The organism is Streptomyces sp. NPDC042371, assembly GCF_056437465.1.
On sequence record NZ_JBWKAP010000012.1, the window covers coordinates 57,672 to 249,349 of the forward strand.

At 71.2% G+C, this 191,678-nt stretch carries 125 protein-coding genes and 3 pseudogenes (1 of these 128 only partly in view); 48 read left to right on the forward strand and 80 right to left on the reverse strand.

Annotation, left to right across the window (positions count from 1 at the left end; translation table 11 throughout):
- The 15 genes and pseudogenes from AC068B_RS31830 to AC068B_RS31900 all read right to left on the reverse strand — a co-directional run.
- Nucleotides 1-3,166 carry the start of an amino acid adenylation domain-containing protein gene (locus AC068B_RS31830; RefSeq protein WP_478675000.1) on the reverse strand. The gene continues 8,201 nt to the left of window position 1, outside the view, so only the first 3,166 of its 11,367 coding nucleotides appear in the window; its start codon is at nucleotides 3,164-3,166; the stop codon falls past the left edge of the window.
- Nucleotides 3,167-3,237: 71 nt separating this feature from the next.
- A complete protein-coding gene (locus AC068B_RS31835; protein ID WP_478675001.1) occupies nucleotides 3,238-17,130 on the reverse strand; it encodes an amino acid adenylation domain-containing protein in 13,893 nt (4,630 codons plus the stop codon).
- Nucleotides 17,131-17,263: 133 nt separating this feature from the next.
- The gene (locus AC068B_RS31840; RefSeq protein ID WP_478675002.1) at nucleotides 17,264-21,955 is read right to left on the reverse strand and encodes an amino acid adenylation domain-containing protein; all 4,692 of its coding nucleotides are present in this window, start codon (nucleotides 21,953-21,955) and stop codon (nucleotides 17,264-17,266) included.
- A complete protein-coding gene (locus tag AC068B_RS31845) occupies nucleotides 21,952-33,201 on the reverse strand; it encodes an amino acid adenylation domain-containing protein (protein ID WP_478675003.1) in 11,250 nt (3,749 codons plus the stop codon). Before AC068B_RS31845 ends, AC068B_RS31840 begins: the two co-directional genes overlap by 4 nt.
- Nucleotides 33,202-33,479: 278 nt before the next feature.
- Entirely contained in the window at nucleotides 33,480-34,787 is a 1,308-nt protein-coding gene (locus tag AC068B_RS31850) for a sensor histidine kinase (protein ID WP_478675004.1), read from the reverse strand.
- 34 nt (nucleotides 34,788-34,821) lie between these two features.
- The gene (locus tag AC068B_RS31855; protein WP_478675005.1) at nucleotides 34,822-35,475 is read right to left on the reverse strand and encodes a response regulator transcription factor; all 654 of its coding nucleotides are present in this window, start codon (nucleotides 35,473-35,475) and stop codon (nucleotides 34,822-34,824) included.
- A 194-nt stretch (nucleotides 35,476-35,669) separates the two neighbouring features.
- Nucleotides 35,670-37,811, reverse strand: coding sequence for an ABC transporter ATP-binding protein (locus AC068B_RS31860; RefSeq protein WP_478675110.1), 2,142 nt, complete (start codon nucleotides 37,809-37,811; stop codon nucleotides 35,670-35,672).
- A 47-nt stretch (nucleotides 37,812-37,858) separates the two neighbouring features.
- Nucleotides 37,859-38,083: an MbtH family protein gene (locus AC068B_RS31865; RefSeq protein ID WP_356267385.1), complete on the reverse strand. Its 225-nt coding sequence runs from the start codon at nucleotides 38,081-38,083 to the stop codon at nucleotides 37,859-37,861.
- A 97-nt stretch (nucleotides 38,084-38,180) separates the two neighbouring features.
- The gene (locus tag AC068B_RS31870; RefSeq protein WP_478675006.1) at nucleotides 38,181-39,002 is read right to left on the reverse strand and encodes an alpha/beta fold hydrolase; all 822 of its coding nucleotides are present in this window, start codon (nucleotides 39,000-39,002) and stop codon (nucleotides 38,181-38,183) included.
- Between the two features lie 12 nt (nucleotides 39,003-39,014).
- A complete protein-coding gene (gene dpgC / locus AC068B_RS31875) occupies nucleotides 39,015-40,361 on the reverse strand; it encodes a (3,5-dihydroxyphenyl)acetyl-CoA 1,2-dioxygenase DpgC (protein ID WP_478675007.1) in 1,347 nt (448 codons plus the stop codon).
- Nucleotides 40,358-41,032: an enoyl-CoA-hydratase DpgB gene (gene dpgB, locus AC068B_RS31880; RefSeq protein WP_478675008.1), complete on the reverse strand. Its 675-nt coding sequence runs from the start codon at nucleotides 41,030-41,032 to the stop codon at nucleotides 40,358-40,360. The genes dpgC and dpgB overlap by 4 nt, the downstream gene beginning before the upstream one ends.
- Before the next feature lie 48 nt (nucleotides 41,033-41,080).
- Nucleotides 41,081-42,226: a 3,5-dihydroxyphenylacetyl-CoA synthase DpgA gene (dpgA, locus tag AC068B_RS31885; RefSeq protein ID WP_478675009.1), complete on the reverse strand. Its 1,146-nt coding sequence runs from the start codon at nucleotides 42,224-42,226 to the stop codon at nucleotides 41,081-41,083.
- A 123-nt stretch (nucleotides 42,227-42,349) separates the two neighbouring features.
- The gene (locus tag AC068B_RS31890; RefSeq protein ID WP_478675111.1) at nucleotides 42,350-43,744 is read right to left on the reverse strand and encodes an aminotransferase-like domain-containing protein; all 1,395 of its coding nucleotides are present in this window, start codon (nucleotides 43,742-43,744) and stop codon (nucleotides 42,350-42,352) included.
- A 6-nt stretch (nucleotides 43,745-43,750) separates the two neighbouring features.
- Nucleotides 43,751-44,599: pseudogene (locus AC068B_RS31895) on the reverse strand (alpha-hydroxy acid oxidase); the annotation flags it as partial.
- Between the two features lie 167 nt (nucleotides 44,600-44,766).
- Nucleotides 44,767-45,933 (reverse strand): prephenate dehydrogenase, encoded by a 1,167-nt coding sequence (locus AC068B_RS31900; RefSeq protein ID WP_478675010.1) that lies wholly within the window; start codon nucleotides 45,931-45,933, stop codon nucleotides 44,767-44,769.
- Between the two features lie 225 nt (nucleotides 45,934-46,158).
- Here AC068B_RS31900 and hppD point away from each other — a divergent pair, with 225 nt between their 5' ends.
- The 7 genes from hppD (at nucleotide 46,159) to AC068B_RS31935 (ending at nucleotide 55,730) form a co-directional block, all read left to right on the forward strand.
- Nucleotides 46,159-47,277 carry a 4-hydroxyphenylpyruvate dioxygenase gene (hppD, locus tag AC068B_RS31905; RefSeq protein ID WP_478675011.1) on the forward strand — a complete coding sequence of 373 codons (1,119 nt, stop codon included), beginning with the start codon at nucleotides 46,159-46,161 and terminating at the stop codon, nucleotides 47,275-47,277.
- Nucleotide 47,278: 1 nt separating this feature from the next.
- On the forward strand, nucleotides 47,279-48,379 hold the full coding sequence (locus AC068B_RS31910; RefSeq protein WP_478675012.1) for an alpha-hydroxy acid oxidase: 1,101 nt from the start codon (nucleotides 47,279-47,281) through the stop codon (nucleotides 48,377-48,379).
- 180 nt (nucleotides 48,380-48,559) lie between these two features.
- Entirely contained in the window at nucleotides 48,560-50,923 is a 2,364-nt protein-coding gene (locus tag AC068B_RS31915; RefSeq protein ID WP_478675013.1) for an ATP-binding cassette domain-containing protein, read from the forward strand.
- A 171-nt stretch (nucleotides 50,924-51,094) separates the two neighbouring features.
- Complete coding sequence (locus tag AC068B_RS31920; protein WP_478675014.1) at nucleotides 51,095-52,111, forward strand: LacI family DNA-binding transcriptional regulator; 1,017 nt, start codon at nucleotides 51,095-51,097, stop codon at nucleotides 52,109-52,111.
- Between the two features lie 22 nt (nucleotides 52,112-52,133).
- Complete coding sequence (locus tag AC068B_RS31925; protein WP_478675015.1) at nucleotides 52,134-53,117, forward strand: substrate-binding domain-containing protein; 984 nt, start codon at nucleotides 52,134-52,136, stop codon at nucleotides 53,115-53,117.
- Between the two features lie 13 nt (nucleotides 53,118-53,130).
- Complete coding sequence (locus AC068B_RS31930) at nucleotides 53,131-54,726, forward strand: sugar ABC transporter ATP-binding protein (RefSeq protein WP_478675016.1); 1,596 nt, start codon at nucleotides 53,131-53,133, stop codon at nucleotides 54,724-54,726.
- Nucleotides 54,723-55,730, forward strand: a complete 1,008-nt coding sequence (locus AC068B_RS31935) for an ABC transporter permease (RefSeq protein WP_478675017.1) — start codon at nucleotides 54,723-54,725, stop codon at nucleotides 55,728-55,730. The genes AC068B_RS31930 and AC068B_RS31935 overlap by 4 nt, the downstream gene beginning before the upstream one ends.
- Nucleotides 55,731-55,753: 23 nt before the next feature.
- Here the strand turns inward: AC068B_RS31935 and AC068B_RS31940 are convergent, their stop codons facing one another.
- From AC068B_RS31940 to AC068B_RS31955, 4 genes are read right to left on the reverse strand one after another with little or no spacing between them, the layout of a single operon-like run.
- Nucleotides 55,754-57,274: an acyl-CoA synthetase gene (locus AC068B_RS31940; protein ID WP_478675018.1), complete on the reverse strand. Its 1,521-nt coding sequence runs from the start codon at nucleotides 57,272-57,274 to the stop codon at nucleotides 55,754-55,756.
- A 41-nt stretch (nucleotides 57,275-57,315) separates the two neighbouring features.
- Entirely contained in the window at nucleotides 57,316-58,062 is a 747-nt protein-coding gene (locus tag AC068B_RS31945) for a succinate dehydrogenase/fumarate reductase iron-sulfur subunit (protein ID WP_356267361.1), read from the reverse strand.
- A complete protein-coding gene (locus AC068B_RS31950) occupies nucleotides 58,059-60,008 on the reverse strand; it encodes a fumarate reductase/succinate dehydrogenase flavoprotein subunit (protein WP_478675019.1) in 1,950 nt (649 codons plus the stop codon). The genes AC068B_RS31945 and AC068B_RS31950 overlap by 4 nt, the downstream gene beginning before the upstream one ends.
- Nucleotides 60,009-60,716 carry a succinate dehydrogenase gene (locus tag AC068B_RS31955; protein WP_356267357.1) on the reverse strand — a complete coding sequence of 236 codons (708 nt, stop codon included), beginning with the start codon at nucleotides 60,714-60,716 and terminating at the stop codon, nucleotides 60,009-60,011.
- A 95-nt stretch (nucleotides 60,717-60,811) separates the two neighbouring features.
- Here AC068B_RS31955 and AC068B_RS31960 point away from each other — a divergent pair, with 95 nt between their 5' ends.
- Nucleotides 60,812-61,687: a LysR family transcriptional regulator gene (locus AC068B_RS31960; protein ID WP_478675020.1), complete on the forward strand. Its 876-nt coding sequence runs from the start codon at nucleotides 60,812-60,814 to the stop codon at nucleotides 61,685-61,687.
- A gap of 14 nt (nucleotides 61,688-61,701) precedes the next feature.
- Here the strand turns inward: AC068B_RS31960 and AC068B_RS31965 are convergent, their stop codons facing one another.
- From AC068B_RS31965 to AC068B_RS31980, 4 genes are all read right to left on the reverse strand, one after another.
- Nucleotides 61,702-62,445: a VOC family protein gene (locus AC068B_RS31965; protein ID WP_478675021.1), complete on the reverse strand. Its 744-nt coding sequence runs from the start codon at nucleotides 62,443-62,445 to the stop codon at nucleotides 61,702-61,704.
- Nucleotides 62,446-62,494: 49 nt separating this feature from the next.
- Nucleotides 62,495-64,630, reverse strand: coding sequence for a putative bifunctional diguanylate cyclase/phosphodiesterase (locus AC068B_RS31970; RefSeq protein WP_356267350.1), 2,136 nt, complete (start codon nucleotides 64,628-64,630; stop codon nucleotides 62,495-62,497).
- Nucleotides 64,627-65,439, reverse strand: coding sequence for an SAM-dependent methyltransferase (locus tag AC068B_RS31975; protein ID WP_478675022.1), 813 nt, complete (start codon nucleotides 65,437-65,439; stop codon nucleotides 64,627-64,629). Before AC068B_RS31975 ends, AC068B_RS31970 begins: the two co-directional genes overlap by 4 nt.
- A 214-nt stretch (nucleotides 65,440-65,653) precedes the next feature.
- The gene (locus tag AC068B_RS31980; RefSeq protein WP_478675023.1) at nucleotides 65,654-66,634 is read right to left on the reverse strand and encodes an SCO0930 family lipoprotein; all 981 of its coding nucleotides are present in this window, start codon (nucleotides 66,632-66,634) and stop codon (nucleotides 65,654-65,656) included.
- A 314-nt stretch (nucleotides 66,635-66,948) separates the two neighbouring features.
- Between AC068B_RS31980 and AC068B_RS31985 the strand changes: the two genes are divergently transcribed.
- Both AC068B_RS31985 and AC068B_RS31990 read left to right on the forward strand, forming a co-directional pair.
- Entirely contained in the window at nucleotides 66,949-67,470 is a 522-nt protein-coding gene (locus AC068B_RS31985) for a hypothetical protein (RefSeq protein ID WP_478675024.1), read from the forward strand.
- Between the two features lie 15 nt (nucleotides 67,471-67,485).
- The gene (locus tag AC068B_RS31990; protein WP_478675025.1) at nucleotides 67,486-68,250 is read left to right on the forward strand and encodes a bestrophin-like domain; all 765 of its coding nucleotides are present in this window, start codon (nucleotides 67,486-67,488) and stop codon (nucleotides 68,248-68,250) included.
- A gap of 31 nt (nucleotides 68,251-68,281) precedes the next feature.
- Here the strand turns inward: AC068B_RS31990 and AC068B_RS31995 are convergent, their stop codons facing one another.
- Nucleotides 68,282-69,043, reverse strand: coding sequence for a polyprenol monophosphomannose synthase (locus tag AC068B_RS31995; RefSeq protein ID WP_478675026.1), 762 nt, complete (start codon nucleotides 69,041-69,043; stop codon nucleotides 68,282-68,284).
- A gap of 172 nt (nucleotides 69,044-69,215) precedes the next feature.
- Here AC068B_RS31995 and AC068B_RS32000 point away from each other — a divergent pair, with 172 nt between their 5' ends.
- The 3 genes from AC068B_RS32000 (at nucleotide 69,216) to AC068B_RS32010 (ending at nucleotide 71,538) form a co-directional block, all read left to right on the forward strand.
- On the forward strand, nucleotides 69,216-69,428 hold the full coding sequence (locus AC068B_RS32000) for a hypothetical protein (RefSeq protein ID WP_478675027.1): 213 nt from the start codon (nucleotides 69,216-69,218) through the stop codon (nucleotides 69,426-69,428).
- Between the two features lie 90 nt (nucleotides 69,429-69,518).
- The gene (locus AC068B_RS32005) at nucleotides 69,519-70,823 is read left to right on the forward strand and encodes an alpha/beta hydrolase (RefSeq protein WP_478675028.1); all 1,305 of its coding nucleotides are present in this window, start codon (nucleotides 69,519-69,521) and stop codon (nucleotides 70,821-70,823) included.
- A gap of 190 nt (nucleotides 70,824-71,013) precedes the next feature.
- Entirely contained in the window at nucleotides 71,014-71,538 is a 525-nt protein-coding gene (locus AC068B_RS32010; protein ID WP_478675029.1) for a hypothetical protein, read from the forward strand.
- A gap of 130 nt (nucleotides 71,539-71,668) precedes the next feature.
- Here AC068B_RS32010 and AC068B_RS32015 read toward each other — a convergent pair whose 3' ends face one another.
- Nucleotides 71,669-72,160 (reverse strand): hypothetical protein, encoded by a 492-nt coding sequence (locus AC068B_RS32015; protein ID WP_478675030.1) that lies wholly within the window; start codon nucleotides 72,158-72,160, stop codon nucleotides 71,669-71,671.
- Nucleotides 72,161-72,508: 348 nt separating this feature from the next.
- Between AC068B_RS32015 and AC068B_RS32020 the strand changes: the two genes are divergently transcribed.
- The gene (locus AC068B_RS32020) at nucleotides 72,509-73,198 is read left to right on the forward strand and encodes a class F sortase (RefSeq protein WP_478675031.1); all 690 of its coding nucleotides are present in this window, start codon (nucleotides 72,509-72,511) and stop codon (nucleotides 73,196-73,198) included.
- A gap of 44 nt (nucleotides 73,199-73,242) precedes the next feature.
- Here AC068B_RS32020 and AC068B_RS32025 read toward each other — a convergent pair whose 3' ends face one another.
- Both AC068B_RS32025 and lysX read right to left on the reverse strand, forming a co-directional pair.
- Nucleotides 73,243-74,088, reverse strand: a complete 846-nt coding sequence (locus tag AC068B_RS32025; protein WP_478675032.1) for a polysaccharide deacetylase family protein — start codon at nucleotides 74,086-74,088, stop codon at nucleotides 73,243-73,245.
- Between the two features lie 88 nt (nucleotides 74,089-74,176).
- Nucleotides 74,177-77,461 (reverse strand): bifunctional lysylphosphatidylglycerol synthetase/lysine--tRNA ligase LysX, encoded by a 3,285-nt coding sequence (lysX, locus tag AC068B_RS32030; RefSeq protein WP_478675033.1) that lies wholly within the window; start codon nucleotides 77,459-77,461, stop codon nucleotides 74,177-74,179.
- Nucleotides 77,462-77,572: 111 nt separating this feature from the next.
- Between lysX and AC068B_RS32035 the strand changes: the two genes are divergently transcribed.
- Both AC068B_RS32035 and AC068B_RS32040 read left to right on the forward strand, forming a co-directional pair.
- Nucleotides 77,573-78,034 (forward strand): universal stress protein, encoded by a 462-nt coding sequence (locus AC068B_RS32035; RefSeq protein ID WP_468565167.1) that lies wholly within the window; start codon nucleotides 77,573-77,575, stop codon nucleotides 78,032-78,034.
- A 178-nt stretch (nucleotides 78,035-78,212) separates the two neighbouring features.
- A complete protein-coding gene (locus AC068B_RS32040; RefSeq protein WP_478675034.1) occupies nucleotides 78,213-79,646 on the forward strand; it encodes an amino acid permease in 1,434 nt (477 codons plus the stop codon).
- Between the two features lie 12 nt (nucleotides 79,647-79,658).
- Here AC068B_RS32040 and AC068B_RS32045 read toward each other — a convergent pair whose 3' ends face one another.
- The 4 genes from AC068B_RS32045 to AC068B_RS32060 form a co-directional block, all read right to left on the reverse strand.
- Nucleotides 79,659-81,290 carry an extracellular solute-binding protein gene (locus AC068B_RS32045; protein WP_478675035.1) on the reverse strand — a complete coding sequence of 544 codons (1,632 nt, stop codon included), beginning with the start codon at nucleotides 81,288-81,290 and terminating at the stop codon, nucleotides 79,659-79,661.
- A 50-nt stretch (nucleotides 81,291-81,340) separates the two neighbouring features.
- Complete coding sequence (locus tag AC068B_RS32050) at nucleotides 81,341-82,264, reverse strand: carbohydrate ABC transporter permease (RefSeq protein WP_478675036.1); 924 nt, start codon at nucleotides 82,262-82,264, stop codon at nucleotides 81,341-81,343.
- Nucleotides 82,261-83,172: an ABC transporter permease gene (locus tag AC068B_RS32055; protein ID WP_478675037.1), complete on the reverse strand. Its 912-nt coding sequence runs from the start codon at nucleotides 83,170-83,172 to the stop codon at nucleotides 82,261-82,263. The genes AC068B_RS32050 and AC068B_RS32055 overlap by 4 nt, the downstream gene beginning before the upstream one ends.
- Before the next feature lie 261 nt (nucleotides 83,173-83,433).
- On the reverse strand, nucleotides 83,434-84,594 hold the full coding sequence (locus tag AC068B_RS32060) for an ROK family protein (RefSeq protein ID WP_478675038.1): 1,161 nt from the start codon (nucleotides 84,592-84,594) through the stop codon (nucleotides 83,434-83,436).
- A 95-nt stretch (nucleotides 84,595-84,689) separates the two neighbouring features.
- Between AC068B_RS32060 and AC068B_RS32065 the strand changes: the two genes are divergently transcribed.
- Nucleotides 84,690-87,695, forward strand: coding sequence for a glycoside hydrolase domain-containing protein (locus AC068B_RS32065; protein WP_478675039.1), 3,006 nt, complete (start codon nucleotides 84,690-84,692; stop codon nucleotides 87,693-87,695).
- Here the strand turns inward: AC068B_RS32065 and AC068B_RS32070 are convergent.
- Nucleotides 87,682-88,956: a CapA family protein gene (locus AC068B_RS32070; RefSeq protein ID WP_478675040.1), complete on the reverse strand. Its 1,275-nt coding sequence runs from the start codon at nucleotides 88,954-88,956 to the stop codon at nucleotides 87,682-87,684. The genes AC068B_RS32065 and AC068B_RS32070 overlap by 14 nt on opposite strands.
- A gap of 289 nt (nucleotides 88,957-89,245) precedes the next feature.
- Here AC068B_RS32070 and AC068B_RS32075 point away from each other — a divergent pair, with 289 nt between their 5' ends.
- Nucleotides 89,246-89,764 (forward strand): hypothetical protein, encoded by a 519-nt coding sequence (locus AC068B_RS32075; protein WP_478675112.1) that lies wholly within the window; start codon nucleotides 89,246-89,248, stop codon nucleotides 89,762-89,764.
- Nucleotides 89,765-89,852: 88 nt separating this feature from the next.
- A complete protein-coding gene (locus AC068B_RS32080; protein ID WP_478675041.1) occupies nucleotides 89,853-90,497 on the forward strand; it encodes a hypothetical protein in 645 nt (214 codons plus the stop codon).
- Between the two features lie 12 nt (nucleotides 90,498-90,509).
- Here the strand turns inward: AC068B_RS32080 and AC068B_RS32085 are convergent, their stop codons facing one another.
- The 8 genes from AC068B_RS32085 to AC068B_RS32120 all read right to left on the reverse strand — a co-directional run bounded on the left by AC068B_RS32085 (nucleotide 90,510) and on the right by AC068B_RS32120 (nucleotide 102,702).
- Nucleotides 90,510-91,370 carry an Fpg/Nei family DNA glycosylase gene (locus AC068B_RS32085; protein WP_478675042.1) on the reverse strand — a complete coding sequence of 287 codons (861 nt, stop codon included), beginning with the start codon at nucleotides 91,368-91,370 and terminating at the stop codon, nucleotides 90,510-90,512.
- 10 nt (nucleotides 91,371-91,380) lie between these two features.
- Entirely contained in the window at nucleotides 91,381-93,480 is a 2,100-nt protein-coding gene (locus AC068B_RS32090) for a SpoIIE family protein phosphatase (RefSeq protein WP_478675043.1), read from the reverse strand.
- Between the two features lie 143 nt (nucleotides 93,481-93,623).
- Complete coding sequence (locus AC068B_RS32095) at nucleotides 93,624-94,568, reverse strand: streptomycin biosynthesis protein (RefSeq protein ID WP_478675044.1); 945 nt, start codon at nucleotides 94,566-94,568, stop codon at nucleotides 93,624-93,626.
- 380 nt (nucleotides 94,569-94,948) lie between these two features.
- On the reverse strand, nucleotides 94,949-95,989 hold the full coding sequence (gene aroF, locus AC068B_RS32100; protein ID WP_478675045.1) for a 3-deoxy-7-phosphoheptulonate synthase: 1,041 nt from the start codon (nucleotides 95,987-95,989) through the stop codon (nucleotides 94,949-94,951).
- A 206-nt stretch (nucleotides 95,990-96,195) separates the two neighbouring features.
- The gene (locus AC068B_RS32105) at nucleotides 96,196-97,425 is read right to left on the reverse strand and encodes a sensor histidine kinase (RefSeq protein ID WP_478675046.1); all 1,230 of its coding nucleotides are present in this window, start codon (nucleotides 97,423-97,425) and stop codon (nucleotides 96,196-96,198) included.
- Nucleotides 97,426-97,432: 7 nt separating this feature from the next.
- Complete coding sequence (locus AC068B_RS32110; RefSeq protein WP_478675047.1) at nucleotides 97,433-98,086, reverse strand: response regulator transcription factor; 654 nt, start codon at nucleotides 98,084-98,086, stop codon at nucleotides 97,433-97,435.
- Nucleotides 98,087-98,319: 233 nt separating this feature from the next.
- Nucleotides 98,320-101,196, reverse strand: coding sequence for a helix-turn-helix transcriptional regulator (locus AC068B_RS32115; protein ID WP_478675048.1), 2,877 nt, complete (start codon nucleotides 101,194-101,196; stop codon nucleotides 98,320-98,322).
- 378 nt (nucleotides 101,197-101,574) lie between these two features.
- Entirely contained in the window at nucleotides 101,575-102,702 is a 1,128-nt protein-coding gene (locus AC068B_RS32120; protein ID WP_478675049.1) for a DUF6777 domain-containing protein, read from the reverse strand.
- Between the two features lie 131 nt (nucleotides 102,703-102,833).
- On the opposite strand from AC068B_RS32120, the gene AC068B_RS32125 reads away from it, so the two are divergent.
- Nucleotides 102,834-104,255: a lipase maturation factor family protein gene (locus AC068B_RS32125; protein WP_478675050.1), complete on the forward strand. Its 1,422-nt coding sequence runs from the start codon at nucleotides 102,834-102,836 to the stop codon at nucleotides 104,253-104,255.
- 34 nt (nucleotides 104,256-104,289) lie between these two features.
- On the opposite strand, the gene AC068B_RS32130 is transcribed toward AC068B_RS32125, so the two are convergent.
- The 8 genes from AC068B_RS32130 to AC068B_RS32165 are packed head-to-tail and all read right to left on the reverse strand — an operon-like array spanning nucleotide 104,290 to nucleotide 112,409.
- Entirely contained in the window at nucleotides 104,290-105,201 is a 912-nt protein-coding gene (locus AC068B_RS32130) for an amidohydrolase family protein (RefSeq protein ID WP_478675051.1), read from the reverse strand.
- Entirely contained in the window at nucleotides 105,198-105,512 is a 315-nt protein-coding gene (locus AC068B_RS32135; RefSeq protein WP_356267292.1) for an L-rhamnose mutarotase, read from the reverse strand. Before AC068B_RS32135 ends, AC068B_RS32130 begins: the two co-directional genes overlap by 4 nt.
- Nucleotides 105,509-106,555, reverse strand: a complete 1,047-nt coding sequence (locus tag AC068B_RS32140) for an aldo/keto reductase (protein ID WP_478675113.1) — start codon at nucleotides 106,553-106,555, stop codon at nucleotides 105,509-105,511. Before AC068B_RS32140 ends, AC068B_RS32135 begins: the two co-directional genes overlap by 4 nt.
- 5 nt (nucleotides 106,556-106,560) lie before the next feature.
- The gene (locus AC068B_RS32145; RefSeq protein ID WP_478675052.1) at nucleotides 106,561-107,316 is read right to left on the reverse strand and encodes an SDR family NAD(P)-dependent oxidoreductase; all 756 of its coding nucleotides are present in this window, start codon (nucleotides 107,314-107,316) and stop codon (nucleotides 106,561-106,563) included.
- Nucleotides 107,313-108,710: an L-fuconate dehydratase gene (locus AC068B_RS32150; protein ID WP_478675053.1), complete on the reverse strand. Its 1,398-nt coding sequence runs from the start codon at nucleotides 108,708-108,710 to the stop codon at nucleotides 107,313-107,315. The genes AC068B_RS32145 and AC068B_RS32150 overlap by 4 nt, the downstream gene beginning before the upstream one ends.
- A 48-nt stretch (nucleotides 108,711-108,758) precedes the next feature.
- Nucleotides 108,759-109,796 carry an ABC transporter permease gene (locus tag AC068B_RS32155; RefSeq protein WP_478675054.1) on the reverse strand — a complete coding sequence of 346 codons (1,038 nt, stop codon included), beginning with the start codon at nucleotides 109,794-109,796 and terminating at the stop codon, nucleotides 108,759-108,761.
- A complete protein-coding gene (locus AC068B_RS32160) occupies nucleotides 109,789-111,330 on the reverse strand; it encodes a sugar ABC transporter ATP-binding protein (protein WP_478675055.1) in 1,542 nt (513 codons plus the stop codon). Before AC068B_RS32160 ends, AC068B_RS32155 begins: the two co-directional genes overlap by 8 nt.
- Nucleotides 111,327-112,409 carry a sugar ABC transporter substrate-binding protein gene (locus AC068B_RS32165; RefSeq protein ID WP_478675056.1) on the reverse strand — a complete coding sequence of 361 codons (1,083 nt, stop codon included), beginning with the start codon at nucleotides 112,407-112,409 and terminating at the stop codon, nucleotides 111,327-111,329. The genes AC068B_RS32160 and AC068B_RS32165 overlap by 4 nt, the downstream gene beginning before the upstream one ends.
- Before the next feature lie 177 nt (nucleotides 112,410-112,586).
- Between AC068B_RS32165 and AC068B_RS32170 the strand changes: the two genes are divergently transcribed.
- On the forward strand, nucleotides 112,587-113,348 hold the full coding sequence (locus tag AC068B_RS32170; RefSeq protein ID WP_356267280.1) for a FadR/GntR family transcriptional regulator: 762 nt from the start codon (nucleotides 112,587-112,589) through the stop codon (nucleotides 113,346-113,348).
- Entirely contained in the window at nucleotides 113,345-114,112 is a 768-nt protein-coding gene (locus tag AC068B_RS32175) for a hypothetical protein (RefSeq protein WP_478675057.1), read from the forward strand. The genes AC068B_RS32170 and AC068B_RS32175 overlap by 4 nt, the downstream gene beginning before the upstream one ends.
- A gap of 38 nt (nucleotides 114,113-114,150) precedes the next feature.
- Here AC068B_RS32175 and AC068B_RS32180 read toward each other — a convergent pair whose 3' ends face one another.
- The 5 genes from AC068B_RS32180 to AC068B_RS32200 all read right to left on the reverse strand — a co-directional run bounded on the left by AC068B_RS32180 (nucleotide 114,151) and on the right by AC068B_RS32200 (nucleotide 121,788).
- Nucleotides 114,151-117,168 (reverse strand): alpha-mannosidase, encoded by a 3,018-nt coding sequence (locus AC068B_RS32180; RefSeq protein ID WP_478675058.1) that lies wholly within the window; start codon nucleotides 117,166-117,168, stop codon nucleotides 114,151-114,153.
- A 99-nt stretch (nucleotides 117,169-117,267) separates the two neighbouring features.
- Nucleotides 117,268-118,545, reverse strand: coding sequence for a glycoside hydrolase 5 family protein (locus tag AC068B_RS32185; RefSeq protein WP_478675059.1), 1,278 nt, complete (start codon nucleotides 118,543-118,545; stop codon nucleotides 117,268-117,270).
- A gap of 38 nt (nucleotides 118,546-118,583) precedes the next feature.
- Nucleotides 118,584-119,405 carry a carbohydrate ABC transporter permease gene (locus tag AC068B_RS32190; protein ID WP_468565382.1) on the reverse strand — a complete coding sequence of 274 codons (822 nt, stop codon included), beginning with the start codon at nucleotides 119,403-119,405 and terminating at the stop codon, nucleotides 118,584-118,586.
- 92 nt (nucleotides 119,406-119,497) lie between these two features.
- The gene (locus AC068B_RS32195; RefSeq protein ID WP_478675060.1) at nucleotides 119,498-120,469 is read right to left on the reverse strand and encodes a carbohydrate ABC transporter permease; all 972 of its coding nucleotides are present in this window, start codon (nucleotides 120,467-120,469) and stop codon (nucleotides 119,498-119,500) included.
- 20 nt (nucleotides 120,470-120,489) lie between these two features.
- Entirely contained in the window at nucleotides 120,490-121,788 is a 1,299-nt protein-coding gene (locus tag AC068B_RS32200) for an extracellular solute-binding protein (RefSeq protein ID WP_356267272.1), read from the reverse strand.
- Between the two features lie 304 nt (nucleotides 121,789-122,092).
- Here AC068B_RS32200 and AC068B_RS32205 point away from each other — a divergent pair, with 304 nt between their 5' ends.
- Nucleotides 122,093-123,106 carry a LacI family DNA-binding transcriptional regulator gene (locus tag AC068B_RS32205; RefSeq protein WP_478675061.1) on the forward strand — a complete coding sequence of 338 codons (1,014 nt, stop codon included), beginning with the start codon at nucleotides 122,093-122,095 and terminating at the stop codon, nucleotides 123,104-123,106.
- 7 nt (nucleotides 123,107-123,113) lie between these two features.
- Here the strand turns inward: AC068B_RS32205 and AC068B_RS32210 are convergent, their stop codons facing one another.
- From AC068B_RS32210 to AC068B_RS32235, 6 genes are all read right to left on the reverse strand, one after another.
- A complete protein-coding gene (locus tag AC068B_RS32210) occupies nucleotides 123,114-124,019 on the reverse strand; it encodes a nitroreductase/quinone reductase family protein (protein ID WP_478675062.1) in 906 nt (301 codons plus the stop codon).
- A 301-nt stretch (nucleotides 124,020-124,320) separates the two neighbouring features.
- A complete protein-coding gene (locus tag AC068B_RS32215) occupies nucleotides 124,321-125,898 on the reverse strand; it encodes an alpha-L-fucosidase (protein WP_478675063.1) in 1,578 nt (525 codons plus the stop codon).
- Nucleotides 125,899-125,949: 51 nt separating this feature from the next.
- A complete protein-coding gene (locus AC068B_RS32220) occupies nucleotides 125,950-126,483 on the reverse strand; it encodes a glycoside hydrolase family 20 zincin-like fold domain-containing protein (protein WP_478675064.1) in 534 nt (177 codons plus the stop codon).
- A gap of 226 nt (nucleotides 126,484-126,709) precedes the next feature.
- Entirely contained in the window at nucleotides 126,710-126,883 is a 174-nt protein-coding gene (locus AC068B_RS32225) for a hypothetical protein (protein ID WP_468565204.1), read from the reverse strand.
- A gap of 487 nt (nucleotides 126,884-127,370) precedes the next feature.
- Nucleotides 127,371-128,867 carry an SDR family NAD(P)-dependent oxidoreductase gene (locus tag AC068B_RS32230; protein WP_478675065.1) on the reverse strand — a complete coding sequence of 499 codons (1,497 nt, stop codon included), beginning with the start codon at nucleotides 128,865-128,867 and terminating at the stop codon, nucleotides 127,371-127,373.
- 70 nt (nucleotides 128,868-128,937) lie between these two features.
- Entirely contained in the window at nucleotides 128,938-130,308 is a 1,371-nt protein-coding gene (locus tag AC068B_RS32235; protein ID WP_478675066.1) for a wax ester/triacylglycerol synthase family O-acyltransferase, read from the reverse strand.
- A gap of 521 nt (nucleotides 130,309-130,829) precedes the next feature.
- On the opposite strand from AC068B_RS32235, the gene AC068B_RS32240 reads away from it, so the two are divergent.
- The 4 genes from AC068B_RS32240 (at nucleotide 130,830) to AC068B_RS32255 (ending at nucleotide 137,140) form a co-directional block, all read left to right on the forward strand.
- Entirely contained in the window at nucleotides 130,830-131,057 is a 228-nt protein-coding gene (locus AC068B_RS32240; protein ID WP_478675067.1) for a type A2 lantipeptide, read from the forward strand.
- A gap of 128 nt (nucleotides 131,058-131,185) precedes the next feature.
- The gene (locus AC068B_RS32245) at nucleotides 131,186-131,992 is read left to right on the forward strand and encodes a hypothetical protein (protein WP_478675068.1); all 807 of its coding nucleotides are present in this window, start codon (nucleotides 131,186-131,188) and stop codon (nucleotides 131,990-131,992) included.
- Nucleotides 131,989-134,274: an NHLP family bacteriocin export ABC transporter peptidase/permease/ATPase subunit gene (locus AC068B_RS32250; RefSeq protein WP_478675069.1), complete on the forward strand. Its 2,286-nt coding sequence runs from the start codon at nucleotides 131,989-131,991 to the stop codon at nucleotides 134,272-134,274. The genes AC068B_RS32245 and AC068B_RS32250 overlap by 4 nt, the downstream gene beginning before the upstream one ends.
- Nucleotide 134,275: 1 nt before the next feature.
- A complete protein-coding gene (locus AC068B_RS32255) occupies nucleotides 134,276-137,140 on the forward strand; it encodes an NHLP bacteriocin export ABC transporter permease/ATPase subunit (protein WP_478675070.1) in 2,865 nt (954 codons plus the stop codon).
- A 48-nt stretch (nucleotides 137,141-137,188) separates the two neighbouring features.
- Here AC068B_RS32255 and hemL read toward each other — a convergent pair whose 3' ends face one another.
- Entirely contained in the window at nucleotides 137,189-138,568 is a 1,380-nt protein-coding gene (gene hemL, locus AC068B_RS32260) for a glutamate-1-semialdehyde 2,1-aminomutase (RefSeq protein ID WP_478675071.1), read from the reverse strand.
- A 327-nt stretch (nucleotides 138,569-138,895) separates the two neighbouring features.
- On the opposite strand from hemL, the gene AC068B_RS32265 reads away from it, so the two are divergent.
- The 7 genes and pseudogenes from AC068B_RS32265 (at nucleotide 138,896) to AC068B_RS32295 (ending at nucleotide 153,203) form a co-directional block, all read left to right on the forward strand.
- Nucleotides 138,896-140,062 (forward strand): zinc-dependent alcohol dehydrogenase, encoded by a 1,167-nt coding sequence (locus tag AC068B_RS32265; RefSeq protein WP_478675072.1) that lies wholly within the window; start codon nucleotides 138,896-138,898, stop codon nucleotides 140,060-140,062.
- A 75-nt stretch (nucleotides 140,063-140,137) separates the two neighbouring features.
- On the forward strand, nucleotides 140,138-140,758 hold the full coding sequence (locus AC068B_RS32270) for an SUKH-4 family immunity protein (protein WP_478675073.1): 621 nt from the start codon (nucleotides 140,138-140,140) through the stop codon (nucleotides 140,756-140,758).
- A 271-nt stretch (nucleotides 140,759-141,029) separates the two neighbouring features.
- A pseudogene (locus AC068B_RS32275) lies at nucleotides 141,030-144,167 on the forward strand (type I polyketide synthase); the annotation flags it as partial.
- A 69-nt stretch (nucleotides 144,168-144,236) separates the two neighbouring features.
- Entirely contained in the window at nucleotides 144,237-150,761 is a 6,525-nt protein-coding gene (locus AC068B_RS32280; protein WP_478675074.1) for an SDR family NAD(P)-dependent oxidoreductase, read from the forward strand.
- A 14-nt stretch (nucleotides 150,762-150,775) separates the two neighbouring features.
- Nucleotides 150,776-151,210 (forward strand): DUF3291 domain-containing protein, encoded by a 435-nt coding sequence (locus AC068B_RS32285; protein ID WP_478675075.1) that lies wholly within the window; start codon nucleotides 150,776-150,778, stop codon nucleotides 151,208-151,210.
- Nucleotides 151,211-151,222: 12 nt separating this feature from the next.
- Nucleotides 151,223-152,419, forward strand: coding sequence for an acyl-CoA dehydrogenase family protein (locus AC068B_RS32290; protein WP_478675076.1), 1,197 nt, complete (start codon nucleotides 151,223-151,225; stop codon nucleotides 152,417-152,419).
- Between the two features lie 10 nt (nucleotides 152,420-152,429).
- On the forward strand, nucleotides 152,430-153,203 hold the full coding sequence (locus AC068B_RS32295; protein ID WP_478675077.1) for a thioesterase II family protein: 774 nt from the start codon (nucleotides 152,430-152,432) through the stop codon (nucleotides 153,201-153,203).
- Here AC068B_RS32295 and AC068B_RS32300 read toward each other — a convergent pair.
- Complete coding sequence (locus AC068B_RS32300; RefSeq protein WP_478675078.1) at nucleotides 153,134-154,183, reverse strand: GlxA family transcriptional regulator; 1,050 nt, start codon at nucleotides 154,181-154,183, stop codon at nucleotides 153,134-153,136. The genes AC068B_RS32295 and AC068B_RS32300 overlap by 70 nt on opposite strands.
- 72 nt (nucleotides 154,184-154,255) lie before the next feature.
- On the opposite strand from AC068B_RS32300, the gene AC068B_RS32305 reads away from it, so the two are divergent.
- Together AC068B_RS32305 and AC068B_RS32310 are read left to right on the forward strand one after the other, a co-directional pair.
- Nucleotides 154,256-155,668, forward strand: coding sequence for an MFS transporter (locus AC068B_RS32305; RefSeq protein WP_478675079.1), 1,413 nt, complete (start codon nucleotides 154,256-154,258; stop codon nucleotides 155,666-155,668).
- Nucleotides 155,665-156,828 carry an epoxide hydrolase family protein gene (locus tag AC068B_RS32310; RefSeq protein ID WP_478675080.1) on the forward strand — a complete coding sequence of 388 codons (1,164 nt, stop codon included), beginning with the start codon at nucleotides 155,665-155,667 and terminating at the stop codon, nucleotides 156,826-156,828. Before AC068B_RS32305 ends, AC068B_RS32310 begins: the two co-directional genes overlap by 4 nt.
- Nucleotides 156,829-156,892: 64 nt before the next feature.
- On the opposite strand, the gene AC068B_RS32315 is transcribed toward AC068B_RS32310, so the two are convergent.
- Nucleotides 156,893-159,523, reverse strand: a complete 2,631-nt coding sequence (locus tag AC068B_RS32315; protein WP_478675081.1) for a PA14 domain-containing protein — start codon at nucleotides 159,521-159,523, stop codon at nucleotides 156,893-156,895.
- A 172-nt stretch (nucleotides 159,524-159,695) separates the two neighbouring features.
- Here AC068B_RS32315 and AC068B_RS32320 point away from each other — a divergent pair, with 172 nt between their 5' ends.
- The 5 genes from AC068B_RS32320 to AC068B_RS32340 all read left to right on the forward strand — a co-directional run bounded on the left by AC068B_RS32320 (nucleotide 159,696) and on the right by AC068B_RS32340 (nucleotide 165,521).
- A complete protein-coding gene (locus tag AC068B_RS32320; RefSeq protein WP_356267231.1) occupies nucleotides 159,696-160,709 on the forward strand; it encodes a LacI family DNA-binding transcriptional regulator in 1,014 nt (337 codons plus the stop codon).
- A 167-nt stretch (nucleotides 160,710-160,876) separates the two neighbouring features.
- Nucleotides 160,877-161,977, forward strand: coding sequence for an ABC transporter substrate-binding protein (locus tag AC068B_RS32325; protein WP_478675082.1), 1,101 nt, complete (start codon nucleotides 160,877-160,879; stop codon nucleotides 161,975-161,977).
- A gap of 1 nt (nucleotide 161,978) precedes the next feature.
- A complete protein-coding gene (locus AC068B_RS32330; RefSeq protein WP_478675083.1) occupies nucleotides 161,979-163,493 on the forward strand; it encodes a sugar ABC transporter ATP-binding protein in 1,515 nt (504 codons plus the stop codon).
- Nucleotides 163,494-163,533: 40 nt separating this feature from the next.
- On the forward strand, nucleotides 163,534-164,496 hold the full coding sequence (locus AC068B_RS32335; protein WP_478675084.1) for an ABC transporter permease: 963 nt from the start codon (nucleotides 163,534-163,536) through the stop codon (nucleotides 164,494-164,496).
- 29 nt (nucleotides 164,497-164,525) lie between these two features.
- Nucleotides 164,526-165,521 (forward strand): ABC transporter permease, encoded by a 996-nt coding sequence (locus AC068B_RS32340; RefSeq protein WP_478675114.1) that lies wholly within the window; start codon nucleotides 164,526-164,528, stop codon nucleotides 165,519-165,521.
- Between the two features lie 24 nt (nucleotides 165,522-165,545).
- Here the strand turns inward: AC068B_RS32340 and glgC are convergent, their stop codons facing one another.
- The 3 genes from glgC to AC068B_RS32355 are packed head-to-tail and all read right to left on the reverse strand — an operon-like array spanning nucleotide 165,546 to nucleotide 168,739.
- On the reverse strand, nucleotides 165,546-166,766 hold the full coding sequence (gene glgC, locus AC068B_RS32345) for a glucose-1-phosphate adenylyltransferase (RefSeq protein WP_478675085.1): 1,221 nt from the start codon (nucleotides 166,764-166,766) through the stop codon (nucleotides 165,546-165,548).
- Nucleotides 166,767-166,796: 30 nt separating this feature from the next.
- Complete coding sequence (glgA, locus tag AC068B_RS32350) at nucleotides 166,797-167,963, reverse strand: glycogen synthase (protein ID WP_478675086.1); 1,167 nt, start codon at nucleotides 167,961-167,963, stop codon at nucleotides 166,797-166,799.
- Nucleotides 167,964-168,010: 47 nt separating this feature from the next.
- The gene (locus AC068B_RS32355) at nucleotides 168,011-168,739 is read right to left on the reverse strand and encodes a (2Fe-2S)-binding protein (RefSeq protein WP_478675087.1); all 729 of its coding nucleotides are present in this window, start codon (nucleotides 168,737-168,739) and stop codon (nucleotides 168,011-168,013) included.
- Between the two features lie 247 nt (nucleotides 168,740-168,986).
- Between AC068B_RS32355 and AC068B_RS32360 the strand changes: the two genes are divergently transcribed.
- Nucleotides 168,987-170,075 (forward strand): DMT family transporter, encoded by a 1,089-nt coding sequence (locus AC068B_RS32360; RefSeq protein WP_478675088.1) that lies wholly within the window; start codon nucleotides 168,987-168,989, stop codon nucleotides 170,073-170,075.
- A 10-nt stretch (nucleotides 170,076-170,085) separates the two neighbouring features.
- Here AC068B_RS32360 and AC068B_RS32365 read toward each other — a convergent pair whose 3' ends face one another.
- The 5 genes from AC068B_RS32365 to panD form a co-directional block, all read right to left on the reverse strand.
- A complete protein-coding gene (locus AC068B_RS32365) occupies nucleotides 170,086-171,396 on the reverse strand; it encodes a transglycosylase family protein (protein WP_478675089.1) in 1,311 nt (436 codons plus the stop codon).
- Between the two features lie 121 nt (nucleotides 171,397-171,517).
- A complete protein-coding gene (locus tag AC068B_RS32370) occupies nucleotides 171,518-172,498 on the reverse strand; it encodes an acetylxylan esterase (RefSeq protein ID WP_478675090.1) in 981 nt (326 codons plus the stop codon).
- A 583-nt stretch (nucleotides 172,499-173,081) separates the two neighbouring features.
- Nucleotides 173,082-173,744 carry an aspartate/glutamate racemase family protein gene (locus tag AC068B_RS32375; protein WP_478675115.1) on the reverse strand — a complete coding sequence of 221 codons (663 nt, stop codon included), beginning with the start codon at nucleotides 173,742-173,744 and terminating at the stop codon, nucleotides 173,082-173,084.
- A 47-nt stretch (nucleotides 173,745-173,791) separates the two neighbouring features.
- Nucleotides 173,792-174,163 (reverse strand): GNAT family N-acetyltransferase, encoded by a 372-nt coding sequence (locus tag AC068B_RS32380; protein WP_478675116.1) that lies wholly within the window; start codon nucleotides 174,161-174,163, stop codon nucleotides 173,792-173,794.
- A gap of 63 nt (nucleotides 174,164-174,226) precedes the next feature.
- The gene (gene panD, locus AC068B_RS32385) at nucleotides 174,227-174,655 is read right to left on the reverse strand and encodes an aspartate 1-decarboxylase (protein ID WP_478675091.1); all 429 of its coding nucleotides are present in this window, start codon (nucleotides 174,653-174,655) and stop codon (nucleotides 174,227-174,229) included.
- Nucleotides 174,656-175,377: 722 nt separating this feature from the next.
- Between panD and AC068B_RS32390 the strand changes: the two genes are divergently transcribed.
- Entirely contained in the window at nucleotides 175,378-176,415 is a 1,038-nt protein-coding gene (locus AC068B_RS32390) for a M4 family metallopeptidase (RefSeq protein ID WP_478675092.1), read from the forward strand.
- A 215-nt stretch (nucleotides 176,416-176,630) separates the two neighbouring features.
- Here AC068B_RS32390 and AC068B_RS32395 read toward each other — a convergent pair whose 3' ends face one another.
- The 4 genes from AC068B_RS32395 to AC068B_RS32410 all read right to left on the reverse strand — a co-directional run bounded on the left by AC068B_RS32395 (nucleotide 176,631) and on the right by AC068B_RS32410 (nucleotide 179,894).
- Nucleotides 176,631-177,188 (reverse strand): DUF2231 domain-containing protein, encoded by a 558-nt coding sequence (locus AC068B_RS32395; RefSeq protein ID WP_478675093.1) that lies wholly within the window; start codon nucleotides 177,186-177,188, stop codon nucleotides 176,631-176,633.
- Between the two features lie 135 nt (nucleotides 177,189-177,323).
- Nucleotides 177,324-178,091 (reverse strand): FAD:protein FMN transferase, encoded by a 768-nt coding sequence (locus AC068B_RS32400; RefSeq protein ID WP_478675094.1) that lies wholly within the window; start codon nucleotides 178,089-178,091, stop codon nucleotides 177,324-177,326.
- On the reverse strand, nucleotides 178,084-178,518 hold the full coding sequence (locus tag AC068B_RS32405; protein WP_478675095.1) for an FMN-binding protein: 435 nt from the start codon (nucleotides 178,516-178,518) through the stop codon (nucleotides 178,084-178,086). Before AC068B_RS32405 ends, AC068B_RS32400 begins: the two co-directional genes overlap by 8 nt.
- Nucleotides 178,519-178,529: 11 nt before the next feature.
- Nucleotides 178,530-179,894: a ferredoxin reductase family protein gene (locus AC068B_RS32410; protein ID WP_478675096.1), complete on the reverse strand. Its 1,365-nt coding sequence runs from the start codon at nucleotides 179,892-179,894 to the stop codon at nucleotides 178,530-178,532.
- A 173-nt stretch (nucleotides 179,895-180,067) separates the two neighbouring features.
- Between AC068B_RS32410 and AC068B_RS32415 the strand changes: the two genes are divergently transcribed.
- Together AC068B_RS32415 and AC068B_RS32420 are read left to right on the forward strand one after the other, a co-directional pair.
- Entirely contained in the window at nucleotides 180,068-180,802 is a 735-nt protein-coding gene (locus AC068B_RS32415; protein WP_478675097.1) for a response regulator transcription factor, read from the forward strand.
- Nucleotides 180,799-182,223 (forward strand): sensor histidine kinase, encoded by a 1,425-nt coding sequence (locus tag AC068B_RS32420; protein ID WP_478675098.1) that lies wholly within the window; start codon nucleotides 180,799-180,801, stop codon nucleotides 182,221-182,223. Before AC068B_RS32415 ends, AC068B_RS32420 begins: the two co-directional genes overlap by 4 nt.
- A 70-nt stretch (nucleotides 182,224-182,293) precedes the next feature.
- On the opposite strand, the gene AC068B_RS32425 is transcribed toward AC068B_RS32420, so the two are convergent.
- From AC068B_RS32425 to AC068B_RS32435, 3 genes and pseudogenes are all read right to left on the reverse strand, one after another.
- Entirely contained in the window at nucleotides 182,294-182,893 is a 600-nt protein-coding gene (locus tag AC068B_RS32425) for an Rv1733c family protein (RefSeq protein ID WP_478675099.1), read from the reverse strand.
- Nucleotides 182,894-182,922: 29 nt separating this feature from the next.
- A pseudogene (locus AC068B_RS32430) lies at nucleotides 182,923-183,656 on the reverse strand (CBS domain-containing protein).
- Nucleotides 183,657-183,668: 12 nt separating this feature from the next.
- Nucleotides 183,669-184,820, reverse strand: coding sequence for a GNAT family N-acetyltransferase (locus AC068B_RS32435; protein ID WP_478675100.1), 1,152 nt, complete (start codon nucleotides 184,818-184,820; stop codon nucleotides 183,669-183,671).
- 703 nt (nucleotides 184,821-185,523) lie between these two features.
- Between AC068B_RS32435 and AC068B_RS32440 the strand changes: the two genes are divergently transcribed.
- From AC068B_RS32440 to AC068B_RS32450, 3 genes are all read left to right on the forward strand, one after another.
- A complete protein-coding gene (locus AC068B_RS32440) occupies nucleotides 185,524-186,078 on the forward strand; it encodes a universal stress protein (protein WP_478675101.1) in 555 nt (184 codons plus the stop codon).
- Between the two features lie 391 nt (nucleotides 186,079-186,469).
- Complete coding sequence (locus AC068B_RS32445) at nucleotides 186,470-187,189, forward strand: hypothetical protein (protein WP_478675102.1); 720 nt, start codon at nucleotides 186,470-186,472, stop codon at nucleotides 187,187-187,189.
- Between the two features lie 141 nt (nucleotides 187,190-187,330).
- A complete protein-coding gene (locus AC068B_RS32450; RefSeq protein WP_478675103.1) occupies nucleotides 187,331-189,346 on the forward strand; it encodes an APC family permease in 2,016 nt (671 codons plus the stop codon).
- A gap of 333 nt (nucleotides 189,347-189,679) precedes the next feature.
- Here AC068B_RS32450 and AC068B_RS32455 read toward each other — a convergent pair whose 3' ends face one another.
- Genes AC068B_RS32455 through AC068B_RS32465 form a run of 3 tightly spaced genes read right to left on the reverse strand, consistent with a single transcriptional unit; the run spans nucleotide 189,680 to nucleotide 191,352 of the window.
- Nucleotides 189,680-190,246 carry a flavodoxin domain-containing protein gene (locus AC068B_RS32455; RefSeq protein WP_478675104.1) on the reverse strand — a complete coding sequence of 189 codons (567 nt, stop codon included), beginning with the start codon at nucleotides 190,244-190,246 and terminating at the stop codon, nucleotides 189,680-189,682.
- Nucleotides 190,189-190,431, reverse strand: a complete 243-nt coding sequence (locus AC068B_RS32460; protein WP_478675105.1) for a universal stress protein — start codon at nucleotides 190,429-190,431, stop codon at nucleotides 190,189-190,191. Before AC068B_RS32460 ends, AC068B_RS32455 begins: the two co-directional genes overlap by 58 nt.
- Nucleotides 190,432-190,446: 15 nt before the next feature.
- On the reverse strand, nucleotides 190,447-191,352 hold the full coding sequence (locus tag AC068B_RS32465) for a universal stress protein (RefSeq protein WP_478675106.1): 906 nt from the start codon (nucleotides 191,350-191,352) through the stop codon (nucleotides 190,447-190,449).
- Between the last annotated feature and the right edge of the window lie 326 nt (nucleotides 191,353-191,678).

The following is a 191,678-nucleotide window of genomic DNA, read 5'->3' on the forward strand; positions in this document are numbered from 1 at the left end:
CGAGCGCGAGGGCTGCCGGGGTCCGGTACTCGAAGACCTGGCGCGCGGTGATCGCGAGGCTCGCGCGGCGGGCGCCGGACACCAGCATCATCGACGAGATCGAGTCGCCGCCGAGCGCGAAGAACGAGTCCTCGGCACCCGCCCGTTCGATGCCGAGCACCTCCGCGAACAGGTCGCACAGGGTGGCCTCGACGGGGGTCCGCGGGTCGCGGCCGCCGCGCACGGCCAGCTCGGGGGCGGGCAGCGCGGAGCGGTCGAGCTTTCCGTTGACGGTGAGCGGCAGGGCGTCGAGGACGACGGTCGTCACCGGGACCATGTATGCGGGGAGCCGGGTGGCGGCGAAGGCGCGGAGGGCTTCGGTGTCGAGGCGGGGCGAGGCTTCGGTGTCGAGGCGGTGCGAGGCTTCGGTGTCGAGGCGCGCCTCCGCGTCGGTCTCACCCTCCGTCGCCGGGACGACGTACGCCACGAGGCGCTTGTCGCCCGGCAGGTCCTCGCGGGCGATCACCGCGGTCTGGCTCACGGACGGGTGCGCGGCCAGGACGGCCTCGATCTCGCCGGGCTCGATGCGGAAGCCGCGCAGCTTCACCTGCTCGTCCGCGCGGCCCGCGAACGACAGCTGTCCCTCCGCGGTCCAGCGGGCCAGGTCCCCGGTGCGGTACATGCGCCCGCCCGCGCCGAACGGGCAGGCCACGAACCGCTCCGCCGTCAGATCGGGCCGCCCCACGTAGCCGCGCGCCACGCCGGGCCCCGCGACGTACAGTTCGCCGCTCACGCCCGGCGGCACCGGGCGCAGGAAACCGTCCAGGACGTAGGTCCGCATGTTGCCGAGCGGGCGCCCGATGGCGGGCGGGGCGTCCACCGGCTTGATGCCCTCGTCGACGCGGCCCACCGTCGCCATCACGGTGGCCTCGGTGGGGCCGTAGGTGTTCCACACCTGGGCCCGCCCGGTCCAGCGGCTCGCGAGGTCGGCGGTCAGCCACTCGCCTCCGAGGACCCAGTTCCGTACGCCCGCGACCGTCTCGGGGTCCAGCGTCCGCAGCACCGACGGCACGACGCTTGCCGCCTCGACGCCGGTCGAGCGGATCATGCCCGCGAGCGCCTCGGGTTCCGTGCGCTCCTCGGCGGATGCGATGGCGAGGGTGCCACCGGCCGCCAGGGTGACGGCCACGTCCAGGACCGCCCCGTCGAAGCTGAAGGAGGCGAACTGCAGCATCACGACGCCGTCGCGCAGGTCCAGCGCGGGCCGCATCGCCTCGGCCAGGTTCAGCACGCCGCGGTGGGCGAGGGCGACGCCCTTGGGGCGGCCCGTCGAGCCCGATGTGTAGATGACGTACGCGAGTTGGTCGCCGCCGACCGCGAGGCCCAGCGGCTCGCCGGACTGCCCCGCTATCGTGCGGGCGGTCTCCGGCTCGTCGAGGAGCAGCACGCGCGCGTCGCCCACGGGCACTGCGGCGAGGTTGCCGCCGGTGGCCAGGACGACGTCGGCGCCGCTGTCGGCGATCATGTAGCCCAGCCGGTCGGCGGGGTGGTCGGGGTCGAGGGGGACGAAGGCGCCGCCCGCCTTCCACACCGCGAGCTCCGCCACGATCATGCCGGTGCCGCGCGGCAGGCACAGGCCCACCCGGCGTTCCCGGCCGACGCCGAGTCCGGCGAGGTGGCGGGCGAGCCGGTTCGCCCGCTGTTCGAGCTGGCCGTACGTGAGGGTGTCCTCGCCGCAGCGGACGGCGGCCGTCTCCGGTGACCTGCGGGCCCGCGCCTCGAACGCCTCGACGACCGATCCGGCCGACAGCGGCTGCCCGGTCGCGTTCCAGCGCTCGGTCACCGCGGTCCGCTCCGCCTGTTCCAGTACGTCGATGTCGCCCACGCGGGCCGACGGGCCGGCCGTGACCTGTTCCAGGACCCGCACGAACCGCTGGACGACGGACTCCGCCGCGGCGCGGTCGAACAGGTCGGGCCGGTAGTCCAGCTTGAAGCGCATGCGGTCGCCGCCCGGGACGGCGACGAGGGTGAGCGGATAGTGCGAGGCGTCGCGCGACGCCCCCGCGGGCCTGATCGTCACGGCGTCGGGGCCGGGCTCGGGGCCCGCGGGCGGGAGCGGATAGTTCTCGTACAGAACCAGCGTGTCGAAGACCGCGGCGGGCCCGGCGAGCTTCTGCACCTCGGCGAGTCCGACGTGCTGATGGGCGATCAGCCCCGACTGGGCCTCCTGCAGCCGCGCGAGGAGCTCGGCGACGGGCTGCGCCCCGTCGAGGCGTACGCGCACCGGCAGCGTGTTGATGAACAGGCCGATCATCGACTCCACGCCCGGCAGTTCCGCCGGGCGGCCCGCGACGGTGGCACCGAAGACGACGTCCGTGCGTCCGGCGAGACGGGCGAGCACCAGGGCCCACGCGCCCTGCACCACCGTGTTCACCGTCAGGCCGCGGGTGCGCGCCAACTCGGCAAGCGAGGAGGTCAGTTCGGCCGGGAGCTCGGTGAGGACGTGGTCGGGCAGCACCGGGGTGCGGCCCGGGTCCTTCGGCGCGACGAGCGTCGATCCGTCGGCCTCGGCCAGCTGTTCGCGCCAGGCATCGCGCGCCGCGTCCTTGTCCTGGCGGCCGAGCCACGCCACGTACTCGCCGTAGGGTGCCACGCGCCCCAGCACGGAGGCGTCGCCGCCCGCCGCGTACACCTGGGAGAGCTCGTTCAGGAGGACCGGCATCGACCAGCCGTCCATGAGGATGTGATGGAACGTCACGACGAGCCGGTGCCGCCGCTCGCCGAGGCGCACGAGCAGGAGCCGCAGCAGCGGTGGGGCGGCGAGGTCGAACCGCCGCGTGCGTTCCCGTGCCGCGAGCCGGTCGATCTCGGTGAGCGCCTCGGGCTCCACGAGCCCGCTGACGTCCGCCTCGCCCCAGGGCAGCGTGACCTCACGCGGGATCACCTGGACCATCCGGGCACCGGTCACGGGACGGAAGCAGGCGCGCAGGGCCGCGTGCCGGGCCAGCAGGGCCTCCCATGATGCCCGCAGCCGATCCGTGTCCACGGGGCCTGCCACGTCGAGCGTCGACTGCACGGTGTAGACGTCCGGGCCCTGGTCGTCGTAGGAGGCGTGGAAGAGCATCCCCTCCTGCAGCGGCGAGAGGGGCCACACGTCCTCGACGAGGGATCGGGATCGGGTCGTCATCGCTCTGTCTCCTCACAACGGCTTGTGCCTGTACTACGGCTTGTGCCTGTACAAGGGCTTGTGCCTGTCGGTCATGGCTGCTCGCCGGCGAATCCGGCTTCGAGTTCCTCGATCTGGTGTTGTGCGAGGTTGAGGAGGTGGAAGTCGGATGGGGTGTGTCCGCCTGCCGTGGGATCGGCGGTGTGGTCCGCCAGGCCTGCCAGCATGTCCAGCCAGGTCCTGCCGAGCCGGTCGGCGTCGGCTTCCTCCAGCAGCCGACTCGCCCAGCTCAGAGTGATCGTCAGTGCGGGTCCTTCGGCGGTGTCCCTGACCACCGCACCGGCGTCCAGTGCGTGGGTGGCGGGCATGTCCGGGTCGACCGAGCCGCCGATCGCGGTGTCTCCGGCCATCTCCCACGGGCCGGGCGGGCCCGCGGCACGGCCCCCGCCGGTGGCGAACCGGCCGAGGTAGTTGAAGCCGATCTGTGCCGCCGGTGCGGCCTCGAACCCGGTACGTGTCGCGGGGTTGAGGTGCCGCAGCAGTTCATGGCCGAGTCCGTCGCCGGGCACCGCCCGCGCCTGCTCCTTGACGGCCTTCACCAACGTACCGGCAGCCCTGCCACCGGCCATAGCGCCGTCCAGGTCGGCGCCGGTCACCTCAAGGCGGACCGGGCGCACGCTGGTGAACCAGCCCACCGTCCGCAACAGGTCGACGCCGTCGAGCGGTTGGCGGCCGTGGCTCTCGATGTCGACGAGCAGCCCGGACGCGGTGTCGGGCCGCCAGTGCGCGACGGCCCCCGCGAGGGCCGCGAGGAGCACGTCGTCGACGCCGCAGTGGTAGGCGGTCGGAGTGCGGCCCACGAGGATGGCGGCGTGCTCGGGCGGGACGGTCCAGGAGCGGTGGCGCAGGGTGCGTACGGTGTCGACGGCGGGGTCCAACACCCTTTCCGCGACGGCCTGTTGCTCTTTGCCCAGCAGGGCCAGCCAGTCGTCGGCCTCGTCGACGCGGTGGGTGTCGACCGCCTGTGCGGCCAGCAGTTCCGCCCAGCGGCGGAACGACGTTCCGACGGCCTCCAGGTCGGGTGCGCGTCCCACGGCCGCCGCTTCGCATGCCGCCCGCAGGTCGGGGACGAGGACGCGCCACGAGACGCCGTCCACTACGAGGTGGTGCACCACCAGCACGATGCGCCCGGTGCGCCCCGGTCCTGCGTCGACCCACACCGCGCGGGCCAGTGTTCCGGCCGCCGGGTCGAGCTGGCGCGCCGCTTCCTGGGCGGCCTCGCTCGCGATCTCGTCGAGTGTCGGCGACGCGGGGGCCGTCGTCGCGTCGACGCGGGACACCAGCGTCGTCGTATCCACCGAGCCCTGTTCGCCGACGACGAGCTTGGGCTCTCCGGGGACGGTGCGGGCGCGCAGCATGTCGTGCGTGTCGAGGACGGCGGCGAGGCCCGTGGCCAGGACGTCGAGGCCGAGCCCGGCCGGAGCGCCGACCACGACCCATTGTGCGAACCCGGGGCTGGTGGCCCGCTCGCCCAGCGCGTGCATCACAGGGGTCCACGGCACCTCGCCGACGCCGATGTCGTCGGGCGCGATCTCCGGTTCGGCGGTCTCCGCAACCTCCGCGAGGCGTTCGGGGGTCTTCTCCTCGAACACCTGCCGCGAGGTCAGCAGGAGCCCGGCCCTGCGTGCCCGCGAGGCGAGCTGCATCGACATGATCGAGTCGCCGCCCAGCTCGAAGAAGCTGTCTCCGACGCCGACCCGTTCCAGGCTGAGCACCTCGGCGAACAGCTCGCACAGGGTGCGCTCGACCGCCGTACGCGGCGCGCGTCCCGTGACCCGTTCGGCGAAGTCGGGGGCGGGCAGGGCGGCCCGGTCCACCTTCCCGTTGGGGTTCAGCGGCAGGCCCTCCAACGGGACGAACGCCGCCGGGACCATGTACTCCGGCAGCCGGTCGCGTACGTACGCGGCGAGTCCCGGGGACTCGGACTCGTCGGGCAGCGCACCGTTGCCCGTGACGACGTACGCGATCAGACGGCGGGCGTCGTCGGGGCCGTCGCGGCGCGCGACGACCACGGCCTGCGTGACGTCCGGGTGCGCGGCGAGCACGGCCTCGATCTCGCCCGGCTCGATCCGGTACCCGTGGATCTTGACCTGGTCGTCGGCGCGGCCCACGAAGACCAGCTCGCCGTCGTCGGTCCAGCGGGCCACGTCGCCGGTGCGGTACATCCGCTCCCCCGCGCCGAACGGGCAGGCGACGAACCGCTGCGCGGACAGCCCGGGCCGCGCCAGGTAGCCGCGGGCGAGCCCCGCTCCGGTCACGTAGAGCTCGCCGGTCACGCCGGGTGGCACGGGCAGCAGGAACCCGTCCAGGACGTAGGCCCGCAGGTTCGCCATCGGTCGTCCCAGCGGCACGATGTCGCGTCCCGGCGCCAGCGGCTCGCTCATCGCGGCGCAGACCGTCGTCTCCGTCGGCCCGTACGCGTTGACCATGCGTCGGCCGGACGACCACCGGTCGACAAGACCCGGCGGGCAGGCCTCACCGGCCACCACGAGGGTTTCGAGGCCGTCCGGCAGGCTGTCCTCGGCCGCGAGGACACTCGGCGGCACGGTCACGTGGGTGGCGCGGGATGCCCGCAGGGCGGCGTCCAGCGAGACCTGCGGCGGCAGTTCGTCCGCAGCGGCGAGGACTAGCGTGCCGCCCGAGAGGAGCGCCATGCACAGCTCGGAGACGGCCGCGTCGAAGCCGAGCGACGCGAACTGCAGGACGCGCGAGTCCTCCCTTACACCGAAGCGGTCGATCTGGGCCCGCGCGAGGTTGTGCAGCCCGGCATGGGTGACGACAACGCCCTTGGGAGTGCCGGTGGAACCCGAGGTGTAGATCACGTACGCGGCATGCGCGGCCTTCAACGCCCCGAGCCGCTCCTCATCCCTCAAAGGACCAGCCGCACACGCCCCGATCTCCCCAGCCACCACCGGGTCATCCACCACCACAACCCGACCCGCAAACCCCCCAGGCACCACACCCCTCCACGCCAGCGAACACACCACCACCGACGCACCCACATCACCCAACACAAACCCCACCCGCTCCACCGGATAACCCACATCCACCGGAACGAACACACCACCCGCCAACGACACCGCCAACAACCACACCACCCAAGACACAGACCGCTCACCCACCACAGCAACCCGCACCTCAGGCCCCACACCCACACCCACCAAATACCGAGCCAACCGCCCCACCTCACCCCCCAACTCCGCGTACGTCACTTCCACGTCACCCGCCACCAACGCCACCGCACCCGCCGACAACCCCACCCGCCGACCGAACAGCTCGGGAAGCGGCGCCCCGGTCACCGGCGACTCCGTGTCGTTCCACGCGTGCACGACCGTCTCGCGCACGGCGGCGTCGGCCACGTCCAACTGCCCCACGGGGGCCTGCGGGTCGGCGACCAGCTGTTCGAGGATCCGTATCAGCGACGCGATCATGCGCTCGGCACCGGCGCGGTCGCACACGTCCGGCCGGTGGACGAAATCGCCCTGCATGGGCGTGCCCGGCGACACGACGAAGGTCAGCGGGTAGTGACCCATGTCCTGCGGCGCGCCCGTGGGGCGGATGGTGAGCGAGTGGGGCGCCTCGGGCCCGGAGGGCGGGTGAGGGTAGTTCTCGTAGACCACGAGGGTGTCGAACTCCGCTCCGGGGCCCGCGAGTCGACGTATCTCTGAAAGCCCCATGTGCTGATGGGCCATCAGTGCGACCTGTCGTTCCTGCAGTTCCGCCAGCATCTCGGCCACGGGCTGCCGGGCGTCGAGACGCACTCGTACCGGCAGGGTGTTGATGAAGAGGCCGATCGCCGACTCGGCGCCCGGCAGGTCGGTGGGCCGCCCCGCCACGGTGGCGCCGAACACCACGTCGGCGCGTCCGGCGAGCCGGGCGAGGAGCAGCGCCCACGCGCCCTGCACCAACGTGTTCACCGTCAGCCCGCGGTCGCGGGCCAGCGCGGCGACGCCCCGGGACAACTCCTCGGGGAACGCGAACCGCACCCGCTCCGGCACGACCGGCACGCGCACCGAGTCCGCGGGCACGACGCGTGTCGGCTCGTCCAGTCCCGCCAGTTCGGCGCACCAGGCCTGCCGCGCCACTTCGCCGTCCTGCCGACCGAGCCAGGCGAGGTACTCGCGGTAGGACGTCACCGCCGGGAGGCCCCGTTCGTCGCCGCCCGTCGCCAGCGCCTCGTACACGGCGGACAGGTCGGCGATCAGGACCGGCAGGGACCAGCCGTCCATGATGAGGTGGTGGCTGGTGATGACCAGGTGGTGCCGGTCCTCGGCAAGGCGGATCAGGAGCAGCCGCATCAGCGGCGCCTTCGTGACGTCGATGCGTTGCGCTCGCTCGGCGTCGGCGAGGCGTCCGCACTCGGCGAGGGCGTCGGCTGGGGTGTGCATCGATATGTCGACCTCGCGCCAAGGCAGTTCGACGTCGCTCCCGACGACCTGCACGGCCTCGCCCGAGGTGAGGCGGTGGAAGCTCGCGCGCAGGGTCGGGTGTCGGCGCAGCAACGCCTGCCACGCGGCGCGCAGCCGGGCCGCGTCCAGTGGTCCTTCCAGCTCCAGGGCCCGCTGGCCTTCGTAGACGTCGGGGCCGCTCTCGTCGTACGTGGCGTGGAACAGCATTCCCTTCTGCAGCGGCGACAGCGGCCATACGTCGGCCGGTTCCGGCACCGCGGTCTCCAGCTCCGCCACGTCGGTCTGCGTCAGTGCGGAGCCGAGGAGGGGGAAGTCGGAGGGGGTGTGTCCGCCCGCGGTGATGTCGGCGACGGTGTACCCGGCGAGGCCGCCCAGCATCGCCGCCCAGGTGCTGCCGAGCCGCTCGGCCTCCGCCTCCGGCACGAGATCGCCCGCCCAGCTCAGGGTGAGCGTCAGCTCCGGGCCGTCCGGGGTGTCGCGCACCGCGGCTCCAGCTTCCAGGACGTGGTGCAGTGGCATGTCCGGGGGGACTGTGCCGCCGATGGCGGTGTCGCCGGTCAACTGCCAGGCGGTGGCGCGGGACTTGTGCGTGTCGGTGGTGAAGCGGCCTATGTAGTTGAAGCCGATTTCGGGGGCGGGCCGGGCGCTCAGGACGGGGCCGGTCTCCGGGTTCAGGTGGCGCAGCAGCTCGTAGCCGAGTCCGTCGCCGCCCGGGACCGCACGCACCTGCTCCTTGACCGCCTTCAGCAGGGCGCCCGCGGCGGGGCCTCCGTCGAGGACCTGGGCGAGATCGATTCCAGACGTACTTGTCCGCACGGGGTGCGCGCTGGTGAACCAGCCAACCGTGCGCGACAGATCCACATCGCCCGCGCCGCTGGCTGGCTCGCGGCCGTGACCCTCCACGTCGATCAGAAGTCCCGAGGTCAACTCCGGCTTCCAGTGAGCAATCGCCCCCGTCAAGGCGGCCAGCAGGATGTCGTCCACGCCGCAGTGGAACGCGGTCGGCGTCCGGCCCAGGAGCACCTCGGCCCGCTCCGCCGGAACTACCCAGGAACTTCGGCGCAGAGTACGGGCAGTGTCGGCAGCCGGGTCCAACGCACGCTGCGCCAGGAGCTGTTCATCCACGCCCAGCAGGTTCAGCCAGCCGTCGAGTTCCGCAACTCGCGCTTCCCCGGTGGCCTCTGCGGTCAGCAGTTCCGCCCAGCGACGGAACGACGTCCCGGCCGGTTCCAGCTCCGGCAGCCGCCCCTCCGTGACCGCCTCACACGCCGCCCGCAGATCCGGCACCAGCACACGCCAGGACACGCCATCCACAACCAAGTGATGTGCTACGAGGATGAGTTGCCCGGGCCGATCAGCACCGGAGTCCACCCACACGACCCGCACCATCGCACCAGACACCGGATCGAGCCGCCCCGCAGCGCCCCGCGCCAGCTCACTCAGATCCAAACCGCCGTCCGACACATCCACGCGGTCGATCAGACTCTCGACGTCCACCGACCCCGACTCATCAACGATCAGCTTCGACTCACCCGGAACCGTGCGGGCCCGCAGCATGTCGTGCCGGTCGAGCACAGCACCCAACCCCGCCGCCAAGACATCCGGGCGCAGCCCTGCCGGGGTGCCCAGCGCCACCCACTGGGCGAATTGCGCGCTCGTGACGCGCTCGCCCAGCGCCCGCATGACCGGCGTCCACGGCACCACCCCCGTACCGACATCAGGCACCGCAGCCTCACGGCCCGCCGTCTCCACGACGAGCGCCAGCCGCTCCACGGTCTTCTCCTCGAACACCTGGCGTGGCGTGAGGATCACCCCGGCCTGACGAGCCCGTGAGGCCAGCTGCATGGAGCTGATCGAATCCCCACCCAGCTCGAAGAACCCGTCCTCTACGCCGACCCGCTCCAGCCCCAACACCTCGGCGAACAGCGCACACAACACACGCTCGACCTCAGTACGCGGCCTGCGGTCGGTAGTCCGCGCGGCGAAGTCCGGCGCGGGCAGAGCAGCCCGATCCACCTTCCCGTTCACCGTCAACGGCAACGCGTCCAGCACCACCACAGCCGACGGCACCATGTACTCCGGCAGCGCCCCAGCCACGTACGCGCGCAGCAGCTCGGCATCCGCCGCCCGCCCCACATCCGGCACGACATATCCGACGAGCCGCTTCTCCCCGCCCGACACGTCCTGGCGAGCCACCACCACGGCCTGACCAACCGATTCGTGCCCGGCCAGTACTGTCTCCACCTCACCCAGCTCCACCCGGAACCCACGGACCTTCACCTGCTCATCCGCACGCCCCACGAACAACAGCTCGCCCTCCGCCGTCCAGCGGACCAGGTCCCCGGTGCGATACATCCGCCGCCCACTCCCGGCGAACGGGCACGCCACGAACCGCTCCGCAGACAGGCCGGGCCGCCGCAGGTATCCGCGCGCCAGGCCCGGGCCCTTGACGTACAACTCGCCCACGGTTCCCGGGCCGACCGGTTTCAGGAAGTCGTCAAGGACGTATGCCCGGGTGTTGACCAGGGGGCGGCCGACCGGCACAGGGCCGTCATCCTGCGCCGGTCGCAGTGGCTCGCTCATCGCTGCGCAGACGGTCACCTCGGTGGGGCCGTAGGCGTTGACGAGGCGGCGGTCCGACCACCGTCGCGCCAGCCGGGGCGGGCACTCCTCGCCCGCCACCACCAGCGTCTCCACGCTGTCCGGCAGCTCGTCCACGGCCCCCAGGACGGACGGGGGCACAGTCATGTGCGTGATCCCGAACTCGGCGGCCAACTCCTCCAGCGAGCCGTGCGGCGGCAGCCTGTCGCCGTCGACCACGACGAGCGCCGCTCCGGAGAGCAGGGCCATGCACATCTCGGAGACCGCGGCGTCGAAACTCCAGGAGGCGAGTTGCAGGACGCGCGAGTCGGGGCGTACGGCGAAGCGTTCGATCTGGCCGGTGGCAAGGTTGCCGATGCCGCCGTGCGTGACGACCACACCCTTGGGCGTACCTGTCGAGCCGGACGTGTAGATCACATACGCGGGGTCCGACATCCGGCAGGCGGGACCACCCGGCCGAGGCGAACGCCTGACGAGGGGGGAGACCGTCTCGGGGGCGTCGAACACCCAGCGTGCGGTGTCCGCGGGGAGCACCGGCTCGGTCGTGGTCGTGCACACCACGAGTGCGGGGTCCGCGTCGGCGAGTACGTGCGCGATCCGCTCCGCCGGGTGGGCCGGGTCGACCGGCACGAACGCCGCTCCAGCCCGTGCCACGCCGAGCAGCACCGCGACCACGTCCACGGAGCGTTCCATGACCACGCCGACGAGGTCTCCCCGGCGCACACCGCGCGTCAGCAGGTCATGTGCCACGCGGTCGGCGGCCCGGCCGAGTTCGGTGTACGTCCACTGCCTGTCCGCACCGATTACGGCCGGTGCGTCGGGAGTTCGGCGCACCTGCGCGTCGAACAGCTCCCCCAGCGTTCCGCCGTCAACCGGCCGGTCGGTGTCGTTCCAGCGCTCCACGACCGCGGTGCGCTCCGCCGTGCCCAGTACGTCGACGTCGCCGACCCGCAGCGCCGGGTCGGTTGCTAACTGTTCGATGACGCGCGTCAGTTGACGGCCCACGTGGAGGGCGCGCTGCCCGTCGAACACGTCGGGCCGGTACGTCACGCGGACCTCGATGCGGTCGTCGTCCGGGACGACGCCGATGGCCAGGGGGTAGTGCGTGCCCGCCTGGCTGCTGAGCTGGGTGAGCGTCACGGGAGCGGGGGCGGGGCGCGACGGGGCGAGGGAGGGGTCGGGGCAAGACGGGTTGGAGCCGGAGAGCCGGGACGTATTCCGCGGGTAGTTCTCGACCATCAGCATCGTGTCGAAGACCGCGCCGGGCCCGCCGAGCGCCTGGATCTCGGCAAGTCCTGTGTGCTGATGGGGCATCAGTGATGCCTGACGTTCCTGCAGTTGCGTGAGGAGGGTGAGTACCGGCTGTCGGGCGTCGAGCCGTACGCGCACCGGCAGGGTGTTGATGAACAGGCCGATCATCGATTCGATGCCGGGGATCTCCGGTGGCCGCCCGGCCACGGTCGTGCCGAAGACGACGTCCGTGCGCCGGGCGAGCCGAGCGAGGACCAGCGCCCACGCGCCCTGGACGAACGTGTTGACGGTCAGCCCCTGGGCACGGGCCAGCGCGGTGACGGCTCGCGTCGCCCTGCCGGACAGCCGGACGGAGCGTTCCTCGGACAGGACGAGGCCACCGGGGAGGTCCGCCGGTGCCACGAGCGTCGGCTCTTCGGCCCCAGCCAGCTCAGCCCGCCAGGCCTCCCGCGCGGCCTCCTTGCCCTGGCGGTCCAGCCATGCGAGGTAGTCCCCGTACGAGGCCGACCTCACGGGCGCGGGGGCGGCACCGTCGGCCGCGTAGATCGCCGACACCTCGTTGAGCATGACCGGCGTCGACCAGCCGTCGGCCACGATGTGGTGGCTGGTGACGACGAGCCGGTGCTGCTCCGCGCCGAGACGGATCAGCAGCAGGCGCAGCAGCGGTGGGGTCGTCAGGTCCAGCCGTTCCGCCGCTTCGTCCTCGGCGCGGCGGTCGGCCTCGGCGAGTGCGTCGGCCGGATCGAGACCTGACACGTCGATTTCGTTCCAGGGCAGTTGTACGGCACCGGCCCCGGCCACGGCCTGCACGGCCTCTCCGGAGGCAAGGCGATGGAAGCTCGCGCGCAGCGCTTCGTGCCTCGCGACCAGTGACTCCCATGCCGCCCGCAGCCGCCGCGCGTCCAGCGGTCCGTCGATGGCGAGCACGCGCTGGCTCTGGTAGGCGTCCGGCCCGTCCGTGTCGTATGTGGCATGGAAGAGCATCCCTTCCTGCAACGGCGACAGCGGCCATACGTCAGCGGGCTCCGGCACCGCCGCCTCCACCCTTTCGACGTCGCCCTGCGTCAGTGCGGCGGCTCCGAGGAGCGGGAAGTCGGAGGGCGTGTGTCCGCCCGCGTGGGGGTCGGCCGTCGCGTGGGCGGCCAGTCCGGCCAGCATGGCGGCCCAGGTACTGCCGAGCCGCTCCGCGTCGTCCTGCGCCAGCACACCGTCCGGCCAGCTCAGCCGGAGCTCCAGCTCGGGCCCGCCAGGGGTGTCCCGGACGGTGACGTTCGCCTCAAGGGTGTGCTGGAGCGGCATGTCCGGGGGGACCGTGCCGCCGATGGCGGTGTCGCCGGTCAACTGCCAGGCGGTGGGAAGGGACTTGTGCGTGTCGGTGGTGAAGCGGCCCATGTAGTTGAAGCCGATTTCGGGGGCGGGCCGGGCGCTCAGGACGGGGCCGGTCTCCGGGTTCAGGTGGCGCAGCAGCTCGTAGCCGAGCCCGTCGCCGCCCGGGACCGCACGCACCTGCTCCTTGACCGCCTTCAACAGGGCACCCGCGGCGGGGCCTCCGTCGAGGACCTGGGCGAGATCGACCCCTGACGTGCTTGTCCGCACCGGGTGTGAGCTGGTGAACCAGCCGACCGTGCGCGACAGATCCACATCGCCCGCGCCGCTGATTGGCTCGCGGCCGTGACCCTCCACGTCGATCAGAAGTCCCGCCGCCGTTTCCGGCTTCCAGTGGGTGATCGCCCCGGTGAGGGTGGCCAGCAGGATGTCGTCCACGCCGCAGTGGAACGCGGTCGGCGTCCGGCCCAGGAGCACCTCGGCCCGCTCCACCGGTATCACCCATGCCCGCTGGCGCAGGGTCTGGACTGTGTCGACGTCCGACACCACCCCCCGTACACCGAGCGGCTGTTGAGGCTCTCCGAGGAGGTCCAGCCAGCCGTCGAGTTCCGCGACCCGCGCCTCCCCGGCAGCCTCCGCCACCAGCAACTCCGCCCAGCGACGGAACGACGTCCCGGCCGGATCCAGCTCCGGCACCCGCCCCTCGGCCACCGCCTCACACGCCGCCCGCAGATCCGGCACCAACACCCGCCAGGACACACCATCCACAACCAAGTGATGTGCTACGAGGATGAGTTGCCCGGGCCGATCAGCACCGGAGTCCACCCACACGACCCGCACCATCGCACCAGACACCGGATCGAGCCGCCCCGCAGCGCCCCGCGCCAGCTCACTCAGATCCAAACCGCCGTCCGACACATCCACGCGGTCGATCAGACTCTCGACGTCCACCGACCCCGACTCATCAACGATCAGCTTCGACTCACCCGGAACCGCACGGGCCCACAACATGTCGTGCCGGTCAAACACAGCGCCCAAGCCCGCCGCCAGAACGTCCAGCCCCAGCCCGCCCGGAACCCCCAGCACCACCCACTGCGCAAACCCATGCCACGCCACCCGCTCGCCGAGCGCCCGCATGACCGGCGTCCACGGCACCACACCCGTACCGACATCCGACATCGCAGGCTCGCGACCCACCGACTCCGCGACCAGCGCCAACCGCTCCACGCTCTTCTCGGTGAACACCTGCCGGGGCGTGACCACGAGCCCCGCACGCCGCGCACGCGAAGCCAACTGCATCGAGCTGATCGAATCCCCACCCAGCTCGAAGAACCCGTCCTCGACCCCGACCCGCTCCAACCCCAACACCTCGGCGAACACTGCACACAACACACGCTCGACCTCAGTACGCGGCCTGCGGTCGGTAGTCCGCGCGGCGAAGTCCGGCGCGGGCAGAGCAGCCCGATCCACCTTCCCGTTCACCGTCAACGGCAACGCGTCCAGCACCACCACAGCCGACGGCACCATGTACTCCGGCAGCGCCCCAGCCACGTACGCGCGCAGCAGCTCGGCATCCGCCGCCCGCCCCGCATCCGGCACGACATATCCGACGAGCCGCTTCTCCCCGCCCGACACGTCCTGGCGAGCCACCACCACGGCCTGACCAACCGATTCGTGCCCGGCCAGTACTGTCTCCACCTCACCCAGCTCCACCCGGAACCCACGGACCTTCACCTGCTCATCCGCACGCCCCACGAACAACAGCTGGCCCTCCGCCGTCCAGCGGACCAGGTCACCGGTGCGATACATCCGCCGCCCACTCCCGGCGAACGGGCACGCCACGAACCGCTCCGCAGAAAGCCCCGGTCGACCGAGGTACCCGCGCGCCAGACCGGACCCGGCGATGTACAGCTCGCCCGTCACTCCGGGCGGGACCGGGCGCAGGAAGGCGTCCAGGACGTACGCGTGGCGGTTGGCCAGGGGTCGGCCGATCGGCAGGGCCCTGTCCATCGGCGCGCCCGCCGGGAGTACGTGCCATGTGGCGCAGAGGGTGATCTCCGTAGGCCCGTAAAGATGCCGCACAACCACCTCCGGGCACGCCTCCCGCACCCGCGCCACCGCGGAAGCAGGCACCACATCCCCGCCCGTCAACACCTCCCCCAAACCCGCAAAGCACCCCGGGGACTCCTCCGCCAGCACCCGGAACATCCCCGCCGTCACATGCACCGCCGAGACCCCACCCGCCACAGCAGCCCGGATCCGGGCAGCATCCACCACACCCGGCCCCGCAACCACCACCCGAGCACCCACCACCAACGGCACCCACACCTCAAACAACGACACATCAAACGCATGCGGCGCATGCATCAACACCGCATCCCCCACACCCACCGACCAACCAGAATCCCCAGCCAAACCCACCAGACCCGCCACCGCGCCATGCGGCACCGCCACACCCTTCGGCACCCCCGACGAACCCGACGTATACATCACATACGCCACATCACCCCCACCCACCACCGCAGGCCCATCCGCATGACAAGCGGCAACGACCGAGACCGTCTCCGCGTCATCGACCACCACGCGCCGACCGCCCGCCGCGTACTCCGCGTACTCCGGGACAAACCGGCTCGTGTTCCGGGTGCACACCACCGCCACCGGCGCCGAGTCCTTGAGCAGGAACTCGACCCGCTCCGCCGGATACTCCACATCCACCGGCACGAACGCCGCCCCCGCCCGCCACACCCCAAGCAACGCAACGATCAGGTCGACGGAGCGTTCCATTGCCACGGCGACGCGGTCCCCGCGGCGCACTCCGACAGCCGTCAGGTGCTGGGCGAGGCGTGCCGACGCTGATTGCAACTCCCGGTAGGAGATGGACCGTTCGCCATCCGCCGACGACACCGCCACCGCCACCGCGTCAGGCGTGCGCGCCGCCTGCATGGCGATCAGTTCGGGTACCGAATCGGCCGCCACCGGCTGCCGAGCCGCGTTCCACTCCTCCACGACCAGCGACCGCTCGGCCGCCCCCGCCACGTCGACCCGGCCCACCGGTACCGACGGATCTGCCACCACCTGTTCGAGGACCCGCGTCAGCCGGTCGACGACCGCCTTGGCGGCCGCCCGGTCGTACAGGTCGGGGCGGTGGTCGAGCTTGAAGCCCATGCGGTCGCCCTCGGGCGCGACGACCAGGGTGAGCGGGTAGTGCGCCGCCTCTTCGCCGCCGAGGAACCGGATGGCGAAGGTGCCGGGGGCGGGCTCACGCTCCGGGGGGCGCGGGTAATTCTCGTACACGACGATCGTGTCGAAGACCGATCCGGGACCGGCGAGCTTCTGGATCTCGGGCAGTCCGAGGTGCTGGTGCGCCATGAGTGCGGCCTGTCGGCTCTGCAGGGCGGCGAGCATCTCCGACACCGGCTGCGTGCCGTCGAGACGTACGCGGACCGGGAGCGTGTTGATGAACAGGCCGATCATCGATTCCACGCCCGGCAGTTCGGCAGGGCGGCCCGCCGCTGTCGCGCCGAACACGACGTCCGTGCGTCCGGCGAGGCGGGCCAGGACCAGGGCCCACGCGCCCTGGATCACGGTGTTCACCGTGATTCCATGGCTGCGCGCCACCTTCGCGAGGCCTTCCGTCAGCTCCTCGGAGATGTGGGTGATCAGGCTCTCTGGGGTGATGGGTGTCCGTCCGGGGTCCGCCGGTGCCACGAGCGTCGGCTCGTCGGCCCCGGCCAGCTCCGCCCGCCAGGCCTCGCGCGCGGCCGCCTTGTCCTGCCGGTTCAGCCAGGCCAGGTACTCCCGGTAGGACGTGACGTGGGGCAGGCCTCGCGCGCGGCCGCCCTCCGCGTACACGGTGGGCAGCTCGTTGAACAGCACCGCCATGGACCAGCCGTCCATGACTACGTGGTGACTGGTGACGACCAGCCGGTGGCGCTTGTCGCCGAGCCGGACCAGGAGCAGCCGCAGCAAGGGGGCGACCGCCGGGTCGAAGCGCCGCGAACGCTCGACCGCGGCGAGCCGGTCGGTCTCGGCGAGGGCTTCGCTCTCCGTGAGGCCGGAGACGTCCACCAGTCGCCACGGCAGGGCCGCCTCGCGCGCGATGACCTGCACGGCCTCACCGGACTTGCGGCCGCGGAAGCTCGCCCGAAGTGCGCCGTGCCGGGCCAGCAGCGCCTCCCACGTCCTGCGCAGCCGGTCCACGTCCAGGGGTCCGACCAGCTCCAGCATCCGCTGCCCCTGGTAGACGTCCGGTCCCTGGTCGTCGAAGGCGGCGTGGAACAGGAGCCCTTCCTGCAACGGCGACAGCGGCCAGACATCCTCGACTACGGATCGGGTCATCGTCTCTGTCTCCTCACAGCGGCAACGGCGATGTGCAGGGCCCCGCCGTCGGCCGCGCGACAGCGGCGGCCCACGGCGCAAGCGGGTCAGGTTGGTCAGGTATTCGGTCGGTCGGGATCAGATATTCGGTGGGTCAGAAGGGGGATCCGGCGGGGCCGGTGCCCTCGAATTCGTCGACTTCGTCCTGTGCAAGGTCGAGCAGCGGGAAGTCGGACGGCGTGTGACCGCCCGAGGCCGGGGCGTCGGTGTGGTCGCCCAGGCCGCCCAGGAGTTCCACCCAGGTCCGGCCGAGACCCTCGGCCTCGGCATCCGCCACGAGGTGCCCGGGCCAGCTCAAGGTCACCGTCATTTCCGGACCTGCCGCGGTGTCCCGGACCATCGCGCCCGCGTCCAGAAGATGGTGCAGAGGCATGTCGGGGTCGGACGAGCCACCGATGGCCGACTCACCCTTCAACTGCCAAACAGAGTCATCCACGTCACGCACATCACCCACGTCACGTACGTCGGCGGCGGCGAACCGGCCCATGTAGTTGAAGCCGACCTCGGGAGCGGGCCGGGCCCGCAGGACCGGGCCGGTCTCCGGGTTGAGGTGGCGCAGCAGCTCGTACCCGAGCCCGTCACCGCCCGGGACCGCGCGCAGCTGCTCCTTGACCGTCTTCAGCAGTTCGCCCGCTGCCGGTCCGCCCGCCAGGGCTTGGGTGAGATCGATCCCGGCCGTGTCCAACCGGGCCGGGTGCGTGCTGGTGAACCAGCCGACCGTGCGCGACAGATCCACGTCGTCCCCGCCACCGATCGGCTCGCGGCCGTGTCCCTCCACGTCGACCAGGAGCCCGGACGCCGTCTCCGGCCGCCAGCGTGTGATCGCCCCGGCCAGGGCGGCGAGCAGGATGTCGTCCACGCCGCAGTGGAAGGCGGTCGGCGTCCGGCTCAGCAGCACCTCGGCCCGCTCCGGCGGCACCACCCACGCCTGCTGACGCAAGGTGCCCACGGTGTCGATGTACGAGTCCAACTCCCGCCGGGCGAGCGGGTTTCGGTGCTCCCCGAGGAGGTCCAGCCAGCCGTCGAGCTCCGCGACCCGCGCCTCCCCGGCAGCCTCCGCCACCAGCAACTCCGCCCAGCGACGGAACGACGTACCGACCGGGTCCGGCTTCGGCTCCCGTCCCTCCGCGACCGCTTCACACGCCGCCCGCAGATCCGGCACCAGCACCCGCCAGGACACACCATCCACGACCAAGTGATGCGCTACGAGGACCAGTTGACCGAGCCGGTCAGGCCCCGCGTCCACCCACACCACCCGCACCATCACCCCGGACGCCGGATCCAGCCGCCCCGCCGCCTCCCGAGCGGCACCGGCCGCCAGCTCCCCCAACGCCCCCGGTCCGGCACCCACGCCATCCACACGTGACACCAGGGAGGCCGCATCCGCCGAGCCCCGCTCCCCCACCACGAGCTTCGCCTCGCCAGGCACAGAACGGGACCGCAACATGTCGTGCGCATCCAGCACAGCGCCCAAGCCCGCCACCACGACATCGAGCCCCAGGCCGCCCGGAACCCCCAGCACCACCCACTGCGCAAACCCATGCCACGCCACCCGCTCGCCCAACGCCCGCATGACCGGCGTCCACGGCACCACACCCGTACCGACGTCGACCGTCGGCTGCGCCTCGTCGGGTGTCCGCACCACGGCAGCCAGGCGTTCCGGCGTCCTCTCCTCGAACACCTGCCGGGGCGTGATCACGAGCCCCGCACGGCGCGCACGCGAAGCCAACTGCATCGAGCTGATCGAATCCCCACCCAGCTCGAAGAACCCGTCCTCGACCCCGACCCGCTCCAACCCCAACACCTCGGCGAACACTGCACACAACACACGCTCGACCTCAGTACGCGGCTCACGCCCCGCAACCCGCCCAGCAAAGTCCGGAACGGGCAGGGCAGCCCGATCGACCTTCCCGTTCACCGTCAACGGCAACGCATCCAGCACCACCACAGCCGACGGCACCATGTACTCCGGCAACCGCCCCGCCACATCTGTGCGGAGGGCGTCCGCAAAGACCTCGACGTCGACGCCCTGCCCGCCCGCTGCAGCGACCACATATCCGACGAGGCGTTTGTCGCCGGGCCGGTCCTCACGGGCGATCACCACGGCCTGCCGCACCTCGGGATGCGCCGCCAACGCCGCCTCGACCTCCCCGGGCTCCACCCGGAACCCGCGGACCTTCACCTGCTCATCCGCACGCCCGACGAACAACAACTGCCCGTCGTCCGTCCAGCGGGCCAGGTCCCCGGTCCGGTACATCCGCCCGCCACCGCCACCACCCGCGAACGGGCACGCCACAAAGCGCTCCGCCGTCAGATCCGGCCGCCCCACATACCCGCGAGCCACCCCCGGTCCAGCGACGTACAACTCCCCCGTCGCCCCCACCGGAACCGGACGCAGGAAACCGTCCAGGACATACGTCCTTACGTTGTCCAGCGGACGCCCGATCGGCGGCGGCGCGCCCGCCGGTCCAGCCGTCACGTCCACCCGGTCAGCCGTGGCCATCACGGTGGCTTCGGTGGGCCCGTAGGTGTTCCACACCCGCGCCCGCGCCGCCCACCGTCCAGCCAGCTCTCCCGTCAACAGCTCGGCGCCGAGCACCCAGTTGCGTACGCCCGGAACCGTGGCCGGGTCCAACACACCCAGCAGCGACGGCACGACACTGGCCGTGCTCACCCCCGCCGACGCGATCATCTCCGCCAACGCCGCGGGCTCCGCCCGCTCAGCCGCCGAAGCGATCGCCAACGTCCCACCACCGGACAGCGTCACCGCCACATCCAGCACCGCCGCGTCGAAGCTGAACGACGCGAACTGCAGGACCGTGACACCCGCCTCCACACCCAGCACCGGACGCATCGCCGCCGCCAGATTCGCCACGCCGCCATGCGCAACGGCCACGCCCTTGGGGCGGCCCGTCGAGCCGGACGTATAGATCACGTACGCGAGCTGGTCCGGGGAAAGCCGTACGCCAAGAGAGGCGTCGGACTCAGCAGCGACCGGGTCGTCCCCGTCATCTCCCTCATCTCCCTCATCCAGCAGCACGACCCGCGCACCGCCCACCGAAACCCCGGCCAGGCACTCGCCAACACCCACCACAACCCGCACACCACTGTCGGCCACCATGAACGACAACCGATCAGCCGGATACTCGGGGTCCAGCGGAACGAACGCACCGTCCGCCTTCCACACCGCCAACTCCCCCACGACCATGTCCACCCCACGCGGCAGACACAGCCCCACCCGGGACTCGAAACCAACCCCGGCCCGCACCAAACACCGCGCCAGCCGATTCGCCCGCGCCTCCAACTCCCCGTACGACAAAGCCTCCTCACCACACCGCACCGCCACCGCACCCGGCGTACGGGCCGCCCACTGCTCGAAGTCGTGCAGAGCGGATCCGGGCGCCATCGGGCGTTCGGTGTCGTTCCACTCGTGCACGACGCGTGCGCGCTCCGGGGCGCCCAGCACGTCGATGCGGGCCGTCGGTGTCGAGGGGGCGGCCGCGATCTGCTGGAGGACGCGCATGAGCCGTCGGCCCATTTCGGCGGCCTTCTCCTGGGGGATCAGGTCCGGGCGGGAAGTGACGCGTATGTGGAGGTGGTGGTCGGTGGCGAGGATGCCGAGTGTCACCGGGTAGTTGGTCGCCTGGTGTCCCGCGGAGGCGGTGAACGTGGGGAGGTCGGCGGTCGTCGGCCGGGCGGGAGGGGCCGGGTAGTTCTCGTAGACGACGAGGGTGTCGAAGACCGCTCCGGGGCCCGCGAGCTTCTGGATCTCCGCGAGGCCCAGGTGCTGGTGGGAGATGAGGGCGGACTGGCGCTCCTGGAGCCCGGCGAGCATCTCGGCGACGGGCTGCGCGCCGTCGAGGCGTACGCGGACCGGGAGCGTGTTGATGAGCAGGCCGATCATCGATTCCACGCCCGGCAGTTCCGCCGGGCGGCCCGCGACGGTCGCGCCGAAGACGACGTCCGTGCGTCCGGCGAGGCGGGCGAGCACCAGGGCCCACGCGCCCTGCACCAGCGTGTTCACCGTGAGGCCATGGGCGCGGCCCACCTCCGTCAGGGCGCGTGTGTCCTCTTCGGAGAGGTTCAGGGGCGTCTCCTCCGGCAGGACGAGGGCGCCGCTCGGGTCCGCCGGTGCCACGAGCGTCGGCTCGTCGGCCCCGGCCAGCTCGGCCCGCCAGGCCGTGCGCGCGGCCTCCTTGTCCTGGCGTCCCAGCCACGCCAGATATGCGCCGAAGGAGGCCGCGCGCTTCAGTACGGACGGGCCGCCGCCCGCCTCGTACACCTGTGAGAGTTCGTTCAGGAGGACCGGCATCGACCAGCCGTCCATCAGGAGGTGATGGGACGTCACTACGAGGCGGTGCCGGTCCGCGGCGAGTCGTACGAGCAGGAGGCGCAGCAGTGGGGGCGCCGTCAGGTCGAGGCGCTGGGCGCGTTCCTGCGTCGCCAGTTTCTCGGCCTGGTCGGTCATGTCCGGGTCGGTGAGGGCCGAGAGGTCGACCTCGCGCCAGGGCAGCGTCACGTTCCGGGTGATGAGCTGGACCGCCTCGCCCGACTTCCTGCGGTGGAAGCTGGCCCGCAGTGCCGCGTGCCGGTCGAGCAGCGTTTCCCAGGAGGCGCGCAGCCGGTCCGCGTCCAGAGGACCGACCACGTCCAGCAGGAACTGGACGGCGTAGACGTCGGGGCCCCGGTCGTCGAAGTCCGCGTGGAACAGCAGCCCTTCCTGCAGTGGCGACAGGGGCCACACTTCGGCCAGGGCCGAGCCGTGGGCGGCGGTTGAAGACTTCACCGGGACAGGCCTCCCTCGATCTTCGCTGCTATCGCTTGGAACTGGTCGACCTCGTCCTGTTCCAGGTCGAGGAGGTGGAAGTCGGACGGGGTGTGTCCGCCCGCGGCCGGGTCGTCGGTGTGGGCGGCGAGACCGGCCAGCATGCGGACCCAGGTCCTGCCGAGCCGTTCCACGTCGGCCTCGGCGAGGAGCCGTCCCGGCCAGCTGAGCGTGACGGTGAGTTCGGGGCCTGCCGGTGTGTCCCGGACGACCGCGATCCCCTCCAGGACGTGCGGGGCAGGTGTGTCCGAGCCGTCCGTGCCGCCCGCTCCCGCCGGTCCCGCCAGTTGCCAGGCGCCGACCTCGGCTACCTCGCCGACGTCGCCAGCCATGTCGTCACCAGCCATGTCCGGCGCTGCCGCTGCCGCCGCGAACCGGCCTAGGTAGTTGAAGCCGATCTCCGCCGCCGGTGCGGTCCGGAGAACCTGGGCCGTATCGGGGTTGAGATGACGCAACAGGCCGTAACCGAGTCCGTCGCCGGGCACCGCCCTCACTTGCTCCTTGACGGCCTTCACCAACGTACCGGCAGCCCTGCCACCGGCCATAGCGTCGTCCAGGTCGGCGCCGGTCACCTCCAGCCGCACCGGGTGCGCGCTCGTGAACCAGCCCACTGTCCGTAACAGGTCGGTCCCGTCCATCGGCTCGCGTCCGTGCCCTTCGATGTCGAGCAGCAGTCCGGTGGCGGTGTCGGGGCGCCAGTGCGCCACCGCGCCCGCGAGGGTGGCGAGGAGCACCTCGTGCACCCCGCAGTGGAACGCGCCCGGTGTACGGGCGACCAGCGTCTCGACCTGCTCCGGAGGAACGGTCCACGAGCGGCGGCGCAGCGTGCGTGCGGTGTCGACGGCCGGGTCCGGCGCGCGCCACGCAAGGGTCTTTCGGCGCTCTCCCAGCAGGGTCAGCCAGTCCGTCAGCTCGGCCAGCCGTGACGCGTCGGCCGCCTGCGCCGCCAGCAGTTCGGACCAGCGGCGGAACGACGTCCCCACCGGGTCGAGCCGCGGTGTGCGCCCCGCGGCCACCGCCTCGCACGCGGCCCGCAGATCCGGGACCAGTACGCGCCAGGACACGCCGTCCACCACCAGGTGGTGGACCACGAGGACGACGCGACCGGTACGTGCGGGTCCGGCGTCGACCCACACGGCCCGCACCATCACTCCGGCCGCGGGATCGAGCTGCCGCGCCGCTTCCTCTGCCGCCCTGCCCGCGATCTCGTCCAGGGTTCCGGGCGTGGCCGCGGTCTCGGTCTCGGTCGCGTCGACGCGGGACACCGACGCCACCGCGTCGACCGATCCCCGTTCCCCCACGATCAGCTTCGGCTCGCCGGGCACAGTGCGGGCCCGCAGCATGTCGTGGGTGTCCAGGAGGGCGGCGAGGCCTGCCGTGAGGACGTCGAGGCCGAGCCCGGCCGGTACGCCCAACGTCATCCACTGGGTGAAGTCCGGGCCCGCGACCTTCTCCCCGAAGGCCCGCATCACCGGCGTCCACGGCACCTCGCCGATGCCGTCGTCGGCCGCCGTGGTCTCGTGCCGGGCGGTCTCCGCCACTTCCGCGAGGCGTTCGGGGGTCTTCTCCTCGAAGACCTGCCGGGGTGTCACGACCAGGCCCGCGCGACGGGCGCGGGACACCAGTTGCATCGAGCTGATCGAGTCGCCGCCCAGCTCGAAGAAGCTGTCCTCGGCGCCGACCCGGTCGAGCCCCAGCATGTCGGCGAACAGATCGCAGAGGATGCTCTCGGCCGCGGTCCGCGGCTCCCGGCTCGTGGCGCGTCCTGCGAAGTCGGGGGCGGGCAGTGCGGCCCGGTCCACCTTTCCGTTGGAGGTGCGCGGCAGGGCGTCGAGGACGAGCACCGCCGTCGGAACCATGTACTCCGGGAGTACGCCGGTGACGTACTCCCGGACCGTCCGCGCGTCGACCGCCTCCGCGTCCGCGGCGACATAGCCGACGAGGCGCCGCTCGCCGGGCCGGTCCTCCCTGATCGTCACGGCGGCGTGCCGTACTCCGGGGCAGCCCGCGAGGGCGGCCTCGATCTCGCCGGGTTCGATGCGGTGCCCGTGGATCTTGATCTGGTCGTCGGCGCGGCCCGCGAAGACGAGCTCGCCCTCGCTGGTCCAGCGGACCACGTCGCCGGTGCGGTACATCCGCTGGCCGGGCCCGAACGGGTTCGCCACGAACCGCTGCGCGGAGAGGGCCGCACGCCCCAGGTAGCCGCGCGCGAGCCCGGCACCGGCGACGTACAGCTCCCCTGCCACGCCCGCGGGCACGGGCCGCAGGGACGCGTCCAGTACGTAGGTCTGGGTGTTGGAGACCGGGCGCCCGATCGGGGGCGGACCCTCGCTGTCCCGGATCAGGGCGGTCGTGGAGATGATCGTCGACTCGGTGACCCCGTACTGGTTGTACATGGCGCGCCCAGCCGACCAGCGGCGGCGCACCTCCACGGGCATGGCCTCGCCTCCCGTGATGAGCAGGCGCAGGTCGGGCAGTTCCTCCGGGGGCATCTGCGAGAGGTAGGTCGGGGGTATCGCGGCGTGGGTGACGCGCCGGGTGCGCAGGAGGCCGGACAGTTCCTCGCCGGAGATGTCCAGGCGGGTCGGGGCGAGCACGAGTCGGCCGCCCGCGCACAGGGTGGGCCAGATGTCCGCGAGGGAGACGTCGAAGCTCGGCGAGACCAGTTGGAGTACGCGGCTTTCGGGGTCGATGGCGTAGCGCCGCACGTTCTCCGCGACGAGGTTGCGCAGCCCCTGGTGCGAGACCGCGACGCCCTTGGGAGTGCCGGTGGAACCCGAGGTGTAAATGACGTACGCGGCATGCGCAGCCGACAGCGCCCCGAGCCGCTCCTCATCCCTCAACGGACCAGCCGCACACGCCCCGATCTCCCCAGCCACCACCGGGTCATCCACCACCACAACCCGACCCGCAAACCCCCCAGGCACCACACCCCTCGACCCCCGCGAACACACCACCACCGACGCACCCACATCACCCAACACAAACCCCACCCGCTCCACCGGATAACCCACATCCACCGGAACGAACACACCACCCGCCAACGACACCGCCAACAAACACACCACCAAAGACACAGACCGCTCACCCACCACAGCAACCCGCACCTCAGGCCCCACACCCACACCCACCAAATACCGAGCCAACCGCCCCACCTCACCCCCCAACTCCGCGTACGTCACTTCCACGTCACCCGCCACCAACGCCACCGCACCCGCCGACAACCCCACCCGCCGACCGAACAGCTCGGGCACCAAGGCATCCGAGACGGGCGTCGTCGTGTCGTTCCAGCGCTGCACGATCTGTGTGCGTTCGGCGGGTGCCAGGAGGTCGATCTCGCTGAGGCGGACGTGGGGATCGGCGGCGACCTGTTCGAGGACGCGGGCAAGCCGACCGGCCAGGGACAGGGCCGTGTCGTGGTCGAAGAGGTCGGTCGCGTAGAGGATCTCGCCGTCCAGGCCCGCCGGGGCCCCGCGCTCGTCGCGGCGCTCGACGACGGACACCGCGAGGTCGAACCGGGCTGCGAGCTCGGGCGGCAGGGGCGCGGGGCGGACGTCGACGCCCGGGAGTTCCCAGGTGACTTCGGGAAGGTTCTGGAGGGCGAGCATCACTTGGAACAAGGGATTGCGGGAGAGCGAGCGGGTCGGGTTGACCTCCTCGACCAGGCGCTCGAAGGGGACGTCCTGATGCGCGTACGCCGCCAGATCCGCGGCCCGCACCCGCTCAAGCAGCTCGGCGAACGTCGGATCCCCACTCACGTCCGCCCGCAACACCAGCGTGTTGACGAAGAACCCCGCCAACTCCTCCAGCGCCGCATCCTCACGCCCCGCCGTGGGCGTACCGACCGCGATGTCCTCACCCGCACCCAGCCGCGACAACAACAGAGCCAGCGCCGCATGCACGACCATGAACATCGTCGCCCGGCCCTGCCCCGCCACCCCCACCAGCCCGGCATGCGTCGCCGCATCCGCGGCCACCGGCACCAAACGCCCCCGGAAAGAGGGCACCGCAGGACGGGCCCGATCCACCGGCAGCACCAACTCCTGCGGCAGAGACTCCAAAGCATCGCGCCAATACGCGAGTTGACCACTCAACACGCTCGCCGGGTCGTCCAGCTCCCCCAGCACCTCCCGCTGCCACAACGCAAAGTCCGCGTACTGGACTCGCAGCGCACTCCAGCCGGGGCCCCGCCCCTCACAGCGCGCCGCATACGCCACCTCCAAGTCCCTGGCCAACACGCCCATCGACCAGCCATCCACCGCCACGTGATGCGCCACCACCGACAGGACCCACTCACCCGCACCGACCACGAGCAAGCAGACCCGCCACGGCAGATCCGTCCGCAGGTCGAAGCCGGTCGCCAGCTGCGCGGCGAGCATGCGGTCCACGTCGGCCTGATCGGCCTGGTCAGCTCGCACCACGACCAGCGGCGGGCGCCCCGCTTCGCCGTGCCTCATCTCCTGACGGGGAACGCCGTCGATGTCGGGGAGGACGGTCCGCAGGCTTTCGTGGCGGTCCGCCACATCCCCGAGAGCCGCCTCCAACGCGGCCACGTCCAACACACCCGACATCCGCAACACCAACGGCAAGTTGTACGCCGAAGCCGCCCCCGGAACCGCCTCCTCCAAACGATTCAAAAACCACATCCGCTGCTGCGCAAACGACAACGGCACCACATCCGGCCGCACCCCCGCCCGCAACACCGGCCGACTACCCGCAACACCCGAGCCCGCCCCCGCACGCTCACCCACCCACCGCGCCAACCCCACCACCGTCGGCGCACCGAACAACTCCCCGATCCCCACCTCCACATCCAGCACCGCACGCACCCTCGCCACCAACCGCATCCCCGACAACGAATCCCCACCCAGATCGAAGAAGCCGTCCTCGATCCCGATCCACTCCAGCCCGAGGACCTCAGCGAACAGGCCGCACAGGATCTCCTCGGTCTGCGTCCGCGGTTCGCGCCGGGTCACGCGGGCGGCGAAGTCGGGTGCCGGGAGGGATGCCCGGTCGAGCTTGCCGTTGACGGTGAGCGGCAGCGCGTCCAGGACCAGCACGGCTGCGGGCACCATGTACTCCGGCAGGACCCCGGCGGCGTACTCGCGGAGTTCCTGGGGATCGATGTCGCCCCGTTGCGACTGCCGTGCGTCCGGGACGACGTAGGCGACCAGCATCCGGTCGCTCCCGGGGCCACCGTCCTGACGGGCCACCACGACGGCCTGACCGACCCCCGCGTGCCCGGCCAGCACCGACTCCACCTCACCCGGCTCCACCCGGAACCCCCGCACCTTCACCTGCTCATCCGCGCGGCCTGCGAAGGACAGCTGCCCGTCGGCCGTCCAGCGGGCCAGGTCCCCGGTCCGGTACATCCGCTCCCCACCGCCACCCGCGAACGGGCACGCCACGAAACGTTCCGCCGTCAGCTCGGGCCGCCCCGCGTACCCCCGCGCGAGGCCCGTCCCCGCGATGTACAGCTCGCCCACGACCTTCGGCGGGACGGGGTGCAGGAACTCGTCCAGTAAGTAGAGCTGTACGTTCCCGAGCGGGCGGCCGATCGGCGGCGCCTCGTCGCCGGGCCCGATCCCGGCGTCCACGGGCCCTGCGGTGGCCATGACGGTGGCTTCGGTGGGCCCGTAGGTGTTCCACACCCGCGCCTGCGTCGTCCAACGGCTCGCGAGGTCGGCGGTGAGCAGCTCGGCGCCGAGCACCCAGTTGCGTACGCCCGGAACCGTGGCCGGGTCCAACACACCCAGCAGCGACGGCACGACACTGGCCGTGCTCACGCCCGCCGACGCGATCATCTCCGCCAACGCCGCGGGCTCCGCCCGCTCGGCCGCGGAAGCGACCGCCAACATGCCGCCGCAGGACAGCGTCACCGCCACATCCAGCACCGCCGCGTCGAAGCTGAACGACGCGAACTGCAGGACCGTGACACCCTCCTCCACACCCAGCACCGGCCGCATCGCCGCCGCCAGATTCGCCACGCCGCCATGCGCAACGGCCACGCCCTTGGGGCGGCCCGTCGAGCCGGACGTATAGATCACGTACGCCAGTTGATCCGGGGAGAGCCGTACGCCGAACGAGGCATCGGACTCCGCACCCAGCGCGCGCCCGACCTCCGCGTCGTCCAGCAGGACCGCCCGCGCCTGGCCCACGAGTACCGCCTCAAGGCTCTCCTCGACACCCAGCACGACGGCCGCTTCGCTGTCGGAGAGCACGTAGCCGAGACGGTCCGACGGATACTCCGGGTCCAGCGGGACGAACGCACCGCCCGCCTTCCACACCGCCAGTTCCGCGACCACCATGTCCACCCCACGCGGCAGACACAGCCCCACCCGGGACTCAGAACCAACCCCGGCCCGCACCAGATACCGCGCCAGCCGATTCGCTCGCGCCTCCAACTCCCCGTACGACAAAGCCTCCTCACCACACCGCACCGCCACCACATCGGGCGAGCGCTGCGCGTGCGCGGCGAACAGCTCAGGTATCAGCGTGTCTGGGACGACGGTTGCCGTGTCGTTCCAGCGCTGCACGATCTGTGTGCGTTCGGTGGGTGCCAGGAGGTCGATCTCGCTGAGGCGGAGGTGGGGATCGGCGGCGACCTGTTCGAGGACGCGGGCAAGCCGACCGGCCAGGGACAGGGCCGTGTCGTGGTCGAAGAGGTCGGTCGCGTAGAGGATCTCGCCGTCCAGGCCCGCCGGGGCCCCGCGCTCGTCGCGGCGCTCCGCCAGGGTCACCGCGAGGTCGAAGCGGGCAGCCAACGCCGTCATCGACGCGGAACTCACCTCCGCGCCCCGCAGCCGCCACTGCGGTTCGGGCACGTGGTCCAGAGCGAGCATCACCTGGAAGAGCGGGTTGCGGGACACCGACCGCGACGGATTGACCTCCTCGACCAGGCGCTCGAAGGGGACGTCCTGATGCGCGTACGCCGCCAGATCCGCGGCCCGCACCCGCTCAAGCAGCTCGGCGAACGTCGGATCCCCACTCACGTCCGCCCGCAACACCAGCGTGTTGACGAAGAACCCCGCCAACTCCTCCAGCGCCGCATCCTCACGCCCCGCCGTGGGCGTACCGACCGCGATGTCCTCACCCGCACCCAGCCGCGACAACAACAGAGCCAGCGCCGCATGCACGACCATGAACATCGTCGCCCGGCCCTGCCCCGCCACCCCCACCAACCCGGCATGCGTCGCCGCATCCGCGGCCACCGGCACCAAACGCCCCCGGAAGGACGGCACCGCAGGACGGGCCCGATCCACCGGCAGCACCAACTCCTGCGGCAGAGACTCCAAAGCGTCACGCCAATACGCGAGTTGACCACTCAACACGCTCGCCGGGTCGTCCAGCTCCCCCAGCACCTCCCGCTGCCACAACGCAAAGTCCGCGTACTGCACCCGCAACGCAGCCCAACCAGGCCCCCGCCCCTCACAGCGCGCCACATACGCCACCTCCAAGTCCCTGGCCAACACCCCCATCGACCAGCCATCCACCGCCACGTGATGCGCCACCACCGACAACACCCACTCACCCGCACCCACGCCCACCAGGCAGACCCGCCACGGCAGATCCGTCCGCAGGTCGAACCCGCGCCCCGCATGATCCGCCAGCACCTCTTCGACCTGTGGTGCGGCGCACTCCACGGTCAGCAGGGGCGGTCGTCCTGCGTCGCCCTCCAGGACCTGCTGACGGGGGACGCCGTTCGCCTCAGGGAAGACCGTTCGCAGGGTTTCGTGGCGCTCCGCCACATCCCCGAGAGCCGCCTCCAACGCGGCCACGTCCAACACACCCGACATCCGCAACACCAACGGCAAGTTGTACGCCGAAGCCGCCCCCGGAACCGTCTCCTCCAAACGGTTCAAAAACCACATCCGCTGCTGCGCAAACGACAACGGCACCACATCCGGCCGCACCCCCGCCCGCAACACCGGCCGACCACCCACAACACCCGAGCCCGCCCCCGCACGCTCACCCACCCACCGCGCCAACCCCACCACCGTCGGCGCACCGAACAACTCCCCGATCCCCACCTCCACATCCAGCACCGCACGCACCCGCGCCACCAACCGCATCCCCGACAACGAATCCCCACCCAGATCGAAGAACGACACATCGGTGCCGACCCGCCCCAGGCCGAGGACCTCGCCGAAGAGTCCGCACAGCACGTCCTCCACGGGTGTGGCCGGACCGCGCGCCGCCCCCGTGTTCTCGAAGTCGGGCGACGGCAGGGCGGCGCGGTCGAGCTTGCCGTTGGCGGTGAGCGGCAGGGCGTCCAGGACCAGCACGACCGTCGGCACCATGTACTCGGGCAGGCGGTCCGCCACGTAGCCGCGAAGCTCGTGCGGGTCGACGCGGACGGCGTCACTTCGCTGCGGCTGACGCTCGTCCGGCACGACGTACCCGACCAGCCTCCGGTCGCTGCCGGAGCCCCCGTCCTGACGGGCCACCACGACGGCCTGACCGACCCCCTCGTGCCCGGCCAGCACCGCCTCGACCTCACCCGGCTCCACCCGGAACCCCCGCACCTTCACCTGCTCATCCGCACGCCCCACGAACAACAGCTCGCCCTCCGCCGTCCAGCGGACCAGGTCCCCGGTCCGGTACATCCGCTGTCCGTCCCCGCCGAAGGGGCAGGCGACGAATCGTTCCGCCGTCAGGTCCGGGCGCCCCAGGTAGCCGCGGGCCAGGCCCGTCCCCGCCACGTACAGCTCCCCCACCACGCCTGCCGGGACCGGTTGCAGCGCCGCGTCCAGCACGTACATGCGCCGGTTGGACAGCGGGCGGCCGATGGGCAGGGTCCTGCCCGCCTCGTCCTCCGGGCGCAGTACGTGCCATGTGGCGCAGAGGGTGATCTCCGTAGGCCCGTAAAGATGCCGTACAACCACCTCCGGGCACGCCTCCCGCACCCGCGCCACCGCGGAAGCAGGCACCACATCCCCGCCCGTCAACACCTCCCGCAAACCCGCAAAGCACCCCGGGGACTCCTCCGCCAGCACCCGGAACATCCCCGCCGTCACATGCACCGCCGAGACCCCACCCGCCACAGCAGCCCGGACCCGGGCGGCATCCACCACACCCGGCCCCGCAACCGCCACCCGAGCACCCACCACCAACGGCACCCACACCTCAAACAACGACACATCAAACGCATGCGGCGCATGCATCAACACCGCATCCCCCACACCCACCGACCAACCCGAATCCCCAACCAAACCCGCCGAACCCGCCGAACCCACCAGACCCGCCACCGCGCCATGCGGCACCGCCACACCCTTCGGCACCCCCGACGAACCCGACGTATACATCACATACGCCACATCACCCCCACCCACCACCACCGCAGGCCCATCCGCATGACAAGCGGCAACGGCCGCCCGAACCCGGGGGTCGTCCAACACCACGCGCCGCGCCTCGCCGTCCACAGGGATCGCGTCCCGGTACGCCTCAGTGCAGATCACCGCCGTCGGGTCCGAGTCGGCCACCAAGAACGCCACCCGCTCCGCCGGATACTCCACATCCACCGGCACGAACGCCGCCCCCGCCCGCCACACCCCAAGCAACGCAACGATCAGATCGGCGGAGCGTTCCATCACCACGGCGACACGGTCGCCCCGCGTCACTCCCACGTCCGCGAGATGCGACGCCAGACGACCGGCCGCCCTGTCCAACTCGCCGTAGGACATGGTTCGTTCGCCGTCGACCACGGCCACCGCGTCCGCGGACCAGGCGAGGTGGCGGGCCAGCAGCTTCGGTACGGAGTCCGCGACCAGTGGTCGCGCGGTGGTGTTCCAGGTGTCCAGCACCTGGGCGCGCTCGGTCCGGTCGAGCAGGGGGACCCCTGCCACCGGCTGCGACGGGTCGGCCGTCAGGTGCTCCAGGAAGTGCAGGAAGGAACGGTGGCTCGCGCGGAGCCACGACCGGTCGTAGAGAGCGGAGTTGGCCTCGAAGGTGATCTCCATGGTCTGGTCCGCCGACGCGCCGCTCACCAGCGCGCCGAACTCCTCGACGCGACGGCTCGACAGGTCGTGCACGACGGCCGTGGGGCCGCCGAACGACAGGGTTTCGCCTGCCCTCGGCATGACGTTCACGTACGGCCCGAAGTGCCAGCGGTCGCCCGACGGCCAGTTGAGCTCGCGGCGCAGGCGCTCTCCGCGCAGGCCCTGGTGGTCGATGAGTCCGTCGATCTCCCGGCCTGCCTCCCGTGCGAGATCCAGGAGGCTCGCGGCCGGGGTCACGGGGAGGCGGAGCGGCAGGATGTTCGCCATCGTGCAGGGGGTCCGGCGTGCCTGATCGCCCGTGCGTCCCGTGACGGGCAGGCTCAGGATCGCCTCGTCCGTGCCGCCGAGCCTGCCCACGAAAGCGGCGACCGCCGCGACGACGAGGCGTGGCCAGCTCACCTCGGCGCGGGCGGCCGCCGCGCGCAGGGCCGCGACGGCGCGCGGTGGCAGGTGCCCGGTCTCGCGCAGGACGCCGCCGGGCCCGGCGGTACTGCCGGGCCCCGAGGCGCTGTGGCCCGGGATGCCGGTCAGGTCCGGTCGGTCCGCGAAACGCTCGTGCCAGTACCGGCGGTCGGCCTCGTGGCGTTCAGAGGCGCGGTGTGCGGTCTCCTCGTCCAGCAGCGCGCGCAGGGGCGCGTGTTCCGCCGGAGTGAGGGGCTGTCCGATGAGGAGTGCCGTGTAGATGTCCGCGGCCCGGCGGGCGAGCAGGGAGCAGCCGAAGGAGTCCATCAGGAGGTGGTCGTAGCGCTGGTACCAGATGTGGTGATCGGGGGCGAGGCGGAAGAGGGCGTGGGCGAAGAGGTGGTGGGCGTGGGCGGCGATCTCCTGGTCGAGTTCCGCCCGCATCCACGCCTCGGCGGCCGTCTTGGGGTCGTCCTGTGCGGTGAGGTCGTGGATATCCAAGAGGGGCGGGCTCTCCTGGCCCCGGGTTTCTTCGTCCCGGGTTTCCCCGTCCCGGGTTCCCTGGGCGGGGAAGGCCATCCGTGGTGTGCCCGCGCCGTCTTCCTCGAATCGCGCGCGCAGTATTTCCGTCTCGTCCGTCAACTGCCGCAGCGTGCGCTCGAATACGTCTGTTTGGACGGGCCCGAATATCTCGACGTACTGGCCGACGCTGTACGACCGGCGTGAGCCCGTCACGCGTTGTGCCAGCCAGATTCCCTCCTGGGCGTCCAGGAGAGGCAGAGTGCGAGCAGCGTTGCCGTTCATCATTCCCCCTGGCCGAGCAATTTCCCTCGGCTGTTCCGTCTTTTCGGGCCGGACCGCCTTTCGGGGCCGGATCGTCCGTCCGCGCCGTACGGCTGTCCAGGCCGTGGTGCCGGCCGTCCAACCGCGCAGTTTTCGCACTTGGACGGAGGGACGGGCACGCGCGCTCTGGCGTGCCGGAAGGCAGGCACTGGAAATTGCGCACGGCCGTGCACGGAGAATTAGATGCTAGGGCCGCGGGGGGAATGGGCGCGACCGTCCGCGGTGGGCATTGCCGGGTATTCCTATTCCGGTGCGGTGCTCAGGGGGCGGGGGCCGGTGGCGCGTGGTGCGGCGGCCGGTACCGCGGGTGGGTGGGGCAGTGGGGCTGTCGTCGTGCGGAGGGGGAAGCCCACTTCCACGACTAGTCCGCCCTGTGGCCGTGCGTGCGCGTTCAGGGTCGCCTCGTGGGCCGCGGCGATGGAGCGGACGATGGACAGGCCCAGGCCGTGGTGTCCGTTGTCGGCGGTCCGGCCGATGCGCTGGAACGGCTCGAAGAGACGGCTCACTCCCGCGGGCGGGATCTGCGGGCCCGTGTTGGCGACGCGCACGAAGGCGTGGCCGCCCCGGATGCCGGTCACGACCGTGACCCACCCGTCGGGCACGTTGTACCCCATGGCGTTGTCCACGAGGTTGGCGACGAGGCGTTCGACGAGGGCGTCGTCGCCCCAGATGCAGGCGGGGGCGACGTGCGCTTCGACGCGCAGCTCCCGGCGCTCGGCCTCCTGGCGGGTGCCGAGCAATACGTTGCCGGTCAGCTCGGCCAGGTCCAGGGGCTCTCTGCGGTCGAGGCCGCGTTCGCTGCCGGAGAGGGTCAGGAGCGACTCCAGGAGGCGGGCCTGCTGTTCGCTGAGGGTCAGGAGGCGCTCGAAGTTGGAGCGGAAGGAGTCCACGGTGGCGTCGCGGTCTATCAGGGACTCCTCCAGGAGCGCGTGTTCCACGGTCAGGGGGGTGCGCAGTTCGTGCGCCGCGTTGGCCACGAACCGTTTGTGGGAGTCCAGGGCCGCTTCGAGGCGTCCGAGGAGGCCGTCGACGGTGTCGGCCAGGTCCTTGAGTTCGTCGCCGGGGCCTTCGACAGCGAGCCGTTCGTGCACGTTGTGCGCGGAGATGCGCTGGACGGTGGTGGTGATGGTGCGCAGGGGGCGCAGTACCCGCCCCGCGACCAGCCAGCCGAGGCCTATGGCGAGCACCGCCATGATCGCCAGGGCGATGCCCGACTGGGTCAGCAGGTGCTGCATCTCGGCGGCGTGCTGGCGTACGGCCTGCTGTTGCTGGGCGCGCGCGAAGCTGTCGACCGACCCCGGCATCTCGTCGCCCGTGTACATGTGGACGCCCGCGTCGCCGGGTGAGCCCGAGCCTCCGCGGCGGCTGACGAGGACCGTGTTGGTGGGGCGGTTGACCAGCAGGTAGGTGATGGTGAGCAGGACGGCGCCGGAGATGACGAACAGCAGGCCGTAGAGCAGGGTGAGCCGCATGCGGACCCGTCGGGGCACGAGGCGGGTGACGATTCCGGCTCGGGACAGGGCGGCGCGGGCCGCGCTACGCAGACGCATCGGCATCTCGCTTCCCATCTCACATCTCACATCGTCAGATCCGGTATCCGCCGCGGGGCACGGTCTCGATCACCGGTGGGGAACCGAGCTTCGGCCGCAGCCTGTTGATGGTCGCCTTGACCGTCGTCGTGAACGGATCGGTCGCCTCGTCCCACACCCGCTCCAGGAGCTCCTCGGCGGAGACGACGCGGCCGCGCGCGGCCAGCAGGTATTCGAGGACCGCGAACTCCTTGGGGGTGAGGGCCAGTCGCTGCCCGGCCCGGGTCGCGAGCCGCTGGGCGGGGTCGAGCCGCAGGTCGCCGTGGACGAGGATCGGCGGGACGGCAGGCTGGGCGCGGCGGGCCACCGCCCGGATGCGCGCGACCAGTTCGGCGTACGCGAAGGGTTTGGGAAGGTAGTCGTCGGCGCCGAGGCTGAGCCCTTCCACGCGGTCCGCGATGGTCCCGGACGCGGTGAGCATGAGGACTCTCGTGCGGGCGGGCTCCGCCATCAGGGCCCCGCAGACCTCGTCGCCGTGCACGGTGGGGAGGTCGCGGTCGAGCACCACCACGTCGTAGTCGACGACCGACGCGCGCTCCAGCGCGCCCTCTCCGTCGTAGACGACGTCGACGGCCATGCCTTCCCTGCGCAGCACTCTGGCCACGGAATCCGCCAGTTCGGCCTGGTCCTCGACCACCAGCACCCTCACAGCCCCACCCCCCGATGGATCATGGCTGACAGGATCTCCGAGCGGGGGTCACACAGTGGTCACAGCCCGCCGCCCCGGTTCAAAGACAGGCTCTCAGCGTACCGGCGGGGCGTCCGGACGGGACCGGCGCGGCGGAACGGCATCCGCGACGCGGGGTGCCGCGTCGCGGATGCCGTGGGAGGGGAGGGCTCGACTCAGCCGTGGCCGGGAGGCGGTGGGCCGCCCGGTCCGGGGCCGTGGTGGCCGCCCGGTCCTGGGCCCGGGCCCCCGGGTCCACCAGGCCCACCGGGACCGGCCAGGAAGACGCCCGGTCCGCCGGGGAAGGCGCCGTGCGGGCCGCCCGGCATCGGTCCGCCGGGGCCGCCGGTCAGGACGGGTCCCGGGCCGTGCGGGCCGCCGACCGGCTCGGGAACCGGGGCGTCGCCGTTGTCGGAGGGCTGACGGGAGAACTGCGTGCGGTACAACTCCGCGTACGCGCCCTCCAGTTGCATGAGTTCCTCGTGCGTGCCGCGCTCCTGGACCCGGCCCTTGTCGATGACCAGGATCTGGTCGGCGTCCCTGATGGTGGACAGGCGGTGGGCGATGACCAGCGAGGTGCGGCCCTTCAGGGCGGTTTTCAGGGCCCGTTGGAGTGCCGCCTCGGACTCCGAGTCGAGGTGCGCGGTGGCCTCGTCGAGTACGACGATGGGCGGGGCCTTGAGCAGCAGCCGGGCCATCGCGACGCGCTGCTTCTCGCCGCCGGAGAAGCGGTAGCCGCGGTCGCCGACCACGGTGTCGAAACCGTCGGGCAGCGATTCGATCAGGTCCCAGATCTGCGCCGCCCTGCACGCGTCGATCAGTTCCTGCTCGGTGGCGTCGGGACGGGCGTAGGTGAGGTTGTCGCGGATGGTCGCGTGGAAGAGGTGCGCGTCCTGCGTGACCATGCCGACGGTGTCGTTCAGCGACTGCAGGGTGACGTCACGGATGTCGTGGCCGCCGATCCGGATGACGCCCTCGACCGGGTCGTAGAGGCGCGGCACCAGGTGGGTGATGGTGGTCTTGCCCGCGCCCGACGGGCCGACCAGGGCGGTGAGTTTGCCCGCGGGGACCGTGAAGGTCAGGTCGCGCAGGGTCCAGGTGTTCTGGATGCGCTCCTGCGTGGGCAGGGCGATGGACTCCAGGGAGGCGAGCGAGACGTCCGCGGCCTTCGGGTAGCGGAACGAGACGCCCTCGAAGGTGACCTCCGGTGCCGTGCGGCTGCCGTCGGCGGCCGCCGTGGCCGAGGCGACAGGCAGGGGCACCGCGTTCGGCTTCTCGGAGATCAGCGGCTTCAGGTCGAGGATCTCGAAGAGCCGGTCGAAGCTGACCAGGGCCGTCAGTACGCTCGTCTGGGCGCTGGAGAGCTGGTTGATCGGGCCCATCAGCCGCGTGAGCAGGGTCGCGAGCGCCACCAGGGTGCCGATCTGGAACGTGCCCTCGATGACGAGGGAGCCGCCGATGCCGTACACGAGGGCGGTGGCGATGGCGCCGACGAGCGTCATCGTCAGGAAGAGCATCTTCCCGTAGACGGAGGTCAGAACGCCCAGGTCGCGTCCCTTGCGGGCCAGCCGGGAGAACATGCCCGTCTCGTTGGCGGGGCGGCCGTACAGCTTGGCCAGCAGGGCGCCGGTGACGTTGAAGCGCTCGTTCATGAACGAGCCGACCTCGGCGTTGACCTGCATGTGCTCGCGCATGATCCGCTGCAGCCTGCGGCCCACGATGCGGCCCGGCAGGATGAAGAGCGGGATCACCACGAGGGAGACCAGGGTGACCACCCAGGAGAGGTAGAACATCGCGCCGAGGACCAGCAGCAGGGTCAGCCCGGCGGAGACCACCGTGGACAGCAGTGCCGTGACCGCCTGTTGGGCGCCGACGACGTCGGTATTGAGGCGGCTGACGAGGGACCCGGTCTGGGCGCGGGTGAAGAACGCAAGCGGCTGTCGCTGCACGTGGTCGAAGATCTTGGTGCGCAGGTCGTAGATGAGACCCTCACTGACCCGGCCCGAGTACCAGGCCTCGGCGAAGCCGAAGACGGTGCTCACCAGGGCGAGGACAGCGACCGCCACGGAGATCCACACGACCACCGAGGTGTCCTTGCCGACGATGCCGTCGTCGATGAGGTACTTGAAGAGAATGGGAGTGGCCACCACGTTGCATGCGTTGAGCACGGTGACGACCAGGAGGACGCCTATGTTGAAGCGATACGGTTTCGTATAGGGGAGGATTCGCTTGGCCGTGCCAGGCTTGATTTTCTGCTTGGTCACCGCCTCGTCGGGACCCATCCCCCGCATCAGTACCGGCCCCGGGCCGCCGATCATGGCCACGAAAACCTCCTGTTTTCGTTGTCGTTTCGGTCGGGCAGTGCCTAGCCGGCGGCTTCGAACTTCTCCATCTCATCGATGAGACTCTTGGGACGCATGTCCGTCCAGTTCTCCTCGATGTAGTCCAGGCAGGCCTTGCGGGTGTCTTCGCCGAACACGGCCTTCCACCCTTCCGGGACTTCGGCGAAGGCGGGCCACAGCGAATGCTGGTTCTCGTCGTTGACGAGAACCAGGAAGGTGCCGTTTTCGTCGTCGAACGGGTTCGGCATAACCACTCCGATCAATTTCCGTCGGCAGTCGGCAGGACGTGTTTCACGCTAGCCGTGCGGTTCAGTGGCCGACAAGTCCGTCCAGAAAGCGTGCCGTTCACCGTGGAATTTGAAGAGGTCGTCCCGCGAAGAATCCGGTGATCGCGGAATTCACCGCGGTGGGCCTCTCCAGATATCCGTAGTGGCCACAGCCCGGGATCTCCGTGTAGATGGAGCCTGGAATGCTCTCCGCGACCTCGCGGGACAGGTGCGGGCGGATGACGAGGTCGTCCTGGAATCCGATGACCAGACAACGGCTGGTGATGCCCCGGTACGCGGTCAGGCGGTCGGGGACGAGCTGGAGCCCGAGCTGGCCGCGTACGCCCGTGACGTCCACGGCCGACATCTCGAAGACGGCCAGCCAGTCCCGCAGGCGCTCCTCGTCGTTGAGGGTGCGCGGGGAGAGGTTCTGCAGGGCCTGTACGTAGGCGGCGAAGCGGGGCGGGAGTTTACCTCCGGCGTCGCTGAGTTCCAGGTCGGCGGCGGTCATCGCGGCGGTCAGGGCGTCGGTGCGGCCGCTCGTCGCCATCAGGACGGCCTGGTGGACGAGGTCGGGGCGGGCGAGCAGGAGTTCCTGGACCGCTATCGCACCGAGCGAGTAGCCCACGACCCTGCACGTCCCTTCCCCCAGGTGCTCGATGAGCCCCGCGAGGTCCGCGACCATGTCGGCGAGCGTGAACCCTTCGGGGCACGGATCGCTGGGCGGGATGCCCCGGTTGTCGAGGGTGATCACGCGGTAGCCCGCGACGGTGAGGGCGGGCACCTGGTGGGTCCGCCACATGCGGCCGGGGGCGCCGGTCCCTGTGACCATGACGACCGGCTCGCCGGTGCCGTACTCGTCGTAGCCGAGGCGGGTCCCGTTGATCCGGGCGATCGGCATCGAGGCGTCCCCTCACCCTCGCGGTGTCGCGGCGAACCGGCCGACCTTGTCGATGACGTCCTGGCCGTAGACGCGGAGGGCCTGTTGGAGCGCGAACTCCGCCATGTACGCCCGGAACGCGTCGGGCGGCTCCTCCGCGAGGTTCAGCATCCGCCGGTTGGCGAGCACCGCCTCCCCGTCGAGCCGCGCCAGGCTCGCCTCGACGGCGGCGTCCATCTCCTCGGGCTCCACGACCTCGTCGACGAGCAGCCGCGCGTCGGGCTCGGCCGCCCTGATCCTGCGGCCCTCCAGGATGACCTGGCGGGAGAGGCGCGGCCCCACGTACCGGCCGAACCGGAAGTTGGCGACGCCGGGGATGATCCCCTCCTTCGCCGCGGGGAGGCTGAGGTAGGCGTCGGATGCGGCGAGCACGTGATCGCAGACCAGCAGGATCTGGGTGCCGCCCCCGATGGCGAATCCGTCGACGGCGGCGACCCACGGCTTCTCCACGAAGGGTGAGTGCCACTGCCCGGGGTGGTCGGTCCGGATGCCGCGCACGAGCTTCTGGAGGTAGCCGAGCTCGCGGCGCAGCAGGAAGCCGACCAGCGGGATGTCTCCGGAGCTGAGGCTCTTGAGGTCGATGCCCGCGCTGAACACGCGTCGCCCGCGATGGCGCGGATGGCTCATCTCCCCGCCGCGCACCAGCCCGACCCGGACGGCCGGGTCGAGCAGCGCGAGGTCGACGGCGGTCTCCATGTCGTCGACCTGACGGACGTCCTCGGCGTTCAGGCGGTCGTCCCGACACATGGTCAGGCGTGCCACGCCGTCCTCGCCCCGCTCGACGCGCACCGACTCCATCTGCACCACGCCGGTACGGGCGAACTCGTCCAGGAGTCCCAGGGCGCGGGGAGTGGGCCGGAGCATGGCGTCGAGCAGGTGGGGTCCCGCGGCCGCCGAACGGAGCACGGCCCGCACGAAGATGCCCTGGTCGATCTCGTGTCCCTCCTTGGCCGCCTGCGGTTTGCTCCGCTCGGCCGCGAGCAGGCCCGCGTCGGGCACCAGGCCCGGGAACTCGACGGCGGCGGCGGCCAAGAGCGCGTCGATGCGCGGGGACTCGGCGCGGCCCGCGGTCAGCCGGTCGTACACGGCGTCCACGGACGCGTCGAGGAAGGCGACCCGCAGTGCGCGCGCCGCGTCCTTCGCCTCGGCGATCGCGGCGCGCTGCTCGGGAGTGCGCGAAGGCGGCTCCGGCAGCGCGGCCACCAGTTCCTCGACGCGGGCCGGGGCGCCGGACGACGTGACGAGATCGGACCAGAGGTCCCGTACGGAGACGCGCCGGGGCTCGGTCGTGTGCCGCTGCCCCGGCAGGACCGCCGTCATGAGGCCGCCACCTCCGGTCCCGCGCCCTGCCGCAGGGCGCGGTCGCAGGCCGCGAGGTGCGCGCCGAGCGCGTCCTCGAAGCCGGTGGTCGCGGCGTCGAACATCAACTGCCGCCGGATCGCGACCTCTTTGCCGGACACCCCGCCGCCGAGCTCGGACACGGCCGCCACCGCGGCCGCGGGATCGTCCGTCAGCTCGTCCACGATGCCGAGCACCAGTGCCTCGGCGGCCTCGACCGGACGCCCGAACAGGAGCGCCTTGCGGATCCGGGCGACACCGGCGAGCCGGACCAGGCGGTAGCCCGCCATGCCGGGCCAGGTCGCGGTCGCGTCGCGCGGGAGCAGCAGCCGGGTGTCCGGGGCCGCGACGCGGACGTCGGCGGCCAGGAAGGCTTCGAGGGCGGTCCCGCCGCAGTCGCCGCGGGCCACCGCGACCGTCGCCACGGGCAGCCGCTCCAGGCGGCGCAGCGCCCGCTCCCACTTGGTGACCAGCATGATGTCGAGGCCTTCGGCCCAGTCGCCGTCCGGCGCGCCGGTGACGTGGACGGCCACGACGGGGCGGCCTCCCCTGTCCTCGGTCCGGTCGCAGAGGGCGCCGACCGCCTTGACGGCCGCGGCCGACAGCGGCTCGGAGCCGTCGAGCTCCAGTGCGTACAGAGGTCCCGGTTCCATGATCCCTTCCGTCCTCACCATCGGTCCGTCCTCACCATCGGTCGGTCCTCACCATCGGATCAGCGCCGTCTCGATCGTGGAGCCCGGGCCCATGGTCATGAGCACTCCGTACTCGCCGGGCCGTGTGACGCCCTCTTCGAGGAGACGTTCGTACGAGAACAGGAACGAGCCGCTGGACACGTTCCCGTGGTCGCGCAGCACACCGACGGTGTGGCGCACGTCGTGGCGGGTCAGTCCGAGGTTGACCACGACCGCGTCGATCACCTTCTTGCCCCCGGAGTGCACCAGCCAGTGCCGGATGTCGCTCCTGCGCAGGCCGGTGCCCGTCAGCAGCCGGTCGACGACCAGTTCGGCGTGCGCGCCCACCACGTACGGGATCTGCGGGTCGAGGAAGAAGCTGAACCTGCTCTGGGTGCGGTCCCAGTCGTAGCGCATGGCGTCGACCGCTTCGGGGATGACGCAGCTGGCGAACTTCAGGACGGAAGGGGCCTCGTCCTTCGCCAGGGCAAGAGCGGGGGCGTCCCCCGCCAGCAGCGCCACGGCCGCCGCCCCGTCGCCGAACAGGCTGTTCACGACCGCCGTCCGCATCGTCGAGTCCATCGTGTAGGCCGCGGAGCACGCCTCAACGCAGAGCACGACGGCGAGTTCGCCGGGGTGGGCCGTGGACCAGCCCGCCACCACACCCAGGGCGTTGAGGCCCGCGTTGCAGCCCATGCCGACGATGTCGGTCCTCGAGCAGTGGCGGTCGATCCCCAGTTCGCGGATGAGCAGGGCGCTGATGCCGGGCACGAGCAGCCCGGTGGAGGTCACGCAGCACAGGTGGCGGAGGTCGGAGAGTTCGGCCCCGGCTTCCTTCAGGCAGGCGCGCAGGGCCTCGCCGCCCATCTCCAGGGCCAGTGCCTTGTGTTTGTCGAGCAGGTCGCCCTGGGGCTCGGGGGTGCGGACGCCGTGGCCGTCCTCCGCCGGAAGGGCGAGGTTGCGGCGCTCGATCGCGCTGTTGAGGAAGACCGAGCGCACTTTGGGGTCGGTGATGCCGAAGGCGTCGAGCACCTCCTGCTGAGAGTAGGACGCGGCGGTCACGGCCGTGCCCACTCCGACGATGCGGGGGCGGGTGACCGCGGTGGCGGTGGCCGCTGACGTCCGGACTTCGTCGACTATGCCGGGTATACCGGGCGGTGCGAGGTCAGTGGTCATCGGAAGGTCCACCCCCACATGCGTGGTTTGCTGCGCGGATGCTGCATGGCGCTGGTGCCGGTCACGGCCCTGTCCCCTTCTTCGGTCGAGGTCGAGGTGTCGTTCTCTTCGGTCGAGGTGTCGTCAGGTGGTGCGCGCGCTCTCGGACTCGATGAACCGCACGAGCCGCGCGGCGCCCTCCTTGATCTGGGCGGGCGTCAGATAGCTGGTCGACAGGCGGATGCCGTGCAGGCCGCCACCGCCAGGATGGAAGTACGTCATCGGCGTCCAGATGACGCCGAAGCCCTGTGCCGAGCGGATCAACGCGGCGTTGTCCGCGCGGAAGGGCACCCGCAGGGTGAGGAAGAAGCCTCCGGTGGGTTCGTTCCACCGCACCCCCAGGGCCTCCCGCCGCTCCGCGGGCAGGTGTGCGTCGAGCTCCCTGAGCGTGGCCCGCATGGCGTCGCCGTAGTACGCGGACGCCGCCTTGTTGAGCTCGGAGACCTTGCCGTCGGCCGCGAGGAGCGTGCCCGCCACGGCTGCCTGGCTGAGTGACGAGGTGTTGACCGTCACCATGCTCTTGATCTTGGCGAGGTCGTCCGCGAGCAGGCCGGTGCGGCCCGAATCGTCGGCGACGGGCTGGTCGGCGACCACGAAGCCGACGCGGGCCCCGGGGAACACCGTCTTGGAGAAGGAGCCGATGTGGACGACCGAGTGCGCGCGGTCCTGGGACTTCAGCGTCGGCAGCGGCGGGCCCGGGCTGACCAGACGGTAGGGGCTGTCCTCCAGGATCAGGATGCCGTGCCGGGCGGCGAGTTCGAGGAGGTCCGCGCGTGCCTGCGGCCCCATGGTGGTCCCGGACGGGTTCGAGTGGTCGGGGACGACGTAGAAGGCACGGGGCCTGCGTCCGCGGGCCCGCTCGTTCCTGATCGCCGCCTCCAGGTCCGCGCAGGACACGCCGTCCTCCCGCTCCTCCACGGGGGTCACGGCGACGTCCAGCAGACGGGCGGCGCCGGTGATGCCCACGTAGCAGGGGCTGGACACCAGGAGCACGTCGTCGGGGCCGGTGATCAGGGCGCGCAGCACGAGGAGCATGGCCTCCTGCGCGCCGACCGTCACCACGATGGACTCGGCCGGTACGTCGATGTTCTCGTCGGCGCGCAGCGCGTCGGCGATGATCTCGCGGATCAGGCCCGCGGTGGGCCCGTACTGGTACATGGCGGTGCGCACCTGCTGAGGTGAACTCCCCTGCTCCGCGAGGTGGTTCAGGTAGCGGCGCAGATGGGTGAAGATCTGCTCGCTGTCGAAGAAGCCGTCGTAGGGGCGCCCCGGCGCGAAGGAGATCGCCTCGGGGTAGCGGGTGGTGATCTCGTTGAGGAACGTCATCGTGTCCAGGACCGGGTCGGACACGCTGGCGTGCAGTTCGGCCCTGCGCAGCGGCCGCGCGACGGGCGGCGGCGCCGCGTCCGCCGGGCGGGGCCCGGTGCGGACCAGGCCGGGGCCGATGTCCGCGACCGTGGCGGTGCCGGTGAACGTCATCGCCTCCCCCAGTTCCCGGACGAGGGCGTCCAGCACCTCGGCCACTCCCGCGCGCCCCCCGGCCCGCAGCCCGTGCAGGACCGGGCGACCCGCGAACACCGCGTCGGCGCCGGAGGCGACCGCGGTCAGCACGTCGGCGCCGCGCCGGATGCCGCCGCTCAGCAGGACGGGGCAGCGGCCCGCCAGGGTCTCCGCGATCCCGGGGAGCGCGTCGAGGGAGGTGACCACGATGCCGTCGGCGCCGCTGTCCAGGGCGCGCTGCGCGTCGGTCGCGGTGCGCACTCCGGCGACGAGCAGCGGCAGGGCGGTGGCGGCGCGCAGGCGGTCCACGTCGGCCCAGTCGGCGTGAGCGTCGAGGAGGTTCCGTACGTCGCTCAGCGGCTCGTTCCGCGCCAGGTTGGCGGGGGCTGCGACCTTCAGGCGGACGTCGTCGCGGCTGCCGAGCGCGAGGAGTACGGCCCCGAACCCGGCGTCCTCGGCGCGTGCGGCGAGCTGTCGCCCGGTGTCGTGGTCCTGGAAGGCGTAGGTGCGCAGCCAGGGCGGGACGTCGGTGGCGGAGCCGAGCTCGGCGAAGGTCCGTTCGGCGAAGGCGCCGACCAGGCAGGGCAGTTGGGCCGCGCCCGCGGAGCGGACGACGGCGAGTTCGCCGCCGGGCCTGGCGGGTGCGGAGAGCGGCCCGACGACGAGTGGCGCCGACCAGACGCGGTCGAGGATCTTCACGGTGGTGTCGGGCGGCCCGGGGGTCCCCCTGCCGCCCTGCCGCAGTCCCCTGCGTTCGAACGCCTCGCGGTTCGCGGCCGATGCGCCGCCTTCGGCCACGGAGTGTTCGGGTCCTTCGGCCGTCTGTTCCGGCATGAATGTCTCCCAGGCGTCCGGAAGTTATCGGGAAAGGGTCATCCGTCGCTCAGAGTCACACGGTTCTCGACGGTCCACCAACGCGTCCAACCGGCCGATACGCACACTTGGACAGGCACGGACATGCGCGGACACGCACGGACACGCTTGAACATGCCCGTCGGTGGTCACTGTGGGCGACGGCCGGATCGGACCGTGCCCGCGAGCGTCGCGCCACCGAGGCCCTGTTCGCCGCCCCGTTCGCCGCCTTGTTCCCGTACGACATCCCAGCCCCCGGCATCGAGTGCGGCCACGAGCCGGTCGGCGGTGCGCGGCGGTACGCCGAAGCGTACGGCGAACGAAGACCCGTCCGCGCCCTCGACACAGGCGTCGTCCGCGGCGACCCCCAGATCGGCCACGGCGGCCAGCAGCCGCGCCAGTTCTCCGGGACGGTCCGCGACGGCGACCCGCACCCGCGGGTCGCCGGGTGAGGCGCCGGGCCTGGCGTCCGGGATCTCCGCGAGGCCGGAGATGCCCCGGTCGAGCAGGTCCACGAGGGTGCGCATGCCGAGGTCGCGCTCGCTGCCGCCGGGCCTGGCCAGCGCGTCCAGGGCAGGTACGAGGCGGGAGAGGTCCGTGTGCAGATCCTTCAGGACCCCGGCGATCGCCGGGGCGTTGGCCTGGAGGATGTCGCCCCACAGCCGCGAGTCGCCGCCCGCGATCCGGGTGGCGTCGCGCAGGCCCTGCCCGGCGAGGCTCGGCAGGTCCGCCGGGCCCTCGCGCAGCCTTGCGGCCATCAGACTGGCCATCAGATGCGGCACGTGGGAGGTCACGGCGACCGCGGCGTCGTGGTCCTGACTGCGCATCACGATCGGGACGGCCTCACACAGGGCGACCAGTTCCAGAGCCCGGTCGAAGGCGACGTCCGAGCTCAGCCGGGAAGGGGTGAGCACCCAGTTGCGGCCCCGGAAGAGGTCGGCACGGGCCGCGAGCGGGCCCGAGCGCTCCCGGCCCGCCAGCGGATGCCCGCCGACGTAGCGGTGCGGGTCGGGGGCGCGGCTCAGGGCGGCCCGCTCCGGCTCGGCCTTCACGGACGCCACGTCGGTGTAGCTGTCGGCGAGCCCGCGCTCCTGCGCCTCGGCGAGCACGGCGCCCACCTGGCTGGGCGGGACGGCGATCACGGCCAGGTCCACCGGTGCCGCCGGTGCGCTCACCAGTCCGGCGCCGAGGGCGGCGGCCGTGCGGGCCGCCGCGGCATCGCGGTCGGACAGGAACACCGTCACGCCCCGTCGGCTCACCGCCAGCGCGACGGAGGTGCCGATCAGGCCCGTACCGATGACGGCCATGGTGCGCATCACTAGTCATCCCCCGTTCGAAAGGCCACCGACCATAAACGGAAAGGCCCGTCGATTTTACGGGCGGGATCGCACCCTCCATTTTCCCGTCGACTTCTTGGACAGTGCCCTGCTTGGACAGTCAATCCTTGGACACCAAATCCGGCGTCCATATCGCAGATAGCCAGATGCGAGATCGGATCGTAGAGTCCAGAAGCTCATTTATCTCCGGATCTGGAGACACTCATGAGGGATTTATCGGAATCAGCAGAATCAACGGATCCGCTCGCCGATCTCTCCATCGACTACGTGGAGATGTACGTCGAGGACGTGGACGCGGCAGCCGCCCACTGGACCGACCGGTACGCCTTCACGGTGGTCGGCACCAGCGCCTCGGCGGAGCACCGCGGCATCACCGTGCGGCACGGGCAGATCACGCTCGTCCTGACGCAGGCGACGTCCGAGCTGCATCCCGCGTCCGCGTACGTGATGACGCACGGGGACGGCATCGCGGACATCGCCCTGCGCACCGCCGACCCGGAGGCCGCCTTCCATGCGGCGCTCGCGCGCGGCGCCGTGGCGCACCGCCATCCGCAGCCGCGGACGAACGACCGTCCCGCCGTGTCCGCGTCGCTCCGCGGATTCGGGGACCTGGTCCACACACTCGTCCGGCGCGGCCCCGACGAGGGCGCCGGACTTCCGGTGGGCCACGTGCCGGTGGAGAGCACGGGCTCGAACACCGAACAGCCGGACGCGGTGGGCCTGTTGGAGCTCGACCACGTCGCGGTCTGCCTGCCCGCGGGCGACCTCGACGCGATGGTCGCGTACTACCGCGACGCCCTGGGCTTCCGGTTCGTCTTCGAGGAACACATCGTCGTCGGCACACAGGCCATGGAGTCGAAGGTCGTGCAGAGCCGGTCCGGCACGGTGACCCTGACCCTCATCGAGCCCGACACCTCGGCCGCCACGGGCCAGATCGACGAGTTCCTCAAGGGCCACCAGGGCGCGGGCGTCCAGCACCTGGCGTTCTCCTCGCGGGACGCGGTGGCTTCGGTGCGGACCCTGTCCGAGCGCGGCGTCTCGTTCCTGCGCACCCCGTCGTCGTACTACGACCTGCTCGGCCGGCGCGTGGCGCTCGGCGAGGAGCGGCTGGCCGACCTTCGCTCGACGCACGTGCTCGCGGACGAGGACCACGACGGGCGGCTCTTCCAGATCTTCACCGCCTCGACCCACCCGCGGAAGACCCTGTTCTTCGAGGTCATCGAGCGCCAGGGGGCCGCGACCTTCGGCAGCGCGAACATCAAGGCGCTGTACGAGGCCGTGGAGCTGGAGCGGACCAAGCAGCGTGGATTCGACCAGCGCTAGCGTGCGGACGGACAGCATCGAGGACCTCCACTGCCTGGCCGACGCCGAACGCGCCGCCGCCTCGGTGCTGCCCGCCGCCGTCCGCGACTTCGTGGCGGGGGGCAGCGGCGCCGAGGTGACGCTCGACGCCAACCGCGCGGCCCTGGACCGGGTCTTCGTCGTCCCGCGCGTCCTCCGGGACGTGTCGCGGTGCTCGACGGGCACCACGCTGCTCGGGCGTCCGGCCCGGCTGCCCCTCGCGGTCGCGCCGGTCGCCTACCAGCGGCTGCTGCACCCCGAGGGGGAGCTGGCCGCCGCCCGGGCGGCGAAGGCGGCAGGGGCGCCGTTCACCGCGAGCACCCTCAGCAGCGTCCCCGTCGAACGGCTCACCGCGATCGGCGGATCCGTCTGGTTCCAGCTCTACTGGCTGCGGGAGCCAGGGCGCTCCCTCGACCTGGTCCGCCGGGCCGAGGACGCGGGTGCGGAAGCCATCATGCTCACGGTAGACGTGCCGTGGATGGGGCGGCGCCTGCGCGACGTGCGCAATCGGTTCGCGCTGCCGGAACAGGTGCGCGCCGCGCACCTCGCGGCGGGCCCGACCGCGGCCCACCGGCAGCCCTCCGATGCCGCGTCCGCGCTGGCCGCGCACACCGAGGCGGCGTTCTCCCCCGCTCTGACGTGGTCGTCGGTGGCGGCGCTGCGGGAGCGCACCCGGCTGCCGCTCGCGCTGAAGGGGGTCCTCGCGGCCGAGGACGCCGGGCGCGCCGTCGAGTGCGGGGTGGACGCCGTGGTGGTGTCCAACCACGGCGGCCGCCAGTTGGACGGCGCCGTCCCGAGCGTCGACGCGCTGCCGGAGGTGGTGGCGGCGACGGCAGGGAACTGCGAGGTCCTGCTGGACAGCGGGGTCCGCAGCGGTACGGACGTGCTCAGGGCGCTTGCCCTCGGCGCGTCCGGCGTCCTGGTGGGCAGGCCCGCGCTCTGGGGTCTCGCCGTGGGCGGCGAGAGCGGGGTGCGGCGGGTCCTCGACCTGCTGGCGGACGAGTTCCGGGACGCCTTGGGCCTCGCCGGTTGCGCGGATGTGGCCGCCGCGCGGGAACTGCGCACGGTGCGGCGCGACGGCTGAGACGAATTCACGCGTCCCCAGGGAATTCAGGAGCCGGGTCCGCACCGGTCTTTTGCATTCGCTGTGGACCGTTTGGTTCGCGTACGAAAACACTACCGCCGGAATGCCGATTGGCAGGGGCATGAGCAGGCGGCCTAGAATCGGGGAGTTTGCCCCCGAGCCGCGTACGGAGCCCCGCCCATGCACAGCCCTCACGATCCGTTCGTACGCGTCCGAGGTGCCAGGGAGCACAACCTCCAGGGCGTCGACGTGGACATTCCGCGCGATGTCCTCGCCGTCTTCACGGGCGTGTCCGGCTCGGGCAAGTCCTCGCTCGCGTTCGGGACGATCTACGCCGAGGCGCAGCGGCGGTACTTCGAGTCCGTCGCCCCTTACGCCCGGCGCCTCATCCACCAGGTGGGTGCGCCGAAGGTAGGCGAGATCACCGGCCTGCCGCCCGCGGTCTCGCTGCAGCAGCGCCGCTCGGCACCGACCTCCCGCTCCTCCGTGGGCACGGTCACCACCCTCTCCAACTCCCTGCGGATGCTCTTCTCCCGCGCGGGCCGCTACCCGGAGGGCGCCGAGCGGCTCGACTCGGACGCCTTCTCGTCGAACACGGCGGCCGGTGCCTGCCCCGAGTGCCACGGTCTGGGCCGCGTCCACCGCACCACCGAGGAGCTGCTCGTCCCCGACCCGTCGCTGTCCGTCCGCGAGGGCGCCATCGCGGCCTGGCCCGGCGCGTGGCAGGGCAAGAACCTCCGCGACGTGCTGGACACCCTGGGGTACGACGTGGACCGGCCGTGGCGCGAGCTGCCGCAGGAGGACCGCGACTGGATCCTGTTCACGGACGAGCAGCCGGTCGTGACCGTGCACCCGGTGCGTGAGGCGGGCCGCATCCACCGCCCCTACCAGGGCACTTACATGAGCGCCCGGCGCTATGTGCTGAAGACCTTCTCGGACTCCAAGAGCCAGACGCTGCGCGCCAAGGCCGAGCGGTTCCTGGCGAGTGCGCCCTGCCCGGCGTGCGGCGGGAGCAGGCTCCGTCCGGAGGCGATGGCGGTGACGTTCGCGGGCCGCACGATCGCCGAGCTCGCCGCGCTGCCGCTGTCGGAGCTCGCCGACACCCTGGCCGGTGCGGCGGACTCGTCGGAGACGGCGCGCGTCCTGACCGAGGACCTGCTCGCCCGCATCGCGACCGTCACCGAGCTCGGCCTCGGCTACCTCAGCCCGGACCGCGCCACGCCCACCCTGTCGGCGGGCGAACTGCAGCGCCTGCGCCTCGCGACCCAGCTCCGCTCGGGGCTCTTCGGCGTGGTGTACGTCCTCGACGAGCCATCGGCAGGGCTCCATCCGGCGGACACGGAGGCCCTGTTGACGGTCCTCGACCGGCTCAAGGCGGCGGGCAACTCGGTCTTCGTGGTGGAGCACCACCTCGACGTCGTGCGGCACGCGGACTGGCTCGTCGACGTCGGGCCGCAGGCGGGCGAGCACGGCGGGCGGGTCCTGCACAGCGGTCCGGTGGCAGAGCTTGAGGCCGTGCAGGAGTCGGCGACGGGCCACTTCCTCTTCGACCGGGCAGCCACACCGGTACGCGAAGTGCGCACTGCCCAAAGCTGGTTGAAGGTCGGCCCGGTGACCCGGCACAACTTGCGCGGGGTGACGGCGGAGATCCCGCTCGGCGCCTTCACGGCCGTCACGGGCGTGTCGGGTTCGGGCAAGTCCACGCTCGTCGGCGAGATCACCGAGGAGCTGCCGGGAGTCGAACGGCTGGTCTGTGTCGACCAGAAGCCGATCGGGCGCACCCCGCGCTCCAACCTCGCCACCTACACCGGGCTCTTCCACGTCGTGCGCAAGGTGTTCGCGGCGACGGACACGGCGCGGGAACGCGGCTACGGCGTCGGCCGCTTCTCCTTCAACGTGGCGGGCGGGCGCTGCGAGACCTGCCAGGGCGAGGGCTTCGTCAGCGTCGAGCTGCTCTTCCTGCCGAGCACCTACGCACCGTGCCCGGACTGTGCGGGCGCCCGCTACAACCCCGAGACGCTCGAAGTGACGTACCAGGGAAGGAACATCGCGGAGGTGCTCGACCTGACCGTCGAGGCCGCCGCGGACTTCTTCGCCGACAACCCGCCCGTCGTACGCAGCCTGCGCACGCTCCTCGACGTCGGCCTCGGCTATCTGCGACTCGGCCAGCCCGCCACGGAACTGTCCGGCGGCGAGGCCCAACGCATCAAACTGGCCAGCGAGTTGCAGCGGGTCAGGCGCGGCCACACGCTCTACCTCCTGGACGAGCCGACGACCGGCCTGCACCCCGCCGACGTCGAGGTTCTCACCCACCGCCTGCACGAACTGGTCGACGGCGGCAACTCGGTGGTCGTCGTCGAGCACGACATGGCAGTGGTCGCGGGTGCGGACTGGGTGATCGATCTGGGGCCCGGCGGCGGCGACCGGGGCGGGCGCGTCGTGGCGGCGGGCACTCCTGGTGAGGTGGCACGCGCGGAGGGCAGTCGCACCGCGCCGTACCTCGCACGGGCGCGGGAGGGGGGCGCGGGGGCCGAACGGGGCTGAAACACCGCCTTGTGGCGACCGGCGGGCTCGGCCGATCCTGACGCAACACGAGTTGCCAACACGTATTGCCCAGGCGAATTGCACACCCCGACTGCATGTCCGCACTGCACATCCGCATTGCGCGCCCGAATTGCCCCTGCGTATCGCCCACTCATGTGAGGCAGGTCCGGCATGGCAACACGGCAGGACGTGGCCCGGCTCGCGGGCACGTCGCCCTCGGTCGTCAGCTATGTGGTGAACAACGGGCCGCGGTCCGTCGCGCCCGCCACCAGGGAGCGCGTCCTCGCGGCCGTGCGGGCGCTCGACTACCGCCCCAACGGGGTCGCCAGGTCGCTGCGCATGCGCCAGACGATGACGCTCGGCCTGGTCGTGCCGGACGCGGCGAACCCGTTCTTCGCCGAGCTGGCCCGCGCCCTGGAGGACCATGCCTGGGCGGCGGGCTACACCCTGCTCGTGGGCAACAGCGTGGACGACGCCGGGCGCGAGGCGGGCTATCTGCGCACGTTCCTCGACCGGCGGGTCGACGGACTCGTCCTGATCCCCTCGCAGGGCGACCGGCCCTGGCGCGCCGAACTGGCCCGCTCCGGCGTGGCCCGGCTGGTCCTCGACCGCGAGCTGGACGGCGTGGCCGCCTCGCACGTCCTGGCCGACAACCGGGGTGGTGCCGTCGAGGCCACCTTGCACCTGCTGGCCCACGGGCGGCGGCGCATCGGGTGCGTCGCGGGGCCCGCGGGCATCCATCCGACCGTGGACCGGGTCGCGGGCTGGCGGGCGGCCACGGCCGAGGCCGGTCTGGGCGACCCGCCACTGCTGCACGGCTCGTTCGACCGTCTCGCGGGCTACCGCTCGGGCCTCGCCCTGCTGTCCAGGGACCGACGCCTCGACGCCCTCTTCGTCACCTGCGACACCCAGGCGGCGGGGGTGATACGTGCGGCGAGCGAACTCGGCATCAGGGTCCCCGACGACCTCGCGCTGGTCGCGTTCGACGGCATCGCGGCCGCAGCGTACACAACTCCGGCGCTGTCCACGATGCGCCAGCCGTTCGAGGAGCTCGGCCGCACCGCGGTGCGGCGGCTGCTGGCCCAGGTCCGGGACCCCGGCCTCGCGCCCACCCGTGACGTGCTGCCGGTGACGCTGCTCGCCCGCGGCTCGTGCGGCTGCCCGGACCCCGCGGGCGGCATGCCGTGAACGCCCGACCATCCCCCCACCCATGGAAGGCAGTTACGCGATGAAGCAGCGCACCACCGTCCTCACCCTGGTCTGGGTCCTCGGAGCCGCGGGCGTCCTCACCGCCTGCGGCCAGGAAGGCGACGGTTCCGCCGCCGACAAGCCCGGCGACGGCGGCCGCCCCACCGTGTGTCTGGTGATGAAGTCCATGGGCAACGAGTACTTCCAGGTCATGCAGAAGGGCGCGAAGGAGCATGCGAAGAAGCGCGGCGACCTGGACCTCAAGGCGAGCGGCATCCAGAACGAGACGGACATCGACGGGCAGGTCGCGGCGATCAACCGCTGCGTCACGGACCAGGCCGACGCCCTGGTGATCGCGCCCGCCGACTCCCGTGCCCTGGTGGCGCCCCTCAAGCGCGCGGAGAAGCAGGGCCTGAAGGTCGTCAACATCGATGTGAGGCTCGACGCGGGCGCCTTGAAGGCGTCCGGCATGAAGGTCCCCTTCGTCGGCCCCGACAACGAGCAGGGCGCCCGCCTCTCGGGTGAGGTCCTTGCCAAGGAGCTCGGCAAGGGCTCCCAGGTGGCTCTGCTCGAAGGCAGTCCGGGCGCCGACAACGCGCGCCAGCGCGCCGCAGGTTTCCGGGCGGCGGCCGAGGCGGGCGGCCTGAAGGTGGTCTCCGCCAAGACGGCGCACTGGGAGACCGACGAGGCGTACAACGTCCTCGGCAACATGCTCACCGCGCACCCGGCCCTCAAGGGGGTGCTCGCCTCCAACGACTCGATGGCGCTGGGCGCCCTGAAGGCCATCGACGCGAAGAAGGCGTCCGTGAAGATCGCGTCGTTCGACAACATCGAGGCCATCCGCCCGTACGTGAAGAAGGGCCGGGTCGTCGCGACGGTCGACCAGTACGCGGCGAAGCAGGCCGCCGACGGCATCGACCAGGCGATGAAGGCCATCGAGGGAGACGAGCCGACGGGCTGGGTGAAGACGGACGTGAAGGTCGTCACCTCCGGCGACCTGCGGTGACGGGTGGCAGAACATGAGCGGCAGCGCACGCCCGCAGGAGGCCGGGCCCGTTCTGGAGGTCTCGGGCGTCTCGAAGGCGTTCCCCGGAGTGGTCGCCCTCGACGGGGTCCGGCTGGATCTGGTCCCCGGCGAGGTGCACGCCCTGGTCGGTGAGAACGGGGCGGGCAAGTCGACCCTGGTGAAGATCCTCGCGGGGACGCAGCGGCCGGACTCCGGTGTGCTGCGGCTCGGTGGCCTGCCCTACCGGCCAGGTGACGTGGCGGCGGCCATGCGGGCGGGGGTGCAGGTCGTGCACCAGGAGTTCCACCTGGTCCCGCATCTGTCGGTCGCCGAGAACCTGTTCCTGCGCCGACTGCCGCGCCGCCACGGCTTCGTGGACCGGCGCGCCCTGCACCGCGGGGCCCAGGAGCTGCTCGACGAGGTCGGCCTCGACGTGCGGCCGCGGACCAAGGTGGAACGCCTCGGCATCGCGCAGATGCAGCTCCTGGAGATCGCGCGGACGCTGCACCAGGAGTGCCGGGTGCTGGTGATGGACGAGCCGACGGCGACACTCACCCCGCGGGAGACACGGCGGCTCTTCGCGCTCCTGCGCTCCCTCACGGAGCGCGGCACTGCGGTCTTGTACATCTCCCACCACCTGGAGGAGATCTTCGAACTCGCCGACCGGATGACGGTGTTCCGCAATGGCAGACATGTGGTGACCAAAGACGTGGCGGGGACGGACACGGCCGAGGTGATCCGGCTGATGGTCGGCCGTGACATGGAGCGCGAGTACCCGCCGTACGCGCCGCGCACGCCAGGACCCGAGTTGCTGCGGGTGCGGGATCTGACGCCGCGCGGGGGCGCGCCCGTCTCGTTCGCGCTGCGCGCCGGTGAGGTGGTGGGGGTGGCTGGCCTGGTGGGTTCCGGCCGTACGGAGGCCGTGCGGGCGGTGTTCGGTGCCGACCGCGCGGCGGGCGGACAGGTCCTGGTGAAGGGGCGGCCGGTGCGGATCCGTGGGCCGCGCGATGCCGTGCGGCACGGGATCAGCCTGCTCACGGAGGACCGCAAGGGGCAGGGTCTTGTCCTGGACCTGCCCCTGTCGGCGAACGTGACGCTCACCGCGACCGGGCGGGTGTCGCGGGCGGGGCTCCTGCGGCGCGGCGCGGAGGACCGCATCGCGCGCGGGACGGTCGAGCGGCTGCGGGTGCGGACTCCCGGGGTGCGCACGGTGGTTCGTACGCTGTCGGGCGGCAATCAGCAGAAGGTCGTCCTCGGCCGGTGGCTGCTCGCGGGTGCCGATGTCCTGATGGTCGACGAGCCGACGCGCGGCATCGACGTGGGCGCGCGCTACGAGATCCACCAGCAGCTCGTCGACCTCGCCGCCGACGGCAAGGCGCTCCTGGTCGTCTCCTCCGACCTGCCGGAGCTGATGGGCATCTGCGACCGGCTGCTCGTCTTCTCGCGCGGCCGCATAGCGGGCGAGGTGGACCGCGCCGACTTCGACAGCTCGCACATCCTGGAGCTGGCGTACTCCGGATACACGAACGGCACGGCTGACTCGACCGGCACTGCTGACTCGACCGCCACTGCTGACACGACCGGCACGACGAAGGGCGCCCGCGCATGACCTCCGCTCCCCCACGCCCGGTCGAGGACCGGTCCACCGTCGGCTCCCTCACCCGGCAGGCGATGGGTGAGGCGGGCACCGGGGTGGCGCTGCTCGCCCTCGTGGCGGTCTTCACGCTGGCCGCGCCGAAGTTCGCGACCACCGGCAACTTCACGAACATCGCCACCGAGATCACGCTCAACACGATGCTGGCGGTGGGCCTGACCTTCGTCATCCTGGTCGGCGGCATCGACCTGTCGGTCGGCTCGGTGATGGCGCTCTCTGCGGTGGTGGCGGGCGACGTCCTCACGCGCAAGGACCTCTCGGTGGGCGCCGCGGTGACGCTCGCGGTCCTGGTGTCCGTCGCCGTCGGCATGGCGTGCGGCCTGGTCAACGGCTTCGTGTCGGAGCGCTGGCGCGTCCCGTCCTTCATCGTCACGCTGGGGATGCTCAACATCGCGCGGGGCGCCGCCCTCGACTACACGGACGCGAAGACGCAGTACGACTTCCCGCAGGGCTTCAGCCGCTTCGGGACCTCGACGCTGCTCGGCGTCCCCGCGCTGTTCTGGATCGCGCTCGCCATGGTCGCCGTCGGCCATCTGGTGCTCACCTGGACGGTGTTCGGCCGTCTGGTCTTCGCGATCGGCTCCAACGAGGAGGCGGTGCGCCTGTCCGGGCACCGCACGTCGGTGGTGAAGGTGGCCGTCTTCGTCATCGCGGGTTTCTGTGTCGGCATCGCCGCGATCACGTACATGGCGCGGCTGAACATCGCGTCGCCGATCCTCGGCGGCGGATACGAGTTGAGCGCCATCGCGGCGGTCGTGATCGGCGGGGCCTCGCTGTCCGGCGGCAAGGGGTCCATGATCGGGACGCTGCTCGGCGCCTGTCTGCTCGGGGTACTCACCAACGGGCTGCTGCTGATGGGGGTCTCGGACTTCCAGCGGCAGATGATCACGGGTGGGGTGATCATGGTCGCGGTGGTGGTGGACCACTACCGCGACCGCCTGGCCGCACGGCTCGGCTGATCACCCGGGGTGTGTCCCGCAGGTCACCCGCTCCCGCTCCGGTAGGCGTCGCGCAGCCGGGCCTTCGCGAGCTTGCCGGTGGGCGTGCGCGGCAGGCTGTCGGTGAAGTCGACGGTGCGCGGCGCCTTGTAGTGCGTGATGCGCTCGCGCACGAAGTCGATGAGCTCGCGTTCCAGTGCGGGGCCGGGTTCGATGCCCCGCTCGACCTGGACGACCGCCTTCACCGCCTCCCCCATCTCGGCGTCGGGGACGCCGACGACCGCGACGTCGGCGACGGCCGGGTGCAGCACGAGGACGTCCTCGGCCTCCTGCGGGTAGACGTTCACCCCACCGGAGATGATCATGAAGGCCTTGCGGTCGGTGAGGAAGAGGTAGCCGTCCTCGTCGACGTGCCCGATGTCGCCGGTGGTCGTCCAGTTCGCGTGCTCGGGGTGCTGGGCCGCGCGGGTGCGGGTCTCGTCGCCGTGGTAGCGGAAGGACGGTTCCTCGCGCTCGAAGTAGATCGTCCCGGTCCCGCCGGGCGGCAGGACGCGCCCCTCCTCGTCGCAGATCCGCAGGGTCCCCAGAAACCCGTCGCGGCCGACCGATCCCGGCTTGCGCAGCCATTCGTCGGGCGCGATGAAGGTGATGCCGTTGCCCTCCGTCGAGGAGTAGTACTCGTACAGGATGGGCCCCCACCACTCCATCATCCGGCGCTTGACCTCGACGGGGCAGGGCGCGGCGGCGTGTATGGCGGTCTTCATCGACGACAGGTCGTAGCGCTCGCGCACCTCGGCGGGCAGCTTCAGCATCCGGACGAACATGGTCGGCACCCACTGACTGTGCGTCACCTTGTGCCGCTGGACGGCCGCGAGGGCTTCCTCGGCGTCGAAGGCCGTCATCAGGACGACGGTGCCGCCGAGCGCGGTCACCACACCGCAGAACCGCAGCGGTGCCGCGTGGTAGATCGGCGCGGGAGAGAGGTAGACCGTATCCTCGCCGAAGCCGTACATGGTCTGGAAGACGACCGTGTACGTCGTGGCCTGTTCGCGTACGTCCCCTTCGGGGAGCAGCGGTTCGACGCCCTTGGGGCGGCCGGTGGTGCCGGAGGAGTAGAGCATGTCGGTGCCGAGCGGCTGCCGGTCGGGCGGCACGGCGGATGCGGCGTCCAGGGCCTTCTCGTACGTTCCGTCGTCGAGTCCGAGCACGAGCGGCGGCCCGCCCGCCAACTCCCGTACCGTCCGGCCCAGTTCACTCAGCGAGCCGGAGACGATCAGTGCGCCCGCCCCGCAGTCGCGCACGATGTAGGCGGCCTCGTCCGCGCTCAAGTGGTGGTTGACGGCGGTGAGATAGAGCCCGGAGCGCATGGCTGCCCAGTAGACCTCCAGGGCGCGCGGGTCGTTGTCGCAGAGCAGGGCGAGGTGGTCGCCCCGACGCAGACCTGCGGCCCGCAGATGATCCGCGAGCCGCAGGGAGCGTTCTTCGAGTTGTCCGTAGCTGAGGGTCCGTGTGCCGTCGGCGGTGACGACGGCCGGCCTTGCGGGGTCGTACGCTCCCGGATACATGCTCCGAAGCTACGCGCCCCTCCAGGCCCGCGGAACCGCGCCTATCGGCTGACCTTCCGGGTGGCCCGCAGCCACTCCTTGTTCATGGCGGCGATGGACGGCAGCGGAATCCCCTTGGGGCAGGCCGTCGCGCACTCGCCGGTGAGCGTGCAGCCGCCGAAGCCCTCCTCGTCCATCTGCGCGACCATGTCGAGCACCCGGGTCTCCCGCTCGGGCGCGCCCTGCGGAAGGACGTTGAGGTGGTTGACCTTGGCGGAGGTGAAGAGCATCGCCGACCCGTTGGGGCAGGCCGCCACGCACGCGCCGCAGCCGATGCACTCGGCGTGCTCGAAGGCCGAGTCGGCGTCCGGCTTGGGCACCGGAGCGGCGTGCGCCTCGGGGGCCGCACCGGTGGGGGCGCTGATGTAGCCGCCGGACTGGATGATGCGGTCGAAGGCCGAGCGGTCCACCACCAGGTCCTTGACGACCGGGAAGGCCGAGGCGCGCCACGGCTCGATGTCGATCGTGTCGCCGTCCTTGAAGGAGCGCATGTGGAGCTGGCAGGTGGTGGTGCGCTCGGGCCCGTGCGCGTCGCCGTTGATGACGAGCGAGCAGGCTCCGCAGATGCCCTCGCGGCAGTCGTGGTCGAAGGCGACGGGGTCGTCGCCCTGGACGATGAGCTCTTCGTTGAGGGTGTCGAGCATTTCGAGGAAGGACATGTCGGAGGAGATCCCGTCCACTTCGTACGTGGACATCGCTCCGTCGGCGTCGGCGTTCTTCTGGCGCCAGACGCGCAGGGTGAGCTTCATGCGTAGCTCCGCTGAGTGGGGTGGACGTACTCGAAGACGAGGTCTTCTCTGTGGAGGACGGGGGCCTCGCCGGTGTCGGTGAACTCCCAGGCGGCGGCGTACGAGAACTCCTCGTCGACGCGGGCCGCCTCGCCGTCCGGGGTCTGGGACTCCTCGCGGAAGTGGCCGCCGCAGGACTCGGCGCGGTGCAGGGCGTCGAGGCACATGAGCTCGGCGAGCTCCAGGTAGTCGACGATGCGGTTGGCCTTCTCCAGGGACTGGTTGAACTCCTCGCCGGTGCCGGGCACCTTGATGCGGCGCCAGAACTCCTCGCGGATCTGCGGGATGCGCTCCAGGGCCTTGCGCAGGCCCGACTCCGTACGCGCCATGCCGCAGAACTCCCACATCACTTCGCCGAGTTCGCGGTGGAAGGAGTCTGGGGTGCGGTCGCCGTCCACGGACAGGAGGAGGTTCAGCCGGTCCTCTGTCTCGGCGAGCACCTCCTGGACGACGGGGTGGCCGTCGCTCACCTCGTCCTTGTGCGGGTTGCGCGCGAGGTAGTCGTTGATGGTGGAAGGCAGCACGAAGTAGCCGTCGGCGAGGCCCTGCATGAGGGCGCTCGCGCCGAGCCGGTTGGCGCCGTGGTCGGAGAAGTTCGCCTCGCCGACCGCGAAGAGGCCGGGGACGGTGGTCTGCAGGTCGTAGTCGACCCAGAGGCCGCCCATCGTGTAGTGCACGGCGGGGTAGATCCGCATCGGCACCTCGTACGGGTTCTCCGCGGTGATCCGCTCGTACATGTCGAAGAGGTTGCCGTACTTCTCCTCGACGCTCTTCTTGCCCAGGCGCGCGATGGCGTCGGCGAAGTCGAGGTAGACGCCCTGTCCGCCGGGGCCCACCCCCCTGCCCTCGTCGCAGACGTTCTTGGCGGCGCGCGAGGCGATGTCGCGGGGCACGAGGTTGCCGAAGGAGGGGTAGATGCGCTCCAGGTAGTAGTCGCGCTCCTCCTCGGGGATCTGGTTCGGCGGGCGGTCGTCGCCCTTGGCCTTCGGCACCCAGATGCGGCCGTCGTTGCGCAGCGACTCGCTCATCAGCGTCAGCTTGGACTGGTGGTCGCCGGTGCGCGGGATGCAGGTGGGGTGGATCTGGGTGAAGCAGGGGTTGGCGAAGTAGGCGCCGCGCCGGTGGGCGCGCCAGACGGCGGTGGCGTTGGAGTTCATGGCGTTCGTCGACAGGTAGAAGACGTTGCCGTAGCCACCGGAGGCGAGGACCACCGCGTCCGCGAAGTACGTGTCGATCTTGCCGGTGACCAGGTCACGGGCGACGATGCCGCGCGCCCGCCCGTCGACGACGATCACGTCGAGCATCTCGGTGCGCGGGTGCATCTCCACGTTCCCCGCGGCGATCTGCCGACTGAGCGCCTGGTAGGCGCCGAGGAGCAGTTGCTGTCCGGTCTGGCCGCGGGCGTAGAACGTCCTGGACACCTGGACGCCGCCGAAGGAGCGGGTGTCGAGGAGTCCGCCGTACTCGCGGGCGAAGGGCACGCCCTGTGCGACGCACTGGTCGATGATCTCGACGGAGATCTGCGCGAGGCGGTGGACGTTGGACTCGCGGGCGCGGAAGTCGCCGCCCTTGACGGTGTCGTAGAACAGCCGGTGGATGGAGTCGCCATCGTTGCGGTAGTTCTTCGCGGCGTTGATGCCGCCCTGTGCGGCGATCGAGTGGGCGCGGCGCGGCGAGTCCTGGTAGCAGAACTGCACGACGTGGTAGCCCTGTTCGGCGAGGGTGGCTCCGGCGGAGCCGCCCGCCAGGCCGGTGCCGACGACGATCACGGTCTGCTTGCGGCGGTTGGCCGGGTTGACCAGCTTCGCCTCGAAGCGGCGGGTGTCCCAGCGCTCGGCGATCGGACCGGTGGGGGCCTTGGCATCCACGACCGGCTCTCCGGTCGCGTACTCAGCAAAGGTGCTCATTCAGCTCACCACTCCGGTCATGACGCCTACGGGGACAGAGATGAAGCCGACCGTCAGCACCAGCGCGAGCCCGTTGGCGAGGGGCTTGAGGACGCGGTTGCGGGTCGCGGTGCCCACGCCCAGGGTCTGCGCGGCGCTCCACAGTCCGTGCCGCACGTGGAATCCGACGGCGACCACGGCGACGATGTAGATGACGTTGCTGTACCAGGTGGAGAAGGTGTCGATGACGTTCTGGTACGGCTTCAGGTGCTCGTATTCGCCCGGGTGCACGGTGCCGGTCGTCAGGTCGAGGATGTGCCAGACGATGAACAGCGCGAGGATGATGCCGCCCCAGCGCATGGTGCGGGTCGCGAAGCTCGCTTCCCGCTTCTTGTGCACGTACTGGGTGGGGCGCGCCTTGATGTCGCGGCGGCTCAGCTGGTACGCGGACGTGGCGTGGGCGACGACGGCGACCACGAGCACCACGCGGAACAGCCAGAGCGACCACTCGTAGTGCATGAAGGGCTCGCCGAGGGTGCGGAGCCAGTGTGCGTACTCGTTGATCTCCGCGGGGCCGAAGAAGATCTTCAGGTTCCCGATCATGTGCAGGAACAGGTAGAGCAGCATGATCAAGCCGCTGACCGCCATCACCGTCTTCTTGCCGATGGTGGAGTCCCAGAGCGTGCGGGTCATGGACGGCCGTTTGTCCGTCCGCGTTGCCAGAGCCATGTCAGAGACGCTACGGCCGAAAGTCCCGATCGGTCCAAGAGATGGATCAGCTCATCTCCATAGCTTGAGCCTATAAGCCCCCGTAAGGTGCGGGTATGCAATTCCAGCAGCTGCACTATTTCGTCGCGGTCGCCGAGACCCGGCACTTCACGCGGGCCGCGGAGGAGGTCCACGTCTCCCAGCCCTCGCTCTCGCAGCAGATCCGGGCCCTGGAGAAGGAGCTGGGCGCCGAGCTCTTCAGCAGGGCGCGCGGCAACATCACGCTCACCGACGCGGGCGAGGCGCTGCTGCCCCTCGCGCGCCGCATCCTCGCCGACGCGGACACCGCCCGGATCGAGGTGCAGGAGCTGGCGCAGCTGCGGCGCGGCCGCATCCGGCTCGGCGCGACACCGAGCGTGTGCACGGGCCTGCTGCCGGACGTGCTCCGCGCCTTCCACGACCGCCACCCCGGGATCCAGCTCCTGATCGAGGAGGGCGGCTCCCACGATCTCGTACGCGAACTGGCACGCGGCGCCCTCGACCTGGCACTGGTGGTCCTCCCCCTCCCCTCCCCGTCACCGGCCCTGACGACGCTCGAACTGCTCCGCGAGGACCTGGTCGTGGTCTCGGCCCCCGAAGCGCGGAGCCTCAAGGACACGGTGCGCATCGCGGACCTCCAGGGCGAACGCCTCGTGATGTTCCGCCACGGCTACGACCTGCGGGAGCTCACCGTCTCCGCCTGCCGCGCCGCGGGGTTCGAGCCCGAGTTCGCGGTGGAGGGCGGCGAGATGGACGCGGTGCTCGGCTTCGTCCGCGCGGGCCTGGGCGTGGCGGTGGTCCCCCGCATGGTCGCGGAACGCTCGGGCCCCGACCTCCGCATGACCCCCCTGGCCAAGCCGAGCCTGCACCGCACGATCGCCCTGGCCCACCGCAGCGACGTGGCGCCGCCGCGGGCGGCGCGGGAACTCCAGCGCATGCTGCTGGAACGCTGAGGGCCCCGTCGGGGTTACGACGGCAGCCCGCCCGTCTCCGGATCGCGGCCCGTCAGGCAGTACGTCAGACCGGCCGGGTCGCGCATCACGAGCCAGGCCGCGCCGCGCGACACGAAGGCGGCGCCGTGGCTCTCGTGCCGGGTGCGGACCGCGTCCGGGTCCGAGCAGGCCAGGTCGAGGTGGGCGCCGACGGGGCCCGAGGATGCCAGGCGCTGGAGGAGGAGGCGGACCGGCAGGTCCGCGGGCGGCGTCACGCGGTGGAACTCGGGGAGGGCGCCCACCGTGGAGTCCCAGCCCGTGAGCTGCGACCAGAAGGCGACCTCCCGGTCGTACGACTCCGGGGGGATGTCCAGGCACAGCTGGTCGAGGCGGCTGACCGCGCCGTCGGGGGCGGTGACCGGCGCCGGGCGGGACTTCTCGCCGGACCAGGGCACGACGCAGAACAGCACGCCGCCGGGTGAGCGCAGCACTTCGAGGCCGTCCTCCGCGTAGACCGCGGCGGCGCCGAGCGCACGGGCCTCCCCCGCGGTCACGGCGAGGTCGTCCACGGCGAGGTCGAGGTGCGCGCCGCCGGGCCCCGCCACGGCCTGCGCCTTCACACACGGGTCGGCGCGGCCGTGCGGCAGCAGCGTCACGAACTCGCCGTCCGCGCCGCGGGGTTCGGACAGGCGCGTGCCGGTGACCGTTGCCCAGAAGGCGCACGCCTGCGCGAAGTGGCCGCGCGGCCGGTCGACGAACGCGTACGCCCAGCGGATCACCGCTCGGCCCGTCGTGTTGTCACCGCTCAGCCCGTCGTGTTGTCACCGCTCAGCCCGTCGCGTCCGCGAGAGCCAGTTCGTGCAGCCGGTCCGGCGGGCCGGGGCGCGCGTAGTACCAGCCCTGCGCCGTGTCGCAGCCGAGCTCCCGCAGCTGGTCCGCCTGCGCGCCCGTCTCCACGCCCTCGACGGTGACCGTGAGGTCGAGGCTGTGCGCGAGCGCGACGATGCCCTCGACGATCTTGAGGTCGACCGGGTCGGCGGGGAAGTGCTGCATGCCCTGGGTGAACGAGCGGTCGAGCTTGAGCACGCTCACCGGCAGACGGCGCAGATTGGCGAGGTTGGAGTAGCCCGTGCCGAAGTCGTCCAGCGCGATGTCCACGCCCATCTCGGCGAGCCTGCGCAGCGGCTTGAGCAGGTCGTCGTCGGCTCCTATCAGAGCGGACTCCGTGACCTCCAGGCACAGGGCGCCCGGCTCGAGGCCCTCGCGCTCCAGGATGTCGACCGTGTCGGAGACCAGGCCCGGGTGGGTGAGCTGCATCGGCGACAGGTTCACGTTGACGCGCAGCGGGCCCGCCTCGGCGTGGCGTGCCTCCCAGCGGCGGGCCTGTCGTACGGACTCCTCCAGGACCCAGCGGCCGAGCGGCACGATCAAGCCGGTGTGCTCAGCGAGCGGGATGAAGCGGTCCGGGCCGATGGTGCCGTGCTGCGGGTGCAGCCAGCGCACCAGCGCCTCGGCGCCGCGCACGCTGCCGTCGCCGAGGTGCACGAGCGGCTGGTACTCGATGAAGAACTCCCCGCGCTCCAGGGCGGCGGGCAGCGCGGTGGTCAGACCGTGCCGGGTGATGGCGCGGGCGTCGGCCTCGGGGTCGGCGAGCTCGTAGCGGTTGCCGCCCGCGGACTTGGCCCGGTACATCGTGATGTCGGCGCTGCGCAGGACCTCCGCGGCGCCGCGCTCACCGGCCGGGCCCTCGACGATGCCGATGCTGCCGCGCACGGTCAGCTCGCGCCCGTCGACGCGGACCGGGCTGGCCAGGGCGTTCATGATGCGCCCCGCGAGCTCGTCCACCTCCGTCTCGGTGTCGGGTCCCGTGGTGAGCGCGACGAACTCGTCGCCGCCGAGCCTGGCCACCATCTCGCCGGGGGCGGTCGCGCAGGACTGCAGCCGGTCGGCGACCTCGACGAGCAGCCGGTCGCCCGCGGCGTGCCCGAGGCTGTCGTTGACGGTCTTGAAGCCGTCCAGGTCGAGGTAGCAGAGCCCGAACCGGGCGTTCTGTCCCGCGGAGAGCGCCTTGTCCAGGCGCTCGAAGAACAGGGTGCGGTTGGGCAGTCCGGTGAGCGCGTCGTGGGTGGCCTCGTACCGCAGACGGAGGTTGAGGAGGCGGCGCTCCGTGGTGTCCTCCATCAGCGCCAGCTGGTACTGCGGCACGCCGTCCGCGTCGCGCAGCAGCGACACGGTCAGGTTGGTCCACAGGACCGTTCCGTCGGGGCGGTAGAAGGCCTTCTCCACGCGGTAGTGCTCGCGCTCGCCGCGCACCAGCTCCTCGTAGAGCTTCCAGACGTGGGGCGAGTCGTCGGGGTGCGTCCACTCCCCCACGTTGCGTCCGCGGAGCTGGTTCTCCAGGCCGCCGAACATGCGGATCAGCGCGTCGTTGACTTCGAGGACCGTGCCGTCGAGGTCGGCGATGCCGATGCCGATGGCGGCGCCGTGGAAGACGGCACGGAAGCGTGCCTCACTGGCGTGCAGGGCCTCGGCGACGGCGCTGCGCGCGCTCAACGCGGCCCGGGAGATCGCCTCCTGCTCGGCGAGGGTGCGCTCGCGCAGCGCCTGGGCGAAGCCCGCGGCCATGGCGTGCTGGATCCGGGCGGAGCGGGCCCGCAGCTCTTCCCGCGGTCCGTCGCCTCCGCAGTACAGGACCAGATAGGCGTCGACGCAGTCGAGCGTGCGACTGAGCGCCTCGGGGTCCGTGCAGTGCGTGCCGATGAGCGCCGCGCCGAGGGCCTGGCTCTCCGCCGCGTCGAAGATCCGCTCCTGCAGCGCGTCGTTCAACCGCCTGGCGAGCGGCACCAGTTGCTGTTCGAATTCGGGACGGGTCAGCGAGGTGGCCGTCACGGGGAAGATCGCACGGCTCCAGATGGTGGCGAACCGGCGAAGTCTGTCCTCGGGTCCGTCCTGCTCGCCGCTCAACGCTTCCGTCCCACGCCCGCGAATCCCGAGAAGGAGTACGGATCCTCCTCCTCGGGCGCAGTGTCGGGCCGCCAGTGCGGCATCGGCACCAAGCCGGGTTCCACCATGTCGTATCCCTCGAAGAACCGCGCGATCTGGTCGCGCGAGCGCATGATCAGTGGATTGCGGATGTCCTTGTATACACCGACCGTCCGGCCGGCTTGTTCGGGGGGAACGGGGATCCCTTCGTACGAGGCGTGGCTGAGGACGACGAGGCTGCCGGGCGCGAGTGCGTCCCGCAGTTCGGCGACCGCCGCGTAAGGATCGTACGCGTCCTCGACGAAATGCAGGACGGCGACGAGGAGAAGAGCCACCGGGCGGTCCATGTCGAGGACCGATGCGACCTCCGGACTGCCCAGAATGTCCCGGGGTTTGCGCAGGTCCGCGGCGACGGCCGCGGTGCGCTCGGTGCCTTCGAGCACGGAGCGGCTGTGCGCGACGGCGACCGGGTCGTGGTCCACATAGACGACGGCGGCGTCGGGGCTGGCCTGCTGCGCCACCTCGTGGACGTTGCCGAACGTCGGGATGCCGGAGCCGATGTCGAGGAACTGGGTGACGCCCTCCCCGACGGCGTGGTGCACCGCCCGCCGCATGAAGGCACGGTTCGCCTGCATGATCTTCGGGAGCCCCGGCATGAACTCCATCGCCTTGCGGGCCGCCTCCCGGTCCACCTCGAAGTTGTGCGAGCCGCCCAGGTAGTAGTCGTAGATGCGGGACACGCTGGGCATCGAGAGGTCGATGCCGGGCGGTGCCCAGGCGGGACGCTCCATCAAGACTCCAAGGCGTAGGGGGACGGCGCAGGCGATCCGGTGTTCGAGGGTGAGGCTACTGATCGTCCGCCAAGGGAGCGAGTCAAAACGGAAATTGGCGGTCCGTTCTCGGTCACTGCCTTTGGCAAGTGCCTTATCCCACACCGTCAACCGGCCCACCCCCTCCATGTGATATGGGAGGGGACGGGCCGGTCTGTCCGTCTGTCGGGCCTGCCTACTTGGGCGCACCCACCGGCTTGCCCTGCGGGCTCGCCGCGTACCAAGTGCCGCCGACGCCTTGCCCGTTGGTGTCACCGGGCTTCTCGTCCCCGGAGAAGGTGTACATCGGCCAGCAGTCGATCGTCTGCTGCTTCTTGCCGTCCGGCCGGTCGAACACGGTGAAGCCCTTCTTGAGGATTCCTCGAGTGTCGTTCTTGGCCACGGGCGCCACGACGGGCCACTTGTCGAGGCAGGCACCGGTGCAGGCGGACTTCATCGGCCAGGCGGAGTCCTTCGTGAAGCGGTAGACGGTCATTCCGTTCTTGTCGACGACGATCTCGCCGAGCTTCGGGTCCTTGCGGGTGGACAGGCCCGCGGGGTCGACGGGGGCGGTGTCGGCCGCGGCGGGCGCGGCCTTCTTGCCGTCGGGGGCCGCGGCGTACCAAGTGCCGCCCACGCCCTGCCCCTTGGCGTCGCCCGCTGCGGCGTCCTGCGCGTACCGGTACATCGGCCAGCCGTCGATGGTCAGCTGCTTGGTGCCGTCGGCGGCGGTGACCTCGCCGAGCAGGGACTCGTCGACGCCCGGGGCGGCCTTGGCACCGTCGGCGGCGACGGCGGGCCATGCCTTCAGGCAGGCGGCGTCGCAGTTGGACTTGGGCGGCTGGGCGGTGTCCTTGTCGAAGCGGTAGAGCGTGCGGCCCGCGCTGTCGGTGACGACCTTCCCGAGCTTCTTGCTGTCCCACACGGCGAGTTGCCCGGCCGCCTTCGCCTTGCCTCCCGCGCCCTTGTCCGCGGCGTCGGAGTCGGCTCCGTAACCATCGTCCCCGCCGTAGCCGTCGCCCTTCGCCGGCGCTTCGTTGCCCACGTTCTGGCCGTTCGGGGACTGATCGCCCTTCTCCTGGCCGCACGCCGTCGTCAGCGCCAGCAGGGCCGCGGCTGTCGCCACCAGCGAGGCGCTCCGCCAGGCCCTGGGGGAAACCCCACTTGGATACGGCATCGTTGACTCCCACTGTCCGCAGAGGTGTCGTGGCGCCCGTCTGCGTCACAACATGGCCCTAGGTACGGGTCGGCACGGCCGACCCGTTCAACCGCGGCACAAGATTCTTTGCGGCACGCGTGGTGCCGTCGTCGTGCGCGGCGGCTCAGTTCGAACACAGGGCGGGCGCACGGCACGAGGTGTCAAACACGTGTCGCGTGCGGATCCTTCCTTCGGGTCATTCGGCGGCACGCCGGGCGTGGCGGGCGCGCGCGCGGCTCATGCTCCCCGTCGTGCACGGAACTCCGCGACCCTTAACGCCCCTCGTCACACGCGTGTTGGCGCTCCTCGCACTGGCCCTGCTGCTCGGCGCCTCGTCGGCCGTCGGCTCGGCGTCCGCCGACGACTGCGCCTACGCGTCGATCCAGCAGGGCGGCGCCACGAGTGGCGACACGGTGGCCATCTCGGGCGACGGCGCCGACTGCCACGCCGGTCCCACGCATCGCCCGAAGCCACCACCGCCACCTCCGAAGCCACCGCCTCCGCCCCCGAAGCCACGCGCTCCGAAGCCGCCCCCGCCGCCCCCGGCCCCCGCGCCTCCCGAGCCGACCGTCCGGCCCACGCCGCCCCCGCCGCCTCCTCCGCCGCCCACGCGGGCCGCGGCACCGGCGCCCGAGCCGAAGCCCGAACCCTCCGCCCGCCCGCCGAAGCCGAAGGCCCCCAAGCCCGTGTCGTATCCGGCGTACCACGCCCCGCCCCGCAAGCAGCCGCCCCGCCACGGCCCGTCCCTCGTCTCGCTCACCCTGCTCATCACGGCACCCGCGGTGCTCGCCGTCGCCGCGCTCCGCCCGCGCTGACCGCCGGAGGTTTTCATGTCGGAATGGCTTGTTCTCACCCTCGCGATGGTGGCCGCTTGCGGTGTCGTGCTCATCGTGACCCTCCTGCGGCACCGCAGGACCGGCGCGGACTACGACTCGTCCGAGACCCCGGACGTCATCGAGTACATGACGATGATGATCGGCGTCGTGTACGCCATCGTGTTGGGCCTGGCCATCGCGGGTGCCTGGGAGGCCCGCGGCGGCGCCCAGGATCACGTCCGCAACGAGGCCCAGGCGCTGCACGAGGTCTCGGAGCGTGTGCGCATCTATCCGGAGGACGTGAGGGAACGCGTTCGGGACGACGTCCACACTTATGTCAGCCATGTCGTCAGCACGGAGTGGGACTCCATGAAGTCCAAGGGGGAACTCACCGACCGCGGTACGGAACTCCTGTCCCGCGTGCGTCACGACGTGACCGACTACGAACCGAAGTCGGACTTCGAGGCACAGGCGTATCAGCCACTGGTCGACTCGGTGGCGGCGGCCGAAGACGCGCGCAGCGCCCGCGCCGACAGTCTCGGCGCGACGATGCCAGGCGTGGTCTGGTTCGGGCTGATCGTCGGTGGGCTCGTCACCATCGGAATGATCTTCGCGCTGCAGATCCGCCGTACGCCGCGTGAGCTCGTCCTCGCCGGACTGTTCTCCGCCCTCTTCGCCTTCCTGCTCTTCCTCATCTGGGACTTCGACGCCCCCTACAGCCGCGGCGTCGCGGTGACAGCGGACCCGTTCCTCACGCTGTTCCCCGGCATCGGAGGCTGATCCCGGTCCGCCGTCGGGGCGCGGGGAGCCGTCAGCTCCCCGCGCCCCGGCGGCCGAACCGCAGCTTCCACGGGGTGATCGCCGACTCGGCCTGCACGCGCAGGCTGAGCTTCGACTCGCCGTTGACGCGCTCCTCGAAGGTGATCGGCACCTCGACGATGCGCAGGCCACGGCGGATCGTGCGGTAGTTCATCTCGACCTGGAAGGAGTAGCCGTTACTCCGGACCGAGGGCAGGTCGATCGCTTCGAGGGCGGCGGCGCGCCACGCCTTATATCCGGCCGTGGCGTCCTTGACGCCGAGCCGCAGGACGGCGTTGACGTAGAAGTTCGCCCAAGCCGAGAGTGCCCTGCGGTGCCAGGCCCATTCGGTGGCGAGCGCGCCGCCCGCCACATAGCGCGAGCCGAGCACGACGGCCAGGTCGTCGTCGCCCGCGAGCAGGGTGCGCACCATCAGCGGCAGGGTCTTCGCCGGGTGCGAGAGGTCGGCGTCCATCTGGACGACGACGTCCGCGCCGTCGGCGAGGGCGCGGGTCATTCCGGCGACGTAGGCACGGCCGAGGCCGTCCTTCTGCGTCCGGTGCAGAACGGTGACGGTTCCCCCGGACTCCTCGGCGATCCGGTCCGCGAGGGCGCCGGTGCCGTCGGGCGAGCCGTCGTCGACCACGAGGACGTGCAGGTCCGGCATTCCGAGCGCCGTGAGCAGGCCGATGAGGAGGGGCAGGTTCTCCCGTTCGTTGTACGTGGGGACGACGACCACGACCTTCGGGGAGGGCGCGTCGGCAGCTCCGGACACCTGTTCCACGTTGATTCCCCCGTGCGATGCTCCGTGCGGTCGGCCCCACCCTACGGCAGAGATCATGGAATGCCGTCAACGTCCGCTTCCGGAGGGCCTGTTGGGGAGATCTACGCCCTCGTTGGCCGTGAACCGTGCTGCGCGGTGCCGCCGGACAGCGCACTCTGGTCCCATGGCCTGGCAAACACCGATCGTCGTCCACCCGCCCGCCGCCGACGGCGGACGGCAGGTCACCGTGCGCGGACAGGACGTCGGCGTCGCGCGCAGCGACCGGGAGCTGACGGATCTCCTGCGGCGGGCGGGGCTCGGCGAGGCCGACATCGCGCTGGACGACCCGCATCTGGTCGAGTGGCGCGGCGGCCCGCACGTGTGGACACGCGATTGAGCAATTGACCCGATTTGCAGGCCTCATCCCAATTGCTATCGTTTTGGGACGGGACCGAACCGAACGGGGACGCGCGTGGAGCGGGTGCCGATGGCCGCCGGGCCGCTGGACTGGTCGCTGGTCGACGGGGCGGTTCCGCTCGTCGTGCAGATCCTCGGCTGCCTGGCCATCGCCACGCTCCTCTTCTCCCGCGACCGCCGCTGGTGGACCCGCCTGCTCCCGCTGGCCGTGGCCGCGGCGGCGCTCCTGACCCTGCTGGTCAAGCTCACCGTCGACGACTGGTGGCAGCCCTTCCCCGACAAGCTCCCCGGCGATGTCGTCGGGTGGATCGGGGTGGCGATCCTCGGGGTGTCCCTGGCGCTGTTCCGGATGCCGACGCTGCGCTGGCGCGGCCGCGCGGGCGCACTGCTCGCGGGTTCGCTCGTCGTCGTGCTGGGCCTCTCCGAGGTCAACATCCACTACGACAACTATCCGACCCTGCGGACCGCGCTCGGCCCGCAGGACACCGTCAGCCTCAAGGACGCCACGGGCAAGAAGGAGCCGACGCTCGACGTGCCGGAGGGCAAGGCGCTGTCGGAGGTCTGGCAGGCACCGGCCGGGCTGCCCGCCAAGGGCACCGTGTCGACCGCCTCGGTCCCCGGCACGAAGTCTGGGTTCAAGGCCCGCGACGCGTACGTCTATCTGCCGCCCGCCTACCGCGCCTCGCCCCGCCCGCTGCTGCCCGTGCTCGTCCTGATGGCGGGACAGCCCGGCGCGCCGCAGGACTGGATCACCTCGGGTCAGCTGCCGGACATGATGGACGAGTTCGCCGGACGGCACGCGGGGCTCGCGCCGATCGTGCTGGTGGTGGATCCGCTGGGGTCTTCGTTCGACAATCCGATGTGCATGGACTCCAGGCTCGGCAAGGTGCAGACGTATCTCGCCGACGACGTCCCCGCCTGGGCGGCCGACCATCTGCAGACGGCCGGGAACCGGGCGCACTGGGCGGTCTCCGGGCTCTCCAACGGCGGCACGTGCGCCCTGCAGATGGCGGTGAACGCGCCGCAGCGCTACGGCACCTTCCTCGACATCTCCGGCCAGGACGAGCCGACCCTCGGGAGCCGCAAGAAGACCGTGGACGCGGCGTTCGGCGGCGACGAGGCGGCGTTCGAGAAGGTCAATCCGATGGACGTGATGGCGCGGAAGAAGTTCCCTGACACCGCAGGGACCTTCGTCGCGGGGACCGACGACTCGACGTACCGCCCGCAGGCGCTCACGGTGTACGCGGCGGCGAAGAAGGCCGCGATGAAGGCCGAGCTCGTCGAGCTGCCCGGCGGGCACAGCTGGCAGGTGTGGCGCCCCGGTCTGGAGAAGCAGCTCCCGTGGCTGGCGTCCCGCATCGGCCTGACGCCCTGACACATCCCCGGACGCCGACGGTGACGCCGCGCCGCCCGGTTCGCCCGACCGGCCCACACGATTGCCCCGTTCGCGCGACACAGATCGCGGCACCCCGGGGCCGTACCTAGCGTTCTGGGCATCGAGGTGCATTTCAGGCGCCAGCGGAAGAAGGTCCGCAGCTGCTCCTCGGAGACCCGGAGGATTCACCATGCGCGCGATACGCGTTGCTTCGGCCGCTCTGCTCACCGCTTCCGCACTGGCCCTCACCGCGCCGACCGCGTCCGCAGCCGCCGTGGACGAGGAGAACGTCACCGCGTTCGGCTTCAGCGTCTCCCCCAAGACGATCGCCGCGGGCGGCCAGGTCACCCTCAACGTCGACGGGTGCGACGACGGCGACACCAAGGTCACCTCGGGCGTCTTCGACGACACCACCATCCCCAAGGGCCAGAAGTCCGCCACCGCCCAGGTGTTCTGGGACGCGAAGCCCGGCGCGATGTACGAGGTGACGTTCACCTGCAACGGCAGCAACCCGGGCAGCGACAAGACGGACCTGACCATCGCCACCGGGCGCCCCGACAACAACGCGCACCACAAGGGCGTCAAGGCCGGTATCGGCGGCAGCCTCGGCGGCTTCGACCTGCACGAGATCGCCCTCGGCAGCGCCCTGATCCTGGGCACGCTGGGCGCCGCGTACTACAAGACCCGCCGCCGCACCGGCGAGGACAACTCCTGATCTCCGCCGGGCAGCGCCTCGCCCCCGGGACGTCTCCAGGTCCCGGGGGCGAAGCGCTGTTCACCTGCCGTGCGAGCAGGGCGGTGCCGGGGGCGGGGCGGAAGGGGGTCGCACCGGCCCGACCGCGGGGTCAGACCCTGTTCTCGGAGCGGCGGCGCATCCAGAAGACGCCGCCACCGAGCAGCGCGGCGGTGACCAGGGCGCCGCCGATCGCCATGTCGGTCCCGGTCGCACCCGCGTTCGCGGTACTGCCGACGCCACCGCGCACACCGCCGTGGATGACGGTGAAGGCGGCCGGGCGGACCAGCGTCTTGCCGCCGCAGTGGGCGGTGATGTCGTAGGCGCCGGGGTTGGCGTGCTGGTGGACGACCGCGGTGCCGCTCGCGGTCGTGCCGCCCGGGATGGCCTGCAGGGGCGTGTCCGGGAAGGCGGGCGACGTGACCTTGCCGCCCGACTGGCAGGAGGACCCGTCGACGGTGACCGTCAGATGCCCCCCTCTCGGAATCACACTGGGCATCGCCACGATGTTGGTCGGGTCGGCCCAGGCGGACGCGGCCGGGGCGGCGAGCCCGACGACCCCGACGGCCGCGGCGGCGACCGCGAGGGCACGTGTGGTCCGCATACGGGAAGTACGCATGGCAATCCTCCGCGGAAGACGCCCCGGGGATACCGTCCCCGGTCGATCGGCGAGAGCGCCTCCCAGACTGACCCTCAGATGCCGTGCACGGGCCCGCATTTCGGCGATCCGCCGTCCTGGTGAGACGACACGCCGAGGCGCGTCCGCGCAACCTGACATCGCCGCAGGTCACGGACCGTCAGAAATTTCCTGTCCGGCGCGACTCGGATGGCGCACCCCTGCCTCCCCGCCACCCGTTCGCTCCCGCCCTTTCGCACGCCGCGCGCCCCGCGCTTAGCGTTTCGGTACGCGCAACGGACACGGCTCTCTGCCGCGTTCGAGAGGGGATAGAGCATGCCTTCGTCCCATCCGGCCGACGATTTCGAATTCCAGGACCACCCGGATCTCCAGGAGGAGGAGAAGCAGAGGAAGCGCGCCCCATGGGGCGTCATGGCGCTTGTCCTGCTGACCGGACTCGCGCTGATCCGCAATGGTTCCGGGGAATTCGACGTGGGCCCGCCGCAGCCCGCGTCCGCCGCGGCCGCGGACCGTGCGCCCGACTCGGGAGCCGCCGCCCCGGTGCCGCTCACGTTCTCACCGGCCCAGCGCGTGCGCATCAAGGGCATCCGCGTGGACGCCCCCGTCATGCAGGTGGGACTGGACGCCGAGGGCTGGGTGGATGCACCGCCGCCCGAGGACCCGAATCTCGCGGGCTGGTTCACCGGCGCCGTCTCGCCCGGCGAGAAGGGCACGGCCGTGGTGGTCGGCCATGTGGACAACCAGCAGGGCCCCGCCGTCTTCTACGGCCTCGGTTCGCTGAAGAAGGGGAACCACATCGAGATCAAGCGCGCGGACAGAAAGACGGCGATTTTCAAGATCTACGGCATCGAAGTGTTCGAGAAGAGCAATTTCCCCGGCAAGCGGGTCTACGGAAACAGCGGAACTCCCGAATTGCGGGTCATCACCTGCGGCGGCGGTTTCTCCAAGCAGTCCGGATACGACGGGAACGTCGTGGTGTTCGCCCGTCTGGTCGACGTGCGCTGAGTGCGACGGGGACCGGACGGGCGGGGCGCACGGGACGGCGGCGCTCAGAACATGTAGCGGCTCGGCACGGTGAGGCGGTAGCCGGAGTCCAGCAGCTCCGGCAGATACGTGTGCAGCGCCTCGACGCTGCCCGAGCGGTTGCCGCCCGCGTCGTGCGAGAGCACCACGACGCCGGGTCCGGCGCCCGCGCGGACGCGCCGCACGATGGTGGCCGCGCCGGGCTCGGTCCAGTCGAGGGTGTCGACGGTCCAGGCGAGCGGCTCCATGCCCAGCTCGGCGCCCAGCTGGAAGGCGTTGCGGTTCCACGCGCCGTACGGGGCCCTGAACCACGCGGGGGGCTCGCCGGTGGCCTCCTCGATGACGTCGCAGGTGCGCTCGATCTGCTCGCGCATCACTCCTCTGCCCAGGCGGGGCAGCAGCGGGTGGCTCCAGGTGTGGTTGCCGATCAGATGCCCGTCGTCGGCCATCTCGCGCAGCAGGTCCGCGTTGTCGACGGCCATCTCGCCGCAGACGAAGAACATCGCGCGGACGTCGTGCTTGCGCAGCGTCCGCAGGATGCGCGGGGTGTAGCGCGGGTCGGGCCCGTCGTCGAAGGTCAGCACCATCGACCGGTCGCGGCCCGGCATGCGCAGGATCGGCGCCTTGCGCACGTGGGGCAGGGCCCGCTTGGCGCGCTGCGGGCCGTATCCCGCGATGGGTTGCAGGCGGTACGCGGAGGGCTTGAGGGCCCGTGCGGCGGGCGGGCCCCCGGCGGGTGCGCCCGCCGAGGCGGAGGGGGCGGGGGCGGACGGCGGCTCCGTTGCCGCGCACGCCCCGGTCGTGGCCAGGCCGAGGACCGCCGCGGCGCGGAGCAGGACCCGCCGCCCTGGAGTCAGCTGATCATCTTTCATGACTAATCCGTCGCATGGCGGAAGGCCAGCGCGGAACAGCAACACTGGGGCGGCCCCCGAAAGCACCCGATCAGACGCGGCGGTTCCGTCAGACTCGGCGGACGAGGGGGAAGGGCAGGGTCTCCCGGATCGTCAGGCCGGTGAGGAACATGACGAGCCGGTCGACTCCGATGCCGAGGCCTCCGGTGGGCGGCATCGCGTACTCCAGGGCGTCGAGGAAGTCCTCGTCGATCTCCATGGCTTCGGGGTCTCCCCCTGCGGCCAGCAGCGATTGCGCGGTGAGGCGGCGGCGCTGCTCCACCGGGTCCGTCAACTCCGAGTAGGCCGTGCCCAGTTCGGTACCGAAGGCGACGAGGTCCCAGCGTTCGGCGAGGCGCGGGTCGGTGCGGTGCTGGCGGGTGAGCGGGGAGACGTCGGTCGGGAAGTCCTTGTAGAAGGTGGGCAGCTTCGTCTTCTCCTCGACGAGCCGCTCGTACATCTCCAGGACGACATCGCCGCGGCCGTCCTCCGTCGTGTACGGCACGACGGCCCGGTCGCACAGCCGGTGCAGGCCCTCCACCGGGGTGTCCGCGTCGATCTCCTCGCCCAGCGCCTCGGATATCGCGCCGTACACCGTCTTGACCGGCCAGGGCCCGGAGATGTCGTGCTCGACGCCGTCCTTGTACGCCACCGCCCTGCCGAAGGCCGCGGTCGCGGCGCCCTGGATGAGTTCGCGGGTGAGGTCGAGCATCACGTCGTAGTCGGCGAAGGCCTGGTAGGCCTCCAGCATCGTGAACTCGGGGTTGTGCTTGTAGGAGACGCCTTCGTTGCGGAAGGTGCGGCCCATCTCGAAGACCTTCTCCATGCCGCCGACGCAGAGCCGCTTCAGATACAGCTCGGGGGCGATGCGCAGATACAGGTCGAGGTCGTAGGCGTTGATGTGGGTGGTGAAGGGCCGTGCGTTGGCGCCGCCGTGGATCTGCTGGAGCATCGGGGTCTCGACCTCCAGGTAGCCGCGGTCGAGCAGGCCCTGTCGCAGCGCCTGCACTGCGGTGGAGCGGGCCCGGACCACGTCGCGGGCGCCGGGGCTCGCGACCAGGTCGAGGTAGCGCCGGCGGACCTTGGCCTCGGGGTCGGTGAGGCCGCGGCGCTTGTCGGGCAGCGGGCGCAGGCACTTGCCGGTGAGCAGCCAGTCGGTGACGAAGACGGTGAGCTCGCCCCGGTCGCTGGTGCCGACCGTGCCGCTCGCGGTGATGTGGTCGCCGATGTCGGTGCCGGTGGTGAAGCGGTCCAGGACGTCGGGGCCCGAGACGTCCCGGGTGAGGGCGAGCTGCAGGTCGCCCGACCAGTCGCGGAGCACGGCGAAGACGACGCCGCCGAAGTCGCGTACGAGCATGACGCGGCCCGCGACCGTGACCTGGGTGCCCGTCATCTCCCTGTTGATCGCGGAGAGTTCGTGGGTGCGCGGGGCCAGGCCCACCGGATAGGGGTCGACGCCCGCCGCGCGCAGGCGGTCGAGCTTGCGGTGCCGGATGCGGATCTGTTCCGGGAGCTTCGACGTGGGGTCCTCGTCGGCGTCGGCGTCCCGGCCCGCGAGGCCGAGCGCGGCGATCGGCGGGAGGCCCTCGGTGGTCGCGGGCTGGGTGACGCCCCGGGGCTTGTGGCCCTTGCCCCAGAGCTTGCGCAGGGAGGGCACGGAGACGAAGCCCTCGGCGATGCCGGACGCCAGGCTGATGCGGGCAAGGGCGCCGCTGTCGCCGTAACAGATGAACCGCGGGTACCACTCGGGGTGGTACTTGGCGTTGGAGCGGTAGAGCGCCTCCAGCTGCCACCACTTGGAGAAGAAGAGCAGCAGCTTGCGCCACAGGCGCAGCACCGGGCCCGCGCCGATGCGGCCGCCCTCCTCGAAGACCGAGCGGAACACCGCGAAGTTCAGGGAGATGCGGCGCACCCCGGAACGGGGCGCGGCGGCGCACAGTTCGGCGACCATGAACTCCATGACGCCGTTCGGTGCGGTGCGGTCGCGGCGCATCAGGTCAAGGGAGATGCCGTCCTTGCCCCAGGGGACGAGGGAGAGCAGGGCGAGGAGCTTGCCGTCGGCGTCCAGGGCCTCGACGAGGAGGCAGTCGCCGTCCTCGGGGTCGCCTAGGCGGTCGAGGGCCATGGAGAACCCCCGCTCGGTCTCGGTGTCCCGCCAGGCGTCGGCCTTGTCGACGATCTCCTCCATCTCCTCGTCGGTGAGGGTGGAGTGGCGGCGGATGCGGGTGGTGGCGCCGGTGCGGCGGACGCGGTTCACGGCCTGGCGGGTGACGCGCATGTCGCGGCCGTCCAGGTCGAAGTCGGCGACGTGCAGGATCGCCTCGTCGCCGAGTTGCAGCGCGCCGAGCCCGGCGCGGGCGTACGCGGTCGCGCCGTCCTCGGACGCGCCCATCACGGCGGGGGCCCAGGCGTACTGCCTTGCCACGTCCTGCCAGGCGCCGATCGCGTGCGGCCAGGCCTCGCGGTCGCCGACGGGGTCGCCGCTGGCCAGGCAGACACCTGCCTCGACGCGGTAGGTGACGGCGGCCTTGCCGCTCGGTGAGAAGACGACGGCCTTGTCGCGCCGGGTCGCGAAGTAGCCGAGCGAGTCCTGCTCGCCGTAGGCCCCGAGGAGGGCGCGGATGCGGGGTTCCTCGTCGCCGTGCAGGGCCGCTTCCATGCGCTGGGAGCGGAAGAGCGTGGCGGCGGCGTTGAGCAGGGCGAGGGCACCGAACAGGCCGAGCCAGAAGTAGAGGCCGCGCGGCGGCGTGCCGTCGAAGTAGTCGTGGCCGTGGATCAGCCCGCCGCAGACCCGGTTCGCCGCCCAGAGCAGACGCTCGCCGCGCACCAGCGTGCCGGGGAACAGCTCCACCAGGCCCCAGCCGACCAGGATCGCGACGCCGAGTCCGGCGGCGAGGACCGCGACGGCCCGCCAGACGGCCCCGCGCCGGGAGTCCGCGGAGAACTCCTTGCGGGCCAGGATCAGCAGCACGAAGGCGATGCCGCAGATGATGAAGGAGGGCAGCGAATCCGCCCAGAAGCCGAGGGCGGCGCCGAGCACGTCGAAGGCGAGGAGCAGCCCCAGATAGCTGACGACGAGCCACCAGGCGACCTTCTTGCGGGCGGCGGTCGCGGCGGCGAGCAGGAAGAGGAAGACGGCGTACGCGAGGTTCGCGCTGACCGGGACCGTGAGGAGGTCGAGGACGCGGATGACGGGCATGAGGAGGCGGCGGAGCGGGGAGATGACCGCGAGGACCGCGCAGAAGATGCCGAGCGTGCCGAAGAAGGCGGCGAACCCCTCCGGGACGCGTCCGAGGAAGCCGCCTCGGCTCCGTATCGGTCCTCTGGCCTCGGGCTCCTCCGTGCTGACCGTCATGAGCACGACTCTAGGAAGAGCCGCGCCGTCGCGCGCGTCGAGAGGGGCGGGGCGGGGCAGGGCGGCGGCCCGGAACACAGGCGGTAGCAGTGCCTCCGCTAATCTCTCGGCGTGAGTGAAGACCAGTCCCAACAGTTCGAACGCGGCACCGACGGGCCCAAGGTGATCGTCGCCGGAGTCGACGGCTCCGATTCCTCGCTCAGAGCGGCGGCATATGCCGGGGGCCTGGCCCGGCGACAGCGGGCGCTGCTCGCCGTCGTGTACATCCAGCCGGTGATGGCGGCGGGCGCCGCGTTCGGCGTCCCGGTCGCCGAGACCACCGACGAGATCGCCGAGGGGCTGATCGCGGAGATCCGGGCCGCGACCGAGCGGGTGAAGGGCATATTCGATGTCCGCTGGGAGTTCCACACCTTCCGTGGCGACCCCTACACCGGTCTCGTCACCGCCGCCGACGACCTGAAGGCCGACGCCGTGGTCGTCGGCGCCTCCGAGCAGGCCGGTCACCGCATCGTGGGGTCGGTCGCCGTACGTCTGGTGAAGGCGGGCCGGTGGCCGGTCACGGTGGTGCCGTGAGCCGACGTGACGCGCCGTGAACCGACGTGACGTGCCCCGACGTGACCTGATGTGACCTGAATGGCTCCCGCCGCGGCAGCCCTGCGCACACCCCGCGTGTGGCGTCTTCCGTCGCGGCCCGGCCTGGGCCATCATGATCCGCCATCAGCCGACGGCCGTCTGCGAAGAGGTGGAGCTCATGTCGGGACTACGGATGGGACAGGGCGTACTGCGCCGCAAGCCCATCGAGCAGATCGAGGAGACAGAGGCGGGGGCGGGCGGCGGGCTCGCCAAGTCCCTCGGGCTCTGGCAGCTCACCGCGATCGGCGTCGGTGGCATCATCGGCGCCGGAATCTTCAGCCTCGCCGGGGCCGTCGCCAACGGCACGGCGGGGCCCGCGGTGCTGGTCTCCTTCCTGATCGCGGGTGTCGCGAGCGCGGCCGCCGCCTTCTCGTACGCCGAGTTCGCAGGCATGATCCCGAAGGCCGGGTCGGCGTACACCTACGGCTATGTGGTGCTCGGCGAGCTGACAGGCTGGTTCATCGGCTGGGACCTGCTCCTGGAGTACACCGCGATCGTCGCCGTGGTCGCGATCGGCATCTCCGGCTACTTCGGCTTCCTGGTCGAGGAGATGGGAGCCGAGCTGCCGAACTGGATGATGGGCGCGCCCGGCACCGGTGACGGCCACAAGGTCGACCTGTTCGCCGCGGTGCTGTGCCTGTTCATCGCGTACCTGCTCACGCTCGGCATCAAGAACGCCGCGCGCTTCGAGATGATCGTGGTCGTCCTGAAGGTCATCGTGGTCCTCGTCGTGATCGCGGTCGGCTTCTTCCACATCGAGACCGGGAACTACGATCCGTTCTTCCCCTACGGGGTCAGCGGCGCGTTCACGGGCGCGGCCACCGTCTTCTTCGCCGTCTTCGGGTACGACGCGATGAGCACCGCCGCCGAGGAGTCCAAGGACGCCCAGCGCCACATGCCGAAGGCGATCCTGTACTCCCTCGCCATCTCCATGGTGCTGTACGTCCTCGCGTGCCTGGTCCTCACCGGCATGCAGAGCTACAAGGACGTCGACCCGGAGAGCGGCTTCTCCACGGCGTTCAAGTCCGTGGGGCTCGGCGGCCTTGCGGACGTCATCGCGGTGGGCGCGATCATCGGCATCCTGACCGTGATGTTCACGTTCATGCTCGGCTGTACGCGCGTGTGGTTCTCGATGAGCCGGGACGGCCTCCTTCCCAAGTGGTTCGCCAAGACGCATCCGACCCGGCACGTGCCGACGCGCGTGACGTGGATCGTGGGGTTCGCCTCGGCCGCCATCGCCGGTTTCCTGCCGATCGGCGAGGCGGCCGAGCTGACCAACATCGGGATCCTGCTGGCGTTCGTCGTGGTCTGTGTCGCGGTGATCGTGCTGCGCTACAAGCGGCCGGAGCTGTCGCGCACGTTCCGCTGTCCCGGCATGCCGGTGGTGCCCGCGATCGGGGTGGTCTTCTCCATCTGGCTGATCACCTTCCTGGAGTGGCAGACCTGGGTGCGGTTCGCCGTGTGGTTCGTGATCGGCCTCGGCGTGTACTTCGGCTACTCGTACCGGAAGTCGGAGCTGGCGAGGACGGATCAGGGCAGCACCGGGACGTGAGGCGGAGGCGGGTCAGGAGCTCCGTTCGATGGACTTCTGGTACTCGCGGGCCATCTGCTCCAGGCCCTTGTTCTTCCACTCGGCCCAGAACGGCCGCCACTCGCCGATCTTCTTGCGCCCGCTGACGATGTCGTTGACCAGGTCGGTCGCCTCGGTGGACATGCGCCCGTAGTGCTGGGTGTACGCGTCCGAGTAGTGGCCGACCGTGGGGTTGCGGATCGCGGTCTCCAGGAGCTTCTGCTCGGCGGCGTAGACGTCCTTCACGTCCTGGGCGCGGTCCGCGCCCGGGAAGCTGGACGCGATGAGGGCGAAGGGCGAGGTCGTCGACGTCTGCAGCCCACTGAAGAGGCCCTCGACCTGCTGCTTGCCCTGCTTGGTCCGGTCGGGGAAGCCGTTCTTGTCGTACGTGAAGTCCTCGCCCTCGGTGCCGTACTCCAGGAACTCGCGCTCCTTGCTGCCGAACGGCGCGGCCAGGTAGTCGAGGACGCGAAGGAGCATGCGCACCCGCTTCTCGTCGCCCTTCTTGATGGCGGTGTAGCCGATGGTGCCCAGGTGGTAGTGGTGGTTGGGCTGCTTGCCGCCCGCGGCGAACGGGAGCAGGATCTCGGCCGCGATGGCGGGGTCCTGGACGCGGATCTCCTTGCGCGCGTTGTAGGGGTTGGCGTGCACGGTGGCGCCGATCGTGCCCTGCGCCATCTTGATGTACGCGTCGGCCATCTTGGGGTTGCCGGGGTAGAAGACGCCCGCCTTCTTCAGCTTCAGGACGAAGTCGAGGGCCGCCTCGTACTCGTCGGTGTCCTGGAACCAGGTCAGCGAACCGTCCTTGTTCTGCCGCCACTTGTTGGGGGCGCCGAAGCACTGGCTCAGCACGCTGACGGCGTTGACGTAGATCGGCTCCAGGGCCCAGGTCTTGCCGCCGGTGACCTCCTTGCACTTGGCGAGGAACTCCTCGGGGCTGCTCGACGCGATGCCGTCCGCCTTCTCCCAGACCTTCGGGTTGCCCGCGTAGACCTGGCCGAACGCCGGGTAGGGGACGGGCGCGCCCCAGATCTTGCCGTTGACGACCGCCGTCTTCCAGTGCGCGGGGGTCATCGCGGCGAGGTTCGGGTACTTCTTCACCGCGTCACCGGATACGTACTCCGTGATGTCGGCGCACTTGGCCTCCAGGAGTTCGGCGACGTGCTGGATGCCCTGGTTCGGCGGTATCCACAGGAGGTCGGGCAGGTCGCCGCCCGCGATGGTCGCGGAGAACTTCTCCTCGTAGCCGGGGTCGGTGCCGAGGATGGCGGTGAGGTCGACGCCGAGTTCCTTGTTGAGCTTGCCCCAGTACGCGTTCGAGCCCTTGGGGGTCGGCGGCTGGGTCCAGATCTCCGTGAGCATGGTGATGCCCGAGCCGTCGCCGGGGGTCTTCGCGACGCTGCGGACCAGGTCCTTCGGGTAGGAGAGGAAGCCTGCCGAGAGGCCCTTCGCGTTGGGGGCGAGGTCGGGCTTGATCTTGGTGAAGGGGATGTGGGAGGGCAGCTTCACCTTCGACGACGCCGCCTCGCCCGTCTTCTTCGTGCCGGAGCCGCAGCCCGCCAGGGAGGTGACGGCCGCGCCCGCGGCGACGGAGGTGGAGAGGCTGAGGAAGGTGCGTCGGGACATGCCAGGCATGGGAATCTCCGCGGATGAGGTCGTGGTGGGGCGGGGTGGGGTCAGCCCTTGACGGCGCCGGTGAGCACGCCCTTGGTGAAGTACTTCTGCAGGAAGGGGAAGAGCGCGAGGATCGGCAGCAGCGCGAGCATGACCACGGCCATGGACAGGGACTGCTGCGGCGGCATGTGGGCGATGCCGAGCTGGTCGCTCGTCATGGACTTGTTCTGGACGACGTACGTCCGCAGGACCAGCTGGATGGGCCACTTGCCCGAGTCGTTGAGGTAGAGCATCGCGTTGAAGAAGGCGTTCCAGTACGTCACCGCGTAGAAGAGGCCGACGACGGCGACGACGCCCTTGGAGAGCGGGAGCACGATGCGGGTGAGGATGCGCCAGTCCCCCGCGCCGTCGATGCGTGCCGCCTGGTAGAGCTCGTCGGGGATGTTCATGAAGAACGCCCGCAGGACGACGAGGTTGAAGGCGTTGATGAGCACCGGGAGGATCAACGACCAGTAGGAGTCGAGGAGTCCGAGCTCCTTGACCACCACGTACATCGGGACCATGCCCGGCGCGAACAGCAGCGTGAAGAGGACCATCAGCAGGATCGGCTTGCTGCCGGGGACGCCGCGCTTGCTGAGGGCGTACGCGAGGGCGATCGTCGTCAGGAGCGAGAGCGCGGTGCCGACCACCGTGATCAGGACGCTCACGACCACCGCGCGCGAGACGATGCCGCCGGACAGGATCGTGCGGTACGCCTCCAGGGTCGGGTCCGTGGGAAAGAGGACGAAGCCGCCGGACTCGGTGATCTCCTTGCGGGAGGCGAGGCTGGTGGAGAGGACCGTGAGGAAGGGCAGGATCATCACGGCGCAGATGACCGTGATGACGACGGCCTTGGCGGCCGACCCGATCTTCGTCGGCGGCTCTTCCCAGGCGGGCCGCTCCTCGCGGACCCGCGGTGTGCGCAGGGGGAATCCGAAGCTGCTCATTTGCTGTACACCCCGTGCTCTCCGAAGGCGTGGGCGACCTTGTTGGCGCCCCAGATCATCAAGGCCCCGATGACTCCCTTGACCAGGCCCGCCGCGGCTCCGACGCCCCAGTCTCCGTAGACGACACCGTGGTAGTAGATGTACGTGTCGAGGACTTCCGCCGCTCTGGCGCCGACCGCGTCGCGCTGGAGCAGGAACTGCTCGAAGCCGACGGAGAGCACGTCGCCGAGGCGGAGCACGAGCAGCATGATCGTCACGCCGCGGACGGCAGGCAGCGTGATGTGCCACATGCGGCGCCAGCGTCCCGCGCCGTCGACGGCCGCCGACTCGTAGAGGCTCTGGTCGACGTTGGCGAGCGCCGCCAGGTAAATGATCATTCCCCAGCCGATGTCCTTCCAGATCACCTGACCCGTGATCAGGAGCGGGAAGGTGCTGGGGTCGCTCATCACGTCGAGCGGCGACATGCCGTGGTCGCGCAGGTAGTTGCTGAAGAGGCCCGCGCCGCCGAGGACCTGCTGGAAGAGCGCGACGACCAGGACCCACGAGATGAAGTGCGGCAGGTACACGATGCTCTGCACGAACTTCTTGATGCGCGGGCTGACCAGGCTGTTGATCAGCAGCGCGAGGGCCAGCGGGGCCGGGAAGAAGAAGATCAGCTGGAGCGCGGCGAAGGCGAGGGTGTTGCGGACCGCCTCCCAGAACGCCGGGTCGGCGAACAGCTCCTGGAAGTTGGCGAGGCCGACCAGCGGGCTGTCCTTGAAGCCGATGAAGGGCTGGTAGTCCTGGAAGGCGATGACGTTGCCCAGCATCGGGACGTAGAAGAACCCGATGAAGAACAGCACGCCCGGGGCCATGAGGGCGAGCATCACCCAGTTGTTGCGCAGCCGGACACGCAGCGGGGCGCGCATGCGCAGCTTCCGACCAGGGTCCCCCGAGGGGGACTTCGACGTCGACTTCGACACGGACGCGGGCGGTGACGCGGCCTGTGGCCTGCGTCGCGTTGCAGGGGATGTCACTCGTTCTCCCTGGCCTGGCGGCACGACGGAATGGGGACACCGGCAAGCGGGCTTCTGGGGAGTGTCCTTGTGGGACGGAATAAAGAAGCCAACTTGCCGAAAGTGAGCCACATCATGGAAGGGCCGCCCGCGCCCGTCAACCACCTGTGAGGCCTAAGGGGTTGGACTTTTCTGCGCGGCGCGTTCGTTGTGTTCCATCTGTTCCAAGTGGTCCAGTGCGAGGCGGGCCGCCCCGGTTGCGGTGGATTCCTCACCCAGCACGGAGGTGCGCACTTCGGGTGCGTACGGGCAGCTCTCGGCGAGGCGCCGGGCGAACGGCTCGCTCAGCAGGGCGCCCGCCCGGGAGATGCCGCCGCCGAGCACGACCGCGCGCGGATCGAGCACGGCGACATGGCGGGTGAGGCTGTCGGCGAGGCATTCGGCGAAGGCGCGCAGGGTGTAACGGGCGCCGCCGTCGCCGGCGGCCGCGGCGGTGACGACCGCGCGCGCCGCGTTCTCGCGGGTGGGCCGCTCCGCGCCCTGATGACCGGCGAACCAGTCGAGAAGCCGCTGGTAGGAGCGTTCCCAGCCGTCCCCGGCGACCATCTCGCCCGCCGCCCCGTGGTGCCCGCGGTGGAGTTCGCCGCGGAGCCACAGACCGATGCCGAGACGGTTGCCGACGTAGAGGTAGACGCAGTCGCGCACGTCGACGCTGACGCCGCCGGTGCACTCGGCGAGGGTGGCCAGCTGGATGTCGTTGCCGACGACGACGGGACCGTGGACGGTGCCTTCGAGTTCACGGGCGAGGTCGCGGCCGGTCCACTCGGGCAGCGAGTCGCTCACCGCGACGCGCCCCTCGGTGTCGACCATGCCGCTGGTGCCGATGCCGGTGGCGAGCGGGTGCACCCCGGCCGCCTCCGGCTTGGCGAGGCATCCGGCGATCGCGGTGCGTACGGCGTCGAGCCGTTCGCGTGCGGGCAGTTCGGGCGTGACGGCGACGCGCTGGACCGCGACGGTGCGGCCGAGCAGGTCGGCGGCGAGCACCAGGATCTTGTGCGCGCCGATGTCCACGCCGAGGACGTGTCCCGCCTCGGCGCGGAACCGGAACCTGCGGGCCGGTCTGCCGACGGCACCGCTGCCCGGGGCCAGCTCCACGAGCCGTCCCTCGCGCAGGAGTTGCGCCGTCAGGTCCTGTGCCGTCGGCCGGGAGACGCCGATCAGCGCGGCCAGCTCGGGCACGGTGATCTCGTCGCGTTCGCGCAGCACACGCAGGGCTGCCGCCGCGTTCAGCCGTCGCAGCAGTGACGGATCGCCACTCAACGGGTCGCCGCTCATGGGTCCCTTCCCCTTGACAGCAAGATCGGTTGCTCCCAGGGTGACCCGGAGCGATTGAGAAACTTACCTAACAAACAGCGCCCTTGGGAGCACAGATGGGTCAGACAGAACCGCAGGCCGGCCATCCCGAGCTGGAGTGCGGCGTCGGCATCTGGGATCAGGACGTCTACGGAAATCATCGCCTGCTGGTGGAGGTCACCGACGCGGCCCCCGCCGTCGCGGCCGAACTCCCGTGGCGCCGCCAGGGTGTGAGCGTACGTTCCGTCATGGGCGACGTGGACGTGATCGTCCTCGCCCCGTCCGGACTGCGGGTGCACAACGCGGTGGCCGTGGAGGTGTCCGAGGAGCGCGGCCGCATCGCCTTCGAGCCGGTGGAGGGTCCCGGCGCGTACGCCGTGCACTATCTGCCGTACGCGCACACCGGCAAGCCGTACTACCCCCAGGCCGCCTACCGGCCGCCGACGCGGACCGCCGACCCGGGCTGGGCGCACCGCTGCGGCCTCGACGGGGGCGGCGTCGAGGGGGCGGGCACCGACGGGACAGGCCCCGCGGGCGAGGGCGACGTCTGGTCGCGGCTCCCCCGGGCCGAGGCGTTCCGCTACGAGGCGGCGAGCGCGGTCGACTCGTTCGCTCCGATAGGCTTCGCCGCGACCGGAGCCGAGTGCGCGGCGCTGCGCCGTGCGCACTCCGGGGAGCGGTTCGTGGTCTTCGCCGAGGATCGCGCGCATCCGCTGGGCCGGTACGGCAGCCTGCCCGCCCGCTGGGCGCGGGCGACGCCGGGCGCGGCCTTCACGGGCACGGCGGACCGTGGCGAGTTCTACGCGGTGCAGATCGGTGTGTACGCGCTCACCGGTCTCACCGACGTGCGCGCCGAGGTGCGTGGGCTGCCGTTCGCCGTACGGTGCCTCAGCACGGGCGGCATCGACGCGCGCGGGGCCACCTTCGAACGGCACGTCGAGGTCGCCGAGGGCGGGGTGACCGCGCTGTGGTGCGGCATCGACGTGCCCGAGGGCGCCGACCCCGGCGAGTACGAGGGTGAGATCGCCGTCAGCGCACAGGGGGCTCCGGAACGCACGCTGCCGCTGCGGCTCACCGTCCGCGAGGCCGTCGTCGCCGGGCACGGCACGGGCGACCCGGCGCGGCTCGCCCGGCTCCGCTGGCTGGACTCGACGCTTGCGCAGGACGACGAAGTGGTACCGCCGTTCACACCCGTGAAGGTCGACGGGCAGCGGCTTTCGATTCTCGGGCGGGCCGTGGAGCTCGGCCCCGACGGCCTGCCCCACCGGATCTCCTCGACCTTCACCCCGTCCGTGACCCGCGCCGACGGACCCGAGCGGGAACTGCTCGCCGCGCCCCTCGCGTTCGATGTCGGCCGCATCCTGGAGTACGGTCCGCTCACCCTCGACCAGCCGGGCCCGGCCCGCGCACGCTGGTACACGACGGCCACGGGCCCCGACGTACTCCTGAACACGGAAGGGGAGTTGGAGTCCGACGGCTTCCTCGTCCTGCACGCCACCGTCGAGGCCACCGCCGACACCGAACTCGACGTGACCCTGGACGTGCCGATGCGCGAGGACGTCGCGCGGTACGCCATGGGGCTCGGCCTGACGGGCCGCGCGTGCCCGGCGACGTACGACTGGACGTGGGACACCCCCACCCGGAACCAGGACGCCTGCTGGCTCGGCGACCCGGCGGCGGGCCTCCAGCTCTCGCTGCGCGACGAGCACTACGCGCGACCGCTCAACACCAACTACTACCGCGAGAAGCCCCTGGTCACGCCCCGCTCCTGGGCGGGCGAAGGGGACGGCGGGGTACGGCTGCGGACCGGCGGCGGGGTGCGCACGCTCACCGCGTTCAGCGGCCCGCTGCGGCTGCGCGCGGGCGAGAGCCGCCGCTTCACCTTCCGGCTGCTGCTCACCCCGTTCAAGCCGCTCGACCCGGAACGCCAGCTCACCGAGCGGTACTTCCACGCCTACGCCTCCCCCGGCGAGGTCGCGGCGTACGGCGCGAACGTCGTCAATCTGCACCACGCGACGCCGCCCAACCCGTACATCAACGACCCGCTGCTCGGCGCCAGGACGCTGCGCGCCTACACGGACGAGGCACACCGGCTCGGGGTGCGCGTGAAGGTGTACGACACGATCCGCGAACTCACGCGCCACACACCGGAGTTGCCGGTCCTCGCGTCGCTCGGCGACGAGATCTTCGCGCCCGGGCCCGGCGGTGGACACGCGTGGCTGCGGGAGCACATGGGCGACAGTTACGTGCCGGGCTGGGTGGCACCCGACGTCGGTGACGTCGCGGTCGTCACGTCCGGCGACTCGCGGTGGCACAACTCCTATGTGTGCGGCATCGAGCGGCTGCGCCGGGTCGTCGGCGTGGACGGGCTCTATCTGGACGACGTCGCGTACGACAGGACCACCATGAAGCGGGTCCGCAAGGCGCTCGCCCGGTCCGGCGACTCCGCGCCGCTGGTCGACCTTCACTCGTGCAATCAGTTCCGCGGTCCTGACGGCTTCGCGTCGAGCGCCAATCTCTACGCGGAGCTGCTGCCGTACGTCGACCGGCTCTGGCTCGGCGAGCTCTTCGACTACGACGGCAGGGACGGCGCGGACGGGGCCGACCCCGCCTACTGGCTGGTCGAGATGTCCGGCATCCCCTTCGGGCTGCTGGGCGAGATGCTGGAGGGCGGCGGCAATCCGTGGCGCGGCCTGGTGTTCGGCATGACGGCACGGGCTCCGATGACCGACGTACGGCCGCTCTGGCGGGCCTTCGACCTGCTCCGGCTGCCCGAGGCGGAGATGACCGGCTGGTGGGCGGGTGAGCCGCCCGTGCGGACGGGGCGGGACGACGTCCTGGCGACGACGTGGCAGGGTCCTGGCGGGACGGCGACCGCCGTGGCGTCCTGGGCGCCGGAGCCCGCCGAGGTCGTCCTTGTCACGGAGTCGGGCCCGGTGGCGGCGTACGCGCCCGCGGTCGAGGGCTTCCAGCCGGAGCGGTCGTTCGCCGCGGGCGAGCCGGTCCCGGTGGCCCCGGGACGCGGCTGGCTGCTGCGGATCGCGCCGCCCGCGGACGGGCCCGCCGCGTCTACTTCCCCATGACCAGGCCGTCCTTGCCCGCGCCGCGGCTGAGGACGACGCGGCGGATCCGGTCGCGCACGGCGCTCACGTCGGCGCCGCGGTCGAGGGCGGTGTTGAGGTTGACGACGCGGCCCGGGTCCGTGTCGAACCACATGGGGAGGAACTCGGCCTTCTTCACCTCCCAGCGGGCGCCCGGGCGTGCGGGCGGAGCGAAGGTGAAGCGGCCGATGGTGCCCTGGTTGCCGCGCGGGTCGTGCGCCCCCTCGTGGTTGATCATGTCTCCGGCGATCTGGTCGCCCATGCCGTAGATGACCCAGGTGCCGTTGACCTTCTCGTAGGCCTGCGGGACGTGGGCGTGGGTGCCGAGGATGAGGTCGATGTCGGGGCGCCCGCCGGTGCGGGACGCCGTGAGCTGCTTGCCGAGCCGCAGCTGCTGCCGGTCGGGCGCGTCCTGCCACTCGCTGCCCCAGTGCAGGCTGACGACCACCACGTCGGCGCCCGCCTTCCGGGCCGCCCTGGCGTCCGCGACGATCTTGCCGCGGTCGATGAGGTCGACCGACCAGGGCTTGCCCTTCGGCAGGGGATAGCCGTTCGTGCCGTACGTGTACGCGAGCTGCGCGACCTTGGCGTCGCCCGCCCGCAGCCACGCCGGGGTCCTGTCCTCGGCGGCCGAGCGGGCCGAGCCCGCGTGCTTGATCCCCGCCTTGTCGAGCGCGTCCAGGGTGCGGCGCACACCCGCCGAGCCGTCGTCGAGGGTGTGGTTGGAGGCGGTGGAGCACGCGTCGTACCCGGTGGTCCTGAGGGCGCGGGCCACTTGGGGCGGCGACTTGAAGCTGGGGTAGCCGGAGTAGTCGCCGTTGGCTCCGTAGACCGTCTCCATGTGGCAGATCGCCAGGTCGGCCTTGCGGATGACCGGCTTGGCGCCCGCGAGCATCGGCGCGAAGTCGTAGCCGTCGCCGCCCGCGTCCGCGTTGGCCTTGCGGATGATCGAGGAGTGCGGCAGGACGTCCCCGGAGGCGGCGAGGGTGAAGCCGCGCTTTCCGGCCGCGGATCCACCGGCCGGGGAGTGCGCGGGGGCCGAGTCGACGCGCCGGGACTTCCCCTGCGCGGGCTCCTTCCCGGTCGCGTCCTGCTGGGCCGAGCAGGCGGTGGCGCCCGCGATGCCCGCGATCAGGAGGGCCGCGGCGGCGGCCGTCACGGGGCGCGGACGCGGGACGTTCCGCGGGGTTGTGGGGGTGGAGGTGGTAGGTGTGTGCCGTGTGATCCGTGCGCGCTGCTTCATCGGTCGGGCTCCATGGATGGGGCGATATTCGGCCAGACGAAGTCACATACGGAGCTAACGGTTAATCAAGGACCATTGCCGTCACAGTCCCTGAAACGGAGTCAAACGAATTCACCTGTGACGCGAAGAACACAGGGCGGCCGACCTGCGGTGAAACCGGGGGCCGGGTCAAGGCTCCGTAAAGCGCCTTGCTCAGCACCCCTCGCGGGTAATCGGCTGTTCCTCACCGTGTGCCGGACAGGGGGGCCAGAGGCCGGTGACGCGCACGGACCGGAGGAAGGCGGAGCGGATGCGGCACGAGAGCAGAGGAAACCACGACGGCGCGGACGGCCCCCAGGGCGGCGAACTGGTCGTCCCCATGGCGTGGTTGTACGCCGAGTACATCGCCGACGAGCTGCTGCGCACCGGCGATCTGATGCCGCCCACCTCCTTCGAGTACCGGGCGGGCCGCGACGCCCTCGCCCTGACGATCTTCCTGTCGGACACCAGGGGCGAGCTGTCCGGAATCCGCGTGGTCTCCCAGCTGGAGACCTGGCTGGACCTGACCGCCTACGGCCAGCCGTGGCAGGACTGGGTCCGCGAGCGGATGGCGCTGCTCGTGGCCGACGCCGTCGCCGAGGCACCCGGGCCCGATCTGGCCCTCGCCGACCAGGCCTGGCGCTGGCTGCAGGAGACCGAGCTCCTGGCGCCCGACCTGGACTCCGTGCCCGGCCGCGCGGTGCAGGGCGAGGAGGACGGGCCGAAGGTGTGGACCCCTGCGTGGCGGCTCGGGCTGCCGCTGGGGCATCTGGCGATCCATCTGTTCTGAGGTGCTCCGGCCTTGAATGATTCCGCGTTCCGCTGCGTACCGGAGGAGGAACAGCACCCGGCACCGACACGGAACGGCAAGGAACGCCATGGGGCCCCTGGAGCGGCATCGTGACGCGGGCGCCTACGCGCTCGGCGTCCTGGACGAGGCGGACGCCTGCCGCTTCGAGGATCACCTCACGGACTGTCCCGCCTGCCTGCTGGCGATGGACGAACTCCACACGGCGACACGGCAGTTGCAGCTCTATGGACGGGCGACTCCGATCCCTGTGGAGCCGTTCGCCGCCCCCTCCCCCGGCTTCCTGGACCGCCTCCTGAGCGAGGCAGGGAGGCTGCACGGCGTGCGGCGCGGGAGACGGCTGTGCGCGGTCGCCGTCGGTGTGGTGCTGGCCGTCGGCGCGCCCGCCGTGGCCGTCATGACGGCGGGCGGCTCCGAGCCCGTGCGGATCAGCGCGCGGGACGCCCGCAGCGGGCTCTCGGCCACGCTCACCGCCCGGGACCGGGCCTGGGGGACGGAGATCGGGCTCACGGTGCGCGACACGGCGGCCGAGGAGCGGGTCTGCGAGCTGGTCGCCGTCGGCGCCGACGGCTCCGAGCAGACCGTCATGTCGTGGCGGGTCCCCGGGCCGACCGTATGGACGCGGGGCGCCGCGGCCCTGCACACCGCGCGGACCGACCGGTACGAGGTGCGCACGGCGCGGGGGAAGCGGCTGCTGACGCTGCGTCACCCGTGAACCGCGCGCCCGTCACTTCAGCAGCCGCGACATCCGCCGGTCCGCGAGCAGCTTCCCGCCCGTCTGGCAGGTCGGGCAGTACTGCAACGAGGAGTCGGCGAAGGACACCTCCCTGATCGTGTCGCCGCACACCGGGCACGGCTCGCCGGTGCGGCCGTGCACGCGCAGGCCGCTCTTCTTCTCCGCCTTGAGACGGCCCGCCGCGACTCCGCGCGAGCGCTCCACCGCCTCGGTCAGCGTAGCCAGCAGCGCCACATGCAGCCCATGGACTTCCTCCTCGGTAAGGCTCGATGTCAGCCGGAACGGGGACATGCGGGCCGCGTGCAGGATCTCGTCGCTGTACGCGTTCCCGATGCCCGCGATCAGGCTCTGATCACGCAACGCCCCCTTGATCTGCCGCCGTTCACCCTCCAGGAGACGCGCGAACCGTTCCTCGTCGAACCCGGCGGCCAGCGGGTCGGGGCCCAGGCGCGCGATGCCGGGCAGCTCCCCCGGCGCCTCGGTGACGTACACCGCGAGGCGCTTCTGCGTGCCCGCCTCCGTGAGGTCGAAGCCCTCTCCCGTCTCCAGGGCGACCCGCAGCGCCAGCGGGCCCTTGCCCGGGCGCGGCACGCCGTCAGGGAGCCTGTCGTGCCACCGCAGCCAGCCCGCGCGGGCGAGGTGGGTGACCAGGTGCGTCCCGTCGGCGTCGATGTCGAGGAACTTGCCGTGCCGCCGCACGGCGGTGACCGTGCGGCCTTCGAGGGCCGTGGGCGGCGGGTCGTACGTCTTGAGGACGCTGACGGCGGTGGGCAGTACGCGCACGATCTCCCGGCCGACCAGATGGTCCGTCAGGAACTCGCGCAGGGCTTCTACTTCCGGCAGTTCGGGCATGTCTTCTCGCTCACTCCCGCGGTTCCGCGGCGGGCACGACGAACTCGCACCACACGGACTTGCCGCCGCCGCGCGCGTCGACGCCCCACACGTCCGCGAGCCGGTCCACCAGGAGCAGGCCGCGGCCCGACACCCCGGACTCGCCCGCGTCGCGGCGGCGGGGCAGGGCGCTCGACGAGTCCTCGACGTCGACGCGCAGCCGCCGCTCGGTGCCGGTCAGGACGCGCAGTGTCACGACCGCGGATCCGTCGGTGTGCATCAGGGCGTTGGTGATCATTTCGTCGGCCACCAGCTCGATCTCGTCGGCGCGTTCGCCCGCGCCCCAGGCCCGCACCGCGGCCCTGATCATGTGCCGGGCCTCGGCGAGGGCCTCCGGGTCGCTCGGTGCGACATGCTGCCTCAGGCGGCCGCCCGCCTGGGGCGCGTCCTGGGCGCGGCGGCGCAGCAGCAGGAGCGCGACGTCGTCGTCCCCGCCGCGGCCGTCGACGATGCCGCAGAGCCGGTCGGCGAGCCGTTGCAGGTCGCGGGGGCCGACGGCGGCGAGCTCCGCCAAGGCCCGCATGCCGTCGTCCACATCGGCGCCCGGCTCCTCGACGAGGCCGTCGGTGCAGAGCAACAGGGTCTGGCCCGGGTCGAGTTCGAGGGTGGTGACGGGGTAGTCGAGCCGGCCGAACTCCGCCGAGAGGCCGAGGGGCAGGCCGCCGTCCACCGGGACCCGGTCGCAGGAGCCGTCGGCGCGCTGGAGGAGCGGGTCGAGGTGGCCCGCGCGGACGAACTGGACCACGCCGGTCGACAGGTCGGCGTCGGCGTAGAGGCAGGTGGCGAAGCGTTCGGTGTCCAGTTCGTGCAGGAAACCGGAGGCGCGGGCCATGACGGTGGCGGGCGTGTGGCCCTCCGCGGCGTAGGCGCGCAGGACGATGCGGAGCTGGCCCATGACGGCGGCGGCGTGCGTGTCGTGGCCCTGGACGTCGCCGATGACGGCGCCGACGTGGCCACCGGGCAGCGGGATCACGTCGTACCAGTCGCCGCCGATGTCCCGCCCGAGCGCCGCCGAGCGGTACCGCACGGCGATCTCCGCGCCGGGCACGCCGGGGATGGTACGGGGCAGCATCGCCTGCTGGAGCCCCTGGGCCAGGTCCTTCTCCTGCTCGTAGAACATGGCCCGCTGCAGGCTCTGCGCGATGCTGCTGCCGAGGGCGACCAGGACGTTGCGCTCATCCTCGGTGAAACCGGTCTTGTCCTGGTAGAGCAGGCCGAGCACGCCGATGGGGCGGGCCTGCGCGATCAGGGGCAGATAGGCGGCCGCGGTGATGCCCAGTTCGTCGATGTGCGGCCAGAGCAGCGGATAGGACTCCGCGAAGTCGTCGGCCGTCTCGATGTAGCGCGGCGCGAGGGTGCGCACGACCTCGCTCATCGGGTAGTCCTCGTCGACGCCCGTGAGGCGGGTGCCGGGCACGAAGCTGCCCACGGGCCCCTCGGCGACGAGCCGGATCCGTCCCGCCTCGACGAGGCCCATCACCAGGTTGGAGGCGCCCAGGTACGCGAGGCCGTGGGTGTCCCGCAGCACGTCGATGACGTCCCGCACCGTGCGGGCGTGCGCGAGCGCCGCCGTGGTGCCCTGGACGAGGCTCGTGGTGCGGCGCCGCTCGGCCTCCTCGTCGGCGCGCTCGCGCAGTGCGGCCGGGCTGTCGCCGAGCTCCCGGGTGGCGTCCCTGACGAGGCCCACGATGCGGCGCGGGCGGCCCGTGGCGTCCCGCTGGATGCAGCCCTGCGTGTGGGTCCAGCGCAGCGCGCCGGTGTCGCAGCGGATCCGGAAGTACGCGCCGTAGGTGTCGCTGCCGTCCTTCAGGGCGTGCGAGACGATCTGGTCCAGGCGGTGCCCCTCGACGGTCGGCACGCGGAAGGCGAGGGTCTCGGGCCGGTTGTCGTACTGCTCGGGGCGTACGTCGAAGACCTCGTGGGCGGTGGCGTCCATCGTCATCCGGCCCGTGTCGAGGTCCCAGTCGAACCGGCCCATGCGCAGCGCGGCCCCGTACAGCGCGAGGAAACAGCCGACCGGTTCCCCGGCCGGCTGTCCACAGCGGCATTGCCCCGCCGGGTCGTGCTCCATGGACCCACGCTAGGCGGAGGCCCCCGAGCGCGCACGCGGGAGCCGCGGCGTGCGGGGCGGGGCCCGGCCGGGGCGGGCAGGGCTCCGCCGTCCAACCGCGGGCCCCGCCCACTTGGACACCGTGCGATCCGTTCCTGCGTCCGCTAGGCCGTCTCCGCGACCTTGCTCTGGACCCGCATCGCCACCTCCGTCCACATCTCCGCGCTCTCACCGGCGAGGTAGGCCACGATGCCCCTGCAGTGCGGCGGGACCTTCTCGATGATCTGGTCCCACTCCTCCATGCTGATCGTGTGGATGTTGAGCAGCCGCAGCAGGGTGCGGCCGATCTCGCTGAAGCGCAGGGCCGGGTCGGCCTTGAGCCGCTTGACCGCGGCGGCACGGTCCTGGGCCGCGTCCCGGTCGGGCACGGCCGAGGGGCGGGCGACCCGCGGGGCGGGGACGTGGTCCTCGCCGCTCGTCCGCCGCCCGCGCTGCGGCACGGGGTCCTCACCGCGCATCATGCGGTTGCGTACGTCCCGTACCGTCTCCGGCGAGATGGACGCGACGCGGGCCACCTGGCGCAGCGACAGGCCCGGGTTCTGCGCGATGAGCTCGCTGGCGACCCTGCGCCCTTCGGCGCCGTTGATGGGCCGGACCCGGCCGTCGTGGCCGATCCGGCTCTCTTCGCCGTCGCGGCCGCCCGGGGCGCGTTTGCGGATGTCCGCGACGGTGCCGGGCGCGATGCCGCTGACCGAGGCGATCATCCGGTCCGACCACTGCGGGTGCGTGGCGATGATGCGGGCGGCCGCCCGCTTGCGGTCCACCGTGGTCAGCGGCAGGCCGTGGGTGACGTTCGACTCCACGGCGAGCACGAAGGCGTCGTCCTCCGCGCCGTCGAAGTACCGCACCGCGATCTTGCGCTGCCCCTGGAGTTCGGCGGCGCGCAAGCGGTGCAGGCCGTCGATGACCCGCATCGTCGGGCGGTGCACGGTGATGGGCGGCAGCGGGGTCTGCACGACCGCCAGTGCCTGGACGTGCTCCGGATCGACTCCGGACGTCCGCGGTGAATCAGCCGTCGAAAGCGAGCCGATCTCGACTTCGACGACCATTAATCGGTCGATCTCTTCGTGCCCGGGTGTTGCCAACTCAACTCCCCCTAAAGCTCTGATGTCCCCCGTGTGCGCGTCCCGGCACGCCGACCGGTCATGCCGCACCGCCGCGCCGCGCACGCGTTCGCCCTTGGTCGAGGGCCCCTGAAATGAATGCGTTGCGCGCTCTGCAGGCGTGCTCTCCCGGATCACGGCGAAGGGTGCGGCGCGCACGTGTGCGCCCCTCGACGTCTTCAAACACCGCAATCGGATTCCGGAAATTCACGGAATCCGTACCGTCCGGCCGCGGGAGCATTTCCCCGGCCGGGCATGTTCACCTTAACAACGCGCTTTCCGCGCTGGTACCCCTCACTGATGGCGCGCCATGGGCTCAGCCACCCCTATTCACCCCTACCGGCCTGCGCACCGGCGGCGGACCGCGCAAGGGTGCGGCCCATCAGTGGCGACAGGGCCCCGACGGCGCCCGCCACCTCGTCGATCTCGGCCCGGGTGAGGGCCTGGTCGCCGTCGCAGAGCGCCGTCCCCGGCTCGGGGTGCACGTCGATCATGACGCCGTCCGCACCGGCCGCGAGGGCGGCCCGGGTCAGTGGCAGGACGAGGTCCCTGCGGCCGCCCGAGTGCGAGGGGTCCACGATCACCGGGAGGTGGGAGAGGCGCTGGACCACCGGCACCGCGCTGATGTCCAGCGTGTTGCGGGTGGCGGTCTCGAAGGTGCGGATGCCCCGTTCGCAGAGCACGATGTCCAGGTTGCCGCGCTGGGCGATGTACTCGGCGGCCATCAGCCACTCCTCGATGGTGGCGCCGAAGCCGCGCTTGAGGAGCACCGGCCTGCCCGCCGCTCCCACCTCCTGGAGCAGGGCGAAGTTGTGCATGTTGCGGGTGCCGATCTGCAGCATGTCGGCGTAGGGGGCGACGAGTTCGACGCTGGCCGGGTCGATGACCTCGGTCACCACCGGCAGCCCCGTCTCCTGTCGCACGTCGGCGAGGATGCGCAGGCCGCGCTCGCCGAGCCCTTGGTACGCGTACGGCGACGTGCGCGGTTTGAAAGCCCCGCCCCTCAGCAGCGCGGCGCCCGCCGCCTGGGCCATCCGGGCGGCGGCGAGGGTCTGGGTGTGCGTCTCCACCGCGCAGGGCCCCGCGATCACGGTGAGCGTGTCGGGACCGATGGGGACGCCCGCCACGCTCACCACGGAGCGGTCGAGGTGGTGCTCCCTGCTGACCAGCTTGTACGGCACCGAGATGCGCACCACGTCCAGGACCCCGCACAGATGGGCGAGGTTGAGGGCACCGAAGGCGTCCACGTCCCCCACGAGCCCGACGATCGTGCGGGTCACCCCTCGGCTGACGAACGCGTCCCCGCCCGCCGTGCGGACCAGGTCGACGACCGCGTCCACGTCTTCCTGCGTGGCTTCCGGAGCCATCACGACAACCAAGGGATCCTCCCGCACATGAGGTCCCGGCAAGGCGGGACCGGTCTCGGACACGCGCTGCCCCCGGCCGGAACGGAAATCCGTCCGCCGCTTTCCAAGAGCCCCGGACTTTCCGGAGGGAAACTTTCCGGAATCCGTTCGTGACTTGTCGGGGAATTGCGTCGGGCGACCACGGTAGGAGGTGCCCGGGCTTTTCCTCAATGAAGTCCGGCGTCCTTGTCCAACTGCGCAATGTCCCTTGCCGCTTCGCTGGGCTCTCCGGCCCACCGCGGGAAGGCGACTTCCACGGCGAGACCGCCTTCCGGGCGTGCGCGTGCGCTGATCACCGCCTCGTGGGCGAGGGCGATGGCGTGCACGATCGAAAGGCCGAGACCGGGGTGGCCGTCACCGGCCGTGCGGCCCGTCCGCTGGAAGGGTTCGAAGAGCCGGTCGACCCGCTCCGGCGCCACCCGGTCGCCCGTGTTGGTCACCGCGACGACGGCATGTCCGTGCCGGAAGCCGGTGGTGACCTCCACCCGCCCGCCGGGGGCGTTGTGGCCCACCGCGTTGTCCACGAGGTCGGACACCAGGCGCTGCACGAGCGCAGGGTCGCCCAGGGCGGGCGCGGGCCCGATAGCGGTGTCCACCCGCAGCCCGCGCCGCTCGATCTCCGGGCGCGAGACGTGCAGCGCCCACTCGGCGGCGCGTGCGAGGTCCAGCTCCTCGCGGTGGAGCAGGCCGCGGTGGCTGCCCGCGAGCGCCAGCAGTGACTCCAGGAGGCGTGCCTGCTGTTCGCTGATCACCAGCAGCCGCTCGGAGTTGGCCCGGAACGTTTCCGCGGTGGCGTCGCGGTCGATGAGCGTCTCCTCAAGGAGCGCGTGCCCCAGGGTGAGCGGGGTGCGCAGCTCGTGCGCGGCGTTGGCGACGAAGCGCCGGTGGGAGTCGAGGGCGGCCTCCAGGCGGCCGAGCAGCCGGTCCACGGTGTCGGCGAACTCCTTGAGCTCGTCGGCCGGTCCCTGGACGGCCAGCCGCTCGTGGAGGGTGTACGCGGAGATGCGCCGGATGGTGCCGGTCAGCGCGCGCAGCGGGCGCAGCGCACGGCGGGCGACCAGTCGGCCGAGGACGGCCGAGACCACCAGCATGGCGGCGAGTGCGACGCCCGACTGTACGAGCACCTGCCGCAGCTGGTCCGCGTGCTGACGGAGCGCCTGTTCCTGCAGCTGTCCGATGACGTCGCCGGTCCGGGCCGTGGTCTGCGCGCCGGGCAGTCCTGCGCCGGAGCGGCCGACGCCCGCGCCCGTTCCCGCCCCGTCGACGAGGACACGGTCCGCGGGGAACCGGGCGACGAGCAGATACGTGAGGGCGAGCAGGACCGCCCCTGAGGCGACGAACAGCGCGCCGTACAGCAGCGTGAGGCGGACGCCCGCGCGCCGCGAGGGCAGGTGCATGGGCCCCTCAAATCCGGTAGCCGCCCCGAGGAATGGTCTCGATGACGGGCGGGGTGCCGAGCTTCGGCCGCAGGCGGTTGATCGTCGCCTTGACCGTGGTGGTGAACGGGTCCGTCGCCTCGTCCCACACCCGCTCCAGGAGCTCCTCGGCCGATACGACACGGCCCTGGGCCGCGAGCAGGTACTCGAGGACCGAGAACTCCTTGGGCGTGAGCACCAGCCGCTCCCCGGCGCGCGAGACGACCCGCTGCGCCGGGTCGAGTCTCAGGTCGCCGCGTACGAGCACCGGGGGCAGCGCGGCCTGCGAGCGGCGGGCGAGTGCCCGGATGCGGGCCACCAGTTCGGCGTGGGCGAAGGGTTTGGGGAGGTAGTCGTCCGCGCTGAGGCGGAAGCCCGCCACGCGGTGGGCGATGGTGGCGGACGCGGTCAGCATCAACACCCGGGCGTGTACCGGCTTTTCGACCAGTCTTCGGCAGACCTCGTCGCCGGGCACGGCGGGCAGGTCCCGGTCGAGGACGAGCACGTCGTAGTCGACCACCGAGGTGCGTTCGAGGGCGTCGGCGCCGTCGAGGACGACGTCGACCGCCATGCCCTCGCGGCGGAGCACCCGCGCCACCGACTGGGCGAGTTCGGCGTGCTCCTCGGCCACCAGGACCCTCATCGCGGCGCCCTCATGGCGGGCCGCTCGTCATTTCGCAGGAGCTGATCATGAAGTCCACGGTGCCCGAACGGCCGTCACGCACCGGTCACAGCCCGGCGGGAGTTCCTGTGTGCCGGTCACAGATCTTCGGACCGCGGTGTGACCGCCCGCCGCGTAGAAACGGAACCGCGCCACCGCAACGGCGGCCTGGGCCTCACCGAGGGGGAGACGGACACATGACAGATGTCCGGTCGCTAGCCCACGTGGAGCCGGTCACAGGCGTCGTGCGTCCCTGGTTCCTCGCCGCCCCCCGGTCCCGTGACCGGACCGATCTTGGCCGCGAGGTCCGCGCGCCGCTGGACGGCCAACTTCCGGTAGGCGCGCGTCAGATGCTGTTCCACGGTACTGATCGTGATGCAGAGCTTGTCGGCGATCTGGCGATTGGTGTGGCCACGGACGGCGAGCGTGGCCACACGCAGTTCGGCGTTGCTGAGTTCGTCGGGATGTCGGCGGTTCCCGGTCGGCCACGGCTGTTCGGCGGGGTGCGGGCTGCTCGTGTCGGCCGCGGACGGCGGCACGGGCATCCCGCACTCCCCCGCGAGCCGCTGCGCCTTGCGGGCCATGGCCCTGGCCCGGCCGAGCTTGCCGAGCTCGCGCTGCGTGCGGGCCGACTCGTCGAGGGCGCGGACCAGCTCGATGCGGTGTCCGCGGTCCCGCAGGATCTCGATGGCCTCGCCGAGCAGCGGCGGCCGGTGTGCGGCCTTCAGCGTCCCGGCGAGCACCCGCAGCGAGACGGCGCGTGCGCAGCCGTTGCCCCGCCCCGCCAGGGCCAGTTGCTCCTCGGCAAGGGCCCGGGCGCGCTCGCCGTCGCCCAGCGACAGATGGGCCTCGGCCGCGTCGGTGCGCCAGGGGACCAGCGCGGGCAGGTCGAATCGCCAGCGCCGCATGAGGTCTCCGCAGGTGAGGAAGTCGTCGAGCGCGGCGTAGGGACGCCCGGCGGCGAGGTAGTAGTGGCCTCGGGCCCGCAGGTAGAGCAGTCCGTCGGCCGTCTGGAAGGCGGAGTCCGGTACGGGGACGGCGAGTTGGGACGCCGCCTCGTCGAGCCGCCCCATGAGGGTGGCCGTGGACAGGGCGATGGCCACGGGCCCGGCGACGGCCACCCCCCACCCGTCCGCGGGCACGAGCGTGAGCGCCGAGCGTGCCAGCTTCCGCGCCGCGACGAGCGCGCCCGCCCTGAGCTCGATACGGGCCTTGGTCGCGGCCAGCAGCGCCTGCCACAGGGGCGCACGCCGTTCGCCCGCCTCGTTGAGCAGCGTCTCGCACCAGAAGGCCGACGCCTCCAGCCGGTCGGCGAGGAGCAGGGAGTTGAGCGCGACCAGGAGCGCCGTCACGGTGCCGTCGTCGAGACGGGTGCCCTGGAGGATCTGCTCGGCTCTGACGACCACGTCCTCGCCCGGCCCGTCGAGGAGGGCCCGCACCAGGGTCGCCGCCCGCTGGTGCGGGCTGCGGGCCATGGCCTCCGCGTGTTGTGGGGTCGTGTCGTGCGCCGTCGTGTGCTCCGGGGTCCCGCCGAGGGAGGCGAGGGCGGAGGCGGAGAGGCCCGGATAGGCGTATCCCAGCCACAGGCGCGGGCAGTCGTACCGGCAAGGCGTGCCGGTGCCGGACCGGCCGGGTGCCGCCGCGTCCTGCCGCTCGACCGCGCGGAGCACCTCCAGGGCCCGCTCCGGCCGCCCGAACCAGAGCAGGTGGCCGACGAGTTCGTCGGTGTGCCGGGTGCCGAGCCTGCCGTCCAGGGCGGCGGCCGTGAGCTCGGGCAGGTGCTGGGCGACTCCGGCCGGGTTGACGCGCCAGAGCGCCCGGGTGAGCGCGGCCCGTATCTCCAGGGACTGGCGTGCGTCGGTGCTGGTGTCGCGGGCGATGCGCAGACAGGTGTGGGCGAGCTCGACCTCGTCGTCGGCGAGGGCGCGCTCGGCCGCCTCGATCAGGGTGCGCCGTGCCCAGGGGGCGTCGACCGTCTCCGCCGCGATCAGATGCCGTACGACCACGGTCACGGCCGCGCCGTGCTCGTGCAGGACCCTGGCACAGCGGGCCTCGACGCGGGCGCGGTCGGCGGGCTCCAGGCTTCTGAGCACCGCGGCGCGCCCGGCCTCGTGGCGGAACCAGCCCGCGTCGAGGAGGCCCGCCTCGTTCAGCGCGCGCAGGCTGCGCAGCAGCGACTCCCGGCTGGCCCCGAGCACCTCCATGAGCTCGGCGAGCGACATGTCGGGGCCCGCGACCGCCAGGGCCCAGGCGGTGCGGCGGGTGGCGAGGTCGCTGCGGTACAGGCAGGTGGCGACGGCCCGCACGAAGGCCTCGCCCGGCACCGGACCTGCGGAGGAGACGGCCGCGGCGCCCGTGGCACGGTGGTCCTCGATCAGCGCCCGGGTCAGCAGGGGGCTCCCGCCGCCCATGTGGAGCAGTTCGGAGACGAGCTTGCGCGTCCGCCACCCCGGCTCACCGAATACGGAGATCATTTCTGCGACTCCGGACCGCTGGAGCGGGTCGAGCCTGATATTCCGGCAGCCGGGCAGCCGCAGTAAATCAACGCGCAATCGCGTATTGCCCGTCACGAAGTCGCTGTTCTCCCCCAGCACGACCAAAATGCGGCTCACGGCCAGGCGGCGCGACAGGTAGAGGAGGCATTCCAGGGAGTCTCCGTCGGCATGGTGCACATCGTCGATACTGAGCACCACTGGCCTTTCCCTGGATTTCTCGAGCAGCAGACCGCAGAGCTCGGGAATCTCGTTCATCGCCACGGCGGGCCGTTCTCCGGCCGCCCGCCGCGCGCGGGCCGTTCGCACGCTACGGTCCACGAGTTGCGCCGCGCGCCGTGCGTCCGCGCCCAGCAGACCGGCGCCGAGAAGCAGTTGCCCCATGACTCCGAGAGGCAGGTCATTCTCTGCGGCCGACGCCGTGGCCTGCAGATACAGTGCGCCCGCGACGGTGACGCACGAGCCGAAGGCACGCAGCAGCGCGGTCTTGCCACTGGCGACCGCGCCACTCACCAGAACGACGCCGCCATGCCCGCTCGCACACGAGTCGAGCATGTGTTCCATGATCGAAAGCTCTTCACCACGTTCCACCACGTTCATGAGCCGACTTCTCCCCCGCGGCTGACGGCTGATCCTCGGGCGGCCGTAAGACCCGCTGGATCAATTCATTGGACTTGACCGGCCACCCGACGGACGACTCTGCCATATTTGAAAATCAACTACCAGCGCCATTTGACTCAATGCCATGCCAATACCGTCGCGAATGCGCCACTTCCCAGCCAATCGGACGCGCCTGCTCCATATCATTCGGAAACTCTCGCGCATTTGCCTGATGACTGAACTCGGCGATATTTGAGAACCCGGTTGCGGGCCGGGCAAATGACATGAGGGGCGACAGGGGCGACAGCGACGAGAGGGCCGGGGAACGATTGGCGCGTTCCGCATGGCCCTCTCACCCACCGTCTGTCCGGTATGGCTCTACGAGGGCAGCACCGGCGAGGGGCAGCCGGGCGGGACCGGGGACGCGGGGTCCGGGGGCGTCGCCGTCCGCGGAGGGCAGTCGGTCGAGGATTCGCCGGGGTCCGCGTCCGGACTGGTGGGACTGCCCTGGATGTCGCCCTGCCCCGGACTCTGCTCCTGCTCCTGGTCGCCGGGGGTCGTCCCGTCCGGGCTGGTCTCGTCAGGGCTCGTCTCGTCGGGCTCGGTCTCGGTCTCGTCCGGGCTCGTGCCGTCCGGATCCGTGGGCGTCGGGCTGGACGGGGACGGCGACGTCGGGCTCGGCGACGTCGGAGAAGGGCTGGTGGGTGTGGGGGTGGGGGTCGGGGTGGGAGTCGGCGGCTTGGTCGCGCGGTCGTGGTGCGCCTTGCCGTCGCCGACCTTCCGCTCGATCCAGGTGTTGTTGACGATGTTCACGATGGTGATGTTGACGATCGGCTGCGGCGCCGGGGTCACCACGACGACCCGCGTCGGCTGATAGCCGTTCCACGGGCGGCCGTTGTGCCGGGGCGAGCCTTTGAAGGCGACCGGCGGCTTGAGCGGATTGCCGCACGCGCAGCGCACCCGCGGCAGGCCACGCTCGTCGACCAGGACGGCCGTACCCGTCTGCAGGACCGACTGGAAGCTCGTCGGCGATCCGCCGCGGAAGCCGTGGTTGGTGACGCGCGTGTCGGCCCGCAGCACGACGGGGGTCAGCCCTCGCAGGAAGCTCGGGACGGCGGCCGGGTCGATGTCCGACGCCTGCGCGAAGGCGCGGGCCTTCGCCGCGTCGGCGGTCAGGAAGCGCACCTGCTGGTCGACGTCACAGCTGCCGACGGAGTGCGTGCCCCCGTACAGCCCCGGTGTCCCGCCCGGGATGGAGCGGGTGCCCTGCGGCGTCGCCGACCCGGTGGGCGACGGCTGCGGCGAACGGGTGACGGGCGGCGGGGAGGAGTCGGTCTTCGCCGTGGAGTCGGTGAACGGATCGGGGCCCTGTGCGGCGACCGGTTGCATGAACAGCTCGCTGCCGCCGTCGGCCGTCTTCTTGTCGCCGTCCCCCGAACAGCCCGCCACCGCCAGGGCCGCGGATATCGCGAAGACGATCACGTGGTTCCTGGTGGGTGCGCGCACCTGTTCTCCCGCCGTTGCCGTGCCGTGTGGCCCCTGTCGCGAGGGGTGTTCCGCCATTGTCTGTAGGCCTTCCAGCAGACCCGCAACCCGGCCTGCATACGGAAAGGCCTGGTCGGCAGCACAATGGGCACGTGGAGTGGTTCACGGCGGATGCGTACTGGCTGAGTCGGCTGATCTTCCAGCGGGCCCTGGCGGCGCTCTATGTGGTGGCCTTCCTCGGGGCCGCCCTGCAGTTCCGGGCGCTCATCGGCGAGCGCGGCATGCTGCCGGTGCCGCGGTACGTCGCGCGGGTGCCGTTCCGGAACGCCCCCAGCCTGTTCCAGCTCCACTTCTCGGACCGGTTCTTCGCGCTCTGCTCCTGGACGGGGTGCGCGGTCGCGGTGGCGCTGCTCGCCGGGGCGGACGGCATGCTGCCGCTGTGGGGCGCGATGCTGCTGTGGCTGGTGCCCTGGGCGCTGTATCTCTCCATCGTGAACGTGGGGCAGACCTGGTACGGCTTCGGCTGGGAGTCGCTGCTCCTCGAAGTGGGCTTCCTCACGGTCTTCCTGGGCAATGACCGGGTCGCCCCGCCGGTCCTCGTGCTCTTCCTGCTGCGGTGGGTGCTCTTCCGCGTGGAGTTCGGCGCCGGGCTGATCAAGATGCGCGGCGACGCCTGCTGGCGCAAGCTCACCTGCCTGTACTTCCACCACGAGACGCAGCCGATGCCCGGACCACTGAGCTGGTTCTTCCACCACCTGCCGAAGCCGGTGCACCGGATGGAGGCCGCGGCCAACCACGTCACCCAACTCGTGGTGCCCTTCCTGCTGTTCACGCCCCGGCCGGTGGCGACGGGCGCGGCCTGCCTGATGATCGTGACGCAGTTGTGGCTGGTCCTGTCCGGCAACTTCTCCTGGCTGAACTGGCTCACCATCGTGCTCGCGGTGTCCGCCCTCGACCTCTCCTCCTGGCACACGGCACCCGACGTCGCGGGCACGCCCGTCTGGTACGAGGTGGTGGTCACCGCCGTCGCGGCGCCGCTCCTGGCCATGAGCTACCGGCCGGTGCGCAATCTCCTCTCCCGGCACCAGGTCATGAACCGCTCGTTCGATCCGTTGCACCTCGTCAACGCGTACGGGGCGTTCGGCAGCGTCGGCCGGGTGCGTCAGGAGATCGTCGTCGAGGGCACGGCGGACACCGTGCCGCGGGAGGAGTCCGACTGGCTGCCCTACGAGTTCAAGGGCAAGCCCGGTGACGTACACCGCTGGCCGCGCCAGTTCGCGCCCTATCACCTGCGGCTCGACTGGATGATGTGGTTCGCCGGGCTCTCCCCCGCGTACGCGCGCTCCTGGTTCGGCCCGCTGGTGGAGCGTCTCCTGGACGGCGACCGGGACACGCTGCGGCTGTTGCGGAGCTCGCCGTTCCCGCCCGGGGCGCCGCCCGCGTACATCCGCGCCCGGCTGTACCGCTACCGGTACACGACATGGCGCGAGCTGCGCGAGACGGGCGCCTGCTGGGAGCGCACGTACGTCCGTGAGTTCCTGGGACCGACACGGATCGCCCCACCGGCAGACTGAGAGGAACGCCCGCCACAAGGGGGCGGACGTTCTCTCAGAGGCCGTACACGCGCCGAGCCGTGCCGCCGAAGACCTCGCCGCGCTCGGCGGTGTCCAGGGATGTCGTCAGCAGCCGTGCCGCGTCGAGGACTTCGGTGTAGGCCGCCGCGAGGGTGCTGACGGGCCAGTCGGAGCCGTACATCAGCCGCCCGGGTCCGAAGGCCTCCAGGACCGTGTCCGCGTAGGGCCGCAGGTGGTCCACCGTCCACGTGGCGTGGTCGGCCTCGGTGACCATGCCGGAGAGCTTGCACACGGTGTTGGGACGGGCGGCGAGCGCGCGGAGCGCCGATGCCCAGGGTTCGAGGGCGCCGCGCACGATGGGCGGCTTGCCCAAGTGATCGAGTACGAAGGTGAGTTCCGGCATCTCCGCCGCCGCCTTGGCGCAGGCGGGCAGATGGTGCGGCAGGACGACGAGGTCGTAGGCGAGGGCCGCCGCGGCGAGGGCGGACAGGCCCCTGCGGACGTCCGGGCGCAGCAGCCACTCGGGGTCCGGCTCGCCCTGCACCTGGTGCCGGATGCCCACCAGGTGCTGTCCGCCGGGGAGGGCACGGAGCGCGGCCAGTGTCTCGGCCACGTCCGGGCGGGTGAGGTCCGTCCACCCGACGACCCCGGCGACGAGGTCGCTGTCCGCCGCGAGGGCCAGGAGCTCCGGGGTCTCCTCGGGGACGGTCACCGTCTGGACGGCGACCGTGGCGCCGACACCTGCCGCGCGGGCCTCGGGCGCGAGGTCGGCGAGGGAGAAGTTCCTGCGGATCGGGGCGAGCGCGTCGCCCGTGATCCAGTCCTGGTCGCGTACGGAGAGGTCCCACACGTGGTGGTGGGCGTCGACGAGGAGCGGCACGTTCCCGGGAGTGCCGGGCCCGGCGGCGCCGGTCGTGGCGGCACCGGGCTCGGCGGTCCCGGTCATGGCAGCTCCCACACGACGGGCAGACCCGCCTGCGAGCCCTCGGCGGAGTAGTCGTGGACGACGTCGAGGAGCTCGGCCATGCGGGCCTGCCAGGCGATGTTGACCGGCAGCTTCTCCAGCTCGGCGAGCATCCGGCCGTAGTCCTCGCACTCCAGGAGGTGGAAGAGGTCGGTCCCGCTGCGCCAGATGGTCCAGGACGAGGCGCCCGCGGCCCGGATCGCGGCGGTGAGCTCGGCGGGCACCTCGCGGTGCGCGGCGTCGTACGCGTCGATGCGGTCGGCGCGGACCTTGGTGTGCAGCGCGACTCTCACAGCCGGTCCCTTCCCCGTACGTCCCCCGGTATGTCTCCCCGCACGTCCTCCCGCGCCGGTCCGGGGACCGGCACCTCCGGCGGCAGCAGTCCGGCCTCCCTGGCCTCCTGCCAGAAGTCCGCGGGCACTTCGGCGGCGAACTGGGCGGCCGCGTCGGTGACCTGCTCCGGTGCGCGGATGCCGACCAGCACGCTGGCGACGGCCGGATGGCCGAAGGGGAAGGCCAGTGCGGCGGCCCGGAGCGTGGTGCCGTGCCGCTCGGCGAGCGTCCGCAGGGTGCGGGCGCGGGCCAGCAGGCCGGACGGCGCCTCGGTGTAGTCGAACCTGGCCCCCGGCTTGGGGTCCGCGAGCAGTCCGGAGTTGAAGACGCCGCCGATGACGATCGAGGCACCCCGCTCGCTCGCCGCGGGCAGCAGTTCGGTGAGGGCCTGGTGGTCGAGGAGCGTGTAGCGCCCGGCGCAGAGCACGGCGTCCACGTCCGTGTCGCGCACGAAGCGGGTGAGCATCTCCGCCTGGTTCATGCCCGCGCCTATCGCTCCGACGACGCCCTCGGAGCGCAGCTTCTCCAGGGCCGGGTAGCCCTCGCGGAAGGCCTCTTCGGCGTGGTTGTCAGGGTCGTGCAGGAAGACGACGTCGACGCGGTCGACGCCGAGGCGGGTGAGGCTGGACTCGATGGAGCGGCGCACGCCGTCCGCGCTGAAGTCCCAGACCCTGCGGTGCGTGCGCGGCACCGCGAAGCCGCCGTCGGCGAGGTCGTCGCCGGACACCTCGTCGGCCGGTTCCAGGATCCTGCCGACCTTCGTCGAGATGACGTACGAGGCGCGGTCCCGGCCCCGCAACGCCTCGCCCAGCCTGCGCTCGGACAGGCCGAGGCCGTAGTGCGGGGCCGTGTCGAAGTAGCGGATGCCCGCGTTCCAGGCGTGGTCGAGGGCGGTCGCCGCCGCCGCGTCGGTGATCGGCGAGTAGAGGTTGCCGATGCCGGCGGCGCCGAAGGACAGCTCGGTCACCTCGACGCCGCCGGGGCCGAGGGGGCGCCGTGCCAGGGCGCTCACTGGTTCACCGGCCGCAGCCGCAGGCCCTGCATGCCGCCGTCGACGGCGAGCGCGGTGCCGGTGGTGGCACCGGACAGCGGGCTCGCCAAGTAGGCGATGGCGCCCGCCACTTCGTCCGCCGTGACCAGGCGTCCGGTGGGCTGGCGGGCCTCAAGTGCGGTCCGCTCGGCGGCGGGGTCGGGGGCGGCGTCCAGGAGTCGGCCGACCCACGGGGTGTCGACGGTGCCGGGGTTGACGCAGTTGACGCGTACCCCTTCGCGCACGTGGTCGGCGGCCATCGCGAGGGTGAGGGAGAGCACCGCGCCCTTTGACGCCGAGTACAGGGCGCGCTGCGGGAGGCCCGCGGTCGCGGCTATGGAGCAGGTGTTGACGATCGCCGCGTCGGTGGAGAGGCGCAGGTGGGGCAGGGCGGCGCGGGTGGTGCGGACGATCCCGAGGACGTTGACGTCGAGGACGGTGTGCCAGTGGGCGTCGTCGTTGTCCTCGACGGTGCCCTGGGCACCGATGCCCGCGTTGTTGACCAGGACGTCGAGGCCGCCGAGGTCGGCGGCGGCCGCCGCGACGGCGTCCCGTACGGCCGTGTCGTCGGTGACGTCGGCGGCGTACGCGCGCAGGGGCTTGTCCACGCCGCTCGGGTCGAGGTCGAGGACGGCGACCTCGGCGCCGCGGGCGGCGAGGAGCTCGGCGGTGGCCCGGCCGATGCCGGAGGCCCCGCCTGTGACGAGGGCCTTGAGCCCCTGGAAGTCGGTCATGCGGCTGCTCCCTTGTCCCGTGACTTGTCCCGTGAGATGTGGTCCTGTGCGGGGTCGTCCGCGGCGCGGCCGCCCTGTGCGAGGTCCGCGGCCCAGAACGTGCCGTCCGGATAGCTGAACTCGGCGACGGATTCGGCCCGCATCGCCGCCGAGAAGCCCGGCGCGGTCGGGGCCGTGTAGTGGCCCGCGCGCATCACGACCGGGTCAGTGAAGTGTTCGTGGAGGTGGTCGACGTACTCGATGACGCGGTTCTCCGTGGTGCCCGCGAGGGCCACGTAGTCGAACATCGACAGGTGCTGCACGAGCTCGCACAGTCCGACGCCGCCCGCGTGCGGGCAGACGGGAACGCCGAACTTGGCGGCGAGCAGCAGGATCGCGAGGTTCTCGTTGACGCCGCCGACCCGTGCCGCGTCTATCTGCAGGATGTCGATGGCACCGGCCTGGAGGAGCTGTTTGAAGACGATGCGGTTCTGTACGTGTTCGCCGGTGGCGACCTTGATCGGGGAGACGGCCGTGCGGATCGCGGCGTGGCCGAGGACGTCGTCGGGGCTGGTGGGCTCCTCGACCCAGTAGGGGTCGAACTCGGCGAGCGCGCGCGTCCATTGGACGGCCTCGTCGACGTTCCAGCGCTGGTTGGCGTCGACGGCCATGCGGATGTCCGGGCCGATCGCCTCGCGGGCGGTGCGGCAGCGGCGGATGTCGTCGGCGAGGTCCGCGCCGACCTTCAGTTTGATCTGGGTGAAGCCGTCGGCGACGGCCTGCCGGGCGAGGCGGGTGAGCCGCTCGTCGCTGTAGCCGAGCCAGCCGGGCGAGGTGGTGTAGCCGGGGAAGCCGTACTCCAGGAGCCTGGCGGTGCGGTCCGCCGCGCCCGCGCGGCCGGCCCGGAGCAGGCCGAGGGCCTCCTCCGGGCCGAGGGTGTCGGCGATGTAGCGGAAGTCGACCTGCGAGACGAGCCACTCGGGTGTGGCGTCAGCGAGCAGCTGCCACAGGGGCTTGCGGGCGCGCTTGGCCGCGAGGTCCCAGACCGCGTTGACGACCGCGCCGATGGCCATGTGCATCACGCCCTTCTCCGGGCCGAGCCAGCGCAGCTGGCTGTCGCCGACGAGGGCGCGGTTGACGGTGCCGGGGTCGGCGCAGAGCTCGTCGACCGGGCGGCCGATGACGTGGTGGCGCAGCGACCGGATCGCGGCGACCTGGACGTCGTTGCCGCGGCCGATGGTGAAGGTGAACCCGTGCCCCTCCAGGCCGTCGTCGGCGTCGGTGCGCAGCACCACGTAGGCGGCGGAGTAGTCGGGGTCCGGGTTCATCGCGTCGGACCCGTCCAGCTCCCGCGAGGTGGGGAACCGTATGTCGTGGGTGTCTACCGCGGTGATGCGGGCGGGGGTCGGGGACACAGGAGGCCTTTCCGGAAAGGGGCGGGGAAAGCGGCGGACCGATGCGGGTCAGTCCTGTGCGCGGCCCGTGGTGACGCGGGCGATCATCAGGGCGACCAGGATGATTCCGCCGTAGATGGCCTGGATCCAGAAGGACGGCACCTGGGCGAGGGTGAGCAGGTTCTGTACGACGCCGAGGAGCAGGACGCCGGTGAGGGCACCGAACATGGTGCCCTTGCCGCCGTCGAGGCTGATGCCTCCGATGACCGCGGCGGCGAACACCGTGAAGATCATGTTCTGGCCCTGGTTGGCGTTGATGGCGCCGACGTACCCGGTCTGCATCAGTCCGCCGACCGCCGCGAGGGCCCCGGCGACGACGAACACGCCGAGCATGACCCGGTCGACGCGAATGCCCGCGGCGCGTGCGGCGTCCGGGTTGCCGCCGATCGCGTACAGGGCACGGCCCACGCGGTGGTACTTGAGGACGAAGCCGGTGAGGCCGAAGGCCGCCGCGGCGAGCCACACCGACATGGGGATGCTCAGGAAGGTGGTGGTGGCGAGGGTGTAGAAGGCGTCGGGCATGCCGAAGAGGGTCTTGCCCTCGGTGGCGCCGACGAGGAGGCCGCGCAACACGATCAGCATGGCGAGCGTCACGATGAACGCGTTGAGCTTGAGTTTCACGACGAGGACGCCGTTGAAGGCGCCGATGGCCGCGCCGACCAGCACGATGGCGAGGATGCCGACGGCGGCGGGCAGATCCGTGCCGAAACCGGCCTGGGCCGCGGGCAGGACCAGGAGTGCGCCGACGGCGGGCGCGATGCCGACGACCGACTCCAGGGAGAGGTCGAACTTGCCGGTGATGAGGACGAGCGACTCGGCGAGGACGACCATGGCGAGCGCGGCGGACGCGCCGAGGATGGAGATGAGGTTCCGCTCGGTCAGGAACGTGTCGTTGACCAGGGCGCCGAGCAGCATGAGCAGCAACAGGGCTGGGACGAGGGCGAGTTCGCGGGCGCGCCGCAGCAGCACGGTCTTCGCTGCCGCCTTGTCGCGGCCCGGGTGTACGGGGGTCGTGGTCGAGGCCGACGGGGCCTTCAAGTCAGCCATGGTCCATTCCTTCGATGGAGGCGATCAGCTCGTGATCGTGGAAGCCCGCCGCGTGCTCGGCGACGATCCGGCCGTGGAAGAGCACGAGCACGCGGTCGCAGCGGCGCAGGTCGTCCAGTTCGTCGGAGACGACGAGGACGGCGGTGCCGTCCTCGCGGGCGTTGTCCATGCGGGCGAGCAGGGATTCCTTGGACTTCACGTCGACGCCCGCGGTCGGGTTGATGAGGACGAGCAGGCGCGGGTCCGAGGCGAGGGCGCGGGCCATGACGACCTTCTGGGCGTTGCCGCCGGAGAGGTCGGAGACGGGCTGGTCGGGGCCCTCGGCGTGGATGTCGAGCCGCTCGATGAGGTCGTCGGCGAAGCGGCGCCTGGTGTCGGTGCCGATGAAGCCGTGGCGGCCGAGCCGGTCCAGGACGCTCATGGTGGCGTTGTCACCGATGGTCATGCCGAAGACCAGACCCTGGCCGTGCCGGTCGCGGGGCACGCAGCCGACCCCGGCGCGCAGGGCCGCGGTGACATCACCGAAGGGCAGGGGGCGGCCGTCAAGGAGGGCGGTTCCCGCGGTCGGGGTGTGCAGTCCGGCGAAGCTCTCCGCGAGGTTGATCTTGCCGCTGCCGCTGGATCCGGCGAGTCCGACGACCTCTCCCTTGCGCACGGTGAGGTCGATGCCGGTGTACGACTCGCTGGTGAGGCCCTGGACGTCGAGGAGTACGGGGGCGTCGGACGGTACCCCGGCGCGGGCCACGGCCTCCTCGGCGCTGGCCTGTTCGGCGATGACCTCGCCCGCCATGGCCTCCACCAGGGCGCCCTTGGGCAGTTCGGCGACGGGGGCGCTGGTGATCCAGCGGGCGTCGCGCAGCACGGTGACGGTCTGGCACACCTCGTACACCTCTTGGAGGTGGTGCGAGATGAACAGGAACGTGACGCCGGAGTCCTGGAGGGCGCGCATCCGCGTGAAGAGCCGCTCGATCTCGCGGTTGTCGAGCTGCGCGGTCGGCTCGTCCAGGACGATGAAGCGCGCCCCGAAGCTCAACGCCCGTGCGATCTCCACCATTTGGCGGTCCTCGACCTTGAGATCGGCGGTGCGCGCGTCGGGGTCGACGCGCACGGCCCAGGTGTCGAGGACCTCCGCGGCCTCGGACCGGAGCCTGCGCCAGCTGATGAAGCCGCCGCGGCCCGACGGCTGGCGGTTGATGAAGAGGTTCTCCGCGACGGTCAACTCGGGTACGACGGTGGGCTTCTGGTAGACGCAGGCCACCTTGCGGCGCCACGCGTCGCGATCGCTGAGCGGCGGCGCGGGCTCGCCGTCGAAGCGGACGGTGCCCGCGTCGGGGGCCTGGAGTCCGGTGAGGATCTGGACGAGGGTGGACTTGCCCGCGCCGTTGCGGCCGACGAGGGCGTGGGATTCACCGGGCAGGACGGTCAGGCGTCCGTCCCGCAGTGCGACGGTGGGTCCGTACCGCTTGACGATGCCGGACGCCTCGACGAGCGGGGTCGTGTCGGTCCGGTCGGTGGGGGGCTCGGTCGTCGTCATTTGGCCGTGTTGCCCCACAGCTTGGAGTCGTCGACGTTCCCCTTGGTGACCAGCGGGGCGGGCAGCTGGTCCTCGAGGATGCCGCTGGGCAGCTTGACGATGGTCGAGTCGTGGTCGGTCGGGCCGGGCTTGAACTTCTTCCCGTTCATCGCGGCCTTGATGTAGTACATGCCGTACTTGGCGTAGGCGTCGGCGGGCTGCGAGACGGTGGCGTCGATCTGGCCCTTGCGGATCGCGTCGAACTCCTGCGGGATGCCGTCGTTCGAGATGACGGTGATGTGGCCCTTCTCCCCCGCCTTCTTCAGCATTCCCTTGGACTTGAGGGTCTGCAGGGTGGGCGCGAGGTACACGCCACCGGCCTGCATATAGATCCCCTTGATGTCGGGGTTGGAGTTCAGCAGGGTATCCAGCTTGGCGGCGGCCGTGTCGGACTCCCACTTGGCGGGGATCTCCAGGACCTTCAGCTTCGGGTACTTCTTCTTCACGCAGTCGCGGAAGGCCTTGGACCGCTCGCGCCCGTTGACGGAGGCCAGATCGCCCATGATCTGCACGACCTTGCCGGTCCTGACCTGATCGCCGAGGTAGTCGCAGGCCTTCTCGCCGTACGCGACGTTGTTGGCCCTGACCACCATCGCGACCTTGCCCTTCTCGGGGGCGACGTCGACGGCGACCACGGGGACGCCCTTGCGCTCGGCCTGGTCGAGGCCCGCGGAGATCGCGGCGCTGTCGAGCGGCGCGACGACGAGGCCCTTCACGCCCTGGTTGAGCTGGTTGTTGATGTCGGTGATCTGCTGCGAAGGGTCACTGTTGGAGTTGACGGTCTTCATCGCGTCGACGTCCTCGGACTTCGCCATCTTCGGCACGTAGTCGTTGTACGACTGCCAGAACGGCGAGGTAAGCAGGGGCAGGACCACGCCGACCTTGCCCTCTCCGCCGCCTCCGGCGCCGGGCGACGCGGTGTCCTTCGTACTGCCGCACGCGGCGAGCACGAGGGACGCGCAGGCGGCCGCGGCCGCGGCACGCACCGCCCGCGAAGTCCCCGTCCTGCCGGGCCTGTTGCGCACTGTCCTGCCGACCATCTGACGGCTCCTCATCGAAGGGGGAACGAGGGGGGAAACCTGATGACGCGAATATTTATCAGACCACTTGCCGCCCACAACACCCCTCGTCGTCAACTTTTCGCGCTTTCAGGCCGTAGTGGTCGGACCACATCTCTGGCTAGACTGCGGCGCACTCGGCCAGTGGAGGAGCGTTACGTGGACCAGCCAGACCAGTCCGCCCCGCAGAAGGGCACCGTGACGCAGCGGGCCATCGAGCAGATCAAGGCGATGATCGGCGGGGGCAGCCTCGAACCGGGCCAACGCCTGCCCACCGAGCGGGACCTGGCGGCCCAGCTGGGCATCTCGCGCAGTTCCATGCGGGAGGCGATCCGCGCGCTGACGGTCCTCGGGGTCCTCGAAGCCCGCCACGGGTCCGGCATCTACGTCACCCAGCTGGAGGCGGGCGACCTCCTGGAGACCTTCGGAGTGGTGGCGGACCTGTCCCGCGGGCCGCGCCTGGTCGAGCTCCTTGAAGTGCGCAGGGTCCTTGAGTCCACGGCGACGGCTTTGGCGGCCGCGCGCATCACCGACACCCAACTGGCCGACGTGGAAAAGCACTTGGAGGCGATGAACGCCACCGACGATCCGGAGGAGATCCTCTCCCACGACCTGGCGTTCCACCGCGCGATCGCCTTCGCGGCGGGCAACGACACGATGGCCGCGATACTGGAGGGCCTCTCGTCCCGCACGTTCCGCGCCCGGGTGTGGCGCGGCTACCAGGAGGAGGGCGCCTTCGAACGCACCCGCCGCGAACACGCCCGCATCCACCGCGCCCTCGTGGCACGGGACCCGGAGGCGGCGCGCGCCGCGGCGGCGGCGCACGTGGGCGAGGTGGAGGAGTGGCTGCGGGGGCAGGTGGCCGAGGGGACGGAAAACCAGCGGCGCGATCAGGACGGCCCTGACACCATCCCGGGGTGATCACTGACCCGCACAGCACCCAGCACCACGCTCAGCACACCGAGCGCACCCACGCCCCCACCAGCGGCCCCGCCGACGCGGCCGTCCGCAACAACGCCGCCTGGTGCGACGCCGTCTGCCGCTCCCACGGCGTGCCCGGCGCCTTCGAAGGCGGCGTCTGGGCCAGTCCTCGGCGTACTCCCCCGCTGTATCCCGACGCCGTGACGCTCTCCCCCGACGCGACGCCCGACGCCGTGGTGTCCCGTATCGACCTCACCTCGCCCGGCGCCTCCGTCAAGGACAGCTTCGGGGCGCTCGACCTTTCCGCGGTCGGGTTCGAGGTGCTGTTCGAGGCGCAGTGGATCCACCGTCCCGCGCGTCCCGCGTCGGATGCCGGACAGGGGCCGGGCGGCTGGGGGCCCGTCGAGGGCGGTGACCGGCTCTCCGTATGGGAGGCCGCGTGGAGCGGGGAGGGGACGAGCGGCGGACTGTTCCGGGACGCCCTGCTCGACGACGGCGCGGTCTTTTTGGCGGACACGGCCGACGGGGCGATCACCGCGGGCGCCGTCGCCTACCCCGGCGCCTCCGTCGTCGGCGTCTCCAACCTGTTCGCCGCCGACGACGACCTGGACGGCGCGTGGCGCTCCTGCCTGGACGCCACCGACCGGCTCTGGCCTGGGGTGCCGGTCGTCGGGTACGAGCACGGCGACGACCTGGCGGCCGCCCTCCGCCAGGGGTTCGAGCCCGTCGGCCCGCTGCGCGTGTGGCTGCGGGCCGACGGGTGAGGGGAGGGGCGGTGTGAGGTGCGGGGCGGTGCGGGGCCTCAGCTCCGCGTGAACCTCAGCGTCACCAGCTCGAACGGCCGCAGCGTCACCGACACCGCGTCCCCTGCGAGCTCCGGCGCCGTCACCCCGTCGAGCGGGCGCTCCAGCAGGTCGGTCACCGCGACCGAACCCGCGGCGAACCCTGTGGTGAGCGTGGCCTTCGCCCGTCCGCCCCGCGACTCGTGGAAGCGGACGACGACATCGCCGCTGCCGTCGTCGGCGAGCTTGACGGCCGTGACGACGACGGCGTCCTCGTCGACCGTCACCAGCGGCGCCACATCGGAACCCCCGGTGATCCTGCGCTCGGGCAGGTTGATGCGGTAGCCCTCGCGCACCGCGTCGCCGATCCCCGCGCCCGGCACCAGGGCGTGCCGGAAGCGGTGGACGCCCTGGTCCGTCTCGGGGTCGGGGAAGCGCGGGGCGCGCAGCAGGGAGACGCGGACCGTCGTGGTCGTGCCGGAGTCCTCGGCGCGGACCGTGCGGGTCACGTCGTGGCCGTACGTCGAGTCGTTGACCAGCGCGACGCCCCAGCCCGGCTCCTCCATGTGCACGAAACGGTGGTTGCACGCCTCGAACTTGGCGGCCTCCCAGCTCGTGTTGGTGTGCGTGGCGCGGTAGAAGTGACCGAACTGGGTCTCCGAGGCGTACCGCTCCGCGTGGATGTCCAGCGGGAAGGCGAGCTTCAGGAACTTCTCCGTCTCGTGCCAGTCGACCTCGGTGTCGATGTCGAGGCGCTGGGCACCGGGCGCGAGCGTGAGCACCTGGGTGAGGCGCGAGTCACCGAAGGTGCGCACGACGCGGACCGACGCGCCGTCGACCGCCTCCACCCGGTCCGCCTCGACCAGGTCGGTGACGGTGTTGCGGTAGAACTCGTCGACGTCCCACGCGTCCCACATGTTCGGGAAGTCGGCGTGCACCTGGGGCAGGTTGGCCACCCCTCCGGGCGCGACGGTCTCCCGGTCGGCCACCAGGTCGTACGCGGAGACGACCAGGCCGCGCCCGTCGATCTCCACCCGCAGCAGACCGTTGTCGAGGACGTAGCCGCCGTCCGCGCGCGTGGCGATCGCCGAGGCGCCGTCGACCGCCGCGGCACGGGCACCGCCCGCGGGCACGCCGTCACGGGTGTGCGGCGTGGAGTTGAAGACCAGCGCGCCGGACCCCTCGCCCGCGAGGGCGCGCTGCGCCTTGTCGATGATGCCGTTCAGTTCCTGGGCGACGGCCGCATAGGTCGCGCGGGCCTCACGGTGCACCCAGGCGATGGACGAGCCGGGCAGGATGTCGTGGAACTGGTGGAGCAGCACCGTCTTCCAGACGCGGTCCAACTGCTCGTAGGGGTAGGCGAATTCGGGCGCGCGGACGGCGGCCGTGGCCGCCCACAGCTCCGCCTCGCGCAGCAGGTGCTCGCTGCGGCGGTTGCCCTGCTTGGTGCCCGCCTGGCTGGTGAGCGTGGCGCGGTGCAGCTCCAGGTAGAGCTCGCCGACCCAGACGGGGGCGTTGGGGTACTCGGCCTCGGCCTTCTCGAAGAAGGCGGCCGGGGTCTCCCACTGAACGGTCGCCGAACCCTCAAGGTCCCGCAGTCGCGCCGCCTTGGCGATCATCTCGCGGGTGGTGCCACCGCCTCCGTCGCCCCAGCCGGTGGGCGCGAGGGAGTGCCGGGCGACGCCCTTGTCCTTGAAGTTCTTCGCCGCGTGGGCGATCTCGCTGCCCTTCATCGAGCAGTTGTACGTGTCGACGGGCGGGAAGTGCGTGAAGATGCGGGTGCCGTCGATCCCTTCCCAGTTGAAGGTGTGGTGCGGGAAGCGGTTGGTCTGCGACCACGAGATCTTCTGTGTGAGCAGCCACTTGGACCCGGCCGCCTTGATGATCTGCGGGAGCCCGGCGGCGAAGCCGAAGGTGTCGGGCAGCCAGGCCTCGTCGTTCTCGACGCCGAACTCGTCGAGGAAGAACCGCTTGCCGTGCACGAACTGCCGGGCCATCGCCTCGGAGCCCGGCATGTTGGTGTCCGACTCGACCCACATGCCTCCGGTGGGCACGAACCGCCCGTTGGCGACGGCCTTCTTGACCTTCGCCCACACCTCGGGCCGGTGCTCCTTGATCCACGCCCACTGCTGCGCCTGGGACATGGCGAACACGAAGTCCGGCTCGTCCTCCAGGAGCGCGGTCATGTTGGAGGTGGTCCGCGCCACCTTGCGCACCGTCTCGCGCAGCGGCCACAGCCACGCCGAGTCGATGTGGGCGTGCCCGACGGCGCTGATGCGGTGCGCCGAGGGCTCGGCGGGGGTGGTGAGCACCCCTTCGAGCTGCGCCCGTGCCGCGGCGGCCGAGCCGTTCACGTCCTGGAGGTCGACGGCGTCGAGGGCACGGCCGACCGCGCGCACGACGTCGTAGCGCCGCCCTGAGTCCTGGGGCAGTTCCTGCATCAGTTCGCCGAGGACTTCGAGGTCGATGACGAGGTGCCACACCGTCTCGTCGAAGACGGCGAGGTCCATGCGCTCCAGCGTGTACTGGGGCTCGCTGCCCGCGGTCTCCTTGTCGCCGAGCTGCGTGGGCAGGAAGGGGTGGTAGTCGAGGATGACGGGGTTGGACGCGGCCTCGACGTGCAGCCGCACCTCCTCGCCGCCCTCGGCGGGCGCCGCGACGCGCACCCATTGGTTGCGCGGGTTGAGGCCCTTCACCGGGGTGCCGTCGGGGCGGTAGACGAGGCCCTCACACTGGAAGCCCGGCATGTTCTCGTCGAAGCCGAGGTCGAGGATGGCCTCGACGGTCTTTCCCGCCCACTCCTTCGGCACGGTCCCGGTCACCCGGAACCAGCTGGTCCCCCAGGGCGCCCCCCACTTCTCACCGGCCGCGGTCGGCGTCGGCTCCGCGGCGAGCCCTTCGGCCACCGGGACCGGCTCGCCCGGCGCGTTCCACACGGCCACGTCGAGCGGTACGGAAGCGGGGTACACGGCGGGCCTGATGCGCTCGTCGAGAACGCGCTTGAGGCGGGCTTCGACCAGGGTGCGGTCGTCATGCATGAGGGGTCTCCGATGTTCGGGAAGCCGGGGGAGATTTCAGCCCCTCCGGCGTTTGAGGAGCGGGGTCCGGGGCGGAGCCCCGTGCGAGACGGGCGGCGCCTACCCGACGTCCGCGGGCAGCAGCACGTCGCTGATGCCTCGCGCAGCGAGGTGCCCGGAGTCCGCCGCCCGTGAGGCGAGCACCACCGCGGGCCGCACTCCGTCAGCGACGAGGCGGGCGAACGCCTCGAAGACCGCGCCTCCGGGGGCGCACTCCGAGCGCCGGGACACCGCGTCGTCCACGACGAGCGCGGTCGTCCGGGGCGCGGGCGCGTACGTGCGGCCGCGCCACGACTCCGCGATCCGGGCGATCGCGGCCCCCGCGGGCTTGACCTTGCCGTCATTGGTCAGCAGACCGAGGCTGTACTCCAGCTCGGGGAAGTCGGCGAGGTCGCGCGAGACGTCGTGCGAGCACCACCACGTCACGCCCCACACGTCCTGGCAGTCGAGCGCCGACTCCACGGTGTCCTCGGTGAAGGCCGCGGCGTGCTCGGCGGGGATCAGCGGCGCGGGCGCGCCGACCTCCTGGAGCCAGACGGGGCGGTGCGGGTCGAGGGCCCAGGCCTTGGACAGCTCGATCATGTACGCCGCGTGGTGCCGCGTCGCCGCGCCGGTGCGGCCGTGGCGCTGGGCCGTGCCGTTGAACACCCAGGAGTGCACGGCGGTCACCGCGCCGAGCCTGGCGGCCTGCGCCGGGGTGAAGGGCTGGTCGTCCTGGTACCAGGCGGCGTCGTACTCGGCGTGCAGGTGCAGCTTGCCGGGCGCACCCTCCTCGCAGGCGGCGAGGACCGTGCGCAGCCAGCTCTCCGCCTGCTCCTGGGTGATGCGGTCGGGATCGGGGTGCGGGCCCGCCGAGAACTGGTTGATCTCGTTGCCGATGGTCATGCCGATGAAGTTCGGCCGGTCGGCGAGGGCGGCGGCGAGGGTGCGCAGGTAGTCGGCCTGCCCGGACACCACGTCGGGGTCGGTGAAGATGTTCCGCCGATGCCAGGTCTGCGTCCACGCGGGCAGGAAGTCGAAGCTGGAGAGGTGCCCCTGGAGACCGTCGACGTTGACGTCGAGTCCGCGTTCGGCGGCGGCGTCGGCGAGCTGGACCAGCTGGTCGACGGCGCGCGGGCGGATCAGGGTGCGGTTCGGCTGGAAGTACGGCCAGATCGGGAAGACCCGGATGTGGTCTAGGCCGAGCGAGGCGATGGCGTCGAGGTCGGCGCGTACGGCGTCGAGGTCGAAGTCGAGCCAGTGGTGGAACCACCCCTGGCCGGGCGTGTAGTTGGCGCCGAAGCGCGGCCGGGCCGAGGGCGGCCGGGAGGGGGTTGCGGAAGGCGATGCGGAAGGCAATGCGGATCCTGGTTCTGGAGAGTTCGGGGTGGTGCCGCTCAGCCCTTGACCGCGCCCTCGCCCACACCGCGGAAGAAGTACCGCTGCAGGCAGGCGAAGAGGATGATCAGCGGGAGCACGGCGATGACGGTGCCTGCGGCGACGAGGCGCTCGTCGTTGGCGAAGGTGCCGTGCAGGTAGTTCAGGCCGATGGTGAGCGTGAAGCGGTCCGGGTCGCTCAGCACGATGAGCGGCCACAGGAAGTCGTCCCAGGCCCCCATGAAGGCGAAGATCGCGACGACCGCCAGGGTGCCCTTGACGGCGGGCAGCGCGATGCGCAGGAACCGCTGCCAGACGTTGGCGCCGTCCACGAACGCGGCTTCCTCGATCTCGTAGGGCACGTTCAGGAAGGCGTTGCGCATCAGCAGGACGTTGAGCGCGGAGACGCAGCCGGGCAGCAGCACACCGATGAGGGTGTTGTTCAGACCGAGCTCACGCATGGTGGTGAACTGGGCGATGATGATGCCCTCGACGGGCACCAGCATGGCCAGGACGAAGACGATCGTGGCCGCCTTGCGGCCGCGGTAGCGCAGGCGCGCCAGGGCGTACCCGGCGAGCGCGGCGCCCACGCAGTTGGTCACCACGTTGGCGGCGGCCACCTTGAGCGAGTTGAGCGCGTAGTCCCAGACGGGGATGGTGTCGGAGACGCGCTCGAAGTTGTGCAGGGTCGGGTCGTCGGGCAGGAACTTCGGCGGCGAGCTGAAGATGTTCTCGTGCGGGCCCTTGAGCGCGGTGGACAACTGCCAGAGGAACGGGCCGATCATGAGCGCGAGGACCGCGATCAGGAGCACATAGCGCAGGACGATCTCCCATACGGGCATCCTGCGGCCGTTCTCGTCGGTGATCCGCCTGCGACGCGGCTTGCGGGCCTTGTCGGTGCGTGTCTCGTGGCGCGCACCGCCGTCGATGGTGGTCACGCGTCCTCCTTCCGGTCCGCCCGCAGGACGAGCAGCATGAGCGCGACGGTGACGACGAAGACGACGACGGAGATGGCCGAGGCGTAGCCGACGCGCCCGGTCAGGCCGGTGCCGACGCGCTGGACGAGCATCACGAGCGTGGTGTCCTCGCCCGCGGGGCCGCCGGTGGGCCCCGCCATCAGATAGACCTCGGAGAACACCTTGAACGCGGCGACCGAGGAGAGGGCGGCGACGAGCACCATGGTGGAGCGCACGGCGGGGACGGTGACGCTGAAGAAGCGGCGCACGGCCCCCGCCCCGTCGACGGACGCGGCCTCGTGGAGCTCGCGGGGCACGTTGGCGAGCGCCGCGAGGTAAATGATCATGTAGTAGCCGAGGCCCTTCCAGACCGTGACCGCCATGGCGCTCAGCAGGAGGAGCCACTGGTCGCTGAGGAATCCGGCCTTACCGACCCCCACCGCCTCCAACAGGGCGTTGACCAGGCCCCGTTCGTCGAGCATCCACACCCAGATCAGGCCGACCACGACGATGGAGGCGACCACCGGCGTGTAGAAGGCGGAGCGGAAGAACGTGATGCCGGGGATGTGCTTCTGGACCAGCAGGGCGAGCAGCAGCGGCAGGATGACGAGCGCGGGCACGACCCCGAGGACGTACAGCGTGCTGTTGCGCAGGCCGATCCAGAACATCTCGTCGTGCCACAGCTCCTGGAAGTTGGCGAAGCCGACGTAGTCGCCCTCGATGAGGGTCCGTTTGTCGGTGAACGCGTTGTTCAGCGTGCTGAGGAACGGATAGAGGATGAACACGCCGACGATCACGAGGCCCGGCGCCGCGAACAGCCAGGGGCTGCTGGGCAGTTGGCGCCGGATGCCGCGGCGGGGGCCGCGCCCGTCGGGGCGCGGCTCCTTGCGTACGGCGTCCGCGGTGGCGACGTCGGTGGGGGCGGCCTGGGAGGCGGTGGGGCTCTTCATGGCGGTACCGGTTCCTGGTCTCAGCTCTGCTGCAGTAGCCGGTCGCAGTTCTTGACAGCGTTGTCAAGTGCTTCCTTGGGGCTCTCCTTGCCCTGCAGCGCCTTGGCGACGGAGTTGCGCAGCTCGACCTTCATCTGCTCGCTGAAGAGCACGGGGGTGTAGTTCACCGCGGTCTTGATGGACTTGGCGGCCGCCACGCGCACGCGCGTCTCGTCCTTGCCGTCCTGCTTGGTGAAGTACGGGTCGTCGAGGGAGCCCTCGGTGCTCGGGAAGATCGCGACCTTCTTGGCGAACTCCATCTGGCGCTGGGCGTCGGTGACGTAGTGCGCGAAGGCCACGGCGGCGGGCGTCTGCTTCGTCTTGGTGTTCACCATGACGCCCATGACGTACATGTTGTCCTTGCCGGTGCTGCTGATCTGCGGCGTGATGCCGATGTTCTTGTAGAGCCGCGGCGCGTCCTTCTTGAACTTCTCCAGGTCCAGCGCGCTGCCCGGGTTCATGGCGACGGCCTCGGTGAGGAACTTCTTGCCGGTGGACTCGGGCGTCGCGGTCAGCGCCTGCCCGTCCAGGGCCTTCGCGTCGTACAACTTCTTGTACTTGGTGAGGAGTTCGACACCCTTGGCGTCGTTGAAGGTGAAGCCGGTGCCTTCCTTGTTCATCAGCGGGACGCCGTAGCGCCCGAAGTCCTCGACGGTGGGGACGTTGGCGAGCGTGGCGACCTTGCCGTCGCTCTTGTCGGCCAGCTCCAGGGCGTCGTCGAAGAGCTTGTCGTACGTCGTCGGGGGCTTGTTCTCGTCGAGCCCCGCATCCTTGAACAGGCGCTTGTTGTAGAAGAGCGGCCCGGTGTTGAGATACCAGGGGAAGGCGAACGTCCCCTCCATGCCCGGTATCTGGTGGCTCTTCCAGGCTCCCGGGAGGTACTCCTTCTCGTACTTCCCCGCCGACTTGTCCAGGTCCAGGGCGAGGCCCGCCTTGGCGAGCGGGGCGACGAGGTCGGGCGAGACGTTGACGACGTCCGGCAGGGTGCCCGCGGCCGCGTCGGCGCTGATCTTGTCGGCGTAGCCCTCACCGGGCTGGTCGACCCACCTGACCTTAGTGCCCGGGTACTTCGCCTCGAAGCCGTCGACGACGCCCTCGAAGTACGACTTGAAGTTCGCCTTCAGGTTCCAGGTCTGGAAGGTGATCTCACCCTCGACCTTGCCCGACGCGTCGGTCGAACCTCCGCCGTCGTCTCCGTCACCACAGGCGCTCAACGGCAGCAGGACGGCGAGGACGGCGCCTGCGGCGACGGCTCTGCGGGGATTACGGGAGATACGCACGGTGAAACGGCTCCTTTGCTCGGCCCAGCGTGAGACGGCGGTGACTGCAACCGTCCGAGCCGGGCAATCCACGCCGAGGCAGACCCTGCATGGAACTGTGGCGCAAAGTCAATGGATTCGTGGAACATAAATCGAAGATCGGTCGATCATCCGGACAACCGAGCAGGTCAGAGAGGCATGTTGAAGGTCTTGCAGCAGAGGACTAATGCGCTTTAGAGTCTGAGCGCTCAAGCGCATTAGTATCCGGGAGCCAGGAAAGGGGCAACGGGTGCAAGGCAAGCGGTCACCGGCGCGCCGGCCGACCATGAAGGACATCGCGCGCCGCGCCGGGGTCTCCGAGAGCGCCGTCTCCTTCGCGCTCAACGACCGGCCCGGCGTCTCGGACATCACCCGTGACCGGGTGCGCAGGGTCGCCGAACAGTTGGGCTGGCGGCCCAGCACGGCGGCGCGCGCCCTGTCCGGCGAGGGTTCGGCGACGGTGGGCCTCGTGGTGGCGCGCCCGGCGGCGACCCTGGGCGTCGACTCGTTCTTCCTGCAGCTGATCTCCGGCGTCCAGGAGGTCCTGGCGGAGCGGCACCTGGGACTGCTGTTCCAGGTCGTGGAGGACGTCGACGCCGAGTGCGCGGTCTACCGCCGCTGGTGGGCGGAGCACCGGGTGGACGGCGTCCTGGTGGTGGACCCGCGCACGGACGACCCGCGGCCCGCGCTCCTCGACGAGCTGGGGCTGCCCGCGGTGGTGACGGGCGGCGTGCCCGACCCGGACGCGGGGCACCCCGGCCTGTCCACGGTGTGGGCGGACGACGCGGGCGCGATGGCCTCGGTCGTCGGCCATCTGCATGCGCTCGGGCACCGTCGCATCGTGCACATCGCGGGCCTGGAGGGGCTCGCGCACACCGAGCGCCGCATCCGCACGCTGCGCGTCGAGGCGGCGGGCCGCGGCCTGTCCGGGGTGCGTTCGGTGACGACGGACTACTCCGACGCCGAGGGCGCCGCCGCGACCCGGCGGGTCCTGGGGTCCGCCGAGCCCCCGACGGCGCTCGTGTACGACAACGACGTGATGGCCGTCGCCGGGGTCGCCGCCGCCACCTCCCTCGGCTTCACGGTCCCGGACGACGTCTCGGTCGTCGCCTGGGAGGACTCGGCGCTGTGCCGCTTGGTGCACCCGTGGCTGACGGCCCTGTCCCGGGACACGGTGTCCTTCGGCAGGACCGCGGCCCGCGAGCTCCTCGCCCTCCTCGACGACGGACCCGGGGCCACGGTTCAGGTGCCGCTGCCCCGGCTCATCGAACGCGAGAGCACGGGGCGGGCACGAGGGTGACCCGGTGTCACGCGGGCGGTCCGGGAGGCCACGGCAGCCCGGCGAGGATCGGCAGCAGCGATTCCTCCTCGTAGTCGAGGTGGGCCGTCAACTCCGTTGCCATGCGCGCGAGTTCGGCACGGAACCGTACGGGGTCCGCGCCCCCGGCAGCCGCCAGGAGCCCGGCGAGTTCGCCCTGGATGCGGGCCACCTTCCGGTGCTCCTCGGCGAGCCGGTCGAAGGTCTCGCGCAGCTCGGGGTGGTAGCCCGCCATGGTGGGGAAGAGATGTGCGTCCTCGCCGGTGTGATGGAACTCCAGGGCGTCGCAGAACGCCAGGCAGTGCTGCCGGATCTGCAGACCGAGACCCGGCGACGGCGGGGCGCCCGGCCCCCGGTGACCGGCGAGCGCGGCGAAGTACGCGTCGGCCTCGTCGCGCACGTGCCGCAGCTGGCCGCGCAGCCAGAGGTGGACCTGGATCATCTTGTCGGCGAAGTTGGTGGCCTCTTCGGGGATGTCGGCCTCGTGCGCGGGCCGTTCCAGGACGACGACCGGCAGGATCCGGCTCGTCCGCGCCTGGTACTCGCCGTATCCGGAGTCGGCGGCCACCACCCGCCCGAAGAGCCGGTCGCGCCGCTCCCCTTCGGCGGGGACTGCGACGGCCTCGAACGTCTCGGTGCCGAGCTCCACGCTCACCGTGGGGTGCGTAAGGACGTTGTGGTACCAGTCGGGGTGGCGCGGGCCGCCGAGGTCCGACCCGACGATCAGGAGCAGGCCGCCGTCGCGGACGTAACCGAGCGGGGTGGTGTGCTGCTTGCCGGACTTCGCGCCGGTGGTGGTGAGCAGGAGGAGGTCGCCGCCCTCGAAGGGGCCGCCGACCTTTCCGCCGGACGCTCGGAACTCGTCGATGACGGACTGGTTGAAGGGTGTGGGCATGACGGTGTCGCATCTCCGTACGGGGTGCGCGGGACCGCGTCGGCGGCATCGGCCGACGGCGTTCGTCGCGGTGGGAACGAGGGGAGTCGCGGGCCACGCAGAAGGCGTGACCGGCGGCGCGCGCAAGGCGCGCAAGTCAGGCGATGGCCTGGCGGTGAGAACTCATGACGTACTCATCGGCGTCGTCCCTGAGTGAAGGTGCTCGCCCGCTCGCCGACCTGCCCACTGCTCTTCGGTCGGCGCCACGCGGCACGAGCACCATTACAGTCACCCACTCCCCCGCATGTCAACGCGGTCCGGCTCACGCCTCCGAGCGGTAGAGGCCGAACTCCGCGATCCGCACCGTGCTCCGCGACCGCGTCACCCGCAGCCGCCACCGCCGCGCGGTCACCGGCGCGGCGAGCGTCAGGACACGGCTCGCCCCCACCGTGTCCACCTCGGTCACGGTCTCCCACCCGTCGCCGACGCGTGCCTCGACGACCGCGTGCTCCACCTGCTGGCCGTGCCGGATGTCCTCAGCGAGCCGGATCCGGTCGACCTCGTGCGCCCGCCCGAGGTCGACGGTGACCGTACCGGCCGCCCGGTCGTGCCGCGGGTGCCTGCCGTGCGCGAGGTCCGCGGGCAGCTCGCGCCGGACGCGCTCGCGGAACTCGCGCAGCCGCGCCACGTCCGCGTCCGGGAGCAGACCGCGCCGGTCCGGCGGAATGTTCAGCAGGAGCACGGAGTTGCGGCCGACCGAGCGGAACCAGATGTCCGTCAACTGCTCGACGGTCTTGGGCTGTTGGTCCTCGTGGTAGAACCATCCCGGCCTGATGGACACATCGCACTCGGCGGGCCACCACTGCAGGTACTGGGCGACGGAACGCGCCTCGGCGAGCGCCTCGCGGCTGCCCTGGTCGGGCGCGTCGTACTTGAGGGCGTAGTCGATGCTGCCGTTGCCGGAGTCCTTGACGGGGACGACGCTCCACTCGTTCTCGCGCGCGAGACCGCCTTCGTTCCCGACCCAGCGCACGTCGGGGCCGCGCACGGCCATGGTGGCGTCCGGGGCGAGCGCGCGGATCAGCGCGTACCAGCTGTCCCAGTCGTACGTCTCCACCTTCTCCGGCGGGATGCGGCCCTGGGCCCCGTCGAACCACACCTCGTCCACGGGGCCGTACTCGGTGAGTACTTCGTAGAGCTGGTTGAGCATGTGGGCGCCGTAGTCGGTGGCGTCGAGCGTGAAGGAGCGCGGCCGGGAGCCCGCCCGGTCGTCGCCGGGCACCAGGGTGGGGATGGTGCGCGACGAACGCTTGCTGCCGTTGGCGTAGACGCCGTCGAGGTACTGGTTCTCGTCGGCGGGCGAGATGTAGACGCCGACCTTGATGCCGTACCGCCGCAGCGACTTGGTGAACGACCGGAGCACATCGCCCTTGCCGCCCTGCCAACTGCTGCTCACGACGCTGTGCCGGGTGTAGCGCGAGGGGTAGAGCACGAAGCCGTCGTGGTGCTTGACGGTGAGGATGGCGAGCTTGAATCCTCCGTCGCGCAGGGCACGCGCCCATTGGTCGGTGTCGAGCGCGGAGGGCTGGAAGACGTCCGGGTCCTCGTCGCCGGTCCCCCACTCCAGGCCGGTGAAGGTGTTGACGCCGAAGTGCAGGAACGCGGTCTGCTCCAGCTGCTGCCAGGCGATCTGCCGTGCGGTGGGGCGGACCCTGGCCGCTTTGGCGACCAGCGTCGCGGGGGTGTCGGTGGGGCCGATGCGGATGCGGCGGGGCGGTTCTGCGTCACCTGGCCGTGCTCCACCGGGCCGAGGGGTGGCGGCCGCGGCGAGCGCGGTGCTCGACGCCCCGACGGACGTGGTGACGGCGGCGGCCATGAAGAGGCGTCTGCTGACGGTCATCGGGTGCCGATCTCCTTCGGGAGTCAGAGGGGGGAGCCGGTCAGTGTGCGGTCAACGTCCAGGTGGTGGGCGGCCGTTGGTCCGGGCCAGGAGCTGGAGCAGGGTCCTAGTGCCGTAGAACGCTCCGGCCTCGCGGGCGCCGGTGATCTCCAGTCGCTCGCCCGCCCGCAGGTCGTAGCCCTCGGCGCCGAGGGGTTTCCGGGTGCGGTCGACGTCGATCACGACGTCTCCGTCGCGCGCCGCACCGCGGGCCACGGGGACGCGTCCCTTGCCCGCGGCCTTCAGGTCGTCGGCGAGCGTGGCGGCGACCCGGCGCGACGCGGGATCGCGTGCGACGAGGCGGGTGCCGGGGCCGTAGTGGAAGCTTCCCTCGGCGGGGGTCCAGTCGGTGAGCGCGGGGACGGTCGTCGGGGGCGCCTCGGCACTCTCCTGAGCGGTGGCCGCCGGGAGGGGCGCCGCGAGCAGCAGGGCCGCCGCGACGGCGGCCGTTCCCGGGAGTCGGCGTCGGCGGGGCAGCCGTGGCCTCCGGGACGGCCGGGACTGCCGGGACTGCCGGGGCGCGAAGAGCGAACGCAGTTCGGTCATGAGGTCCGATGATTCAAGCGCCCCACAAGGGTGTCAATGCATCGTGCGCCCCGGGGACTTGGACATTTACGCTGCCCCTCGCCAGCATCCGGCACCGCGATTCGGCCGGAACCATCGGATGAATGACCCTCCGGACACACCTGTGCCCCCGGCCATGGAGGGCAGGGGGCACGTGGCGAAGCGGACCGGTGCGGTACCGGACCGGTGACGACTCAGTCGATACGGCTCAGTCGATACCGGGGAGGATGTGCGGCTCGGCGAGGTCGTCCTCGTAGCCGGCCAGACGGATGGGGGCCGCTTTGGCCCACGCCTCCAGATTGCGGAGCTTCTGGGGCCGTCCGGCCCCTTCGCCGCCGCGTTCCGCCGGTCGCTTTTCGTGCTTCGTCAGATCTGGTGTCACCGCGCACTCCTTTGTGTCGCGTAACGGAAGGACAAGGGCAGTTCGGTCGCGGTGGCGCCGTTCTCTGGCGGGACCGCGGCCGTGGTGCCGGCCTGTCCCCGGAGCGGCCGGGAGATGCTTGTGGATCTCCCGTGGCCGCCCGTTCGCACTACATTAACCAAATGAGCGCGCCCGCGCTCGATGGGGGCCTGAGTCGGAGTGGATTCCGGACAAAGGCGCCCTTGCGGCCTCCTGGGGCCGCGGGGGCCGGGGCTCCCCGAGCCCCGGACGGGACACACACCCGACGGCACCGCCGGGCGACGGGCACGCACGGGTGCATCTCGGCCACCACCTGTGACGACGCCGGATGTTGGGGCTGCGCGGCGGGCCCGGTCACGGCGGGCGCACGACCGGTCACGACTGGCGCAAAAGGGACAGCCGGTCCGGGTCGCGCGGTATGCGGCGACCCGGACCGGCTGTCCGAGGACTGAGACGGCGTCTCAGCCGTTTACCACTTGCCCGGCTCGTAGTCCTTGAGGAAGACGCCGTACACGTCCTCGCCCGCCTCGCCGCGCACGACCGGGTCGTAGACGCGGGCGGCGCCGTCGATCAGGTCGAGCGGGGCGTGGAAGCCCTCCTCGGCAAGACGCAGCTTGTCGTAGTGCGGGCGCTCGTCGGTGATCCAGCCGGTGTCCACCGAGGTCATCAGGATGCCGTCGGTCTGGAACATCTCCTGGGCGCTGGTGCGCGTGACCATGTTCATCGCGGCCTTCGCGGCGTTGGTGTTCGGGTGTCCCGCGCCCTTGTAGCCACGGCCGAAGACGCCCTCCATCGCCGAGACGTTGACGATGTGCGCCCGGCCGCTCGGCGCCTTCTTCGCGGCGTCGGCCATGGCCTGGCGCAGCGCGCTGATCAGGATGAACGGCGACGTGTAGTTGCACAGCTGGGTTTCGAGGAGCTCCACGGGGGAGATCTGCTCGATGGTCTGCACCCAGGTGTTGCTGTCGACGACGTCAGGGACGAGGCCGCCCGCGTCGATGGCGGTGCCGTCGAGGTGCCTGGCGACGCTGGCGTTGCCCGCGACGAGGGCGAGGTCGGCGACCTTCTGCGCGTCCAGACCGCTGGTGCCCAGGGGCAGCGCGGCGAGGCCGTCGACCGCGCCCGAGTTGAAGGCGCCGATGACGGAGTGGGCGGGCAGCTCCCCGGCGGGCAGCGGCGCACTCTCGCCCTCGACCAGCGCGGCGTAGGCGGAGGGCAGGCGGCGCACGGTCTGCGTCGCGTTGTTGATCAGGATGTCCAGCGGGCCCGCCGCGGTGAGCCGCTCGGCGAGGGCCACGGACTGGGCCGGGTCGCGCAGGTCGATGCCGACGACCTCCAGGCGGTGGATCCAGTCGGCCGAGTCGTCCATCGCCTTGAAGCGGCGGATGGCGTCCTTGGGGAACCGGGTCGTGATCGTCGTGTGGGCGCCGTCCCGGAGGAGGCGCAGCGCGATGTACATGCCGATCTTGGCGCGGCCGCCGGTGAGCAGCGCGCGCTTGCCGGTGAGGTCGGCGCGGGCGTCGCGCTTGCTCCGGTTCAGCCGGGCGCAGTCGGGACAGAGCTGGTGGTAGAAGTAGTCGACTTCCACGTACCGGGCCTTGCAGGTGTAGCAGGAGCGCGGGCGCTGGAGTATCCCCGCGATCCGGCCCTCCTCCGTCTGCGACGAGGGCAGCAGGCCCTCGGTCTCGTCGTCGATGCGCTGCGCGGAGCCGGTGGCGGTGGACTCGGTGACGGCCTTGTCGTGGGCGGTCTTGGCGGCGCGGCGCTCCTGGCGGCGGCGCTGCTTCACCGTCCGGTAGATCCCGGCCGTGGCCCGGCGCACGGCGATCGCGTCCGGGTGGTCGACGTCCAGCTTGTCGAGCTCGTCGAGCACGGCCAGGCAGACGGCGAGACGGTCCGGGTCGATGCCGGGGCCGTACGCCTCGTGCTCGACGGGCCCCTCCTGGCTTGCGTCTGTCACCGTCATCGCCGCTGTCCTCGTGTCCATCCGTGCCACGGCGCATCTGGTCGTCCGCGGAAGCTCCAAAAGGAGGAGTTTACGTAGCGGCGGGCCTGCTCACCAAACCCGTGTCCCGGGCGCACACCGCCACGAGGGCGTCGATCTCGTCCCGCAGGCTCTGCGCGAGGAGCGCCAGGTCGGGCACGGCCGCGGCGTCCGCGACCAGCCCGTAGTGCACCCGCCCCCGGTAGGTGGAAACGGCGACGGCGAGCGACTGCCCACGGGCGAGCGGCGCGAAGGGGTAGACCTCGGCGAGGCGGCAGCCGCCGAGCCGCAGTCCGATGCCGGGCAGCGGGACGCTGGTGACGAGGATGTCGAAGAGCAGCCGGGCGGCTTGCGCGACGACGGGGCCGCCGATCCGGTGGCCGAGCGACGGCACGTGCTCGGCGAGCAGCGCCACGGCTCCGGCGCCCCGCTCGGGGCCCGCGTCCTTGTTGCGGTCCATGGCGGCGCGCACGCTGCGCAGCCTTTCCAAGGGATCCTCGTGGCCGACGGGGAGCCGGACCAGATAGCCGGAGAGCCGGTTGCCCGGGGGCTGCGCGGTGCGGGGCCTGCGCCGGGAGACCGGGATCAGGGCGCGCGGCTCGACTCCCTCGCTGCAGTCGCCGCGCTCGTCGAGCCAGCGGCGCAGGGCGCCCGCGACCACGGCGATCAGTACGTCGTTGACGGTGCCGCCGACGGCTTTGCGCACCTGGTGCACGTCGTCCAAGTCGAGGACGACTCCGGCGGTGCGGCGGGTGCCGGTGGCGGCCGAGGCGAGCGCGGCGCAGGAGCGTACGCCCAGGGTCGCGCGCGCCACGGAGGTGCCGATGCCGAGGGCCTGACCGACCTCCGCGACGGTGCCCCGGACGCGCTCCGGAAGCTTGCGGGGATCCAGGACCGACCACGGGGAGGCCGCGGGGACCGGCGGGCGCTCGCGGGAGGCGGGCAGGTCGACGGGGTCGAGGAGGGCCGCGCCGAGCGTGAGTGCGCGCAGGCCGTCGGCGAGGGCGTGGTGGAACTTGAAGAGGACCGCGAAGGACGTGCCGTCGGCGCCCGGCAGCACGTGCGCCTCCCACGGCGGCCGGTCGCGCTCCACCGGACGCTGCATCAACTCCCCCGCCGTGGCGTGGAAGTCGGCGACGGGGGCCGTGAGCCGGATGTGTTCCAGCGGGTCGAAGGCGGGCATCGGTACGCGCGTCGCGCCGCCGACGGGCAGCAGGACGGAACGTATGCGCATGCGAAGTCCGGGCACGGCCGCCGCGCGGGCCGCGAGAAGCCCGGCGGCGCGGTCCGCCGCGTCGGGCCCGTCGGCCTCGAAGACACCGAGCGCCCCCAGATGCATGGGGTGTTCGGCGGTCTCGATGTTCCAGAAGGCCAGATCGAGAGGTACGAGCAGGTCAGAGCTCTGTGCAGACGATGAAGTCACGGACTCGCTCTCGCGTCGAGGACGATGCGGGGCTGACGGACGTGAGTCAATCGCTCCTGACGACTACGGTCAAGTACGATCTTGCTACGTAGAGTTAACGACAAATTAAGGCCGTAACTGCCCCTCGATGTCCGCTTCGGTCACGATTGGGCACGCCTTCAAATAACCTGCACAGCGAATGTGCACTCCGGTCACGCAATTCGGTCCCCGCGGCCCGTGAATTTCCATGCATTGACCACACGGATCACCCTTCGACGGGTAAGTGTCCGATTTGTTGGAAGGAGTCGCTCCGCATCCTGGATTCCCGTCTGTGAATCTTGTGAAGGAGCTGCCGCGACGCGGTGAACCTGCCTGCACGCAGCGGTGATACGGCGTCACAACCGCGCCGAACCGTCGCTCCGTCGATTGGATGTACGAGCTGCGAACGTGCTTTGATCCTGGCCGCCGCGGAATTCGAATCCCCAGATTCCGCGGAGCTGGAAACACCTATGCACCATTCATGAGAAGGGCAGTCTCACACCATGAACAACGTCCCCCAGGTCGAGACCCTCGAGATTTCCGACGCCGACCTCGACAACGTCTCCGGCGGCCTCGTTGCCGGTGTCGCGGGCAACGTCACCGACACCGTTGACTCCATCGCCCCGGTCTCGGGCGTCGTTGGCGGCGTCGTCGGCACGGTCGAGGGTGCCACCGGCCTCAACACCGGCGCCGTCACCGGCCTGGCCTCCGGCCTGACCGCCGGTCTCTGAGCCTTTTCGCTCATCGAGACGCCATGATTCGTGAGCCCCGGAACCTGAGGTTCCGGGGCTCTCGGACGCATCGGCGCAGCAGCCCCAGGCTCAGGCACAGTGCTCAGGCACAGTAAGGGAAGCGTTCCGTGCAGTTCCGCCAACAGGCCCTGTCCAAACTGCAGTCGCCCGAGGAACTCGACCTGCCGGTGCGCTACGCCCGCCCCCAGGGCCTGCTCGTCCTCGCAGTCACCCTCGTCGTCATGGCCGCCTCCGGTGTCTGGGCCGTCACCGGATCGCTCTCCTCGACGCTCCGCGCACCCGGCATCCTCACCCACGGCCAGGGCAGTTACGTCCTGCAGAGCCCCGTCACCGGTCAGGTGACCCGCGTCCTGGCCGAGGAGGGCAAGCGGCTCGCCGCGGGCGCCCCCGTGCTCAAGGTCCGTACGGAGCAGGGCGACAAGGTCGTGCGCGCGATCGCCGCGGGCCGGGTGACCGCGCTCGTCGCCAGGATCGGCACCGTCGTCACCACCGGCGCCGACGTGGCGACCCTGGAGCGCGTGGCGGGCAGCGACGACCCGCTCACGGCGATGCTCTACGTTCCCGCCGACAGCGCGGCCACCGTCCCCGTCGGCGCCTCGGTGGATCTCACCGTCCAGTCCGTGCCCACGGAGCAGTACGGGACGCTGCGCGGCCGGGTGAAGGCGATCGGCCGCGCCGCCCAGAGCCGACAGAAGATCACCGGCTTCCTCGGCGACGGCGAACTGGCGAAGCAGTTCACCAAGGACGGCCCGCCCGTGGCCGTCCTCGTACGGCTCGACCCGTCGTCCGCGACCAAGTCCGGCTACGCCTGGTCGACCGCCTCAGGCCCGCCCTTCGCGCTCGACTCCATGACCACGGCCACCGGCGCCTTCCACCTCGCCGAGCAGCGCCCGATCGATTGGCTGCTTCCGTGACCGCTCCCAGCCCCTCCCCAGCACACCAGCAGCAACTGCCGCCCCCCGGCGGCCGTCGCAGGCACCGCCCCGACGACCCGCCCCGCAACCGCCGCCGCGCGGCGCCCCGCCCCGCCTCCAAGGGCAGGCGGCCCAAGACCGTCCGCACTCCCACCGTCCTGCAGATGGAGGCCGTGGAGTGCGGCGCCGCCGCCCTCGCCATGGTGCTCGCCCACCACGGACGGCACGTCCCCCTGGAGGAGCTGCGCATCGCGTGCGGCGTCTCCCGCGACGGCTCACGGGCCAGCAACGTCCTCAAGGCGGCGCGCAGTTACGGTCTGACGGCCAAGGGCATGCAGATGGAACCGGCCGCGCTCGCCGAGGTGAAAGCGCCCGCGATCCTGTTCTGGGAGTTCAACCACTACGTCGTGTACGACGGCGCGGGACGGCGCCTCGGCCGCCGCGGCGTCTACATCAACGACCCGGACAAGGGCCGCCGCTTCGTGCCGTCCGAGGACTTCGACACCAGCTTCACCGGCGTCGTCCTGGTCCTCGAACCCGGCGCGGACTTCCGTCCCGGCGGCCGCAGGCCCGGCGTCATGAAGGCCCTGCCCGCGCGGCTGCGCGGCACCACGGGCACGATGCTCGCCGCGCTCCTCGCCAGCCTGCTGCTCGTCGCGGTCGGCGCGGCGCTGCCCGCGCTCAGCCGGACGTACATCGACCTGTTCCTGGTCGGCCATCAGACCTCGCTGCTCGGGGCGCTGTTCGCCTCGATGGGCGCGATGGTGGCGCTCACGGTGGTGCTGACCTGGCTGCAACAGGCGAATCTGCTGCGCGGCCGCATCATCTCCTCCACCCTCGGCAGCGCCCGCTTCCTGCGCCATCTGCTGCGCCTGCCCGTCACGTTCTACGCCCAGCGCTCCCCCGCCGACCTCGTGCAGCGCCTGGCGTCCAACGACGCGGTCGCCGAAACCCTGGCCCGCGACCTCACCGCCGCCGGGGTCGACGGCATCGTCGTGCTCCTCTACGCGGCGCTCCTTTGGACGTACGATCCGCAGCTCACCCTCGTCGGTGTCGGCATCGCCCTGTTGAACATCGTGGCGATGCGCGTCGTCATCCGGCTGCGCGCCACCGGCACCCAGAAGCTGCGCGCCGACAGCGCCAAGCTCACCAACACCTCGTACACCGGCCTGCAGCTGATCGAGACGATGAAGGCCACCGGCGGCGAGAACGGCTACTTCCGCCGCTGGGCGGGCCAGCACGCCACCACGCTGGAGGAGCAGCAGCGCCTCGGGGTGCCGAGCGCCTGGCTCGGTGTCGTCGCGCCGACGCTGGCGACCCTCAACAGCGCGCTGATCCTGTGGATCGGCGGTCTGCGCGCGGTCGAGGGGCATCTGTCGATCGGGCTGCTCGTCGCCTTCCAGGCCCTCGTCACCCGGTTCACCGCGCCGATCACCCGCCTCAACGGCGTCGCGGGCCGCATCCAGGACTTCGCCGCCGACGTCGCCCGCCTCAAGGACGTCGAGAACTTCCCCGTCGACACGCTCTACTCGCGCCCCGAACCCGCCGCAAGCACGCGCCGCCTCAAGGGGCACGTCACCCTCGACGACATCACCTTCGGCTACAGCCCCCTGGACAAGCCGCTCCTGACCGGCTTCTCGCTGTCGGTCGGGCCGGGCCAGCAGGTGGCGCTCGTCGGCGGTTCCGGCAGCGGCAAGTCGACGGTCTCCCGGCTGATATCGGGCCTCTACAGCCCGTGGGAGGGCACGATCCGCATCGACGGACAGCGTCTGGAGGACATCCCGCGCGGCGCGCTCTCCGCCTCCGTCTCCTTCGTCGACCAGGACGTCTTCCTCTTCGAGGGCACGGTCCGCGACAACGTCGCCCTGTGGGACCCCTCCATCCCCGACGACGCCGTGGTGGCCGCCCTTCAGGACGCGTGCCTGTACGAGGTGGTGGCCCGCAGGCCCGGGGGCATCCACGGCCGCGTGGAGCAGGACGGGCGCAACTTCTCCGGTGGGCAGCGCCAGCGCCTGGAGATCGCGCGGGCCCTGGTCCGCCGCCCGAGCATCCTCGTGCTCGACGAGGTCACCAGCGCCCTGGACGCCGAGACCGAGCAGGTCATCATCGACAACCTGCGCCGCCGCGGCTGCGCCTGCGTCGTCATCGCCCACCGCCTGAGCACCGTGCGCGACAGCGACGAGATCGTCGTGCTCGACCACGGCCAGATCGTGGAACGCGGCCGCCACGAACACCTCGTCACCGCCGGTGGGCCCTACGCCGACCTGGTCAAGGAGCACTGAGGTGACCTCCGTACCGGAACAGCACGCCTACCCGCACGACACGGCCGACCCGGTCGCCGCCGCCTTCAACGCGCTCGGCACCCCGGCCGACTGCACGGGACTGCGCAGCGTGCACCTGGAGGGCCCGCAGGTGCTGTGGCTCGTCGTGGCGGGCGCCCTCGACCTGTTCGCCGTCGACGCCGTGCAGCAGGGCCACTGGCACTACCTGGGCCGCCTCGAACCGGGCACGCTGCTCCTCGGGCCGGTCGAGGGTCCCCAGCACACCCTCGTCGGCCGCCCCCTCCAGGGCTGCGAGCTGCGCCGGATCCCGCTGCGCGAGCTGTATCGCCCGGACTACGGCGACACCTGGTCCTACGAGCAGCAGTACCCGAGTCAGTACGACACCCAGGACGCGGCCCTGAGCCTGCTGGAGCACGCCTTCGCGCTCGGCATCGGACGCGGCCACCGGGTCCTGTTCGAGGCGCCGCTCGACGGCCGCACCATGGGCGACGAGGTGGTGGCCGACGACGACATCCTCTGGATGCCGGTGGCGCCGGGCAGCGTGCAGTACGGCGCCGCCTACAGCGCGGAGGCCGCGGGCGATCTGCTCGTCGACGCCACGATGTGGCAGCGGATGGTCAACCAGCAGTACCGGCTCCTTTCCACGCTCGACCGGTGGATCGAGCGGCTGGAGCGGGCCCACGAGGACCGTACGGCCGCCGGTATCAAGGCGGGCGAGAGCGTCCGTGAGCAGGCCGACCGGACGCTGATCGCCTCCATCGGCCGCTCCGGGCGGCGCGGTGCGCGCCGTGCGGAGTCCGGCGGCGGTGCCGACGCGACGTACGCCGCCTGCCGACTGGTCGCGGGGGCGGCGGGCATCACGCTGTCCGGCGCCGCGGAGGGCGGTGCGGTGAGCGACCGGATCGATCCCGTGGAGCAGGTCGCGGTGGCCTCGCGGATCCGCACCCGCGCCGTCCGGCTCGACGGGCGGTGGTGGCGTGAGAACGCGGGCCCGCTCGTGGGGCACCGGGCGGCGAGCGGTGCGCCGGTCGCACTGCTGTGGCGGCGCGGTGGCTACGAGTCGGTGCACCCGACATCGGGGCGGCGCACCCGCGTCGACGCGGCCAACGCCGACGAGTTCGAACCGCAGGGCGTCATGTTCTACCGGCCGCTGCCCGAGCGGCCGTTGACGCCGTGGCGGCTGTTCCGCTTCAGCCTGCGCGGCACCGGCGGCGATGTGCGCAACCTCGCGCTCGCCGGTCTGGTGACCGTGGCGATCGGCGCGCTGGTGCCGATCGCGACGGGGCAGGTACTCGGGGTGTTCGTGCCGAACGCCGAGAAGAGCCTCATCGTCCAGGTGTCCCTGGCCGTCATGATCACCAGCATTGTCTCGGCGGCGTTCATGCTGCTCCAGAACCTCACCGTGCTGCGGATGGAGGGACGTATGGAGAGCACGCTGCAACCGGCGGTCTGGGACCGGCTGTTGCGGCTGCCGACGCGCTTCTTCGCCGCGCGCTCCACCGGCGAACTGGCGAGCGCGGCCATGGGTGTCAGCGCCATCCGCCGGATCCTGTCGGGGATCGGCCCCGTCGCGCTGCAGGCAGGCTCGGTCGGCGCGATGAACCTGGTCCTGCTGCTGTTCTACAGCGTCCCCCTCGCCCTGGCCGCGCTGGCGATGCTGGCCGTCATCGCCGCCGTGTTCCTCACCCTCGGCCTGTGGGAACTGCGCTGGCAGCGGCGCCTGGTGGAGCTCGGCAACAAGCTCAACAACCAGGCGTTCCAGACGCTGCGCGGGCTGCCCAAGCTCCGCGTGGCGGGCGCGGAGAGCTTCGCGTACGCGGCCTGGGCGGGCGAGTTCGCGCGCAGCAGGGAGCTGCAGCAGCGGGCAGGCCGCATCAAGAACGTCACCACGGTCCTGAACGCCGTCTATCTGCCGCTCTGCACGCTCGTCATGTTCGTGCTCCTCGCGGGCCCGGCACGCGGGAGCCTGACCGCGGGTGAGTTCCTCACCTTCAGCACCGCCGTGACGATGCTCCTGACGTCCGTCACCCAGCTCACCGGCGCGCTGATCTCCGCTGCCTCGGTGCTCCCGATGTTCGAGCAGATCAAACCGGTGCTCGACGAGGCTCCGGAAGTGCGCTCCGGCAGCACGCAGCCGGGCGAGCTGCAGGGCGGGATCGAGGCGCGCGGCCTGTCCTTCCGCTACACCGACGACGGCCCGCTGGTCCTCGACGACGTGTCGCTGGCGATCAGGCCCGGCGAGTTCGTGGCCGTCGTCGGCCCCAGCGGCTGCGGCAAGTCGACGCTGCTGCGGCTCCTGATCGGCTTCGACGAGCCGGTCTCGGGCAGCGTGCTCTACGACGGACAGGACCTGTCGGCCCTGGACCAGTCGGCGGTGCGCCGCCAGTGCGGTGTCGTCCTGCAGAACGCCCAGCCGCTCACCGGGTCGATCCTCGACTGCATCTGCGGTGCCGAGTCGTTCACGCAGGAGGAGGCGTGGGAGGCCGCCGCGATGGCAGGGCTCGCCGAGGACATCAAGCGCATGCCGATGGGCCTGCACACGATGCTCTCCGGCGGCGGGGCGGTCTCCGGCGGCCAGCGTCAGCGCCTGATGATCGCCCAGGCCCTGATCCGCCGTCCGCGTGTCCTCTTCTTCGACGAGGCGACGAGCGCCCTGGACAACGAGACGCAGCGCACGGTCATCGACAGCACCCGTGCCCTCAACGCCACCCGCATCGTGATCGCCCACCGCCTCTCCACCGTCATGGACGCCGACCGGGTCGTCGTCATGGCGGAGGGCCGCGTCGTGCAGCAGGGCCCGCCCGCACAGCTGTTGGCCGATACGGGCGGGCGACTGCACGAACTGGTGCGGCGGCAGATGCGGTGAGGCCCGCTGTTCCGAGGAGTGGAGCGGGCCGCTATTCGGGGCGGTCCGCTATTCGGTGCGGGCCTCGGCCGCGGCGCGGGCCGCGTGCGGAAGCGCGTCGAGGATCCTGGTCACCGCGCGGTCGTCGTGGGCGGCCGTGACGAACCACGCCTCGTACACGCTCGGCGGCAGGGCGACGCCGCGGTCGAGCATGGCGTGGAAGAACGGCGGGAACCGGAAGGTCTCCTGCGCCTGTACGGCCTCGTAGTCCCGGGCCGGTTCCGGCGCGAACAGGACGGAGAACAGGTTGCCTGCGGACTGGACGGTGTGGGCGACACCGGCTTCCGTGAGCGCCTCGGACACCGCCGCCCGCAGCGTGCCGCTGACCCGGTCGAGTCGGGCGTAGGTCTCATGGTCCGCGAGCTGGAGCGTGGTGAGCCCGGCCGCGACGGCCAGGGGGTTACCTGACAGGGTGCCTGCCTGGTAGACGGGCCCGTTCGGAGCGAGGTGCTCCAGGACGTCGCTTCTGCCGCCGACCGCGGCCACGGGCATGCCGCCGCCGATGACCTTGCCGAAGGTGACCAGGTCGACGTCGTAGGGCGGTTCGGCGGAGCGCATCTTCTCCAGGCCCCAGTAGCCGTCCGGCGCGACCCGGAACCCGGTGAGGACTTCGTCGAGGATCAGCAGGGCGCCGTGCTCGTGGGCGATGGAGGCGAGGGCCTCGTTGAATCCGGGATCGGGCGGGACCACCCCCATGTTCGCGGCCGCCGCCTCGACGATGACGGCCGCGATGCGCCCCGGGTGGGCCGCGAAGGCGGCGCGCACCGCGTCGGGGTCGTTGTAGGGCAGGACCAGGGTCTGCTCGGCGATCGGCTCGGGGACACCGGCCGACGCGGGCAGGCCGAAGGTGGCCACGCCGGAGCCCGCGGCCGCGAGGAGGCCGTCGGAGTGCCCGTGGTAGTGACCGGCGAACTTCACCAGGAGCGGCCTGCCAGTGAAGCCGCGTGCCAGGCGGATCGCGGTCATGGTCGCCTCGGTGCCGGTGGACACGAGCCGCAGTTCGTCGATGAGGCCGCCGGTCGCACGGGTGCCGCCGAGCCGTCGGACGACCAGCTCGGCGAGCTCGGTCTCGGCCGGGGTCGTGGCGCCGAAGGACAGCCCGCGGGCCGCGGCGTCCTGCACCGCGGAGACGACCTCCGGGTGGGCGTGACCGAGGATCGCCGGCCCCCAGGAGGCGACGAGGTCGACGTACTCACGCCCCTCGACGTCGGTGACGTACGGACCGGAGGCGGAGACGAGGAAGCGGGGCGCGCCGCCGACCGAGCCGAACGCCCGCACCGGTGAGTTGACGCCGCCGGAGATGACCTTCTGGGCCCGGGTGAACTCGGACTCGTTGCTCGTCCCGCCGGTCGGAGCGGGCGAAGCGTGGGAACTGGTTGGAGCAGCCATGCAGTCAGTCTAGGGCGGTGCCCGATCTCGTCGCGCGCAGCGGCGCGCCGCCAAGTTCCTTGCTGAGCAGGCCAGTTCGGGCAACGCGCGAGTGGAGCACGGGTGGAGTGGCGGTGGAACTCGGGTGGAGCATCAACAGCCCCAGTCGTCACTTTCGGACAGGTTGCCGAGCCCGCTCCCCCGCCTGGTGGCCCCGCGTCTGGAGAACCGGCGTCGCTGGTGGGGAGCTTGACCGCGACCCCGCGGAACGGCTCCCCGAGGGCCCGCGCTGACTTGAATCGCCGGGTCCCGTGGACACTACACCGACCTCTCGTTACGGTCGGTCGAATGCTGACAGCGAGGCTGCACGGAATCGGGGACCTGCGCGTCGAGGACGAGCCCGCGCCGGAGGCCGGGGCGGGCGAGGTCCTGGTGCGGGTGACCGCGATCGGGATCTGCGGATCGGACCTGCACTGGTACGAGGACGGCGCGATCGGCGACGCGAAGCTGAGCCGACCGCTCGTGCCCGGGCACGAGGGCGCCGGGGAGATCCTGACCGGGCCGCGGCGCGGGGAGCGGGTCGCGATCGACCCGGCGTTCCCGTGCGAGGCGTGCCGGGCATGCCGGGAAGGCCGCCAGAACCTCTGCTACAACATCGTGTTCTCCGGGCACGGGGTGACGGACGGAATGATGCGCGAGGTCATGCCGTGGCCCGCGCACCGGCTGCACCCGCTGCCCGACACGGTGTCCGACGCGGGCGGCGCGATGCTGGAACCCCTGGGCGTCGCGCTGTGGTCGATGGACCTGGGGCAGGTGCCGTTCGGTGGCACGGCGGCGGTGGTGGGCTGCGGGCCGCTCGGTCTGCTGCTGATCCAGCTCCTGCGGGCCGCCGGGGTGTCCCGCCTGATCGCGGTCGAACCGCTCGCGCACCGGCGCGAGGCCGCGGCCAAGTGGGGCGCCGACGAAGTCCTGGACCCGACGCCCGGCTCCGAGGTGGCGGGCTCCGGGGCGGCCGACGGCGACACCTCCCTCCCTGACTTCTCCGCGTACGGCGTCGACGTCGCCTTCGAGATGGCGGGGAACGACGACGCGGTCCACATCGCCATGGAGTGCGCACGGCCGGGCGGACGCGTGGTGCTCGGCGGCATACCGGGCTCGGACACGACGACGTTCCGTGCCTCGCTCGCGCGCGGCAAGGAGCTGACCGTCGCCATGGTGCGCCGGATGGGCGAGGTCTACCCGCGCGTCATCGATCTGGCCGCGCGCGGTGTGGTGGCGCTCGACCCCCTGGTCTCGTCCCAGGTACCGCTGGCCGACGCATCCGCCGCGTTCGCCGATGCGCAGCGCCGCTCCGGCCACAAAGTCGTCATCACGCCTTCTGCATACGCTTGTTGCGCGCCGAATCGCGGCATGACGCATCGCAATACGCGGCAGGCCGCACGGCGTGGCGATGCGCGCGGCGACGGGGCGGACAGAGGGCGGAATCGAGGACGCCGGAAGCGGCACGATCCATAACGCTGCTATTCTCGCCGCTTCCGCCCATGAGAGTCCCACGGCGTCCATGCCGCCGCCGAGTTCGGAGTTCCGGCAGTGCTTTTCGACGTCACCCGCAGCGAGCTCACCGGCATCTTCGGCGAGGACGGGCTCACCACTCTGCCCACCACCGCTTTCCCGCCCTCCGCGGCGGACACCGAGGGCGCCCGCCTCCTGCAGACCGTCGGCGTCCCCACCGGGACCTTCCACCTGCGCGAACCCGACGAGGACTCCGGCCTGCTGCCCCTCGTCCAGGACGTCGTCGACGCCGAGGACGCCGAGGACTTCGAGGACGCCCCGCAGGACGCGGGCCAATGGCCCGTCTTCGGCTGGCTGCTCAACGCCCACCTCGCCCTCGACCCCGGTTCCGGCAAGGTGTACGCCTTCGACCCCGACGAGCAGACGGTGCAGGAACTCCACACGGACCTCTCCTCCTTCGTCCAGGTCGCCGTCCGGTTCCAGCGCCTCCTCGAAGAGTTCACCTTCAACAGCGACGACGAGGAAGCCGACTTCGAGCGCCTGAACTGCGAGGTCGAGCGCATCCGTCAGGAGACGAGCAGCATTGACCCGCTGCCCTTTCAGGACGACTCCGGGGAAGACGACACCGTCTGGTCGGTGTTCGGCGAGGAGATCGCCATGGGCCAGCACTTCACAGGCGACCGCTTTCGGACTGCCTGAAGACTTAGGGCCAATGACCTAGTCCCAAGGGGTCCATTCAGGTCACACCCATCCTTCTCCAACTGGCTTGTTCCGGCCCAGTGATGGCACCTCTCTAAAGGGACGCCAATCCCGCCCAAGAGCCGGGTTGACCCTCCGCAGCGCGTGTCCCTAGCCTAAAAATGGCCACGCCACGTATGGCTACGGCACATACATAGTCGACAGCCCTTTTGGGGGTTGACTCCGGTAGGAGGTGACGATGTCCGATTTAGCGGCACGCGGTATTGCGAAGGAACCGATCGCGATCATCGGGATGGCATGCCGGTACCCCGGCGGCATTACGACCCCCGACGAACTGTGGGAATTCCTGACGGCGGATTCCGAGGCCATTTCTGATTTTCCCGCCGACCGGGGATGGGACGTCGACCGCCTCCGTTCGGATCCCGCGCGGGCCGGTGCGAGTTCGGTGGACCGCGGTGGATTCCTGGATGCCGCGGAGTTCGACGCCTCGTTCTTCAGCATCTCGCCGCGGGAGGCAGTCGCCATGCACCCCGAGCAGCGCATCCTGCTCGAGGTGTCGTGGGAGGCCTGTGAACGCGCGATGCTGGATCCCCTGTCGGTGAGCGGGACGAACATGGGCGTGTTCGCGGCGCGGCTCTCGACCGAGTACGGGCCGCCGATGCACCTGGCGCCGGAAGCGTCCTCCGGGCTGATGCTCACCGGGAACATCCCGAGTGCGATCAGCGGCCGGATCGCCTACACGCTGGGCGTCGTCGGTCCTGCGATCACGATCGACACCGCCTCGTCAGGTTCGCTGGTCGCGATCCACCTCGCGGTGCAGGCGCTCAGGGCCGGGGAGTGCGACCAGGCACTGGCGGGCGGCGTCTCGGTCATGCCCACGCCGGGGTTCTTCACCGAGTTCACCAAGCAGCAGGGGCTCGCGCCGGACGGCCGGCCCAAGCCCTTCTCCACCGACGCGGACGGCACCGTCTGGTCCGAGGGGGCGGGCATGGTCATGCTCACCCGGCTGTCGGATGCCCGGGCGAACGGCCATCGCGTCCTCGCGGTGATCCGCGGCTCCGCGGTCAACTCCGACGGCGCGACCGAGGGCCTGGTCGTACCGAGCGCCCCGGCCCAGGAACGGCTGATCGTCCGGTCGCTCGCCAACGCCGGTCTCTCGCCCACCGACGTGGACGCCGTGGAGGCACACGGGTCGGGGACCAGGGCCGGTGACCGGGCGGAAGCGGGCGCCCTGATCGCGACGTACGGGGTCGGCCGCCCGGCGGAGCGGCCGTTGCTGGTGGGGAGCGCGAAGTCGAACATCGGTCACTCGCAGGCCGCGGCGGGCGTGGCCGGAGTGATCAAGACCGTGCAGGCGCTGCGGCACGGGTTACTCCCGGGCCTGGTGCACTTCTCTTCGCCCACGCGCCACGTGGACTGGGAAGGGGGCGGGGTCACACCGCTGGCCAAGACCGTGGAGTGGCCTCGGCAGGACCGCCCGCGACGCTGCGGGGTCTCCTCCTTCGGCGTCGCCGGTACCAACGCGCACCTCATCCTCGAAGAGGCGCCGCGCGAAGAGACAGAGGAGACAGAAGAGACAGAGGAGACGACCGAGGCCCGCGGCTCCGGCGGCTCGGCGGCGGCCGATGCCGCGCGGCCGACGCTGCTGCCGTGGGTGGTCTCCGCACGGAGCGAGGCGGGGCTGCGGGCGCAGGCGGCAAGGCTGCTCGACGTGGCCGGAACCGAGCGCCCCGAGGACGTCGGCCTCTCACTGGCGGTGACGCGCGCACGGTTCGACCACCGGGCCGTGGTGCTCGGTTCGGGGCGCGAGCCGTTGCTTTCCGGACTGGCGTCGTTGTCTCGCGGAGAGCCGTCCGCCCATGTGGTGCGGGGGACGGCCGCGTCGGACGCCCGGCCCGTGTTCGTCTTCCCGGGGCAGGGAGGCCAGTGGCCCGGCATGGCGTCGGCCCTCGCTAAGTCCTCCCCCGTGTTCGCGAAGTACCTCGCCACGTGCGGTGAGGCGCTGGGCCGTTACGTTCCCTGGTGCCTGTCGGACGTACTGGAAGAGGCGGAGGGAGCGCCGGGGCTCGACCGTGTCGATGTCGTGCAGCCGGTGCTGTGGGCCGTGATGGTGTCGCTCGCCCAGGTGTGGCGGGAGCACGGCGTCGAACCCGCCGCGGTCGTCGGCCACTCCCAGGGCGAGATCGCCGCCGCGTGCGTGGCCGGGGCGCTGTCCCTGGACGACGGGGCGCGCGTGGTGGCGCGGCGCAGCCAGCTGGTGGTGCCGCTGTCCGGCAGTGGAGCGATGCTCTCGCTGGGGCTCGGCGCCGCCGAGGCACGGAAGCGGACGGCCCGCTGGGGTACGCGTCTGTCAGTGGCGGCGGTGAACGGTCCGGGGTCCGTGGCGGTGAGCGGCGACCCCGAAGCGGTCGCGGAGCTGCAGGCGGAGTGTGAGGCCGACGGCATCCGTGCCCGCACCATCAACGCTGACTACGCGTCTCACAGCAGCCATGTCGACCCGATCAGGGACGAGCTGCTGGACGCGCTGGCCGACGTACGGCCGCAGGCGGGATCCGTGCCGATGATCTCGACCGTGACCGGAGAACCGATCGGCCACAAGGAACTCGACACCGACTACTGGTGGCGCAACCTGCGCCGGACCGTGGAGTTCGAAGCGGCCTCACGCCACCTGCTGACGGCCGGTCACCACCTCTTCATCGAGATCAGCCCGCACCCCGTCATGGCCTTCGGCCTGGAGAGCACCATCGAGGCCACCGGCGCGAACGCCGCGGTCATCGGCACCCTGCGCCGCGACGACGGCGGCCCCGACCGCATGACCACCAGCCTCGCCCAAGCCCACACCCACGGCGCCCCCGTCGACTGGAACACCCACTTCACCCCCGCCCGCCCCCGCCGCATCCCCCTGCCCACCTACCCCTTCCAACGCAGGCGCTACTGGCTCAGCGGGCCCGCCGCGTCCGTGCTCGGCGGCGATTCGGCCGACGTCGTCGCCACTGCCCCTGCCACTTCCACCGCGATCGCCGCCGCCCCGCGCGACGTGCAGGAGCTGCTTGCGGGCGAGATCGCCGCCGTACTCGGTCTGGAGGCGTCGAGCCAGGTCGAGTCGGGCCTGTCGTTCAAGGCGCTGGGCTTCGAGTCGATGACCGGCATGGAACTCCGCAACCGGCTGTGCGGCGTGACGGGGCTCCGGCTGCCGACCACCCTCATCTACGACTACCCGTCGCCACGCGAGCTCGTCGACCACCTGCTCACCAGGCTGAGCCCCGACAGCCCCGACAGCCCGAACGAAGCCGACCGCGCCGCCGCCCCCGTGCCCGCGGCCCGCGGCGAGCACGCCTTCGACGCCATGGACAGCGATGAGCTCGTGCGGCTGGCACTGGGCAAGAAGCGCCCGAGTGACGTCAGTTGACCGGCTGTCCGACCTACTGCCCGACCTGCTGTCCGACCGGCCAACGGCCGACCATTTCCGCGATCGCACATGCTTGAAGGAGTCACGTTGAACACGTCGGTTGACGAGTTGGTCGAGGCGCTGCGCGAGTCGTTGAAGGAGAACGAGCGGCTCCGGGCGACGTTCACCGAGCCGATCGCGATCATCGGGATGTCGTGCAGGTTCCCCGGCGACGTGATGTCACCGGCCGACCTGTGGGAACTCGTGGCGGCCGACGGCGACGCGATCGCGCCGTTCCCGTCCGACCGGGGCTGGGACACCGAAGGCCTCTACCACCCCGACGCGAACCACCCCGGAACGACGTATGTGCGCGAGGGCGGATTCCTGCGGGACGCCGCCTACTTCGACGCGGGGTTCTTCGGAATCACACCGCGCGAGGCCACCGCCATCAACCCGCAGCAGCGGCTGCTGCTCGAATGCGCCTGGGAATCCCTGGAGCGGGCCGGTATCGACCCGACCGCACTCGTCGGCAGCCGCACCGGTGTCTTCGCGGGCGTGATCTACCAGGACTACAGCGTCCCGCTGCAGTCCCCGCCGGACGACGCGGAGGGCTATCTGCTGACCGGTGAGCTCGGGAGCGTAGCCTCCGGCCGGATCGCGTACACGCTGGGTCTCCAAGGACCGGCGATCACGCTCGACACGGCGTGCTCCTCCTCGCTCGTCGCGCTGCACTCGGCGGCCGAATCGCTGCGCCGCGGCGAGTGCTCGCTCGCGCTGGCGGGCGGCGCGACGGTGATGTGCCACCCGCGTGTGATCACCGAGATGTCCCGGCAGGGCGCGCTGTCGCCCGACGGCCGCTCCAAGCCCTTCTCCGACAGCGCCGACGGGGCGGGATGGGGCGAGGGGGCGGGCATGCTCCTCCTGGAGCGGTTGTCCGACGCCCGGGCCAACGGCCACCAGGTCCTCGCCGTAGTCCGCGGCTCCGCGGTCAACTCCGACGGCGCGAGCAACGGCCTGACCGCGCCGAACGGGCCGTCGCAGCAACGGGTCATCCGCGACGCCCTGCGCGCCAGCGACCTGTCGCCCGCCGATGTGGACGCGGTGGAGGCGCACGGCACCGGCACGATGCTCGGGGACCCGATCGAGGCGGGCGCTCTGATAGCGACGTACGGCGAAGGCCGCCCGGCGGACCGGCCGTTGTGGGTCGGGAGCGTGAAGTCGAACATCGGTCACTCCCAGGCCGCGGCGGGCGTGGCCGGAGTGATCAAGACGGTGGAAGCGTTGCGACACGGGGTGCTCCCCGCGCTCGTGCACTTCTCGTCGCCCTCGCGCCATGTGGACTGGGAAGGCAGCGGAGTGGCGCCGCTGGCCAAGGCGGTGGACTGGCCGCGCGGCGACCGGCCGCGGCGCTGCGGTGTGTCCTCGTTCGGGGTGAGCGGGACCAACGCGCACGTGATCATCGAGGAGGCGCCGCCGGAGGAGGCAGCGGAGTCCCGTGGCTCCGACGACGCAGCGGCAGCCGGTGCCGCGCGGCCGACGCTCCTGCCGTGGGTGGTCTCGGCCCGTAGTGAAGCGGGGCTCCAGGCGCAAGCGGCGGGTCTGCTCCCGGTGGCGGAGACCGAGCGCCCAGAGGACATCGGCCATTCCCTGGCCGTGACACGCGCACGATTCGACCACCGGGCAGTGGTGTTGGGCGCCACACGTGAGCAACTGCGCGCAGGGCTGGCGTCGTTGGCGCGCGAGGAGACCTCGTCCGACGTGGTACGGGGAACCGCATGGACCGACGCCCGGCCGGTCTTCGTCTTCCCGGGACAGGGAGGCCAGTGGCCCGGCATGGCGACGGCCCTCGCGAAGTCCTCCCCCGTGTTCGCCGATCAGCTCGCCAAGTGCGGTGAGGCGCTGGGGCGTTACGTTCCCTGGTCCCTGTCCGACGTACTGGAAGGGGCCGAGGGAGCGCCGGGGCTCGACCGTGTGGATGTCGTGCAGCCAGTGCTGTGGGCCGTGATGGTGTCGCTGGCCGAGGTGTGGCGGGAGCACGGGGTCGAACCGGCCGCCGTGGTCGGCCACTCCCAGGGCGAGATCGCCGCGGCATGCGTGGCGGGGGCGCTGTCCCTGGACGACGGGGCCCGCGTGGTGGCGCTGCGCAGTCGGGCGTTGGTGCCGCTCCTGGGGCGCGGAGCGATGCTCTCGCTGGGGCTCGGCGCCGCCGAGGCACGGGAGCGGGCGGCCCGCTGGGGTACGCGTCTGTCGGTGGCCGCGGTGAACGGTCCGGGGTCCGTGGCGGTGAGCGGCGATCCCGAAGCGGTCGCGGAGCTGCGGGCCGAGTGCGAGGCCGACGGCATCCTCGCCCGCATCATCAACGTGGACTACGCCTCGCACAGCAACCACGTCGACCCGATCAAGGACGAGCTGCTGGAGGCGCTGTCCGACGTACGGCCGCAGGCGGGGTCGGTACCGATGGTCTCGGCGGTCACCGGAGAACTCGTCTCGCACGAGGAGCTCGACGCGGACTACTGGTGGCGCAACCTGCGCCGGACCGTGGAGTTCGAGGCCGCGTCGCGCAACCTGCTGACGGCCGGTCACCACCTCTTCATCGAGATCAGCCCGCACCCCGTCATGGCGTACGGGCTGGAGAGCACCATCGAGGCGACCGGCGCGAGCGCCGCGGTCATCGGCACCCTGCGCCGCGACGACGGCGGCCCCGACCGCATGACCACCAGCCTCGCCCAAGCCCACACCCACGGCGTGCCCGTCGACTGGGAACCCCACTTCGCCGCCGCCCGGCCGCACCGCGTCCCGCTGCCCACCTACCCCTTCCAGCGTCGGCGCTACTGGCTCGGCGAAACGCCGCGTGCCGGGCTGACCGACCTCTCCGCGGCCGGACTCGAACGTCCCGCCCACCCGCTCATCGGTGCCGGTGTGCAGCTCGCGGACACGGACGGGCACCTGTTCACCGCCCGTCTGTCGCTCGACAGCCATCCGTGGCTGGCGGACCACGCCGTCGGGGACGAGGTGGTCCTGCCGGGCACCGCCATCCTTGAACTCGCCCTGCGGGCAGGGGAACAGGTCGGTGCCGAATGGGTGGACGAGCTCGTCCTCGAAGCCCCGCTGGTGCTGCCCGACGACGACACCGCCCAGGTCCAGCTCACCGTCGGCTCCGTGGACGAGGAGGGCAGGCGCGGCCTCAGTGTGCACTCCCGTCAGGGAGGCATCGGCGAGTGGACCCGGCATGCGACCGGCGTGCTGTCCCCGTCGTGGGAGCCGCCGGGCGGCGGATTCGCCGAGTGGCCGCCGACCGGCGCCGAGCCGGTCGACGTGGACACCGTGTACGAGCTCGCCGACCGGGCCGGACTGGCGTACGGGCCCGGGTTCCGCGGTCTGCAGCGCCTGTGGCGGCGCGGCAACGAGTACTTCGCGGAAGCGCGCCTGTCTGCGCAGAGCACGGCGGACGCCGAGCAGTACGGGCTGCATCCGGCCCTAGCCGACTCGGTGCTGCACGGCTGCCTCGCCGCGCTGGCCGACAAGAACGTGCTCAAGAACGAGGCCGTCCTGCCGTTCACCTGGACAGGAGCAGGGCTCTACACGTTCGGTGCCGCCGCGGTCCGCGCGCACATCAGGGCGGTGGGCGACACCGAGTTCACCGTCGATCTCGCGGACGACACGGGAAGCGCCGTCGGACGGATCGGCTCACTGGCCTTCAGGCCCGCCGGGTCCCTGCTGCGGGGGACGGCCCAGACGCTGTCCGCCGTCCGGTGGACCTCGCTGGCCCCACCGGCCGACGTCACCCTGCCCGACGGGGGCCTCCAGGTCCTCGGTACGGGAGGTGACAACCAGGGGAGCACCCTGGGCCGTCTTCTCGCCGACGCCGGGGTGGAGTTCGGCATCTGCGCGGACGCCGCATCGGCCGCCATCGGGCCGGGTCCGGTACTGCTCGACGTCGCACCGGTCGCCGGGGCCGCCGATACGGAAGGCCGAGGCGGGCGTAACGCGGCCGTGAGCCTGGCCCGCGCCGCAGTCGACGACGTACGACAGGTCCTGTCCGGCATGCGGGAGTGGCTCGGCGCCACCGGCGACTCCCCCACCCGGCTCGCGGTGATCACACACCGCGCCGTCGGGACGGCCCCCGACGAGGACGTCACCGACCTTGCGGGCGCCTCGGTGTGGGGCCTGGTCAGAACGGCTCAGGCCGAGTACCCGGGGCGGCTCGTCCTGGTGGACCTCGACGACGAGCCGTCGTCCGTCGACGCGCTGCCGCTGGCCCTCCAGACCCCGGAGGACCAGATCGCGATCCGCGGCGGCCACCTGAGCACGCCGCGCATCGGCCCGCTGCGCACCGAGGCCACCGCACCGCCCCTCGCCGCCCCGGACCGGACCGTGCTGATCACGGGCGGTACCGGCGGCCTCGGCAGGCTGCTCGCCCGGCACCTCGCGACGGAGCACGGCATCCAGCACCTCCTGCTCGCCGGTCGACGTGGCGAGAGCGCACCCGGGGCCCGCGAACTCGTCGCGGAGCTCGCCGAACTCGGGGCAACCGCCCGCATCGCGGCCTGCGACATCGCCGACTACGACGCGGCCGCCGAGCTCCTGGACTCCATCCCCGCCGACCGCCCGCTCGGGGCCGTCGTCCATGCGGCCGGAGTCCTCGACGACGGCACCGTCGAGACGCTCACCAACGCGCAGATCGAACGCGTCATGCGCGCCAAGGTGGACGGCGCCGTGAACCTGCACCAGCTGACCCTGGACCATGAGCTGTCCGGTTTCATCATGTACTCGTCGGTGGCCGGTGTCCTCGGCACACCGGGGCAGGCCAACTACGCGGCGGGTAACGCGCTCCTCGACGCACTCGTGCACCACCGCCGTACGCAGGGGCTGCCCGGCGTCTCGATGGCCTGGGGGCCGTGGGAGCTCGGCACCGGCATGACCGGGGAGCTGACGGAGGTGGACCACGCCCGGCTCGGCCGGTGGGGGCTGCTGCCGCTGGACGCCCAGGACGGCTGCGCGCTGTTCGACGCGGCCCGCGCCGCCGACAGCCCGCTCGCCATCCCCTGCCGCATCCAGTTGAGCAGGGCCCATGACGCCCAGCTCATTCCGGCGATGCTCCGGGACATGGTCCGGGACGCGCCGCGGCTGCGGCAGGCCAAGAGCGCGGTGACCGCGGACTCCGGCGCGGGAGAGCGCGAGCGGCTGCGTGCCTTCCTCATCGGCCTGCCCGCCGAGGAGCGGCACACCGAACTGGTCGGGATCGTCGCCCGCCACGCCGCCGAGGTCGCGAACCTGCCCTCCGCCGACGACGTCGCCACCGACCTGCCGCTGATGGCGCTCGGCTTCGACTCGCTTGCGTCCCTCGAACTCCGCAACCGGCTCGTCCACCTGCTCGGCCTCACCGGGCTCCTGTCGGCCAACGCCGTCCTGCAGACCCCGACGCCCGACGGGCTCGCGGCACGCATCGCCGCGATCCTGGTCGACGAGGGCGAGACGTCAGCGCCGACGGCCCAGGCGGCCGACGAGTCACATGTGCGGCTGGCCGAGGACATCGTGCCCGCCGCGGACACGGCCCCCGCCGCCCTGGCGGACGCCGAGCACCTGGTCGTCACGGGCGGCACGGGGTTCCTCGGCGCCTTCCTGCTGCGTGAACTGCTCGACCGGACGTCGGCCACGCTGCACTGCCTCGTCCTTGCGGCCGACGCCGACGAAGGCGCGGCGCGGCTGCGGGAGACGATGCGCCGCTACCGGCTCCGGGACGACGACCTGTCCGGGCGGCTCGTCGCGGTGCCCGGGGATCTCACCGAGCCCGAACTCGGCCTGAAGGAGGCGGAGTTCGACACCCTGGCCAGGACCGCCGACGGCATCTTCCACTGCGACGCCTCCGGGACAGAGGAAGTGCTGCGTCTGGCCGCACGGCACCGGACGGTGCCGGTCCACCACGTCTCGACGCTCGACGTCTTCGCACAGCCGGGCCACGACGGCCAGCCTTTGGCGGAGACTTCGCCGACCGGCCCGTTCGCGGCCCTGTCGCCCGGCCGTGAGCAGGGCCTGTGGGAGGCGGAGGAGCTGGTCGCCCTCGCGCGAGGCCGCGGGCTGCCCGTATCGGTGTACCGGCTGTCCCGGCTCTTCGGCGATCACGAGTCCGGGGCGTGCCGGGCGGACGACCTGCTCTGGCAAGTCGTGAAGGGCTGTGTGCAGGCGGGCGCCGCCCCCTCGACGGAGCTGACGAGCGACATCGTGCCCGTCGACCACGCGGCGGCCGCCGTTGCCGCCCTGGCCTGCGGAGGGCAGTCGCTCGGCGGGACGTTCCACCTGTCCAACCCGGAGCGGGTGCCGTTCGCGGCGGTCATCGCCGCCCTCACCGCCCGCGGCTACGCCTTGGCGGAGCTTCCGCCGGGGCTGTGGGCCGACATGGTGGGCGGCGATCCGGACAACGCGGCCCACCCGGTGCTCGACACCTTCTCCGAGACCGCCCTGGACCCCGAGGGACGCGGGCATCTGGCCTTCGGGTGCACCGCCACGCGCGACGCGCTCGCGACCGTCGACGTGTCATGCCCTCCGGTGACCGCGGGGATGCTCGCCGCGACCATCGACTACTTCATCGAGACGGGTTACCTGCCGACGCCTTAGGAGGCTTCCAGTCGATGAGCGCCAAATACCACCTCGCGCAGGCGAACATCCTCTACGCGGTCGACTCACTGAAGTCGGAGACCCTGGCGAGTTTCCACGAGTTGGCCCTGACCGTCGACGCGCTCGCCCGCAAGGCGCCCGGGTTCGTCTTCCGGCTTGAGTCGCTGTTCGACCTCCCCGAGGACCCGTACATGCTGAACGTATCGGTGTGGGAAACCATGGAATCGCTCCGGGACTTCACCTACCAGGGGGAGCACGCCGACTCCCTGCGGATACGCCGGAGTTGGTTCAAGCCGCCCCGGGGCGCCCCGTCGGTCCTGTGGTGGGTGCCCGAGGGCAGCCTCCCCGATGTCGACGAGAGCATGGCCCGGCTCGGGATGCTCAACGCCAAGGGGCCGACGCCGGACGCCTTCACGTTCCGGCGCCCCTTCCCGCCGCCCCAGTCGTGAGAGGACGAACCGATGCATCCTGAGAACCCTGTGCGGCCCCCCACGCCGGACGAGGCGCTGCGGGCCTTCCGCGAGTTCGCCCGGGGCACCCTCCTCGGCCGTGACGCGGAGCTGGATTCGGGCGCGGAGCCGCCCTTGGAGCTCTATCAGCCGCTGCACAAGATGGGTCTGCTGAACTGGTGGATCCCCGCCGAGTACGGAGGCGCGGGGCTCGGCCTGACCGACAGCGTCGACATCGTGTCGGAACTCGCCTATGCCGACGCGGGGTCGGCGTTCACGCTCCTCATCTCCGTCCTCAGCAGCTCGATGGTCTCGCTGTACGGATCGCCGGAGCTGAAGGACGAGTTCCTCACGGCGATGACGCGCGAGGGCGGCTATTCGGCGGCGCTGGGCAGCGAGCAGGAGGCAGGCAGCGAGCTGATCAACCTCACGACCACGCTGACCAGGCGCGGCGACCAGGTGGTACTCGACGGCGAGAAGATGTTCTCGACCAATTCCGGTTTCGCCGATTACCTCATCGTGTTCGCCAAGTCCGCCGCGGAGAAAGGAAAGGGCGCCGCCTACCACGCGGTGCTTGTGCCCCGCGGAACTCCGGGCGCCCGCGTGGTCAAACGGTGGGACATGATCGGCCTGCGTTCAGCAGGTACCTATCAGGTGTCGTTCACCGACTGCGCCGTGCCCAGTGGAAACGTGCTGAACGGGCCCGGCCTCAAGATTATCGAGATCGGCCTGAATTCCAGCAGGATCCTGATCGGGGCCATCGCGCTCGGTGTGGCCAGGAGGATCCGCGACATCTGCCTGGATTACGCGATCACGAAACCGCTGGGCGGTCACAAGCTCATCGAGAACGCCGTTTTCGCGAGCAAGATCGGGCAGATGGAGATGCAGATCGAGGTCATGCGCAGTCAGTGCCGTGCGGCCGCGCGTGAATACGACGAGATCATGGCGATGCCCGACCCGCCCGCCGAATTCCTCCGCCGGGGCGCGCTGCGTTCCGCGTTGACCACGAAGATGTTCTGCGGCCAGACCGGCTGGCAGATCGCCACGGTGGGCTCGGAGATGTTCGGCGGCCTGGGCTATACGACGGACATGCCGATCTCCAAGTACCTCCGGGACATCCGGGCGGTGACCATCGTCGAGGCCGGGGACGACGTGTTGCGCGAGCTCATATTCCGGCGTTTCGTGCTCCCTCCCAATCGACGGATCTGAGGTACCGGCAGTGGGTCAGAGGTCGTTGAAGAAGCCGTCGCCGGGGCTGCAGCACGTGGTGTCCGGGTCGGGCCGTGGCCGTGTCTGTCTGGTGTGCGTGCCCCCGGCCGGTGGCGCCGCGGGCCCGTACTGGGCGTGGACGCAGTGGCTGCCGCCGCAGGCGGACCTGCTCCTCGTGCAGCCGCCGGGTCGGGAGGACCGCTCCGCGGAACCGCCGGACTGGACGCTCGACCACCTGCGCAAGGAGTTCGAGTTCGCGCTCGCCGATCTGCCGGACATCCCCCATGTCGTGCTCGGCCACAGCATGGGGAGCCTGGTGGGCACGCACATCGCGACCTGGCTGGCGCCCCACAGGGATGTGCGGCGGCTGATCGTCAGCTCGTACCGTCCCGACCCGAGCGAGAGCCGCTTCTCCCGGGTGTTCCCCGGCGGCGGGATCGACTCGATCGACCTGGCGCAGTTCGCCGAGCTGAGCGGAATCGGAGCGAAGGAGTGGCAGAACCTCCCCGCGGAGTTCCGGGAGCCGCTGGCGCGGCGCTGGTACGCGGACCTGAAGCTCTCCGTCGACCTGCCCGTGCCGTCCGAACCGGTCCTGGACTGTCCGGTGACCGCGTGGCTCGGCGACGGCGACTTCATGACCGGGGCCGAGATGGCGGCCTGGTCGAAGCTCACCTCGGGGACCTGCGAGGTGGAGTCCTGGCCGGGCGGCCACGACTATCTCTTCGCCCGGCCCTCGCCGGTGAGGGAACGGCTCGTCGCGCTCATCGAGAACGAGGGGTTGTAGTCACGCCGGTACTTGGTGGGAGAGAGACCGAACGCGCGGGCGAAGTGGGCGCGGAGGTTGGGCGCGGTGCCGAGCCCGCTGCGCTCGGCGACGGAATCGACCGACAGGCCGGTGCGCTCCAGGAGCTCCCGCGCCCGCGCGAGGCGCTGGAGGAGGAGCCAGCGGCTGGGCGTCGTGCCCAGCTCCGCCTGGAACCGGCGGATCAGGGTGCGGCCGGACACCCCCGCCCGGTCGGCGATGTCCTCCACGCCGATCGGCTGCCCCAGCCGGTCCGCGGCCCACTCCAGGACCTCGCCCAGGCCCGCGCCGTTGCGCGGTGCCGCCATCGGCGCCTGCGCGTACTGGGCCTGGCCGCCCGCGCGGTGCGGCGGGACGATCATCCTGCGTGCGACGGCGCTCGCGACCCCGGCCCCGAGATCCTCGCGGATCAGGTGCAGGCACAGGTCGATCCCGGCCCCGAGACCCGCGCTGGTGAGCACGTCGCGGTCGTTGGTGTACAGGATGTTCGGGTCGACCTTCACCTCCGGGAAACGCCTGGCCAGGAGGGGCACGTGCGACCAGTGACTCGTGGCCGTCCGGCCGTCGAGCACCCCGGCCGCCGCGAGCACGAAGGCGCCCGAGCACAGCGAAACCATCCTGGCGCCCCTCTCGTGGGCGGCGCGGACCGCGTCGAGCACCGGGGCGGGCGGATCACTGTGCACGTCGCCCGTGCCCGGCACGAGCACCGTGTCCGCGCCCACCAGGTCGTCGAGCCCGTGGGTGGCGCCCGACCCGAAGGCGCCGACGGGCCCGGAGTGATCGAACCAGGCGCGCAGCGGCACCAGGGCTCCGGCCCCTCCGGCGCCGCACAGCCGTACGTCGTACCAGTCGCCCGCGTGCCCGACCGGTGGGGTGCCGAAGGCCTGGCATGCGATCGCGACCTCAATCGCGGCCTGCTGGTCCAGGAGCAACACCGCCACGGTGCCGGGAAGTCTGGTCATGTCGCGAAACTATCGGATGATGGCAAGGACGCCGCTCGTGATCGAAAATGCCGCTCTGTACGGTGCCGAGACGTGACAGCTCACCACACGGAATCCCCTGCCGTGGCACGTACCGACATCCGGCGCTGGCGGATCCTCGCCATCGCGTCGGCCGCCCAATTCCTGGCCATCCTCGACCTGTTCGCGGTCAGCGTCGCCTTCCCCGCGCTGGAGAGATCCTTCCACGGCGCGAGCCTCGCCGAGGTGTCGTGGGTGCTCAACGCGTACACGATCGTGCTGGCGGCGATGCTGGTGCCGGCCGGGAGACTCGCCGACGACATCGGCCGCAAGCCCGCGTTCCTGCTGGGGATGACCCTGTTCGGGGTGGCGTCGCTGGGCTGTGCCGTGGCCCCCGCGCTGCCCGTCCTCGTCGCGGCGCGGGTCGTGCAGGCAGCGGCGGCCGCGGTTCTCATCCCGACCTCTCTGGGGCTCGCGCTGCCCGCGTTCCCCCAGCACGAGCACGCCAAGGTGATGGGCATCTGGACCGCGGTCGCCGCGGCCGGTGCCGGATCGGGGCCGGTGGCCGGAGGGCTGCTGCTGACCGCCGGATGGCGGTGGATCTTCCTGATCAACATTCCCGTCGTGGTGATCGCGGTGCTGGCCGGGCGCCGGGTGCTCCCGGCGTCCCCGCGGGGCGTGCGCGCGCGGCTCGATCTGCTGGGGGCGGCGCTGGTCCTGGCCACCGTGGCAGGCCTGACGACCGTGTTCACCCAGGCCTCCGTGTGGGGGTACGGCTCACCGGCCATCCTCGGGAGCGCCCTGGCGACGGTCCTGGTGGCGGCGCTGACCGTGCGCCACCTGCGCCGGGCCCCCGATCCGGTGGTGAGCTTCGACCTGTTCCGGCACCGGCTGTTCGCCGTCGCCTTCAGCGGTGTGTTCCTGTACTACCTGGCGTTCGCGGCGATGATCCTGGCGGCCACCCTCTTCCTCACGGGCCGCTGGCACTACTCCGTGGTGAACGCGGCGCTCGCGCTCGCCCCGATGCCCGCGAGCACCATGGCGACCGCGCCGCTGTCGGGCCGCATCGTGGCGCGCTTCGGCGCGCGGGCCTCGGCGGTGCTCGGCGGACTGACCCTGGCGGCGGGCTGCGGCTGGTGGGCGCTGACCGCGACGGACCGGCCGCAGTACCTCGCCGTGTTCCTGCCGGGCGCGATCCTCGCCGGGATCAGCACCGCGCTGCTGCAGCCTCCGCTGTTCGGTGCGGCCGCCGCGCTGCCGTCGCGTCAGATCTCGCTGGCCAGCGGGGTGCTCATGATGTCCCGGCAGATCTCGTCGGCCCTCGGGGTCGCGATCCTCACCGCGATCCTCGGGCACCAGGCGCTGCACGGCTTCCGGGTTGCCTGGCTGGCGATGTGCGGGGCCGCGGTGGCGTCGGCGGTCGCCGGAATCCTGTTCCACGAGTCGAGGACGAGCCAAGGACGAGACGAAGGAGCAGCATGCCCATGACCGGACCGTCCGAGGACGTCGTCCCGTTCCGGATCAGCATCCCGGAGTCCGCCGCCGCCGATGTGCGCGAGCGGCTGCGCCGGACCCGGTGGCCCGAGCCCGAGACCGTCGGCGACTGGTCGCAGGGCACCCGGCTGACGTACGTCCAGGAGCTGTGCCGGTACTGGCTTGAGGAGTACGACTGGACCGCGGCCGAAGCGCGGCTGAACCGTTTCCCGCAGTTCACCACCGACATCGACGGGCTGCGCATCCACTTCCTCCATGTCCGCTCCCCGCACCCGGACGCGGTGCCGCTGCTGATGACGCACGGCTGGCCAGGATCGACGGCCGAGTTCCACAAGGTCATCGGGCCGCTGGTCGATCCGGTCGCGTTCGGCGGCAGCCCGGCCGACGCGTTCCACGTGGTGTGTCCTTCCCTGCCGGGGTTCGGGTTCAGCGGCAAGCCGTCCCGGCCGGGGTGGGGCACGGAGCGGATCGCCGATGCCTGGGACCGGCTGATGCGGGGGCTCGGCTACCCGCGCTACGGCGCGCAGGGCGGCGACTGGGGCGCCCGCATCACGATGACGCTCGCGCAGCGGCATCCGGGGAACGTCATCGGCATCCACCTGAACATGGTGCCGTTCCCGATGCCGGAGGACCCGAAGGTCGTCGTCGACCTCACCGAGGCGGAGCGTTCGGCCCTGGACCGGCTCGCCCGCCACCGTACGCAGGGTTCGGCGTACGCCGCCGTGCAGGCGACCCGCCCGCAGAGCATCGGCTACGGCCTGACCGACTCGCCCGCCGCGCTGGCCGCCTGGCTGATCGAGAAGTTCGAGGAGTGGAGCGACTGCGACGGCGATCCCGGCACCGCCTTCACCCCCGACGAGCTGCTCGACAACATCCTGATGTACTGGCTGCCCGCGACCGGGGCATCGGCCGCCCGTCTCTACTGGGAGAGCTTCGCCGGAGCCACCGGGGACGAGACGCCCGTCCCGGTGCCCACCGGATGCTCCGTCTTCCCGGCGGACTACTACCGGCCGTCCCGCCGTCTGGCCGAGCGCCGGTTCCCCGACCTGCGGTACTGGCACGAGCTCGACAAGGGCGGGCACTTCCCGGCCCTGGAACAGCCTGCCGCACTGGTCGGTGAACTCCGCACCGCCTTCGGGTTGTTCGCCGACTGATAACCGGAAAGCGGCGGCTGGATCCGGCCCGCCCCGACAGCGGGCGGGCCGGAAACCCCGGGGCTCAGGACTTCGTGCAGCCCGGCACCGTGGCCTGCGACGCGTCACGGATCAGCGCTTCGTGCGCCGCCTTCACCCGCTTCACATCGGGCTTGACGACCTTGCGGTCGTAGGTGAGCAGACCGTTCAACTCCCCTTCCACGTCAGTGATCTGGGTGTAGACGGCGCCGTTGTTGCCCTTGCAGGCGAGGGCGCGCACTTCGCCGAGCTTGGCGATGTAGTCGTCCGTGTACGTCGCCGGGTCGACGTCGACGTAGCTCTGCTGCACGGCCCAGGCATGGCCGGGCACCGCGAGCCCGAGGCCGCCGTACTCGCCGCTCACCAGGGCCCGTTGACCGTCGGGTCGCGGTGGCAGAGCCGGGCTGGGATAGCCGTGCTCGTCCATGACGTCGCCGGTGGCTCCGTCGGCTCCCAGGTTGAGCCCCGACATGTTGTTGACGAGGCGTGTCGGGTCCCAGGCCTTGGCCTGCTCGGCGATGCGGCCCACGTCGTACTGGCCCCACCCCTCGTTGAAGGTCACCCACATGACGATCGAGGGGCTGCTCACGTGCTCGTCGATCATCTGCTTCATCTCGCGCTCGTACTGGGCCCGGGCCGCCGCGTCCGGGGTGCGCCCCGCCTCCATCGCGGGCATGTCCTGCCAGACGAGGAGTCCGAGCTTGTCGGCCCAGTAGAACCAGCGGTCGGGCTCGACCTTGATGTGCTTGCGGACCGAGTTGAAGCCCATTTCCTTGTGCATCCTGAGGTCGTACGCGAGGGCCTCGTCGCTCGGCGCGGTGTGCAGGCCGTCCGGCCAGAAGCCCTGGTCGAGCGTGGCCATGAGGAAGACGGGCTTGCCGTTGAGGATGGTGCGCGGGGTGCCGTTCACCTTCTCGACGGCGATGGACCGCATGCCGAAGTAGCCGGTGACGCGGTCGCTGCCGACCCGGACCTGGAGGTCGTAGAGGAACGGGTCGTCCGGCGACCACAGCCGCGGGTCACTGATCTTGAGCTTGAGCGGCTTTCCGGTGCGTCCGCTGAGCTCCGCGACCTTCTTGCCGCCTTCGTACGCGGCGGCCGTGACCGGCACGCCGTCGCGCACGCCGCGCGGCTCGACGGTGACCTGCTTGCCCGGCACATCCGGCGTGATCTTGAGGGAGTCCGCGTGGTCGGCGGCCACCGGCTCCATCCACACGGTCTGCCAGATGCCGGACGACGGGGTGTACCAGATGCCGCTGGGGTCGAGGCGCTGCTTGCCGACGGGCGGGTTCGCGCCGTTGTCGGCGTCCGTCGGGTCGTACACGCCCACGATGAGTTCCTGGGTGCGGCCCGGCTTCAGCGCGTCGGTGACGTCGGCGGTGAACTTGTCGTAGCCGCCCTTGTGTTCGATGACCTTGTGGCCGTTGACGTACACCTCGGACTGCCAGTCGACGGCGCCGAAGTTCAGGTTGAGCCGCTTGCCGTCACCGATCCGCCAGTTCTTGGGGACGGTGAAGGTGCGGCGATACCACATGCGGTCCTCGTGCCGCTCGATCCCGGAGAGCTGGGACTCCACGGGATACGGGACGAGGATCTTCTCCTTGAGCTGCTTGCCGACCGGGGGCTTCTCGCCCGCCTGGGCGGCGGCGAACTGCCAGGAGCCGTTGAGGTTCTGCCAGTCCTTGCGCTTCAGCTGCGGCCTGGGGTACTCGCGGTGGGCGTTGCCGGGCGTGACGTCGTCGGCCCACTGGGTGCGCAGCTGGTGCTCGGAGTGGTTGGGGCCGCTGGTCCAGAACTGGCCGACGGCGTCGCCGTCCGTGCCGGTCAGGCCGCCCTTGCCGTCGTAGCGGATGTCGGCGAGGCCGGGGGCGTTGCCGCCCTTCTTCCCGACGACGGGTTCCTTCAGCGCGACGAGGAGGCTGCGGTCGTCGGAGGGGTCGGCCTTCGCCGCGCCGAGGGGCCACTTGGCGCCGCCGATGACGGCGTCGAGGTGGTCGGTGAGTCCTGCGGGCGGGGCGGCGAGCTTCTGGGCGAAGTCGAGCTTGAGGCTGCGGCCGTCCTTGAGGACGGTGGCGTTGACGGCGCCGTCGTAGTCGAAGTCCTCGGGGATACGCAGGGCGGTGCGCGGGACCGCCTTCTTCTCGCCGCCCGGCGGGGTCCACTTCAGGCGCAGGTTGGAGCCGCCGTAGTGCTCGAAGTACTCGACCTTGATGTCGTAGGCCCTGCCCGCCGTCAACTCGACCGGGGCGGAGGTCTGTTCCTTGTCCCAGTCGTCCTGCCAGTGGTCGATGGCGATCTTGCCGTCCACCCAGAGGCGGAAGCCGTTGTCACCGGTCATGGAGAAGGTGGTGGCGCCGGTCTTCTCGGGCACGATCCGGCCGGTCCAGCGGACGCTGACATCGTCGGCGCGGCCTGTGGTGGCCTTGAGGCGGGATTCGAGGTTGCCGAAGTCGATGTTCGGGTCGAGTCCGGTGGCCTTGAGCTCGTCGAAGTCGAAGGCTCCGGGGGCCGATTGGGTGTAGTACTCGCCCTTCAGGCCCTGGATCTCGACGGGATCGTCGGCGGCGTTCGCGGTGGGGACCGCGGTGAGTCCGGCGACGCCGAGGGCCCCTGCGAGCAGCAGGGCGAGGTGTCGGCCCAGGCGTGCGGGGCGTCTGGGATGTCGTTTGGTGCGCACGGATCCTCCTTGATGAGGAAGGGTGGCGGCTTGTCGCTGCAGTCGGTACAACGAGTCTGTACAACGTTGGAAGGAACGACAGTTGGCATGACAGCACGCGCTCCGGCGCGCTGTCCAGGGTCATGACAAACGCCCCGGCGGGCCGGGGCGGCCACCGACGCAGGGAGATCCAGTGCGGGTTAGCCTCAAGGACGTCGCGGAGCACGCGGGCGTCTCGATCAAGACCGTCTCGAACGTGGTGAACAAGTACCAGCACGTCACCCCGGCGATGCGGGCCCGCGTCCAGGAAGCCATCGACGAACTGGGCTACCGACCGAACTTGACGGCACGTCACCTACGCAAAGGCCGCACCGGGATCATCGCGCTCGCCGTCCCCGAGCTGGGCAACCCGTACTTCGCCGAGCTCGCGGGCGCCGTCATCGACGCGGCCGCCGAGCACGACTTCACGGTGCTCCTCGACCACACCCGCGGCGAGCGCGAGCAGGAGGTGCTCGTCAGTCAGGGCTTCCGGGCCCGGGTGATCGACGGGCTGATCCTCAGTCCGCTGGAGCTGGAGGCGGAGGACCTGCGCGCCCGCGAGGACGACGTGCCGCTGGTGCTGCTCGGCGAGCGGCAGTACGACCTGAGCTACGACCACATCGCGATCGACAACATCGCCGCGAGCCGCACCGCGGTGCGCCATCTCATCGGGCGCGGCCGCACCTCCATCGCCTATCTGGGCGCCCGCACGGATTCCGCGAACCGCCCCGCCCACCTGCGACTCCAGGGCTGGCGCGAGGAGTTGACGGCGGCCGGGATCGCCGCGCCGGAGAGTCTGGTGGGCCCGGTCGGCGGCTGGGACCGGTGGGACGGGGCGAAGGCCATGGCGCGGATGCTGGACGCGGGGGTGCGCCCGGACGCGGTGTTCGCGTACAACGACCTGGTGGCGATCGGCGCGATGCGGGTGCTGCACGAGCGCGGCCTGCGGGTGCCGTGGGACGTGGCGGTGGTGGGGTTCGACGACATAGCGGAAGGGCAGTTCGGGGCGGTCACGCTGACCACGGTGGCGCCGGACAAGCAGGCCATCGCGCGTCTCGCGGTCGAGTCGTTGCTGAGCAGCCTGGCTCATCCGGAACGAACCGGTGGGCGCGAACTCGCCGCGGCGTTCCGGCTGGTGGAGCGGGAGAGCACGCTGGGCCGACGCTGAGCGCGGGCCGCGCGGCCCGGGTGCCCGGCGCCCCCGCGAAGAGTGCGCGGAGGGTTTACAGCCTCCTTTCAACGATGTAAAAAGCTCCCCGTACCGCCGAGTTGACCGCAAGTGCCGTCTCTCCCGTGAGCGCTCTCAGTGCCGGGGCCGTGCCGTTTGGGGATCCAATGAAGCCGACCACTCTGCTCAGTCGTACCTCCGCGAGGACCCTCGTCGCCACCGGTCTCGCCGCGAGTCTCCTGTTCGCCGCCGGATGTGCGAAGTCCGAGGACGACGACTCCGGCGGCGACAGCGCCGCCTCGCAGGACCAGGGCGATGCCGGGCAGGAGGTCGCGGCGGACGGCGCGGACGGCAAGACCTGCGCGATCGACGCGTACGGCGGCAAGAAGCTGGATCTCAAGAACGCCACCGTGGGCTTCTCGCAGTCCGAGAAGGAAGCCAATCCGTTCCGCATCGCGGAGACGGCCTCCATCAAGGCCGAGGCCGAGAAGCGCGACGTCAAGCTCCTCACCGCCAACGCCCAGTCGCAGTTCTCCAAGCAGATCAGCGACGTCCAGGACCTGATCGCCAAGGGCGCCGACCTGCTCGTCATCGCACCGCTCAACTCCGACGGCTGGGAGCCGGTGCTGCGCGCCGCGGGCGCCAAGCACATCCCGATCGTCACCATCGACCGCAAGATCAACGCGACGGCCTGCAAGGACTACGTGAGCTTCATCGGCTCCGACTTCGTCGAGCAGGGCAAGCGCGCCGCGGACCGGATGATCGAGACGACCGGCGGCAAAGGGAAGATCGCGATCCTGCTCGGCGCCGCGGGCAACAACGTCACCACCGAGCGCACCAAGGGCTTCCAGGACCGGATCAAGGAGAAGGCCCCTGACCTCAAGGTCGTCTTCAAGCAGACCGGCGAGTTCGCCCGCGAGAAGGGCCAGCAGGTCACCGAGCAGCTGATCCAGTCCAAGCCCGACATCACCGGGATCTACGCCGAGAACGACGAGATGGGCCTGGGCGCCGTGAACGCGCTCAAGGGCGCGGGCAAGAAGGCCGGCGACGTGAAGATCGTGACGATCGACGGGACGAAGGGCGCCGTGCGCGGCATCGTCGACGGCTGGATCGACGGCGTCGTCGAGTCCAACCCCCGCTTCGGCCCGCTCGCCTTCAAGACCCTGGACGCGTTCACCAAGGGCGAGAAGGTGTCCCAGGACATCGTCATCAAGGACAACGCCTACACCAAGGACAACGCCAAGTCCGACCTCAACAAGGCCTACTGACATGCTCTCAGTGACAGGTCTGACCAAGACGTTCCCGGGCGTACGCGCCCTGGACGAGGTCGACTTCACCGCACATGCGGGCGAGGTGCACGCGCTGATCGGTGAGAACGGCGCGGGCAAGTCCACGCTCATCAAGGTCCTGACGGGGGTGTACGGACCGGACGCGGGCGAGCTGACGTACGACGGAAATCCGGTGCGCTTCGCCACCCCGCTCGAAGCGCAGCACGCGGGCATCTCCACCATCTATCAGGAGGTCAACCTCGTCCCCCTGATGAGCGTGGCCCGCAACCTGTTCCTCGGCCGCGAGCCCCGCGGACGGCTCGGCCTCATCGACTTCGGGCGGATGCACCGCGAGGCCGAGGAGGCGCTGCGGGGGCTGGGCGTCCGTGTCGACGTGCGCCGCCCGCTGCGCGAACTCGGCCTCGGGGCCCAGCAGATGGTGGCGCTGGCCCGCGCGGTCTCGGTCGACGCGCGGGTGGTCGTGATGGACGAGCCGACGTCGTCCCTCGAACCCCGCGAGGTGCGGACCCTGTTCGGTGTGATCCGGATGCTGCGGGAGCGCGGCATCGCGGTGATCTACGTCAGCCACCGCCTCGACGAGCTGTACGAGGTGTGCGACGCCGTCACCGTGCTGCGCGACGGCAAGGTGGTGCACACGGGTGCACTCGCCGAGCTCGACCGGCTGCGTCTGGTCGCGCTGATGCTGGGCCGCGAGATCCAGGACGTACGGGAAGAGGGCCTCACCCAGTTCACGGGGGCGCACGAGACGACGACCGAACCCGTGCTCAAGGCCGAGGAGTTGACCGCCCGGCACCGGCTGCACGGAGTGTCGGTCACCATCAGGCCCGGGGAGGTGGTGGGTCTCGGCGGGCTGCTCGGCTCGGGCCGCAGCGAGACGGCGAAGGCCATCGCGGGGGCCCTGCCGACCGACTCCGGAACCGTCGCGATCGGCGGCACCCGCATCCGTACGGGCTCCACGCCCGCCGCCATCCGGGCGGGCATCAGCCTGCTCCCCGAGGACCGCAAGGCGGAGGGCATCGTCCCCGGCCTCTCGGTCCGCGACAACATCGCCCTGGCCGCGCTCCCCCGCCTCTCCCGCCTCGGCCTGGTGAACGAACGCGGCATCGACGACATCGTCGACACCTTCGTACGGCGCCTGCGCATCAAGGCGTCGAGCCCGCTGCAGAAGGTGGGCGAGCTCTCCGGCGGCAACCAGCAGAAGGTACTGCTCGCCCGCTGGCTCGCGATGCACCCCAAGGTCCTGCTGCTCGACGAACCGACCCGCGGCATCGACATCGGCGCCAAGGCCGAAGTGCAGGGGCTCGTCGACGAGTTGGCGGCAGACGGCCTCGGTGTCCTCCTCATCTCCTCGGACATGGAGGAGCTCATCGAAGGCTCGGACCGAGTGGTCGTCCTGAAGGACGGCACGGCCGTAGCGGAACTCACCGGCACCGCGGTGACGGAGGAGAACCTGCTGCGCGCCATGGCGACGGACCCCGCGAAGTCGGACGCATGACCACCCACGACCGGCAGGCCCCGCACCCACGGAGCTCCCCATGACCGACCTCGCCCTCGGCCGCACAGCCGCCGACCGCGACCGCCTCCTGCGCCTCCTCCAGAACTACGGCGTGTACCTGGGCGTCGCCGTCCTCCTGCTCGTCAACATCGCCTTCACCCCGCACTTCCTGTCCGGCGAGAACTTCCGCACCCAGGCCGTCCAGGTCGCCCCCGTCCTCGTCGTGGCGCTCGGCATGGCCCTGGCCATCGGCAGCGAGGGCGTCGACCTCTCGGTCGGCTCGGTGATGGCGCTGTCCACCTCCCTCGTCTCGCTCTACCTCGGGTACGGGATGTGGATCGCCCTGATCGCGGCGCTGCTCGGCGGCATGGTGATCGGCCTGGCGAACGGGTCGCTCGTCGCGTTCATCGGCGTCCAGCCCATCGTGGCGACGCTCGCCCTGATGGTCGCGGGCCGGGGCATCGCGCTGGTCCTCCTCCCCCAGCTCAAGGACGTGCGCGACCCGACCATGGCGTCGCTCGGCTCCGGCGACCTGCTCGGCATCCCGTATCTGGTGCTCATCGCGGCGGCCCTCGCGCTGCTCGTCGCCTTCGTCGTGCGGCGCACCACCTTCGGCCGACAGCTCCTCGCCATCGGCGACAGCCGCCCCGCCGCGCTCCTCGCGGGCCTGCCGGTGCGCCGCGTCCTCATCATCGTGTACGTGGTCTGCGGCGCCCTCGCCGCGCTCGCCGGGGTCCTCGCGACCGCGCGCCTGAGCGCGAGCGACCCGACGTCGCTCGGCAACCTGATGGAACTCTCCGCGATCACCGCCGTGGTGGTCGGCGGCACCCCGCTGAGCGGCGGACGGGTCCGGATCGGCGGCACCGTGGCGGGCGCGGTCCTGATCCAGCTGCTCACGGCCACGCTCATCAAGCACGACCTGCCGCCGTCGTGGACGCAGATCGCCCAGGCCGTGGTGATCGTCCTCGCGGTCTACGCGGCACGCGAGAGGGGCAAGCGATGACCATCGACACGAAGAGCCCGGCGGACCCCATGGACCACACCGCCCAGGAGGAACAGGCCGCGGGCCCCTCCCGCTCGGAGCGGCTGAGCGCCCTGGCCCAGCAGCACGGCGCGCTCGTCACCCTGATCGTCGCGGTGGCCGCCGCGTCCATCGGCTTCGACACGTTCATGACGGCCGACAACCTGCAGAACATGGCGGTGTCCTCCGCGTTCCTCGCGGTGGTCGCGCTCGGCATGACGTTCGTGATCGTCACCGGCGGCATCGACCTGTCGGTGGGCTCGCTGTTCGCCCTCGGCGGGGTACTGGCCGCCTGGGGCTCGCAGTACGGCACGGCCGTCGCGCTGCTGCTGCCCCTCGCGGTCTGCGGACTCATCGGTCTTGTCAACGGGCTGCTGATCGCCCGCGCGCGGCTGGCGCCGTTCATCGTGACGCTCGCCGCGATGCTGGCGGCCCGCGGCATCCTCCTGTCGGTGACGGACGAGGGGTCCAAGACGTACCTCGTCGACAAGGACTCCTTCTTCGCGACGCTCGGCCAGGGCAAGGTGCTCGGCATCGGCGCCCCGGTCTGGATCACGGTCGCGCTGTTCGTCGCGGGCGCGGTCGTGCTGCGCCGCACCCGCTTCGGCCAGTACGTGTACGCGGTCGGCGGGAACGAGGACGCGGCGGCGCTGATGGGCGCCCCCGTGGCCCGTACGAAGATCGCCGTCTACACGGTGTCCGGGCTCTGCGCGGGGCTCGCGGGCGCGCTGAACGCGGCCTGGCTGGTGTCCGGGGTGACGATCCTCGGCTCCGGCATGGAGTTGGAGGCGATCTCCGCGGTCGTCATCGGCGGCACGCTGCTCACCGGCGGATTCGGGTTCATCAGCGGCTCGCTGGTGGGTGTGCTGCTCCTCAAGGTCATCCAGAACGTCATCAACCAGATCGGCTCGCTCGACTCCGCCTACCAGCAGGTGGTCAGCGGCGCCTTCCTGGCGGTCGTGGTGATCGCGCAGACGTGGCTGGGCCGCAGGCGCCGGGTGCTGTGACCGGGGCCCTCTGAGCCTGTGTCATCACATCGGTACCGTCTGCCCCTTGCCCAGGGCTATCACCCCGCCCTTGGACACCGTGTACAGCTCCTCGTCACGGTCCGGGTTGACGCCGATCGTCGCGCCCGGCGGCACGTCGACGTTCTTGTCGAGGACGGCGCCCCGCACCACCGCGCCGCGACCGATCCGTACGTTGTCGTGCAGCACGGAGCCCTGGACGACCGCGCCCTCCTCGACGGTCACGCCGGGCGACAGGACGGAGCGGGTGACCTGGCCCCGGATGACGCAGCCGGGGCTGACGATCGACTCGCCCGCGATGCCGCCCGCGCAGAACTTGGCGGGCGGCAGGCCGTCGGAGTGGGTGTAGATGGGCCAGCGCCGGTTGTCCAGGTTGAAGACGGGGTGGTCGGAGATCAGGTCCATGTGGGCTTCGTAGTACGAGTCGAGGGTGCCGACGTCGCGCCAGTAGCCGTGGTCGCGCGGGGTCTCGCCGGGGACGTGGTTGCCGTCGAAGTCGTACACCTGGGCCATGCCGCGCTCGGTGAGCAGCGGCAGGATCGAGCCGCCCATGTCGTGCGCCGAATGCTCGTCCTCGGCGTCCTGCTGGAGGGCGTCCACGAGGGTCTTGGTGGTGAACAGGTAGTTGCCCATCGACGCGTAGACCTGGTTCGGGGCGCCGGGCAGGCCCGGCGGGTCGGTGGGCTTCTCCAGGAAGCGCTCCACCTTCGTCCCGTCCCGCGCGGGCGTGATGACGCCGAATGACGACGCCTCGGCGCGCGGCACCCTGATGCCCGCGACGGTCACCGCGGCGCCGTTCTCGATGTGCTGCTGGAGCATCTGCCGCGGGTCCATGCGGTAAACGTGGTCGGCGCCGAACACCGCTATGTAGTCGGGCTGTTCGTCGTGGACGAGGTTGAGGGACTGCAGGATGGCGTCCGCGCTGCCCAAGTACCAGTGCGGGCCCAGGCGTTGCTGGGCGGGCACCGGCGTCACGTAGTTGCCGAGCAGGCTCGACATGCGCCAGGTCGTCGACACGTGCCGGTCCAGAGAGTGCGACTTGTACTGCGTCAGGACACAGATGCGCAGGACGTCGCCGTTGACGAGGTTGGAGAGCACGAAGTCGACGAGACGGTAGGTGCCGCCGAACGTCACCGCTGGTTTGGCCCGGTCGGCGGTGAGCGGCTGCAGCCGCTTCCCCTCTCCACCGGCTAGCACGATTCCGAGCACCGAAGGTCCACCGCGCATCCGAGCCCCCTACTTGTCGGCACTTGTCGGCTATCTGTCGGCGTGCAGGATCTCCTCGTACACCTCGACCGTGCGCCGGGCGACCGTGTCCCAGCCGAACTCCCTGAGCACGCGGTGGCGCCCGGCCCTGCCCATCGCGCCGGCCCGCTCCGGGTCGGTGGCCAGCCTGTTCAGGAGCAGCCCGAGGTCGTGCTCGAAGTCGGCGGGTGCGCTCTCCCGGTACGGCACGAGCAGCCCCGTCGTGCCGTCGCTGACGACCTCCGGGATGCCGCCGACCCGTGAAGCGACCACGGCGGTGCCGCACGCCATCGCCTCCAGGTTCACGATGCCCAGCGGTTCGTACACGGAAGGACAGACGAACACCGCGGCATGCGTGAGGAGTTGGATGATGTGCGGGCGTGGCAGCATCTCGGGAATCCACTGGACGCCCGCCCTGGTCCGGCTCAACTCCTCGAAGAGCGTGCGGAACTCGTTGTCGATCTCCTTGGTGTCGGGGGCCCCGGCGCACAGGACGAGCTGCACGTCCCGGTCGAGCTGCCGTGCGGCGCGCAGCAGCTGGGGGACGCCCTTCTGGCGGGTGATGCGCCCGACGAACAGGACGTAGGGCCGCCCGAGGTCGATGCCGAGCCGCTCCAGGACGTCGGTGCCGGGGTCGGGCCGGTACAGCTCGGCGTCGATGCCGTTGTGCACGACGTGGACCTTCGCCGGGTCGATGGCCGGGTAGCAGGACAGGATGTCCTCGCGCATCGCGCCGGACACCGCGACGACGGCGTCGGCGGCCTCGGCCGCGGTGCGCTCGGCCCAGCTGGACAGGGCGTACCCGCCGCCCAGTTGCTCGGCCTTCCAGGGGCGCAGCGGCTCCAGGGAGTGCGAGGTCATCACGTGCGGGATGTCGTGCAGCAGCTTGCCCACGTGGCCCGCGAGAGCGGCGTACCAGGTGTGGGAGTGGAGCAGCTCGCGCCCGGCGAGCGCCGCCGCCATGGACAGGTCGACGGAGAAGGTGCGCAGTGCGTCGTTGGCTCCGTCGAGCGCGGGCCACGCCCGGTGCCGCACGAGCCCGTCGGACGCGCCCTCCCCCCAACAGTGCACGTCGAGGTCCGTGAGGGAGCGCAACTCCCGTGCGAGGAACTCGACATGGACTCCCGCTCCGCCGTAGACGTCCGGTGGATACTCCCGGGTGAGCAGCCCCACTTTCACGTAGAACCCTCCGTCGTCCGCCCGATGTCGGCCGCGCCACCTCATGGTCACCCAGACGCGGCCCCGGGGGAAGACCGCGTCGGCGGCCGTTCGAAGCAGCAGTCCCCGCACAGCCCGCCGCCGGGACACCGGTAGTAGAGGCAGCAACTACGGCGCCGGAACGCGGTGCCGTGCAGGGTTCCGGTACCGCGCAGGTCGGGGTGGTCGAAGAGCTCGGCGGCCAGGCTCAGGGCCCGCTTGCCGACCTCCTCGCGCCCCGACCGCGCGGCCCAGCCGTGCAGTTCGCGGGCGGCGCCCGCGAGCGCGGATCCCGCGTTGCCCCACAGCAGCCCGGCGGAGATCCGGTACCGGGTACGCAACGCGTCGGAGAGCGGCGCCAGATGTCCGTACTGCACGACGTCCCTGACCGTCGCGGCGTCGCCCGGCAGCGGGCGTACGCCGGTCAGCCACAGGTCGTCGGGCGAGGTGCCGTCGGCGTCCCAGTGCAGCAGCGCCGGGTCCAGGTCGGGCACCCGGCCGTAGAGCGCGGCGGAGCCGAGCGCCACGGACCAGAGCCGGGCGGCGAGCCCCAGCTGGGCCACGGAGACGGCGATGCGGTCCTCCGGGGCGCCGAGACGGCCCGCCACCTTGCCGACGCGGAAACCGATCGGATCACCGGATTCCGGTGCTGAGTACACCTCCGTGAACGGTCGTGCGCCGCCGTGTGCCGGGCCCGCGCGCAGGGCGAAGAATCCGCCGACGGAGCCGAGTTCTGCCAGGTCGATGAGGGTGGTCACGACAGAAGTAGAGCAAGTGCCGCCGCTCTTCCCCGCCCTGGGGTCCCCCTTGAGGTCACTCTCCGCGCCCATCGGGTAACCCCTCCGGGGGAGGACATGGGCAAGGTCGTACTCCATCGGTAGTAGGACGGATTGCCTGCTCAGGTACGACGACGCAGAGGCGTTCCGGCGTCATCGTTGTCATCATGGAAGCAGACCGTTCGCCAGACCGGGTCCACCGGACGCACCGCACCCCGCGGAGCACCTCATGAGTGCTTTGGCACTGTCCGTGCTGCTCTCCCTCGTCTCAGCCGTCGCGTACGCAGGCGGGGCGATCCTTCAGGAGCGCGTGGCGTCGTCGACTCCCGGGCGGCGGTACGCGCCGCTGCGGCGCGGTGCCTGGTGGGTCGCCATCGCCCTGAACGGCCTCGGCGCGCTGCTGCACGTGGTGGCGCTGGCCTACGGCCCGCTGAGCCTGGTGCAGCCGCTGGGCGCGCTGACGATCGTCTTCGCCCTCCCCATGGCGGCCTTGTTCGTACGTCGCCGGGCCGGGGCCACCGCCTGGCGGGGCGCGCTCATGGCGACGGTGGGGCTCGCCGGGCTCCTCTCGCTCACGTCGTCGTCCGACTCCCAGACCCTGGCCGACGCGGAGCGCGTCATGCTCGCCCTGGTCACCGGCGGCGCCGTGCTCGGCCTGATGGTGGCGGCGCACGCGGCACACCGGCACCCGGTGGTGCGCAGCGTGCTGCTGGCCTGCGCGGCCGGTGCGGCCTTCGGCATCGCTTCGGTGTTCACGAAGACGGTGGCGGTGGACCTGGACCAGAACGTCGCGATCCTCGATCAGCTCCCCACCGTCGGGGCGATCGCCGTGCTCGCGGCGGCCGGTGTGCTCCTCTCGCAGGCCTCGTACCGCGGTGCGGGCCTTGCCGCGCCGCTGGCGACGGTGACCGTCGTGAACCCGGTGGTCGCGGCGGCGGTCGGGCTGACCCTGTTCGGAGAATCCTTCCGCCACGGCGCCACGGGCACGGTCCTGGCGCTCGGCAGCGGGGTCGTGGCCGCGTGCGGCCTGATCCTGCTCACGACGGAGCGGATCGCGCGGGAGACGTCCACTGTGACCGTCGCCCAGGGGCGTCCTGCGGCGCAGGGCGGGCCGTCGTCCGCCGATGCGGCGGACGCCGCGGTAACGGCGGGCCCGACCGGCGCGGCGACCGGTTCGGCCGACGCGGCGGACCAGCCCGAGCGGGAGCCACGTCCCGCCACGGACGGGCTGTCCGCGGTGCCCACTCAGCAGCCTGTGGTGGCCCATCGCAGGACCCGCCCCCGGCAGCGGGGACACCACGAGCGCATGGTGTCCTGACCCGTGTGATTCAGATGCGCACGCCGCGTGCCCGCAGGTAGGCGAGCGGGTCGACGTCGGAACCGAAGCCGGGCCCCGTCCGCACCTCGAAGTGCAGATGCGGGCCCGTGCTGTTTCCGGTGGACCCGGACCGGGCGATGCGCTGTCCGGCACCGACCTGCTGGCCCGCCTTCACCGAGAGCGCCGACAGGTGCCCGTACTGGCTGTACTTGCCGTCGGCGTGGCGGATGACCACCTGGTAGCCGTAGCTGCCGCCCCAGCCCGCCGAGACGACGCGGCCCGCGGCGACGGCCTTCACGGAGGTCCCGGTGGACACGGGGAAGTCGACGCCCGTGTGGTAGCCCTTCGACCAGGAGCCGCCAGCCGCCCGGTAGGGGGTGCTGGGCGAGGCGGCGACGGGGGCGACGGCGCCGGGCGCGGAGGCGCGCGGGGCGGCGTTCTTCGCCTGCGGCGCGGAGGTCTGGTGCCGCTTCTCCCGCTGCTTCTCGCGCTTCTCGGCGGCGGCCTTTTCTGCGGCCCGTTTCTCGGCTGCCTGCTTCTCGGCCGCTCGCTTCTCCGCGGCCCTCTTCTCGGCCGTCTTCCTCGCCGCGGCCTTCCTCTCGGCCGCCTTCTTCTCGGCCGTCCTGCTCTCGGGGTGCTGCTTGGCGGGCGCCTTCTGGCGGCCCGCGGCCTGCCCGTGGACCGAGAGCCGCTGGCCCGGCGTGATCAGGTCGGGGTCGGCGCCGACGACGCGCCGGTTGGCGTCGTACAGCCGCTCCCAGCCGCCCCGGACCCTGCGCTCGTCGGCGATGCCGGAGAGGGTGTCTCCGTGGACCACGGTGTACATCTCGGCGGTGCCCGCGGCGGACTGCGGGGTCACCTCGGGCTTGACGTCCCTGACGTCGCGCTTGGGCCGCTCGGGCTTGCTCGGGGCCCTGACCGGGGTCACGTCGGGGGAACCGCCGCCGCGGGCGAGACCGGCCTTCGGCCCGCACGACGGCCAGGCGCCGGGCCCCTGCGCGTCGAGAACCTTCTCGGCGACGGCGATCTGCTGGTCCCTGGCGGCGCGGTCGGCCCGCGAGGCGTAGGCCGTGCCGCCGTACGCCTCCCAGGTGGACTGCTTGAACTGCAGCCCGCCGTAGTAGCCGTTGTCGGTGTTGATGCTCCAGTTGTTGCCGGACTCGCAGGCGGCGACCTTGTTCCACGTGTCGACGTCGGCCGCGCCCGCGGTGCCCGCGACGGTCAGCGGGAGCGCCATGCCCGCGCCGCCCGCCGTGACGGTCAGCGACGCACGGTTGATGCGGTTCGGCTGATACCGGCGGTGCCGGCCCCGTACGGCCATTGGGAGCTCCCTCAGACACACGTCATCACGGATTGTGCACAGCGGACACACGACAAGCCCGCAAGTTAGCCGGTCGATCAATCCGTGACAAGAGCGCGCAGAGGAGCAGTCGTTGCGCGATTCACCCCGCCAAGTACTGCTGCAGCCACCTCAGTTGGACACCTTGCTGGTAAGGGCCGCCGCCTTCGTGATCGTTGAAGGAGTACACCTCCATCGAACGCTCGCTGCCCGCGTACGCGTTGAAGGCCGCGAACACCGTCGACGGGGGGCAGGTCATGTCCTGCAGCGCCGCGGAGAAGAGGGCGGGCGCGCGTCCCCGGGCGGCGAAGTGCACCCCGTCGAAGTACGACAGTGTCTGGAAAACGCGCTCCTCGCCGCCCCGGCGGGCCTTCAGATAGGCCCCGATCTCGCTGTAGGGAAGCCGGTCCGTGAGGGTGGTCGCCCGCGGAAAGTCGCAGAGGAACGGTACGTCGGGCGTGATGGCGGCCAGGTCGGGCACGAGCCCGCCGACGGCGAGGGCGAGCCCGCCTCCCTGGCTGATCCCGAGCGCGGCGACCCGCCCCTCGTCCACGAGCGGATGGGACCGGGCGGCCTCGACGGCCCGCACCGCGTCGACGTACAGGCGCCGGTAGTAGTAGTCGTGCGGGTCCTCGATGCCGCGGGTCATGAAGCCGGGGTGCGCGGGCCCGCTCCCCACCGGGTCGGGGGTGTCGCCCTGCGCCCATCCGCCGCTGCCCTGCCCCCGCGTGTCCATCACGAAGTGCGCGAATCCGGCCGCGGCCCAGAGCAGGTGCATGTGGGGCAGTCCGCGACCGCCGCCGTACCCGATGTACTCCACGACCGCGGGCAGCGGGGCGCCGCCTTCGGCGCCTGCGGGCAGGACCAGCCACCCCTTGACGGGGTGGCCGCCGAACCCGGCGAAGGTGACGTCGAAGATCCGCACCCCGGGCAGCGGCAGCTCCACCGCCTCGAACCGGGCGCCCAGTTCGTACTGCCGCGCCTCCAGCAACGTCTTCTCCCAGAAGGCGTCGAAGTCGCCGGGCTCGGGCAAGTCGGGACGGTAGCGGCGCAGTTCGTCGAGGGGCAGGTCGAAATGGGGCACGGGCGGCTCCTCCTTCGGGGGGTGGGGCTCGGGAGGGTCACGCTATGCCAGTGGGTCGGCGGTCGACAGGGAGTATTCGCCGGGGGGCCGGGCCGGGCGGGCGTGGGCCGGGCCGGGCGGGCGGGCGTGGGCCGGGCCGGGCGGGCGGGCGTGGGCCGGGCCGGGCGGGCGGGCGTGGGCCGGGCCGGGCGGGCGGGCGTGGGCCGGGTGGCCCACGCCCCGGCTTCAGCGCATCGGCCCGGGCTGCGGCTCGGGCGCGGGGTCGGGGCCCGGCTGGGGGATCGGGGACGGCGGATCCGGGCTGGGCCGGGGTTCCGGGCGCGGCACGGGGTCCGGGTCCGGGAAGGGCCTCTCCGGCTCCGGCGGCGGCACGGGGTCAGGGTCCGGGAAGGGCCTGACCGGCCCCGGAGTCGGTGCGGGATCGGGGAACGGTTGAGTCATTGCACTCCTCCAGCTGTGGTACGCCAGCGGTTCCTCCCCGCGTACCCGACGCCCCCGCGTCCAAGCCTTCCACGGTTCAGGGCGCCCTGCCCGTGGCGGGCACCCGACGGCGGGACCTCCCGTCGAGGCTTCCCGTCGAGACCTACCGGCAGGCCAGCGCCGCCGCTGCCGCGAGCCCGGGCCGAGGGCTGGAGAGCACCGGCACCCGAACCTCCGGGACCAGCGCTTCCGCCCCCGCCATGGAGGCCTGCGCCAGCACGATCGCGTCGGCGTCCCGCACCTCGCGCACCGCTCTGGCCACGCCCTCGGCATACCCGGCGGAGTCCCCCGCCTCGAACCGGGCCCACACCTCTTCGACCACCACGGCCCGCACGGAGACGTCCCGCCCGGCCCGCCGCGCCTCCTCCTCGACGAGCGCCGAGGTCGGCCCCACCGTGGACGCGACCGTGGCGAGGACGACGACCCGGGATCCCGCGGCTACGGCCGCGGCCGCCATGGGCCGGTCGACCCGGACCACCGGAACGCCCAAGTCCGCCCCCACGGCCTCGGCGACGCCCCCGATGGTGGAACACGTACAGAGCACGGCACCAGCACCGTCTCCACCCCTGCTCCCGTCCTCGCCCCCGGCGACCCGCACGAGGGCGGCCCGGACCGCGGGAGCGACCGCGTCCGGCCCTTCCCGCCGCGCCCGCGCGAGGAGCTCCTCCTCCACGTGGTGGCGCAGTTCGAGCCCCGGATGCCCGGCGTCCCGCAGGCCGTCGAAGACGGGCACGTGCACGGGAGAGGTGTGCAGCAGCCCCAACACCCCACCGCGGCGCGCCCCGGGCCCCTCCCCCACGGCTCCTTGCCCCGTCACCACGTCGAGGGATCCGTTCGCACCTTGTCCCGCGCCGCCTCCATCAGCTCCTCGGAGGCCGCGGGCGCCTGGTCGGGATGGCGTTCGGCCCACTTCACGACGTACGGACACAGCGGCGCGACAGCGAGACCTTCCCGCGCGGCGACGGCGTACAGCTCGGCGGCGAGCGCACCCGCGATGCCCTTGCCCTCGTGGGCAGACGCCACTTCGGTGTGCACGGGGACGAGGGCGGCTTCGGGGTCGTCGAGCGCGAAGTAGTCGATGTGTCCGACGACTTCACCACTCCCGGCAGCCTCAGGGGCCTCCGAGACCTCGAAGGCCTCAAGAATCCCTCGGTCCCGGCTGTCGCGGATGTCGATTCCGTCCACCGCCATCACCCTCACCATCGCCTTCTCTCGCACGCGGCACCGGCCCAGGTGCGAGAGGGACGGTCAGACGGCGGCCGGTCGGCTCTGCGGACTCCGCATCGTCTCCGGGTCCCCCGGCACGGCCTCCCCCGGGTCGTCCCCGAGGGCGACCACGCGGTTGGCCCCGTCGACATGCACGACCCGGGGCCGCAGCGCTCGCGCCTCGGCGTCCTCGACCTGGGCGTAGCTGATGATGATCACCTTATCGCCGGGGTGGACGAGGTGCGCGGCCGCGCCGTTGATCCCGATGACGCCGCTGCCGCGCTCACCCTCGATCGTGTACGTCTCCAGCCGGGCACCGTTGGTGACGTCGACGATGTGGACGAGCTCGCCGGGCAGCAGATCGGCGGCGTCGAGAAGGTCCGCGTCGATGGTGACGGACCCGACGTAGTGCAGGTCGGCCTGGGTCACCGTGGCACGGTGAATCTTGGACTTGAACATCGTTCGCAACATGGCAACACTCCGAAAAGTAGGCTCCCTGCCTGCGTTCTTGCAGGTCAAGGGCTCGTTTCCGAGCTTACAACGTGCTGCGTGTTCGGGTAGGGTTCCCAGGTTTTCAGGGCTCATGCCGACCTCGTGCCGACTTATCTGATGCGCCGCCAGGCCTGGTCGCGCTCCTGGCGCTCGGGCCCGGCCCGCTCGGCTCGGCGGTCGACTGTGATAGCGCGCTGCTTGCAGTCGTCGCATAGGTGCGGGTGAAGGCCGGGCGGAACCGCCGGGACGCCTCCAAGCTGCTGCCTTGAGTTCACACCTGTCGCCTATGGGGTTGACCCGAAAAGCGAGAATCGAGGCGGCACCCGTATCTACTCCGGTTGGCCGCTGAAACTCTATGTGGTGATCGCTGAGCAGGCCGGCGCCAAAAGTTGGAATAAGACCGAAGCGCGCCCGCGTCACGCACTCGGAAGGAAATCAGTAACCACCTTCTACGGGCGCTCGGGAACCCGCAGTTCCGGAAACTAAGAATCGCCGCACTCTAGTCCACCGAACTGACACGCGAGCCTCGATTGCATTGCTGGGACTTTAGTGGCATCTGACAAGTCGCTCGCAGAATAGTCATTTTTACGCTGCGGCACCCCATCGACACGCACGGTCGACAGGTGTAGAAGTTTAAGCACCAACGACAAACGGAAGGTTTCGATATGCATCAGGTGTGCTCGTTTATCCCCGCTCACATCTTGGACCACATTGCACGGGTCCACGCCAGGGAGAGCCTCGAACCAACCGACACTCAGCGGTCTGCCGTCGTATCGGATAAATTCCGCCAAGCGCGGACACAGGCGCCCTTAGCGCCACCGAACACACCCGCTCTCCAAGAACTCGGCGAGGGGCAGGCCGAGGGTCTACAGATCCCCAAACCGGGTACAGCCGGCGTCATCGTCTACGACGACCTGAATCAGTGGAAATACAACGTCAAACCTGTCCGGGGCGAGGGCGACCCGGCCGTGCCGGGGCAGAACGCCAACGACGCGTATGACCACATGCACAAGGTCCTCCAGTACTACCGCGAGAAGCTGGGACGCAACTCCATCGACAACTCCGGACTGAACATTGTCGCCAACGTGAACTTCGGAGTCGGCTTCGACAACGCATTTTTCGACCCTGCGGCACTACTCATGGTCTTCGGGAATGGAAGCAATGTCGTCTTCCAAGACCTGACGGGCGACATCGACGTGTCAGCCCACGAACTCACACACGGAGTGACGCAATTCACCAGCGGGCTGAACTACACGAACGATCAGAGCGGCGCGCTCAATGAATCGTTCAGCGACATGCTCGCCTCGGCGATCGACGCATGGGTCCACGGCAATGACGCAAACAATCACGACTGGCTCATCGGCGATGACATCATGGCACCGCAACTGATCGGCGAAGCTCTGCGCAGCATGGCGGAACCGGGAACCGCATACGACAACCCCGTCATGGGGCGCGATCCGCAGCCGCGCGACATGGGTGGCTACTTTCAGCCTGCAGATCCGCACCTGATGTCGGGTATCACCAACCGCTGGTTCTACTTGATCTGCCGCGAAATTGGCATACCTGAGGGCACTCTGATTATGTATCAGACGCTGCAGAACCTCTGGCCGACGGCCAATTTCAAAGATGCTGCCTCGGTCGCCGCGTCCCAGGCGGCAATCCTCGCAACCAACAAGAAGGTGTCTCGAGAGGCTCCACAAGTTGTACGGGCCGCAGCACGGAAGCAAGGCATCTGGTAGGCAGCACGACCACCGGACTCTCCGCCGAAGGCCGTCCTGCCCGGCTCGCGAAACGGCGAGCCGTACCCGAGTGTCGGGGTGGTCGCCGCCAACCCCCTGCGCAACGCCGCCACCTCCGTCGACACCACCGACCAGCTACAGGAGGAGATCAAGCACGTGAGTTGTCAGCAGCCGCTGATCAACCATGTCTTTTGTACGGTGACCCTCATCCGGCCCTACTCGATCTCGCTCTGGAGAAGGGGTGATTGTGAGACGGGCAGCAGGCCCAGGTGCCGTGCGGTGGCGGAGTAGCCGTCGTGCCAAGCTGCTTTGGCGCCCGAGTCGCCGATTCGGTAGACCTGCACTCCGGCGCCGACTCCGATGATGAGGGACAGCACTGCGGCGGCAATGCGCAGCGGCGTGCTCACCGTGCTGTCGGATCCCTCCGCCTCGGGGGTCTGGCGGGCGGCACGGCGGTAGGACCACCACACCGCCGTAGACACCACGAAGAGGCCGATGGCCCAAGGGAGCAGCTCTTCCCCGAGTTCGGTATGCCTGCGGACCAGGGGATCGCTGTCAACGTGCCGTTCCAGCCACTCGCCGGCGTTCGTCGTCAGCGGCACGCTGATCAGAGACACCAGGGCGAGGGACGGCAGGGCGAGGCCGAACCGGCGCATGACGGAGGGAAAGGCGGCACACAGGATCAGGGCGAGCGCGGTAAGGGGTACCAGGACCACGACGACGTGCACGAACAGGACGTGTGCGGGGATGCCGTTGATCAGGTCGAAGCCCATGAGGGCCTCCTTCGGATGGCGGTGGTCGATGGCGGGCAGGGACGAGTCGGGTTCCTGAGACGGCCAGGTGGCGGGCCGCGCCGACGATCGGGAGGCGCCCGTTGCCTGCGTGCGGGAGTGACGCTGTGGCGCACCTCATGACCCATGGCGGCTGAATCCTGAGGTTCGCCATTCCCGGCCGTCGGGCAGAACCGCGAGCGCTTCGTAGCCGTCCAGCGTTTCCACCCAGCCCCGTGCCTCGTCGCCTCGGGCGAACGCGGCGGTGGCGTAGGTGTCGGTCAGCGTCAGACGTGGCCCGACGAGGGTGAGGGAGACGAACGTGTCGGCAGGTCTGCCGGTGTGCGGGTCGACGATGTGGTGGCCTCGTTCGACGGTGCCGGAGGTGGCGACGGCGAGGTCACGGCTCGCGGTGATGACGGTGGCCAGTTCCCCGGGGCGGAGCGGGTGGGCTATGCCGATGCGCCACGCGGCGCCCGGGCCCGCCTGGCCGCGGAGCTGCAGGTCGCCTCCGCCGTTGATGCACGTGTGGTGCGCGCCCGCGTCGTAAAGGAGCTGGGACGCGGTCTCGGTGGCCCAGCCTTTGACGAGACCCGAGGGGTCGAGGGTGCCCGCGGGGATGACGCTGAACCAGCCATCGCTGGCTCGGGCGGCCTGCGCGCACAGGGACAGGACTTCGTGAACTTCGGGCGGGCAGTCCTCCAGGCGGATCTCGCCGCGGTCGAGGCGGCTGATGTGGCTGTCGGGCCGGTAGGTGGAGAACACCGCGTGGACCTGGTGGAGGTGGTGCACGGCCTCGGCGAGGGCGCGGCGGATGGCGGGGGTCGGCTGATCGCGGATGTCGAAGGAGAAGACAGTGCCCATGACGTGCTCGACGTGGCGCAGCCCGGTCGCGGTGTCAGGCATGGGCCTGGTCCAGGGCGCTCTGGAGGGACTGGATGTAGCCCTGGCTGGTGTAGCTGGCTCCGGAGACGGCATCTATGTGCGCGCTCTGCGCGCCCATCGCTTCCTGGGTGAGGCGGGGCAGGGAGTAGGAGGCGATCTGCCGGTCGCGGCCGTTCCGGTCCGGCGCCTGGAGAACCTTGACCGAGGTGATTCTCCCCTTGGCGAGGGTGGCGGCGACCTGCACCGTTCCGTACTGGGTGGCGACGGGATCTCCGGTGAACGTGCCGGTCCCGGTGGAGGTGCCCGGTGGAGCGCCTGCGGGGGTGTGCGAGGTCGTGGAACGGGGAGCCGCCGGTCCGGCGAGGGCCGGTAGCTGGTGGGGTTTGAGAGTGAGCAGGGCGACGATCAGGGCGCTGATCCCGGTGGTGGTGAGGACGGCTCGGCGCATGGCGGTGCTCCTCAGAACGCGAAGGACTCGTGGTGGATGCGGCGGGCCGGGACACCGGCTTGCCGCAGGGCCCCGATGGCGGTCCGGGCCATGCTGGGCGGGCCACAGAGGTAGACGTCGTGCGCGGCCAGATCGGGGACCAGAGTGCTCAGGGCCCGGGCGGTGAGGCGGGCGTGGTGTCCGGCCGGTTCGTCGACGATGTAGTGCACGGCGGCCCGGCGGCGGGCGGCTATCGCGTCGAGTTCGCCGCGCAGGGCGAGGTCGACGGCGTGGCGGGCCCGGTAGACGAGGGTGACCTGGCCCGGCAGGGTTTCGAAGAGCGTGCGCAGGGGGGTGATGCCGACCCCGCCGGCCAGGAGCAGGACCTGGGGGGAGGTACGGCGGTTCGCGGTGAACGCGCCGTAGGGTCCCTCGGCCCACACCCGGGTGCCGGGCCTCAAGTGGGCCAGGGCGGCGCTGTGCCCACCGGCTGTCTTGACCGTGATCCGCAGGTGGCGAGGGTGGGCGGGGGCGGAGAGGGAGTAGGGGTTCGCGGCCCACCACAGTCCGCGGGTCAGGAAACGCCAGCGCAGGAACTGCCCGGGCTCGCCCCCGAGTTCGTCGAGGTGCCGACCGGTGACGTAGACGGAGACCACGCCCGGTGCTTCGGGGTGGACTGTGGCCACGCGCAGGCGGTGGCGCAGCCCTCGCCGGACGGGGACGGCGAAGCGGTACCAGGCGACCAGGGCCGCGACGCCGAGGAACAGCGTGTACCAGGCCGCCTGCGCGAGGCGGTTGCCGACGAAGTCGGCACCGTTGGACAGCTGGTGGCCGAAGGTGAGGAAGACCGCCAGGTAGGTCGCGAAGTGCAGGTAGTGCCATGCCTCGTAACTCATCCTGCGGCGGGCAGCGCGGGCGGAGACGATCCCCATGGCCACGAACAGCAGGAAGCCGGCCGTGCCCTTGAGCAGGTCGGGGTAGTGAAGGACGAGTGTGGACGTCTGACTGACCACGTTCGTGTGGGAGGTCAGCGAGTAGCCCCAGATGATCAGCAGGGTGTGTGCAAGGGCGAGGGACACGGTGCATCGGCCGCCCCAGGCGTGCCAGCGGGCGAGCCGGTCGGTGCCGATGGTGTGATCCCAGAGCGGCATCCGGGCCATCAGCGCCAGCAGGACCGCGCAGGCGTATCCGGCCAGGAGACCAGTGATGCGTCCGGCCCCGGTGAGCCAGCCCGCGGGGCCGACCACCGAGGTCGTGTCGCTCCACCACAGAGCCAGCACCCCTGCGGCACCACACCAGATCACCAGCGGCACCAGGAACGGGACAGGGGTGCGTCGCGGGCGGCGGTGGCGCATCCCGTGGCTCGCATGCGTCGTGGTCGTGAGTGTGGTGGTCATGGGGTTCCTCCGGACATGGCGCACGCTCCGGCGATGGGCGGCCAGCCTCACAGCCCAACCTCTGTGCAGCTTCTGAAACGGCCCCGCCGACCGCTCTCAGCCCCGATTCAGAGGAAACTCAGAGGCACACCTCACCCCTGCCGCGGCCTGGGCCGGGGGATGCTGAAGGAATCATGGACGAGCCGCGTACCACATCACTTCTGCACCGCCCTGGCGGAGACCCCGTGCGGATCCTCGTCGTCGACGACGAACCCGACGTCACCGATGTCCTGGCCGGAGCCGTGACCGGCGAGGGCTGGCAGGTGCGTACGGCGGGGAACGGAGCGACCGCGCTGGTGACGGCCCGCAGCTTCCGGCCCGACGCGGTGGTGCTGGACTGGATGCTGCCGGACCTGGACGGGCTCCAGGTGCTGCGGGCCCTCAGACGGGAGATGCCCGAGGTCTGCGTCCTGTTCCTGACCGCCCGCGACGCGGTCGAGGACCGCATCGCGGGGATCACCGCGGGTGGTGACGACTACGTCACCAAGCCCTACAGCCTGGAGGAAGTCCTGGCCCGGCTGCGCGGGCTGCTACGGCGAGCCGGAATGACTACCGGGGCGGGCACGAACCGGCTCACGGTCGGAGACCTCACCATGGACGAGGAAGCCCGCGAGGTCCGGCGCGGCGGGGCCGTCGTCGAACTGTCCCTCACCGAGTTCGAACTCCTGCGTTTCCTCATGCGCAACCCGCGCCGGGTCCTTTCCAAGGACCAGATCCTCGACCGGGTCTGGGCCTACGACTTCGGCGGCCGTGCCCACATCGTCGAGCTCTACATCAGCTATCTGCGCAAGAAGATCGACGCCGGACGCACACCGATGATCCACACCGTGCGTGGTGTCGGGTACGTCCTCAAGTCGGCAGCCTCATGAGGCGCCTGCCGCCCCGCACTCTGCGCGGCCAGCTCACCTTCGGACTCGTCACCCTGCTCGGCCTGGCCTGTCTCGCCGTCGGGGTCACCACCGCCCTTGCTCTGCGGGGCTTCCTGATGGGGCGCCTGGACGAGCAGCTCTCCGCGGCCGACGGTCGGTTCGCGGCCAGCTTGGAACACGAGGCCGAGCCCGACGCCGACAACCGCCCCGACACCCGGGGCCAGGCCGAGGCGACCTTCGGCGCCCGTCTCCTGGCTGACACCGTCACCCGGGCCGCCGTCGTCGACGACGCCACCGACCAGCCCCTCCAGCTCACCCCCGGAGACCGCCGTGCCCTGGCGGGTGTCCCCAGGGACGGCAGGGGGCACAGCATCCGTCTCTCCGGCCTGGGCAAGTACCGCGTCACGGCTGTCCGGGGCGACGACCGGGACACCCTGGTCACGGGCCTGCCTCTGCACCCGGTGGAAGAGACCCTGCACCGCCTCGAAGCGGTCGAAGCCGTCCTGTTCGGTGCCGCGCTCGTGGCGACCGGCACCGCGGGGGCCGTGTGGGTACGGATCTCCCTGCGCCCCCTCCAGCAGGTCACCGCCCACGCGGCGGAAGTCGCCGGGCTACCGCTCGCCAGTGGCGAGATCACCATGCCCGGCCCCCTCTCCGACACCGACCCCCGCACCGAGGTCGGCCAGGTCGGCACCGCCCTCAACCACCTGCTCGGCCACGTCGAAGACGCGCTCACCCGCCGACAGGCCAGCGAGGAACGCCTGCGGCACTTCGCCGCCGACGCCAGCCACGAACTGCGCACCCCCGTCGCCAACATCCGCGGCCACACTGAACTCGCCCTGCGCCACCGCGGCCCCGTCCCCGCCGAAGTCCGCCACGCCCTGGACCGCATCGGCAGTGAGTCTCAGCGCATGACCCGCCTCGTCGATGACCTGCTGCTTCTCGCGCGTCTTGACGCCGGACGGCCCCTCGAACAGACGCCGGTCGACCTGACCCTGCTGATCCTGAACGCGACGGACGACGCCCGCGCCGCCGGCCCCGGCCACCACTGGTTCCTCGACCTCCCCGAAGAACCGGTCACCGTCACCGGCGACGCCCACCGCCTCCAACAGGCGATCGGCAACCTCCTCGCCAACGCCCGAACCCACACGCCGCCAGGCACCGACGTGACCGTCACCCTCACCACGGAACAGGCCGCTGTCTGCGTGGACGTGAGTGACAACGGACCGGGCGTCCCCGAAGAACTCCAGTCCGAGGTCTTCGGCCGTTTCGTCCGCGCCGACCACACCCGCTCCCGCAGCACCGGAAGTACCGGCCTCGGCCTCGCCATCGTCCACGCCGTCAGCACCGCCCACGGCGGAACCGCCACCATCACCAGCAGCCCCGGACACACCTCCTTCCGCCTCACACTCCCCCGCTGACTGTCTGCGCTTGTCGGCCCCACGAGGAGCCCTGAACTGCCCCTTCACGGTCTGCGCCGGGCAGGCCGGTTCAGGGCCGGTTGCCCGACCAGCGCGGTTCGACTCGCGCCCATGCACGCTCCCACTCCGCCATCCGCCGACGGTGGGCCACGACGCGTACGGTCGTCCAAGAGCCCCCGCTCAAAGCCCAGATCGCGAAGGTCACCCCGCTTCCCGTGGCGATCGCTGTGGTCCACTGGGTGTCTTCGGTCGTCGGGGCCGTCGTGACGTGCTCGCGGGCGTCGAGCCAGATGTCGGCGCTACTGCCCTTCCTGGTTCCCGCCTCGACTCTGGCCTCGGTCGTGTGAACGGTGCCTTCTCGATCGGTCCACCGCACCTCGACCGGATGCCTCGTCCGAGAGCTGAAACTGTTGACCGACGGGGCGTCCTCGGTGAGGGTGCCCTGTACGACACGGTTGGCGACCCGCTGCCGTTCGGCCTTGGCATGCTCGCTGTCGTACGAGGCGGATCCGGCGAACGCCCCGGCCAAGGGGGCGGCGACCAGCACCGCCGTCCCCAGCAGGAGTACGGTCCAGGCCTCCACGGCATCGCTGCGGCGCCTGAGGGGATTTCTCCGCCATCGCCAACCCACGGGGCTGTGGCGGACGTCGCTCTGCGGCACGGTGCCCACGGTGTCACCACCAGTCCCCCATCCGGGGTTCAGAGTTTGCGCAGCCAGTCGTCGGCAACGCCCCGCATGGCCTGGTCGCTCGGCTGCAGGTGGGAGTCGTCCATGCGGTAGCCGAGCTTGTCGACCACCGCGACGACTCCGTCGATCTCACGCGTCATGTGCAGGGCGATGGGAACCTCGCTGCGGCGCTCCAACTGCCCTACGAGAGTCACCACACCCTCACGTACCTCGACAGTGATGGTCCGAGGCGACAGCCACAGACTCCGGACCAGGACCTGTTCGATCACCTCACGACGGATGCTGTCGTCGGGACGCAGAAACATCTGCAGCAGATCACGCCGGGTGACGATGCCCACCAGTCGGTCCTCGTCATCGACGACGGGGAGCCGCTCCACCCGGTGCTGTGCCATCCGGCGGGCCCCCTCGGCGATGGTCTGCTCGGCGTGGACGCAGATGGGGGGGGAGTCGACATGAGCTGCCCCGCCGTTCGCGCCGTGGTCTTGATCCGGTCCTTGCGTGCGACGGAGTGTTGCCTGAGCAGCCGGAACCGGCGCGAAGGCTCATAGGGGTCGGGGGCCTCGGCCTCCCGCACCAACAGGTCCGTCTCGGAGATCACCCCGATGACCTTCTCGTCGGCGTCGATCACGGGCAGTCCGCTGATGCGGTGCTCGGCCAGTAGGCGCGCCACTTCCTTGAAGGACGTGCCGCACTGAGCGCTGATGACCTCGCTGGTCATCACCGAGCCGATCTTGCTGTGCTTCATTTCGGTCTCCTCTCAGCACAGTTGGCGCAGGTACGGGTCCCGGGCGGTCCGCGTCAGCAGCCGTACGCGCACATCCAGCGTCGTGATGCCGTCCGGTCGTGCCAGGACGGGGTTGAAATCGGCTCCGGCGAGCTGCGGCAGGTCACAGACCATCCGGGACAGCCTGTACAGCAGCTGCTCCAGGCCTTCGAGGTCCACAGGCCCACGGCCGCCGTGCCCGAAGAGCAGCGGCGCACAGCGCGGCGCGGTGATCAGGTCATGGACGTCGAGGTCGGTGAGCGGGGCCAGGCGGGCCGCGTGGTCCGCGAGCACTTCGGTGGCCGTACCGCCGAGGCCGAACAGGACCAGCGGCCCGAAGACCTCGTCCTGTACGACACCGGCGAACAGCTCGGTGCCGCGCTCGGCGAGCGGCTGGACCACCACCCCGGTCAGCGAGCCCGCGAACCGGGTCACGCTCGGGTTGACGGCGAAGAGCTGCCGGGTGAAGCCGCCGGTGCGCAGATTGCGCAGCACCGCCCGGCCGACGGAGCCGGGCCTGCGGCCCGCGCCGACCACGGCGATCGAGCGAGGGCGCAGGAGTGGTTCCAGGCTTGCCACATCGGCGGTCAGGCCACGCGTCTCGACCGCCGTCAGGTACGTCTCGTCCTCCGCGAGCTGGATGACGCAGCGCAGTTCAGGGCCGTCGCAGTGGCGGGTGGTGCGCAGCCCGAGGTCGGCGAAGACCTTCAGGACCTCGTGGTTCTCGGCAAGTGCGTCGGCGGTGAACGCCACGATGCCGTCGGCGCGGGCGGCCGAGACCAGGTGTTCCAGGAGCAGGGTGCCGATCCCCCGGTGGTGGAGGCCCTCGGCGACCGCGAGTGAGATCTCGGCGGCACTGCGTTCGCCCGCTGTCTCGTACTCGGCCACGCCGATGACCTGTCCCTTGGCCTCGGCGAGCAGCGCGCGGTATCCGGGGCGAGGCGGAGCGCAGGCCCGGTCGGCAGCCTGTTCCGCGGCCCGTCGGCTGACGATGAAGAACCGCAGCCGGAGGTTCTCCGGCGACATCTCCTCATACAGTCCCTGCAGTTGCGCGTGGTCATCCGGGCAGGTGGTCCGTATGCAGACGGTCGTCCCGTCGGCGAGCAGGGCATGGGCCGGAGGCCGGCTACGCTCATCGTCCGTCATGTCGAGCCTCCTGTGGCAGGTTGACGCTCCGACCATCAGGCTCCGGGCCCCGCGGCCCCAGGGGCCGACCGGGAGTCGGCCCGGGCCGACCGGCCCAGTGCGCCCGGGCCGGTCAGTGGCTCGCGGGCGAAACCGACGTGCACGATGACGTACGTCCCGACTGAAGCCGTCGGCGTGGCGAGCCGGGCGGCGGCTGTCGCCGCCCGGCCGTAGCTGATGCCCGCAAGGGGGCCGGTGGAATGCCGCGGCGGGCGCGGGGACACACTCGCCGCTGTGCTGCCTGTCGGGGAGATCGATCAGCGCCGGGCCCGGGTCGTACACCCACGGGCCGCCCACCCGCACCAGGCGGTGGCCCAGAGGCAGCGAGCGCGGTGCCGGCCGGCACTCGAAGCGCACGGCGAGTTGATCCCGCGGGCCACCATGGCGCGGGCGACGGCGGCTTCGGACGAATGCCCACCCCACCCCGTCGTCGTGCCGGAACTGGTTGCTGACGCCGATCACCGCCGTGCGTGTCCGGCGGGGGACATCGCGCTTCCTCCCGTCGGGCCGTGCTGCTGCTGTCACTGTCGGGGCACGCCGAACCACGCCGACAGGGGCCGAATGTCCCTCACCGGGGCCGGTTCACCCCTCCCCCGACGGCCTCCCCGGTGGAACGGTCCGAAGGCGAGCCCCTACCAGGGGTATGTCGGAAGGCGGCGCGATCGTGGACAAGCCCCTGATCGTCGGGGTCGACGGCTCGGACCCGAGTCTGCGCGCCCTGGACTGGGCCGTGGACAGGGCCGGGGCGTACGGTGTGCCGCTGCGTGTGGTTCATGCCTCCAGGTGGGAGTGGTACGAGGGACACACGCCGTCCTTTGACATCAACAGGTCGTCCGTTCAGCTCCTTTCGGAGCACATCGTGGCCTCGGCGGCCGAGCGCGCGCAGAGCCGCGCGGTCTCCGTGAAGGTGACCGGGGAGGTACTGCCCGAGGATCCCGCCCTCGCCCTCGTACGGGTCGGTGCGGAGGCGGGGGCCGTCGTGGTCGGCAGCCGGGGCCACGGCGAGCTGGCCGATCTGCTGCTCGGTTCGGTGAGCCTGTCCGTCGCCGCGCGGGCCACGGTGCCGGTGATCGTCGTACGCGGCGAAGCGAAGAACGTCACGGGCGGCTTCCGCACCGTGGTTCTCGGCGTCGACGACGCGCGGGAATCAGCCCCCGTGGTGGAGTTCGACCCTTCTCACGGAAGCAGGACTCGTGGCCCTGCTCAACACGCCACGTGACACCCCACAGGACTGGTTGCGCGCGAGCCAGGCCCTCCAACGCGTCCTGCTCTACGCCACCGCTCACAGAATCAGGGCCGGTTTTCACACACAACCTCTGGAGATCACACCCATGCGCGCGAGCATCCGCGCCATGATCCCTTCTCAGCAGTCTCCACAGATGATTCTTCGGCTCGGCCACACCAACTGGAGGTGGCGTACCCCGCGGCGCCCAGTGGAGGACGTGCTATTGGCTGACCGAGAGCGAGAATGGTCGAGCCAACCGCCCGGCCCTCCGCACAGACCGTGACGGCCCGCGCGTCCGATGAACCGTTGCAAAAGGAGGCACCCCGAAGCCTCAGGACGTCAACACGGGGGGATCGACATGTGGCAAGAGAGCACCTACTGGAGCGTGATCGAGGAGCACCAGAGGATCCAGAAGATTCAAGTTCCCCCGAACGAGCTCCATATCTGTTTCCAGTTCAAGCCCGAGTCAGTCGGTGCTTTCGGGCTGATCTGCCGCAAGGCCGCCCTCCTTGCCGCGCATGCGTACTTCATCGTCCCCTATCACGTCGGCGCCTTCTCGACCTCGCCCGAAATAGACGAGCACACGGGCGAACCGGCGGACAGGTTCTACACGGGCGACGACGAACTGGCCGCACTTCGCAGCAGAGCCGCCGGCTTCCCTTCGATCTCCGTGCTCCCCGAACGCGTCACCACTCCCTTCGGCATGGATGCCACGTGGGAGGTTCAGCAGGCGCTGCGAGTGAAGTTCGAGAAGACCTACCTGCAACGCCAACACAGCACGGCAGAGGACGGAGATGACGCCCTGTTCCTGATCATGCAGGAAGTCGACGAGAACGTGCGGCGCCTGCAGGACAGCATGCGTGATTTGAGGTCAAGGAGATGGTTCGACATCATGAACCTCTCCATTCTGGCCAGCTCGTGGATCCTCATCCTGTCGGCGCCGACCGAAATCACACAAGGGGTGAATTCTCTGCTTTCCGCGCTCGGAGGCGGCACGGCTTTCTCCCTCATGGAGAACCTGTCCCAAGCGCGGCGCACCGAGCGGTCGATCGAGGCCGACCCGTTCTTCACGGCGTGGAAGCTGGCACAGGCGGAGAGAAGTTGAGAACCGCGTTTCGGGCTGTGGCCACGAGGTTCGACAACCGTGGCCACGTCTTTCACGACACCGTCACCGTAACCGCCGCCTCGGTCCGGCTCAGGCTGCGTTCACGACCCGCCGGACGTTCCTGGAGCCTAGGCTCTTTGTATGCCCAAGGCGACCGCCATGTTCAAGCGCCTCGTCCTCGGCAGGGCCATGCGCAGCGAGAAGCTGCAGGAGACGCTGTTGTCCAAGCGGCTGGCGCTGCCGATCTTCGCTTCCGACCCGTTGTCATCGGTGGCGTACGCCACGCAGGAGATCCTGCTCGTCCTGACTCTGGGCGGCCTGGCCTACCTGCACTTCGTGCCCTGGATCGCAGCCGCGGTGGTACTGCTGCTGACCGTGGTGGTGCTCTCCTACCGGCAGGTCGTGCACGCCTATCCCAGCGGGGGCGGTTCGTATGAGGTCGTCTCGGCCAACCTCGGCCCGTCCGCGGGCCTAGTGGTCGCCGCCTCGCTCATGGTCGATTATGTGATGACGGTGGCCGTCTCGGTCGCCTCCGGGGTGGACAACATCCTCTCCGCAATGCCGCAGCTCGCCGAGCACCGCGTCCTGCTCGCCGTGGGTTTCGTCGCGTTGCTCACCGCGATGAATCTGCGCGGCACGCGAGAATCGGGCCGGGCTTTCGCCGCACCCACCTATCTGTTCATCGGCGGCGTCATGATCATGGTCGGCACCGGCCTGGTGCGATATGCGCTCGGCGACGCCCCGGTGGCCGAGAGCGCCGCCTACGGCATCGAACCCGAGGCCGGCAGCGCCAACTTGGCCGGCCTGGCCCTGGTGATGCTGGTGTTGCGGGCCTTCTCGAGCGGCTGTACCGCGTTGACCGGCGTGGAGGCGATCTCCAACGGCGTACCCGCTTTCCGCAGTCCCAAGTCCCGCAACGCCGCGAACACCCTGGCCGTGATGGGCGCTCTCGCCGTCACCATGTTCGTCGGCGTCACCACGCTGGCCCTGATCTCCAAGGTGCACATCACCGACGACGCCTGCCGACTGACCGGCTTCAACGGGGACTGCGGATCCGCACACCAGCGCACGGTGATCGCACAGGTCGCCGCCGCCGTCTTCGGCGGCGAGCACAGCGTCGGCTTCTACGTCATCCAGGCCGCCACCGCACTGATCCTGATCCTGGCCGCGAACACGGCCTTCAACGGCTTCCCGCTGCTGGCCTCGATTCTGGCCCGGCACCGCTACCTGCCGCGGCAGATGCACAACCGCGGCGACCGGCTCGCCTTCTCCAACGGCATCCTGACCCTGGCCATCGTGGCCGGACTGCTGCTGTGGGGATTCAAGGCCAACGTCACGAGCCTCATTCATCTCTACATCCTGGGCGTGTTCACGTCCTTCACGCTCTCCCAGGCAGGCATGGTGCGGCACTGGAACCGAGAGCTGCGCACCCTGCGCGATCCCGTACTGCGCCGCCACCACCATCTGATCCGAACCCTCAACGCGGTCGGTGCCGGTGTCACCGGCCTGGTTCTGGTCATCGTCCTTGCGTCGAAGTTCACGCAGGGAGCGTGGCTTGCCGTCCTCGCAGCAGCCGTGCTCTGGGTCATGATGCGGGGCATCCGCCACTATTACGACGCCATCGCTGCCGAACTCGCCGTCACCGATCCGCACGACGAACTGCGGCCGCCCTCAAGGATCTTGGCGATCGTGCTGGTCTCCACGGTCCACAAACCCACTCTGCGGGCCCTCGCCTACGCGCGCGCCTTCACACCGGACCGACTGGAAGCCCTCACCGTCGCTGTCGACCGCGACGACACACGGGCCCTGGAACGACAATGGCGGGACCTCGACACCGACGTCCCCCTGAGGGTCCTCGACTCGCCCTACCGCGAGATCACCCGACCCGTCGTCAACTACGTCCGCTCCATCCGTCGCGAATCGCCCCGCGACGTCCTCGCCGTGTTCATCCCCGAGTACGTGGTCGGTCACTGGTGGGAGAACCTGCTGCACAACCAGTCCGCCCTCTGGCTCAAGAGCCGTCTGCTGTTCACCCCCGGCGTCACAGTCACCAGCGTCCCCTGGCAGCTCGAATCCTCCGCACGCGCCGACCGCCCGGCTCCATCGGCGCCCGGTGCCGTCCGCCGGGGCCACCCTCCGAGCCGACGCAAGCACTGACCAGGTCGGGCCCGTGCAGCGCGGTGTCCTGGAGAAGCCGCCTCCGCTGCTGCAAGGCGAGTTGGTGCAGCACCACTCGTTGTCGTACCAGACTCGAAGGCGACCCGCTTCCCGACGGCCGCCGCAGGTACGCTGGATAGGGATCGTCCGGGTGCCGCACTTCATTTCCGGCACTGGGATCCTGACGGTCGGCAACCCGTCCTTGTGGTCAGCGGTGGCGTCGTCTCCTCGAGCTCCCGTGGGCAACCGCACCCCGGGCAGGAGGGGCGGCCACCCCGGCAGCCTGTCGATCATGCCCCCATCTCGTCCTCCCTTTCTTGCCTCATGCCCTGTTCAGCCGCTCTCCGCACCCTCTCCAGGACGAGTGCCGGACGGCTCCGACGTGGGGCCCACCGGCCCCTGTCCCAGCCGGGACGACGCATCAGCGATACGTTGCGCCCATCCCTCGATCGCCGTGAAGTCCCGGAAGTCCCCGCCCTTGCCGGAGTCCACGATCTTGCGTGCGATGAACCCCTTGGCTCCTTCTTCCAGGCATCCGCCGAAGGTACGGTGCTCCTCCGCGTCGAACCGGAGCAGCACTGTCTTCACCCCCCTCACGGGCGGGATCTCGCGCTGCGAAGCCGTGGCGTCGAGCGGGCCGCTGCTGAAGAGCCAGAGCGGCCGCGCGGCCAGTGCACGGCGGTGCCGACGGGCGAACCGACGAGCATCCTTGTGCCAGCGGCCGGCGTAGAGCGCGCCTCCCAGCACCACGGCGTCGTAGGAATCCACGTCGGCCACGGACCCGGCCGGGAGCACCTCGGCCCTGAGTCCGTTCCGGCGCAGCACGTCGGCGATGGCTTCGGCTATCTGCGCGGTCGAACCATTGGTCGTCCCGTAGGCGACCAGCACCTTGCTGAGCATGACAGCCTGTCTCCTCTCACGATGTCACGGTGTTCGCGGCCATACATCCGTGCTGCAGACGATGCGTGTACGAGCTGGAGGCGCACACCTCGCATTCCGGCCTCGTCCGCGGCCCAGTCGACGCCGCGCATGCTCGCCTCGGAGCCGTCCACGCCCACGGCGATGGGGAGTTCGACGCTTGTCACCGTCCGGCTCCTGGCTCAGGGATGCGCGACGACGGCGACCGGGACGGTGGCGTGGTGCAGCACCGCATGCGTGACCGGGCCGATGTGCGCACCCAGCGTCCGAAGGCGAACACGCCGTCCCACGACGAGCAGGGAGCCCTCGCGGGAGGCCTCGACGAGGTGCGTGGCCGCTGCGCCGAAGGGGGACTCCTCAACCATGTCGACGCCGGGAAACTTCTCCCGCCACGGCTTGAGCGTCTCGCTCAGAGCAGTGGTCTGTTGCAGCGAGAGCCTCTCGTAGAGCCCGGGTTCGGCGGAGAAGCCGTATGGATAGTAGGGCGGAGAGGTCCAACCATGGACGACGCGCAAGGGAACGAGGTGCCGGGTCGCTTCCTCGAAGGCGAACTCGATGACCGAGTCGTCAGGCTGGTCGACGTCGAGCCCCAGGATGACGGGACGGCGCGAGGTATCGGTGGGCGGGGCGCTCGACGAGTCCGTGGCGTGCCCGTCAGCGGTCTGCTCTTCGGCACGAACCAGGACCACCGGTGTCGCGGTGCGCGCCACGACGGCTTGGCCGACCGAACCGACCAGGTAGCCACCGAACCCGCTCAGCCCGCGGGAGCCAAGAACGAGGAGAGCGGCGTCCTCTGCCGCGGCCGTCAGGACGTCGGCGGGGCGGCCGACGGCCTGCTCGTCGACGACCTCGACGTCGGGGTGGCGCAGTCGAAGACCTCTGACGGACTCACGCGGGACGCGTTCGCGCCAGTACTGCAGGGTCTCGGCACCGAGGAGCGGCGCCTGCGCCGTGGGGACCGGGATCGGGTCCAGGACGTGGACCAACTTCACCGGCAGCCCGCGCAACTTCCCTTCACGAGCCGCCCAATCGGCCGCAGCAAGACTCTCGGGTGAACCATCCAGGCCAACGGTGACGGTGACCGGCATGAACTCCACCTCCTTGAATCGGGGGGTGCATACCAGCCTCGTGGCCGCAGGGCTCGTCGTGCAGGGGCCGCAAGTCCCCGTCCGGGGCCAACCGGCTCCCTTTCCATGCCAGATGTTCGGGAGCTGCGACCGTGCAAGGTGGGCCGGGCTCTTGCGCCGTGCATGGGCGGCGTACAGGGGCCTGGTCACGTGGGAGAGGGGAGCAGTCGGATGCAGTCAGGGCTGGGGCGCGTGTGCGGTGGGTTGTTCGGGCCGCTCGGAGTCCTGGAGTTCGGCCAGCAAGGCGGTCTGGCCGGCGAGGAGTTCGGTGAGGATGCGGCGTGCCG

Bases quoted from the DNA above. Each gene is read 5' to 3' on its own strand.
- AC068B_RS31935 (WP_478675017.1), top strand. From the start codon at position 54,723: ATGACCTCCGCTCCCCCACGCCCGGTCGAGGACCGGTCCACCGTCGGC.
- dpgC (WP_478675007.1), bottom strand. From the start codon at position 40,361: ATGACGGCGGTCCTGCCGGGGCAGCGGCACACGACCGAGCCCCGGCGC.
- AC068B_RS32395 (WP_478675093.1), bottom strand. From the start codon at position 177,188: ATGGGCTTCGACCTGATCAACGGCATCCCCGCACACGTCCTGTTCGTG.
- AC068B_RS31960 (WP_478675020.1), top strand. From the start codon at position 60,812: ATGCAATTCCAGCAGCTGCACTATTTCGTCGCGGTCGCCGAGACCCGG.
- glgC (WP_478675085.1), bottom strand. From the start codon at position 166,766: ATGCGCGGTGGACCTTCGGTGCTCGGAATCGTGCTAGCCGGTGGAGAG.
- AC068B_RS32230 (WP_478675065.1), bottom strand. From the start codon at position 128,867: ATGACGGTGACAGACGCAAGCCAGGAGGGGCCCGTCGAGCACGAGGCG.
- AC068B_RS32240 (WP_478675067.1), top strand. From the start codon at position 130,830: ATGAACAACGTCCCCCAGGTCGAGACCCTCGAGATTTCCGACGCCGAC.
- AC068B_RS31870 (WP_478675006.1), bottom strand. From the start codon at position 39,002: ATGCCGATCGCCCGGATCAACGGGACCCGCCTCGGCTACGACGAGTAC.
- AC068B_RS32160 (WP_478675055.1), bottom strand. From the start codon at position 111,330: ATGACGACGACCGAGCCCCCCACCGACCGGACCGACACGACCCCGCTC.
- AC068B_RS32205 (WP_478675061.1), top strand. From the start codon at position 122,093: ATGAAGGACATCGCGCGCCGCGCCGGGGTCTCCGAGAGCGCCGTCTCC.
- AC068B_RS32105 (WP_478675046.1), bottom strand. From the start codon at position 97,425: ATGCACCTGCCCTCGCGGCGCGCGGGCGTCCGCCTCACGCTGCTGTAC.
- aroF (WP_478675045.1), bottom strand. From the start codon at position 95,989: ATGGCTCCGGAAGCCACGCAGGAAGACGTGGACGCGGTCGTCGACCTG.
- AC068B_RS31865 (WP_356267385.1), bottom strand. From the start codon at position 38,083: ATGCCGAACCCGTTCGACGACGAAAACGGCACCTTCCTGGTTCTCGTC.
- dpgB (WP_478675008.1), bottom strand. From the start codon at position 41,032: ATGGAACCGGGACCTCTGTACGCACTGGAGCTCGACGGCTCCGAGCCG.
- AC068B_RS31990 (WP_478675025.1), top strand. From the start codon at position 67,486: ATGTCGGAATGGCTTGTTCTCACCCTCGCGATGGTGGCCGCTTGCGGT.
- AC068B_RS32115 (WP_478675048.1), bottom strand. From the start codon at position 101,196: ATGAACGTGGTGGAACGTGGTGAAGAGCTTTCGATCATGGAACACATG.
- AC068B_RS32285 (WP_478675075.1), top strand. From the start codon at position 150,776: ATGAGCGCCAAATACCACCTCGCGCAGGCGAACATCCTCTACGCGGTC.
- AC068B_RS32080 (WP_478675041.1), top strand. From the start codon at position 89,853: ATGGGGCCCCTGGAGCGGCATCGTGACGCGGGCGCCTACGCGCTCGGC.
- AC068B_RS32110 (WP_478675047.1), bottom strand. From the start codon at position 98,086: ATGAGGGTCCTGGTGGCCGAGGAGCACGCCGAACTCGCCCAGTCGGTG.
- AC068B_RS32065 (WP_478675039.1), top strand. From the start codon at position 84,690: ATGGGTCAGACAGAACCGCAGGCCGGCCATCCCGAGCTGGAGTGCGGC.
- AC068B_RS31835 (WP_478675001.1), bottom strand. From the start codon at position 17,130: ATGACCCGATCCGTAGTCGAGGATGTCTGGCCGCTGTCGCCGTTGCAG.
- AC068B_RS31890 (WP_478675111.1), bottom strand. From the start codon at position 43,744: ATGACGTTCACCGGCACCGCCACGGTCGCGGACATCGGCCCCGGCCTG.
- AC068B_RS32145 (WP_478675052.1), bottom strand. From the start codon at position 107,316: ATGACCGACTTCCAGGGGCTCAAGGCCCTCGTCACAGGCGGGGCCTCC.
- AC068B_RS32190 (WP_468565382.1), bottom strand. From the start codon at position 119,405: ATGCCCGTATGGGAGATCGTCCTGCGCTATGTGCTCCTGATCGCGGTC.
- AC068B_RS32055 (WP_478675037.1), bottom strand. From the start codon at position 83,172: ATGCGCGCCCCGCTGCGTGTCCGGCTGCGCAACAACTGGGTGATGCTC.
- AC068B_RS32085 (WP_478675042.1), bottom strand. From the start codon at position 91,370: ATGCCCGAACTGCCGGAAGTAGAAGCCCTGCGCGAGTTCCTGACGGAC.
- AC068B_RS32195 (WP_478675060.1), bottom strand. From the start codon at position 120,469: ATGAAGAGCCCCACCGCCTCCCAGGCCGCCCCCACCGACGTCGCCACC.
- AC068B_RS32075 (WP_478675112.1), top strand. From the start codon at position 89,246: ATGCGGCACGAGAGCAGAGGAAACCACGACGGCGCGGACGGCCCCCAG.
- AC068B_RS31925 (WP_478675015.1), top strand. From the start codon at position 52,134: ATGGAAGGCAGTTACGCGATGAAGCAGCGCACCACCGTCCTCACCCTG.
- AC068B_RS31850 (WP_478675004.1), bottom strand. From the start codon at position 34,787: ATGCGTCTGCGTAGCGCGGCCCGCGCCGCCCTGTCCCGAGCCGGAATC.
- lysX (WP_478675033.1), bottom strand. From the start codon at position 77,461: ATGACGGTCAGCACGGAGGAGCCCGAGGCCAGAGGACCGATACGGAGC.
- AC068B_RS32265 (WP_478675072.1), top strand. From the start codon at position 138,896: ATGCTGACAGCGAGGCTGCACGGAATCGGGGACCTGCGCGTCGAGGAC.
- AC068B_RS32450 (WP_478675103.1), top strand. From the start codon at position 187,331: ATGCCCAAGGCGACCGCCATGTTCAAGCGCCTCGTCCTCGGCAGGGCC.
- AC068B_RS32330 (WP_478675083.1), top strand. From the start codon at position 161,979: ATGCTCTCAGTGACAGGTCTGACCAAGACGTTCCCGGGCGTACGCGCC.
- AC068B_RS32365 (WP_478675089.1), bottom strand. From the start codon at position 171,396: ATGGCCGTACGGGGCCGGCACCGCCGGTATCAGCCGAACCGCATCAAC.
- AC068B_RS32335 (WP_478675084.1), top strand. From the start codon at position 163,534: ATGACCGACCTCGCCCTCGGCCGCACAGCCGCCGACCGCGACCGCCTC.
- AC068B_RS31945 (WP_356267361.1), bottom strand. From the start codon at position 58,062: ATGAAGCTCACCCTGCGCGTCTGGCGCCAGAAGAACGCCGACGCCGAC.
- AC068B_RS32465 (WP_478675106.1), bottom strand. From the start codon at position 191,352: ATGCCGGTCACCGTCACCGTTGGCCTGGATGGTTCACCCGAGAGTCTT.
- AC068B_RS31900 (WP_478675010.1), bottom strand. From the start codon at position 45,933: ATGCGCACCATGGCCGTCATCGGTACGGGCCTGATCGGCACCTCCGTC.
- AC068B_RS32405 (WP_478675095.1), bottom strand. From the start codon at position 178,518: ATGCGCCGAGCCGTCCTCACCACCACCGGGATCAGCGCCCTGATCGTC.
- AC068B_RS32090 (WP_478675043.1), bottom strand. From the start codon at position 93,480: ATGGAGCACGACCCGGCGGGGCAATGCCGCTGTGGACAGCCGGCCGGG.
- AC068B_RS32410 (WP_478675096.1), bottom strand. From the start codon at position 179,894: ATGACCACCACACTCACGACCACGACGCATGCGAGCCACGGGATGCGC.
- AC068B_RS32290 (WP_478675076.1), top strand. From the start codon at position 151,223: ATGCATCCTGAGAACCCTGTGCGGCCCCCCACGCCGGACGAGGCGCTG.
- AC068B_RS32310 (WP_478675080.1), top strand. From the start codon at position 155,665: ATGACCGGACCGTCCGAGGACGTCGTCCCGTTCCGGATCAGCATCCCG.
- AC068B_RS31975 (WP_478675022.1), bottom strand. From the start codon at position 65,439: ATGGAGCGTCCCGCCTGGGCACCGCCCGGCATCGACCTCTCGATGCCC.
- AC068B_RS32165 (WP_478675056.1), bottom strand. From the start codon at position 112,409: ATGGTCGGCAGGACAGTGCGCAACAGGCCCGGCAGGACGGGGACTTCG.
- AC068B_RS32010 (WP_478675029.1), top strand. From the start codon at position 71,014: ATGCGCGCGATACGCGTTGCTTCGGCCGCTCTGCTCACCGCTTCCGCA.
- dpgA (WP_478675009.1), bottom strand. From the start codon at position 42,226: ATGACCACTGACCTCGCACCGCCCGGTATACCCGGCATAGTCGACGAA.
- AC068B_RS32340 (WP_478675114.1), top strand. From the start codon at position 164,526: ATGGACCACACCGCCCAGGAGGAACAGGCCGCGGGCCCCTCCCGCTCG.
- AC068B_RS32155 (WP_478675054.1), bottom strand. From the start codon at position 109,796: ATGGCTGACTTGAAGGCCCCGTCGGCCTCGACCACGACCCCCGTACAC.
- AC068B_RS32020 (WP_478675031.1), top strand. From the start codon at position 72,509: ATGCCTTCGTCCCATCCGGCCGACGATTTCGAATTCCAGGACCACCCG.
- AC068B_RS31920 (WP_478675014.1), top strand. From the start codon at position 51,095: ATGGCAACACGGCAGGACGTGGCCCGGCTCGCGGGCACGTCGCCCTCG.
- AC068B_RS31930 (WP_478675016.1), top strand. From the start codon at position 53,131: ATGAGCGGCAGCGCACGCCCGCAGGAGGCCGGGCCCGTTCTGGAGGTC.
- AC068B_RS32025 (WP_478675032.1), bottom strand. From the start codon at position 74,088: ATGAAAGATGATCAGCTGACTCCAGGGCGGCGGGTCCTGCTCCGCGCC.
- AC068B_RS32415 (WP_478675097.1), top strand. From the start codon at position 180,068: ATGGACGAGCCGCGTACCACATCACTTCTGCACCGCCCTGGCGGAGAC.
- AC068B_RS32005 (WP_478675028.1), top strand. From the start codon at position 69,519: ATGGCCGCCGGGCCGCTGGACTGGTCGCTGGTCGACGGGGCGGTTCCG.
- AC068B_RS32000 (WP_478675027.1), top strand. From the start codon at position 69,216: ATGGCCTGGCAAACACCGATCGTCGTCCACCCGCCCGCCGCCGACGGC.
- AC068B_RS32070 (WP_478675040.1), bottom strand. From the start codon at position 88,956: ATGAAGCAGCGCGCACGGATCACACGGCACACACCTACCACCTCCACC.
- AC068B_RS32220 (WP_478675064.1), bottom strand. From the start codon at position 126,483: ATGACCGAACTGCGTTCGCTCTTCGCGCCCCGGCAGTCCCGGCAGTCC.
- AC068B_RS32130 (WP_478675051.1), bottom strand. From the start codon at position 105,201: ATGACCGGGACCGCCGAGCCCGGTGCCGCCACGACCGGCGCCGCCGGG.
- AC068B_RS32360 (WP_478675088.1), top strand. From the start codon at position 168,987: ATGAGTGCTTTGGCACTGTCCGTGCTGCTCTCCCTCGTCTCAGCCGTC.
- AC068B_RS32435 (WP_478675100.1), bottom strand. From the start codon at position 184,820: ATGACGGACGATGAGCGTAGCCGGCCTCCGGCCCATGCCCTGCTCGCC.
- AC068B_RS32400 (WP_478675094.1), bottom strand. From the start codon at position 178,091: ATGCCTGACACCGCGACCGGGCTGCGCCACGTCGAGCACGTCATGGGC.
- AC068B_RS32015 (WP_478675030.1), bottom strand. From the start codon at position 72,160: ATGCGGACCACACGTGCCCTCGCGGTCGCCGCCGCGGCCGTCGGGGTC.
- AC068B_RS32455 (WP_478675104.1), bottom strand. From the start codon at position 190,246: ATGCTCAGCAAGGTGCTGGTCGCCTACGGGACGACCAATGGTTCGACC.
- hppD (WP_478675011.1), top strand. From the start codon at position 46,159: ATGAGGGATTTATCGGAATCAGCAGAATCAACGGATCCGCTCGCCGAT.
- AC068B_RS32215 (WP_478675063.1), bottom strand. From the start codon at position 125,898: ATGACCGTCAGCAGACGCCTCTTCATGGCCGCCGCCGTCACCACGTCC.
- AC068B_RS31860 (WP_478675110.1), bottom strand. From the start codon at position 37,811: ATGATCGGCGGCCCGGGGCCGGTACTGATGCGGGGGATGGGTCCCGAC.
- AC068B_RS31950 (WP_478675019.1), bottom strand. From the start codon at position 60,008: ATGAGCACCTTTGCTGAGTACGCGACCGGAGAGCCGGTCGTGGATGCC.
- AC068B_RS32325 (WP_478675082.1), top strand. From the start codon at position 160,877: ATGAAGCCGACCACTCTGCTCAGTCGTACCTCCGCGAGGACCCTCGTC.
- panD (WP_478675091.1), bottom strand. From the start codon at position 174,655: ATGTTGCGAACGATGTTCAAGTCCAAGATTCACCGTGCCACGGTGACC.
- AC068B_RS32045 (WP_478675035.1), bottom strand. From the start codon at position 81,290: ATGTCCCGACGCACCTTCCTCAGCCTCTCCACCTCCGTCGCCGCGGGC.
- AC068B_RS32210 (WP_478675062.1), bottom strand. From the start codon at position 124,019: ATGCCCACACCCTTCAACCAGTCCGTCATCGACGAGTTCCGAGCGTCC.
- AC068B_RS31845 (WP_478675003.1), bottom strand. From the start codon at position 33,201: ATGATGAACGGCAACGCTGCTCGCACTCTGCCTCTCCTGGACGCCCAG.
- AC068B_RS31940 (WP_478675018.1), bottom strand. From the start codon at position 57,274: ATGTATCCGGGAGCGTACGACCCCGCAAGGCCGGCCGTCGTCACCGCC.
- AC068B_RS32280 (WP_478675074.1), top strand. From the start codon at position 144,237: ATGCTTGAAGGAGTCACGTTGAACACGTCGGTTGACGAGTTGGTCGAG.
- AC068B_RS32095 (WP_478675044.1), bottom strand. From the start codon at position 94,568: ATGGTCGTCGAAGTCGAGATCGGCTCGCTTTCGACGGCTGATTCACCG.
- AC068B_RS31955 (WP_356267357.1), bottom strand. From the start codon at position 60,716: ATGGCTCTGGCAACGCGGACGGACAAACGGCCGTCCATGACCCGCACG.
- AC068B_RS31915 (WP_478675013.1), top strand. From the start codon at position 48,560: ATGCACAGCCCTCACGATCCGTTCGTACGCGTCCGAGGTGCCAGGGAG.
- AC068B_RS32050 (WP_478675036.1), bottom strand. From the start codon at position 82,264: ATGAGCAGCTTCGGATTCCCCCTGCGCACACCGCGGGTCCGCGAGGAG.
- AC068B_RS32420 (WP_478675098.1), top strand. From the start codon at position 180,799: ATGAGGCGCCTGCCGCCCCGCACTCTGCGCGGCCAGCTCACCTTCGGA.
- AC068B_RS32060 (WP_478675038.1), bottom strand. From the start codon at position 84,594: ATGAGCGGCGACCCGTTGAGTGGCGATCCGTCACTGCTGCGACGGCTG.
- AC068B_RS32040 (WP_478675034.1), top strand. From the start codon at position 78,213: ATGTCGGGACTACGGATGGGACAGGGCGTACTGCGCCGCAAGCCCATC.
- AC068B_RS31980 (WP_478675023.1), bottom strand. From the start codon at position 66,634: ATGCCGTATCCAAGTGGGGTTTCCCCCAGGGCCTGGCGGAGCGCCTCG.
- AC068B_RS32180 (WP_478675058.1), bottom strand. From the start codon at position 117,168: ATGCATGACGACCGCACCCTGGTCGAAGCCCGCCTCAAGCGCGTTCTC.
- AC068B_RS32300 (WP_478675078.1), bottom strand. From the start codon at position 154,183: ATGACCAGACTTCCCGGCACCGTGGCGGTGTTGCTCCTGGACCAGCAG.
- hemL (WP_478675071.1), bottom strand. From the start codon at position 138,568: ATGGCTGCTCCAACCAGTTCCCACGCTTCGCCCGCTCCGACCGGCGGG.